The sequence below is a fragment of the Gemmatimonas groenlandica genome (assembly GCF_013004105.1).
Classification (GTDB): Bacteria; Gemmatimonadota; Gemmatimonadetes; order Gemmatimonadales; family Gemmatimonadaceae; genus Gemmatimonas; species Gemmatimonas groenlandica.
Genome location: NZ_CP053085.1, coordinates 1,960,480 through 2,191,165, shown reverse-complemented (window position 1 = coordinate 2,191,165; position 230,686 = coordinate 1,960,480). Strand labels below are relative to the sequence as shown.

198 protein-coding genes, 1 tRNA gene, 1 other RNA gene and 2 pseudogenes (2 of these 202 running past the window's edge) are annotated in these 230,686 nt (G+C 65.6%); 93 read left to right on the top strand and 109 right to left on the bottom strand.

Translation table 11 applies throughout. From position 1 onward, the window contains the following. The 6 genes from HKW67_RS09290 to HKW67_RS09265 form a co-directional block, all read right to left on the bottom strand. On the bottom strand, window positions 1-246 hold the 5' end (the start) of the coding sequence (locus HKW67_RS09290; protein WP_171225122.1) for a DUF4249 domain-containing protein. 639 nt of this gene lie to the left of the window's left edge; 246 of the gene's 885 nt are visible here — the first part of the coding sequence; it begins with the start codon at window positions 244-246; its stop codon lies off the left edge, out of view. Window positions 247-248: 2 nt separating this feature from the next. Continuing rightward, the gene (locus HKW67_RS09285) at window positions 249-2,999 is read right to left on the bottom strand and encodes a TonB-dependent receptor plug domain-containing protein (RefSeq protein ID WP_171225121.1); all 2,751 of its coding nucleotides are present in this window, start codon (window positions 2,997-2,999) and stop codon (window positions 249-251) included. 3 nt (window positions 3,000-3,002) lie between these two features. After that, window positions 3,003-3,941 carry a FecR family protein gene (locus tag HKW67_RS09280; protein ID WP_171225120.1) on the bottom strand — a complete coding sequence of 313 codons (939 nt, stop codon included), beginning with the start codon at window positions 3,939-3,941 and terminating at the stop codon, window positions 3,003-3,005. Between the two features lie 89 nt (window positions 3,942-4,030). Next, entirely contained in the window at window positions 4,031-4,588 is a 558-nt protein-coding gene (locus tag HKW67_RS09275) for an RNA polymerase sigma-70 factor (RefSeq protein WP_171225119.1), read from the bottom strand. 61 nt (window positions 4,589-4,649) lie between these two features. Beyond that, on the bottom strand, window positions 4,650-5,402 hold the full coding sequence (locus HKW67_RS09270) for a LytR/AlgR family response regulator transcription factor (protein WP_171225118.1): 753 nt from the start codon (window positions 5,400-5,402) through the stop codon (window positions 4,650-4,652). After that, window positions 5,395-6,501 (bottom strand): sensor histidine kinase, encoded by a 1,107-nt coding sequence (locus tag HKW67_RS09265; RefSeq protein WP_171225117.1) that lies wholly within the window; start codon window positions 6,499-6,501, stop codon window positions 5,395-5,397. The genes HKW67_RS09270 and HKW67_RS09265 overlap by 8 nt, the downstream gene beginning before the upstream one ends. A 265-nt stretch (window positions 6,502-6,766) precedes the next feature. On the opposite strand from HKW67_RS09265, the gene HKW67_RS09260 reads away from it, so the two are divergent. From HKW67_RS09260 to HKW67_RS09250, 3 genes are all read left to right on the top strand, one after another. Further along, the gene (locus tag HKW67_RS09260) at window positions 6,767-7,786 is read left to right on the top strand and encodes a tetratricopeptide repeat protein (protein ID WP_171225116.1); all 1,020 of its coding nucleotides are present in this window, start codon (window positions 6,767-6,769) and stop codon (window positions 7,784-7,786) included. Continuing rightward, complete coding sequence (locus HKW67_RS09255; protein WP_171225115.1) at window positions 7,783-8,898, top strand: acyltransferase family protein; 1,116 nt, start codon at window positions 7,783-7,785, stop codon at window positions 8,896-8,898. Before HKW67_RS09260 ends, HKW67_RS09255 begins: the two co-directional genes overlap by 4 nt. Before the next feature lie 106 nt (window positions 8,899-9,004). Continuing rightward, a complete protein-coding gene (locus tag HKW67_RS09250) occupies window positions 9,005-10,165 on the top strand; it encodes a serine hydrolase domain-containing protein (protein WP_269141358.1) in 1,161 nt (386 codons plus the stop codon). Window positions 10,166-10,206: 41 nt separating this feature from the next. Here HKW67_RS09250 and HKW67_RS09245 read toward each other — a convergent pair whose 3' ends face one another. After that, window positions 10,207-12,135, bottom strand: coding sequence for a CocE/NonD family hydrolase (locus tag HKW67_RS09245; RefSeq protein WP_171225113.1), 1,929 nt, complete (start codon window positions 12,133-12,135; stop codon window positions 10,207-10,209). A 120-nt stretch (window positions 12,136-12,255) separates the two neighbouring features. Here HKW67_RS09245 and HKW67_RS09240 point away from each other — a divergent pair, with 120 nt between their 5' ends. From HKW67_RS09240 to HKW67_RS09210, 7 genes are read left to right on the top strand one after another with little or no spacing between them, the layout of a single operon-like run. Beyond that, complete coding sequence (locus tag HKW67_RS09240) at window positions 12,256-13,146, top strand: hypothetical protein (RefSeq protein ID WP_171225112.1); 891 nt, start codon at window positions 12,256-12,258, stop codon at window positions 13,144-13,146. Further along, on the top strand, window positions 13,143-13,580 hold the full coding sequence (locus HKW67_RS09235) for a DUF1499 domain-containing protein (protein ID WP_171225111.1): 438 nt from the start codon (window positions 13,143-13,145) through the stop codon (window positions 13,578-13,580). Before HKW67_RS09240 ends, HKW67_RS09235 begins: the two co-directional genes overlap by 4 nt. A 14-nt stretch (window positions 13,581-13,594) precedes the next feature. Further along, window positions 13,595-14,080, top strand: a complete 486-nt coding sequence (locus HKW67_RS09230; RefSeq protein WP_171225110.1) for a GNAT family N-acetyltransferase — start codon at window positions 13,595-13,597, stop codon at window positions 14,078-14,080. A gap of 2 nt (window positions 14,081-14,082) precedes the next feature. After that, the gene (locus HKW67_RS09225; RefSeq protein ID WP_171225109.1) at window positions 14,083-14,961 is read left to right on the top strand and encodes a sugar phosphate isomerase/epimerase family protein; all 879 of its coding nucleotides are present in this window, start codon (window positions 14,083-14,085) and stop codon (window positions 14,959-14,961) included. 3 nt (window positions 14,962-14,964) lie between these two features. Further along, on the top strand, window positions 14,965-16,413 hold the full coding sequence (locus HKW67_RS09220; RefSeq protein WP_206044658.1) for an amidohydrolase family protein: 1,449 nt from the start codon (window positions 14,965-14,967) through the stop codon (window positions 16,411-16,413). 60 nt (window positions 16,414-16,473) lie between these two features. Continuing rightward, a complete protein-coding gene (locus HKW67_RS09215) occupies window positions 16,474-18,066 on the top strand; it encodes a 4-coumarate--CoA ligase family protein (RefSeq protein ID WP_171225108.1) in 1,593 nt (530 codons plus the stop codon). A gap of 24 nt (window positions 18,067-18,090) precedes the next feature. After that, window positions 18,091-19,329, top strand: coding sequence for a Gfo/Idh/MocA family protein (locus tag HKW67_RS09210; RefSeq protein WP_171225107.1), 1,239 nt, complete (start codon window positions 18,091-18,093; stop codon window positions 19,327-19,329). 1 nt (window position 19,330) lies between these two features. Here HKW67_RS09210 and HKW67_RS09205 read toward each other — a convergent pair whose 3' ends face one another. From HKW67_RS09205 to HKW67_RS09195, 3 genes are read right to left on the bottom strand one after another with little or no spacing between them, the layout of a single operon-like run. Next, window positions 19,331-20,965, bottom strand: coding sequence for a beta-N-acetylhexosaminidase (locus HKW67_RS09205; RefSeq protein WP_171225106.1), 1,635 nt, complete (start codon window positions 20,963-20,965; stop codon window positions 19,331-19,333). 14 nt (window positions 20,966-20,979) lie between these two features. Continuing rightward, on the bottom strand, window positions 20,980-21,639 hold the full coding sequence (locus HKW67_RS09200; RefSeq protein ID WP_171225105.1) for a copper homeostasis protein CutC: 660 nt from the start codon (window positions 21,637-21,639) through the stop codon (window positions 20,980-20,982). A 9-nt stretch (window positions 21,640-21,648) separates the two neighbouring features. Further along, a complete protein-coding gene (locus tag HKW67_RS09195) occupies window positions 21,649-22,872 on the bottom strand; it encodes a nucleoside permease (protein WP_171225104.1) in 1,224 nt (407 codons plus the stop codon). 138 nt (window positions 22,873-23,010) lie between these two features. Between HKW67_RS09195 and HKW67_RS09190 the strand changes: the two genes are divergently transcribed. The 3 genes from HKW67_RS09190 (at window position 23,011) to HKW67_RS09180 (ending at window position 24,473) form a co-directional block, all read left to right on the top strand. Beyond that, on the top strand, window positions 23,011-23,397 hold the full coding sequence (locus HKW67_RS09190; protein WP_171225103.1) for a rhodanese-like domain-containing protein: 387 nt from the start codon (window positions 23,011-23,013) through the stop codon (window positions 23,395-23,397). A gap of 148 nt (window positions 23,398-23,545) precedes the next feature. Continuing rightward, the gene (locus tag HKW67_RS09185) at window positions 23,546-23,803 is read left to right on the top strand and encodes a GlsB/YeaQ/YmgE family stress response membrane protein (protein WP_171225102.1); all 258 of its coding nucleotides are present in this window, start codon (window positions 23,546-23,548) and stop codon (window positions 23,801-23,803) included. A gap of 127 nt (window positions 23,804-23,930) precedes the next feature. Next, complete coding sequence (locus HKW67_RS09180) at window positions 23,931-24,473, top strand: YfiT family bacillithiol transferase (RefSeq protein ID WP_171225101.1); 543 nt, start codon at window positions 23,931-23,933, stop codon at window positions 24,471-24,473. Between the two features lie 16 nt (window positions 24,474-24,489). Here the strand turns inward: HKW67_RS09180 and HKW67_RS09175 are convergent, their stop codons facing one another. Then, the gene (locus HKW67_RS09175) at window positions 24,490-26,511 is read right to left on the bottom strand and encodes an Ig-like domain-containing protein (protein WP_171225100.1); all 2,022 of its coding nucleotides are present in this window, start codon (window positions 26,509-26,511) and stop codon (window positions 24,490-24,492) included. Window positions 26,512-26,690: 179 nt separating this feature from the next. Here HKW67_RS09175 and HKW67_RS09170 point away from each other — a divergent pair, with 179 nt between their 5' ends. Both HKW67_RS09170 and HKW67_RS09165 read left to right on the top strand, forming a co-directional pair. Then, the gene (locus HKW67_RS09170) at window positions 26,691-28,670 is read left to right on the top strand and encodes a M28 family peptidase (RefSeq protein ID WP_171225099.1); all 1,980 of its coding nucleotides are present in this window, start codon (window positions 26,691-26,693) and stop codon (window positions 28,668-28,670) included. Further along, entirely contained in the window at window positions 28,667-29,563 is an 897-nt protein-coding gene (locus HKW67_RS09165; RefSeq protein ID WP_171225098.1) for an Ig-like domain-containing protein, read from the top strand. Before HKW67_RS09170 ends, HKW67_RS09165 begins: the two co-directional genes overlap by 4 nt. 81 nt (window positions 29,564-29,644) lie before the next feature. Here the strand turns inward: HKW67_RS09165 and HKW67_RS09160 are convergent, their stop codons facing one another. The 14 genes from HKW67_RS09160 to HKW67_RS09095 all read right to left on the bottom strand — a co-directional run bounded on the left by HKW67_RS09160 (window position 29,645) and on the right by HKW67_RS09095 (window position 44,249). Beyond that, window positions 29,645-30,955 carry a DUF1501 domain-containing protein gene (locus HKW67_RS09160; protein ID WP_171225097.1) on the bottom strand — a complete coding sequence of 437 codons (1,311 nt, stop codon included), beginning with the start codon at window positions 30,953-30,955 and terminating at the stop codon, window positions 29,645-29,647. A gap of 31 nt (window positions 30,956-30,986) precedes the next feature. After that, window positions 30,987-32,543: a DUF1800 domain-containing protein gene (locus tag HKW67_RS09155; protein WP_171225096.1), complete on the bottom strand. Its 1,557-nt coding sequence runs from the start codon at window positions 32,541-32,543 to the stop codon at window positions 30,987-30,989. A 171-nt stretch (window positions 32,544-32,714) separates the two neighbouring features. Continuing rightward, window positions 32,715-33,992: a type II secretion system F family protein gene (locus HKW67_RS09150; protein WP_171225095.1), complete on the bottom strand. Its 1,278-nt coding sequence runs from the start codon at window positions 33,990-33,992 to the stop codon at window positions 32,715-32,717. Next, the gene (locus HKW67_RS09145) at window positions 33,989-35,536 is read right to left on the bottom strand and encodes a GspE/PulE family protein (protein ID WP_171225094.1); all 1,548 of its coding nucleotides are present in this window, start codon (window positions 35,534-35,536) and stop codon (window positions 33,989-33,991) included. The genes HKW67_RS09150 and HKW67_RS09145 overlap by 4 nt, the downstream gene beginning before the upstream one ends. Further along, the gene (locus HKW67_RS09140; RefSeq protein WP_171225093.1) at window positions 35,533-37,338 is read right to left on the bottom strand and encodes a secretin N-terminal domain-containing protein; all 1,806 of its coding nucleotides are present in this window, start codon (window positions 37,336-37,338) and stop codon (window positions 35,533-35,535) included. Before HKW67_RS09140 ends, HKW67_RS09145 begins: the two co-directional genes overlap by 4 nt. Next, window positions 37,335-37,910 (bottom strand): hypothetical protein, encoded by a 576-nt coding sequence (locus tag HKW67_RS09135; protein ID WP_171225092.1) that lies wholly within the window; start codon window positions 37,908-37,910, stop codon window positions 37,335-37,337. Before HKW67_RS09135 ends, HKW67_RS09140 begins: the two co-directional genes overlap by 4 nt. Then, complete coding sequence (locus HKW67_RS09130; RefSeq protein WP_171225091.1) at window positions 37,907-38,479, bottom strand: GspMb/PilO family protein; 573 nt, start codon at window positions 38,477-38,479, stop codon at window positions 37,907-37,909. Before HKW67_RS09130 ends, HKW67_RS09135 begins: the two co-directional genes overlap by 4 nt. After that, window positions 38,476-39,612, bottom strand: coding sequence for a PilN domain-containing protein (locus HKW67_RS09125; protein WP_171225090.1), 1,137 nt, complete (start codon window positions 39,610-39,612; stop codon window positions 38,476-38,478). Before HKW67_RS09125 ends, HKW67_RS09130 begins: the two co-directional genes overlap by 4 nt. After that, window positions 39,609-40,466: a type II secretion system protein GspK gene (locus HKW67_RS09120; RefSeq protein ID WP_171225089.1), complete on the bottom strand. Its 858-nt coding sequence runs from the start codon at window positions 40,464-40,466 to the stop codon at window positions 39,609-39,611. The genes HKW67_RS09125 and HKW67_RS09120 overlap by 4 nt, the downstream gene beginning before the upstream one ends. Continuing rightward, the gene (locus HKW67_RS09115; protein ID WP_171225088.1) at window positions 40,463-41,083 is read right to left on the bottom strand and encodes a PulJ/GspJ family protein; all 621 of its coding nucleotides are present in this window, start codon (window positions 41,081-41,083) and stop codon (window positions 40,463-40,465) included. Before HKW67_RS09115 ends, HKW67_RS09120 begins: the two co-directional genes overlap by 4 nt. Then, window positions 41,080-41,373 (bottom strand): hypothetical protein, encoded by a 294-nt coding sequence (locus HKW67_RS09110; protein ID WP_171225087.1) that lies wholly within the window; start codon window positions 41,371-41,373, stop codon window positions 41,080-41,082. The genes HKW67_RS09115 and HKW67_RS09110 overlap by 4 nt, the downstream gene beginning before the upstream one ends. Continuing rightward, window positions 41,370-41,801, bottom strand: a complete 432-nt coding sequence (locus HKW67_RS09105) for a prepilin-type N-terminal cleavage/methylation domain-containing protein (protein WP_269141356.1) — start codon at window positions 41,799-41,801, stop codon at window positions 41,370-41,372. The genes HKW67_RS09110 and HKW67_RS09105 overlap by 4 nt, the downstream gene beginning before the upstream one ends. A gap of 65 nt (window positions 41,802-41,866) precedes the next feature. Further along, on the bottom strand, window positions 41,867-42,622 hold the full coding sequence (locus tag HKW67_RS09100; RefSeq protein ID WP_171225085.1) for a hypothetical protein: 756 nt from the start codon (window positions 42,620-42,622) through the stop codon (window positions 41,867-41,869). A 148-nt stretch (window positions 42,623-42,770) separates the two neighbouring features. Then, on the bottom strand, window positions 42,771-44,249 hold the full coding sequence (locus HKW67_RS09095) for a S41 family peptidase (RefSeq protein ID WP_171225084.1): 1,479 nt from the start codon (window positions 44,247-44,249) through the stop codon (window positions 42,771-42,773). A 230-nt stretch (window positions 44,250-44,479) separates the two neighbouring features. Between HKW67_RS09095 and tal the strand changes: the two genes are divergently transcribed. From tal to HKW67_RS09055, 8 genes are all read left to right on the top strand, one after another. Further along, window positions 44,480-45,640, top strand: a complete 1,161-nt coding sequence (gene tal / locus HKW67_RS09090; RefSeq protein ID WP_171225083.1) for a transaldolase — start codon at window positions 44,480-44,482, stop codon at window positions 45,638-45,640. After that, window positions 45,627-47,132 carry a pyruvate kinase gene (gene pyk, locus HKW67_RS09085; RefSeq protein WP_230981158.1) on the top strand — a complete coding sequence of 502 codons (1,506 nt, stop codon included), beginning with the start codon at window positions 45,627-45,629 and terminating at the stop codon, window positions 47,130-47,132. The genes tal and pyk overlap by 14 nt, the downstream gene beginning before the upstream one ends. Before the next feature lie 46 nt (window positions 47,133-47,178). Then, a complete protein-coding gene (locus tag HKW67_RS09080; protein ID WP_171225082.1) occupies window positions 47,179-47,970 on the top strand; it encodes an MBL fold metallo-hydrolase in 792 nt (263 codons plus the stop codon). A gap of 60 nt (window positions 47,971-48,030) precedes the next feature. After that, window positions 48,031-49,419, top strand: a complete 1,389-nt coding sequence (locus HKW67_RS09075) for a glucose-6-phosphate isomerase (protein ID WP_171225081.1) — start codon at window positions 48,031-48,033, stop codon at window positions 49,417-49,419. 184 nt (window positions 49,420-49,603) lie between these two features. Further along, window positions 49,604-51,022, top strand: coding sequence for a class II fructose-bisphosphate aldolase (locus HKW67_RS09070; RefSeq protein ID WP_171225080.1), 1,419 nt, complete (start codon window positions 49,604-49,606; stop codon window positions 51,020-51,022). A gap of 90 nt (window positions 51,023-51,112) precedes the next feature. After that, window positions 51,113-51,634: a YtxH domain-containing protein gene (locus HKW67_RS09065; RefSeq protein WP_171225079.1), complete on the top strand. Its 522-nt coding sequence runs from the start codon at window positions 51,113-51,115 to the stop codon at window positions 51,632-51,634. Beyond that, the gene (locus tag HKW67_RS09060; protein ID WP_330998934.1) at window positions 51,540-52,577 is read left to right on the top strand and encodes a YihY/virulence factor BrkB family protein; all 1,038 of its coding nucleotides are present in this window, start codon (window positions 51,540-51,542) and stop codon (window positions 52,575-52,577) included. Before HKW67_RS09065 ends, HKW67_RS09060 begins: the two co-directional genes overlap by 95 nt. Further along, window positions 52,574-53,620: a threonine aldolase family protein gene (locus tag HKW67_RS09055; RefSeq protein WP_206044657.1), complete on the top strand. Its 1,047-nt coding sequence runs from the start codon at window positions 52,574-52,576 to the stop codon at window positions 53,618-53,620. The genes HKW67_RS09060 and HKW67_RS09055 overlap by 4 nt, the downstream gene beginning before the upstream one ends. Window positions 53,621-53,689: 69 nt before the next feature. On the opposite strand, the gene ffs is transcribed toward HKW67_RS09055, so the two are convergent. Then, an RNA gene (ffs, locus tag HKW67_RS09050) (signal recognition particle sRNA small type) lies at window positions 53,690-53,786 on the bottom strand. 89 nt (window positions 53,787-53,875) lie between these two features. On the opposite strand from ffs, the gene dnaX reads away from it, so the two are divergent. The 6 genes from dnaX (at window position 53,876) to HKW67_RS09020 (ending at window position 58,946) form a co-directional block, all read left to right on the top strand. Next, window positions 53,876-55,744 carry a DNA polymerase III subunit gamma/tau gene (dnaX, locus tag HKW67_RS09045; protein WP_171225077.1) on the top strand — a complete coding sequence of 623 codons (1,869 nt, stop codon included), beginning with the start codon at window positions 53,876-53,878 and terminating at the stop codon, window positions 55,742-55,744. A 33-nt stretch (window positions 55,745-55,777) separates the two neighbouring features. Further along, entirely contained in the window at window positions 55,778-56,092 is a 315-nt protein-coding gene (locus HKW67_RS09040) for a YbaB/EbfC family nucleoid-associated protein (RefSeq protein ID WP_171225076.1), read from the top strand. A 10-nt stretch (window positions 56,093-56,102) separates the two neighbouring features. Further along, window positions 56,103-56,693, top strand: a complete 591-nt coding sequence (gene recR, locus HKW67_RS09035; RefSeq protein ID WP_171225075.1) for a recombination mediator RecR — start codon at window positions 56,103-56,105, stop codon at window positions 56,691-56,693. Window positions 56,694-57,046: 353 nt separating this feature from the next. Further along, on the top strand, window positions 57,047-57,535 hold the full coding sequence (locus HKW67_RS09030; RefSeq protein WP_171225074.1) for a roadblock/LC7 domain-containing protein: 489 nt from the start codon (window positions 57,047-57,049) through the stop codon (window positions 57,533-57,535). Between the two features lie 13 nt (window positions 57,536-57,548). Continuing rightward, the gene (locus tag HKW67_RS09025) at window positions 57,549-58,226 is read left to right on the top strand and encodes a GTP-binding protein (RefSeq protein WP_171225073.1); all 678 of its coding nucleotides are present in this window, start codon (window positions 57,549-57,551) and stop codon (window positions 58,224-58,226) included. Between the two features lie 45 nt (window positions 58,227-58,271). Further along, window positions 58,272-58,946 (top strand): CDP-alcohol phosphatidyltransferase family protein, encoded by a 675-nt coding sequence (locus HKW67_RS09020; protein WP_171225072.1) that lies wholly within the window; start codon window positions 58,272-58,274, stop codon window positions 58,944-58,946. Window positions 58,947-59,136: 190 nt separating this feature from the next. Here the strand turns inward: HKW67_RS09020 and HKW67_RS09015 are convergent, their stop codons facing one another. Beyond that, complete coding sequence (locus HKW67_RS09015; protein WP_171225071.1) at window positions 59,137-59,379, bottom strand: hypothetical protein; 243 nt, start codon at window positions 59,377-59,379, stop codon at window positions 59,137-59,139. Between the two features lie 43 nt (window positions 59,380-59,422). Here HKW67_RS09015 and HKW67_RS09010 point away from each other — a divergent pair, with 43 nt between their 5' ends. From HKW67_RS09010 to HKW67_RS08985, 6 genes are all read left to right on the top strand, one after another. Then, a complete protein-coding gene (locus HKW67_RS09010) occupies window positions 59,423-60,058 on the top strand; it encodes a PEP-CTERM sorting domain-containing protein (RefSeq protein WP_171225070.1) in 636 nt (211 codons plus the stop codon). Between the two features lie 87 nt (window positions 60,059-60,145). Next, window positions 60,146-61,426 carry a competence/damage-inducible protein A gene (locus HKW67_RS09005; protein WP_171225069.1) on the top strand — a complete coding sequence of 427 codons (1,281 nt, stop codon included), beginning with the start codon at window positions 60,146-60,148 and terminating at the stop codon, window positions 61,424-61,426. A gap of 109 nt (window positions 61,427-61,535) precedes the next feature. After that, window positions 61,536-62,078: a nucleotide exchange factor GrpE gene (locus HKW67_RS09000; RefSeq protein WP_171225068.1), complete on the top strand. Its 543-nt coding sequence runs from the start codon at window positions 61,536-61,538 to the stop codon at window positions 62,076-62,078. A 13-nt stretch (window positions 62,079-62,091) separates the two neighbouring features. Beyond that, a complete protein-coding gene (locus HKW67_RS08995; RefSeq protein WP_171225067.1) occupies window positions 62,092-63,234 on the top strand; it encodes a DnaJ C-terminal domain-containing protein in 1,143 nt (380 codons plus the stop codon). Beyond that, window positions 63,234-63,776 (top strand): hypothetical protein, encoded by a 543-nt coding sequence (locus HKW67_RS08990; RefSeq protein WP_171225066.1) that lies wholly within the window; start codon window positions 63,234-63,236, stop codon window positions 63,774-63,776. The genes HKW67_RS08995 and HKW67_RS08990 overlap by 1 nt, the downstream gene beginning before the upstream one ends. Window positions 63,777-63,823: 47 nt before the next feature. Next, window positions 63,824-65,116 carry a dicarboxylate/amino acid:cation symporter gene (locus HKW67_RS08985; RefSeq protein WP_171225065.1) on the top strand — a complete coding sequence of 431 codons (1,293 nt, stop codon included), beginning with the start codon at window positions 63,824-63,826 and terminating at the stop codon, window positions 65,114-65,116. Window positions 65,117-65,253: 137 nt separating this feature from the next. On the opposite strand, the gene mnmA is transcribed toward HKW67_RS08985, so the two are convergent. Together mnmA and HKW67_RS08975 are read right to left on the bottom strand one after the other, a co-directional pair. Then, entirely contained in the window at window positions 65,254-66,414 is a 1,161-nt protein-coding gene (gene mnmA, locus HKW67_RS08980) for a tRNA 2-thiouridine(34) synthase MnmA (RefSeq protein ID WP_171225064.1), read from the bottom strand. Between the two features lie 8 nt (window positions 66,415-66,422). Then, window positions 66,423-67,613 (bottom strand): cysteine desulfurase family protein, encoded by a 1,191-nt coding sequence (locus tag HKW67_RS08975; RefSeq protein WP_171225063.1) that lies wholly within the window; start codon window positions 67,611-67,613, stop codon window positions 66,423-66,425. A gap of 85 nt (window positions 67,614-67,698) precedes the next feature. On the opposite strand from HKW67_RS08975, the gene HKW67_RS08970 reads away from it, so the two are divergent. Together HKW67_RS08970 and HKW67_RS08965 are read left to right on the top strand one after the other, a co-directional pair. Then, window positions 67,699-68,703, top strand: coding sequence for a hypothetical protein (locus tag HKW67_RS08970; RefSeq protein ID WP_171225062.1), 1,005 nt, complete (start codon window positions 67,699-67,701; stop codon window positions 68,701-68,703). 14 nt (window positions 68,704-68,717) lie between these two features. Continuing rightward, the gene (locus HKW67_RS08965) at window positions 68,718-69,785 is read left to right on the top strand and encodes a hypothetical protein (protein WP_171225061.1); all 1,068 of its coding nucleotides are present in this window, start codon (window positions 68,718-68,720) and stop codon (window positions 69,783-69,785) included. Between the two features lie 10 nt (window positions 69,786-69,795). Here the strand turns inward: HKW67_RS08965 and HKW67_RS08960 are convergent, their stop codons facing one another. From HKW67_RS08960 to HKW67_RS08905, 12 genes are all read right to left on the bottom strand, one after another. Further along, window positions 69,796-70,437 carry a cyclase family protein gene (locus HKW67_RS08960; RefSeq protein WP_171225060.1) on the bottom strand — a complete coding sequence of 214 codons (642 nt, stop codon included), beginning with the start codon at window positions 70,435-70,437 and terminating at the stop codon, window positions 69,796-69,798. A gap of 30 nt (window positions 70,438-70,467) precedes the next feature. Then, window positions 70,468-71,232: a tryptophan 2,3-dioxygenase family protein gene (locus HKW67_RS08955; RefSeq protein WP_171225059.1), complete on the bottom strand. Its 765-nt coding sequence runs from the start codon at window positions 71,230-71,232 to the stop codon at window positions 70,468-70,470. Window positions 71,233-71,263: 31 nt separating this feature from the next. Beyond that, entirely contained in the window at window positions 71,264-71,986 is a 723-nt protein-coding gene (gene bshB1, locus HKW67_RS08950; RefSeq protein WP_171225058.1) for a bacillithiol biosynthesis deacetylase BshB1, read from the bottom strand. A 71-nt stretch (window positions 71,987-72,057) separates the two neighbouring features. Beyond that, window positions 72,058-73,542, bottom strand: a complete 1,485-nt coding sequence (gene hemG / locus HKW67_RS08945) for a protoporphyrinogen oxidase (RefSeq protein ID WP_171225057.1) — start codon at window positions 73,540-73,542, stop codon at window positions 72,058-72,060. 3 nt (window positions 73,543-73,545) lie between these two features. Then, window positions 73,546-74,547 (bottom strand): oxygen-dependent coproporphyrinogen oxidase, encoded by a 1,002-nt coding sequence (gene hemF / locus HKW67_RS08940; RefSeq protein ID WP_171225056.1) that lies wholly within the window; start codon window positions 74,545-74,547, stop codon window positions 73,546-73,548. Beyond that, entirely contained in the window at window positions 74,544-75,671 is a 1,128-nt protein-coding gene (hemE, locus tag HKW67_RS08935) for a uroporphyrinogen decarboxylase (protein ID WP_171225055.1), read from the bottom strand. The genes hemF and hemE overlap by 4 nt, the downstream gene beginning before the upstream one ends. Continuing rightward, entirely contained in the window at window positions 75,668-77,065 is a 1,398-nt protein-coding gene (hemA, locus tag HKW67_RS08930; RefSeq protein WP_171225054.1) for a glutamyl-tRNA reductase, read from the bottom strand. The genes hemE and hemA overlap by 4 nt, the downstream gene beginning before the upstream one ends. 25 nt (window positions 77,066-77,090) lie before the next feature. Continuing rightward, window positions 77,091-78,299, bottom strand: coding sequence for a geranylgeranyl diphosphate reductase (locus HKW67_RS08925; protein ID WP_171225053.1), 1,209 nt, complete (start codon window positions 78,297-78,299; stop codon window positions 77,091-77,093). 58 nt (window positions 78,300-78,357) lie between these two features. Further along, the gene (locus HKW67_RS08920; RefSeq protein WP_171225052.1) at window positions 78,358-79,674 is read right to left on the bottom strand and encodes a BCD family MFS transporter; all 1,317 of its coding nucleotides are present in this window, start codon (window positions 79,672-79,674) and stop codon (window positions 78,358-78,360) included. After that, window positions 79,671-80,597, bottom strand: a complete 927-nt coding sequence (gene chlG, locus HKW67_RS08915) for a chlorophyll synthase ChlG (protein WP_171225051.1) — start codon at window positions 80,595-80,597, stop codon at window positions 79,671-79,673. Before chlG ends, HKW67_RS08920 begins: the two co-directional genes overlap by 4 nt. A 127-nt stretch (window positions 80,598-80,724) precedes the next feature. Beyond that, window positions 80,725-82,143, bottom strand: a complete 1,419-nt coding sequence (gene ppsR / locus HKW67_RS08910; protein ID WP_206044656.1) for a transcriptional regulator PpsR — start codon at window positions 82,141-82,143, stop codon at window positions 80,725-80,727. Next, window positions 82,130-82,876, bottom strand: a complete 747-nt coding sequence (locus tag HKW67_RS08905) for a cobalamin B12-binding domain-containing protein (protein WP_171225049.1) — start codon at window positions 82,874-82,876, stop codon at window positions 82,130-82,132. Before HKW67_RS08905 ends, ppsR begins: the two co-directional genes overlap by 14 nt. A 392-nt stretch (window positions 82,877-83,268) precedes the next feature. Here HKW67_RS08905 and bchF point away from each other — a divergent pair, with 392 nt between their 5' ends. The 12 genes and pseudogenes from bchF (at window position 83,269) to puhC (ending at window position 97,204) form a co-directional block, all read left to right on the top strand. After that, window positions 83,269-83,817: a 2-vinyl bacteriochlorophyllide hydratase gene (gene bchF / locus HKW67_RS08900; protein WP_206044655.1), complete on the top strand. Its 549-nt coding sequence runs from the start codon at window positions 83,269-83,271 to the stop codon at window positions 83,815-83,817. Then, window positions 83,814-85,067, top strand: coding sequence for a ferredoxin:protochlorophyllide reductase (ATP-dependent) subunit N (locus HKW67_RS08895; RefSeq protein WP_171225048.1), 1,254 nt, complete (start codon window positions 83,814-83,816; stop codon window positions 85,065-85,067). Before bchF ends, HKW67_RS08895 begins: the two co-directional genes overlap by 4 nt. 10 nt (window positions 85,068-85,077) lie before the next feature. Beyond that, on the top strand, window positions 85,078-86,814 hold the full coding sequence (bchB, locus tag HKW67_RS08890; RefSeq protein WP_171225047.1) for a ferredoxin:protochlorophyllide reductase (ATP-dependent) subunit B: 1,737 nt from the start codon (window positions 85,078-85,080) through the stop codon (window positions 86,812-86,814). Then, window positions 86,804-90,640, top strand: a complete 3,837-nt coding sequence (locus tag HKW67_RS08885; protein ID WP_171225046.1) for a magnesium chelatase subunit H — start codon at window positions 86,804-86,806, stop codon at window positions 90,638-90,640. Before bchB ends, HKW67_RS08885 begins: the two co-directional genes overlap by 11 nt. 25 nt (window positions 90,641-90,665) lie before the next feature. After that, entirely contained in the window at window positions 90,666-91,562 is an 897-nt protein-coding gene (bchL, locus tag HKW67_RS08880; protein ID WP_171225045.1) for a ferredoxin:protochlorophyllide reductase (ATP-dependent) iron-sulfur ATP-binding protein, read from the top strand. Beyond that, window positions 91,562-92,365, top strand: a complete 804-nt coding sequence (bchM, locus tag HKW67_RS08875) for a magnesium protoporphyrin IX methyltransferase (protein WP_171225044.1) — start codon at window positions 91,562-91,564, stop codon at window positions 92,363-92,365. The genes bchL and bchM overlap by 1 nt, the downstream gene beginning before the upstream one ends. 25 nt (window positions 92,366-92,390) lie before the next feature. Further along, a complete protein-coding gene (locus HKW67_RS08870) occupies window positions 92,391-92,726 on the top strand; it encodes a hypothetical protein (RefSeq protein ID WP_206044654.1) in 336 nt (111 codons plus the stop codon). A 16-nt stretch (window positions 92,727-92,742) separates the two neighbouring features. Then, window positions 92,743-93,828 (top strand): magnesium-protoporphyrin IX monomethyl ester (oxidative) cyclase, encoded by a 1,086-nt coding sequence (gene acsF, locus HKW67_RS08865; RefSeq protein WP_171225043.1) that lies wholly within the window; start codon window positions 92,743-92,745, stop codon window positions 93,826-93,828. Window positions 93,829-93,843: 15 nt separating this feature from the next. Further along, window positions 93,844-95,295 (top strand): BCD family MFS transporter, encoded by a 1,452-nt coding sequence (locus HKW67_RS08860; protein WP_171225042.1) that lies wholly within the window; start codon window positions 93,844-93,846, stop codon window positions 95,293-95,295. After that, a pseudogene (gene puhA, locus HKW67_RS08855) lies at window positions 95,252-96,066 on the top strand (photosynthetic reaction center subunit H). The gene HKW67_RS08860 and the pseudogene puhA overlap by 44 nt, the downstream one beginning before the upstream one ends. Then, complete coding sequence (gene puhB / locus HKW67_RS08850; RefSeq protein WP_171225041.1) at window positions 96,063-96,722, top strand: photosynthetic complex putative assembly protein PuhB; 660 nt, start codon at window positions 96,063-96,065, stop codon at window positions 96,720-96,722. The pseudogene puhA and the gene puhB overlap by 4 nt, the downstream one beginning before the upstream one ends. After that, window positions 96,719-97,204 carry a photosynthetic complex assembly protein PuhC gene (gene puhC, locus HKW67_RS08845; RefSeq protein ID WP_171225040.1) on the top strand — a complete coding sequence of 162 codons (486 nt, stop codon included), beginning with the start codon at window positions 96,719-96,721 and terminating at the stop codon, window positions 97,202-97,204. Before puhB ends, puhC begins: the two co-directional genes overlap by 4 nt. Window positions 97,205-97,234: 30 nt before the next feature. On the opposite strand, the gene HKW67_RS08840 is transcribed toward puhC, so the two are convergent. The 12 genes and pseudogenes from HKW67_RS08840 to pufB form a co-directional block, all read right to left on the bottom strand. Beyond that, complete coding sequence (locus tag HKW67_RS08840) at window positions 97,235-98,863, bottom strand: hypothetical protein (RefSeq protein ID WP_171225039.1); 1,629 nt, start codon at window positions 98,861-98,863, stop codon at window positions 97,235-97,237. A 9-nt stretch (window positions 98,864-98,872) separates the two neighbouring features. After that, window positions 98,873-99,406 (bottom strand): hypothetical protein, encoded by a 534-nt coding sequence (locus tag HKW67_RS08835; protein WP_171225038.1) that lies wholly within the window; start codon window positions 99,404-99,406, stop codon window positions 98,873-98,875. A 212-nt stretch (window positions 99,407-99,618) separates the two neighbouring features. Then, complete coding sequence (locus HKW67_RS08830; RefSeq protein WP_171225037.1) at window positions 99,619-100,248, bottom strand: hypothetical protein; 630 nt, start codon at window positions 100,246-100,248, stop codon at window positions 99,619-99,621. Between the two features lie 35 nt (window positions 100,249-100,283). Then, window positions 100,284-101,708, bottom strand: a complete 1,425-nt coding sequence (locus tag HKW67_RS08825) for a protein kinase domain-containing protein (RefSeq protein ID WP_171225036.1) — start codon at window positions 101,706-101,708, stop codon at window positions 100,284-100,286. After that, window positions 101,696-102,742: a PP2C family serine/threonine-protein phosphatase gene (locus HKW67_RS08820; protein ID WP_171225035.1), complete on the bottom strand. Its 1,047-nt coding sequence runs from the start codon at window positions 102,740-102,742 to the stop codon at window positions 101,696-101,698. The genes HKW67_RS08825 and HKW67_RS08820 overlap by 13 nt, the downstream gene beginning before the upstream one ends. Window positions 102,743-102,746: 4 nt before the next feature. After that, window positions 102,747-103,388, bottom strand: a complete 642-nt coding sequence (locus HKW67_RS08815) for a vWA domain-containing protein (RefSeq protein ID WP_171225034.1) — start codon at window positions 103,386-103,388, stop codon at window positions 102,747-102,749. Window positions 103,389-103,642: 254 nt separating this feature from the next. After that, on the bottom strand, window positions 103,643-104,764 hold the full coding sequence (pufC, locus tag HKW67_RS08810; protein ID WP_171225033.1) for a photosynthetic reaction center cytochrome PufC: 1,122 nt from the start codon (window positions 104,762-104,764) through the stop codon (window positions 103,643-103,645). A gap of 254 nt (window positions 104,765-105,018) precedes the next feature. Next, a pseudogene (gene pufM, locus HKW67_RS08805) lies at window positions 105,019-105,939 on the bottom strand (photosynthetic reaction center subunit M); the annotation flags it as partial. A gap of 11 nt (window positions 105,940-105,950) precedes the next feature. Beyond that, a complete protein-coding gene (gene pufL / locus HKW67_RS08800; RefSeq protein WP_171225031.1) occupies window positions 105,951-106,775 on the bottom strand; it encodes a photosynthetic reaction center subunit L in 825 nt (274 codons plus the stop codon). Between the two features lie 125 nt (window positions 106,776-106,900). Continuing rightward, on the bottom strand, window positions 106,901-107,116 hold the full coding sequence (gene pufA, locus HKW67_RS08795; RefSeq protein ID WP_171225030.1) for a light-harvesting antenna LH1, alpha subunit: 216 nt from the start codon (window positions 107,114-107,116) through the stop codon (window positions 106,901-106,903). Between the two features lie 85 nt (window positions 107,117-107,201). Beyond that, a complete protein-coding gene (pufA, locus tag HKW67_RS08790) occupies window positions 107,202-107,372 on the bottom strand; it encodes a light-harvesting protein (RefSeq protein WP_171225029.1) in 171 nt (56 codons plus the stop codon). Window positions 107,373-107,395: 23 nt separating this feature from the next. Further along, window positions 107,396-107,512, bottom strand: coding sequence for a light-harvesting antenna LH1, beta subunit (gene pufB / locus HKW67_RS08785; protein WP_206044651.1), 117 nt, complete (start codon window positions 107,510-107,512; stop codon window positions 107,396-107,398). A gap of 213 nt (window positions 107,513-107,725) precedes the next feature. On the opposite strand from pufB, the gene bchO reads away from it, so the two are divergent. After that, a complete protein-coding gene (gene bchO / locus HKW67_RS08780; RefSeq protein ID WP_171225027.1) occupies window positions 107,726-108,595 on the top strand; it encodes an alpha/beta fold hydrolase BchO in 870 nt (289 codons plus the stop codon). A 152-nt stretch (window positions 108,596-108,747) separates the two neighbouring features. On the opposite strand, the gene bchZ is transcribed toward bchO, so the two are convergent. From bchZ to HKW67_RS08755, 5 genes are all read right to left on the bottom strand, one after another. Beyond that, entirely contained in the window at window positions 108,748-110,199 is a 1,452-nt protein-coding gene (bchZ, locus tag HKW67_RS08775) for a chlorophyllide a reductase subunit Z (protein ID WP_171225026.1), read from the bottom strand. Continuing rightward, on the bottom strand, window positions 110,199-111,812 hold the full coding sequence (gene bchY, locus HKW67_RS08770) for a chlorophyllide a reductase subunit Y (RefSeq protein WP_171225025.1): 1,614 nt from the start codon (window positions 111,810-111,812) through the stop codon (window positions 110,199-110,201). Before bchY ends, bchZ begins: the two co-directional genes overlap by 1 nt. 13 nt (window positions 111,813-111,825) lie before the next feature. After that, window positions 111,826-112,842 carry a chlorophyllide a reductase iron protein subunit X gene (locus tag HKW67_RS08765; RefSeq protein ID WP_171225024.1) on the bottom strand — a complete coding sequence of 339 codons (1,017 nt, stop codon included), beginning with the start codon at window positions 112,840-112,842 and terminating at the stop codon, window positions 111,826-111,828. Beyond that, entirely contained in the window at window positions 112,839-113,807 is a 969-nt protein-coding gene (gene bchC / locus HKW67_RS08760) for a chlorophyll synthesis pathway protein BchC (RefSeq protein ID WP_171225023.1), read from the bottom strand. The genes HKW67_RS08765 and bchC overlap by 4 nt, the downstream gene beginning before the upstream one ends. A gap of 104 nt (window positions 113,808-113,911) precedes the next feature. After that, window positions 113,912-114,922, bottom strand: coding sequence for a methyltransferase (locus tag HKW67_RS08755; RefSeq protein ID WP_171225022.1), 1,011 nt, complete (start codon window positions 114,920-114,922; stop codon window positions 113,912-113,914). Window positions 114,923-115,294: 372 nt separating this feature from the next. On the opposite strand from HKW67_RS08755, the gene bchI reads away from it, so the two are divergent. Genes bchI through HKW67_RS08740 form a run of 3 tightly spaced genes read left to right on the top strand, consistent with a single transcriptional unit; the run spans window position 115,295 to window position 119,100 of the window. Further along, window positions 115,295-116,338: a magnesium chelatase ATPase subunit I gene (gene bchI / locus HKW67_RS08750; protein WP_171225021.1), complete on the top strand. Its 1,044-nt coding sequence runs from the start codon at window positions 115,295-115,297 to the stop codon at window positions 116,336-116,338. Further along, on the top strand, window positions 116,319-118,235 hold the full coding sequence (locus HKW67_RS08745) for a magnesium chelatase subunit D (RefSeq protein ID WP_171225020.1): 1,917 nt from the start codon (window positions 116,319-116,321) through the stop codon (window positions 118,233-118,235). The genes bchI and HKW67_RS08745 overlap by 20 nt, the downstream gene beginning before the upstream one ends. Next, on the top strand, window positions 118,228-119,100 hold the full coding sequence (locus HKW67_RS08740) for a DUF3623 family protein (protein WP_171225019.1): 873 nt from the start codon (window positions 118,228-118,230) through the stop codon (window positions 119,098-119,100). The genes HKW67_RS08745 and HKW67_RS08740 overlap by 8 nt, the downstream gene beginning before the upstream one ends. Before the next feature lie 10 nt (window positions 119,101-119,110). Here the strand turns inward: HKW67_RS08740 and HKW67_RS08735 are convergent, their stop codons facing one another. The 12 genes from HKW67_RS08735 to HKW67_RS08680 all read right to left on the bottom strand — a co-directional run bounded on the left by HKW67_RS08735 (window position 119,111) and on the right by HKW67_RS08680 (window position 133,787). Then, the gene (locus HKW67_RS08735; RefSeq protein WP_171225018.1) at window positions 119,111-120,358 is read right to left on the bottom strand and encodes an ABC transporter permease; all 1,248 of its coding nucleotides are present in this window, start codon (window positions 120,356-120,358) and stop codon (window positions 119,111-119,113) included. A 3-nt stretch (window positions 120,359-120,361) separates the two neighbouring features. After that, window positions 120,362-121,606, bottom strand: coding sequence for an ABC transporter permease (locus tag HKW67_RS08730; RefSeq protein WP_171225017.1), 1,245 nt, complete (start codon window positions 121,604-121,606; stop codon window positions 120,362-120,364). Between the two features lie 9 nt (window positions 121,607-121,615). Continuing rightward, entirely contained in the window at window positions 121,616-122,872 is a 1,257-nt protein-coding gene (locus HKW67_RS08725) for an ABC transporter permease (protein ID WP_171225016.1), read from the bottom strand. A 4-nt stretch (window positions 122,873-122,876) separates the two neighbouring features. Next, a complete protein-coding gene (locus HKW67_RS08720; RefSeq protein ID WP_171225015.1) occupies window positions 122,877-124,118 on the bottom strand; it encodes an ABC transporter permease in 1,242 nt (413 codons plus the stop codon). A gap of 23 nt (window positions 124,119-124,141) precedes the next feature. After that, window positions 124,142-125,407: an ABC transporter permease gene (locus HKW67_RS08715; protein WP_230981156.1), complete on the bottom strand. Its 1,266-nt coding sequence runs from the start codon at window positions 125,405-125,407 to the stop codon at window positions 124,142-124,144. Between the two features lie 2 nt (window positions 125,408-125,409). Then, window positions 125,410-126,645 carry an ABC transporter permease gene (locus HKW67_RS08710; protein WP_171225014.1) on the bottom strand — a complete coding sequence of 412 codons (1,236 nt, stop codon included), beginning with the start codon at window positions 126,643-126,645 and terminating at the stop codon, window positions 125,410-125,412. Between the two features lie 11 nt (window positions 126,646-126,656). Continuing rightward, window positions 126,657-127,910, bottom strand: a complete 1,254-nt coding sequence (locus HKW67_RS08705; protein WP_171225013.1) for an ABC transporter permease — start codon at window positions 127,908-127,910, stop codon at window positions 126,657-126,659. Between the two features lie 3 nt (window positions 127,911-127,913). Then, window positions 127,914-129,161 carry an ABC transporter permease gene (locus HKW67_RS08700; protein ID WP_171225012.1) on the bottom strand — a complete coding sequence of 416 codons (1,248 nt, stop codon included), beginning with the start codon at window positions 129,159-129,161 and terminating at the stop codon, window positions 127,914-127,916. 149 nt (window positions 129,162-129,310) lie between these two features. Beyond that, entirely contained in the window at window positions 129,311-130,117 is an 807-nt protein-coding gene (locus tag HKW67_RS08695; protein ID WP_330998932.1) for an ABC transporter ATP-binding protein, read from the bottom strand. Beyond that, window positions 130,114-131,400: an efflux RND transporter periplasmic adaptor subunit gene (locus tag HKW67_RS08690; RefSeq protein ID WP_171225011.1), complete on the bottom strand. Its 1,287-nt coding sequence runs from the start codon at window positions 131,398-131,400 to the stop codon at window positions 130,114-130,116. Before HKW67_RS08690 ends, HKW67_RS08695 begins: the two co-directional genes overlap by 4 nt. 12 nt (window positions 131,401-131,412) lie before the next feature. After that, complete coding sequence (locus HKW67_RS08685; protein ID WP_171225010.1) at window positions 131,413-132,900, bottom strand: TolC family protein; 1,488 nt, start codon at window positions 132,898-132,900, stop codon at window positions 131,413-131,415. Between the two features lie 116 nt (window positions 132,901-133,016). After that, complete coding sequence (locus HKW67_RS08680) at window positions 133,017-133,787, bottom strand: hypothetical protein (protein ID WP_171225009.1); 771 nt, start codon at window positions 133,785-133,787, stop codon at window positions 133,017-133,019. 67 nt (window positions 133,788-133,854) lie between these two features. Between HKW67_RS08680 and HKW67_RS08675 the strand changes: the two genes are divergently transcribed. From HKW67_RS08675 to HKW67_RS08665, 3 genes are read left to right on the top strand one after another with little or no spacing between them, the layout of a single operon-like run. After that, entirely contained in the window at window positions 133,855-134,853 is a 999-nt protein-coding gene (locus HKW67_RS08675) for a hypothetical protein (RefSeq protein ID WP_171225008.1), read from the top strand. Continuing rightward, window positions 134,837-137,926, top strand: a complete 3,090-nt coding sequence (locus HKW67_RS08670) for an ATP-binding protein (RefSeq protein ID WP_171225007.1) — start codon at window positions 134,837-134,839, stop codon at window positions 137,924-137,926. The genes HKW67_RS08675 and HKW67_RS08670 overlap by 17 nt, the downstream gene beginning before the upstream one ends. Window positions 137,927-137,965: 39 nt before the next feature. Next, window positions 137,966-139,747 (top strand): protein kinase domain-containing protein, encoded by a 1,782-nt coding sequence (locus HKW67_RS08665; protein WP_171225006.1) that lies wholly within the window; start codon window positions 137,966-137,968, stop codon window positions 139,745-139,747. On the opposite strand, the gene HKW67_RS08660 is transcribed toward HKW67_RS08665, so the two are convergent. The 4 genes from HKW67_RS08660 to HKW67_RS08645 all read right to left on the bottom strand — a co-directional run bounded on the left by HKW67_RS08660 (window position 139,695) and on the right by HKW67_RS08645 (window position 144,723). Further along, window positions 139,695-141,110 (bottom strand): aldehyde dehydrogenase family protein, encoded by a 1,416-nt coding sequence (locus HKW67_RS08660; RefSeq protein ID WP_171225005.1) that lies wholly within the window; start codon window positions 141,108-141,110, stop codon window positions 139,695-139,697. The two genes, HKW67_RS08665 and HKW67_RS08660, sit on opposite strands and share 53 nt — an antisense overlap. 114 nt (window positions 141,111-141,224) lie before the next feature. Then, a complete protein-coding gene (locus HKW67_RS08655; RefSeq protein WP_171225004.1) occupies window positions 141,225-142,529 on the bottom strand; it encodes a GGDEF domain-containing protein in 1,305 nt (434 codons plus the stop codon). A 317-nt stretch (window positions 142,530-142,846) separates the two neighbouring features. Beyond that, on the bottom strand, window positions 142,847-144,373 hold the full coding sequence (locus HKW67_RS08650) for a sodium:solute symporter family transporter (RefSeq protein ID WP_171225003.1): 1,527 nt from the start codon (window positions 144,371-144,373) through the stop codon (window positions 142,847-142,849). Next, window positions 144,370-144,723, bottom strand: a complete 354-nt coding sequence (locus HKW67_RS08645) for a DUF485 domain-containing protein (RefSeq protein WP_171225002.1) — start codon at window positions 144,721-144,723, stop codon at window positions 144,370-144,372. Before HKW67_RS08645 ends, HKW67_RS08650 begins: the two co-directional genes overlap by 4 nt. A gap of 89 nt (window positions 144,724-144,812) precedes the next feature. Between HKW67_RS08645 and HKW67_RS08640 the strand changes: the two genes are divergently transcribed. Beyond that, the gene (locus tag HKW67_RS08640) at window positions 144,813-145,244 is read left to right on the top strand and encodes a vitamin K epoxide reductase family protein (protein ID WP_171225001.1); all 432 of its coding nucleotides are present in this window, start codon (window positions 144,813-144,815) and stop codon (window positions 145,242-145,244) included. A gap of 10 nt (window positions 145,245-145,254) precedes the next feature. Here the strand turns inward: HKW67_RS08640 and HKW67_RS08635 are convergent, their stop codons facing one another. Next, window positions 145,255-145,866, bottom strand: coding sequence for a TlpA family protein disulfide reductase (locus tag HKW67_RS08635; RefSeq protein WP_171225000.1), 612 nt, complete (start codon window positions 145,864-145,866; stop codon window positions 145,255-145,257). 28 nt (window positions 145,867-145,894) lie between these two features. On the opposite strand from HKW67_RS08635, the gene HKW67_RS08630 reads away from it, so the two are divergent. Further along, entirely contained in the window at window positions 145,895-146,680 is a 786-nt protein-coding gene (locus HKW67_RS08630) for a ubiquinone/menaquinone biosynthesis methyltransferase (RefSeq protein ID WP_171224999.1), read from the top strand. A 170-nt stretch (window positions 146,681-146,850) separates the two neighbouring features. Here HKW67_RS08630 and HKW67_RS08625 read toward each other — a convergent pair whose 3' ends face one another. Further along, window positions 146,851-147,651, bottom strand: a complete 801-nt coding sequence (locus HKW67_RS08625) for a 4'-phosphopantetheinyl transferase family protein (RefSeq protein ID WP_171224998.1) — start codon at window positions 147,649-147,651, stop codon at window positions 146,851-146,853. Window positions 147,652-147,720: 69 nt separating this feature from the next. Here HKW67_RS08625 and HKW67_RS08620 point away from each other — a divergent pair, with 69 nt between their 5' ends. Next, on the top strand, window positions 147,721-149,112 hold the full coding sequence (locus HKW67_RS08620) for a spinster family MFS transporter (RefSeq protein WP_171224997.1): 1,392 nt from the start codon (window positions 147,721-147,723) through the stop codon (window positions 149,110-149,112). Here HKW67_RS08620 and HKW67_RS08615 read toward each other — a convergent pair. Next, window positions 149,109-150,419: a threonine/serine exporter family protein gene (locus tag HKW67_RS08615; RefSeq protein WP_171224996.1), complete on the bottom strand. Its 1,311-nt coding sequence runs from the start codon at window positions 150,417-150,419 to the stop codon at window positions 149,109-149,111. The two genes, HKW67_RS08620 and HKW67_RS08615, sit on opposite strands and share 4 nt — an antisense overlap. A 103-nt stretch (window positions 150,420-150,522) precedes the next feature. On the opposite strand from HKW67_RS08615, the gene HKW67_RS08610 reads away from it, so the two are divergent. The 4 genes from HKW67_RS08610 (at window position 150,523) to HKW67_RS08595 (ending at window position 155,314) form a co-directional block, all read left to right on the top strand. After that, window positions 150,523-151,020, top strand: a complete 498-nt coding sequence (locus tag HKW67_RS08610) for an FKBP-type peptidyl-prolyl cis-trans isomerase (protein ID WP_230981155.1) — start codon at window positions 150,523-150,525, stop codon at window positions 151,018-151,020. 78 nt (window positions 151,021-151,098) lie between these two features. Then, on the top strand, window positions 151,099-152,688 hold the full coding sequence (locus tag HKW67_RS08605; RefSeq protein ID WP_171224995.1) for an N-acyl-D-amino-acid deacylase family protein: 1,590 nt from the start codon (window positions 151,099-151,101) through the stop codon (window positions 152,686-152,688). A 110-nt stretch (window positions 152,689-152,798) separates the two neighbouring features. Then, the gene (locus tag HKW67_RS08600) at window positions 152,799-153,563 is read left to right on the top strand and encodes a glutaminyl-peptide cyclotransferase (RefSeq protein ID WP_171224994.1); all 765 of its coding nucleotides are present in this window, start codon (window positions 152,799-152,801) and stop codon (window positions 153,561-153,563) included. A gap of 197 nt (window positions 153,564-153,760) precedes the next feature. Beyond that, on the top strand, window positions 153,761-155,314 hold the full coding sequence (locus HKW67_RS08595) for a serine hydrolase domain-containing protein (protein ID WP_171224993.1): 1,554 nt from the start codon (window positions 153,761-153,763) through the stop codon (window positions 155,312-155,314). A 130-nt stretch (window positions 155,315-155,444) separates the two neighbouring features. Here the strand turns inward: HKW67_RS08595 and HKW67_RS08590 are convergent, their stop codons facing one another. From HKW67_RS08590 to HKW67_RS08580, 3 genes are all read right to left on the bottom strand, one after another. Then, the gene (locus tag HKW67_RS08590) at window positions 155,445-157,013 is read right to left on the bottom strand and encodes a YifB family Mg chelatase-like AAA ATPase (RefSeq protein ID WP_171224992.1); all 1,569 of its coding nucleotides are present in this window, start codon (window positions 157,011-157,013) and stop codon (window positions 155,445-155,447) included. Between the two features lie 76 nt (window positions 157,014-157,089). Next, window positions 157,090-157,809, bottom strand: a complete 720-nt coding sequence (locus HKW67_RS08585; RefSeq protein ID WP_171224991.1) for a hypothetical protein — start codon at window positions 157,807-157,809, stop codon at window positions 157,090-157,092. After that, window positions 157,809-158,288 (bottom strand): hypothetical protein, encoded by a 480-nt coding sequence (locus HKW67_RS08580; RefSeq protein WP_171224990.1) that lies wholly within the window; start codon window positions 158,286-158,288, stop codon window positions 157,809-157,811. Before HKW67_RS08580 ends, HKW67_RS08585 begins: the two co-directional genes overlap by 1 nt. A 156-nt stretch (window positions 158,289-158,444) precedes the next feature. Here HKW67_RS08580 and HKW67_RS08575 point away from each other — a divergent pair, with 156 nt between their 5' ends. Further along, window positions 158,445-159,452 (top strand): AraC family transcriptional regulator, encoded by a 1,008-nt coding sequence (locus tag HKW67_RS08575; protein WP_171224989.1) that lies wholly within the window; start codon window positions 158,445-158,447, stop codon window positions 159,450-159,452. Window positions 159,453-159,549: 97 nt separating this feature from the next. Here the strand turns inward: HKW67_RS08575 and HKW67_RS08570 are convergent, their stop codons facing one another. After that, entirely contained in the window at window positions 159,550-161,445 is a 1,896-nt protein-coding gene (locus tag HKW67_RS08570) for an Ig-like domain-containing protein (protein ID WP_171224988.1), read from the bottom strand. 369 nt (window positions 161,446-161,814) lie between these two features. Here HKW67_RS08570 and HKW67_RS08565 point away from each other — a divergent pair, with 369 nt between their 5' ends. Beyond that, entirely contained in the window at window positions 161,815-162,684 is an 870-nt protein-coding gene (locus HKW67_RS08565) for an N-acyl homoserine lactonase family protein (RefSeq protein ID WP_171224987.1), read from the top strand. A 31-nt stretch (window positions 162,685-162,715) separates the two neighbouring features. Here HKW67_RS08565 and HKW67_RS08560 read toward each other — a convergent pair whose 3' ends face one another. Together HKW67_RS08560 and HKW67_RS08555 are read right to left on the bottom strand one after the other, a co-directional pair. Continuing rightward, window positions 162,716-163,402 (bottom strand): hypothetical protein, encoded by a 687-nt coding sequence (locus HKW67_RS08560; RefSeq protein ID WP_171224986.1) that lies wholly within the window; start codon window positions 163,400-163,402, stop codon window positions 162,716-162,718. A 105-nt stretch (window positions 163,403-163,507) separates the two neighbouring features. Next, window positions 163,508-164,416, bottom strand: a complete 909-nt coding sequence (locus HKW67_RS08555; protein ID WP_171224985.1) for a hypothetical protein — start codon at window positions 164,414-164,416, stop codon at window positions 163,508-163,510. 168 nt (window positions 164,417-164,584) lie between these two features. Between HKW67_RS08555 and HKW67_RS08550 the strand changes: the two genes are divergently transcribed. From HKW67_RS08550 to HKW67_RS08465, 18 genes are all read left to right on the top strand, one after another. Beyond that, window positions 164,585-165,352 (top strand): hypothetical protein, encoded by a 768-nt coding sequence (locus tag HKW67_RS08550; RefSeq protein ID WP_171224984.1) that lies wholly within the window; start codon window positions 164,585-164,587, stop codon window positions 165,350-165,352. Then, window positions 165,349-166,725, top strand: coding sequence for a sigma-54-dependent transcriptional regulator (locus HKW67_RS08545; protein ID WP_171224983.1), 1,377 nt, complete (start codon window positions 165,349-165,351; stop codon window positions 166,723-166,725). The genes HKW67_RS08550 and HKW67_RS08545 overlap by 4 nt, the downstream gene beginning before the upstream one ends. Window positions 166,726-166,754: 29 nt before the next feature. Then, window positions 166,755-167,294 (top strand): hypothetical protein, encoded by a 540-nt coding sequence (locus tag HKW67_RS08540; protein WP_171224982.1) that lies wholly within the window; start codon window positions 166,755-166,757, stop codon window positions 167,292-167,294. A gap of 9 nt (window positions 167,295-167,303) precedes the next feature. After that, complete coding sequence (locus HKW67_RS08535) at window positions 167,304-168,788, top strand: aldehyde dehydrogenase family protein (protein ID WP_171224981.1); 1,485 nt, start codon at window positions 167,304-167,306, stop codon at window positions 168,786-168,788. A 7-nt stretch (window positions 168,789-168,795) separates the two neighbouring features. Continuing rightward, window positions 168,796-169,566, top strand: a complete 771-nt coding sequence (gene lepB, locus HKW67_RS08530) for a signal peptidase I (protein ID WP_171224980.1) — start codon at window positions 168,796-168,798, stop codon at window positions 169,564-169,566. A gap of 158 nt (window positions 169,567-169,724) precedes the next feature. Next, on the top strand, window positions 169,725-170,585 hold the full coding sequence (locus tag HKW67_RS08525) for a sigma-70 family RNA polymerase sigma factor (protein ID WP_171224979.1): 861 nt from the start codon (window positions 169,725-169,727) through the stop codon (window positions 170,583-170,585). A 15-nt stretch (window positions 170,586-170,600) separates the two neighbouring features. After that, entirely contained in the window at window positions 170,601-171,101 is a 501-nt protein-coding gene (locus HKW67_RS08520; RefSeq protein ID WP_171224978.1) for a YajQ family cyclic di-GMP-binding protein, read from the top strand. A gap of 25 nt (window positions 171,102-171,126) precedes the next feature. Beyond that, window positions 171,127-172,548: a 30S ribosomal protein S12 methylthiotransferase RimO gene (gene rimO, locus HKW67_RS08515; RefSeq protein WP_171224977.1), complete on the top strand. Its 1,422-nt coding sequence runs from the start codon at window positions 171,127-171,129 to the stop codon at window positions 172,546-172,548. After that, on the top strand, window positions 172,545-173,873 hold the full coding sequence (hemL, locus tag HKW67_RS08510) for a glutamate-1-semialdehyde 2,1-aminomutase (protein WP_171224976.1): 1,329 nt from the start codon (window positions 172,545-172,547) through the stop codon (window positions 173,871-173,873). The genes rimO and hemL overlap by 4 nt, the downstream gene beginning before the upstream one ends. 11 nt (window positions 173,874-173,884) lie before the next feature. Further along, entirely contained in the window at window positions 173,885-175,213 is a 1,329-nt protein-coding gene (locus HKW67_RS08505; RefSeq protein WP_171224975.1) for a SpoIID/LytB domain-containing protein, read from the top strand. 22 nt (window positions 175,214-175,235) lie between these two features. Further along, the gene (locus HKW67_RS08500; protein ID WP_171224974.1) at window positions 175,236-176,240 is read left to right on the top strand and encodes a Gfo/Idh/MocA family protein; all 1,005 of its coding nucleotides are present in this window, start codon (window positions 175,236-175,238) and stop codon (window positions 176,238-176,240) included. Beyond that, on the top strand, window positions 176,240-177,547 hold the full coding sequence (locus tag HKW67_RS08495) for a lipoprotein N-acyltransferase Lnb domain-containing protein (protein WP_171224973.1): 1,308 nt from the start codon (window positions 176,240-176,242) through the stop codon (window positions 177,545-177,547). The genes HKW67_RS08500 and HKW67_RS08495 overlap by 1 nt, the downstream gene beginning before the upstream one ends. Further along, complete coding sequence (locus tag HKW67_RS08490; RefSeq protein WP_171224972.1) at window positions 177,544-179,502, top strand: hydantoinase/oxoprolinase family protein; 1,959 nt, start codon at window positions 177,544-177,546, stop codon at window positions 179,500-179,502. The genes HKW67_RS08495 and HKW67_RS08490 overlap by 4 nt, the downstream gene beginning before the upstream one ends. After that, window positions 179,499-180,164, top strand: coding sequence for a uracil-DNA glycosylase family protein (locus HKW67_RS08485; RefSeq protein ID WP_171224971.1), 666 nt, complete (start codon window positions 179,499-179,501; stop codon window positions 180,162-180,164). The genes HKW67_RS08490 and HKW67_RS08485 overlap by 4 nt, the downstream gene beginning before the upstream one ends. After that, window positions 180,161-181,738 carry a hydantoinase B/oxoprolinase family protein gene (locus HKW67_RS08480; RefSeq protein ID WP_230981154.1) on the top strand — a complete coding sequence of 526 codons (1,578 nt, stop codon included), beginning with the start codon at window positions 180,161-180,163 and terminating at the stop codon, window positions 181,736-181,738. Before HKW67_RS08485 ends, HKW67_RS08480 begins: the two co-directional genes overlap by 4 nt. Before the next feature lie 485 nt (window positions 181,739-182,223). Further along, entirely contained in the window at window positions 182,224-183,693 is a 1,470-nt protein-coding gene (locus tag HKW67_RS08475) for a hypothetical protein (protein ID WP_171224970.1), read from the top strand. Between the two features lie 2 nt (window positions 183,694-183,695). Continuing rightward, window positions 183,696-185,915, top strand: coding sequence for a TonB-dependent receptor (locus HKW67_RS08470; protein WP_171224969.1), 2,220 nt, complete (start codon window positions 183,696-183,698; stop codon window positions 185,913-185,915). A 47-nt stretch (window positions 185,916-185,962) separates the two neighbouring features. Then, complete coding sequence (locus tag HKW67_RS08465) at window positions 185,963-186,772, top strand: hypothetical protein (RefSeq protein ID WP_171224968.1); 810 nt, start codon at window positions 185,963-185,965, stop codon at window positions 186,770-186,772. Between the two features lie 159 nt (window positions 186,773-186,931). Here HKW67_RS08465 and HKW67_RS08460 read toward each other — a convergent pair whose 3' ends face one another. Then, window positions 186,932-187,810: an MBL fold metallo-hydrolase gene (locus tag HKW67_RS08460; RefSeq protein WP_171224967.1), complete on the bottom strand. Its 879-nt coding sequence runs from the start codon at window positions 187,808-187,810 to the stop codon at window positions 186,932-186,934. Between the two features lie 22 nt (window positions 187,811-187,832). Then, entirely contained in the window at window positions 187,833-188,522 is a 690-nt protein-coding gene (locus HKW67_RS08455) for a Crp/Fnr family transcriptional regulator (RefSeq protein ID WP_171224966.1), read from the bottom strand. Window positions 188,523-188,827: 305 nt separating this feature from the next. On the opposite strand from HKW67_RS08455, the gene prfA reads away from it, so the two are divergent. From prfA to HKW67_RS08430, 5 genes are read left to right on the top strand one after another with little or no spacing between them, the layout of a single operon-like run. Beyond that, window positions 188,828-189,898: a peptide chain release factor 1 gene (prfA, locus tag HKW67_RS08450; protein WP_171224965.1), complete on the top strand. Its 1,071-nt coding sequence runs from the start codon at window positions 188,828-188,830 to the stop codon at window positions 189,896-189,898. Then, complete coding sequence (gene prmC / locus HKW67_RS08445) at window positions 189,891-190,808, top strand: peptide chain release factor N(5)-glutamine methyltransferase (RefSeq protein WP_171224964.1); 918 nt, start codon at window positions 189,891-189,893, stop codon at window positions 190,806-190,808. The genes prfA and prmC overlap by 8 nt, the downstream gene beginning before the upstream one ends. A 43-nt stretch (window positions 190,809-190,851) precedes the next feature. Continuing rightward, window positions 190,852-191,202 carry a YlbF/YmcA family competence regulator gene (locus HKW67_RS08440; RefSeq protein ID WP_171224963.1) on the top strand — a complete coding sequence of 117 codons (351 nt, stop codon included), beginning with the start codon at window positions 190,852-190,854 and terminating at the stop codon, window positions 191,200-191,202. Between the two features lie 10 nt (window positions 191,203-191,212). Further along, complete coding sequence (tmk, locus tag HKW67_RS08435) at window positions 191,213-191,923, top strand: dTMP kinase (RefSeq protein ID WP_171224962.1); 711 nt, start codon at window positions 191,213-191,215, stop codon at window positions 191,921-191,923. After that, a complete protein-coding gene (locus HKW67_RS08430) occupies window positions 191,916-193,565 on the top strand; it encodes a S41 family peptidase (protein ID WP_171224961.1) in 1,650 nt (549 codons plus the stop codon). Before tmk ends, HKW67_RS08430 begins: the two co-directional genes overlap by 8 nt. A gap of 10 nt (window positions 193,566-193,575) precedes the next feature. On the opposite strand, the gene HKW67_RS08425 is transcribed toward HKW67_RS08430, so the two are convergent. The 13 genes from HKW67_RS08425 to rpsF all read right to left on the bottom strand — a co-directional run bounded on the left by HKW67_RS08425 (window position 193,576) and on the right by rpsF (window position 209,846). Then, entirely contained in the window at window positions 193,576-194,265 is a 690-nt protein-coding gene (locus tag HKW67_RS08425) for a LolA family protein (protein ID WP_171224960.1), read from the bottom strand. 82 nt (window positions 194,266-194,347) lie between these two features. After that, window positions 194,348-195,382 carry a 3-deoxy-7-phosphoheptulonate synthase gene (gene aroF, locus HKW67_RS08420; protein ID WP_171224959.1) on the bottom strand — a complete coding sequence of 345 codons (1,035 nt, stop codon included), beginning with the start codon at window positions 195,380-195,382 and terminating at the stop codon, window positions 194,348-194,350. A 9-nt stretch (window positions 195,383-195,391) separates the two neighbouring features. Beyond that, entirely contained in the window at window positions 195,392-196,150 is a 759-nt protein-coding gene (locus HKW67_RS08415; protein ID WP_171224958.1) for an MBL fold metallo-hydrolase, read from the bottom strand. Window positions 196,151-196,175: 25 nt separating this feature from the next. Then, window positions 196,176-197,234, bottom strand: coding sequence for a hypothetical protein (locus HKW67_RS08410; RefSeq protein WP_171224957.1), 1,059 nt, complete (start codon window positions 197,232-197,234; stop codon window positions 196,176-196,178). Next, complete coding sequence (gene smc / locus HKW67_RS08405; RefSeq protein WP_171224956.1) at window positions 197,231-200,794, bottom strand: chromosome segregation protein SMC; 3,564 nt, start codon at window positions 200,792-200,794, stop codon at window positions 197,231-197,233. The genes HKW67_RS08410 and smc overlap by 4 nt, the downstream gene beginning before the upstream one ends. Further along, the gene (locus tag HKW67_RS08400) at window positions 200,794-202,179 is read right to left on the bottom strand and encodes an SPOR domain-containing protein (protein WP_171224955.1); all 1,386 of its coding nucleotides are present in this window, start codon (window positions 202,177-202,179) and stop codon (window positions 200,794-200,796) included. The genes smc and HKW67_RS08400 overlap by 1 nt, the downstream gene beginning before the upstream one ends. Continuing rightward, complete coding sequence (locus tag HKW67_RS08395) at window positions 202,176-203,681, bottom strand: SPOR domain-containing protein (protein WP_171224954.1); 1,506 nt, start codon at window positions 203,679-203,681, stop codon at window positions 202,176-202,178. The genes HKW67_RS08400 and HKW67_RS08395 overlap by 4 nt, the downstream gene beginning before the upstream one ends. Window positions 203,682-203,787: 106 nt before the next feature. Further along, complete coding sequence (locus HKW67_RS08390) at window positions 203,788-207,054, bottom strand: PD40 domain-containing protein (RefSeq protein WP_171224953.1); 3,267 nt, start codon at window positions 207,052-207,054, stop codon at window positions 203,788-203,790. After that, on the bottom strand, window positions 207,055-207,438 hold the full coding sequence (rsfS, locus tag HKW67_RS08385; RefSeq protein WP_171224952.1) for a ribosome silencing factor: 384 nt from the start codon (window positions 207,436-207,438) through the stop codon (window positions 207,055-207,057). 157 nt (window positions 207,439-207,595) lie between these two features. Then, entirely contained in the window at window positions 207,596-208,039 is a 444-nt protein-coding gene (gene rplI, locus HKW67_RS08380; RefSeq protein ID WP_171224951.1) for a 50S ribosomal protein L9, read from the bottom strand. A gap of 35 nt (window positions 208,040-208,074) precedes the next feature. After that, window positions 208,075-209,226 carry a DUF2232 domain-containing protein gene (locus HKW67_RS08375; RefSeq protein WP_171224950.1) on the bottom strand — a complete coding sequence of 384 codons (1,152 nt, stop codon included), beginning with the start codon at window positions 209,224-209,226 and terminating at the stop codon, window positions 208,075-208,077. A 2-nt stretch (window positions 209,227-209,228) separates the two neighbouring features. After that, window positions 209,229-209,450: a 30S ribosomal protein S18 gene (rpsR, locus tag HKW67_RS08370; protein WP_171224949.1), complete on the bottom strand. Its 222-nt coding sequence runs from the start codon at window positions 209,448-209,450 to the stop codon at window positions 209,229-209,231. 3 nt (window positions 209,451-209,453) lie between these two features. Next, the gene (gene rpsF, locus HKW67_RS08365) at window positions 209,454-209,846 is read right to left on the bottom strand and encodes a 30S ribosomal protein S6 (protein ID WP_171224948.1); all 393 of its coding nucleotides are present in this window, start codon (window positions 209,844-209,846) and stop codon (window positions 209,454-209,456) included. A gap of 151 nt (window positions 209,847-209,997) precedes the next feature. Between rpsF and HKW67_RS08360 the strand changes: the two genes are divergently transcribed. Continuing rightward, a complete protein-coding gene (locus tag HKW67_RS08360; protein ID WP_171224947.1) occupies window positions 209,998-210,708 on the top strand; it encodes an SOS response-associated peptidase in 711 nt (236 codons plus the stop codon). A gap of 24 nt (window positions 210,709-210,732) precedes the next feature. On the opposite strand, the gene HKW67_RS08355 is transcribed toward HKW67_RS08360, so the two are convergent. Both HKW67_RS08355 and ychF read right to left on the bottom strand, forming a co-directional pair. Next, the gene (locus HKW67_RS08355) at window positions 210,733-211,521 is read right to left on the bottom strand and encodes a DUF3108 domain-containing protein (protein WP_171224946.1); all 789 of its coding nucleotides are present in this window, start codon (window positions 211,519-211,521) and stop codon (window positions 210,733-210,735) included. 36 nt (window positions 211,522-211,557) lie between these two features. Continuing rightward, entirely contained in the window at window positions 211,558-212,661 is a 1,104-nt protein-coding gene (gene ychF, locus HKW67_RS08350; protein WP_171227596.1) for a redox-regulated ATPase YchF, read from the bottom strand. 139 nt (window positions 212,662-212,800) lie between these two features. On the opposite strand from ychF, the gene HKW67_RS08345 reads away from it, so the two are divergent. Beyond that, the gene (locus HKW67_RS08345) at window positions 212,801-213,133 is read left to right on the top strand and encodes a four helix bundle protein (RefSeq protein WP_171224945.1); all 333 of its coding nucleotides are present in this window, start codon (window positions 212,801-212,803) and stop codon (window positions 213,131-213,133) included. 128 nt (window positions 213,134-213,261) lie between these two features. Here HKW67_RS08345 and HKW67_RS08340 read toward each other — a convergent pair whose 3' ends face one another. From HKW67_RS08340 to HKW67_RS08330, 3 genes are read right to left on the bottom strand one after another with little or no spacing between them, the layout of a single operon-like run. Next, window positions 213,262-215,310, bottom strand: a complete 2,049-nt coding sequence (locus tag HKW67_RS08340) for a sodium-translocating pyrophosphatase (RefSeq protein ID WP_171224944.1) — start codon at window positions 215,308-215,310, stop codon at window positions 213,262-213,264. Window positions 215,311-215,346: 36 nt separating this feature from the next. Next, entirely contained in the window at window positions 215,347-217,113 is a 1,767-nt protein-coding gene (locus HKW67_RS08335) for a M28 family metallopeptidase (RefSeq protein ID WP_171224943.1), read from the bottom strand. Beyond that, window positions 217,110-218,363, bottom strand: a complete 1,254-nt coding sequence (locus HKW67_RS08330; RefSeq protein WP_171224942.1) for a sialidase family protein — start codon at window positions 218,361-218,363, stop codon at window positions 217,110-217,112. The genes HKW67_RS08335 and HKW67_RS08330 overlap by 4 nt, the downstream gene beginning before the upstream one ends. Window positions 218,364-218,479: 116 nt before the next feature. Here HKW67_RS08330 and HKW67_RS08325 point away from each other — a divergent pair, with 116 nt between their 5' ends. Beyond that, the gene (locus tag HKW67_RS08325) at window positions 218,480-219,859 is read left to right on the top strand and encodes a carboxypeptidase-like regulatory domain-containing protein (protein WP_230981171.1); all 1,380 of its coding nucleotides are present in this window, start codon (window positions 218,480-218,482) and stop codon (window positions 219,857-219,859) included. 6 nt (window positions 219,860-219,865) lie between these two features. Here the strand turns inward: HKW67_RS08325 and pth are convergent, their stop codons facing one another. From pth to HKW67_RS08310, 3 genes are all read right to left on the bottom strand, one after another. Next, window positions 219,866-220,438, bottom strand: coding sequence for an aminoacyl-tRNA hydrolase (gene pth, locus HKW67_RS08320; RefSeq protein WP_171224940.1), 573 nt, complete (start codon window positions 220,436-220,438; stop codon window positions 219,866-219,868). Window positions 220,439-220,519: 81 nt separating this feature from the next. Continuing rightward, window positions 220,520-221,152: a 50S ribosomal protein L25/general stress protein Ctc gene (locus HKW67_RS08315; RefSeq protein ID WP_171224939.1), complete on the bottom strand. Its 633-nt coding sequence runs from the start codon at window positions 221,150-221,152 to the stop codon at window positions 220,520-220,522. Between the two features lie 132 nt (window positions 221,153-221,284). Then, the gene (locus HKW67_RS08310; RefSeq protein WP_171224938.1) at window positions 221,285-222,250 is read right to left on the bottom strand and encodes a ribose-phosphate diphosphokinase; all 966 of its coding nucleotides are present in this window, start codon (window positions 222,248-222,250) and stop codon (window positions 221,285-221,287) included. Window positions 222,251-222,535: 285 nt separating this feature from the next. Here HKW67_RS08310 and HKW67_RS08305 point away from each other — a divergent pair, with 285 nt between their 5' ends. Further along, window positions 222,536-225,730: a TonB-dependent receptor gene (locus HKW67_RS08305; protein WP_171224937.1), complete on the top strand. Its 3,195-nt coding sequence runs from the start codon at window positions 222,536-222,538 to the stop codon at window positions 225,728-225,730. Between the two features lie 101 nt (window positions 225,731-225,831). Here the strand turns inward: HKW67_RS08305 and HKW67_RS08300 are convergent. The 3 genes from HKW67_RS08300 to HKW67_RS08290 form a co-directional block, all read right to left on the bottom strand. Continuing rightward, window positions 225,832-225,907, bottom strand: a tRNA-Gln gene (locus tag HKW67_RS08300). A gap of 42 nt (window positions 225,908-225,949) precedes the next feature. Then, window positions 225,950-227,431, bottom strand: coding sequence for a 1-acyl-sn-glycerol-3-phosphate acyltransferase (locus HKW67_RS08295; protein ID WP_171224936.1), 1,482 nt, complete (start codon window positions 227,429-227,431; stop codon window positions 225,950-225,952). Further along, window positions 227,416-228,312, bottom strand: a complete 897-nt coding sequence (locus tag HKW67_RS08290; protein WP_171224935.1) for an ROK family protein — start codon at window positions 228,310-228,312, stop codon at window positions 227,416-227,418. The genes HKW67_RS08295 and HKW67_RS08290 overlap by 16 nt, the downstream gene beginning before the upstream one ends. Before the next feature lie 105 nt (window positions 228,313-228,417). Here HKW67_RS08290 and HKW67_RS08285 point away from each other — a divergent pair, with 105 nt between their 5' ends. Then, on the top strand, window positions 228,418-230,686 hold the 5' portion of the coding sequence (locus HKW67_RS08285; protein WP_171224934.1) for a hybrid sensor histidine kinase/response regulator. It continues 185 nt past the right edge of the window; 2,269 of the gene's 2,454 nt are visible here — the first part of the coding sequence; it begins with the start codon at window positions 228,418-228,420; its stop codon lies beyond the right edge, outside the window.

Here is a 230,686-nt window from a genome sequence, read left to right as displayed (position 1 = left end):
TCCACGCGCGGGCGGCTGCGGGCTGTTACTGAAGTACGGCGAGGTCGTAGTCAGGCGCAGCGATTGACGGCCGAGCAGGGTGACGCTCGCGGGTTCGAGAGGAGACTCGAGTCGCCCCTCCACCACGAGGCGAACCGGACCATCGGCCACATCGAGCTCTACGACCTTCTCACAGGCGCCTAGGGTGGCGAGCACGAGTACGCTGGAGAGCCCACGCATCGCACGCAGCGTTGAGTTGACAGGCATAATCAGAATTTGAAGACGTAATTGATGCTCGGCACGATGCCGAAGATCGATGTCTGCACCGCTTCGGCCACCATGGCATTCTTCTCCTGCTGGCGCACGCGCAACGACTGCGCATTGAATCGGTTGTACACGTTGAGTAGGCCAAACTGCAGCTCGCCGCGGCGCAGCGATCGTGTGAGGCTCACGTCCAGGCGATGGTAATTCGGTAGGCGCTCGCCGTTGCGAGACCCATACTCGGCAATCAGGAAGCCGTCGATCACATACCGCGATTGCGGTAGGGTCGTGGGAAGTCCAGTCGCGAAGATGAAGGTCGACCCCACGGTCCACTTCGGCCTCCATGCATACACACCGACCAGCGAAAGATTGTGGGTCTTGTCGAATGGTGAGACGTACCACTCGCCACCGTTCACACCGCCGCCGCTCGTGGCGCCGGCGCGCGGTGGCACGGGAAAGCGCTGCTCGGCGCGCGCGAGCGTGTAACTGGCCCAGCCGCTCACGCGACCGCTGCTTCGCCGAAGAAAGAGCTCGAGTCCGTACGCGCGCCCTTCACCCTGCACCAACAGCGTCTCGAGTCGCGGGTTCAAGACGACATCCGCACCGTCGATGTAGTCGACGACGTGCGCTGCCGTTTTGTAGTACGTCTCAGCCGTGAACTCGTACGCGCCGCGTCGGCTGCTGTAGCCGAGCGCGTACTGATTCCCCTGTTGCGGTTGAATGAACTCGCCGGCCGGCTCCCACACATCGAGCGGTGTCGGAGAGTTCGTGTTCGACACCAGCTGGAGGAACTGCTGCGTACGCGCGTAGCTCGCCTTCAGACTGCTGCCCTCGGTGAGCGTGAATCGTATCGAGGCACGCGGCTCAAAGCCGTCGTATCGAAATTGGGAGCGGCTACCGGTAATGCGTACGCTGTCCAGCAACGTCCCCGGTTCGTAGCGCCCGAGTGCGCCGTTGTAGGTCACAGGCGCATTATTCGTATAGCGATAGCGCGTCATGGGTCCGTTACGACTGAACGCGGCATAGCGCACACCGTACCGAATACCGATGCGCGTGCCGTGTTCGATCTCATGGCCGAGGTACAGCGCGCTGGCAAGCGCGTAGCGCGGCTCGATCGTGCGCCGCCGAATCAACGTGGTGTCGCCACGCGGTGTCACATCCCCCGGTCGGAACACGTGGTCGATGATCTCACCGCCGAACTCGAGGGTCTGGTGATCCGTGAGGCGGAGCGTCTCGTCAATCTTGAGATTGCTGCTATGAATACCGGCGATCCATCGGGCCGAGTCACTGGGGGCAAGCCGGAATTCGAGACGGTAATCGTAGTCGCTTCTGGTGCTGGCGATCTTCGAAAAAAGTCGACCGAAGGCCTGATTCCAGCGCAGCGTCGTAGACCGGTTCCCCCACCCCACCGCAAAGCTCTCGCTTGGCTGAGTGAACTTGTCCCGTCCCGTGTATGTCGACAGCATGACGGAGCCGGTCATACCAATTCGTATATTGACCTTGGCATTCACGTCGTAGAAGTAGGCGGCGTTATCTTTGATAGTCGAGTCGTTGGCGAGGCGGAGAAACGCATCTGCATAGGACCTTCGGCCCGCCACCATGTAACTGCCACGGTGGAAAGGGAGCGGTCCTTCAACGATGGCGCGGCTCGCGAGCAGTCCAATCGAAGCGTTGCCCGCGAACTCCCGTGCGTTGCCTTCGCGCTGTCTCACGTCCACCACACTCGACAGGCGGCCACCATACTTCGCAGGAATAGCGCCCTTGTACAGCGTCACATCGTCGACGGCATCGGCATTGAAGGTGGACAGAAAGCCAAGGATGTGCGACGGATTGTAGATCGTGGATTCGTCCAGCAGGATGAGATTCTGGTCGACGCTGCCGCCGCGCACACTGAACGCGGTGGACGCGTCGCTGGTGGTGGCGACTCCAGGCAGTAGCGTGAGGGTGCGCAGGGGATCGACTTCTCCCAGCAATGGAGGTATGCGCTTCGCGATCGCCAGATCGAGCCGCGTCACGCTCATATCCGGGAGCCTGGAATCGAGATCGCCACGCTCGGCTTTGGTGGCTTGCACGCGCATGGCGGAAAGCACCACCGTACGCGGTCGTAGCACGAGATCGGTCGTGGTGGCGCTGATCAAATTGATCGTCGTGTCCATCGGGGCAAACCCGATGGCGCGTACCCGCACACGATGCAGTCCACCTTCGAGGAGCAGGACATAGAACCCCTCTTCATTACTCTCTCGCCGTGTCGCTTCATCATCGACCAGCAGGACCGCGTGGCGTATGACTTCGTTGGAGCTCACGCTGCGGATGAATCCCGATAGCCGCAGTGTTTCACGACGTGCCGGAGTGTCTGGCGCCGTCGAGGGCTTTGTGCGGCGCGCCAGCACAAGCTGACCGGTCGGTCCAACCAGGATCTGCAGCGGTGAACCCGCCACCACGTGTAAGAGTGCCTCGCGAGCGGACAATTGTGTCACCGCGAGCGTCACGCGGCGATCAAGGCCCGGCAGCGCACGGTCAGCGACATACGACACCCGGGCTTGCCGTGTGATGTCATCGAGTACCTGTGCGAGCGGACGATCCTGCACGTTTACGGTGACCGGCGTGATTAGAGCACCACGGGCCGTGCTGCCACTGTCGAGTGCAACGAATGCGCTTGGCGTGCTCGGTATGACTGCTCGCGATGGCAATGGCGATTGCGCAGCCAGCGGGCTCCCTGTGGCGAGTAGCCAGAGGGTGAGGGCCATTCGAAATGTCATGGGTCAGGGAGTCAGCGTGATCTGCGTTCCGCGACGTTCGACGGAAGCGCCCAACGCGAGTGCGAGCGCATCCAGCAATTGCGGTAAAGGTTGACTAACAAAGCGGGCCGTGAGCCGACGCTGCGCGAGCGCAGGATGCACTGTAATGGCGACGCCGTACCATCGGCCAATGACGGCCAGTGCCTCATGTGCGGGCATATCGGCGAACGCCAACGTGCCGGTCAGCCAACTGAATGCGGCGCTGTCAGCGGTCATGACGGTGACAAGGCCATCCCGGTCCAGTTGCCCGCGCTGCCCCGCATGAAGTTGCACGCGCCGTTCGACAGCGGTCGTGCGGGCAGAGGTACTGTCGGTGAACGCGACGACGCCTTCCTGCACCAACACTTCCACCTGCGGCAGCTCAGGCCAGGCACGAACGATGAAACGCGTGCCGACATCCTGTGCGATGCCATCCCGCGAGCGCACGAGAAATGGCTTCATGCCGTCGTGCACTACCTCGAAATACGCCTCGCCGTCGAGTGTCACCTCGCGTTGCGCGCCGCGAAAGCCGCGTATCCACGATGCCGAACTCCCCGCGGCCAGCGTGATCGAACTCCCGTCTGGCAACGTGACGGCGACCCGTTGTCCCAGCGGGGCGCTCACCGCATCGCGCGTGGGGGCGAGACGCCGCCATGCACCGGCCGCGCCGAAGGCGAGCAGCGCCGCGGCCGCAAAGCGCCACCACTCTGTGCGACGACGCGAAGTACTGGTCGCCGATGAGATGCTGCCAACTACGACTGGCATTTCACGGTCGATGCGCTCGCGCAGCCGATGCCACGCCTGCTCCGTCTCGAGCGCACTCACCGTGGGCGATCCGCTGGCGGCGGCGCGCACCGCCTCTCCGAACGCCCCTGAGGGGAGATCGGCATCGGGGGAGGTAGACGAGGTGGAGTCGATAGTCATGGGGGATCGCGACGTGCGGGTGCAGATGGGGTCAGGAGCATGACACGGGAGATCGCGAAATCCCCTCATCCCGAGGTGTCTTGAGCCAATCAGGGGCCGGCGAGACGCGCTCGGAGTGCCTTGAGGCCGCGTGCCAGCTGATTTTCGACGCCTTTCACCCCGATGCCCAATACCTGAGCGATTTCGGCGTAGGACAATCCCTCGCGCCACCGGAGGTGCATCGCCAAGCGACATCGTTCGGGCAAGGTCGCGAAGGCCGACGCCACCTGCGCCGTCAGCTCTGCAGCTTCGAGCGTGGCATCCGGTGTCTCGGGAGCCGGATGGAAGGCCCGCACGTCAGCATGCGCTTCGTCTGCTTCCCAGTCGCGCTCCACCAGATCGCGGCGACGCACATTCAGCGCGCGATTCCGCGCTCCGGAAAACAGATAGGCGCGCAAGCTGCCCGTAATCTCCAGCTTTGCCCGATCCCGCCATAGTGCAAAGAAGAGCTCCTGTACCACGTCTTCGGCGCGTGCCACGTCGCCGACGTACCGCGCGACGAATGCGACCAGCGGCGCGTGCATCGTACGGAAACAGCGTTCGAACGCAGCGCTGTCTCCGCTTCGCAGGCGCACCACGAGGTCCGGCTCGAGCCCAGAATCGGTCATGACTCCCAAATACGCGGCGGGTAGATTCCGGTTTCGAGCGGGAGCAATGAGTACGACATGCCTACTGTTCGCTCGCGCGACGGAACCGCCGCGACCAGCTGAGGCGACGCCCGTTCTGCAGCACCAGGTGCGCGTCGCCATGGGACCAGGGCTGCACCTCTTTCACTGAGCGCAAATTGACGATCTGCGAGCGATTGACCTGTACGAAGTCCTCCGGATCCAACTGCCCTTTCACATGGGACAATGTGAGTCGGAGTTCGTACCGTTCAGCGCCGATGTACAGGGCAACACCGTGACGAATGGCCTCGATCCAGTCGATCGTATCGGTCCGCACGAATAGCTGTCGTCGACCGTCATCCACCAACCAGCGCCGCCGAAAGCGTGTTGGTGCGACACCAAGCACCGCCGAGAGCTGCGAGAGTGTCTCGGCCGAGGGTGTATTCGGTGCTGACGCGCGTAGACGATCACGTGCCCGCTCCAGGGCGACGTGGAGTCGCTCAGGCTCGACGGGCTTGAGCAGGTAGTCCAGCGCCGACAACGCGAAGGCCTGTACGGCGTGGACATCATAGGCGGTCACAAACACAGTGAGCGGCATTTGCAGCGGGCCGACCGATTCGACCACGTCGATGCCCGTTCCATCCGGCAGTGCGATGTCGAGAAATACCAGATCCGGCGGGCTCGCGCGGATGCGCTGCACAGCCGTCGCCGCCGAATCGGCTTCGCCGATGACCTGAATGTCTGACCACGCGGCCAGCAAACGACGAAGCTGGCGACGGGCGGGTGGTTCGTCATCGATAATTAACGCACTAATCATTGTTGGTCCCCGTGAGAGGAATGGCGATGTCAACGCGAAATCCGCCGTTGGCGTCGTGCCCTGCTTCCACCGACGCAGCCGATCCATACAGCAGCTGCAGGCGCTCGCGTGTGCTGGCCAGCCCAACGCCGAAGCCGGGCGCTCGCGGGGAGGACTCCGCAGCGCTCCCCTGATCTTCGACCATCAAGTGGAGCGCGCCGTGCCAATGCACGGCGCGCACGATGACCGGATGCGCCGACTGACTGCCCGCCCCACCGTGACGGACCGCGTTCTCCACCAACGGTAGCAGGAGAAATGGTGGTACGCGGTACGACATCACGTCCTCCGTGGCCTCGACGGTCACCGAAAAGCGATCGCCGAATCGCTCGCGCTGCAGCTCGACGTAGTCGTGCAAAATATCGAGCTCGCGGGAGAGCGGTACGTCGCGGGTCTCTCGGTCCGCCAACGATGCTCTGAGCAGCCCCGCCAGACGCCGTAACAGGATGTTGGCCTTGTCGGCGCTCTCGTACGCGGCGTCGCCGATCGCGTTGAGCGCATTGTACAGAAAGTGCGGCTCGAGGCGTCCGCGAAGGGCTTGCATCTGCGCGGTCGATGCTGCCCGCTGGAGATCTGCGGCGCGTCGAGCCGTCATTGTCAGCCGTTGTTGCGTCTGCATCCAATCGATAAGCAGCACCACGGCCGCGTACACCATGAACGCATCGGGCAGCGCCATGGCCACGTGCTGGAGGGCAGTCAGTCGTGATACGGTGCCAACGCCGAAGCGAAGAGCCATCTCATTCATCACGAAGTAGACGGCCAGCGGATGGACCGTCGAGATGAGCAATCCCCAACCGATGCGCTCGGCGAACCAGCGCCACGACCGATGATGGACCTGCGGGTCGCGCAGGGCGAGCCATCCGGTAAGGACGATGAAGGGCAGTGCGGCGATGATCTCCGCCCCACGACGCGCCACCTCGGTCGCGATCAGTCCGTTGCGGGCCCCGCCAGCGAACAGTGGGATAGCCCCCGCCACCAATAGGGTGGCGCGTACCGCCATCACTACCACACCAACCGTCACGATGCGGCGTAGGGCGAGCGGAGCGGCGGGGGCGAGGTCCATGAGCAGAGACGAAGAAGGCGAGAAGGGTGGAGCCGGTCAGTTCGACGCACAAAGTATCACCGCGCACGAGCAGCCCGCCGCCGTTGACGGTGAGCGGGCCTTATCCGGGGCTGAGTGGGATTCCAGTCCGTCCGGGCCTCCGTGAATCCCGCTCGGACCACAACGCTCGATCGGCCAGCGGAACGAGCGCACTGTGCATCCGTCGATGGACCGCGCGGACCGCGACTGCGTCTCCCGTTCGGCCCATTCCTTTCACCGCACCCTCATGCTCTGGCCATTCTGGCAGCACACTCGGTCGCTCCACGCGCTGACCTACGTCGTAGTGATAGCCACTGCGCTGAACGCGGGCGCCTCGCGACAGCCGACGCCGCAGGATTCCCTCGCGAGCATTGAAGCGCGACGTGATTTCCTGCGGCTGGAGGCTGTCGCACGGGAGCGCGTTGGGCGCGATCCACGAGACGACGTCGCGTGGTGGTACCTCGCGAGGACGACGGCCGATGATCCGCAGAAGCGGGACGCGTTGATCCCGCGCGTACAACAGTGCACACGTGACCTCCCGCGATCACCACGATGCCACCACGCACTCGGTCTGCTGTACGCGGCAATCGTGACATCGGACGGTCTCACGAGCGGCCTCCGATACGCCTCACGAATCAAGGAGTCTTTCACCAAGGCGCTCGTGCTGGAGCCCTCGAATTTCGAGATGCGCCGAGATCTCGTCCAGTTCTATCTGCAAGCGCCAAGATTGGTCGGTGGCAGCACCGACCAGGCCGTCGCCCTCGCTGAGGAACTGCGGGCCGTTTCGTCCGCACGAGGAGCAATCCTTCGCGCCGACATCCATGCGTATGCCAAGGAGTGGGAACAGGCGCTCGACGAGCTGAATCGCGTGGTAACCGACGGCGATGCAGACCTTGCCCGTCTCCTCGCGCAGGCGCACTACGCGCTTGGCACCGCCATGATTCGCGCGCATGAGTTGCGCCGCGCGCAAGTCCTCTTCGAGCGCGTCTCGGCACGATCCCCCAACGACGCGTCTTTTCAGCTTGGCTTGGGTCGTGTGATGCTGGAACGAGGAGCGCTTCCACAGGCCATCATCGCCTTGGAGAAAGCGGTGGCGCTCGACGCGATGGGTGGCGCGCACTACCGCCTGGGCCTCGCCTACGCCGCGCTCGGGCGTTCGGACAAGGCGATTGTCGCCCTCGAACAGTTCCTCGTCTATCGACCGTCTGGCGATCATGCCACACACGCTCGTGCGATGCTGGTCGAGCTTCGTCGAGGTGCGCGATGAACGCACGCACCTTCTTCATTGACCGTCTCCGGGTCGTACTCTCCGCGCTCGTCATCGTCTTCCACACGGCGATTGTGTATGGGGCGGCGGGCGGATGGTACTGGCGAGAGGTCGATGACCTCGCGCGCCCGCTGAGTCTGGTGCTCACGGTGTTCTGCGCCGTCTGCCAGTCGTTCTTCATGGGATTCTTCTTCCTGTTGGCCGGCTACTTCAGCCCGCCGTCGCTGGCGCGCAAAGGTGTGCGGGCCTTCGTCATCGATCGGCTCCTTCGACTTGGGATCCCGTTGCTGTTCTATGGTTTTGTTGTCGGTACGGCAACTAGCGCGATGGTGCGATCCTCGCTTGGACCAGAGTTCTTCTCGCTTTGGCTGGGAATGATTCGGCGTGGTGTGTTCAATGTCGGTCCACTCTGGTTTGCCGAAGCGTTGCTGGTGTTCACTGCCGGCTTCACGGTGTGGTCTCTCGTATTCAGTGGACGCGAGCGCGACGAACGACCGGCCCAAGTGCCCTCGCCGCGGCGGTGGGTAGTGTGGGCGGTGCTGGTCGGAGTGGGGGCCCTCGTCATTCGTGCGTGGTTTCCGTTGGGACGCGACGTGGCCGGCATGAATCTCGGCTACTTCTCATCCTATGTTTTTCTGTTCGTGTTCGGTTGCATCGCCTGGGACCACCGCTGGCTCGAACGCATTGAACGCAAGCACGCGCGACCGTGGGGGTGGCTGTCGCTGGCCGTTGTTCCCGTGCTACCGATCGTCGCCATCTCCACGGGCGTGTTCTCCGGCGCTGGAAGTGCTCTGGCCGGCGGTCAGTCTGCGGCCGACATCGTATACGCGTTCTGGGACCCGCTCGTGGCATGGGGCATCATCGCCGTGCTGCTCTGGCAGTTCCGCGTGCGCTGCAATGCCCCGAGTGCACGGTGGGACCGTTGGGCATCGCGCGCCTATGCGGCCTACATCATCCATCCGGCGGTGGTCGTCGGTGTGTCGATGAGCGCACACGCCCTCGCTCTTCCCACATTCCTCAAGTTCCTGCTTGTCTCGACGATCGCTGTCGTGTCGTCGTTCGCGATCGCCGGCGTTATGCGACGAATGCCTGGGGCGCAACACGTGCTGTAGCGCGTCGGCGCGTGAATTCCGGTGCGATGCGTTGGGGGGTTATTGCGTTCCACCGTGTCCAAACGGTGAACGACAACGCTTTCCTCTTACAACACTCGAGCTCTCGATGCTACTGCACATTGAAAGATCCTACTCCTCCTTACGGCGCTTCCTTCGCGCGAGCCGATTCGTTGCCATTCTGGCGACGGCGAGCGCGTGTTCTGACTCGGCGACCGCACCGCAGTCGGCTGACATCCCTCGCGGCCTGCAGACCACAGTGGACAGCATCGTACGCGCAAAGATGCTTCCCGGAGTCGTGGTGAACGTGCGATTGGCCGACGGAAGATCGTATACGCTCACCAGCGGCGTGGCCGACCTCGAGACTAAGCGCACGATCACGCCGACGGATCACTTCCGTGTCGGGAGTATTACCAAAACAATGGTCGCCACGATCATTTTGCAGTTGCACGACGAGGGGCGCCTCTCGATCGACTCGACGGTCGCTAAGTATTTGCCGAACGTCGTGCCAAACGGAGACCGGATGACCGTGCGGCAGGTGCTCAATCACAGCGCTGGCCTGGCGAGCTACACCGATGACGAAGCGTTTACGGCCTCGCTGATTGCGGACCCTGCGCGAACGTGGACACCGAGCGAGTTGCTTGGCGTGGTTGCACGGCAGACGCCGTACTTCACGCCAGGCGAGCCCGGCAAGTGGGCGTACTCAAATACGTCGTATCTCGTCCTCGGGATGATCGCGGAAAGGGTGACGGGCAGCACGCTCGGCCGTGAGCTGCAGATACGGGTCTTCGACCGTGTCGGCATGAAGGAGACGAGCTATCCGCTCGTGGTCGGGCTGCCGAGTCCCTTCGCTCAGGGCTACGCGGATATCACCAGGCCAAATGAAAATCTGGCGGTCGGCACGCTGCTCAATCCGAGCTGGGCTGGCGCCGCCGGCGCGGTCGTGAGTACCGCCGGCGATATCGCGCATTTCGCCGAAGCGGTGGCATCGGGAAGCCTCGTGAGCGCCTCGGCGTTCGTCATGCAACAACAGGCGGCTGCGGGCAGCGCCTTTCGCATTCCCGGTGAAAGCTATGACACTGGGTACGGACTTGGCGTAATACTCGGTGGGGGGTGGATCGGCCACAACGGCGCAATACCGGGCTACGAGGCGCAAGCGTTTGCCAAGCGTGGACTCGGGTCGATCGGAGTCGTGATCAACCGCACGACCGACGATGACACGCCGCGCGAAATTTATGCCGCCGTGCGAAAGGCTCAATTCGGGCAGTAACGTTGTCCTTCTGCCGACTGCTCGGTTCGTCTGGCATCCCGCTACCGCAGCGTCGGCACCTCGAGTCGACTACCGGCGCTGCCCCCAACCCAGACGCGGTGCCGAGCCGCCACGAAGTCGGCCGCCGTGGCGTCGTAGATGTTGGGCACGAACCGCTGCGGATTGCGATCGAAGAGTGGGAACCAGCTTCCTTGGATCTGCAGCATCACGCGATGACCCGAGCGAAAGGTGTGGAATACATCGGGCAGCTCGATCGTGACCGCCGTCGGCGTGCCAGGCACCATCGGCGCCGGCGACGCCGTGGACCGTCGCCAGCGCGCACGCAGCACACCGGCGCGCACCAGTTGCTGGTAACCCGCCAGATGCACGGTGCTATCGCGTCGGTGGGGATGATCGGCTTCGTCCGGTGGGTACACATCCACCAGCTTCACCACGATGTCGGCGTCGGTGCCCGTGGTACTCACCGTCAGATGCGCCACCACCGGTCCCGCCACCGTGACGTCCGCCGCGAGGGGCACTGAGCCGAAGACGGCCACATCGTTGCGCCCCTCGAGGCAACGCTGGTCGCCGCTCATGTACAGGAAGGGCGACCCGTCCTCGGCGGTAGGACCACCGCAGCGCGACGGCACCGGCGTACGGGGATCGCTTGCGAACTCCACGAAGCTGCGCGACGCGGCTGCCCGCCCGCGCGCGTCGGCAAACGAGAGTGTCCGCGTAGCGCCGAGCCAGACGTCGCGGCGCACTACCGAACGCGCGGGCCAGCGGTCGAAGGTCATCCACCGCTTGCGTCCGGTGTCGAACATGCGCGCGCCGGCCGCCAGCGGTGCACCGCCTTTCAGATGCGCGCGGAAGAACACCGCTTGCACGTCGCGCTGGAGTGAGGTCTCGAGGGAGTCGCCGAAGTACAGGTCGCCGTGCACGGTGTGCGCCACGTCCCGCGCCAGCCAGCCGCGGTGGCCGAAAGGCCCCATCGCGAGGGTCGCGTTCCCTCCTCGGCGCAGCGCACGGTACGCCGCTAGCGTGCCATACAGGTTCTCGGAGTCGTACCATCCGCCGACTACGAGTACGGGATGCGCGATCCCGGCTAGCTGCGGTACGAGCGTGCGGACGCGCCAGAAGACATCGTAGTTCGGATGCGCCACCGTCGCGCGCCACCACGCGTCGTCCGGCAACAGTCGCGCGCCCACGTCGCGTAGCGGGCCGAGCGCGAGTTGCGACGCGTAGTCGTCACGGGTCAGCGTATGCTCGGCCACGCGAGCGAAGGCCGGCACCCACCAATTCTTGTCGGTCGGCGTCGGGCGCGGCGTCCCGAACACCGGGAATCCGTGCAGCACGGCCTGCGTCAGTACGCCTTGGTGATGAAAGTCCTCTTTCCACGCGTCGAGCAGTGGTGCTTCCAGCGCCGTGGCCACAATGGCGGGATGGCGCGACAGCGCTGCCGCCGCCGCGTAGAATCCGCCGTAGCTCACACCGTACAGCCCCACGCGCCCGTCGTTGCCGTCGAGATGCGTGAGCAGCCACGCGATAGTGTCGTACGCGTCGGTGGCCTCGTCGACGGCCGAGCGATCCTGCTGCGGTCGCAGCGGTCGCATGTTTTCGAACGTCCCGTCCGAGCGGTAGCGACCGCGCACTTCCTGCGCCACAAAGATGTAGCCGTCGCGCAGCATGAAGGCGTCGGGGGCAAGCGTTGAGGCAATAGTGGTGGAATCGTACGGGCCAGCGCTAAAGGGTGTGCGCTGCAGCACGATGGGGTAGCGACGCGTCGGCGACGCATCCCGCGGCACATAGGCGATCGTCATCAAGCGCGCGCCGTCGCGCATCGGCGCCAGCATCACCCGCTTCACGTAATGCGACCGCGCGTACGTAGAGTCAGCGACCGGTGCGGCAACGCCTTGGGCCGTCAGCTGGGCAGCCGGTACGAGCCACGTCCATGCGGCACACGTCAGGACGCGGCGAAATACACGGCGCATCAGCGTCTCGGAGCGGGAGGGGAGGGAGGCATGGAACCTTCTTCAGTCGTCAGGAAGTGTACGACGATTGGCAAAGGTGGCTAGATTCCACTGGTTATTCTGACTCCCCAGCCTGCCGTCATGACTTCCGCTGCTCGTCGACTTTTTGAAGCGCTTGCCCTGAGCGTCGCCTGTGCCGCTGTCTCCGTGCTGCCCGCGCAAGCGACGGGCGGCTCGACTGGTGGTGCGAAACCGAAGGCCGCCACGGCGCCCAAAATGCCCGCGCAAAAGCTGCCGGATTTCACCAAGGTGCCGACCACCTTCGAGGGGCTGTTCGCCGAACGCGAGTCGCGCGCCGTCGACGTGATCGGCTATCTGCGCTGCCTCGAGGCCACTGTGAACGCACTGCGCGCCGGCGCCCTCGGCGGCGTGGAGCGCGGCTGGTCGCTCACCTGCATCAAGCAGAAGAACGAGTGGCGCGGCATCTTCGGGGAGCTCACCGATACGCCCCCCGGCATGCAGGTGAAGGTCCAGTTCGCCCTGCGCAATCCCGGTCCCACACCCGACTCGCGCAGTGGCATAGTGGTGCGCGATCCGGTGGATACGGTGCTGGCCAGTGGCACCGCCCGCGCCTTGCTGCGAGGCCTCGCCGCCACCGCACCGGGGAATGGGCTTGGCCAGTTCGTGCCGGTCACGCTCGCGCAGAAGAATTTCACCGAAGTGTGGTTCGTGCCGTCGGCAAACAGTCCGGAGCGCGCGGTGGTCGGCGGCGACTCGTTGATCCAGATGTCGAGCGACGGCATGCGGGAATTGGGACACGCGTCGAGCACGCCGAAGATGCGGGTCGTTTCCATTCCGGTGGGCGGCTCGACGTATACGCTCGAGAGCAGCGAGGTCCGTATTCCGCTGCTGACAGAGTTGATGTTGGCGCGACTGGCGATCGATGTGTTGCCGGAGGTGCGGGTGCGGACGCGCGAGTACGACGCGATCCTCACGCGCTCCACCAGGAAGTGGACCTTCGTGAAACGATGACCCGCACGGTGATCATGGCCTCGCTCGCAACGTTGTATTGGCATCCGCCCCTGCAGGTTGGCAGCGACAACGTGCTGCCGCCCTGTCCCGACACGCCGAATTGCGTCTCCACCGAGGCCACGCGAAGCTCGCAGCGCGTGCCGACGGTGTCCTTCACCGACACGCCGGTGGCGGCCCTGGCCCGGGCCAAGGCCGCGCTGCTGGCGGAGCCGCGCACCACGATCACGGCCGAACGTGAGGGCTATCTGCACGCCGAGTGCAAGAGCCTCGTGTTCCGCTTTGTCGATGATGTCGATATCGTGGTGGATCCAGTCGCGCACGTGTATCGCTTTCGCTCGGCTTCGCGGCTCGGTCGCAGCGACCTGGGTGTGAATCGCAAGCGCATCGCGCGGCTCTCGGCGCGTCTGGCGCTTCCGGCGACCACATCGAACTGACGGAGTCGCTCCGCATGTCGCTCGTTCTGCGCCCCGCCACGCGGGCAGACGTTCCCGTGATCCGGGAGCTCATCGAAGGCTTGGCCGACTACGAGAAATTGCGCCACGAGTGCATTGCCACCGACGCGCTACTCGATGCCGCGTTGTTCGGTGTGCGACCCTACGCGGAAGTGGTGATCGCCGAGTGGGACGGTGCGTCGGCAGGCTTCGCACTGTTCTTTCACAACTTCTCGACCTTTCTCGCGCGCCCCGGGATTTATCTCGAGGATCTGTTCGTGCGTCCCGCGTATCGCGGTCATGGCATCGGCAAGGCGCTGCTGCAGTATCTCGCACAGCAAGCCGTGTCGCGCGATTGCGGGCGTCTCGAGTGGTCGGTGCTCGACTGGAACGTGGACGCCATCGGTTTCTACGAGAAGCTCGGCGCGCGCCCGCAGGATGAATGGACCGTGTACCGCGTTACGGGAGACACCCTGACGCATCTCGCCAACGGAGCACTCTGATCATGGACCTGTCTTCCTTCAGCCAGTCGGCGCTCTCGCGTCGTGAGGCGCTGCAGTTGCTCGCCGCCGGAGTTGCCGGCAGTGCGGTGTTGCCGGCGCTGGCGCATGCGGCGTCGGGCGACGACGCGGAACGTCGCCGCATCGGCCGTATCGGGTTGCAGCTGTATACGGTGCGCAGTGCGCTGTCGAAGGACGTCGAGGGCACGATTGCGGCGGTGGCCGCTGCTGGGATCACCGAGCTCGAGTTCGCCGGCTACTACGACAAGTCGCCGGCGTGGTGGTCTGCGCTGCTCAAGCAGCACAAGCTCACCGCCCCCGCGACGCACGAAGCGCTGCCCGCCACCGATGATGGCTGGCCGGCGATCTTCGATCGCGCGAAGGGGATGGGCCATGAGATCGTGATCGTGCCGTTCGTGGGCAACGCGTATCGCGGGTCGCGCGACAACTGGCTCAAGTTGTCGGAGCGGCTCAACACCGGCGCGCAGAAGGCCAAGACGGCCGGGTTGCAGTTCGCCTATCACAATCACGACTTCGAGTTTGCGCCGGTGGGTGATACGACCGGCTACGAAATTCTCACGTCGAACACCGACGCGTCGCTGGTGAAGCTCGAGCTCGACATGTACTGGGCGGTGAAGGCCGGTCGCGATCCTCTGGAAATCATGACGGCGCACAAGGGCCGTGTGATCTGCTGTCATGTGAAGGATGCCAGTGCCGCCCCCGAGCGGAAGATGCTCGATGTAGGCGCCGGCACGATCGACTTCAAGATGCTGCTCGACAAGGGCCGCAAGCTCGGCCTCAAGCACTGGTTCATCGAGCACGATCAGCCGGTCGATGCGCTGGCGTCGATCAAGGCGAGCGCTGCGGCCATGCTCAAGTACTGAGTCATGTCTCGATCGATGATGCGACGTCGCGTCGCTGCGCTCGTTGCCGCCGCGTTGTCGGCGCCCGTGATGACGCCCGTGAAGGCGCAGCGGGCTCCCGTCGGTCCGGCCACGCGTTCGTACGTGAAGGTCGACACGAATGTGCTCGCGCTGACCAACGTGCGCGTGATCGACGGCACCGGCGCGGCTGCACGCGACGGGCAGTCGATCATCGTGCGCGATGGCCGCATCGCCGCGGTCGGAGCAGCGAGCACGACGGCGATACCGGCCGGCGCACAGGTCATGGATCTTGCTGGCAAGAGCGTGATACCGGGGCTCGTGATGGTGCACGAGCACCTGTACTACCCGGTGGGTGCGGGCACCTACGGCAATCTCACCGAGAGCTTCTCGCGGCTGTATCTCGCCGGCGGTGTGACCAGCATGCGAACCGGTGGCAACATGAACGGCTTCGCCGAGCTGCTGATTGCGCAGGCGATCGCGCGCGGAGAGAAGCCGGGACCATGGATCGACGCTACGGCGCCGTATCTCGAAGGGCCGGGCATGGGCTTCAATCAAGTCACGATCCTGCGTGACTCGAGTGAGGCGCGCAAGCTGGTGGAGTACTGGGCTGATCAGGGCGCGACATCGTTCAAGGCGTACATGAACATCACGCGCGATGAGCTCAAGGCGGCGGCCGACGCGGCGCACAAGCGCGGACTCAACATCACCGGCCATCTGTGCTCAGTGACCTATCGTGAAGCGGCCGATGCCGGCATCGATGATCTCGAGCATGGCTTCTTTGCCATGAACGACTTCGTGCCGGGGAAGAAGCTCGACACCTGCAGCGGACGTGGTGGCGCAGCCCAGAGCATGTTGGCGCAGGCCGATCCCGAAGGCGCCGAGGTGCAGGCGCTGTTCAAATATCTGATCGACAAGAAGATCGCCGTGACCAGCACGCTCACGATCTTCGAGACGTTCACACCGGGCCGGCCGATGCCGCCGGGTACCGACGTACTCATCGAGCCGTTGCGTGAGCAATTCGCGCAGCGCTACGCCTCGACCCAGCGCAACACGCAGTCGGTCTACGCGAAGGCGTTTCCCAAGGGCATGGCGATGGAGCGCGCCTTCGCCAAGGCCGGCGGCACCCTCATCGTTGGCACCGATCCGACGGGTGGTGGCGGGGTGATCGCCGGGTACTCGAATCAGCGCGCGCTCGAGCTGCTGGTGGAAGCCGGATTCTCGCCGCTCGAGGCGATCCGCATCGGCACATTGAACGGCGCGACGTACCTGGGGCGCGGTGCCCTCACGGGATCGATCGCGGCCGGCAAGCTGGCCGATCTCGTGGTCATCGATGGCAATCCCGCGGCCAGGATTAGCGACATCCGGAAAGTGCAGCTCGTGTTCCGTCAGGGCGTGGGCTACGACCCGGCGGTGCTGATCGAATCGGTGAAGGGCAAGGTCGGCTTGTGGTAGCAGCCTGAAGCTGTAGCTTCGCCACACGCACCTCCGTCCCCCCGCCTGCCGGAGCCGTTCATGGGTGAAGCCAAGATTCTCCGGAGTCCGCATCCGGACGTTGACATTCCCGATACGCCGCTCGTGCCCTTTGTACTCGGGCGCGTGTCGGAGTTCCCCGATCATCCCGCGATCATCTGTGGCGTCACGGGAAAGTCGTACACGTACGCGCAGCTGGCTGATGCCGTGCGGCATGTCGCCGCCGGCTTGCACGCGCACGGCATCAAGAAAGGCGATGTCGTAGGAGTCGTCAGCCCAAACCTCCCTGACTTTCCCGTGGTGTTCTACGCGGTGGTGTCGATCGGGGCGATCTGCTCCACCGTCAATCCGATCGCGACCGCCGAAGAGATCGGCGCGCAGTTCGCGGACAGCGAAGCGATGCTGATTTTTACCATCCCTGAGCTGTTCGAGAAGTGCTCGGCCGCCGCGCGCCTCGCCAGTACGGTGCGGGAGATCGTCGTGTTCGGCGAGGCCGACGGCGCGACGCCCTACCGCGAGCTGTTCGCCCATGGTGATACGCCACCAGACGTGGACATCGACCCCGCCACCGATGTGGCGGCGTTGCCGTACTCCAGCGGCACCTCGGGTATCCCCAAGGGCGTGATGCTCACGCATCGCAACATCGTGGCGAATCTGCAACAGATGCAGGCCATCACCGAGGTGCTCGACAGTACCAGCCGCGTGCTTGGCGTGCTGCCGTTCTTTCACATCTACGGGATGGTGGTGGTGATGGGCGGCGCGCTGCGGCAGGGCGCGTGTATCGTGTCGCTGCCGCGCTTCGATCTCGAGCAGGTGCTGCGCGTGCTGCAGGATCACAAGGTCCGCATGGCCAACATCGTGCCGCCGATCCTGCTGGCGATGGCGAAGCATCCGATCGTGGCGAACTACGATTTGTCGCAGCTCAAGTATCTGTTCAGCGGTGCGGCGCCACTCGGTGCGGAGCTCGCGTCGGCTTGCCAGGATCGACTGGGGCTCACCGTGCGGCAGGGGTACGGTCTCACCGAGACAAGCCCCGTCACGCACTTCCATCCCATGGACGACCGCCGCGTTGTGCTCGACTCGGTGGGACCGTCGGCGCCGAACACGGAGTGCCGCCTGGTGGATCCCGCCACCGGCCTGGATTGCGAACCTGGGGAACGTGGCGAGCTGTGGATGCGCGGTCCGCAGGTGATGAAGGGGTACTTCAACAAGCCGGAGGCGACGGCCGCCTGCATGACCGACGACGGCTGGTTCAAGACGGGTGATGTCGCCGTCGTCGATGAACTGGGCTGGTACAAAATCGTTGACCGCGTGAAGGAGCTTATCAAGTACAAGGGGCTGCAGGTGGCGCCGGCTGAGCTCGAGGCGCTGCTGCTGGGGCATCCGGCCATCGCCGACGCGGCCGTGATTCCGGTGCCCGATCCGCACGCCGGGGAGATCCCGAAGGCGTTCGTGGTGCTGCGGGCGCCGCTTACGGCCGATCAGGTCATGGCGTTCATTGCCGAGCGCGTGTCGTCGTACAAGAAAGTGCGCCAGGTCGAGTTCGTGGACGCGATTCCCAAGTCGCCATCGGGTAAGATTCTACGCCGGGTGCTCGTCGAGCAGGAACGACGGCGCGTCTCGTCCTCCTCCTAACTCTCAACATCCTCGCTCAACGTCATGTCTTCTCCTCGTCTCGGTATCGGTTTCATCGGATCCGGCTTCAACGCGCGTTTTCACATGCAGGGCTTTCGGCAGGTGCGCGACGCCGACGTGCTCGGCGTGTGGAGTCCCAACGCGAAGAACGCCGCCTCCGCCGCGAAGTACGCCCGCGAACTCGATATCGGCGAATGCAAGGCGTACAAGTCGATCACGGAGATGGTGTGCGACCCCAAGATCGACGCGATCTGGTTGAACGGACCGAATCACGCGCGCATCGAAAACGTCGAAGAGATTTGTGCCGCCGTGACGTCGGGCAAGGCGACGCTCAAAGGCATCGCCTGTGAGAAGCCCTTGGGGCGCACCGTGGCGGAAGCGAAGCACATTCTCAAGCTGGTGGAGAAGGCCGGCATCATGCACGGCTACCTCGAGAACCAGTACTTCTCGCCGCAGGTGAGCGTTGGCCACAACCTGATCTGGAAGCGTGGCGCCGCGAACACCGGTCGTCCGTATCTCGCACGCGCGGCCGAAGAGCACAGCGGTCCGCACGGCCCCTGGTTCTGGAGCGGCGAGCAGCAGGGCGGTGGCGTGTTGAACGACATGATGTGCCACTCGGTGCTGGTCGTACGCCAGCTGCTCACGCCGCCTGGTGAATCGCTCACCACGCTGGTGCCGAAGCGCGTGACCGGTCACATCGCGTCACTGAAGTGGTCGCGCAAGGAGTACGCCGCGCAGCTCAAGAAGACGATGGGTGTGGACTATCTCAAGAAGCCGTCGGAAGACTTTGCCAGCGTCACGATCGAGTTCGAAACGCCCGACGGCGGTATGGCCATCGGCGAAGCGACCACGAGTTGGAGCTTTGTCGGTCCCGGCCTGCGTCTCAGCGCAGAATTGCTCGGCCCCGAGTACTCGATGAAGTGGAACTCGCTCGAGTCAGGGCTCGATCTGTTCTTCTCGCGCGCCGTGAAGGGCAAGACGGGCGAAGACATCGTCGAGAAGCAGATGGCGGAGACTGGACAGATGCCCGTGGTCGTGAACGAAGCCATCGCCTACGGCTACGAGGCGGAAGACCGCCACTTCGTGCGCGCTTTCCTCGGCAAGGAGAAGCCGGCGCTCACGTGGCACGACGGGCTCGATGTCGTGAAGCTGCTCATGACCGCGTACATGAGTGCGGAGCAGGGCAAGACCATCGAGTTCCCGCCCCGCAACATCGACAAGTTCGTGCCGCAGGTGGCGCAGGGGACGTGGAAGCCGCGGTAGTCTACTTTCGGTAGTTCACATCAAGGGCGTCCAGCCGCGCGAGGTGCGTGGGCAGGCGCCCTTTGAAGTCTGTGAAATCACGACGGCCCTTCGCGCTCCAGAGCACTTCGGACAGCGCCACCATGCGCGGGTAGGCCATGTACTCCACGTGCTTGGCGTTGGGCATGTACTCCGCCCAGAGCTGTGCCTGCGCACCCAGAATGTGCTTCGCCTCGTCGGCCGTGAGTTGCGGCGGCACGGGTTCGAAAGCGTACACGCTGTCGATCGGTGTGAAGCCGCCGATCGCCAGCGGCTCCTTGGTTTTATCGCGCGACTGATAGTGATCGAAGTACGTATGACTGCCCGGCGCCATCACGACATCATGGTTCGCCTTGGCGGCCGCGATACCGCCGGCCATGCCGCGCCATGACATCACCGTCGCGTTCTCGGCCAGGCCGCCCTCGAGAATCTCATCCCAGCCAATCATGCGTCGGCCGCGCGCGGTGAGGAACGTGTCCATCTGCCGGATGAACCAGCTCTGCATCTCGTGCTCGTCTTTGAGCCCGAGTGCCTTGATGCGGGCCTGAATTTCGGGATTCGCCTTCCACTGCGCCTTGCCCGCTTCGTCGCCGCCGATGTGGATGAACGGACCCGGAAACAGCGCCAGCACTTCGGTGAGCACATCCTGCATGAAGGCCACCGTGCTGTCGGTGGGATTGAGGATGAAATCGCTCACGCCCCACACCTGCAGCACGCCGGGGCTCGAGTCGGGCCGGCTCGAGAGTCGCGGGTACGCATGGATCGCTGCCTGCGAGTGCCCGGGCATTTCGATTTCCGGCACCACCGTGATCATGCGCTCGGCGGCGTAGGCCACGACTTCGCGTATGTCGTCCTGCGTGTAGAAGCCGCAGTGTCGCTTGCCGTCGAAGTTGCTTGGCTTGGGATTCGTGATGTACGGGCCGACGAGCGTTTGCTCGCGGCAGGATCCGAGCTCGGTGAGCAGCGGATACTTCTTGATCTCGATGCGCCAGCCCTGATCTTCCGTGAGATGCCAGTGGAAGCGGTTCATCTTGTGACGCGCCAGCAGGTCGATGTACTTCTTGACGAACTCCTTCGACTCGAAATGCCGCGCGACATCGAGGTGCGACCCGCGCCACGTGAAACGCGGAGCGTCTTCCACGTGCACGGCCGCGGCGCGCCACACCGTGTTGCCGAGCGGTGCCTCCCGGTAGATCGCGACGGGCAGCAGCTGCTTGAGCGTTTCGAGACCGTAGAACGCGCCAGCCGGTGCGCTGGCTTTGATCACGACACCCGTGGGCGTCACATCGAGCGTGTAGGCTTCGGGGCCGAGCGCCGGTGTGCGGATCAGCGCAATGCCACCGGCCGCAGCGCTGCCTGCCGTGGCGCGACGGACGACGGTGAGATCAAAGCCCGTGGGGTTGGCGACGTCCCGCGCAAAGCGGCGCGCGACGCCGGTGAACGCGGGGTCGGCATGCACCACCGTCCGCGCCGTGAGCGTGAACGCGCCCGACTTCGGTGTCAGTACGACCGGTCGCGGAATAATGGCGTACGTACTGCTGTCGGCCGGCAGCGCGCGGGTGGTGGCCGCTTCTGCGGTGGGAAGCGCGAGCAGCGCGGCCAGGATCAGATGATGCATGTTGTTCCTTCGGCTTAACGGGTGGCCAGTGCGCGCACGACGTCACGGACAATGGTGGGGTCGGTGGCGCGGGCGTGAACCTCACGCACGTGGCTCAGTTCAAGAATGCGATGCACGTTCTCGGCGCGCACGTGGCCGCCCGCCAGCACGATCAGCTGATCACCCGCTCGTGCCTGAAGTGCCTGCAGTGTTGCGGCGCCCTCGAGGGCGGTGCGGCCATGCCCCGACGTCAGGATATAGTCCACGTCGAGCATGAGCATCTGTTCCAACGCCTCGAGCGCGTCGGGGGTGCGATCGAAGGCCCGATGAAACGTGACTTTCATCGGGCGGGCCAGTATGACGAGTTCAGCGAGCTGGCTCTCATCGACTGTCTGGTCGCCGCGTAGCGGCCCGAGCACGATGCCGTTCACGCCGAGCGTCTTCGCGGCCACGATGTCATGACGCATGACCGCCACGTCGTCGTCGTCATACACGAAGCTGTTCGTGTGTGGCCGGATCATCACGTGCAGCGGGATCGTAAGTTCATCCCGGCAGCGCGCGATCAGTCCGAGCGACGGCGTCGTACCGCCATCGCCCGGGCCGCACAGTTCCACGCGACCGGCTCCGAACTGCTGCGCCGCACGCGCCGTCTGCACGGAATCACAACAGGCTTCCACCAAGGTTGGCGGAGTCATACGCTGAACTCAGTGAGCGGCCGCCGGCGCGCGATCGACGCTCGGGGACGGACGGAAGAGGAACAGAAACACGACGAACACGGCAACTGCGCCAATGGCGGCTACCTGCCACACCTGCAGCCAGTCGTGCGACGCGACCCCGGCGGTGCCGTTGGCGTAGCGGTTCACGACGCTGCCCGAGACCGACGCGCCAACGAAGTAGCCCACGCCGTTGGTGACGAGATTCAGGAAGCCCTGCGCGGCGGCGCGCACTTTGGGGCCGGCCACTTCGTCGGTGTAGATCTGTCCGGCCACGAAGAAGAAGTCGTAGCAGACGCCGTGCAGCAGGATGCCGGCGTAGATGAGCCACATGCCGGCGCCGGCGTCGCCGCGGCTGAAGGCGAAATAGCGCAGTCCCCATGCCAGCATGCCGACCAGCATGATCCACTTGATGCCGAGCTTCCGCAGCGCGAAGGGCAGCAGCAGCATGAAGCCGACTTCCGATGCCTGACCGAAGGACATGATGCCGGCCGCGTTCGGCACACCAATCTCGTTCATGAACGGGTTGGCGAAGGCGTAGTAGAACTGCAACGGGATGCACAGGAGGAAGGAGCCCAGCACGAAGATCACGAAGTCGGGACGCTTCAGCAGCTGCAGTGCGTCGAGGCCGATCGCATCGCGCATGCTGAATGGCGCGCCGGCGGCGCGGGGCGGTGTGTGCGGCAGCATAAAGGCGAAGAGCCCGAGCGCAATCGAACCCGCGGCCGAGATCTGCATCGGGACAGCGAGTTTGTCGGCGTGCAAGACGAAACCCACGAGAATGCCCGAGGCGACGATCCAGCCCACGGTGCCGAACACCCGGATAATCGGAAAGTCGCGCGTGGAATCCTTCACATTGTGCAGCGAGATCGAGTTGGTGAGCGACAACGTGGGCATGTAGCAGAACGCATACGCCAGCAGCAGCGGGTAGAAGCTGTCCCAATCGGTCTGCTGCGACATGAGGTACATCAGGACGGCGCCGACGAGATGCAGCACCGCCAGCAACTTCTCGCTCGCGAAGAAACGGTCGGCCACGATGCCCATGAAGAACGGCGACACGATGGCGGCGATCGCTGTCGCACCGTAGGCCGCGCCGATCTGGGTGTCGGTGAAGTGCAGCGCCTGGCCGAGATACGTGCCCATGGTCACGAACCAGGCGCCCCAGACGAAGTACTGGAGGAACATCATGATCGACAGGCGTCCCTTCGTTCCCATTACGGCAGCTCCCTGAGGCGGGTGTTTCGGAATTCGCCGCGGACGCCGCGATCCTGCCCGGCGCTAATGTCCCGCCTGGCGCGACCAAATTGTAGGTCTGATGCTGGATATGCGGAAGGTTGGAGGACAGCTTCAGGCATGGATCACTACCCAGGATTTCTCGCCCACGTCGAGGGCCGTCGCCCGAACGTGCATGAAGTGACGATAGCCGACACACTGGCCACGCTGGCGGCCGACGCCGCGGCCGTGCTGATCGACGTGCGCGAAGACCGCGAATGGAATGCCGGTCACGCTGCGCAGGCGATTCACGTAGCGCGAGGCGTGATCGAGCGCGACATCGAGAAGCTCGTGCCTGACCCGGCCACGCCGCTGTACCTATACTGCGGTGGTGGCTTTCGCTCCATCCTGTCGTCCGACTCGCTGCAGCAGATGGGCTACACGAACGTGCACTCGGTGATTGGCGGCTGGCGAGGATGGCAAGAGCAGGGCGCCCCGGTGACCATGCCAGGCTCCGACACACCGTAGAACGTCTCCCCGATCGCGGCGCGACACCGTCGGAGCGCTCCGAGCGTCCGTTGCCGATCGGAGCCGGTGGCACCGGACGTGCAAAGGTACGGAGTCGGCGACGCGTGGTCGCGCGATGCACAACATATCCTGTTTCGGAGCCATCTCGATGTCACTTTTATGGACTGCTATCATCGGCCTTATTGCGGGCGCACTCGCCAAAGCGATCATGCCCGGCCGTGATCCCGGCGGCCTCATCATTACGATGCTGCTCGGCGTCGCTGGTGCCTTGCTCGGCACGTTTCTCGGTCGCACCGTGGGCTGGTATCAGCCTGGCGAAGCGGCTGGTCTGATCGCGGCCGTTGTGGGCGCCGTCGTGCTGCTGTTGGTCTATCGCAGCATCGCAGGGCGTCGTTCCGCGAACTAAGGAGCAGGCGTTGTCGGCAAGGTAGGCGTGGGGAACGGGCGCATCGACGAAGCACCGCGGATAGCTTTCATGTGGTCCACGGTGTGGACGCGATGTGTCCGTTTTCGCCATCCATCGGAGTTCGATTATGTCCGGCACGCCTGACGTCGCTACCGACGCGCAACGCTACCCCATCGGTCGTTTCCAGCGACAGGCTGAAATCTCCACTGAACAGCGCGCTGAGCACATCGCACGGATCGCCGCGCAGCCCGCCAATCTCGCGGCGGCCATCAGTGGCTTGTCCGCGTCCGACTTCGCGGCGCCGTATCGGCCGGGTGGTTGGAGCGTGAGACAGCTCGTGCACCATATGGCAGACAGTCATGCCAACGCGTACATCCGCGTGAAGCTGGCGCTGACCGAGCACGAGCCGACCATCAAGCCCTACGATCAGGATGCCTGGGTCGCCCTCGCCGACAGCGAGCTGGTGTCGCCGCTCGTCTCGCTCACGATGTTCACCGCGATTCATGAACGGCTCGTCGCGGTGCTCCACTCGCTCGAACCTGCACCGTTCGCGCGCAAGCTGGTGCATCCGGAAAACGGCCCCATGACGATCGACCAAGTGGTCGCGCTGTACGCGTGGCACGGCGATCACCACGTGCGGCACATTCAGCTGTTCCGCGAATCGCGATAAGCGCGCTAGGCGCGCCCTACGGCTGGCCTTCCACGATGCGGGCCCCTTCACCCACGAGCGCGAGCCCGGGCGTGTTGGGAACGCCGAACATCGCGTAGATGAATCCGCGCGCCGGGGTGGTCAGTGTTTGCCACCCCGCGCCGGTGAAACGCAATACCGTGCCGCTGTCGCCCGCTGCGTACACTTCCGTTGGGCCGCGACCCCACAGCGTGCGCAAGTCGCGCGTGGTCGGCGGCGTGAATCGCTCCCAGGCCACGCCATCGTAGCGCAGTGCCGTGCCGGAATCGCCGACCACGAAGATGTCGTTCGCGCTGCTGCCCCACACGGCACGCAGGCGACTCGTGGACGGCACGATCAACGACTGCCATCGACCTCCGTCGAAGCGGAGCACGGTGCCGGCATCGCCGACGGCGTACACATTGGCTGGATCGGTGCCCCAGACGCCACGCAGGAACTGCTGCGTTCCGCTCTGTTGCGGTGACCAGCCTGTGCCGTTCGAGCGCAGAATCGTTCCGCGCTCGCCCACGATCACGTGCTGCCCGCCGCCACTCCACACCGCACGCAAGAGTCCCGTGGTCGGCGCGCTCTCGCGCGTCCACGCGCTGCCATTGTAACGCAGCACCGAACCGGTGTCGCCCACGGCCACGATGTCCGTTGGTCCGTTACCGCTGATGCCGTATAGGTCGTTCACCGACGGGACCGGCTCCTGCAGCCAGGACGTTCCGGCTCGGCGATACACGGCGCCGCCGAGGCCTACGGCGAACATGTCGCCGCTGCTCGCGCCATAGACTGAGAGCAGGGCAGGGTCGGACAGTTCGGTCGTGGCCGTTGCCGCGACGCCCGTTCCGCGCAGGGTGATCACCGTTCCCCACCAGCCCGCGACTCGCAACGTGCCGTCACCGCGCGGGGCAATCGCCCGCAGATTCTGTCCCGAGCCGATCGACAGCCCACGCCAGGTGGTGCCGTCGAAGTGATAGGTCGCCCCACCATTGCCGACGGCGTAGACGTCGTTGAACGCACGACCGCGCATCGCAAAGAGATTCGCGCGCCCCGGTGCCGTCATCGTGCTCCACTGCACGCCGTCGAAGCGAAGAATCGTGCCGAAGATCCCCACGGCAAACACGTTGCCCACGCTCGTGCCCCACACGTCGAACAACGGGTTCCCACTCGGTGTCGTCATGCGTTGCCACGTCGTGCCGTTGGAGCGCAGGATCACGCCGTTGTTGCCGACCACGAACACGTTGGTGCTGTTCGCCCCCCAGATTCCCCAGAGGTCCTCGGTCACCGGCGTGGCCTGCTGCGTCCATGTCGTGCCATCGTAGTGCAGAATGACCCCGCGATCACCGGCGATGTACACGTCGTTGACGGCGAGCCCCCACACTTCGAGCAGGGTGGTCGTCGTGCCGCTCGACACCGGAGCAAAGCTCACGCCGTCACCGTGGAACAGGACACCGCCGGCACCCACAATCCAGATATCGGTGGGCGACGAGCCCCACACGCCGGTCAGCGTCTCGGTCGTGTTCAGCGAGATCGCTACCCACGGACCGTTCGCGCGCGACCGCAGCATGACGCCACCCTGACCGACGGCATAGCTGCTCCCGGCACCGTCGTCCCAGAGGCCGAGGATGGTGACGTCGGAGAATCCCGGGCGCGCGATGCGCCACTGCGCGATACCGGGTGCCGACCCACTCACGCCAACCTGCACCAGTGCGCTGAGCGAGCCCGATGAGGCGGTAATCCGTGCCGTGCCGGGCGAAATCGCGCGGATCGCACCGGACGCGTCCACCGTGGCGGTGGCGGGCGCATCGCTCCGCCAGGTGATCTGCGGATTGACCACGAGCTGCCCCGTGCTATCACGCGCGATGAGCTCGATACTGCGCTGCTGACCCGCCTGCAGATTCAGTGAGGCCGGTGAGGCGATCAGGCTGCTGATCCGTGGTCCACCCCCCGGTGGCGGCACGGCCGTCGGACCGCTGTCGCGGCAGGCGTTCAGGATCGGCAGTGAAGCGCCGAGCGCGGCCAGCAGCACGCGGCTCATCAGCACGCGGCACTGCGCCCGGCGAACCAGCGAACGAAAGAGAACGGACCTATGCGGATAAGACCCCATGATGTAGTGGACGCTAGCCGCTCGCGCCCTGCGGACGCAACGGCCAGTCCATAGCTTTCGTACACCACTCTGCTGTCCGCGCTGCGCGCACTCCTTTCCCGTGGCCTCGTATGCGTTCTGTCTCTTCGTTTCGTCGCTCGTCCCTTCTGCCGACGCTGCTGCTCGGGCTCGGTCTGGTCGCGCCGTTCGCGCCGCATGCGCAGAGCACGCCGTCGCGTTCGGCCGCACGATCGGCGCCGGCCGATCCCGATGTATTTCTGCTGCCACTCGTGGGCCGGGGTGATGCGCTCAAGATCGGCGTTCCCGCCAACGTGTCGCGCCGCGCCGGATACGACAATCAGCCGTCGTTCCAGCGGGACTCACGCGCGCTGTACTTCACGTCGAACCGTGGCGACGGACAGAGCGACATCTACCGCAACGACTTCAGCACCGGACTCACCGCCCCGCTGCGTGCCACGAAGCCGGAAAGCGAGTACTCGGCCATGCCGACGCTCGACGGCAAGTCGATCACCGTGATTCGCGTCGAGGCCGACTCCACGCAACGCCTCGCGCAGTTTCCCAATGATGGCGCGGCACCAACCGTGCTTTTTCCCGCCATCAAGCCGGTGGGGTATTTCGCGCAAGCCGACGACAGTACATGGGCGATGTTCGTGCTCGGCTCGCCTGCGACGCTGCAACTCGCGCGCACCGGTGCCGGCCGTGAGCAGACCACGGGTGAGGTGATCGCCAGCAATGTCGGGCGTTCATTGCATCGCATTCCCGGCACCGCACACGTGAGTTACGTGCAGAAGGGTGGTGCCACGTGGTACGTGATGCGACTCGATCCGGTCTCGCGTCGGCTCGATACGCTTATCGCGTTGCCGAAAGGCAGCGAAGATGTGGCGTGGGTCGACAGCACCACGCTGGTGGTAGGGAGCGGCGCCCAGCTCATGCAGTGGCGTCGCGGTACCACCGAGTGGAAGTCCCTCGGCGATCTCGCCTTCGCGCATCTGGCGAACATCACGCGACTCGCCGTGAGTCCGAACGGACAGTGGCTGGCGCTTGTCGCTGAGCCACAGTCGCGCGCCGCCGCACCGTCGCCGTTGGCGACAAAGATGCCGGTCGACCGGATCGACGCGGCGTCGGTGAAGCGCAACATCGGGATACTCGCCGCCGATTCGATGGAAGGGCGCATGACCGGATCGCGCGGACAGGAGCGCGCCGCGATCTGGCTCGAGAAGCAGTATCGCGCGGCGGGTCTCACACCGGCGGGCGACTCCGGCACGTTCCGGCAGCATATCCCGCTACGCATCGCGCAGGGGCCGGCCAATGCCCCCGGCCGCACGCGTCCGGCACCCGTGGCGTCGTGGGCGGCGTGGGACTCGCTCCCGGCCGAGCAGCGGCTGCGCACCTCGAACGTGGCGGCGATGATCCGCGGCAGCGATCCCGTACTGCGCGATGAAGTGGTGTTAGTCACGGCGCACTACGATCACATCGGTATTCGGGAGCCTGTTGATGGAGACTCCATCAACAATGGCGCCGACGATGACGCCTCGGGGAATGTGGCGCTGGTCGAGATGGCGAAGGCGCTCATGAAGGGACCGCGCCCCAAGCGCACCATTCTGTTCATGTCGATCACGGGTGAAGAAGTGGGTGGCTTCGGCACCAGTTGGTACATCCGTCATCCGTTGTTGCCACTCGAGCAGACGGTAGTCGATCTCAACGTGGAGATGATCGCGCACGCCGATTCGCTCGCCGGCGGTTTCGGCAAAGCGTGGCTGACCGGCTACGAACGCTCCACGTTGGGCGACTTGCTGGCGGACAATGGTATTCCGCTCGTCCCCGACCCGCGGCCGGGGCAGAACTTCTTCTCACGCAGTGACAATGTGGCGTTCGCGCGCATCGGTATCCCCGCGCACTCGCTGTCATCGTACAATCTCGTAACGCCATACCATTCCCCGAAGGACGAGGCGTCGATCGTGAATGTCGAACACATGGCGCAGGTGATTTCCGCCACCACGAAGGCCGTGCGACTCTTGTCGGATGGTCCCAAGCCCACCTGGCATCCGGGCGGTCGCCCCGATGCACCCGCACCGCGGCCTCCGCGATGAAGACCCTCATGCGTTTCGCCGCGGTCATGGGCGTCGTGCTGTTGGCCGCGTGCGGCGACGGGTCGTCGGGCGTGACGACGCCGCCGGCGCCGGTCGTGTCGCGCGTCGAGGTGTCGGCCGCCACGACGGCGCTTACGCCGTCGCAAACGGTGCAGTTCTCCGCCGTGGCGCGGACGTCGAGCGGCACGATCGTCAGCAGCGCGCCGGTATGGACGTCCACCGCGCCAGCGATCGCGTCGGTCAGCGCGTCGGGCATCGTGACGGGCGTCGCGGCTGGCTCCGCGACGATCCGCGCGACGGTGGGCTCCGTGAGTGGTACGCTCGATGTCACGGTCACCTCGGGCGCCGGTGTGCTGGCCACGATCGTGGTCGACGCGCAGGACCGCACGATTCCGCTGGGGCAGCTCACGCAAGCCACGGTGAGTGGACGGGACGCGCTTGGCGGGACGGCGGCCCTTGGTACACGCGCGGTCACCTGGAGCACGAGCAACGCGTCGATCGCCACGATTACGTCAGCCGGTGTGGTGACCGGTGTGGGAGTGGGTACTGTGAACCTGCAGGTGTCGGTGGCCGACGGCGCCACACCGAAAACCGGTACCGTGCAGTTGATCGTCACGAGCATTCCCAATGCACCCACCTCGGCCGATGTCGTTATGCCGGGACTGACGTTCAGCCCCGCTGAAACGATCGTGAAGCAGGGCGGCACCGTACGCTTTGTCTTCCCCGCATTGGCGCACAACGTGATCTGGGATCCGCGGCTTGCCGGCTCGCCGACCGATATCAACACCACGAGCAACGTCACCGTATCGCGCACGTTTCCGTCGGTCGGTGTGTTTCAGTTCAAGTGCACGCTGCACCCGGGCATGGATGGCACCGTGATCGTGAGTCCGTAACGGAGCGTGTCGTTGCTGATGCACGAAGGGCGCGCCGGTCTTGCCGGCGCGCCCTTCGTGTTTCTGCTCCAGTGTCGCCCGCTACGCCTTGGTCACGTTGCGGAAACGCGGCGTATAGTCCGGAAACACGACCGACAGGTTGCTGTTGCCCAGTCGGTTCTGGACGATCTCGGCGAAGATGTCGCGATGGTCGAGGGTAACGCGAAGGTCCTGCCCGTTCTCGAGATTCTCGCGCGCCAATCCGGGCCAGCCGTTCGTGAGGACACGCCCACCGTTGATCTTCTTGCCCATCGCAAAGGCCACGTTTCCGCGACCATGGTCAGTGCCGCGATTGCCGTTCTCACGCGCATTGCGGCCAAATTCGGAGATCACGACCACGGTCACACCGTACGAGGTCGTTCCCTGAATCAGGTCTGCGTGGAAGGCGGCGAGCGAGTTGGCGAGATCGAGCATCTTGCCGTGCATGAAGCCACCGTCCAGCGTGGCGATCGGTCCCTGCGTGGCATGGGTATCCCAGCCGCCGTTGAAGGCGTGTACCGCCTCTACGCCAACATCGGCCTTGATCAGCGCCGCGGTGGAACGCAGCGCCTGACCGAATCCGCTGGTCGGATAGACCGCGCCATTTGCCGCGGCGTATCCGGTGAAGTTGATGCGCTGCAGCAACGCGATGGTGTTCGTGGCATCAAGCGCATTCGCCGATACGGGATTCACCGCGCTCGCGTGATTGGCGGCCAGCCAATCAGCGCGGGCCGTCGCGGTCGTCCCGCTTCCACCGATCGTGAAGTTCGCCGGATTCGGAATCGGCAGGGTCTTCGGTCCGCCGGAAAGCGTGAGCGGCAAGCCCGACGTGAACCCGAGCCCGCGCAGCGGCGCATCCGCACGCATCGGGGTGCTGGTGGCCAGATGTCGGCCGAGCCAGCCACCACTGATGCGCGGGTCCGCCGGCTTGCCGACTTCCAGATAGCGCTGCGCATCGAAGTGCGAACGCGAATTGTTGATCGAGCCGGTGGCATGCGCGACCAGCAAATCGCCATTCGTGTACGCCGGCATCAGCGGCGCCATGCCTGGCGAGAAGCCAAAAAAGTTGTCGAGTGCCACGGCCTTCGGACCCGCGCCGGCGGCATCGGGACGGGGAACCGCGATGTTCGGACGCCCCGTGTAGTAGTCAGGGTCGCCGAACGGCACCACCAGCGAGAGTCCGTCGGTGCCGCCGCTCAGGAAGACCGAGACGATGATGTCGCGGCTGCCGTTCGACGTCTGCGCCAGCACGACCTTGGGAATCCAGGTGGGCAGCAAGGCACTGACCCCCACGCCGCCGGCCAACGTCAGGAAATCGCGTCGCGCCAGCTGCTGGTATTCCTGGCACCCGTCTTCTGTCGATTCATCACTCATGTGGCGACTCGGCTCACGTGGAAAGAGGGCATCAGAACCACTGGTACTCCTGCGCGCTGCTCGCGAGCGCGATGGTTTCGCGCACGCGCGCGTCACTGTAGGTACCGCCACGCAGGTACGTGAGCAGCTGCGTGCGTAGCGCCGGTGGGAGCTCGCCGCCGTACATCCGTGCCGCAATCTGCGCGACGACGCCGTCGGCCGTGTCAGGTACCCGGAACGGTGCCGAATCCACGCGGGTGGTGGTCGCGCTCGTCTGCGTCGACAGATACTGCATGTACGACCACCGCGACATCACGAGGCCGCTCCACCAGTCCACCCGGTCGGGATAGCCATTGGGCTGCTCCCACATGAAGACGGGCATGCCCATTTGGTCGGCGCGCTGACGGGCCGCGCGGATGTTGACGACCGACGCGCTCATGCCGCGCATCGCGGAGATCGCGAGGTGGAACGGGCGCTTGTACTTGGCCGGCGCCGCCAGCAGGTTCTTGCCCGACAAGATCGTACGGATCATGGCCGTGATATCGCCGCCCGTCGCGAGATAGGTCGCGGCCATTGCGTCGACCACCGCCTGCGGAGGCTCGTACGCCAGCAGCCAGCGCGCCATCTTCAGCGAGATGTACGCGGCCGTGCTCGGATGCGCGACGAGCATCTGAATCGCCGCATCGCCTTCGCTTTTCAGCTGCACGTCCGTCGCCGTCGCCAGCATCGCCGGGAACGAGCGCCCCAGAAAGGTCTTAGCGTTGCGGTCGTGGAAGTTGCGGTTGAACGCGAACATGCCCGGACCCGTGGTCGTCCACCCCGTAAGAATGCGCGAGAGTTCCGCGACATCGGTCTGCGAATAGCCGCCGTCCACGCCCAGCGTGTGGAGCTCCATGATCTCGCGCGCGTAATTCTGGTTCGGCGTGGGCGTGCGACTACGATTCTGGTCGAGATACACCAGCATCGCGCCGCTCTCCGACGTCGCGCGCAACAGCTCGGGAAACGTCCGCATGGCGAACGGACGGATCACGTCGCGGTCATCGACCAGCTTGAGATAGCCGACCTTGTTCAGACTGATCGTGAAGTGATCGGTCCAGAACTCCACCATCCGCTCGCGTAGTTGTGCCTTCGAAAACGCGGCACGGTACCATGTGGCGTCGGCGAGCTGGTTCGCGACTTCGTTGCCGTCCTGCGTGGCCAGTGTCGCCGCCGCCATCTGTGTCATGGGCAGGCGCGACGCGATGATCGTCTCGATCGCGCTGTCGTCGATGGCGGCCGCACGGAGCTGATAGTCGAGATAGCCGGCGTATCCCAACCGACGGGCGAGCGCGACTTCCTCCGGATTCATCCCCATCGTGATGCGCCGCACGAGACGAAGAACCGGGTCGCCCCACGCCGCCGATGCATCCGCGGCGGCGTTCGACGTCTGTCCGTTGGGAAACGGACTGCTGCCGCGGCTCTTCGGGCGCTGCGCTTCGAGCGTCTGTGCGGCAGCCAGTCCGACCGCCGCCGAGGCGCCGAGCGTAAAGAAGCGACGACGACTCGGCCGGCTGTCGTCGGCGAGCGCGGCCTCGGTCACTGCTTCCGGTAGATCAGCGTTCGTCGACATGTCGGTCTGCGTGGGGGGCGACTGGGAGGAAAGTGCTGAGGAGCCGCGAACATGAACGTGATTCAATGCTCGGGCTCGACGGCAGAGCTGTCAACCGAGAATCCCGTTAAGTCTGCATCCAGTCGGTACCGAATGCGAACGGTGTGTGACTTCCGACCAAGACTGTGACGATCAGAAGCTGCTGGCGTTAATCCCGTAGATCGCTTGGAGCAGCGCCAGCGCGACGAAGCCTACGATGCCGCCAAAGCCGAGGATCATCACCGGCTCGATCAACGCCACGGCACTGGTGATTACCCGCTGGACCTGCTCGCCGGCGGCCGTCGCGGCTCGGCGGGCCAATGGGGCCAGCGCGCCGCCCTGCTCGCCGGCTTCGAGAAGCCGCGTCGCGAGCGACGTGAGCGAGCCGGCCAGCGCCTGGGAGACCGAGCCTCCGTCTCTCACGGCGGATTCCGCGATGGCCAACCGTTCCGCGAGGGCGTCGTTGCCCACGGTGCCACGGGCCAGCGCCATCGCGCGCAGGAGAGGCACCCCGGATTCGAGCGCCACTGCCAGCGTACTGAGGTAGCCGGCCGCGGCCTGCTCACGTTCGAATCGGCCGACCAGCGGCCACCGCAAACGGGCGGCATGCCAGGCTCTCCGCCGCGAGACATCCTGAAGCGACTGGCGCACAGCGGTGCCTGCCAGCACCAGGGCCACCGCCAGCAGCCAGCCGAAGCGCGAGAGCAGGGCACTCAGCCCGATCAGCAGTCTGGTACTGGCCGGTACCGTGCCGCCGGCGCCGGCGATCAGATCGGCGAAGCGGGGCACCACGACCACCAGAATAACGACGGTGCCCACCGTCGACGCCAACGCCAAGAGCGCGGGATACACCAGGGCGGCACGCACGCGGGCGCGCAGCTGACTCCGCGCCTCGAGATCATCCGCCAGCCGAGCGAACGTGGCGGCCAAGCTGCCCGATGCCTCGGCCGCGGCCAGCAGAGGGGCGTAGGCGCGCGGAAGCGCGTCAACGCGGGCCGCCGCCTCGGAAAGCGATTCGCCGCGTGTGACGGCCGCTTGGAGCCCGGCAAAGATCTGTTGCCATCGTACGTCCGTCTCGCCGCTCGCCGCGAACGCGAGGGCACGCTCCAGCGGCACGCCCGATTCCAGCAACGTCGCGACCGACCGCGTCAGGATCGCCAGCGCTTCCTCGCGGTCGCTGGTCCGGCGTGACAGCCGATCCAGGAATCCGGCTGTCGACGTGCCGGCCCCGCTCGCTACAGTTGCCGCAGCGGCCGCCGCCTCCGACGTCGGCTCGAGATCGATCACCCACAACGCGCGACGGCGCAGTTGGTCCACGGCCGCCTCCGCCGAGACCGCCTCGAGCTCACCGCGCGACATCGCGCCCTGCGCATCGGCCGCCTGATAGCGCCACCGTGTCGTTCCCGCCGATGATGCCGGGCGCTCACTCACGCGTCGTCGTCCTCGCTCACCATGCGCACGACTTCGTCGATCGTCGTCTCGCCGGCGGCGACGCAACGCCAGCCATCCTCGCGCAACGAACGCACACCACGCGCACGGACCATCGCCCGCAACTCCACCAACGATGCGCCCTGCGTGAACGCGCTGCGCAGCGCATCGTCGAGCACGAGCAACTCGGCGATCGCCACGCGACCGCGATAGCCGGTGCCCGCGCACTGCGCGCACCCCGCGCCGGCGCGAAGCTCCGTGATCGGCACGCGCGCCTCGGCGACGCGAACCTCTTCCGGCGCCGTCAGCGCGCGCCATACCCCGCACTGCGTACACACCCGACGGACCAACCGCTGCGCCAGCACGCCCTGCAGTGTGGCGCTCAGCAAGTAGGGCGGCACACCCATCTCCTGCAATCGCGCCAACGCGGCGGTGGCATCGGTCGTGTGCACGGTGCTCAAGACCAAATGGCCCGTGAGCGCAGCCTGCACGGCGATGTCGGCCGTTTCGGCGTCGCGCATTTCTCCGACCAGAATCACGTCAGGATCGTGCCGGAGAATCGCCCGCAACGCGTTGGGAAACCCGAAACCGGCGCGCGCGTTCACGGGCAGCTGCACGATGCCGTCGAGTCGGTACTCGACCGGGTCTTCCACCGTGACCACCTTTACGCCGGGTGTGCTGCGCTCACGGAGCGCGGCGTACAGCGTCGTGGTCTTGCCCGAGCCCGTCGGACCGCTCACGAGCAGCAGTCCCGACGCCCGCTGCAACAGGGCACGCCACCGTGTCAGCACGTCGGTGCTGAGGCCGAGCGACTCGAGCGACGAGGGCTGCTCGGCCTGACCGCCATCCAGCAACCGCAGCACGACACTCTCACCATGCAGCGCGGGCAGCGTGGAGACGCGGACGTCGAGTTCACGGTCGCCCACCCGGACGCGCGCGCGACCATCCTGCGGCAGACGGCGTTCGGCGATATCCAAACCGGCGAGCACCTTGAGCCGCGAGATGACCGCCGAGCGGAACTCGGTGCCCAACAGTTGCGCGTCACGCAACACGCCGTCGAGTCGCATGCGCACGCGCAAGCCGTCGGGGCGCGACTCCACGTGGACGTCGCTGGCCCCCGCACGCGACGCCTCGGCGAGCATCGCGTTCACCACCTGAATTACCGGCTCGCGCGAGGCGAGCGCGCGCAGATCGTCCAGCGATTCCGTGAGTTCACCGCGCAGCAGATCGCCGCCGCTCGGCGGGGAGTTGGTGTCGGAGCCCGTTGAGCGCACGGACTCGCGCGGTGCCGACAGGATCGCGGCCCGAATGTCGCCGGCGCCGTGCAGCACGACGCGCACCTCGGCGCTGAAGGCGCGCTCCAGCGCGTCTTGCACGATCGGGGCGATCACGCCGTCGGCCGCGACTAGGAGCGTGCCGCTGTCGAGCTCGAGCGGCAACACCGCATGCTCCTCCAGCCACCGCGCCGGCACGCGCGCGGCCAGGTCACCGGCCGCCGCCGCCCGCAGGTCACGGGCATCCCCGCTCTTGCGGGCATCCCCGCTCATGCGGGCGGCTTCCGGGTGAGCGGCGTGCCATCGAGTGCGCCCGGTGAGCGGTCTTCCAAGCGCTTCTTCACGCGCTCACGGATCGCATCGGCATCGGCGTCGGAGCGCACGAGATACGGCGTCACGAAGATCGCGAGCTCGGTGCGCTGCCGCGTGGTGGACTGCCGCTTGAACAGCGCGCCGAAAAACGGGATGTCCTTGAGCAGCGGGATGCCTTGCTCGAGCGTCTGCCGCGTCTCGCCGATCAACCCCGCGATCACGACCGTCTGGCCGTCACGAAGAATCGCCCGCGTTGAGGCCTCACGCGTGGAGATCACCGGCGCACTCTGCGCCGCGGCCACGGTCTGCGACGTGAGCGAACTGACCTCTTGCAGCAGCTGCACCGAGATGTAGCCGTCGTCGTTGATCGTCGGAATGATCGACAGCTTCGTGCCCACGTCTTGATATTGAATCGCGCGATCGATCGAGACGTCATTGCCGAGTCGCGTCGATGCCACGAACGGCACCTTGCTGCCCACCAGGATCGAGGCCTCGCGGTTGTTGGCGGCGATGATCTCCGGCGTGGACAGCACGCGCACATCACTGGTGGACGCGATCGTCCGCAGTAGCGCGCGCACACCCGTGCCATCGAGGCGCACCAATCGCAGCAGCGCCGACGTGGATCCGGTGTCGGGGATCTCCGGGTTACCGAACTGCGCCTGTACATCGCCGCCCCGGTTCACCGCCGACCAGTCCACGCCGAACTCCGATCCGCGGCCCAGCGCGATCTCGGCCACCGTAACTTCGAACAGCACCTGCGACGGACGCGTATCGAGCGCGTCGATCGTTTCGCGCAGCAACGGATAGTTCGGCGGTGCGGTACGGATCACCAGCGCGTTCGTGGGTGCGTTGGCCACGATGGTGGTACGCCCCACCAGCAGTCCCGAGGCCGAGTCGCGCGGCGTGCCCGCAGAGGCGGCGTTGTTCTGCTGCGTCATCGCATTCGCGCCACTCATGCCGCCCGAGTTGCGTGACCGGAACGTCTCCGCCTCGCGGGCGCGAAACGAGTCGAGCGCCCGCGACAGCGACCGATCGGCCAGCGAGCCACCGCCGGTGTTCGCCACCTGCGCGCCGTACAACTGCCCCAAGGCACCGGCCAGATTGTCGGCCGCCGCATACTTGAGATTCACCACATAGGTGCGCAGCCCTGACTCTCCTGCCGGTGCGGCGTCGAGCGTGCGGAGCAGCTCGAGATAGCGGGCCACGTTGGCGCCGCGATCGGTGATCAGCAGGGCGTTCGATCGCGTGACCGTCTCGATGCGCGCCCCCTTGCCCATCAGCGCCCGCAGCGCATCCGCTCCCTCATCGGCCCGGATCGATTGCAGCGGTACGAGCTGCGTCACCAGGCCGAGCGGCGGCGGATCGGGAAACGCGAAGCCGGTGCGTAGCGATCCGGTGGCCGGCGCCTTGGCGGTAGGTAGCACTTGGGCCACCGTACCACTTGGCACCAGCATCAGTTCATGCGATTCCAGTAGCGATTCGAGAATGCGCTCGAGCTCCGCCGTATTCAGCGGCGCCGGCGTTGCGAACGTGACGCGCACATCGGGAATGTCGCTCATCAACACGGTGCGCCCCAGCATGGTGGCCAGGGTGCGGATCACGTCGGCGAGTTTCGCGTTGGCGAAATCGAGCGTGTTGGTGCGCGACGCGGTCACTGGCGCCTGCGCCTGCAGCGCTTCGCCGCCGAGCGAAAGCGTCACGGGACCAAGCAATACGCCAAGCGCGGCGAAGCGCCAACGTCGTGGAAGCGGTAGGACGATCACGGCACGTTCTCGCTGGAATCCGACACGACGCGGGATAGACGCAGAGTGCGCGTCCCGCTGGAGCTTGAAATCACGACGCGATCACCGGCAATACGCACGACGCGCACACCGCCGAACGATTCTCCCACACCGAGCAGACGTGGCGGCTCGGCCGAGGTCCGCAGCTGCAGCAACGCGCGCGGGGTCCCACCGACTGACACGATGCCGAACAACTTCGGCCCGGCATCGATGTCCGATACGGCGAATGCGTTGCCTGCCGGCTCGTATATCGGCGCCGCCGGTGCAGGTTCAGACCCAGGCGCCACAAAGCGCGCCCGGGGTTCCTGACGACTGGCACTGAACGCGTTGGTGCGCACGATGGCGTGTGCGAGTGAATCGACCACGGTTCCCGTAGAGGGCGCCGCGTCCATCGTGGGGCCAACTGACGCGCTGCTGGCCGTGGCGACCCGCAGGCTGTCGGGTGCCACGGTCGTCGATGCCGGCAGTAGCAGCATGACCAGCGCGATCACACCGCACACGGCGGAGAGCACATCCAGCGCCTGATACCCACGCCATCTGTTCGTCGCGCTCATTCCATCACCATCGGCGCGCGCACGCCAAGCGTCACGCGTAGCACATCGGGTGCGCCGCGCAGCGCCGGATTGATCTGCACGGTGAGCCGCTCCACCGCGGTGACGCGCGGTGCGCTGGCCAGCTGCGCCAGCAGTGCGGCCAGTCCGTGAATGTCGCCATAGGCCGACAGCGTAGCGGTCAGATCGCCCTCGCTCGTGAGATCGGGGCCGACGTCGACTCGATCGACCACGAGTCCACTCGCATCGGCGGCGCCTTGCAGCAACGTCTGCAGCGCGCTCGCCCCCAGCGCGCTGGACCGGGCGTGAATGACCCGCCGCACGCCGCCGGCGAGTCGTCCTTCCGAGAGCGCAGCCGCCGTTTCGAGCTCGCTCGCATGCAACTGCAGGCCCTTCAGGTGCGACACCTGCGCCCGCACGCGATCGAGCTGCATCTCGCGCGCGCTCCACCGCGTGACGGCCGGAACGACGCCGTAGGTCGCGAACAGCGACAGGGCAAGCACGACAATGCCGCCGATCACGACGCGACGCTCGCGCGACGGCGACCGTGGCGCTGCGGACACGGCCGTCATTGGCCACCTCGCGTCGGGGCCGGCGCGCCGAGCGTCTGGAAGACGATCGAGAACGAGCTGCGTGAGCGGCCGTTCTCGAGGAAGCGCATGCTCGGGGCAGCCGCGCGTACGCCGACGAGCTGCGCATCGGCATCGAGCAGCGGTACCAAGGCCGCGGCGTCGTTCGCGCTCCCGTCGATGCGCCACTCGGTGCCGTTCCACTCGAGGCGCTGGATGAACGCATCGCGCGGGAGGAGCTCGCCCAGCCTCGCCAGCACCGCTGGTGGTGCGTCGGCGAGCACGGCACGACGATCCGCGGCGGCAATCGCCGTCTGTTCACCCTGCGCGCGCAGCAGTCGCTGCTGCGCCGCCCGCGCACCGGCCGTGGACTGTTCCAGCGTCTGTGCCTCCTGCTGGAGCGCGACCAGCTGCCGTTCGCGCCAGCGGTCGACGCTCCACGCCAACAGCACCAGCGCTGCCGCGGCAAATACGGCTGACTGCCACCAACGTCGCGCGCGCTGCCGCTGCGCACGTTCGCGCATGGCCGAATCAAGCAGCTGCAGGTCCAGCGTCCCCGCTGCGGCCCGCCACGCACCCCCAGTCAACTCGGCGATCGTCAGTGGACGCTCAGCCGCGTCACCACCGCCACGCAGGCGTCGGGCGCTCTGCACTCGCCCCTCGCGAATCGTGAGCTGACCCGTCGACCCATCGCCCGCATCTGCCGTCCATCGGCCGTCATGACCGCCAAGTGCGGCGGCCGCCGCCACCGTCACGACCGCGCGCACCGGGCTCCAGGCCGATAGTGCGTCCAGCCACGAGGTCAGCAGCGCGCTCGACATGGCAAAGGCGACGCTTCCGTCAGTGGCCACCGCCGCCGGCTCGCGCAGTGCGAAATAGCGGTCGCTGTCTCGCTGCAGCATTCGCACGCGCGCGTCGTTCGGCACCGGCGGTAGCTGTGGTTCGGCGATCTCCAGAAATGCGAGTCCGACGATGACGACAAGTCCCGTGGGTGCGCCAAACGCCGAACGCAGCGACTCGACCATCGGCAACGGTGCCTCGGGGCGCCACGCCACGCGAGTCGCCGTGGCTGCCCCGTCACGAGGCAGCGCGGACACGAATTCGCCGTCCAGCAGCAGGCACAGGGGGCGGCTCATCGATCCTGCTCCCGCCACCGCACCAATCGGAGTTCCGCGCCGCTCACGTCGAAGACCGCCTGAATCTCGCGGGTCAGTACATGATCGCGACGCCAGCCGCGCGAGACCACCAACAGTCGGGACGGCCGATCGACCAGCGTCCCGGTGGCGGCCGCGAGCACCCGGCGTGAGGCGGAGCGGCGATTCACTCGGCCGTCACCATCGACCGTGAGATCGGCGGCCAGCGCGTCGAGCCACGCGCCCTGCATACCGGGCACTGTGAGCAGTTCGTCGAGCGACGTGAACGGCTGCATGACGCGTGACGTCGGCGCTCGGCCGAGCATCACAGCGGCCACCGAATCACGTTGGCGGCGCTGCTGGATCGCATCCCGGTTCTCGCCCGTCGACTCGACGTCATCGCCGCGTACGTGCGCCTCGATGGCGTCCGCCACCCGGCGGGCCTCGCTAGGTGGAGCCACCGTCGCCAACAGTTGCTGCAGACCGTCCGCGCCCGCTGTGTTCACGTCGAGCCGCGCACTGACGTCGACCACGATCGTCGCGAACACGCCGTCGCCGACGGTGTCCTGCCTCGCGGATGCGCCATCGGTGGTCAGTGCGTCGAACACCCGATCGACCTGCGCCGAATCTGCGCCCGCGTTACGGAGGCTCGCTTCGATCTGCGCGCGTGCGGCGAGCACGCCGCTCTCCGCCATGGCTCGCGCCGTCATCTGTGAACGTCGATTGTCGACGACCGACGCGGCCCGCCGTGCCTGGCTGCTCGCGATGGCCGTAACGCTGGCCAACACCGCAATCGTGACCAGTGCCACCACCAGCGCCGCCCCGCGGCGCCCCCGATGATTCCGGGCGGTGCTCATAACCGCGGCCGATCCAAGGGAGCGAGCACGACGCGCAGTGGCATGGCGCTACGGTCGGACGCGCGGCTCCACGCGAGTTCGATGGCGCGGGGGCGGTCCTGTGCGATCGGCCAGTCGGGGCGCCACGACGGTGATGACATCGCCGTGCCATGTTCGAGCAGCCGCACATCCCACTGCGTCACGGGCGATAGCGTCGCGACGAGCGGTGACGCGCCAACATCACGTCCCGTCGGTGTCGCGCGCACCACGAGCGTCGAGTCGCGCAGGGCGACCTCGACCTGCCACACGGCACCGGTGCCGTACGGCTCACGAACGCCCGTGGAGAGAAAGCGAAGCACCGGCGAACCGCTCGCGCGATCGACCACGAGCAAGGGGTCGTCGACCTGTTCGGACAGCGGCGCGTGGCGCAGCATATCGGTGAGCAGGGCTCGCACGCGACTGTCCGCTTCGGTACGCGCCTCGTGCGCCTGGATACGGGCGGCCGTATTGCGGGCGGCAGATAACGCCATACCGGCCGTGGTCAACGAGAGGCCCGTCACCGTGATTGCCACGATCACTTCGAGCAGCGTGAAGCCGCGGCGCGAGCGCATCTGCGAGCGCACCTGCGAGCGCATCATGGCGCGCGTTCCACAAGGCGCGTGAGCCGGAAGCTCGCTCCGTCCGCCATCGGCATATCGATCTCGAGCAGCTCCAGGCCATCGCGCCATGGACGGCGCGTCACGCGCGTCGTGCTGGACGGGAGGCCGCCACTGCTCACCGTCGCCAGTTCAGCCTCCGCTCGCGCCACCGCCTGTGTCCAGTCGGCGCTCTTCCGCTGCAGGGCCGCGGCACCACGGGTCGCATCGAGACAGACCACGGCGGTGACCGCGAGCAGCAGGCTGGCGATGATCGACTCGAGCAACGTCACGGCGTCGATGCCGCGGAAGCGGCCAGCGGGAGGAAGCGGCAGCTGAGCATGTCGAACGATACGCCGGATGGCGCGTCGCCGATGGCGGCCATGTCGCTACCGGGGCGACAGGTGCCCAGAGCATCGACCCGAAGCGCTATCGCTGCCGAGGGCGCGGCGATCCGCCCCGTCTCGAGAACGTCGGTGCCCTCACGTGCCGCCAGTACCCACGCGCCATCGAGGTCCACGCGCAGACGCAATTCTTCGCCGCGACGGATGGCTTCACGCCGCGCCGACTGGGTCAGCCGGTCGAGCGCGCTCTCATCGGTGGCGCGCGGCGACCGCCACGCCAACGGCACAATGGCCGTGGTGATCGCGAGAATCACGAGCACGACCAAGAGTTCGAGCAATGTCAGTCCCGCTCGGGGATGGGGCAGCTGGGCACACACAGTGCCTCAATCTCGGAGGCGATCGGGGGAAGTCAACAAAAAGGACCTCCCCCGGGCGCGCACCGTCACTTCTTGATCAACGGCTTGACGGCATCAGGGATCTCGAACGCCGCCGCCGGCGCCCCGTTGATCACCACGTTGGTGATCGTCATGATCAACTTGTTGGCACCCATGTTCACTTCGGTCTTCGTCGGGAACTTCACGCCGCCGAATTCCTTGTAGTCGGAAAGCGTGGACGATACCTGCATCGTCCCCATCTGCGACTCCTGCACCGTTTCCGCGCCTACGATGAGCCCCGTCGCGACCGAGAAATACTGCGTGGTCTCGCGCCCCGAATCCTTGCGGACGAGCTTGATCTTGTAGCTCTTCTCGCCATTGAAGTCGGCGACGCCGAGATTCTCCAGCTTCGAGAAGCGGTCCACCGGGTACAGCATGTTGCCGTAGAAGTCGGCGCCTTCGAGCGTCTGGGCCAGTTCCTTGTCCGCCAGCAAGCGCGGCCCCTGCATGGGATTCGCATCCCAAGCCACCACGCCATTCGTGCCCTGCAGCATTTCGCCAACGCCCGGGATCGTGCTCTTCGTGGCCATCTTGTTCGGCGCCGCCTGATACGCCTCGACCTCGGCGGTCAAACCCACCGCCGGCACCTGCATCGTCGATGTCTGCTTGAGCGACGTGATCTTCATGATCGCGTCCTTGCCACCGATGGCGGCCACGTACTTCGCGAGCACCTCGGTGGCCGACGGCACAGCCTGCGCCGACAGCGAGGCTGACGATAACACCAGGGCCGCCGCAGCGACCGCAAACGAACGTACAGTCTTCATGTCACGCATCTCCAAACGCGGGAGGTGGAAAGCGAACTGGATGAGTCCAACAAAAGCAACAACGCTGCACGCCCTACTCTAACACGCCCTTCTCCGTACTCTGTACTCCCTACTCCCTACTCCCTACTCCCTACGGCCTACTTCGCCGTTACTGTCTCACCTTCTGCGAAACCGCCCACGCGATCGCCGCATCCAGCGCCGGATCGCGCCCTGCCAGCAACGACTGGCGGGTGAGCGGAACCACCCGGTCGGGAGTCACGCCCGCCCCTTCCAGCGGCTTGCCGAACGGGTTTACAAAGTCGGCAATCGCGTGATACAAGATGTCGCCGTTCGGCAGCCGCTCGGGCACCGAGGGCAGCGCTTGACCCGACGTTTGTACCCCGAACACCTGCGCGCGGCCGAGCGCCTGCATGCCGCCGGCAAAGATCTCGGTCGTGCTGATGGACAGTTCGTCCACCACGATCGCCAGTGGGCCCGCGTACGGCGACACACCCTGCGCACGCGTGTTCACCCGGCGCGGATTCGCCACGAACTTGAGCGTAGCCCCCCGCTGGATCATCGTGCCGATCGTCCGCGTGCTGTCGAGGAAATGGCCGGCAATGCCCATCGACATGCCACCCACACCGCCGAAGTTGCCCCGGACGTCCAGCACGATGGCGTCGGCGTCGCGCAGCGCATCGACCGCCGCGTCGAACTGGGGCGACAGAATCGGCATCCAGATGTTGAACCGGATGATGCCGACGGTCTTGCCGGCCGACGTCACCCGGTCGAACGAGAGCTGGGCGTTCATGGCGGGCAGATTGCCGAACTTCGCGACCGCCCCAGGCTCCGGAGCGCGCGCCACGCGGACCGTCCGCTCACGTCCGCGCTCGTCGGCGAAAACCACCGTCGCGCTGTCGCCCACGGCGCCAGCCAAAGCCTGAGTGGCAATGGCGTAGGCGGTGAGTGCCTCACGGCGCGCGTCGGGCTCTTTCGGCATGCGGGACAGTCGCGCGGACATCGGGCACCCATTCACCGACTGCACCCGCCAGCCAGTACGCACGCCCGCCCGGGCCGCCGGACCGTCGCGATCGATCTGCGCAATCACGATCGTACCGTCGAGATACCGCACCTCGGCGCCGATGGAACCGCTATGGTCTGGAGCGGAGTTCGCGCCGCTCCCTGAGCCACTCCCAGATGCGTCGGCGATCTCGCGCGGGATGATCGAAAAGTGCGACTGTTTGAGGCGGGCGACCATGTCGGAAAGCACTGCCCGCAACTCGCCGGTCGTCGTGGCGGCCGCCGCTTTCGGTCGCAGCTCCGCCCGAAGGGCCGCCCAGTTTACCCCGTTGTAGGTCGTGTCCCAATGGGTGCGCCCGATAATGCTCCAGGCGCTGTCGAAGGTCACGAGCGGGTTGGTCACCGGAGTCGAGGCCAGTGACGCGGACACGGCTCCCGCCACCGGCCCACAGGCCGCGGGCATGGCCCCGAGCGTCGTCGAGGTCGCTACGGACCGACTTGGCACCGGAGGTTGCGCAGAAGGCGCGACCGCACCACGGCATGCCCCGAGCAGGGCGGCGGCCAGCAGGAATAGCGGCGCCTCGCGCCGGAGGGGCGGAAGCAGGTGATGGAAGGCGAAGCAGCGCACAGTGTCGGGAAGAGGGTGGTCGAGCACTCCGGACGAATACGACCAGAGGTGAGCAGTGTTTCATGAAAATGCGCATTCTAAAAGCGGGAATGCGACCGCGGGCACACGATCAGGCACACGAAATCGTGACGATCCATAATCCGGCACCGCGCGGCCTCGCCGGGGAGCGGTGTAGCACATTACCATGAAAGGTTGTGCGGTCACACTTTGTTCGCGCCTCATCCAATACCATGTCTACTCGTCTCCACGCTCTGCACGCGGCCGGGCAGTCGCTCTGGCTCGACTATATCGATCGGGCCATGCTCTCGAACGGCGATTTGTCGCGCCGAATCCGCGAGGACGCACTCACCGGGCAGACCTCGAACCCAACGATCTTCGAGAAGGCCCTCGCCGAGGGAGCCGCGTACGATGCGCAGCTCGCGACGCTCGACGGGTCCCGCTCGGATCGCGAGGCCTTCGAAGTGGTTGCTACGACCGACGTGCGTGATGCCTGTGACGCCTTCCGCATCGTGTACGAGCAGACCGATGCCATCGACGGCTATGTGTCGCTCGAAGTCTCTCCGGATCTGGCGCGCGACACCCACGGCACCGTGGCCGAAGCCCGACGCCTCTGGCAGATCGTCGATCGTCCCAATCTGATGATCAAGGTGCCTGGCACCCACGAAGGCGCCGAAGCCATCCGCCAGCTCATCGCCGACGGCATCAACGTCAACGTCACGCTACTCTTCTCGATCGACGCGCACGCCCGTGTCATCGAAGCCTTCATCGCTGGTCTCGAAGACCGCGCCGCCGCCGGTCAGCCGGTCGCGCGCATCGCGTCGGTCGCCAGCTTCTTCATCAGCCGCGTCGACTCCGCCATCGACAAGCAGCTCGCCGGCATGGCGGCCGCCAATCCCGCCGCCGCCGACACGTTCAACGCGCTGCAGGGGCGCGCCGCCATCGCCAATGCGAAGCTCGCCTACCGGCTGTTCACGGCCAGCTTCTCCAGCCCACGGTGGGCCGCGCTTGCCGCGCACGGCGCGCAGGTGCAGCGTCCGCTGTGGGCCAGCACGAGCACCAAGAACCCGGCCTACCGTGACGTGATCTACGTCGAGGAGTTGATCGGCACCAACACCGTGAACACGCTCCCGCCGGCCACGCTCGAAGCCTTCCGCGATCACGGCGACGTGCGCGCCTCAGTCGCCGAAAACGTCGCCGACGCCGAGCGTGTCTTGTCGGCCCTCGAGTCGCAGGGCGTGTCGGTGCAGGCGGTGACCGACACGCTGCTGGCCGAAGGGCTGGCCTCGTTCGAGCATTCGTTCGTCACGCTGTTGTCTGGCTTGAATCGCAAGCGCGCCGCGCTCGCGAACACTGCGTCTTCCACCGGAGCACCCGCTGTTGCCAGCCTCTGATGATGTCCTGACCATCCCGCGCACGGGACCTGAGCGCGCCGCGGCAACGACGTCCGAAGGATCTGCGCCATCGGCCTTCCGTCGGGTGCATGTGCCGCGCACGAAGATCGTCGGCACGCTCGGCCCGGCCAGTAATTCGGCCGAAGGCGTTCGCGCGCTGATCGAGGCTGGTCTTGATGTCGCTCGCATCAATTTCTCGCACGGCACGCACGAGCAGCACGCCCGGACGATCGCCACGGTACGTGAAGTGGCCGAACAGCTCGGTCGTCCGGTCGCGATTCTTGGCGACCTGCAGGGCCCGCGCATCCGCATCGGTGTCCTGCCCGAGAAGCGCGAGCTCGAGCCCGGTACATCGGTCGTCTTGGTGCCCGAGGAAATCGCCGCCGGTGACGAAATCCCGATCACCTACGCCGATCTCTGCCACGACGTCTCGCCGGGCAATCGCGTGCTGATCAACGACGGACTCTTCGAGCTCGTCGTCACCAAGGTCGAAGCGCCCCGCGTCACGGCCACGGTGGTCCACGGCGGATTGCTCTCGAGCAACAAGGGGATGAATCTCCCCGGCATCGCCGTCTCGGCGCCGTCGCTCACCGAAAAGGATCGGGCCGATCTCACCTTCGCCGTGGAGCACGAACTCGATGCCGTCGCGCTCAGCTTTGTGCGCAAGGCGCAGGACATCGAAGAGCTCCGTGAACTGATCCCGAAGTCGATGCTCATCTGCGCGAAGATCGAGAAGGACATCGCGCTGCAGAACATCGAAGAGATCATGAAGGCCACCGATGCCGTCATGGTGGCACGCGGCGATCTCGGCGTGGAACTGCCGTACGAGCAGGTGCCGAACGCGCAGAAGGACATCATCGCACTCGCCAATCGCATGGGCCGCCCTGTCATCACGGCCACGCAGATGCTCGAGTCGATGATCGACAATCCGCGCCCCACGCGCGCCGAAGCCAGCGACGTCGCCAACGCGATTCTCGATGGCACCGACGCCGTGATGCTGTCCGCCGAAACAGCGGCGGGGCATTACCCGCGTCTTGCGGTTGAAGCGATGCGACGCATCATCACCGAAATCGAGACGCATCCGCGTCCCGGGATCGCCAATCGCGCCGAGCGTCGCACCACCAGCGGCGTGAACACGGAAGAAGCCATCGCGGCCGCCACCGTCGCCGCGGTGCGCATGCTCGAGTCTCCGCTCGTCGTTGTCTTCACGAAGAGTGGATTCACGGCGCGCATCGTGTCGTCGCACCGTCCCAGTGTGCCCATTCTGGCGCTCACCGACGAACCGCGCGTCTGCCGCCAGCTGTCGCTGGTCTGGGGTGTTGTGCCGCGCCTGGTGCCCACCGCACGCGGGTACGATCACATGGTGGCCATGGCGCTGCGTGAGGCGCTCGACATGGGCCTCGTGACCAAGGGCGACCGCGTCTTGGTCACCGCTGGCGTGCCGTTCGACGTCCCGGGCACGACCAATCTGCTCAAGGTCGAAACGGTGTGATGCGACTGGTCGAAGTCTCGCCAGGGTACGGTCGCTGAACACATCGGTGACCGCATCCGCGCGCCTCACCTTTCTGGGAACCGGCACCAGCTTCGGGGTGCCGCAGATCGGTTGCGGCTGTGTCGTCTGCCGCTCCACCGATCCGCGCGACAAGCGCACACGCTGCGGTGCCGTGATCGAGACCGCGAGTGGCACTCGACTGCTCATCGATACCCCGCCTGAACTGCGCCTGCAGCTCGTGGCGGCCGATATCGACGACATCGATGCCGTGTTGTACACGCACGAGCATGCCGACCACATTCACGGGATCGACGATCTGCGCGCGTTCACGATCCGCCGCGCCACCTCGCTGCCGCTGTATGGGGAAGCGGCCACGCTGCACACGTTGCGCGCTCGCTTTCCCTATATCATGGACGAGCAGTTTCGTCCGTTACCCGGCACGACACGCCCGGAAGGTACGCTCATGCCGATTGAGGCTGGCGTGCCGTTCACGGTGAAGGACACCGAAGTCCTGCCGATCGCGGTGCCCCACGGTCGCGCGTCGGTGGTCGGGTACCGCGTCGGCGACATCGCCTACATCACCGACGCCAAGCTGTTGCCCGACACGGCGCGCACCGCGCTCGCGGGCGTACGCGTGCTGGTGCTGAATGCCCTGTTGCGCCATCCGCATCCCACGCATCTCTCGATCGCCGAGGCCGTGGCGGTGGCGCAGGAGATCGGCGCGGAGCGCACCCTGCTCACGCACCTCACGCACGACAACGCGCACGCCGCGCTTGCCGCCGAGTTGCCCGCCGGTGTCGAGCCCGCGTACGACGGTCTGGTCGTGACCTGTTCGTAAGCCAGTCACACGCTTCGTTCGTTTCGTCATAGCTCTCACGCGTTGTCGGAGTGTCTTGCCATGTCGTTGTCGCTTGATTTCACGAACATGATGGGTGCGGCGCTGCCGCATGGCGCAGGTATCACGGCCGCGCAGCTCACCGATGCGTCCGACGCTTTCGCCAAAGCGCACGCGCACGTGCACGCCATGCAGGCCGAACTCGGCTTCCTCACCCTCCCGGTGAACGAGGCGTTGCGCGACGCCACGCTGGCCGTTGCCGAGCAGACGCGGGGCCGGTTCGATGACGTGTTGCTGCTGGGCATCGGCGGTTCGGCGCTCGGCCCCATCGCGCTGCGTACCGCGCTTCGGCCGCCGGCGTGGAATACCCTCAGCGCGGACGCCCGCGGCGGCCACCCTCGCCTGCACGTGCTCGACAACGTCGACCCGGCCACCATCGCCGCCACGCTCGCCCGGCTCGATCTGTCCCGCACGCTCGTGCTGGTGATTTCGAAGTCCGGCGGCACGGTGGAAACGATGGCGCAGTATCTCATCGTGCGAGAGGCACTGGCGCGCGCGGTGGGAGAAGACGCGGCACGTCAGCATCTCGTCTTCATCACCGATCCCGAGGTTGGCGCGCTCCGCAAGATCGCTCGCGCCGAGGGCATCACGACGCTCGAGGTGCCGCCGAATGTGGGTGGCCGATTCTCGGTGCTGTCGCCCGTCGGTATGCTCCCGGCGGCTCTGATAGGCATCGATGTCAAGGCGCTCCTCGCTGGTGCGGCCGACGTCATGACGAGGGCCGCGAGCGCTGATCTTGCCACGAACTTACCCGGCACCTTCGCGGTGCTGCAGCACATCGCGGACACGGCCCACGGACGATCGGTGCAGGTGCTGATGCCCTACGCCGATCCGCTGCGCGACCTCGCGCTCTGGTTCGTGCAGTTGTGGGCCGAGTCACTGGGCAAGCTGCGCAGCGACGGCACACCCGTGGGGCCGACGCCGCTGCCGGCCGTCGGCGCCACCGATCAGCATTCGCAAGTGCAGCTGTTCATGGAGGGCCCTCTCGACAAGACCGTCACCTTCATCACGGTGAAGGGGCGCGAGCGCGACGGCATGATTCCCACACGTCACGCCGACATTCCCGAGTTGAGCTATCTCGCTGGACACACCCTCGGTGAACTCATCGACATCGAGCAGCGCGCCACGGCTGGGGCGCTGGCGGCCCGCGGACGATTCAACGCCACGCTCGCCATCGACACGGTCGACGCGTTTCACCTGGGCGCGCTCATGCAGACCTTCGCGCTGGCCACCGCCTACGCCGGTGTGCTGTACGAGGTGAACGCCTTCAATCAGCCGGGTGTGGAGTTGGGTAAGAACTTCGCCTATGCCATGCTCGGCCGAGCTGGGAGTGAGCAGGCGCGCGCCGAATGGGATGCACTCCCCAAGCCGGACCCGCGCTACCGCGTGTGATCGATCGTCCCACCACGCGGCGACGTGCAACGCCAACCGGCCTGAAGGGGAATCCCGGACTTGCCGCACCCATCCCTGTAGTGGGAACTTTCCCTGGCAGACGCGACGGGCTCCGGTAGGCCGGAGTCGTCGCTCATTCACCCTGACCCGCTCCGGCTCGCGCTGGGCAGGATCCACGACACGAATGTCCGATACCACGAAACCCACGACGTCCTTGTTTGGCGGTGCCGTTACGGTGGAAGGTGGGCGCGTCCAGCTGCATGACGCCGCCGTCCTGACCTCCGCGCACATGGACGCGCTGGTTCATCAGGCTGTCTTCGGGAACGAAGGCGAGCGTACCTTCGCCCGCTGGCTCGTGTGGGAGCTGGGTCAGACCGTCGGTGTTCGTGCCGCGTCGATCCATGAGCTGTACGTCGCACGTGGAGCAGGCAAGTGCAGCGGTTTCACTGTACCCGCGATGAACATCCGCGCGCTCACCTACGACACGACGCGCGCGATCTTCCGCACGGCCAACACGCTGCAGGCCGGCGCGTTCATTCTCGAAATTGCCCGCTCCGAAATCGCCTACACCGAACAGCGCCCCGACGAGTATGTGTCGGTGATTCTCGCCGCCGCGCTGCGCGAAGGCTATCGCGGACCGGTGTTCATTCAGGGCGACCACTTCCAGGTCAACCACAAGAAGTTCGCGGTCGATCCCATCACCGAAGTGAACGCGGTCAAGGCACTCGTCACCGAGGCCGTCGCTGCTGGCTTCTACAACATCGATGTCGACACATCGACGCTGGTCGATCTCTCCAAGGAGACGCTCGCCGAACAACAGCGTCTCAACTACGACGTGTGCGTGGACATCACCCGCTTCGTGCGTGCGGCTGAGCCAGCCGGCGTGACGATCTCCATCGGCGGCGAGATCGGGGAAGTCGGGACTGAGAACAGCACGCCGGAAGAGCTCGAAGCGTTCATGGACGGCTTCAAGGCCACGCTCGAGACGCAGGCGCCGGGTACGGCTGGGCTCTCCAAGATCTCGGTACAGTCGGGTACGTCGCACGGCGGTATCGTGCTCGCCGATGGGTCCATTGCCGAGGTCGCCCTCGATTTCGACACCCTCGAGAAGCTCTCGAAGATCGGTCGTGATCGTTATGGCATGGCCGGTGCAGTACAGCACGGCGCGTCGACGCTGCCCGACGCCGCGTTCAGCAACTTCCCACGGCTCGAGACGGCGGAAATCCATCTCGCGACGAATTTCCAGACCATGATGTTCGATCACATCCCGGCCGCGCTGCGGGCCGACATGTATGCATGGCTGGATACCAACGCCAAGGACGAACGCAAGGCGACGGATACCGACGAACAGTTCTACTACAAGGCGCGTAAGAAATCGATCGGACCGTTCAAGAAGCAGTTGTGGGCGTTACCCGCTGACGTGCGGGGCGCGCTCGGCGCGGCGTACGACAAGAAGTTCACATTCCTGTTCGAACAGCTGGGCATCGCCGGAACCCGCGCGATTGTCGAGCAGTTCGTCACGATACCTGAGCAGCATCGCCCGTTTCCGACGGGAGCCAGCACCATCGTGGCCGCCCCGGACGACGCGGATCTTTCGGACTGAGTTGTCAGTATGGTGTCGGGAGTGGATCGCGCCGGAACGGCGTGATCCCCGCTCCCGATACGCAACTCATCACTGCTTGCGAGGTGTGATATGGCCCGGTACGACGAGTACGACGATGATCGCGTGGTCGTGATCGAACGTGAGAATGGCGCGAACGGCATTGGCACCTTTCTGCTTGGTCTCGCGATCGGGGCAGGGGCCGCGCTGCTGTTTGCGCCGGCCAGTGGTGCCGAAACCCGGCAGCGCCTGCAGGACGAAGCGCGACGCGCCGGACGCAAGGTGAAGGACATGACCGATGAGTTCGGCGAGAAGGTGGCCGATACCGTCGAGAAGAGCCGCTTCCAGTTCGACGAGCAGGTTGGCCGTGCGCGCGATGCGGTGAATTCACGTGTGCAGGCGGTTGGCGACGCCGTGTCGGCCGGACGCGATGCGGCAGCGCAGGCGCGATCTGAACTCGAACGTGCCGTGGCCGACAGCAAGCGCGCCTATGCGGACAGCCGCCGGGCGTACCGCGATCATGGTCGCCGCCAGGGGCCGGATGACACCGCCGCGCCCGACGATATGGTCTCGAGCTCCGGGGAGGAATCCGCTGGCGCTCCGGGCGAAGGCTGAAAGCTGGTGGGACATTGTCCGACGCGTCTGGAATCAAGGCGCTGAGGACAATGTGCTGTTTCTGGCGGGCGGGCTGGCATTCAATGTCCTGCTCGCCCTTCTGCCGTTCGTGCTACTGCTGATCTCCGGCTTGTCGCTGCTGCTTGGCAGCGAGACCACGGCCGCCGCCAATACGGTGACCGCTCTTGTGGATCGTTTGCTTCCGAGCGGCGCCAACTCAGCGGGTGAGCTACTGCGCGGCGTGGTGGCCGAGGTGCTCGAGACGCGAGGCGCCGTCACGGCGTATTCGGCGATCGGCTTCGCCTGGTTCTCTACGCGTCTCTTCGGATCACTACGAAGTGTGCTGGCGCTGATTTTCGACGGCACCGATCGCGGCATCGTTGCCGGCAAGGTCTTCGATTTTCTCGCCACCATCATCGCGACGGTAGCTATCGTCGTCTACGTCGTGATTTCGACGTACGTCGATCTCGCCACCACGCGCGGGCTGGCCTTGCTGCAAGAAACGGGACTGCGCACCGAAGCGATGGGATTCGTCGGCTACCTCCTCGGACGACTGGCCGCACTCTCAGTCGTATTCGTGCTCTTCTATGCCATGTATCGGGGTCTTCCGCGCCGTCGCCCCAGCATACGTACGGCGGCCGTCGGCGCAGTCACCGCATCGGTACTTTTCGAAATCGCCCGACACCTGTTCGTGCTGTTCGTGGCCCGATTCGATCCGAGTTCGCTCTACACGGGCACGATTGCCGCCATCGTCGCGATCGTTTTCTGGACATATTACGGTTCGCTGCTCTTCCTGATCGGCGGCGAGGTCGCGCAGGCGTTCGATCTGCGGCGGAATGAGCTGGCGGCCCTGCAACAGGCAGAGGCTGCGGCTCGTGCCGCCGCCTCGACCACGCCCGCGCGCGTCAAGCCGAATAAACGCCCACCCACCAAACGTCCGTGACCCAGTTCGCCGCTCCGTTGCTCGATGTGCGCAGTGATACCGTGACCCGGCCTTCTGCCGCGATGCGTCGCGCGATGGCCGACGCAGAAGTCGGTGACGATGTCCTCGACGGTGATCCGACCACGCGCCGGCTTGAAGCCGCGGTGGCCGAACGACTCGGCAAAGAGCGCGCGCTGTTCTTCCCAAGTGGCACCATGGCCAATCAGGCGGCCATCTGGGTGCAGAGCACGCCGGGCACCGAGATTCTCCTCGACGCTGAGGCGCACATCATCCATTCGGAAGTCGCCGCCACCTCCGCGCTGTGCGGCGTGCAGGTGCGTCCGTTGCGCGGCGCCGCGCTGGTCTTTCGGGCCGCCGACCTGATGGCAGGAATGCGGGCACCGTCCAGTGATGGCATCGAGCCCTCGATGGTGTGTCTCGAGAACACGCACAACGGAGCTGGTGGCGTCGTGACAACGCGCGACGACTTGCACGCCCTCACCACGGTCGCGCGTCGGTTCAACCTCGCGGTGCACCTCGACGGCGCACGCCTGTGGAACGCCGCCGCCGCCACGGGGACTTCACTCGCCGCCTTCGCCGCCTGCGCCGACACCGTCATGGTGTCCTTCTCCAAAGGACTGGGCGCCCCGGTCGGCGCGTGCCTCGCCGGTCCCGCTGACGTCATCACGCGTGCGCATCGCGCCCGGAAACGCTTTGGTGGCGGCATGCGGCAAAGCGGTATCCTCGCGGCCGGCGCGCTGTACGGCCTCGAACATCATCTCGATCGGCTGGCCGAAGACCATGAAGCCGCGAAGTATCTCGCGCATCTCGTCGATGGAGTCGGCGGGGCCAAAGTCATCATGCCCGACACCAACATTGTCATGATCGACTTGCCCAGTCCGCGCGCCGACGACGTCATCGCGCGGGCGGCCGCGCTCGGCGTGCGGATTTACAAATGGCACGACCGCCGGGTGCGCGCGGTGACCCACCTCGATGCACCGATCGGGCTCATCGCCGAGCACGGGCCGAAAATCGCGCAGGCGCTGTCCGAGGTGTTGGCCTAGCCGCACGGCATGGGCACAAAAAAAGCGCACGGGAGGTCCGCTCTTTCGAGCGAATCCTCCCGTGCGCAGTGCTCCGGGCCTGACGAAGCGACGCCAGACTCCACGTGCCGCTGCTACCTTCGGGGTCCTGACGGATTTGGCGGGCTGTCGCCCTCCGGGACCCGGAGCAAGAAAAAGGTAACCACCCGCCGCGCGAAGTGGTACCGGTAGGAGATCCCGTCCTCCGCCCTCGAGTCGGCTGTGTAGATTGGAGGCATGTCGCTCGCTCTCGCCCGCAAATACCGCCCACGGAACTTCGCTACCGTGGCGGTGCAGTCACATGTCGCCAATACCCTGAAGGGCGCGATCGCCAGTGGGCGTGTCGCGCACGGGTATCTGCTCTGCGGTCCACGGGGGACCGGCAAGACCACGCTGGCCCGTGTGCTGGCGATGGCGCTCAACTGTGAGGAGCTCGCCGACGCCCGACGGATGAGCGGGACGGCTGCCGCCACCGAGTTCAGCGAGGCGATGGCCGCCGCCGGTGAACCGTGCGGCCGATGCACCAGCTGTCAGCGCATCTGGAGTGGAAGTGCGTCGCTCGACGTCGTCGAGATTGACGCCGCGTCGAATGGTGGCGTGGCCGATGCCCGCGAGCTGCGCGAGCGCGCCATGTATGCGCCGTCCGGTGATGACCGCTACAAGGTCTACATCATCGACGAAGCGCATATGCTGTCGCGCGATGCATGGAACGCGCTGCTCAAGGTGCTCGAGGAACCGCCCCCACGCGTGGTGTTTGTCTTCGCCACGACCGAGGCGCAGAAGGTGCTCCCGACGGTGATTTCGCGACTGCAGCGATTCGATTTGAAGCGCATCGGCCCCGCGGAGATCCGTGAACGGCTGGCGGCGGTGCTCACCGAAGAGGGCGTGCGCTTCGAGCCCGATGCGTTGGGCATGATCGCCGGCGCGGCCGACGGTGGGCTGCGTGACGCGTTGTCGCTTACCGATCAGGTGTTGTCGCTCGGCGAGACGGCCGAGGTCACGGCGGAGCGCGTGCGCACCGCGTTGGGGCTCGTCCCCGAAGAAGAGTATCTGCTGCTGCTCGATATCATCGCCCAGCGTCGCGCCGTCGACGTGTTCGGCGCCGTGCAGCGTCAGGCTGACGGCGGGGTTGATCTCATGCTGTTGCTGGCCGGCATCGGCCGCATGTTGCGAGCGCAGCTCACGATCGCCCTCGGTGGCGTACCACCCGAGCTCTCGGAGCGCATGCGCAGTGCGCTCACTGAGCGAAAGGGACAAGTCTCCGCCGGCGACTTGCTGCGCATGCTGCACGCGCTGCTCGAGATCGAGCCGATGTATCGTCGCAGCGGCCAGCCGCAGCTCTTGCTGGAAACGTTGCTCGTGCGCTTCGCCCTGCTCGATCGTACGGTGGAACTCGAAGAGGTCATCAAGGGCTTCGGCACCGGTGGTCACGACGATCCGCCGCCGCGTCGCGTCGCGCACGAGGCGCGCGTCGCATCGGCGCATGCGATCCCACCCTCCCCGCCGCCGGCGGTCGCCCCCGCTCTCGCCCAGACCGCGCCAGCGATGGTCGCATCACCGCTCGTCGCCGCGCCGCTCGTGGCACCGCCGCGGTCGGCGACGCAGCAGGTCGCGGAAGCGGCCGCCGCCCCACAGCGGGCCGAGCAGCGCCCCACGCCGCGGGCCGCTGCCGCCGCGCCACGGGTGGGACCGCCGCCCACGGTCGAGCAGCTGAAGGCGCGCTGGGAACGTGTGAGTGACGCCATCAAAACCGCCGGACGTGGCATGCTGGCACAAGCCGTGGCGCGGTTGGTCCCGGCATCCGTTTCGGCGCACGGCAGCGTCGCCCTCACCTATGATCCTGCCGACGACACCTTCGCCCGTGCCGCCGATGGCGCGCGCCCGGATATTCTGGCTGCGCTGCAGGCGTGCTTTGACGGCGTCACTGGGGTAACAGTGGTGTCGTCCGTGAATGCCAGCGCGCAGGCGCAGTCCCGCGCGCCGCGCGATACCACGAAACGCCTCACCGCCCACGACGTGCAGCAGCAACGCACCGAGCAACTCTCGTCGAAAGACCCGTTGCTCGAAGCCGCCGTGCGAGCGCTCGACCTCGAATTGCTCGACTAACGATTACTCGACTACCGATTCCAAGGAACAGTCATGGATTTGTTCAAGATGATGGGTCAGTTCAAGGACATGCAGTCGCGCATGCAGACCATGCAGGACGAGATGTCGCAGCGCACGTTCTCGGCACTCGCTGGCGGTGGCATGGTGGCGGCCGACGTCGACGGCAAGATGCAGCTCAAACGCATCAAACTCGACCCGACGGTCGTGAACGCCAACGACATCGAGATGCTCGAAGATCTCATCGTCGTCGCAGTCGCCGAAGCGCAGAAGAAGGCGGCCGAAGCCATGCAGATGGAGCTCAGCAAAGTCACTGGCGGCATCGATCTGCCGTTCAAGCTTCCGTTTTGATCGCCCCCCGTTGAGCGTCATCGACGATCTCACGAGTGAGCTGGCGCGGCTCCCCGGCATCGGCCGCAAGACCGCGCTCCGACTCACCTATCACTTGCTGCGGCAGCCACACTCGCAGAGTCGTCGGCTGGCCGAAGCGCTCGTGCTGCTCACCGAGCGTGTGCGCGCCTGCGACCGGTGCCACAACCTCACCGAGTCGCCGCTGTGCGCGCTCTGTGCCGATCCGCGGCGCGACCCCGCCATCGTGTGCGTGGTCGAGGAAGCGTCCGACATCGCCTCGATCGAGCGGGCGGGCGAATTTCGCGGACTCTACCACGTGCTGGGTGGGCGCCTGTCGCCCCTGGATGGCGTCGGGCCTGACGATCTGGCCATCGGCGACCTCCTCGCCCGGATCGAACCCGAAGGGGTCAAGGAGGTCATTCTGGCTACGAATCCATCGCTCGAAGGCGAAGCGACCGCGTTGTACGTCCAACGGCAGCTGCTGGCGCGCGGCGTACGGATTACCCGCATCGCCCGCGGCCTGCCCGTCGGCGGCGATCTCGAATATGCCGATGGCGTGACGATCGCCCAAGCGTTGTCCGCCCGTCGGGAGATGCTCTGATGCGGCGTCAGGATGCCAGGTGGAGCCTGGTCGGTATGCTCGCCACCGGGCTCGTGGCCGGCGTCGCCGTCGGCCTGATGGGTTGGAGCGCGCACCAGCACCGGCATCGTCGGTCCCTCTTTCATCCAGACGCGACGAGCCGGCTTGCGGCGCTCGGTTACCTTCGGGCGCATCCAAGCGTTGATAGTGCGCGGCTCCTTCGTGACTATCTCCAGTGGGAACCGCATCCGTTGCTGCGTCGCAAGGCCCGAGGGGTTCTGCGCCGGACAGAACGGCTGTTACGTTCCTAACGGACCCGCATGCCGGCCATGTGACGCTGGCCTGCGGAACCTGATCCCTTCGACCCACCGTTCATGTCTGTCGGCGCCGCCACCTGGTCGTTCACCGAGGACGACTTCGGGGCCATCACCATTACGCTCCAGCGTTTCCTCTACGACGCCAAGGCGCGTTGCGCCCTGCTCGTGGACCGGAGTGGACAGCTGGTCGCCACGGTCGGCGAGCCACCCAACTTCGACGCGACCGCCTTCGCCACGCTCACGGCAGCGGATTTCAGTGCCAACGATCAGCTGGCTCGGCTCATCGGCGAAAGCGACTTCAACGTCCTGTTCCATCAGGGCGAGAAGGAGTCGATGTATCTCGCCGATATCGCCCGACGCGTCATCCTCGTCGTGCTCTTCGACAACCGCACTACGCTCGGTCTCGTCCGATTGCGTATGAAGTCGGCCGTCGACGAGCTCACGAAGACATTTGAAGGCGTCTTCTCCCGCGGCGGGTCCGCATCCACGCCGCCGCCGGGATTCCTGGCCGGCGCCGAGGATGAGATCGATCGGCTTTTTCAGTAAGGGGCCGTAATCGATGTCGATGATCAACTATGCGTCCCGAGAGATCAACTGCAAGATCGTGTTCTACGGTCCGGGGCTCGGTGGCAAGACGACCAATCTCGAGTACGTGTACGGCAAGGTGTCACCCAACACCCGCGGAAAACTGATCTCGCTGGCCACGGAAACAGAACGCACCCTGTTTTTCGATTTCCTGCCGGTCGATCTGGGCACGATCCGCGGCTTCCGGACGCGATTCCATTTGTACACCGTGCCCGGTCAGGTCTACTACAATGCCAGTCGCAAGCTCATCTTGAAGGGCGTCGATGGTGTGGTGTTCGTGGCCGACTCACAGGTGGAGCGCGCCGAGGCCAACCTCGAGTCCATGCAGAACCTGTATGACAACATGGCGGCGTATGGCTACGACCTCACGCGTATGCCGTTTGTCATTCAGTACAACAAGCGTGATCTGCCCAATGCGGCCCCGCTCGCGGAGCTGCAGTCCATGCTCAATCCCGGCTGGGAAGTGACCGACCCGACTCGCATGCGGGCGGTAGCGGATCCCTTCAAGCCGGGCGAGCTTCTGGTCAGTCAGTTGCCGACCGGGGAATGGGTGGAGCGCGTCCCGACGTTCGAAGCCGTAGCCGTGACGGGCGACGGCGTGTTCGACACCCTGAAAGCCGTTTCCAAGCTGGTGCTCAAAACGCTCGCATAGCCGCGGGCGTGGCGGGCACCGGTCCTCCCGCCTCTCGATACTCCTGTGAACCTTCCGAACGCAATCACGCTGGGCCGCATCGCCCTGACGCCGCTGATTGCGTGGTTGCCGTTCACCACGTCGTGGACCGCGCGTCTGATCGCGTTTCTGCTGTTCACGATCGCCGCCGTCACCGACTACTGGGACGGCCATCTCGCCCGGTCGCGCAATCTCGTGACCGACCTCGGGCGCCTCCTCGATCCGCTCGCCGACAAGCTGCTGCTCGTGGCCACGCTGATCCCGATGTACTGGCTGCAGAGGCACTACACGCTGCTGGTGCCTGACGGCACGATGCCGCAGCCCACGCCACTGCTGTTCCAGACGCCGTTCGGCGCCGTGTCCCTGCCGCTCTGGATCGTGCTGGTGGTACTTGGCCGCGAAGCCTTCATGACCGTGTTCCGGCAAGTCGCCGCGCGTCGTGGCCTGGTGATCTCGGCGATCGGCCCCGCCAAGTGGAAGACGACCTTCCAGAGCCTGTGGCTCGGCGCCGCTTATTTCTGGTTCTTCGCCGCCACGCTGGCCGCCCGCGAGGGGTGGGAAGGGGACAGCGCCTGGAAGGCGTTCGCCTACTTCAACGGCTTTGTGGGCGTCACCAGCATGATCGGCGCGCTGGTGCTCACGGTGTGGAGTCTGTGGCTGTATCTGCGCCGCTACGGGAAGCAGGTCGCGCGGCTGGCCTGAGCGCCGCCGAGCTCGTCTGTGCCGGATGCATGTCAGCGCATAGATCGGTAGCGACCGGAACCGTACGTCTGAGGTGATAGCGCCACACAAAGTGTCGGTCGTGAACAACACAAATGTGCTCTCGCAAAGTTTCCATCGTTCGTCGTAGGAGGACGAGGGACAGGGCGTATTCCATCACAGATATGGTATTTTAATTGCTTAACTTTTCTTCACCTTGACCTTTGCGTGCATTGTCCATCGCGCGCACGGCCTGGTCCTGCCCCCCCTCCACAGGACATTGCATGAAGAGTTTTCTCGCCGTTTCCGCTCTCGCACTCACGTTGTCGAGCGTGGCGAATGCCCAGACGATCACGTCGATCAATGACGTGTCGAACTGCGTGTACAACGCGTCGTTCGCAAGTGGCGCGGGCAATAGCGCCAACATTGCGATCACCGGGGCACAGCCTCGCAGTGGCAATGGGTCCCTCGAACTACAAATGACCAATTTCGCGCAGCCGGCGGTGTATATGTGCGGCTCGACGGTCACGGGAACCCTGGCGCAGTTATCCTCGCTGAGCTTCGATTACCTTGGCACCAATCCGGTCAACACCAGCCCGACGATCCGGTTGATTTTTGACGCGCAGTATCTTGGTCTGACGCGGACCTTCAATCTCGGCTGGTATGCCAACAGCGGCGCACCTAACTGGACCAACAGCGGAGATCTGACGGCGGTCGGTTCGTCGCCGGCCGGTAACACCGGCTTCTTTCTCCGTCTGACCGGTTCCGGCGGCGGTCAGCTGCTCCGCGACTGCAGCACCTCTGGCCTTAGCGCCGGCTTTGACGATCGTCGGCAGTCGCTGGCTGATTGGTTGGGCGCCTGCAACGGTGCAGGCGGTGCTCTCAACTTCTCGCAGGCCACAGTCAAGGCCGTCCAGGTCGACCAGGGTCGCTGGCCCGACTTTACCGGAACTAACGTGAACTACGTGGACAACGTCACCGTCGGCTATGGACGGACGTCGAACACGATCAATTTCGAATCCACGGTCGTCCCCGAGCCGTCCACCTACGCGCTCATGGCCGCCGGCCTTGCCGGTCTCTTCGCCGTGCAGCGTCGTCGCCGCCGCTCGGTCTGACCCGCACCACGCGGTAGTAGAGCAGTCCTACGGCGCCGGTCGAGCTCAGCTCGCCGGCGCCGTTGTCCTTGGTGGTATTTTTCCTCCATGAACATCGAAATCGTCACGATCGGCGACGAGCTCCTGCTCGGCTTCACGATCGACACGAACGCCGCGCATCTCGCGCGCGAATTGGCGGCCCTCGGCGTGCGCATCGTACGCCGCGCCACCTGCGGCGATGATGCCGATTCCATCGCCACCGCCGTGCGGGAGGCCCTCGAGCGCACCGGCGCGGTCATCACCACTGGCGGCCTCGGCCCCACCGCCGACGATATGACCAAACCGGCCATCGCCTCGATCTTCGGGCGCGGCATGGTCCTGGACGCCGCGATTCTCCAAAGCCTCGAAGAGCGGTGGCTCAAGCGCTTCGGCCATGAACTCCCGGCCAGCAACCGCCAACAGGCCATGGTGCCGGAGGCCTGCACGATTTTGCCCAATCGCCATGGCTCCGCCCCCGGCATCTGGCTGGAGGACGCGCAGCAGCGCTGGGTCGCCATGCTCCCGGGCGTGCCTCGCGAAATGCGCGGGATGTTGGCCGATACGGTGATTCCGCATCTGCGCGACCGGCTGCCCGCCGGTGGCCCGGTGATTCGCGCGCGCACGCTGCGCACCGCGAACATCGCCGAGTCGGCGCTCGCCGATAAGCTCGGTAAGCTGGCCCGCGGGGTGAACGGACTCTCCTTGGCCTACCTCCCCGGCAACGACGGGGTCGATCTGCGACTCACGTCGTACACGCAGCCGGCCCGTGAAACCGAGGCGACGCTCACCGGGGCCGCGCAGCTCGTGCGCGAGAAAGTCGGCCGCTTCATCTACGGCGAAGGCGACGATGATCTGGCCGCGCTCATGCTCACTGAATGCGCGACACGCGGCCTCACGCTCGCCGTGGCCGAAAGCTGCACCGGCGGTATGCTGGGCATGCGCCTGACCGCCGTGCCGGGCTCCAGCCGGGTCGTGCAGGGCGGAACGATCGCGTATGCGAATGCGGTCAAGGTCCGTGAGCTCGGGGTCGCACAGGGCGATCTGGACGAGCACGGCGCCGTCAGCGAGCCAGTCGCGCGCGCCATGGCCACGGGGGCCCGCCTGCGCTTCGGCACGAATATCGGGATCGGCATCACCGGAATCGCCGGCCCCGACGGCGGCACTCCGGAGAAGCCCGTGGGTACCGTTTGGGTGGCGATCGACCTCGATGGCGAGGTCCGTGCAGTACGTGCCATCCTGCCGGGCGACCGCTCGGAAATCCGGTATCGGGCAGCGCAATTAGCGCTCGATCGTCTGCGTCGCGCGTTCGAACGCGACCAGGATCCCGTGGGATGGACGGCCCGGGGCTGAGGCGGGACTGACGCCCGCGCCCCGCAGTCCTTTTCTTTCGGCTAGGCGCCACGCCACGCCACGCAAACTTTACGTTGACGACTCTCGTACGCACATCATGACCGACCCGATGTCTGACGCTCCGGTGGACAACATGGATCCGATGGAAACGCGGGAAACCGCTACCGTGCAGCCACCGCTCGAAGACGGTGACGACCTGCAGCAGGCGCAGCGCGAACTCGAATCGCAGAAGGACAAGTATCTGCGACTCGCCGCCGAGTACGACAATTTCCGCCGTCGTGCCGTGAAGGAACGGCAGGAAGCGGGCTGGCGCGCCCAGGGAGAACTCGTGCGCGGCCTGCTCGATGGCCTCGACGACATCACCCGCTTCGCCGCCGTCGATCCCGCCACGGTCGACGCGAAGTCGGTGATTGACGGCATGCAGCTGGTCGAGAAAAAACTCTTCAAGTCGCTCTCCGGACACGGCTTCGAGGTCATCAACCCGACCGGCCATCCCTTCGATCCGGCGATGCATGAAGCGGTCAGTACCGCCCCCGCGTCGCAGCCCGAGGAAGACGGCATCGTCGCCGTCTGCTTTCAGGTCGGCTACGTCATCAATGGCCACGTGCTCCGTCCGGCGCGCGTGGTGGTGAAGCAGTGGACCGGCGCCTGAGGGCGCAGTGAGCATGGCCAACGCGAAGGACTTCTACCAAGTACTCGGGGTCTCGTCGACGGCAACCGCCGACGAGATCAAAAAGCAGTACCGGCGACTGGCGAAGCAGCATCATCCCGACGCCAATCAGAACGATCCCAAGGCGGCTGAACGCTTCAAGGAAATCTCCGAGGCGCACAACGTGCTCGGTGATGCGGACAAGCGGAAGGAATACGACGACATGCGGCGCCTCGGAGCCTTCGGCGGGATGAGCGGCTTCGGTGGCGCGCGTTCGTCGTCGCGTCCCGGCGCGTCGGGCACCGCGCGTCCCGGGCAACCCGGCGCGGGCACCTTCAATGACTTCGATGTCGGTGGCATCGGCGGACTCGGCGATCTGTTCTCGTCGATGTTCGGCGGTGCGGCCGGTGCAGGGCGTCAGCGCGCGCGCGGTCCCGAACGCGGTCAGTCGGTCGAGCAGACGGTCGAAGTGCCGTTCCGCGTGGCCGCCGTCGGCGGCAAAGTGCCCGTCGACATCGAAGTCAACGAGGAGTGCGCCACCTGCCATGGCAACGGCGCAGCGCCGGGCGCACAGCTGCGTCCGTGCGGCGAATGCAGCGGCCGCGGCGTGATCTCTTTCGGACAGGGCAGCTTTGCGGTGAATCGTCCGTGTCCGGTGTGCTCGGGTCGTGGCAGTGTGCCGACGGAACGTTGTCCGACCTGTCGTGGTACCGGAGACACGCGCGTCTCGCGCAAAGTGCTCATCTCCGTGCCGTCTGGTGCGGAAACGGGCGCCAAGGTCCGCCTGCGCGGGCAGGGTGGCAAAGGCGCCGCTGGCGGTCAGGCGGGCGATCTCGTGATCACCTTCACGGTGACACCCGATCGCTTCTACAAGCGCGATGGACTCGATCTGATCGCGACCGTGCCGATCAACATCGCGCAGGCCACGCTCGGCTCGCGCATCAGCGTGAAGACGCTCGACGACAAGAAGGTCGCCATTCGCATTCCGGCCGGCACCTCGGCAGGCAAGCGCTTCAAGATCACCGGACAAGGCATCGAGAAGGACGGCAAGAAGGGTGACCTGCTGGTCGAAGTCACCATCACCGTTCCAGAGTCCTTGACCGAAGCACAGGAGAAGGCGATGCGCGAGTTCGCGGAAGCTGGTGGGATGAAGTTCTGATGCGCACGTCGCGTCGGGTCGCCACGGCAATGGCGTTCACGTGTGCATGCACGAGTGCGATTGCGTCGCTGGCTCAGGCGCAGGTCACGCCTACTGCGGCCGGCGCGACGGCACCGGCAACGCCGAGCACACCGGAAATGCGCTGGCGCTTCGATCAGTGCATGGGTGGTGTGACGTACGGGGCCCCGTTCAAGTGGGCGCTTTCGTACGGCGGCGGCATGGTGTACGAAGGGGATCGCATTGATTTGTGCGCGCTCGCCGTGGCGAAGGTTGGACTCGGCGGAGCAGGCGCCTCGATCGGACTGGCGAAGTCGTATGGATCGATGGGCACCGGCAGCGCCATCACCGGCGGCATCATCCGCACGTTCGGCGATCCGCTCAATGCGACGGCGCGTCGGACTTATGTGGGAGGGGCCGTCCATTTCTGGCCGCTGCTCGCTCTTGGAGGCGAAATCGGCTACTACGTGCGTCTCGGTGACGAGGCCGGTGCGTCTTCGCACGGCAAGAAAGTGATCACCTGGTCGGCAGGCTTCGGCTTCTAGCCCCGTGCTGCTCGCGCAGTCGTGCGCGTCGAAGTAGGTTCGCGCGCATGTCCGCTGCTCACGGTTCTTCCGACACTCCCCGCCGCAATCCGCTGAGATCGCAGGCCGTTCAGGTCACGCTTGGCCTGTTGGTGGGCCTCGCGCTCGGCATGTGGCTCTCGCACGAAGCGTCGCCGTCCGCCTTCACGCGCGGACTGATCGCCGTACTGGACGTCGTCGGCACCGCGTGGATCAACGCGGTGCGCATGACGGTGATTCCGCTGGTGGTGCCGCTCCTGATCGTGGGCGTCGCGGGTGGCGGCGATACCAGCATGACGGGCCGCGTGGGCGCCAAAGCCTTCGGCTGGATGCTTGGACTCGCGATCGCGTGCGCGATTTTCTCCGCGCTGGTTGCACCGCCCTGGTTCGGTACGCTGGTACTCGATCCCGAGGCCACCGCGCGACTGCGCGCGACGGCGACGATCGACATTCCGCCCGCCGACGCACTGTCGCTGCGCACGTGGATTCTTGGATTGATTCCGCTCAATCCCATCAAGGCCGCCGCCGACGGCACGTTGCTCCCTGTCGTGTTGTTCACGCTGCTCTACGCGTTCGCGCTGGGCAAAGTGAGCGACGGACCACGCGCGGCCCAGCTGGCGTTCTTTCGCGGTATGGCCGACACCATGCTGGTCGTCGTGCGATGGATGCTGGCCATCGCGCCGATCGGCATTCTTGCCTTGGCCACCGTCCTCGGACAGAAGCTCGGCACGTCGGTGCTCGGTGCTATCGGCTTCTACTTCATGGTGGTGATCGTGCTGCATCTGATCGCCACGGCGGCGCTCTATGGCGTCATGGGCGTTACGCGACGCGTGCCACTGCGCGATTTTGCCCGCGCGCTGATCCCGTCGCAGGTGGTCGGCATGGGTACGCGCAGTTCACTCGCGTCCTTGCCGGCAATGGTGAAAGGCGCGACCGATGTGCTGCACTTACCGGCTACCGCCACCGGCTTCGTACTGCCGTTGTGTGCCTCGGTGTTCAAACTCACGAGTGCGATCTACTGGGTCGTCGGCGCGCTCTTCGTGGCCAAGCTGTACGGCGTCGATCTGCCCGTGTCGAGCATCGCGCTGGTAGCCGCCAGTAGCGTGGTGCTCAACTTCAGTACGCCCGGCATCCCGAGCGGGGGCATGCTGCTGCAGGTGCCGCTCTACACCAGCATCGGCCTACCGGTGGAAGGCATTGGCATCATGATCGCGCTCGACACGCTGCCCGACATGTTCAAGACGCTGCTGAACGTCACCGCCGACATGCTGGTCGCCGTGATGACGGTGCCGGCGGGCGAGCTTACGGCGAGGGCGGAGTGAGCCTGTTAGCCTGTTGAAAAGTTCACGCAGAGATGCAGAGTGCGCAGAGGTCGCAGAGAACAAAATTGCATTGCTCTGCGACCTCTGCGCACTCTGCATCTCTGCGTGATCAGTTCAGCAACCGTAGAGCTGAACCACTACGCCGCCAGAATCGGCAGTCGTCGACTCGGCGCCGTACGCATTCCGCGTTCAATCACGCCGCCGCCGACTACGATGTCGCCGTCGTAAATCACCAGTGACTGGCCCGGCGAGATCGCGTGCACCGGTTCGTCGAGCGCGAGTTCAATGGCGTCGCCCGACAATCGCACGATCGTAGCCGGCGCGGCGGCCGCGCGGTTACGCACTTGCACCTGGACCTGCCCACCGACCACCGGCGGCTCGACCAACCAGTTGAGCTCACGCGCCTCGAGTCCGCGGCCAAGCAATGCCTCGCGTGGACCGATCACCACCGCGCGTTCACCGGGTACGATCTCCACTACGAACATCGGTTCCGCGAATCCACCCGGCAGCCCCTTTCGCTGGCCGATCGTGTAGCGCGCAAACCCCTGGTGCTCGCCGATCACTTCGCCGCTCACCAAACGCAACGGGCCAGCCGAGAGGGCAGGGGCGTCGGCGCCAAGCTGTTCCTCGAGCACGCGCACATGATTGCCGTCAGGCACGAAGCAGATATCCTGACTCTCCGGCTTCTCGGCCGTGCGCAATCCGAAGCGTCGCGCGATCTCGCGCGTTTCCGCCTTGGTTTGATTGCCCACCGGCAACACGAGGCGCGACAGCACCGCGCGCTCGATGCCCCACAAGAAGTAGCTCTGATCCTTGGCCGGATCGAGCCCTCGCAACATCACGCGCGCATCGGCGCCATGCGCACGTGAGCCCATGCGCGCGTAGTGACCGGTCGCGAGCCACGGGGCGTCGATGTCGTCGGCCTTGTGCAGCAGGTCGCGAAACTTCGTGAACGTGTTGCAGCGCACGCAGGGGATCGGCGTACGGCCCCGTGCATACTCCTGCACGAAGTCATCGAGGACATCGTGTCCGAAGCGATCCACCAGGTTGGTCACGTAGTGCGGGATGCCGAGCTTCTCGCACACGCGTCGCGCATCGCTGGTGCTGTCCAGTGAGCAGCAGGGACGGTCGGGAATATCCTTGCCGTCCTCGTGCAGCTTCATCGTCACGCCGACCACGTCGCATCCCGCTTCCACGAGTACGGCCGCCGCCACCGACGAATCCACGCCGCCACTCATCGCGACGAGGACGCGCTCACCCTTCTGCGGCAATACGCCGTGCACCGATGCGCTCGACATGATCGGGCCTAGAATTCGACGGGCGTGAACGCGCACGCCGCGCTGGCGGCCTTGCCGACGCGCGACTTCTCGGCGAGCGTGGCCAACACGTCGAGCGTGCGCTGCACGCACGCCTCGGTACTCAGGCAGCCGAACGAGAGCCGCAACGCGGCGTTCGCCACGTCGGGCGCCACGCCCATCGCGCTCAACACGTGCGACGCCGAGACGCTGCCGCTCTGACACGCCGAGCCCGCGCTGCAGGCGATACCACGCAGGTCGAGCGCCATCAGCATCGACTCGCTGCTCGTGCCGGGGATCGACATGTTGGTGATGTGTGGCGCACGCGGTGCGTTCGCCGCGTGAATGATCACGTCGGGAATGCGCTCGTGCAGTCCGCGCTCGAACATCGCCTGCAGCATCTGCATACGGGCGTGCTCGGCCTCGTGCTCGGCAATCAGCAACTCCGCTGCCGTGGCGAGTCCGACCGCGAAGGCGACATTCTCCGTGCCGGGGCGCCGGCCTCGGTCCTGAGAGCCGCCATGAAACATCGGCTCGAGCGGCGTGTCGCGGCGAATGAACAGGGCGCCGATGCCCTTCGGCGCGCCGATCTTGTGGCCCGAGATCGTGAGCAGATCGAACGGCGTGGAGTTCGCGTTGATCGACACCTTCCCGAATGCTTGCACTGCATCGGTGTGAAACACCGCGCCGGCCGCCTTCGCTTTCGCCGCCAATGCGGGCACATCCTGAATGACGCCGACTTCGTTGTTGACCCACATGACACTCGCCACAGCCACTCGCTCGTCGAGCCGCTCGGCGAAGTGCGTCATGTCCACGAGCCCGTCAGGCGTGACGCGCACGATGCGCTCTTCGCCACCTTCGTGCACGATCTGATGCACCGCGGCGAGCACGGCCTTGTGTTCGATGGGCGTCGTAATCGCCGCATTGCGGCCCTGCGCCCGGAGCGTCCTGAACACACCGAGGATGGCGAAGTTGTCGCCCTCCGTGCCGCCCGACGTGAAGCACACTTCGTCGGCATGCGCGCCAAGACAGGCGGCCAAGCGCTCCCGGGCCTCATCGAGCGCGACGCGCGCCTCCCGACCCCAGCGGTGGACACTGGACGGGTTTCCGAAGCGCGGGCCGAAGTAGGGCGCCATGGCGGCCATGACCTCGTCGCGCACCGGGGTGGTGGCGGCGTGATCCAGGTACACGGGCTGAGTCATCCTCTTAAATTAAGAGAAAATGTTCGCCACCTGTATCCACTGCACGGCCGATTTGGGCCGGAACGAGGCCTTTGAGACCTTTCCCGTGGGCTCCCGGCTGGCCTTCGACGCCGCCAAGGGGCGCCTGTGGGTGGTGTGCCGCGCCTGCGACCGTTGGAACCTCTCCCCCCTCGAAGAGCGCTGGGAGGCCATCGAGGCCATGGAGCGGCGTTTTCGCGAGAGCCGCTTGCGCGTGAGTACCGACAACGTGGGTTTGGCCCGCCTCAAGGAAGGGGTCGACCTGATTCGCATTGGCGAGCCGCAGCGCCCGGAAATGGCGGCGTGGCGCTACGGCGACCAGTTCGGACGGCGCCGTAAGCGGCAGATGCTGATCACCGGCACGATCGTGGGCAGCGCCGTGGCCGTGGTGGGCGGCATGATCGCGGTCGGTGCCAGCGTGGGCAGCTTAACCGGCGTCTACGCGAACGGCGGGATCTGGGACGCCTTGATCAATGGGCGGCAGAGCGTGTCCATCGGCAAGATCGCCCTTCCCGATGGCGAGCTGGTCGACGTGCAGCGGAAACACGCACGCATGAGCGCCCTCGAGCGCGGCGTGGACGGGGGACCACTGCAGCTCCGGTTGGAGTCTGTCTCGGGTACGCACCTGCTGCTCGGCGATCACGCCATGAAAGCCGCAGCGCGACTGCTGCCTACCGTGAATCGCTTCGGCGGCTCGCTCGTGCAGGTGCAGGACGCCGTCTCCCTGCTGGAAGAGATCGGTGATCCGTTGCGCGTACTCACGTCCGTGCAGCAGCGTGTGGGGGCGACAACGGGTGACGCACGTTGGGGCGTCGGCAAGAGCGATTGGTTCGGCAGCCACAAGCGCAACGTGGTGAAGAAGCTCCCCGGCACGCTGCACACACTCACCCCGCGCGATCGCCTCGCGCTCGAGATGGCGTTGCACGAGGAAAGCGAACGTCGCGCGATGGACGGCGAACTCGCCGCGCTCGAACTCGCGTGGGCCGAGGCCGAGCAGATCGCCAAGATCGCCGATGACATGTTCCTGCCGCCGTCGATGGACGAACAGCTCGACAACCTGCGTGATCGCTGATGTACTCCACCTGCATGCATTGCCGGAAATCGCTCGGTGCCAATGAGGCCATCGAAGCACTGCCTATCGGCCGGCGCATTGCGTTCGACGCGCGCCAAGGTCGGCTCTGGGTAGTGTGCCGCGGTTGCGAGCGGTGGAACCTCACGCCGTTCGACGAGCGCTGGGAAGCGATCGAACAGAGTGAGCGAGCCTTTCGCGACACGCGCGTGCGCGTCAGCACTGATAACATCGGACTCGCCCGGCTCGCTGATGGCACAGAGCTTGTCCGCATCGGCGCGCCCCAGCGTCCCGAGTTCGCGGCGTGGCGCTACGGCGATCAGTTCGGACGCCGCCGTGTGAAGGCCATTGCCACGGGCGTTGGCGTCACCGCGGCGGCGGGGCTCCTGATCAGTGGCGCCGTCGCCACCGGCGTTGGAATCGCGGCACTGATGCCAGCCGTACACGCGCTCAATATGTACACGCTTCTGTCCTCGAACCTGATGGCACAGAAGCCGCTCGATCATCCAGACGGTGGTCGCTTCATGCCGATCGGCAACCCGCGCATCATCGCCAGCGACCGTGCCGCCGGATGGGCCATCGATATCGGCTATGCCGCGCACTATCACAGCCCGGATCCCACCGTGCGCAATGGTGGCTACTGGTCGATGGCGCGTAAGCAAGAAGGCAAGAACGAACTGGGACGCGTGCAATTGCATGGCGCCGACGCCGTGCCGTTGTTGCGTCGTCTCATGCCGCTCATCAATCGCGGCGGCGCGCGCCGCAACGTGATCGGCGACGGCGTCAAGCTCATCGAACAAGCCGGTGGCCCGGAGCGGTACGGCAAATGGGCCGCCGGTATGCGCCGCGAGTGGGCCGCCAAGAGCACCTTCGGCGATACCGGTGATCTCTCGGCCATTCCGGCTGCCGCGCGACTCGCCTTTGAAATGGCCATCAACGAAGACGCCGAACGTCAGGCGCTCGAAGGTGAGCTGGCGCAGCTGGAACGCGCGTGGGCCGAAGCCGAGGGCATCGCGGTCATCGCCGACTCGCTGTTGGTACCCGACGCCATCACCACGCAGATCGGACGTCTCAAAGAGCCGTAGGCCGCGCGCGCTACTTCTCGCGTATCGCGCGCAACAGCGCTCGTACCGGCGCCGCGTCCGCGCCGTGCACCGCCAGCGGTTGCGCCAGCAGCTCGTAGCGTCCAATCGGAACGACTTCGAGTGCGAGATTCTCCAGCACGAACGCCCCGCCGCCGAAAATCGCGTTGTGCACCGGCAATGCCGTGCTCGTACGTCGGTCCACACTGGGGGCATCCACACCCCACAACGTGAGCCCGTGCTGCACCAGCCACGTCGCCGCGTCGGCAGTCAGCGCCGGCCAGTTCGCGGGAAAGGTCCCCGACGCCACCGAGCACCCCGTGCGCACGATCACCCGCGTGGGCACATGCGCGCCCAACAGCCGCTGCAGCACCTCAACCGTGATGTCGCTCGCCGCATCGTGGTCGGCCGGCAGCGCGATGAGCTGCACCTCGCCCACGAACACCGACGCCGGCAATGACTCCGACGCCGGCCACGACGAGTGCACATGCAACGGCGCATCCGCGTGCGTGCCCACATGCGCACTCGAATGCAACACACCCAAATTCACGCTGCTGCCTTCTTCGCGCCGACACGTCCACCCGCACGAAAAGCCGACGTCGTCCGGCCAAGGCGGCGTAGCAGCGGCGAACGGTACACTGATATCAAAGAACACGATGACTCCTTACCCCGAACTCCCTACCCCTTACTTCGCAGTTCCATAGAACTTCGACCGCACCGCCCACAGCTCCGGGAAGAACCGGTGGCTCACCGTGCGCGAGAGATACTTCGCCCCGAGCGTACCGCCGGTTCCAAACGTCCCCGGGCCGATGATGCGCTCTACCAACTGCACATGCAGGAAGCGCCAGCGCGCGAACCGCTGCTCGAACTCCAGCAGCCCCTCGACCAACAGGAACATCGGCGTTGGACCGGGGCCCATGTACAGCTCGGCCAGCTCCATCTTCTCGTGTTCGATCAGCCCCAACACCAGCGACTGCAGCACCGGACGGGCCAAGGCTTCCTTCACCACGGCGGGTGGCTCGCCGTGCTCGGTGATGGCCGCCAAGAAGTGCGGGTCGCGCAAACCGGCGGTCGCTTCGATCGCACGGAACTGCGCGCTCTGTGAACCGCTGCTCGATCCGAGATAGCCGCGAAACTGCGCGAAGCGCTGCGGAGGCAGCGTGTCGAGCGCCGTGAGCTGCTGGGCGACGATCTCGGTGAGCACGTTCACACGCTGAACGGCGAGCAACGCCCGCATCGTGTCGAACCCTTCGAGCGCCGTGATCATCGTGTCCATTTCGTGGCGCAATACCTTGAACCACAGCTCGCTGGCCTGATGCACCACGATGAACAGCAGTTCGTCGGGATGCTCCGGCGACGACTGCAGTGTCTGGAGCTCCAGAAGCTCCGGCAGCCGTAAATAGCTGCCGTAGTCGATGCTCGACGTGTGTGCGTGCGCGGCTTCACTCATGCGAAATGATCGGCGGAAAAGGAGAGTGCACTCAGAACGTGGAGACGCCCAGGGTGGTGACGTCGTCGATCTGCAGGGTTTCGTCGGTGTAGAAGGGTTCGCCGTATTGCACGCGAATGAGCGAGCCGTAATGTGCCGCATGATGCGTGACAATGTCATACAGCGGCTCACCATTCGGATACACTTCCCCCGCCTGCGTCGTCCCGTCGAATTGCGACCCGTAGCACTTGATCGCCTCGAGCTTGCGTGCGAACTGCGCGCTGATGTCGACGACGAACGATGGCTTCACCGCGTCTTCACGGTAGGTGACGACGTGCAACAGCTTGAATGGACGAAAGGCCGGGTGATCACCCGGCTGATACTTCGCGAGTCCGCTCAGGAAGCACGCGTCGCGCGCCAGCTCGGTGGTGCGGCGATGATCGGGATGACGGCCACGCGGTGCCGGAATGATCACGACGCGGGGACGCAGTCGGCGCAGTACCTGCACCAGGCGGCCGCGCGTGTCGTCGGTATTGCTGATTCCGGCGTCAGGGAGTCCGAGGTTCTCACGTACGTGCACCCCCATCACGCGGGCCCCGTGCGCGGCCTCGGCCGCTCGCAGCTCAGCCGAGCCCTTGGTGCCCATCTCGCCCTGCGTCAGGTCGAGTACACCAACGCGATGGCCGGCGTCGACCGCTTTGATGAGCGTCCCGCCACAGGTGAGTTCGGCGTCGTCGCGGTGTGGCGCAATACAGAGGAGATCGAGTGCGGTCATGCACGGACGCTATGCGCTCGCCCGTCGGTCGGCAACCGCACTCAGTGCGGTGATGCCGACCCGCCGCCCGATCAGCCTGCTCGGGCGAGGTAGTTCGCGACCCGGTGGGCGATCTGGTGTCCGCTGGCCACGCAGTCTCCCACTGAAACACCGTTGCGGTAGTTGCCAGCGAGATAGAGTCCCGGGTTGGACAACTCGGTTTCGTCCGCGGCGTCCTTCACCGCCTGATAGCCGACCGTGTACTGCGGAATGCCCCGCGACCAGTAAACGTGCTTGGCGAAGATTGGTTCGCCGCGTACACCCAATAGCTGACGCAGGTCGATCAGCACGCGCTCCACCAACAAGTCAGTGTCTTCGCGCGCGCGCTCCGGCATACGAGCGCCACCGACGAAGCAGGTGATGGCGACGTGACCATCCGGCGCGCGATCGGGGAACAGCGACGAGCTGAACTGCGCGCCGAGCATGCTGCGCTTTTCCTTCGACGGGATCAGCATGCCGAAGCCATCGAGCGCATGCGCGACATCGGCTCGCTCGAAGCCCAGCGTGAGCGTGCTGACCGGCGGATACTCCACGCGCTCCACCAACGCCGCATTCTTACGAAGCGCCGCCGGCAACTCCATTGCGGCCAGCACGTGCGCTGGGGTCGCCATGACCACCGCGTCGACGGTGCGGGCGCGCGAGGCGCCATCCTGACCAGCTTCGACGACCCAGCGACCTTCGTTCCGATGAAGCAGGCGCACGGGGCAGTCCAGGCGCATCGTGCCCACCAGCGACGCGGCCAGCGCGTCGGTGAGGGTCTGCATCCCGTCAACGAACGAAATCAGTCTGGCGCGCGTCGGCGGTCCAGCGGGGGCGCGCTCCAGGTCGGCAAGGTCGGCGTCCGAGGCCTCGCCCGGCGCCGGCGGCATTTTCCCGCGAGTAGCCATGAGACCGGCCGACAGCGATCCATACCGTCGCTCGAGATCGAAGACACGCGGGAAGGCGTGCATCATGCTCAGCGTTTCAGTATCGCCCGCGAAAATACCGGAGATGAACGGATCCACCGCATAGTCCAGTACTTCGTGCCCCATCCGACGGCGCACGAACGACGCCACGGATTCGTCGGCGTCGGTGGCGCGGGTGCGCACCAACGGCTCCAACAACACGCGCAACTTGGCCTTGAGCGAAAACAGTCGCGTGGCGAGCATCGCCGGCGGCGTCATCGGAAACGACTGGAGCGTCCCGTTGCGCACGATGTAGCGACGGTTCGCCTTCGGGTTCGCCTCCACCACGTCGTCCTGCAGATCCAGCTGTGCGATCAGCGCGTCGACCGCTGCCGACGTGACGAACGAATTGGGGCCGTGCTCGGCGAGAAAGCCATCGGTGTGCGACGTACGAATCGCGCCGCCGGCCTGACCGCTCGCTTCATACAACGTGACGTTTACCCCGCGCCGACGTAGTTCATACGCGGCGACGAGTCCGGTGATGCCGGCGCCGACGACCGCGACCGAACGTTGGTCGCCAGCGTCCTGTTCGGAAGGTGGCACGGTGTCGCGATAGTCAGCGAGGGCACGCATCTGTCATTCTCCTGTCGCGTCCGTAATCCAGTCGCGGGGCTCGAGCATACGCACCAGTCGAGCCTCGAAGGAATCGGGGGCGTAACGCGGGGAGTACTGCCACATCGCCAGCGGCGGCAAGCTCATGAGCACGCTTTCCACCCGCGCATTGGTCTGCAGGCCGAAGATCGTCCCACGGTCATGCACGAGGTTGAACTCAACGTACCGCCCGCGCCGCACGAGCTGGAACTCTCGCTCGGCCTCGTTGAACGCTTCGTGTCGACGACGTTCGACGATCGGCTCATACGCATGTCGCAACACCCGGGCCACGTCGCTCACGAACGCCTGCACACCCGCGTGATCGAGGTCGTGGGAGGCCTCGTCGGGACGCAGGTGATCAAAGAAGATGCCGCCGATGCCGCGCGCTTCGTTGTCGCGATGGACGTTCACGAAGTACTCGTCGCACCACTGCTTGAAGTCCGGATAGAACCGTGCGTGATGCTTGTCGGCCATGTCGCGCAGGGCGCGATGGAACGTCACGCCGTCTGCGACATGCGGGTAGAACGGCGTGAGATCCGTGCCGCCGCCGAACCAGCTGTCCGTGAGATTGCCGTGCTCGTCGGTGAGCTCGAAATAGCGCACATTGAGATGCACCGTAGGCACCTTCGGACTGCGCGGGTGCACCACCAGACTCACCCCGGTCGCGAAGAAGTGCGTGGCACCGGCGGCGGCACCACGGCCGCCCAGGCGTCGCGCCGCAAGCTCCGGCAACTCGCCCATCACCGCTGAGCGATTGATCCCGGCCTTCTCGAAGGTCACGCCATCGGTCATCACACGCGCCACACCACCACCGCCGCCGGGGCGCTCCCACCGATCTTCGGTGAAGGTGCCACCGCCGTCGAGACGGCCGAAGAACGACGTCAGTTCATCATGCAGGCCGGCGATCCAGCGGGTGGCTTCGGCACGACGCGTCGCCACCGACGGCGCCGGGCTCAGCACTTCCGTCGGAAACACCGCGGCGCTCATCGCGCTCCCGCCAGCTCGTTCGTCCACGCTGCCGTCTGACGCTGCGCCGCGGCGATCTCCTCCTCGGTCCATTTCCACTCCTTCACGGCATCGATGAAGGCGCGTGCGTGGTCGGGGGACACATCCGGCAGAATGCCATGCCCGAGATTGGCGATGTGTCCGATCGGACCGAAGGCCCGGATCATCGCATGCGTGCGACGGCGGATCTCGGCCGGCGGGCCATACAGCGCGCACGGATCGAGGTTGCCCTGCATCGCCACGCGAAACGGATCCAGCTGACGACGCGCATCCATCGGCGACGTGTGCCAGTCCACACCGATCGCGTCGGCGTTTGTGGCGGCGGCGATCTCTGCCAGTGCCCATCCGGCGCCCGGCGCGAACACGATCACCGGCACACCGGCCTCGCGGGCTTTCTGCGCGCAGCGGGCGAGATAGGGCAGCGCAAACGTGCGGAACTCTTCGGGGCCAAGCGCGCCGGCCCATGATTCGAACAGCTGCACCACCTGCGCGCCGGCGCCAACCTGCGCCACGAGGTACTCACCGACCGCGTCGGCAATTTTGCCGAGCAGCGCGTGCGCCATCTCGGGGTTTTCGTACAGCATACGCTTGGCGACCGCGAACTGCTTCGTGCCTTTGCCTTCGACCATGTAGGCGGCGAGCGTCCACGGCGAGCCGGCGAATCCGATGAGCGGCACTTTGCCGTCGATTTCGCGTCGGGCCAGCTTGAGCGCGTCGAGCACGTACTTGAGATGCTCCTGCGGATCGACCGCGTGCAGCTGGTCCAGATCCTTGAGCGAGCGCAGTGGGGAGGGGAACTGCGGCCCGATGCCCTCGTCGAGCGTGAGGTGCATCCCCATCGCTTCCGGAATCACCAGGATGTCGCTGAAAATGATCGCGGCATCCACGCCGACCAGATCGAGCGGCTGCAGCGTCACTTCGACCGCCAGCTCCGGCGTCCGGCACATCGTGAGGAAATCCGACTTCGCGCGAACGGCGCGATACTGCGGCAAATACCGTCCGGCCTGACGCATCATCCACACCGGCGGGCGCTCGACGGCCTCACGCCGGAGCGCGCGCAGGAGCAGATCATTCGCGGGCGAGGACGGGGCGGGCGTAGAACTCACGTGAACTGCTCCGGTGAAAGAACCATCGAAGGACGACGCTCGCGCGGCGCGACCTGCGGCAAAAGCTGCGCCGCGGTCTGCTCCACGACGGGCTTAGGGGCGGCGGCGCGAGGCGCCCGAATCGCGCGCGGCTCAGGGGCGCTGTTCGGCGAGAACATTTCGAGCAACATCATCGCTTGCGCATCGAGCGGTTCACCGCGCTGCACCGCACGACGCAGCGCCGCCATCGGGCCGGCCAGCAGTTTCGCGACGATACGGGACGCGGTACGCTCGGCAACACCGGCGTCCTTCGATGCAAATGCGACTTCGCGGCGCGCTACATCTTCAAGCGCTTCACGCAGCGGCTTGATGGCGTCGCGGGCCGGCATATTCGCGACCCATTGCATGAACGAACCGATCTCGTCCTCGCAGATGCCATTCGCCACGGGCACTGCGTCGCGACGCATGGTCTCAGCGGTCAGAATCGGCTGGTGCAGAGTGTCGAGATCCACCAGCGTGATGCCGGCCTGCTCGGTCACGCGTGGATCGATGTTCCGTGGGAGGCTCAGGTCCATGAGCAGCAGCGCGTAACCCGACGCGGCACACGCCTCGCGCGCTTGGCTCAACCCGCCGGCCGTGATGACCGGCACTTCACTGCCCGTCGCCACGATCACGACGTCAGCCATCGCCGCTTCCACGTGTCGCGTTTCGAATGGTGCCGCCCGTCCACCGACAAACTTCGAAAGATCCTTGGCCGTCTCGAACGTGCGGTTCACGATGACGATGTCTCGCGCACCGAGCTTATGTAGCTGCTTCGCCGCGCGAGCGCCCGTCTTCCCAGCGCCGACTAACAGACACCGCGCGTTTTCGAGATTCCCGAAACGCTGATTCGCCGTGATGGCCGCCTCGGCACCAACCGAATTGCGACCTGCGGTCAGCGACGTCTCGGTCTGTACCCGCTTTCCGGCGCGCAACGCCGTCTCGAACAGGCGATGGAGCACCGGTCCCGCCGAATGCCCGCGCGAGGCGCGCTTGTAGGCGGCCTTCAACTGGCCGAGAATCTGTCCGTCTCCCAACACCTGCGACTCGAGCCCGGCAGCGATGCGGACGACATGTCGCGCCGCCTCCTCACCGATCCGTCGAGTGGCAGTGAGCAGCAGTTTGTCGCCTTCGCCGCGCGTGCGCATCCAGCGGCGCGCCAGCGTCTGAACCGCGCGGTCCACGACCTTGGGATCGTCGCTGTCCACCCACGCGTACAACTCGGTACGGTTGCACGTGGAGATCAGCGCAGCTTCAGTGACGATCTCACTGCGGGCCGTGCGGTACAACTGCGTGAGACGCTCCTCCGACAAATGGAAGAGCTCACGAGTGGCAACGTCGGCCTGACGGAAATCGATCGCGATCGATATCAGCATCGGAGTGCGGACTCGGGGCTGGTGCTCACGCGGTCGCGAGACCGGTTAGATGCGCGAGATTCTTGAAGAAGATTCTCACGTGGGCGAGTGGCTTGGCCTTCACCAGTTGCTTGTTCATGTAACCGTCGAAGGTGAGCTGCTGCACATCCCGATCGCGACAGATCGCGACAAAGCGTTCACGGCGGTTGTCGTTACGGTACCAAAACGTCTGCATGATGTCGAGCACGGCGAACACCGGTCCATGCATGCGCATGAAGCGACGACGCGCATGGCGCAGCGCCTTGGCATTGCCGGTGACCAAGGCGGCCAAGACGGCCTCTGCCGCAAAGCGTCCGCCGGTCATTGCATAGAATATCCCTTCGCCACTGGCTGGCGCTACCACGCCGGCGGCATCGCCCGCCAAGACCACGTCGCGGCCGTTGTCCCACTGCGGAAGAGGCTTGATCGGGATCGGCGCGCCTTCCTTGCGGATCGTCTCCACCTGATCCAAGCCCGTCTCCTGACGCAGCTTCGCGACCGCATCCTTCAGGCCGAAGCCCTTCTGCAGCGTGCCGGTGCCGATGCTGGTCGTCGCGCCATGGGGGAAGACCCAGGCGTAGAAGTCAGGGGACAGCGGGGCCTGGTAGTACACGTCGCATCGGGCCGCTCCGAAATTCGCCTCGTCGCCAGCCACCGGCGACTTCACGACTTCGTGATAGGCGAACACGTGCTTGGCTTTGTGCGAATTGGGGATGCACTGACGCGCCACGGGTGAGAGCGCGCCGTCCGCCCCAATGACCATCCGCGCGCGTACCTGACGCACCTCGCCAGCACGTGACTTGCCGTCCGTGTAGCTGATGACCGGGATGCCGTCGGCACCACGTGCGAAGTTCGTGAACGTACCGACATGTCGCTCGGCGCCCGCCTGTGCGGCGCGCGTACGGAGCCATTCATCGAACACGTCACGATCGACCATGCCGACGTATCCGTTCCCCACGGGGATGTCTACCGTGCGCCAGGTCGGGGAAATGATCCGAGCCGTGTCGATCTGCGCGACCATGAGCGAATCGGGAACGTCGAAGTCACGCAGCAGCTGCGGCGGCACCGCGCCGCCACAGGGCTTCGTGCGTCCGGCGCGATCCAACAGCATCACGGAACGACCCGCTTTGGCGAGCTCGTGCGCTGCCGTTGCGCCAGCGGGACCGCCGCCGACAACCAAGACGTCATACAGATCGAGCTTTGGCACTTCGTTCATGCGACTTCCTCCAGAGCGAGCTTGGACTCGGTGCGCACCTGCGCAGGGATAACACGATTCATTGCAGCACGGCCGGCAACATCTCGGCGCGCTCGCGGAACACATCGTTCGCGCGTTCGCTCGACGCGCTGCGTAGCGCCAGGAACGCCGACGCGGCAAAGAGCACGGCTTCGACACTGAACACGGCGAGATAGCCGCGTAGCGGCGACTCGAGCACCGCTTTCGCGGTGTCCACACCAATCGCGCCCGACATCGTTCCGGTCGCGTAGGCGAGCGCCTGCGCGGCGCCGAACACGCCGAGGCGCAGACCCGCGCGGCCATCGGTCTTGTCGCCGGTCAGCGCCATCATCGAACCGATCGCGCCGATCGCAAAGACACCATTCGCCAAGCCGAGCATCATGACGATCGCCGTGAACAGGCGCACATCGCCGAGGGCCGGAGACGCCGCGAGCCCAACATACGTAATCGCCGAGGCCAGGCAGCCAGCCGCTGCCCACTGCCGCAGTTGCCCCCGGCGCGTCGCGAGTATGGCCGTCGCGATCATGCCGATCAGGACGCCACCGTGATGCAGGCCGGAGAGCTTCGTGCTCTCTCCCGGCGTCATGCCGAAGGCGATTCCAGCGAATGGCTCGAGAATGAGATCCTGCGCGCTGTAGGCGAACATCGCGACGAACACGAAGCTGGCGAACAGTCGTGCCGCAGGCTCGTCCCACACAGTGCGCAATCCTGCACCGAATGACCCACTCGACGCATCGCGAGGCGCCGGGATCGTTGGCGCGGTACGCGGCCCACGCTCCACACCGTACGTGGCGATCGCGGCCACGAGAAAGCCCACACCGCCGATGCCGCCGGCAATCGCGATCAAACGTGTGTACGAGAACGGGTCGAGCAGGGCGCCGGAGATCGCGGCCGTGATGATGATCCCCACGATCATCAGGATCCACGTGATGGCGGCCGCGCCGGCGCGTTGCGTCGGGTGCGCCCGCTCACTCATGAGCGCGAGGAGCGGCGTGCCGGCCGCGCTCACGCCCGCGCCCAGTATCACGCTGGCGATCGACGCGAGTGCGATTCCGAGCGCCACGTTGGTCGCCATAACCGGAATGCTTGCCGCGACGCCAACGCCACCCAGCGCGCACACGGCCAATCCACCGAGAATCCACGGCGTACGGCGACCACTCCGGTCGCTATCATGGCCGAGCCGCGGACGCAGAATGAGCTGTACACCAAAATGCAGCGCCACCAGCAGCCCCGGCACGGTCGCCGGCAGCGACAACTCAACCACGATCACGCGATTGATCGTCGTGGTCAACAGCACCACGACGGCCCCGATCGCGGCCTGGACCAGACCGAGTCGCGAGAGCTGCCACCAGCTCACTTGCTGGCCTCGGCGATGATCGGCAGGGTCCGCACGGCGAAGGCGGCGATCATCATGCCGCTTACATAGAAGGGGACACCGAGGGCGCTGAGCCAGAGTGCGCGCTCACGCGGCGACTGCACAAAGCGCCACATCATGATCGCCTGCACCAGCGAGAGCACGCCGATCGCGAACGCGTGCCACGGCCGGTTCCACGACACCAGCAACGCGATCACGGCGGCCTGCGCCAGCAGCATGATCAGCGAGGCCACACGGGCAGCACCGTCGGCGCCGAGCAGCACGGGCAGCGAATTCACGCCCATACGCTGATCACCTTCCATGGCCTTGAAGTCGTTCAGCGTCATGATGCCATGCGCGCCGATGCTGTACAGCGTGGCGAGCAGCAGCAATGGCATGGGTGGCACCTGATTGCCAAGCATGATGCCGGCACCGGTGACCCAGGCGAGTCCCTCGTAGGTGAAGCCCACGGCGGTGTTGCCGATCCAGCCGTTCCGCTTGAAACGGAACGGGGGGGCACTGTAGCCCCACGAGAAGAGCAGGGCGATCCCGACGGCGGACACACCGAACACGCCGAGCGGGAGCGCGGCCAACAGGCACAACGCCGTCCAGAAGATGGCGATCGCGAGTCCCCACTGACCGGGGATACGCCCCGACGGAATCGGGCGATTGGGTTCGTTGATCGCATCGACGTGTCGATCGAACCAGTCATTCACGGCCTGACTCGACGCGCACACGAGCGGCCCCGTGATCGCGATACCGAGCGCGAGGAGGGGGATACGCTCGGCGAGAGGCACACCGGCGGAAATCGCCCCGCAGGTGAACGCCCACATCGGAGGGAACCACGTCACTGGCTTGAGCAGCGTCAGGATCGCTTTAGGATCCGGGCGCGCCGGCGCAGACTGTACGGAAAAGCTGACGCTCATAGGCGTCTAGTTTAGTTGACAGTCTGCATTTGCAACAGAGTAAAGTTGTTCGGAAGTCGAAGACTCTCGAGTCCGAACCCTGGGAATGACAAACGGCCGGTGTAAACCGGCCGTTGTCACCCGCTTTTCAGCTCACCGGGGGCTCTTCTCCGCTCCCGGGTGCCACGAGACGATGTCGTCGGAGCTTCACATAGAGGCTCTGGCGGCTCACGCCCAGCACCTCGGCGGCCGACGTCCGGTTGTCGTTGGTGAGTTCGAGGGCCGCTTCGATAAAGTGCCGCTCGACCAGATCGACGGTATCCCGAACCAGGTCGCGCAGCGAGACGCGCCCCACCAATGTCGTCAGCTCCTCGACCGCGCGCGTCAGGTCTCGCGCCCCCTGCGGCGTTGCCGCCAGGCGCCGACCGATATCGCGAACGGTAAAGCCGATGCAGGGTTCCTCGCTCTCGGGCGCCCACACGGCGGAGACTTCCACCTCGCTCTGGTGGCCGTGACTGCCTCGCGCCGACGTGGCCATCAGTCGGACCGCGCCGTTCTTCTTCAGCATGGTCGTGAAGACCGGGAAGTCAGCGCCCGGTCGACCGATGTAAGTCGAAAACAGCGTGCCGCGGAGCTGCTCTTCGCTGGCGAGTTCCGTGATATCGAGAAACGCGCGATTCGCGGTCAACACGCGGCCCTCGAGATCGGTCACGACAAACCCGTCGGGCGAGCGTTCGATCAAATCGATCACGCGGAGCGGGGAATCGGCGGCCGCGCTCACCGAGGGCCCCACGTCCGCCGCCGCGAGGCGCACCAGCAACAGGGTCGCGGATTCCTGACGGAAGCACGACGCCGAGGCGTGATACGATCGTCCCCCGGGCGCGATCGTGACCAACACGTCGCCGGCTCGGCCCGCGCTGCGCGCCGTGGCGGTGAGTTCCTCGAGCAGGTGCGTGCCGGCCGCATCCGCGCCAAACGGGAAGGTGCGCCCGATCAGGCGATCCGGCGTATCCCCCCACACCTGACCCGCAGCCGAGTTGGCGTCGAGCACTTTGAGCGTCGTGGCGTCGATGACGAGAATCGCATCGCTGGCAATTTGGAAGAGCAGCCGATACCGCGTCTCGACGTGTCGCAGGCGCCAATAATCCCGCTCCATGGCCTGCTGCGCCTCGACCAGGCGCTGCTGAAGGGCGGAGACGTGGCGCATATCGCGGCCGACCGCGATGAGTCCACCGTCGCGCCCCATCCGCAGTGCGGTGTACGACATCGGGACATCGATGCCGTCGATGAGGAGATTGTTCACCTGACGGCGTTTCGACACGCCGGAGGAGAGCGCCTCTTTCAGGAGCGTATCGATCTTGGCTCGGCTGTCAGGCGTGACCGTCTCGATCCACGGGCGACCGATCCACTGCGTCGCGCCGTCGAACTGGGACTCCGCGCCGGACAGCGCGACGTCACGAATGACGCCCGCGCTATCCATGACGAGGGCAATATCCCCCGCTACGGCGAGCAGCGAAGCCGCGGTCTTGGCGTCGAGGTCGCCAAACCCGGCGTCAGTCGCGCTCAAGGGCGTCACTGAACTTGCCATGATCGCCTATCGCCTCCCGAGGCGCATCGAACGCAGCGCGTCTTGAGGCCTCGAGCAGTCGACGCGCGATCGGCGCCGCCTCACGGGCGTCTCCGGCAATCGCGTTCGCGCCAATTTCGTCGGCGAGGCTCGGATCATCACTGAACACCTGGCCACCGACCAGGAACTGCACGTGCGGATTCCGCGACGCCGACTTGATTCGCCGAATATCGCGCTTCAACAGCGGCAGGCGACTTTCGCTCCCCACGGAGAATCCGATGACGTCGTACCACTCGGTTCCCACCATGGTGAGCAGATCACTTTCCGACCACGGGGCGCCGACCATCACACGCCACCCGTCACGGAGCAGAAATTCACCGACCATGATGATCCCCAGGGTGTGCTGCTCGCCGGGAATGCAGGTGAGCACCACACTGCCGACCGGTTCCGTGCGGGACGCGTCGGCCAAAAACACTTGAGACAAGTCACGGAGCAGGCGCTGCATGCGTCCCAGCGACACCGTCACCTCGACGAAATCGCACTCGTCGCTCTCCCACATCTCGCCGAGTCGACGGGCCGACGGGGCCAAGAGATCGAGGTACACCGCCTCGACCGACGCACCTTCGGCCAGCACGGCCCGGATAAACTGTTCGGCCCGCTCGCTATCCGGGCTGCGAATCGCCGCGACGAACGTGTCCACGTCGTGCTCCGAGAGCTCCCGGGCGATGGCCATAGAGAGGGCCGGTGACACAGGCCCAGCCCGGTGGCTAGCCAACAGGCGAGGCACCAGCTCATTCTCTATCGTGCGCTCGAGGCGGTCGGATCGACGGGGGGCCGTAGGCGATTCCATCACGTCGTGGCTTGTGCCCGGGCCGCGGATCACCGGAGGGCGACCGGAAGCGGCAGGCTGGAGGGAAGCGCCGAACATTGCCGCGTAGTCTCCTGGGCGCAAGAACGAATTCCCGATCGGAACGCCTTTTTCAGCGTGATCGACTGACTTGCCTACATTGTGACTATCTCAAAGGATTGTCAAGAAAGGTTGACGTAAACTTTTCTTGACAACTTCTGCGCAATTCCGTAATCTCGTCTCATCTGGGAACGCGAACCCCCGGTAGAGACGGTCAGATGAATATGCCCACCAACGCCACGGACGCGCCCATCGCGACCGTCGGCTCCCGTTCCCCGTCGCCGCAGGCGCCGCGGACCGGATTGTATACGCCCGAAGAACGTCTGCGTCGCGATGCGACACGATGGACGCTCGTTCAGGGTATCCTCGCGCCTGTCCAGTTTCTGGTCATGGCCGTGTCGGTTGCGCTTGTCCTCCGGTATCTGAATACCGGAAATGGACTCGCCGCCGCCAACATCTCCGTCGTCGTCAAGACGTTCGTGCTCTACACCATCATGGTGACGGGCGCGATCTGGGAGAAAGTCGTCTTCGGCAAGTATCTCTTTGCCGAGGCGTTCTTCTGGGAAGATGTGGTCAGCATGGGCGTCATTGCGCTGCATACCGCCTATCTCGCTGGCCTCGTGCTGCACTGGGCGCCGCGCACGCTCATGGTGCTGGCGCTCGTGGCCTACGGCACGTACGCGATCAACGCCATTCAGTTCGTGCTCAAGCTGCGAGCGGCGCGCCTGCAGGAAGCGGAAACGCTTCGCCGGGCCGCCGTCGCATGAGCGCCGTGATGGAACTCCCGGTCATTCGCGAGCGCGGTCAGCGCGAAGTGTTCTGCGGCCTCACCGGCATCGTCTGGCTGCACCGCAAAATGCAGGACGCGTTCTTCCTCGTGGTCGGCTCACGTACCTGCGCACACCTGGTGCAGTCGGCGGCGGGCGTCATGATCTTTGCCGAACCGCGCTTCGCCACGGCGATTCTCAGTGAGCGCGATCTGGCCGGATTGGCCGACGCCAATGAAGAACTCGATCGGTGCGTCAAGCAGCTGCTCGATCGTCGTCCCGATATTTCGACGCTTTTTCTCGTGGGCTCTTGCCCCTCGGAAGTCATCAAGCTCGATCTGCAGCGCGCGGCGGAGCGACTCAACGAGCAGTTGATGCCGCGCGTGCGGATCCTGAACTACTCGGGCAGCGGCATCGAGACCACGTTCACGCAGGGCGAAGACGCCTGCCTGCGTTCCATGGTGCCGCACCTGCCCGAATCGACCAGTGCCACCGCAGAATTGATGGTCGTCGGCACGATCGCCGATGTGGTCGAAGATCAATTCTCGCGGATCTTTTCGCAGCTCGGTGTCGGTCCGGTGCACTTCTTCCCGCCTCGGATGGCCCGCGAGCTGCCGCCCGTCGGGCCGAACACCAAGCTCTTGCTCGCCCAGCCGTTCCTCGGCGAGACGGCACGAGCGCTGATCGCCCGTGGTGCGACCCTGCTCTCGTCGCCGTATCCGTTCGGCGTGAACGGCACGACGGCGTGGTTGAAGGCAGCCGCCGATGTGTGGGGGGTAGACGAGGCGCGCTTCACGCAGGTCACCGCCGCCCCCGCCGAACGGGCGCGCGTCGCACTGGCACGCCTGCGCCCGTGGTTGAATGGCAAGCGCGTGTTCTTCTTTCCCGACTCGCAGCTCGAGATTCCGCTCGCCCGCTTCCTTTATGAAGAGTGCGGCGCGGAGTTGGTGGAAGTCGGGACGCCGTACCTCGACAAGCTCATGATCGCCGCCGAGCTCGATCGATTGCCCGCCACCGCCCAGATCAGTGAAGGACAGGACGTCGAAAAGCAGCTCGACCGCTGCCGTGCGGCCCGTCCCGATCTGACCGTGTGCGGACTCGGGCTGGCCAACCCCCTCGAGGCTGAGGGGCTGCGCACCAAGTGGTCCATCGAACTCGTGTTCTCGCCGGTGCACGGATACGAGCAGGCCGGCGATCTGGCCGAACTTTTTGCGCGACCGCTCGATCGCGCACAGCGACTCGCGGTCTGAGGATCACGGCATGGAATTGACGCTCTGGACGTACGAAGGCCCGCCGCACGTGGGCGCGATGCGTATCGCGACCTCGATGAAGGGCGTGCATTACGTCTTGCATGCGCCGCAGGGCGATACCTACGCCGACTTGCTGTTCACGATGATCGAGCGGCGCGACTCGCGACCGCCCGTCACGTACACCACGTTTCAGGCGCGCGACCTCGGCGGCGACACGGCGGAGCTGGTCAAGTCGGCCGTGCGCGATGCGTACGAGCGCTTCAAGCCAGACGCCATGCTGGTCGGCGAGTCATGCACCGCCGAGCTGATTCAGGATCAGCCGGGATCGCTCGCGATGGGGATGTCGCTGCCGATTCCGATCGTGCCGCTCGAACTGCCCGCCTATTCCAAGAAGGAAAACTGGGGCGCCAGCGAGACGTTCTATCATCTCGTCCGCACGCTGCTGCTGCCGCTCGCACCGCCGGCCGGTTCACCACCGCGCGAAAGCGTGGTGACGGTGACCGCTCGTGAGAACCGCCGGCCGCGCTGCAACCTGCTGGGCGGCACCGCGCTCGGATTCCGCAATCGCGACGACGTGCGGGAGATCACGCGGCTGCTGCAGGACATCGGTGTGGACGTGCATGTCTGCGCACCGTTGAACGCCACGGTGAAGGACCTTCAGTCGATGCCGCAGGCCGACTTCAACGTGGTGCTCTATCCGGAAGTGGCGGAGACGACCGCGCGCTGGCTGCAGAAAACGTTCGGGCAGCCCACCGTGCGCACTGTACCGATCGGCGTGCTCGCGACCCGCGAGTTCGTGGAAGAAGTGGGGAAGGTGGCCGGCGTCGACGTGTCGGCCTTGCTCGATCGCGAACGCGCCGGCTCCGCGCAGGTGGACGCCAGCCGTTCGCTGTTGCCGTGGTACTCGCGCTCGGTCGACTCCACGTATCTCACGGGCAAGCGCGTATTCGTGTTCGGCGACGCCACGCACGTCATGGCCGCCGCCCGCATGGCGAAGGACGAACTGGGCTTCACCGTCGTCGGCATCGGCACGTACTCGCGTGAGTACGCGCGGCCGATTCGTGATCTTGCCGCCGCCCTCGGCGTCGAAGCGCTCATCAGCGACGACTATCTCGCCGTCGAGCAGCGCGTGACCGAACTCGCGCCCGAGCTGGTGTTGGGCACGCAGATGGAGCGCCACATCGCCAAGCGGCTCGGCGTGCCCTGCGCCGTGATCTCGGCGCCGATTCACGTGCAGGACGTGCCGGCCCGGCACTCGCCGCAGATGGGTTTCGAAGGCGCCAACGTGATCTTCGATACCTGGGTGCATCCGCTCATGATGGGCCTCGAAGAGCACCTGCTGCACATGTTCAAAGACGATTTCGAGTTCGCCGACGGTGCGACGCCCTCGCATCTGCACGCGTCGCCAGCTGCGACCGCGGGAGACCGTCCGGCGCGCGGAGAGACGCTGGGCGGCCAACGTCAAACGCCCTTTACGGCGCGCGCCGCGATCGAACTGGAAGCCCCGGAAGCGGCGAGTGCCGTCGGTTTCGCGGAAGAGGAAGATGAGATGGATGCCGTGGCCGCTGTCGCGGTCGCGCCGACCGTCACCAGCTGGCTTGCACCGGCCGAAGCGGAGTTGAAAAAGATTCCGTTCTTCGTGCGTGGCAAGGTCCGTCGGAATACCGAGAAGTACGCCCACGAGAACGGTATCGCCGAGATCAGCGTGGACACCCTGTACGACGCCAAGGCACACTATGGCCGCTAGCCCCGTGGTAAAGCCCATCCCGATCCGCGTTGCGATCACGACGCTCGACGCGCACCTCGCTGACGCCTTCGAGCGGGCCGGTGCTGCACTCGTACGCGACATCCCGGGTCTCACGATCACGATGCACGTGGCCGCCGACTTCGGCAGTGATCCACTGGCCGCCGAGCGGGCGCGCCAGGACATCGCGCAGGCGAACATCGTGGTCTGCACGCAGCTCTTCCAGGAAGAGTACGCGAATGCGGTGTACGAAGCGGTGCTGGCGCGTCGCGACGCAGCCGACGCCGTGCTCTGCGCGCTGTGTACGCCGGAGCTCGTAAAATGCACGAAGCTTGGCAAGTTCGATATGAGCGGCGGGGAGTCGCGCTCACCGCTCTCGCCGATCAACCTGCTCAAGAAACTCCGCGGCTCGCGCGGCGACGGCAAGTCGAGTGGCGAGCGGCAGATGTCGGCGCTGCGCACGTTGCCGTCGATTCTCAAGTTCATTCCGGGCACCGCGCAGGATGTGCGTGCCTACTTGTTGCTGATCCAGTACTGGCTTGCCGGCACGGCGGAGAACATCGAGCAGATGGTGAAGTATGCCATCGATCGCTACGCCGACGGTCCGCGCAAGGCGCTGCGCGGCAAGCTGAATCCGCAGCAGCCGCAAGCTTACCCCGAAGTCGGTCTGTGGCATCCCGCGCTGGCGAATCGCGGAATGACGGAACGCATGGAAGATCTGCCGCGTCATCGTGGCGCGGACGTAGGCACGGTGGGCGTCCTCGTCGGTCGGTCGTATCTGCTGGCCGACAACGTGGCGCACTACGCGGCAGTCGTTCGGGCCCTCGAGTCCAAGGGATTGCGCGTGGTGCCGGCGTTCGCGTCGGCGCTCGATGCGCGCCCGGCAGTCGCGAAGTACTTCACGAACGGCCAGGGACAGGCAACGATCGATGCCATGATCAACCTCACGGGCTTCTCGCTCGTGGGCGGTCCGGCGTACAACAACTCCGAAGCGGCGCAGGAAGTACTCAAGGGCCTCGACGTGCCCTATATCACGCTGCAGACGCTTGAATTTCAGACCATTCAGGAGTGGCGGAACGACGCGCGCGGCTTGAATCCGCTGCAGGCGACCCTGCAGATCGCGATTCCGGAGCTCGACGGCGCCATCGTGCCGACCGTGTTCGGTGGCAAGGGCGAACCGCAGCCGGGCAAGGCGGCGGCGTCGGAGCCGATCCCCGAGCGTATCGACCGGGTGGCCGAACGCGTGGCCAAATTGGTCGCCCTGCGTCGAAAGGATCGCGCGCAGCGCAAGATCGCGCTCATTCTCTTCAACTTCCCGCCGAACGCTGGCAACACCGGGAGCGCGGCCTATCTCGCGGTGTTCCCGTCCATGCAACGCGTCCTCGCGTCGCTCAAGGAACAGGGATACACGGTGGAACTGCCGTCGAGCGCCGACGATCTGCGCGAGCGGATCACCGGTGGCAACCGCGAGCGGTACGGCGCGCCGGCGAATGTGCACACCACGATTCGCACCGACGACCACGTGCGTCGTGAGCCGTATCTGGCGGAGATCGAGAAGACGTGGGGCCCGGCCCCCGGTCGGCAGCTGTCGGACGGCCAGTCCATCCAGGTCATGGGGCTGCAGCTCGGCAACGTGTTCATCGGCGTGCAACCGTCCTTCGGATGGGAAGGCGATCCGATGCGCCTGCTCTTCGAAGGTGGTTTCTCGCCGACGCACGCCTTCAGCGCCTTCTACCGCTGGCTGCGCGAAGACTTCGCGGCCGACGCCATTCTGCACTTCGGGACCCACGGCGCGCTCGAGTTCATGCCGGGCAAGCAGTCGGGACTCGATGATCGGTGCTGGCCCGATCGTCTGATCGGTGACGCGCCGAACGTGTATCTCTACGCGTCCAACAACTCGTCCGAAGGCACGCTGGCCAAGCGCCGCGGCAACGCCACGCTGGTGTCGTATCTCACGCCGCCGGTCGCGAATGCCGGCCTGTATCGCGGTCTGCTCGATCTCAAGAGCACGCTCGATCGCTGGCGCGCGCTCGATCAGACGAAAGCCGGTGAAGCCTCGTCCTTGCGCGAGCTGATCCAACAGCAAGCCGCCGCCGTGGAGTTGGCCGACGCCGAGCCGGCGTGGACGGCGAGCGAAGCGGATGCGCGCGTCACGACGCTGCGTGACCGGTTGCTGGAGCTCGAGTACGAACTCATCCCGATGGGCCTGCACGTGGTCGGCGAGCCGATGACGCCCGAGGCGCGGGCCGGTGTGCTGGTGGAGATGGCGCGATCGGGTCGTCCGGAGCTGGAACTGCCGCCGATCGGTGATACGGTCGTGGCGGGGCAGAGCACACGTGCGGCCTCCGACGACACGGTGCAAGTAGTCGATCAGTTGGTCCGCGCCACGGTGCGATCGCTCGTGGAGACGAAAGACGTGCGGACGGCACTGCGCGCGGCGATCAGCGGAGCCAAGGCGCAAGGTCTGCGCATCGCCGACGAACGCGCCCTCCAGCAGCATCTCGAAGCGCTCGGCGGCTTCGATGCCATGCTCAGCGAGGATCGTGAGGTCGCCGGTATTCTCCGCGCGCTCGACGCGCGGTACGTGTCACCGGCGCCGGGTGGCGACCTGCTGCGGAATCCGCAGGTGCTCCCCACGGGACGCAACATCTACGGCTTCGATCCGTACCGCGTCCCGAGCGCGGTAGCGATGCTCGAAGGGCGCGTGCGCGCGGAGCAGCTGTTGGCGCGCTACGTGGCCGACAACGGCTCGCTGCCGGAGTCGGTCGCTGTCGTGCTCTGGGGCACCGACAACATGAAGAGCGAGGGCACGCCGCTGGCGCAGGTGATGTCGCTGATGGGCGTGGTGCCGCGTTTCGACGCCGTCGGCCGACTCACGGGCGCGCGACTGCTGCCGCTCACGTCACTTGGCCGTCCTCGCGTCGATGTCGTGGTCACGTTGTCGGGCATCTTCCGCGACCTGCTGCCGTTGCAGGTGAAGCTCCTGGCCGAGGCGGCGCTCATCTGCGCGCAGGCCGATGAAGACCCGTCGCAGAATTTCATTCGGAAGCACGCGCTCGAGACCATGCAGGAGACGGGATGTGATCTCGCCACCGCCGCGCTTCGGGTGTTCTCCAACGCCGACGGCGCGTATGGCTCGAACGTCAACCTGCTGATCGACACCGGCAAGTGGGAGAAGGAAGACGAGTTGGCCGATCTGTTCGTGCAGCGGAAGGGCTTCGCGTACGGCACCGACGGCCGTCCGTCGTGCCAGCCGGCGCTGATGAAGCGGGCGCTTGGGCAGGCCACGCTGTCGTTCCAAGGGCTCGACTCCGTCGACCTCGGCGCCACCGACATCGACCAGTACGTCGAGTCGCTGGGTGGCATGACGCGCGTGATCGCGCAGCAGCGTGGCGGTGAAGCGCCGGCCGTGTACGTGGGCGACTACAACAACGCGCAGGGCAAGGTGCGCACGCTGACCGAACAGGTCGAACTCGAGTCGCGCACCAAGCTGCTCAACCCGCGGTGGTACGAGAGCCAGCTGGAGTACGGCTACGAAGGCGCGCGTAACATCGCGGGCCACGTGATCACCACGTTCGGCTGGTCGGCGACGGGCGGCAAGGGCGCCGTGCCCGAGTGGGTGTACGCTGAAGCGACGAAGACCTTTGTGCTCGATGATGCCATGCGCGAGCGTCTCGCTCAGGCGAATCCGGATGCCGCGTCGGGGTTGGCGCAGCGTCTGCTGGAAGCGAACGACCGCGGGTTCTGGTCCCCCGATGAAGCGACGCTCGAGGCGCTGCGCAATGCGGCAGCGGACCTCGAAGACCGTCTGGAGGGGGTGTACGCATGATTAGCCATACGACCGGAGTAACACGATGACCGCGACCCGACTGCCGATTCTCGACGCCGTGGGTGACGGCGAAGGTAGCCTGCAAGTGCACCTCGACGAGAACACCAAGATCGACGGTGCGTTGGTCATTGCCGTGTATGGCAAGGGCGGCATCGGCAAGAGCACCACGTCCTCGAATCTGTCGGCCGCGTTCTCGCGTCTGGGCAAGCGCGTCCTCCAGATCGGATGCGATCCGAAGCACGACTCCACGTTCACGCTCACCAAGAAGATGGTGCCGACCGTGATCGACGTGCTCGAATCGGTCGACTTCCATTCTGAAGAGTTGCGCCCCGAAGACTTCATGTTCGAGGGCTACAACGGCGTGCAGTGTATCGAGGCGGGCGGTCCGCCGGCCGGCACCGGCTGCGGTGGCTACGTGACCGGCCAGACGGTGAAGCTGCTGAAGGAGCATCATCTGCTCGAAGACACCGATGTCGTGATCTTCGACGTGCTCGGCGACGTCGTGTGCGGCGGGTTCGCCGCGCCGCTCCAGCATGCGCACTATTGCCTGATCGTCACGGCCAACGATTTCGATTCCATCTTCGCGATGAACCGCATCATTGCCGCGATTCAAGCGAAGTCCAAGAACTACAAGGTGCGACTGGGGGGCGTGGTCGCCAATCGGTCCAAGGATACGAACGAGATCGATCGCTTCAACAACGCGGTGGGTCTGAAAACGATGGCGCACTTCCAGGACATCGATGCGATCCGCCGTAGTCGCCTGAAGAAGTGCACGATTTTCGAGATGGAAGATTCACCGGAAGTGATCGCGGCACAGGAGCAGTACATGCTGCTGGCCTCGCGCATGCTCGATGACGTGGTACCGTTGCCCGCGAATCCACTCAAGGATCGCGAGATCTTCGACCTTTTGGGGTTGGACTAATGGCCACTCGCATCTCTCCTGAGGTTTCCACGAATCCAGGTCCGTCGTTCGACGGAACGTCACCTGGGGGTTCGCACGCCACATCGGTGTCGTACCTCGAGCGGCGGGCCTGGATCGGGGAATATTTTGATCGCACGGCGGCAACGGCGTGGAAGACGCTCACCTCCGATGCGCCGGTCTCCAAGATCCGGGCGTCGGTGCGCGCCGGTCGAGATCAGATGCGGCACACCCTTCTGGCCTGGTTGAGTCCCGACCTGCACGGCGTGCGCATCCTCGATGCGGGCTGCGGCACGGGTACGCTCGCCATTGATCTGGCCAAGCGGGGGGCCGAGGTGGTCGCGATCGACTTGTCGCCCACGCTGGTCGACCATGCGCGGGAGCGGGCGGAAGCCGAGGGCGTCGACATCGACTTCCGAAGCGGGGATATGCTGGATCCGTCCCTTGGTACGTTCGACCATCTGGTGGCGATGGACTCCCTGATCCACTACGATCTCCCCGAGATGATCGCCGCCCTGGGTACTCTGGCCCCGCGGGTTCGCGAGCGTATGCTGATTACCGTGGTGCCAGGCACGCCGTTGCTGGTGGCCCTTCGGGCGGTCGGGCGGCTGTTTCCGCGGGCCGACCGGGCGCCGGCGATCGTGCCGGTGTCGGAAAGGGCGTTCCGGACGGGGCTTCTGGGCTCGCCGGTCCTTGATACGTGGGGTATGGTTGGGACACGGCTCGTGGAGCGTGGATTTTATCGTTCCATGGCCATTGCGTTGCACCACAGTTCGTTGGGGGGCTCACACGCCCCGCGGCGCTGACGACTTCTGGTTTCGAGGGAACGACGTGATCGATGGTTTGGGTTGGATACTGGCAGGGATCGGCGCGGCCTCGGCCGGCGCGTGGTTCGTGATGCAGCGCAAGGTGGAGGTGGCGTGTACGATCGATCTCGAGTCGACGCACGATCACTTTCACGCGCATGTTGATCTGGACGGCGTGGAAGTCGATCCCGGTGATGAGGTGCTGGTCCACAATACGCCGACGCGCATTCCGTTCGGAACGCAGCGCACGTATTCCTCCCGGGCCACCGTGCAGCGCGCCAGCTGGTTGCGTCGGCAGTTCGTGAAATTGACCGGCGGCACCGAGCTCTACGAACTGTACGACGTCGGCTTCGAAGGCTGAGGAAACAGACCCACTTATGTACCCTACCGCTACCGAGTTGCCCGTTCGCGCGTATGACAACGTGAACGACAGCACCAAGAACGCCCAGCAGGACGCGATTCTGAGCCCGAGGTTTTATACCACGGATTTCGCGAAGATCGACGCCCTCAAGATCAAGACCGAGCACCAGCAGATGTGGGATGACATCCTGGCGGAGTTCCGTCGGGATCCCAACAAGAACCACTTCAAGCGCAACGAAGAATTCGACGCGGATCTTTCGGCGATGGACCCCGAACTGCGCGAGCAGTTCATCGAATTCCTCGTGTCGTCGGTGACGGCGGAATTCAGTGGGTGCATTCTGTACGCCGAGATCAAGAAGCGGATCAAGAATCCGGAAGTCCGCGAGCTCTTCGGCTTCATGAGCCGGGACGAAGGACGGCACGCCGGCTTCATCAATCACACGTTGAACGATTTCGACGTCGCCGTCGATCTCAGTTTCCTCACGAAGGCGAAGAAGTACACGTTCTTCCAGCCGAAGTTCATCTACTACGCGACGTACCTCTCCGAGAAGATCGGGTACGCGCGATATGTGACGATCTTCCGCAACTTCGAGAAGCAGCCAGACAAGCGTTTCCACCCGATCTTCAAGTGGTTCGAGAACTGGTGCCTCGACGAGTTCCGTCACGGTGAGGCGTTTGCCGTGCTGATGCGCTCCAACCCAGAACTGTTGGAAGGGCGCAATAAGCTCTGGATCCGCTTCTTCCTGCTGGCCGTGTTCTGCACCATGTACGTGCGCGACCACGCGCGCGCGCCGTTCTTCAAGCATATGGGCATCGATGTCGACGACTACGATCGTCGCGTCATCACGCTCACGAACCAGATCAGCCGTCAGGTGTTTCCCGATACGGTGGATACCGAGAGCGAGGCCTTCTGGGCGTTGATGGACCGGATGTGGCGCAACACGGATGCCATGCGGAAGGCCGAGGCGGCAGGCGGGTTCTTCTCGAAGGTCAAGGTGGTGCTGCTCAAGGGAGCGAATGCGCTCACCTTCGTGCAGCTGTATCTCCGTCCCCCACATCGTCAGGCGTTGCCGGCCGATGTGCGTATGCAGCCCGTCTGGTAGGCGCGAACACACGATATGCCAAATCCAGCAGATGTCTTCGTCAAAGGGTTGTCGAGCCTCTCGGGTCGATTCATGCCCTTTGCCGATGTCGCCACCGCCGAGGTGCCATTGTCGCGCCTCATGCGACTGGCGCTCTTTCAGCTGTCGGTCGGCATGGTGCAGACGTTGTTCGTCGGCACGCTCAATCGTGTCATGATCCTCGAGCTCAACGTCCCCGCGTCGTTGGTGGCGATCATGCTCGCGATCCCGTTGCTCGTGGCGCCGCTGCGGGCGCTGGTCGGCTTCCGCTCCGATACGCATCGCAGCATCCTCGGCTGGAAGCGGGTGCCGTACCTCTGGCTCGGCACCCAGTTGCAGTTCGGTGGCCTGGCCATCATGCCGTTCGCGCTGCTCGTGCTGTCCGAGCATGGTGGACGGGGGCCGGCCTGGATCGGATACGCCGGCACGGCGCTGGCCTTCCTGCTCGTCGGTGCTGGTGCCCACACCACACAGACGGCCGGCCTCGCGCTGGCGACCGATGTGGTGCGTGAGGACAAGCGCCCGCGCGTGATTGCGCTCATGTATCTCATGATGCTGCTCGGCACGTTGATCTCGGCGCTCGTCCTCGAGCAGTTCCTGCGCGACTTCACACCGCTCAAGCTGATTCAGGTCATCCAGGGGACGGCGGTCTTCACCGTGATCTGTAACGCGGTCTCCCTGTGGAAACAGGAAGCGCGCGTGAAGGGCGTCGTGGAATACACGAAGGACGAGATCCGGCCACGCTTCCGGGATGCGTGGCGTACCTTCGCCGGCGGCGGGCAGGCGGTGCGTTTGCTGGTCGCGTCAGGCATCGGCTTCTTCGCGTTCAATCTGCAGGACGTCCTGCTGGAGCCGTACGGTGGTGAGATCCTGCATCTCACGGTGTCGCAGACCACCATGCTCACCGCCATCATGGCAGCGGGGGCCGTCGCGGCCTTCGCCCTGTCGGCCGAGCTGCTGCGTCGGCAGCGCGATCCCATCCGGCTGGCCGCCCTTGGCGCGCTGGGCGGCATCATTGGCTTTGCCATGATCGTGTTCGCCGCGCCGCTCGATTCTGCGCTGCTCTTTCGCATTGGCGTCGGGCTGATCGGCTTTGGTGAAGGGTTGTTCGGTGTCGGTACGTTGTCGTTCGCGATGCAGTTGAAGGACGCGTCGCAGCACGGCATCGCGCTCGGCGCGTGGGGCGCGGTGTTCGCGACCGCGGAAGGGTTGTCGTTCGCCCTCAGTGGGCTCCTCAAAGATTGGCTGTCGCATCTGGTGGAGCGGGGCGCGTTGGGCCCGGGGATGAGTGTTCCCTCGGTGCCGTATTCGGTGGTGTATCACCTCGAGATTTTCTCGCTGTTCGCGACACTCGTCGCACTCGGGCCGTTAGTTGCTCGTCGGAGGGCCAGTCGTGCCCCGGCCGATGCGACGCCGCGGTCCTTCGGCCTTGCCGATCTACCGGCCTGACCGTCACCCTTCGTACCGGAGTCGACCTATGCAATACATCGATGGCGCGCAGATCGCACTGTATGCGTTCTGGCTGTTCTTCTTCGGGTTGATCATCTACATCCGTCGGGAAGACAAGCGCGAAGGGTATCCGCTCGAATCGCCTCAGGGTCCGCGTGAAGGCTGGCCGGCGATGCCCGAAAAGAAGACCTACATTCATCGCCCGACCAGCGGCGAGGGGACGCACTGATGTCCGATATCAAGGCTGTTCCGGCGGATAGCTACAACGGGTCGGCGCTCATTCCGACCGGCGATCCGATGATCGACGGGGTCGGTCCTTCGTCGTGGGCCAATCGGTCCGACACGCCCGACATGACGTTCCACAACACGGCCAAGATCGTGCCTATGCGTCTCGATCCGACGTACTCGATCGCCAAGGGCGATCCGGATCCGCGCGGACTTCCGGTGGTAGCGGCTGACAAGCAGGTGGCCGGTACGGTGATCGAGCTGTGGGTGAATCGCGCCGAGCCGCAGGTGACCTACTACGAAGTGCAGCTGACCGGCAGCGAGCGGCGCGTGATGCTCCCCGCCGGATTCGTGCAGTGGCCGAACTTCGGGCTCTGGGGCAACGACAAGCTGCTCGTGAAGGCGATCACGGCCGCCCAGTTCGCCAACGTGCCGGCCCTGAAGCGCGATGATCAGATCACGCTCCTCGAAGAAGATATGGTTTGCGCCTACTACGCCGGCGGTCATCTCTACGCCATGGCCGAACGGAGCGAGCCGATCATATGAGTTCCGGCGCAGACGGCACGCCGCAGTACATCCGTGGCGTGCCGCACGCGCTGCCGGAGGGGGAGCATATCCTCTGGCAGGGCGCACCAGAGGCCCTTCCGATCGCCAAGCATGTGTTTCATTGGCGTCTGCTCGCGGCCTACTTCGCCGTGATGACCATCGTGTGGGCTACGTCGACCACGTTGGCCTTCAGCTCGCAGGACTTTCTGGTGAGCCTGCTGGTTCGCGTCGGGCTGTCCGCGCTGGTCCTGGCCATCGTCTTCGTGATCTCGGGTGTCGTTGCCCGGACATCGTGGTACGCCATCACCTCGCAGCGACTGGTCCTGCGGCTGGGCATGGTCTTCGAAATGTCGATCAACGTCCCGTTCACGATCCTCGATTCGGCTGGCGTCGGTGTCTTCAAGGACGGCACAGGGCAGGTGGTGCTCACGCTGACCAAGCCGAATCGCCTGGCCTACATCGCGCTGTGGCCGCACTGCCGCGTGTTTTCGATCAATCAGCCGCAGCCTGTACTGCGCGGACTGCGCGACGCGCAGCGTATCGGCACGTTGCTGGCACAGGCCGTGGCTGATGCGTCCGAAGGCGCGATGCGAGCGCCCGCCGATTCCTCTCGCGCTTCGGCGAGTGACCCACATTTGGCACCGCAGCCCGCATGAACGCGCCCATTCACTTCGAGCAGGAACCGGGCGCACGCCCCGACGCCCGGCCGCTGATCGTTCCCCGGCCGGCGCTTATCATGGCGGCGGCGTTGGTCGTCTTCGTGTTCGGGCTCGCTATCTCGGCGCGGATTTTTGGCTTCGGTGCGTTCCGGGAAGTTCCGACGGCCGTGCTGGCTGAGCGATCCTTGCGCTTCGTCGACGTTCCCGGCGGCGCGATCACGGTGATGGACGCGACCACCAACACAGTGGCCGCCGAGCTTGGCCCCGGCACCAACAATTTTCTCCGCGGTGCGATGCGCGCACTCACGCGCGAACGCCGTGCCGCGAGCATCGGCCCCGAAGTGCCGTTCCGGCTGGTGCGTTATGTCGACGGACGGCTCGTCCTCCACGACCCCGCCACCAAGCAGAGTGTGACGGTGACCAGCTTCGGGCCCACCCAGGTCGAATCGTTCGATCGATTGCTGGTGCAGTCGAAGTAGTCGTCGGGACCGTGTGACGACAGGCCAGCGCTAGGACTCGCGCTGGCCTTCTGCTTTTACGGTCACCGTGCAGGCCAGATCGGCGCCGCTGCGCACGCGACGGAAGAAGACGATGTTCACCGTGAGCGCCAGCGAGCCGTTGGCGCGGAACTGACCGGTGAGTCGCGTGGTGAGCGCGGTGCTGGTGCGGGCCTGGTCGGGCACGATGCGAAACGTCGACGCGAAGAATCCGTCGGCATCGACATTGCTCGGAAAATTGTCGCCGGCATCGAAAGCCAGCGTGAGCGTGTCGGCGCCCGGCAAATGGCGCACGATGGCGCGGTCCACCGCATCAGGCGCGCGGCTCCATACCGACGCACATTCGCTGGAGCCCACCGCTACCGGCGCTGCGTAGCGGATGCGATAGGATCCGCCCACGCCGCGCGCGCGCAGCCCCGCATTGGTCGCGGCCGTGACCATGGCGCGCGTACGTGGCGGGCCACCGGCACTACGCACCGCGTTCGCGCGGAAGCGCACCGGCGTCCCGAATTCCGTGATGATTTCGTTGATCTCTTCCTTGCGCAGCTCGTGACGCAGCCCGGTGCGCAAGTCGCGGAAGATCACCGCACCGGCCCGCACGATCTCCACGCGGCCGCGCATCGTGGTACCGTCCTCGAGGTGCACCTCGTCGTACGTGGCTTGCGACGCCACCATCGGAATGTTCGCCTGCCGCGAATCGCCGACAGCGCGACGGGCGGGATCGACGAACAGCATCCGTCCGCTATCGGCGCCGGTAGGGAGCATCGCGCGGGTGATCGACGGCACGCCGGGATTCGCCGGTGCATTGATCGTCACGCCGCCGGTCAGACTCGGCGGCACCACGCGATTGGAAATCGTGGGCACCAGCGCGTTGGCCGCACCCGCGCGAGCATCGGCGGTTGGCGGGGCGACCGATACTGTCGCGACACGCTCCGTCGGCACCGCCGGTGCATTCCGGGTCGCGATCGCGGCCTGCACGATCACACCCAGTCCCATGAGCCCGAGCACGCCGACCATGCCGCGTGCGATCCACGGATTCATCGCCGGCGCAGCGACCCGCGCCCGGGGGCTGTACGGCGTGTACGGCTTGTACGGCGTGGCGCTGCGCGCTGGTCCCGACGCCACGACACGCGCCGGCGCGGCTCGTGTAGGCCCGCGCGGGTTCGCGCGTGGCGCGCCCGCAAGCTGGAGCCCAGCGCTGCGGGCGGCTTGCACACCACTCGAGGCGGCCGTCGCATTCAATCGCGCGGCCAGCGCGGCAATCGGCTCTCGCTTGGGCGGTGGCGCGATGCGGAGCTGCTCGGGTTGTATCGTACGCAGCGCGTAGCCCCAGCACTCCACCGCCCAGCGCGCCATGTCCGGCTGCACGAACCGTTCGGCCGACCATTGCATCACGAACGGCGCCACCAGCGCGTCCCAGCGCGCCGATTCCAACGCGCCCTCCGGCAGTCGCTCACGGAAGCCGCGGCGCAGCGCTTCGATGAGCAGTTCGGCCAGGGGACGCGCGTCACTGCCGGTGAAATCCAGCAGCCGGTTGCGCAGGATTAGCAATGAGGGCCCATCCCACGCGGTGGGGTCCTGTTCCACGAGCTGGCGCAGCGCGTCGCGCATGCGCACACGCGGATCGGCGAATGCCGTCATGTCAGGCGCTCACTCGGGAAGACGGATCGCGCTCAAGTCGGCGGTCACCACGCACGACTGCGTACGCCCCCAGCGAAGAATCGCCTGCGTGTACGTCTCCGTCTCGCCGATGAAGCCGTTGGACACAAAGCGACCGCGCATCCGGAATTGCCAGGGAATGTTGTTCGTGGTCCCCGACAGGGGCCCGGCGACAAAGCGCCCCTCGGAGTCGAGCGTTCCCGCGACGCCGCGCGAATCGAGCCGGAACGCGGCGCGCCCCGGCACGTGCGTGATACGCTCTTCGCTTTCGCGCCCCACGCCAAGCGCGCTCGCCACCGATTCGCAGCTGGAGCTGCCGTCCACGGAGCGGATGCGCTGGGTCACGCGGTAGCGACCCGCCACACCGGCCAGCATCGGCGAGACGAACGGGACATTGGGTGCGGTGGCCCTCTCCGTCGCGCTGGTGAAAGGCTCGTGCGGGGCCGCCGCGGCCGTTTCCGGGCCCGATCGTGCCGGCGATGAATCGGTGGAGGGTCCCGGTGCGATCGTGGCTGTACGGGGCATTGGGGCCTCAGCTCGAGTTGTGATGACGTTCCCCGAACGCCGCGTCTGCGGACCAAATTTCTGCCCAATCGTCACAATGAGCATGATCGACAGCATGCCCGTCAGGACCAGGGCTGCCAGTCGCTCCACCGGCTGATACTTCGGACCCTGTACGCGGTATGCGCCGGGCACGAGTCGTCCACTGCTGGCCAGCGCCGACCTCGCTGCGGGCTTCACTTTGGCGCCGACGCCGAACGACGCTGGCCCGCCGGCCCATGACGGCGCATTCGGGCGCGGCGGTTTCGGCGTGCTGGGCAGCGGCGGCAGGTCCCGAAGCGCGTGGTGGCGCGCGCCAACGTCGCTTTCGCGGTGGCCGCCGCCGCGCCGGCGGCACCCGTCGCCGCGGCATACGGCACCGGCTCCGAGGTCCGAAGCTGCGGTGACGCAATGAGCGAACGCGCCGTCGGTGCCGGTGCGGGGGACACACCGAGCGCTCGCCCCCACACATCGACCGCCCAACGGGCCACGTCGGGCTGCAGATACCGGGTGGATACGATCTGATGCACCATCGGCGCGCGGGCCGTGTCCCACGCCGATGCCGAGAGTGGCGTGAGCGTGATGCGTTGCAGCGTGGGGCGGATGGTGTGGCCGAGGTCGAGCAGCAAGTCGACCAGCGGACGATGATCACTGCCCGTCTCGTCGAGTAGCCGATTGCGTTGCCTCCCTACGCGCACGGCGCGATCGCCGACGTCCGGTTCCGCCGACCACAGCGGCCAGCACGTGATCAGCGCGCGCCCCACGCGCTGAAATGCGTCGGAATCGTGAACGGCCGGCGAGCCAAGCGGCGGGACAGGCGGTGTCATGAGACGCGAAGAGGGGATCGAGTCCGAGGTCGGAATCAGCCCACGTGGCTGAAGCGCAGCACGCGCGCCGGGACCGCATCGCTGATACGCAACGCGAGCCCGCTCACGCACTCTACCGACGCATTGCGGCCAATGGCCGCGCCGCCCTCTACATACCACGGCGTGTCGCTGGTGTTCACCAGCCACCACTTGCCACCGTGTTGTGCCACGTACCCGCGCGGTGTGCGATCCGCCCGCTCATCCGGTAGTGTGCCGAGACACAGATGCCAGTCGTGCAGCATGAGGTGATGCCAGAGCACGAGCTGATCCTTCTCGTCCACCATGCCGCGATCGGTGTCACGCCAGAGCTGCGCGACCAGCGGGGTGCCCGCCAGTCGCTCGTCGCCACGCAACGACGTATTCGGCAAGCCGGCACCGACAATCGTCCACTTGCCCGACGGCAACGGGTGCATGCGCTGCATCGTGCGATACAACGCCAGCTCCCACTCGGCAGCATCCGCGCGCTTGGAAGGTGCATGCAATCCATCCACGAACGTGCGCGTGAAACATTGGGCCAAGGCCGGGCCCAGGCGCGTATATGGCACATCGATGGCTTTCACCGACGGATTACGCCGATCGGTGGGATGCTCCACGAACAGCGCCTGCGCGCCCATGGAAAGCGTTTCGTCTTCCTCGGCGGACCGCGAGCTGTTCACCTTCTTGCCCTGCAGCGGGTGGCGTTCGAGTAACAGCTCGTAGAGCAGCACCGCCAACGCGTGCTTGTCGGTCGCGATCGACGGCTGCGCCTTGTTGGCCAGCACCTCAGGTGCGATGTACCCGGGTGTGCCGAGCACCGATGGCGGCGCCACACCAGGCACCACGAGTGAGTCGATGTCGATGATGCACGCGTCGCCGGCCTTGGGATCGACCAACACGTTCTTGTTCGACAGGTCGGCGTGTGCGAGTCCTGCCATATGCAGTCGACGCACCGCGCGCGCCAAACGCACGGCAATCTGCATACGCGTGAGCAGTGATCCCGCTTCGGCCTGCGGCACGAACTTCGATGCCTTACCGCCGGTGAACCAACGCACCTCTTTCTCCTGCTTCGTGCCGAAACGATCGGCGAAGTAGAAGTTGGGGCGATAGGTGGGCGTGACGACACCGAGTGGTGGCCACACCAGTTGCTGCTTGCGCACGAAGTCCGTGGGGACGGCGTGCTCGCCGTCCACCATGCCGACCGGCCACGAGTAGTACGGTGTCCAGTAGGCGCCGTTGGCGGCGAGGGTGGGATTGTAGTTCGTGAGAATGCGCGTGAGCCGATCGACGCGCTCACGGCGATCGCTCAGCGACCCGTAGTAGAAGCCCACGGCATACTGCCGATCACGGGTGAGGAACACTCGCTTCTCGGCGCCGGTGCCCACCGGTTCGTCTTCCAGCTGCAGCACACGCCCATCGGTCAGGCGACAGCTTACGGTGCCCATGCGACGCCGTCCTGGCGGATCACGCACAACGTGCGATCGTCATTCTCGCCGCGCTTCTCGAAGGCCAGCCACTCGATGAGCGCATGCACCGGATCGGAGGCGCTCAACACCGGGGCCGGATGCGACGACGTCACACCGCCGGCGCTCACGGCGTCGTTCACGCCATGCAGCAGTTGCGCGTAGAGCGGGCCCGCATGCCGCGTGAACGGATACCACGGATCTTCCACGCCGTCGGTGGCGAGTATGAGTGCCGCGCAGTGCGCCGCATCGCGGATCACCAACGACTGCACCAAGTGTTCGATGGCGCCATCGTCGGGAAGAAAGTGCGCCACTTCGCCCGAGAACTCGGTGATCGCCCCGCTGAGTGGTTGGGAGACGGTGCCATCGGCGTTGAGCCACGCCGACGCGCCATCGCCCACCTGTAGTAAGCCGATTCGGCCGCCGTGATGCGCGGCGACGAGCAACGTGGTGCGCAGATCGCGCAGCGCGAGCCCACACTTCGCGGCGAAGTCGCGTAGCGCATGATTGGCCGCCGTGGCACCGGCCTCGAGGGCGCGACCCAGCAGCGACGGTTGCGTGGTGTCGGCGTGTCCGTGGTGCAAGGTCTCCCGTACCGTGTGCGTCGCCACGTGCGTGGCAATCGCGGCGCCGAGGCGACTGTACGTGGCTGAACCCGCGCCATCGGCCACTGCGGCGCACCAGCCGTGATCGAAGAGGAGCAGCTGACCGGCATCTTCCCGATGATCGCCACGATGCGCGTGCAGGCGGCCGCGTCGCGAGGCCACCAGCAACGACCAGCCGTCGCGGGCCGCGCGCATGCCGGTGGCCTCGGCCAGTGGGCCGTGCGCGTCGGGGCGCACCAGCCCCGGAGCGACCGCGTCGAGATGCGCGCTCCATTCCGCAGGGCACCACGGCGAGATCGGCGGGGTGACCGTCCAGATGGCGCGCGCGGGCTCCGCGGCCACCGGTGCTGCCACCGGGACCTCGGGTAGCAGCGTATCGCGTGTCTCGGATTCCGAAGTTTCGTCGGGCACGCGTTTACGGTACGATCGTGATGCCGGGCGGCGGAGGCGGCAGCGTTATGCCACCGCCGTCGGCCATCGCGCCCACCTTCGCGCTCGTCTGTTTCACCGACGCCGACACGAAGCGGAAGAAGGCCTTGAAGGCGTCGGGCGACATGTCCTGCATCTGAATCACGATCTCGGTGACCTGTTTGAGCGCCTCGACATCGGCTTGGTCGCCGCACGCGACGGCGATGATGTTGGCCGGGCGCCGTTCGCGGAGCTGCTGCGCATAGACGGGCCAGTCGACATCGGTGGGCGCGCCGTCGGAGAGAATAAAGACCAGCGGACGCCAGTCACCCTTCTGATCGGCTGTGGTGCGCACCAACTCGCGCTCGAACACCTCGAGCAATAGGCGCAGGCCGTCTCCGAAGTTCGTCTGTCCGCTGGCCTGCAACTCCGGCGGATTGAACATCGCGACTTCCGTCAGCGGTACGAGCTGCTGGGCGGAATTCGAGAACGTGAGCACCGAGAGATAGGCACTCTCGATCGCCTGCGGATCACCGAGCAGATCGCGATGGAGCTGCCGGATCCCGGACTTCACGGACTCGATGGGGGTACCCTGCATCGAGCCGGAAACGTCGGCGAGGATGTAAACGGGAAGGCGACGGGTGGACACGGGAAGGCTCGCTCGGAGGGCGGAAAAGGGGGCGGCCGATGCACCGGCTCTCGCGAGATGAATGCGGACGGGGCGACGGAGGTTTCGTGGACGACGACGTCACGCGCGGATACAGGAACTCTACGTTGGTGCGTCACGATCCGGATGTCTGCCGCACACTGCCGATACGCGAAACCCCGTAGTACCGAGTCGGCACTACGGGGTCGATCGCGCGGTGGGCCAGGGGCCCTGTGCGCGGAAGCGCGGTACTGCTCTTACTTCGGCGTGTTCGGGCTGCCCACGGCACCGCCAATCACGGTCGGCGCAGGCACGGTCCGCGCACTGCTGCGCTTCACGGCCGGTACCGGTGCGGCGGCGGCAGGAGCGGCCGGAGCCGCACCGGCAGACGTGGTGTCCGCCTTCGGCGAGAGCCCCTGGAAGGGCACGCCGTTCCAATCCGCCCGACCCCAGAGGGCAGGGTAGTCCTTCACCATCTGCGCCCCGTACAGCGGCTTATAGTTGCCGTTGTGGCACGTCACGCACTGCGCCTTCGGAGCATCGCCCTGCGTGCCGAGGCGCACCGACGGATAGACCGGCTGCAGCGGCGACAGGTAGTTCTGGTTTACGTCACGCAGCATGAGAATGCCATGGTACGCGGTAACGCGGGCCGGCGGTGCTTCCTTCCAGCTGGCGAACTGACGGGTGTTGTGGCAGTACGTGCAGTTCACGCCGAGAGAGCGGGACTGCGAAATCATGAGCGCGTACGTCCATTCCGTCTGCTTCACCGAGCTGCGATTCGCGTTGGACGGCGCCACATCCCGTGTCACGACACGCGCGCCATCCCGATCGAGATAGTGCCGCAGATAGTCCGTCTGGCTCGAGTAGAACCAGAGGCCGTTCGGCAGCGGCTTGCCCATGTGACAGGTGTAGCAGGTGACGCCGGTGTTCTTCACGTGCTGCGAGTACTGGCCGTTGATCTGGCGGGTCATCTGCAGCATGCGACGGGCCACGAGCTTCGTGTACAGGGGCTTGCCGTTGGGCAGCGTGTCGGCCGCGAGGTTCGCGATGTTGTGGCAGTAGGCACAGTTGCCGGTGCCGGCCACCCAGGTGCTCATGGCCACCATCGTGCGGTTGAACTCACCGACGGAGATGTCGTTCAGCACCTGCACGTTCTGCCACGGAAGCGGACCCGGTGGTGACTCACCAGCCGGAGGAAGCGGCGTGGGGATCTTCACCTGCGCGAACTGCTTCTTCAGGTCGCCGTGATCGTAGTTCTGCTCCATGCCAGTGCCGCGATAGCCGACCTGCACGGAATCAGTCGCCGTATCACCGCACGCGCCCAGGGAGAGCAGCGCGAGCGGGGCCACGAGGCCGATTGAACGTCGAAGGATGCTCATGGCGTCTTCCCTCCGACGGACGGGGCGGGCGGCTTGGCCGGTGGCGGAGCGGCAGCGGCCGGCGCGGACGGCGCCGCGGCGGAATCAACCTTAGTGGAATCCGCCTTCATCGAGTCCGCCGGAGCCATCATGGCGGTCGAATCGAGCATCATCGCGGGCTGCGGAGCGACATACGACGGGAAGGAATCCGGAGCGGTGCCCTGATACCGACCACGCAGCAGCTGCTGCTGTTCTTCGGTCAGGGTGTTCTGCGCCGGGTACGGTGCCACCAGGCCATGCTTCACGCCCCAGAGGTACCAGTTGTCGACCACGGTGCCAGTGAGCAGGATGCCGATACCGCCGCTGAATGTCGTCAGCACGGCGAACCACCACGACCAGCGGTGAATCGATTCCATCGTGGCGTTGAAGCCCATCGTCCATCGCCAGAAGAGCATGGAACGTTCGGCCGCAGTACCACGATCGGTGATCTGTTCGATCTCGCGTTCACCGCCCAACCGGGCGACCGCCAGAATGGTGGCGCCGTGCATCGCGAACAGCACGGCGGAACCGTACAGGAAGGCGATGGAGAGGGCGTGGAACGGATTGTAGTACAGGTTGCCGTAGCGAATCGAGAACGCCGACGTCCAATCCAAGTGCGGGAAGATGCCGAAGGGCACCATCTCGCTCCAACTACCGACGAGCAGCGGCTGGAAGAAGAACGTGGAGTACAGGAAGATCGCGCTGGCAAAGGCCCACGGGAGGTGCGTGCCCATGTTGAGGGCGCGGGCCCGACGATACACGCGAACCCACCAGAGCAGGATGCTGATCGTCAGGAAGAATCCGGCCATCAGGTACCAGCCACCCTGCGCGAGAGGCGGGACACGCAGGCCATACTGCGGTGGGGGTGGTTCGAGCGCGAGCCAGGGAAGTTGGCGGATGAACTCCACCGGGTCCCAGCCCACCGAGGCCCACATGTTGAGACCGATGATCTCGAAGGCCATGAAGCCGAAGATGAGCGACAGGACGCCTGCCCATCCGAGATAGATCGGTCCGATCTGCGCGTCGCCGAACTTGCCGGCGAGATACGAGAAGGTCCCGGTGCCGTAGCGCGTCCCGGTCGATTCGTCGATCTCGATGCCGGCTTCGGGAACCGTCCGGACCTGGACGCGCGTGAAGAGGTTCTGGTATTCGAGCATGTGCCCTCGCCTCAGCGCCAGATCGGAAGATTGAGCCACCAATTCCACCACTCAGGCCAGCCCTTCGTCCAGAAGGGGCCGGAAATCACGATGCAGATCGCACTCCAAACCGCTGCGCCGACCGCGAGGAACAGGCCGAGACGGTGGATGCCGATCGCGCCGATCGAGTAGCCGAGCAGGTCGCGGAAGAAAACGTTTTCAGTTTCACTGGTCCCGACGGGCGTGCCTTTCTTGGGATTCGTCACCGACAGGATCAAGGATCCGTGCATCGCCAGGGCGAGGCAGTTGGTGAAGAAGAAGGTCACGGCGATCATGTGCGCCGGGTTGTAGTGGAAGTGGAGGTACTGGTACCCCACGTTCGACACCCAATCCAAGTGCGAGAAGATCCCGTACGGAAAGCCGTGCCCCCAAGCTCCAAGGAGCATCGGTCGGATCACGACGAGTGTGGCGTAGGCGAGCACGGCACCGCCGTACGCCCACGGGATGTGCATGCCCATGCCGAGCTTTCGACTGATCTCGGCTTGACGCAGCGCCCAACTGCCGAAGGCGCCAAGTGCACACAAGGTGATGATCTGCCACAGCCCGCCTTCACGGAGCGGGGCAAGCCCCAAACCGTACTTGAGATCGGGTGGGGCAATACTGATCTGCCAGAGGTTCCACGTCGGTCCCATCGCCGCGCCCCACACGCATAACAGCGTGCCGAGTGTGACGAAGAAAATCGTCGTGACCCCGAAGAAGCCCACGTAGAACGGACCGAACCAGAAATCGAACAGATCTCCGCCGATCAGCGTACCACCGCGGACACGGTACTTCTTTTCAAAACTCAGCATCGCCATGGGCGATCTCTCCGGACGCGCAGAGATGGACGAACGGGGGGGAGGGAACGACGCGCTGGCGTCGGCCGGGGATGGCGTCGCACTGACACGTGCGAGGCGCCATCCCGGCTACGACGCGCGACGAATTATCGGCCTGGCGGAAGCGGCGACATTTCTGCCGCAGCGGCTGGCGCCGATGCCCCGACGGGCGCCTGGGCAGCTGACAGCGTGCCATTCTCGATCCACGAATAGCGCTGTGAGCTGAGCAGGATGAAGTGAATGACCAGCGCGAGCACGGCCAGGAAGCCGACCATGGCGACCATCACGCGGCGTGGGTCAAACATCAACCAAATGCGGTGCATAACAAAACCTCGAGAGAAGGTGTAGGAGCCCTTCCACCATGACGGAGGCTACCGTCACGCAGCAGGGGTCAGGCTGACAAAAAGGTCAGCGGACCGCTGTCGGAGGCGTCTGCGCGTTGTACTGCGCCTTCTTGTACTTCGGCCAACCCGTGATGCTGTAGGCCCACATATGGATGATCAGCGCAAGGCCAGCCAGGAAAAATCCGAGGCCGCTCATGATGATCTGTGGATCCATGCCCTGCCAGATTCTGTGCATTCGTTGTGCTCCGAATCAGAGGGTTAGAACCACGGACGCCACTGCCACGCAAGGAAATGCGCGACTGCAGCAACGATGATGTAGCCGAGGGTACCGGTCACGAAGTAGCCGTGAAAACGCCGGGCCTCGTCCTCAGTCATTCCGCCTTTTTCCATCATGCCTCCGAAAAATGCGAGTTGCCGCGCTCAACCCGCGCGGCGGGGGTGCCGAGCTCACACAGCCTCGGCCAACTACCTTCAGTTGACGGGTGTAAACTGGACCTTACACTTCAAAGCGTCAAGAAGAATTTACGCTTTTTCGCCGATTTTTCGGTCACTTCCTGACTTCGCCCCGATTCATCCCCTGAAAGTACCGTGTCGACCCTGATCGAACCGCCGGCGGACTGGCCTGGCCGCGAGCATTCCCGATTTCTCGAGCTCGACGGCATCCGCTGGCACTTTCAGCAGCAGGGAAGTGGCCCCGCTGTGCTTCTCGTGCATGGGACAGGCGGCAGTACGCACTCCTGGGCCGGCTGTGCTTCCGCATTGGCGCGGTCGTTTACGGTCATTTCGACGGATTTACCCGGTCATGGCTTCACCGTCGTGCCGCCAGCCGTCGAGCGGGCGCGAGATGTGTACACCATCGACGGTATGGCCCGCGCCCTCCAGCAGCTACTCGACGCCCTGCGTCTCCACCCGCAGGTGGCCGCCGGGCACTCGGCGGGGGTGCCGGTACTCCTGCGCATGGCCCTGCAGCGCGGCATCGCGCCCGCGCGGATTGTGGGGCTGTGCGCCGCCTTGGTGGCCCCACCGGCGTGGTATGTCAGCTTGATCGCGCCAATCATCGGAACCGTGGTCGAAAGCGCTACGGTGGCGCACAGTGCCGCCAAGCTGGCCGCGGGCACGCGGATCATTCGCGCGATGCTGGCGAGCACGGGGAGTACGCTCACGCCGGCGCAGCTGTCGCGCTATGAGATGCTCTGCGGCATGCCCACGCACGTGCACGCGGCGCTGGCCATGATGGCGCGATGGGACCTGCCCACGCTCATGCGCGATCTGGCGACGTTGGACACGCCGCTGGATATCATCGCGGGGCGACGGGATCGCTGGGTGCCGGAACCGGCGCTGCGGCGTGCGGTGGCGAGTGTGCGAGGCGCGACCTACCGGGTGGAGGAAGGCGGACACCTGCTGATGGAAGAACGGGCGGAGGAAGTGGCGGAGTGGATTGGCGGGGGGACGGCTTGAACGGCGCTAAGAGTGAAAGGCGCTAAGAGTAAAGAGCGCTAAGAGTAAAGAGCGCTAAGAGTAAAAAGCGCTAAGAGTCCACAGCGCGGAAACGAACGCGGGACGCAAACATCGTTTGCGTCCCGCGTTCGTTTTCAAGGAGGGAGTGCAGCTCAGCTCACGCCGGCTAGGCCTCTTCGTGATGCCAGGACGTGATCGCGAGTGACCACACCGTCGCCTAGGTCTCGTGCATCCTTTTCCGACAGATCACGCAGGCGCTTGGCGGCGCTGATGCGGATCAGGATCGGATACGTCTCCACGATTTCATCAAACGTGCTCTTGGCCTCGTCGTCCCAAGGCAGCTCCTTGTGCATGCGCGCGGGCGTGGCGTCGATCTTGTCCATGTCCGTGCCCAAGGGCAGGATGTGAAACAAGGCGTCGAACAGCTGGTTGCACACTTCCTGAATCAGGTACGTCGCGCCGGAGTAGCCCATGAACGGCGTGCCTAGGTGACGACGAATGATCGCCCCCGGGAACGACGCCGGGATGTACATCGAGCGCGCGCCGGTTTCCGCCAGATACATCCGCTCGTTGTAGCTGCCGAACATCATGAGCGGCGGTGTGGTGCGGATGGCCTCGCGCACGGCCTGATTGTCGGGCTTCACCCCGGGACGGCGTGAGAACGCGAACGTACAGGGCAGTCCCATCTCCGTCTCCAGGAAGTGGCGCACGCCGCGGGCGTACGTTTCGTTCGCCACGATCGCGAAGCTCGCCGTGCCGAAGAAGTCCTGCGTGACGCTGCGCCAGAGATCCCACAACGGCTTGATCGTCGTGTGCTTCTCCTTCTCGATGAACGGCTCGGGGTCGAGGCCCAGCATCTCGCCCAGCGTGCGCAAGAACTTCGTCGTGCTGTGCAAGCCGATCGGCGCCTGGAGATACGGACGCTCCAAGGCCTCGCACAACATGCGGCCGAACTCGCGATACATGCACACGTTCACATCGGCATCGACCAAGCGCGGCACTTCTTCCAGATGACTGCCCATCGGGAAGACCATGTTCACTTCGGCGCCGATCCCTTCCACCAAGCGGCGAATCTCCGCGAGGTCACTGGCCGAGTTGAAGTAGCCGTAGATGGTGCCCACGATGTTCACGCGCGGCTTGTCGCCCTCCTTCTTCTCGCGACGCTTCGGCGCGATTCCCTTCTTCAATCCGTACTCGGTCCACAGCCAGTACAGCGCACGCTCGGCGGCCTGCCACTGATCTTCGTCGATGGTGCGCGGCAGGAAGCGCTGAATGTTCGTGCCTTCCGGCGTGACACCACCGCCGATCATCTCGGCGATCGAACCGGTCACCACGACGGCGGGGAGTTCGGGGTCCAGCGTCTTGTGCGCACGGCGCATGGCGCCCTCGGTGCCGTTGCGTCCGAGTTCGTCTTCGCCCAGGCCGGTCACGACGATCGGCAGCTCGTGCGGCGGCAGCGCGTCGGTGTAGTGCAGCACCGAGGTGACCGGGAGATTCTCGCACCCCACCGGTCCGTCGATGACGACCTGTAATCCCTTGATCGCGGTGAACACGTACACCGCACCCCAGTACCCACCAGCGCGATCATGATCGAGCACCAGCATCAGACCATCTCCTGCGCCTTGCGCGCCTTCGCCAGCTTGGCGAGATGGCGCTTGTAGTGATCGCGGAACTCGGGATGATCCTGCGGCACGTCTTCCCACACGCCGCTCGCGAAGCCCGTACCGACGCCCTCGAAGAACGCGGTCATCGTGTCGAAGCGCGCCTTGTTGCCGAGGGCAGCGTTTACCACGGTGGCGAGCGATCCGGCACCAGCGGGCCCCATCAGCGGACGCGCCGAAATCAGGTTCGTGAAGTACAGCGACGGCACCGACATCTCCTTCGCCTTCTGTACCACTGGCGTAGTGCCGATGGCGAGGTCGGGCTTGAACTCATGCAACGCCGCGAGGTCCTGTTCGAGCGACGCGCGGTACTGCACGTGCACCCCGCGGGCCGCGAGCCATTCACGATCGACTTCGCTGTACGGCGTGCGTGGGCAGGCGGTGCCGACATAACGCACATCGGCGCCGCTCTCCACCAGCAGTCGCGCCACCAGCAGTTCCGAGCCTTCGTAACCCGACATCGTGATGCGACCCTTGATGGGCATCTTGGCGAGGGCACCCTTGATCATCGGCAGGAACTTGTTTTTGGCCGCATCGATGTGATCGCGCGACACGCCGGCCATCTGTCCGATCGCTTCGAGCCATCCTTCGGTGCCGTCATAGCCGACCGGCGCGGAGCCTACGATCGGACGTCCGGCGGCGGTGAATTCACGATACGACGCCGTGTAGAACGGATGAATCGCGGCCACGCCGACGCAGTCGAGCGCGGCATAGAGTTCGCGCCATTCACGCGTCGGCACCACCGGGCCGGCCGCGAGTCCCATCGGCTCGAGCATCATGCCGATGCCGATCGGATCCACGGGAAACATCTCTCCGACCAACGTGACCGTCGGCTTCTCGCTCACGCCGGCGCGCGGCGCGGCCACCGGTCCGAGCTCGGCCTCGGTGCGCGCATAGCGCAGCATGGCACCAGCCAGCACGTCCTTCGCTTCGGCATGCGTCGGCACGCCAAAGCCCGGCACGTCGATGCCGATGATGCGCACGCCGTTGATTTCTTTCGGCAGCAACTGCAGCGGAACGCCCGACGCCGTGGGCACGCAGAGATTTGTAATCACGATCGCATCGTAGAGCGCCGGATCCGCCATCTTGAACACCGCATCGCGGATGTCCTCGAACAGCTGGCCGGTCACGAGGCTCTCGGAGTTGAACGGGACGTAGCCCACCGTGCGTCGCGCGCCATAGAAGTGCGACGTGAACGTGAGGCCGTACACGCAGCAGGCCGAGCCCGACAGAATCGTCGCCGTGCGGCGCATACGCAGTCCGACGCGCAAGGACCCGAACGCCGGGCACATGCTCTGCGGCTGATCGTGCGGTCCCTTCGGGTAGTCGGCGGCGTAGCGGTCGAGCGTTTCGCTCTTCCCGGCCGCTTTCGCGGCGGCCAACATTTCGTCGGCACCGGCGTGACATCCGAGTCCGTCGGCGGCGGTCGCGGCGGTGTTGATCGCGCTGCCGTCGATGACAGGCAGCACGCGTGACGTGGGCTGGTCGGCATCGTTCGCCGTGGGCGTATTGCCCGCGTCGTCGTATACGATTTCGCCGCTGGAGTGATTGCTCATGACAGCCTCGTGATCAAACGGTGTCGTACACGACTTCGAGCGACGGCTTGGTCACCTCTTCACGACCGACGAGGTCGAACATCGTGGCCGGTTCGAGCACGACGTTGCCACCGACCTGACTGGCCGCGAACAGTCCGAGCAGTTCGTCCTGCGTGAGCGGCTTCGGACGCACCGGCGGCGCGTCGGCGACGGCCTGCGCGAGTTCACCGAACAACGGGCCCCACTCACCGCCTGGGAAGCCGATGATCTCGTAGTTCGCGCTCTTCTTGCGGATGTCGTCGTTGGCCGGAACCTTCGCGAGGATCGGGATGCCCGCCTTCTCCGCGAACGCTTCGGCTTCACCGGTGCCGTCGTCCTTGTTGATCAGAATGCCGGCCACGCCCACGTTGCCACCGAGCTTGCGGAAGTACTCCACCGCCGAGCACACGTTGTTGGCGACGTACAGCGACTGCAGGTCGTTGGAGCCGACGACGATCACCTTCTGGCACATGTCGCGCGCGATCGGCAAGCCGAAGCCACCGCACACCACGTCACCCAGGAAGTCGAGCAGCACGAAGTCGAAGCCCCATTCGTGGAAGCCGAGCTTCTCGAGAATCTCGAAGCCGTGAATGATGCCGCGTCCACCACAGCCGCGGCCCACTTCGGGACCGCCGAGCTCCATGGCGAACACACCATCGCGCTTGAAGCAGACGTCGCTGATGGACACCTGCTGGCCCGCGAGCTTCAGGCGCGATGACACTTCGATGATGGTGGGGCAGGCGCGACCGCCGAACAGCAGCGACGTCGTATCGCTCTTCGGGTCACAGCCGATGAGCAGGACCTTCTTCCCCTGCTGCGCCATCATGTACGACAGATTGGCCAGCGAGAAACTCTTGCCGATGCCGCCCTTGCCGTAGATCGCGATGATCTGCGTCTCCTTGGTGACCGGACCGGTGTGCACCGCGTCGGGAGCGGTAGCGGCTTCATCGCGCACACTGGAGTGCAGCTGATGCAGGGCGCCGTTGGTGGAGCTGGTACCGTTGTCACTCATGCAGCCGTTCTCCAGTCGAGGATCATCTTGACGCAGTGGGGATCGCCGAACGCGGTCGTATAGGCGTCGGCAGCACGGGAAACTGCTTCGCGGTGCGTGATCAACCCGTCGAGCGCGAGCGCTCCTGAGTTGGCCAGCGCCGCAATCGTCTGCAGGTCGGACTCTTTCCACTGCGCCGCGATGCGAAAGCGTGCCTGTCGCATGAACGCGGGCGGAAAGGTGAAGCTCACGGGCTCGCTATAGAAGCCCGCCAGGCAGATCTCGCCGCCGGGGGCCATGCGGGCGACCAGCGCGTCGATCAAGCCATTCGCCCCGCTCACTTCGCAGATCGTGCGATAGTCGCGGCGCGTGTCGGTATCGGGGTGAATCACATCGTATCCGCGCGCGCCGTCCATCCGCACCGGGTTGATCTCCCACACGGTAGGCCGCTTGCCACCGTACAGTACCACCAGTCGTGCGATGAGTCGACCGAGTGCCCCGTGGCCGACGATGAGTTCCGGCAACAGTTCCGGGACGTCGCGCGGTGACACGCCGGGAGCCACCGCACAGAGCGCGTTGTGCGCCGTAGCGGCGAGCGCAAACAAGGCGCCCTGTTCACCGAGCCCGGCGTCGAGCACCACGGTCTTGGCGCCGGGGACGACGACCAGCGAGGCCTGCCCACCGAACAGCCCGCGCGCGTCGGTAAAACCACGCGAGCCTGCGATGTACACCAGTTCACCGATGGCCCGACCAGACTCCGGGCCGGCGTCGATGATCTCGCCAACGCCTTCGTAGCCCGGCACGAGCGGATAGCCGAGGCCGGGGAAGGGCGGCATCGTGCCCGTCCAGAGCATCCGCTCCGTACCCGTGCTGATGCCGGACCAGCGCATCTGTACCAGCACATCGGTCTCGGTGGCGGGCACCAGGGTTAGCTCGCGCACGGATAGCTGTTGAGGCTGTTCGAAAACGACGGCAGTGGTCTTCACAAGTGTAACGTGTTGTTGACACCAGAGGCTGTCAACGTTGATGAAGTGGATTTGTCGGGATTCACCCGGCGTTGCACCGCCGGCCACGCAGAAACGGCTATTCGTCAGGCGTCGGCGACGATGAGTCCCGTTTGGATCGGGAAGCGTGTGGAGACCTCGCGGCTGCGCCGGAATCCGGCCGCCTGTAACATCTGGTGGAGCTCAGACGCCCGGCGCGCCCGGCCTTTCCCCATCGCCATGAGATAGAAGGAGAAGTAGGCGTCGCCCACCGTCTCGGCCCCGCGAACGCCGGCCATCGCTTCGGCGATGAGCAGTACGCCACCACTGGGCAGGGCCGCCTTCACCCGCTTGAGCAGACGCAACACCGACTCGTCGTCATGGTCGAGCAGCACGCGGACCAAGGAAATGACGTCGGCGCCAACGGGGAGGGCATCCGCGTGGAAGTTGCCGCCGTGGCAGTCCACCCGATTCGCAAAGCCGGCCTGGCCGAGCCGCGTCTTCGCGCGCGCCGCTACCGCGGGGAGATCGAACAGGCGCAGCTGCAGCGCCGGGTGCCTCTGGCCGACCAGCGACAGGAACACCCCCTCGCCACCACCTACATCGAGCAGGCACTGATGCTTCGAGAGGTCATAGGCATCGAGGACGTCATGGGCGACGGGCGGGAGCGTATCGGCCATGATCTCGGAGTACGCCGCGACGCGGGCGTCGTCGATCTGTTGCGGGCGCGGGGCGTCGGCGTACGACCAGTAGCGCGAGAGTTCCGTGCGGAAATCCGCACCTTGGCGCAGCAGGGCGACCGGATCGCTGAGATCCTGATACGCCATCCGGTGGTGCCGGATGAGCGCCAGTACGCCAGTGTTTCCCACCAGCGGCGCCCCCAGGGCACCGAGCGCGTAGCGGCCGTGGCGGCGCTTCATCAGCAGTCGAAGCGACACGGCCGCATTGAGCAGCCGCTCGGTACTCGCCCGCGAGAGGTTCGTATGGTCGGCGATCTCATCCACCGTTCGCGCGCTGCCCGCTAGATAGGCGAACAGGTCGAGCTCCACGCAGGCGAGCAACGTCTGGGTGTAGACAAACCCCGACACGATATCGAACAACGCCCGGGATCGCCGCATCGTCACTGGACGGGTGAGCGGGAATCGGGCGCTCCATCGCTGGAACCGGTCGGTCGCGACGAGCGCGTTGAAGCGGTCGCGAATCCGCTCGTGCCAAGCGGGCGGAGGCGCGACTGCAACAGCGCCCAGTCCATGGGCGGACTGCGCGGTGCTTGGCGTTCTAGGGCGCTCGGTTGCCAAGGCCGGTGCCTGCGGGGCCGTCAGGGCCTGCTCGGGAGGGTTCACGGGCCGAGGATAAGCAGCGGAATCGGGAGTGTCAAGAAAAGTGTACACATGACTGTAAAGCTCTTGCGACGCCGAGTCCCTGATCCTATCGTCGGGGATGGGGGATTGGTCACGTCATGACCGCCTCACGAACCTTTTTGAGTCCGCATGCGACCGGTCTTTCCGTTCAGCGCGATCGTTGGCCAGGACGAGATGAAGCTGGCATTGTTGCTGGTGGCTGTCGACCCCTCGATCGGTGGGGTGATGGTCTTCGGCGATCGTGGTACGGGCAAGTCGACCGCCGTGCGCGCCCTCGCCGGGCTGCTGCCGCCCATGAAAGTGGTGGCCGGCTGCCGCTACGGCTGTGACCCGCAGGCCAACGGGGCCCGCTGCGATGAGTGTCAGGCGCGCGCGGTATCGGGAGGTCACACCAAGACCGCGCTTGCTCCCGTCCCGGTCGTCGACCTTCCCCTCGGCGCCACGGAAGATCGCGTGGTGGGGGCGCTCGATCTCGAAAAGGCACTCACGACCGGCGAAAAGGCCTTCGAGCCCGGACTGCTGGCTCGCGCGCATCGCGGCTTCCTGTACGTCGACGAAGTGAACCTGCTGGAGGATCACCTGGTCGACCTGTTGCTCGACGCGGCGGCGACCGGTGAGAACGTGGTGGAGCGCGAAGGCGTGAGCATTCGCCACCCCTCCCGCTTCGTGCTCGTCGGCAGCGGCAATCCGGAAGAAGGCGAGTTGCGCCCGCAGTTGCTCGATCGGTTCGGTCTGGCCGTCGACGTGCGCACGCCGACGGTCATCGCAACCCGCATCGACGTCATCAAGCGCCGCGACGCGTTCGATCGCGATCCGGTGGCGTTCATGACGCATTGGCACAAAGCCGACGCGAAGGTCCGTCGCCATCTCGAGAAAGCGCGGGCGCGACTCGACGCGTTGGTCGTGTCGGATGAAGTGCTCGAGCGCGCCGCGACGCTCTGTTCGCAGCTCGGCACCGACGGCCTGCGCGGCGAGCTCACGCTGCTGCGTACCTCGCGGGCGATGGCCGCGTACGACGGTGACGAAGCAGTGACACTCACGCATCTGCGCCGGATCGCGCCGATGGCGCTCCGTCATCGGCTGCGCCGGAATGTGCTCGACGATGCCGGGTCGACCACCCGCGTCGAGCGCGCCATCGCGGAGTTGTGGGGCGATGTCGTCGGCGGTCGCTGACCTGCCGCGCGGTGGCCCCGCGCTGACGGCGTTGCTGCTGGCGGTCGATGCGCGCGGGCTGGGCGGCGCGATGCTCGATCATCCGCTGCACGAACAGGCGCGGTCGTTTTCGTTGCTGGTCCAGCGCGCGCTCCCCGACGGCGCGCCGCTCCGCCGCGTGCCGTCGAGTGTGACGCCCGATCGCTTGTACGGTGGCGTCGATCTCGCCGCGACGCTATCCACCGGGACACTGGTGGCCGAGCGTGGTGTGCTGGCGGCGGCCGACGGCGGCGTCATCGTCGTGCCGATGGCCGAACGACTCTCGGTCGCGGCGCGTACGGCGCTGTGTGAAGTGCTCGATTATGCGGAAGTGCAGGTGGCGCGCGACGGGATCGGTGAGCACCACGCCGCCCGCATCTGTGCCATCGTTATGGACGAGTCGATCGACGACGAGTCCGTGCATGATGCGCTGCGCGATCGACTGGCTTTCGTCGTGCGCATGCGCGGATCAGCGTCCGAAGCATTGCTCGATGACACCGATGAACTCGCCGTCGCCTCCTGGGAACGTCAGGCCCGTGACGCGCGGCATCGCGTGATGTCGGTGAGTGTCGACGACTCGTGGATTGCCGCGCTTTGTGAAACGGCCGACGCGTTCGGCATCGACTCGGTGCGTGCACCGTTGATGGCGCTGCGCTGTGCCCGTGCGCATGCGGCCCTGCACGGACGGCTCATGATCACCGAGGCCGACGCCGAGGTCGCCGCAGCACTGGTGCTGGCACCTCGTGCCACGCGACTGCCGCCGCCGCCCGAGGAGCCGGCCAACGACAACGAGCAGCCGGGTGAGCCGCCACCGTCGTCGCCGCCAGAGCCACCCTCCGCGAAGGACGGCGAGTCCGCCGACGCGCCGGAGCCGCCCACGCCGCCCGACCAGCAACCGCCCGACGCGGATTCCGACGAGTCGGAGCAGAACGATGATGCGCCGTCGCCGCCGTCGAGCAGCACCGACGTACTGCGGGAAGCGGTGACGTCAGCGCTCCCGCCGGGCATGCTCGCGCAGCTGTTGGAGAAGGTGAGCGGTGGCTCGATGCAAGGACGCGTCGGCGCGGAAAAGCAGAATATGCTGCGCGGTCGTCCACGCGGGTCGCGCAGTGGACTGCCACGTGGTGGCGCCCGGTTGCATTTGCTGGAGACACTGCGGGCCGCCGCACCGTGGCAGCGTGCACGACTCAAGCAGGCCGCAGCAGCGGCGCTGTTGTCGGCGACGCCGACGACAAAGGCGCGACCGCGCGTGAACATTCGTCGTGAAGACTTCCGCATTCGTCGGTATATCGAGAAGACCGGCACGACCGTCTTGTTCGTGGTCGACGCCTCGGGCTCTTCGGCACTGAATCGACTTGCGGAGGCAAAGGGCGCCGTCGAGATGCTGCTGGCTGAGAGCTACGCGCGGCGCGATCGCGTGAGCTTGATCGCATTCAGAGGAAAGGACACCGAGTTGCTGTTGCCGCCCACGCGTGCCCTCGCCCGGGCCAAGAAGGTCTTGGCGGCACTGCCCGGCGGTGGCGGGACGCCGCTGGCGCACGCCATTGAGGCGGCGCTCGAGCAAGCCTTGGGCGCCAAGCGTGCGGGGAGTGCGCCGTTGGTGGTGATGCTCACGGATGGTCGCGCGAACATTGCGCGAGATGGCACGCCGGGGCGTCCTGGTGCCGAGCGTGATGCGTTGGCGGCCAGCGCGCGCTTTGCCCAACAGCACATTCCGGCGCTGTTCGTGGATACGTCCGCGCGTGGCGAACCGGTCGCGCGTCGCGTGGCCGACGCGATGCGCGCGCGGTACGTCCTGCTGCCGGCGGCGAATGCCAAGGCGCTGGGTGGATTGGTACGTACCGCCATGCAAATGGCTGAGGGATCTGATCGTGCATGAGACGCCGGTGGCGCCGCGCACTATGTGGTCCTGGCAGTCGCTGGTACGCGTGCGACATCCGTCGATGTTGTACGACACCGATATCGCGACCCGTGAAACGTCCGTCCGCGTGGCGCTGCGCTCGCTCGTGGTCGTCGTGTTTTTCTGGTGGGCGGCAACCGGACTTATTTTCGCGCTCGAACGGTCCACGGGCACGCGCGTGCTCGGTCTGGTGCTGGCGAGTGCGATGGCGGTCTGGGGAGCGTGGCTGCTGTATCTCGAACGCGACCGTGGGACCGCGTCCGGCGCGCGGCGCAGTTTCCTGGGCGCGGCGTTCCTGTGGACGTGGGTCCAAGTGGCCTTCTACGGCGGATGGTTGGTGGGGCCGGCGTCGTTGATGGTGCCGATTCCCGCCGAATCGCCGAGTTGGTCGTTGGCGGTGCGATCCGTGTTGTCGATGTTCTGGTATCAGCTCGCGATGCTGGGGGTGCTCGCCATTACGGGCTATCTCACGGCGCGTCGTGTGAATCGCGCGGGCTGGTGGGCGCTCGTGCTCTTCTGGGCAACGCATCAAGCGGCCAGCATCAACATTTTCTTCGGCGTCGAGAATCCCGGCCGCGGATTCTTCCCGGAGCCGCTCGCCTATCTCGAGTCATACTTCGGCCCGCAACGCAACAGCTGGTTGCTCCCGATCACGGTGGCGCTGCTGATCGCCTTCACGCTGCGTACCATCATCCATGCGCTGCGCGACCCCTCGCCACTACGACGGCAAGGCATGATGCTGCTGTCGGTCCTGGGCGTACTTGGCGTGCTCGAACTCGCGGTGCTCGGTACGCCCGTCTCGCTGCCGTTCTGGCAAGCCTTTCTCGACGTGCGCGGATACTGAGTCGGGCGGTCTACTCGTGGCGCAATGATTCGATCGGGTCGAGCCTTGCCGCACGGCGGGCTGGCACCAGCCCGAAGATGATGCCGATGCCGACCGACACCACGACGGCAATCACCGTGAGCGACACGGGCACTGGCGCCGAGATCTCGAGCGCAAAGGACGCCACGCGGCCAAGCGCGAGGCCGACGAGAATTCCGATCAGCCCGCCGATGCCCGTCAGCGTGCAGGCCTCGATGAGAAACTGCAGCAGGATGTCGTTGCGTGTCGCGCCCAGGGCTTTGCGCACACCGATCTCGCGGGTGCGGCTCGTCACCGACACCGTCATGATGGCCATCACCCCGATGCCGCCCACCAGCAGGGCCACGCCGGACAGCACGATCATGACGAGAAAGAACACACTCGTGATGCCATTGAACGTGTCGAGGATCTGGTCCTGTGTCACCAGGTCGAAGCTGTTCGTACTGCCTGGTCGCAGGCCGCGCATTTCGCGTATCGCCATCACTGCCGCGCCCTGCGCATCTGCCACGCTCACACCGGCCCGTGGCTTGACCGGAATCCAGAGCGCGTTGGTCTTGTCGATCGTGTAGCTGCGGGCCATGAACTTGTATGGCACCACCGCGCCGACGGCCTGCCCGGGCGGTGCGAAGATGTTGCCAGGTTCCTGCCATAGTCCGATCACGACCAGCGGACGCCCACCAATCTGTACCTGCCGTCCCAGCATGCGCTCGCGTCCGAACAAACGACGCGCCGTTTCATCCTGAAGCACGACCACCGGTGCTCCAGAACTGAGCTCGTTGCGCGTAAACCAGCGGCCCTCCACCAGTTCGCCGCCCTGAATGCGGGTGAAGCCGTCGTCGGCTCCGAAGATGGCCATCGACTGTGAACGCACACCTTCCGATTCGATGCGCGCCAGCGTTTGTGCCCACAGAGAGGCGTACGCGATCTCCGGCAGCCGGCGCAGTCGTTCGGCCTCGGTTTCCGAGAGATCCGGACGGATGCGCACCTCCTTCGGGAGGTTGTCCGGATTGAGCGGCGTTTGCGAGAACTTCTTCATCACGTAGAACGTGGTGGGCCCCGCGACCTCGATCGTCGTCACGATCTGTGAGCGGATGCCTTCCACGATGGCGGCCATCGCCATGACGGTTGCCACGCCGATGACCACGCCGAGAATCGTGAGCGACGAGCGCAGCTTGTTCACCCGAATCGCATCGAACGCGATGAGCAGGTTCTCGCCAAATGCACCGACTCGGAGGCTCACGACTCAGGTCTCCGCGCGCATGGCGGTGATCGGATCGAGCTTGGCGGCTCGCGAGGCCGGGTACACGCCAAACAGCACGCCAACGCCGGCACCAAGTGACAGCGCCAGACCGACACTCCACAGCGAGACGCGGGCGGGCAGCGGAGAGAACGCCGCGATGACGGCGGCCAGACCCCAGCCTGCGGCGACACCGAGTAGACCACCACAGATCGCCAGCGCCACCGCCTCGGCGAGGAACTGCCGTCGCACATCGGCCGATGTCGCCCCCACGGCTTTCCGCAGTCCGATCTCGTGCGTGCGTTCCGTGACGCCCATCAGCATGATGTTCATGATGACGATGCCGCCCACGAGAATACCGATCGCCACGACGGCGGGGACCACGGCGAAGAGCACCTTGGTGAGTTGCTTCCAGAAATCGACCAGCGCATCGGCGGTGCCGACATCGAAGTTGTCGCGATCGGATGGACGCAAGCGACGCGCGAGTCGCATGGCTTCCTGCGCGCGCGCCATTGCCGGGCCGACCTCGGTCGCCTCGCGCATCTTGACCGAGATCGTCGTGTTCTGCCGTCGCCCGTAGATCGCTTCAAAAGCGGAAATCGGCATCAGGGCAAAGCCGTCGAATGATTGCCCCAGCACGCGGCCCTTCCGCCCCACCACGCCCACGATCGTGTAGCGTTGCCCCATCAGGCGCACATCCTTGTCGATGGCGGACGCGCCTTGAAAGAGCTTCTGCGCGATATCGGCACCGACCACGATCACATTGCGCCGCTCACGCACGTCGATGTCGCTGAGGGGCCGTCCTTCGGTGAAGCGATAGTCCTGCACGACCTGATAGCCGGCGGTGACGCCGAAGATCTGCACGCTGCCAATTGTGCGGTCGCGCCACACGACGTCCGCTTGCGGTGTCGGCCAACCGGACTGCAGCGAGATCGCCAGCGCGTCGGGGAGTGCCTCGCGAACCGCCGCAGCGTCGCGCTCATCCACGCGCGGGCGCCGCTGCAGCAGCCGGAACTGGTCGTCGGTGAAGAGCCCGAGGCTGATCGGCAACCGTCGGACCTGAAAGGTGTTCATGCCGATCATCGCGTCGGCGATGTTCTCCTTCACATACGCGTTCATCCCCTGGATGATCGCCACGACCGCCACCAGAAAACCGACCGACACCACGATGCCCAGCAGGGTGAACGCCGTTCTCATGGGGTTCACGCGCAGCTGCAGGAGCGACAGGCGGATGATGTCGGAGAAGCGCATGGTGAGCGGCTACTCGTGCCGGAGTGCCTCCACCGGGTCCAGCCGCGACGCGCGCATCGCCGGGAGCATGCCGAAGGCAACGCCCGTGACCGCGCTGGCGATGAGTGCGGTGGCTACAATACTGCCGGGGAGCGTGGCCGGAATCGATGTGTTCGTACGGATGACCCACGCGAGCAACGCGCCAAGCCCGAGGCCGACGAACGCCCCAATGCTGGTCATGGTGGCCGCCTCCACCAGGAACTGCCAGCGAATCGTGCCTGACGTCGCACCAAGCGCCTTGCGTACACCGATCTCACGCGTGCGCTCAGTAACCGAGATCATCATGATGGCGACGACGCCGACACCGCCGACCAGCAGCGCCACGGCCGACAACGCCAACCCCACGGCGAAGATCGCGCCGAAGAGCTGGTTGAACGTATCCATCAGGCGATCCTGCTCGACCAGGTAGAACGTCGCGCGGTCGCCCGGGCGCAAGCCGCGGCGCGCGCGCATGGATGCCAGTACCTCGTCCATCACCTCGCCCTGCGTCACCGACTTCGACGGACGCACCAACAGACTGAGATTGTTGCGCCATACATCGAGACTGCGCACGGCCGCTTGAATGGGAATGATCGCCCGCGGGGTGTCGGGACCCTTTCCCTCCAGTGACTTCAGAAAGCCGGCTTTCGGCGCGTAGATGCCGATCACCGTGAACTGTCGGCCGCTGATCATGATCTGCTTACCGATCGCTTCCGACTCGCCAAACAACTGCGCCTTGAGGGTGTCGTTCACGAGCACCACCGGCTGTCCGGCGTCGTACTCGGCGCGCGTGAAATTGCGTCCCGGGGAAATATCCGAGGCGTCGACCGATGGCCATTCCACGCTGTACGCGTCATAGCCCACGTTGTCCACGCGGCTGTTCCGATAGGCGAAGTTGCCTTGGCCGCCAAGCACCCCGATGACATTCTCGACGCCCGGAATGCGCTTGATCATGTCCCATTCGGCAAACGAGATCGGCGGGTTGCTCCGATCCGGGCACTTCTCGTCGGTACCATCGCACCCGCTGATGCCCGAACTCCGTCGCTGCACGATAAACGTGGTCGCGCCGATCTGTTCGAGGTCCTGCTGAAACGACGCGCGAATGCCGTTCACGACGGCGCCCATCGCAACAACCACGAACACACCGATGGCCACGCCGGCGATAGTCAGGGCCGCGCGCACCTTGTTCGACCGGATGGACTCGAGCGCCATCCCAACGCCTTCGAAGACCAGTAAGAATCGATTCATACGATTACTCCTGGCGTAGCGCCGTGATGGGATCCAGACGCGAGGCGCGACTGGCGGGGTACAGCCCGGCGGCAATGCCGACCCCGGCACCGGTTACCAATGCCGCAGCAATCGACCAGGGCGCGACGGCCGCCGGGAGCGGGGTCAGCACCGAGATGATCTCTGCGAGGCCAATTCCCAATCCGATACCGATCGCGGCACCGAGCGTACTCAGCGTGGCCGCCTCGACGAGAAACTGCGACATGATATCAGCCCGCTTGGCACCGAGTGCTTTCCGCACGCCGATCTCGCGCGTGCGCTCGGCAACGGCAACCAGCATGATGTTCATGATCACCATGGCACCAACGACCAAACTGATCGCCGGCAGCGCCGTGCCGAAGAGCACAAGGCGTCCTTTCAGCTGCTTGATGAAACCGAAGGCGGCGTCCTGTGTGATGAGGCCGAAGTCGTCCGGCTCTCCCGCTCGAAGTCCGCGCAAGGAGCGGAGCGCACCGCGCGCCGCCTCCATCCCGTCGGGAAGATCGGCTTGCGTTGGGGCTTGCACGATGAGCGAGGAGACGTCCCGCGCCGGACGGATGATGCGGCCCATCGGCGACGTGTATGGCGCGATTGCATTGCGATCGAGTGAGAATCCGAACACCGATCCTTGCTTCTCGATAACGCCGATCACGGTAAACGGAACGCCCGCGACGCGGAGTTGGCGGCCTTCCGGATTGAGGCCCGGGAAAAAGTGCTCAGCGACTTCCGTGCCGATCACGATCACGCGCGCGCCGGCGCGAACTTCCTGATCGGTAAAGGCCCGGCCAACGGTCACCGGAAAGTTCTTGATGTCGAAATAGTTCGCGTCGGTCGCCACGGCTTGCACTTGACGCGGACGAGCGCCTGGCGCGGATGCGTACTTGAACGTCTCGCTCGCGATGCTGGACGTCATCGTGGCCGGGATCGCGGCCCGAACTGCATCGACATCCGGCATGCGGATCAGCGGTCGTCGCTGGGCGGAACGCGCATCAAAGCCGCGATTCCCGCCGGGCCCCACGTTGCTGAACCGTCGTAACGTGAAGGTGTTACTGCCGATCAGGCGCGCGGCAAAATCCTCTTCGACGTATCGGCCCATCCCTTCAACGATGGAGACCACGGCGATGAGGAACATGACGCCAATGGTCACCCCAAGCAGGGTAAAGGCGCTCTTGAGTTTCTGAACTCGAATCTGGGTCAGTGCCAGCCCAATGGCGTCTCGTGTCTTCACCCCTGAATAATAGCCGCCCTCTGCTATTCGTGCCGCAGCGCTTCCACCGGATCGAGGCGAGAGGCACGCAGTGCGGGCAGCATGCCGAAGATGACGCCGGTGGCGATACTGGCCGCGATCGCCGTGATGATCGCAGAAGCTGGAATGGACGTGGGAACGGGTGTGTTGGTCCGCACGACCCACGCGAGGATGCTGCCGATGATGAGCCCCACCGAGGCGCCGATCGACGTGAGGGTGGCCGCCTCGACGAGGAACTGCCACAGGATCGTCGCACGAGTGGCTCCCAAGGCCTTCCGCACGCCGATTTCACGGGTTCGCTCGGTCACGGAGATCATCATGATCGCGATCACCCCCACGCCGCCCACTAGCAGTCCGACCGCCGACAACGCCAGCCCGACCATGAAGATCGCGCCGAACAGCTGGTCGAACGTCTCCATCATCCGGTCTTGAGCGACCAGGGCAAAGTTGTTGATCTGTCCCGGCTTCAAACCGCGGCGCGAACGGAGCAGCTCGGTCACGTCGTCCATCACCTGCGCCTGCGCCACGTTACCGCGGGGCTTCACCATCATCATGAGTCCCCGACGCCACACGTCGAGGTGCCGGTACGCGGTCATCATGGGCAGGATGGCGCGCGGTTTATCGGGGCCGCGCCCATCCATCGTTTTCAGGAAGCCGGCTTTGGTGTGAAACACGCCGATCACCGTAAACTGCTTCCCTTCGATGGCGATCTGCTTGCCGATCGGGTCGGAGTCGCCGAACAGACGATTCTTCAGCGTGTCGTTCACAAGGACCACCTGAGCGCCCGCATCATGCTCCGAGCCGGAGAAGCTTCGGCCTGGCGAGATGTCGGCGACGTCGGTCTTGATCCAGTCAGTGCTCTGCGCGTCGTAGCCCACGTTGGTCACGTGGCGATCGCGGTAATCGAAGTTGCTTTGACCCGACAACCAGGCCGTGGCCGTCTCCACCTCGGGGAGATCGGCAATCGCGCGCCACTCGACGAGCGAGATGGCCGGATTGCGCCGTTCCGGGCAGCTGTCGTCGGAGCCGTCGCAAGTGTTGATGCCCACGCCGCGCCGTCTCACCTGGAACGACGTGGCGCCGAACTCATCGAGGTCGGACTGGAAGCTCTGCTTGATGCCATGCACCGTGGCGCCCATCGCCACCACCACGAACACACCGATCGCCACCCCGGCAATCGTGAGACCGGCGCGCACCTTATTGGCCCGGATAGCATCGAGCGCCATGCCGATGCCTTCCAACGCGAGGAGAATACGGTCCACGAATCGCATCGCTATTCCTGCCGCAAAGCTGTGATGGGATCGAGCCGGGCTGCCCGGCTCGCCGGGTAGATACCGGCCGCAATGCCTACGCCAGCACCGACCACCAGTGCCGCCACGATCGACCACGGTGCCACCGCCGCCGGCAGTGGTGTCAGCGCGGCAATGGTCGCCGCCAAGCCGATCCCCAGCCCGATGCCGATTGCTGCGCCTACCACGCTCAGCGTAGCCGATTCAACGAGGAACTGCGACATGATGTCACGGCGTCGCGCACCAAGCGCCTTACGCACGCCGATCTCACGTGTCCGCTCGGCAACTGCCACCAGCATGATGTTCATGATCACCATCGCGCCGACGACCAGACCGATGGCGGGCAGCGCCGTGCCGAAGATGACCATCTTCGACTTGATGCCGTCAAAGAAGGCCATCGCTTCGTCCTGTGTTTCGAGCGCAAAGTTGTCAGCTTTGCCAGGAGGCATCTTTCGCGAGGCCCGCAACGCCTCGCGCGCGGCATCCATACCGTCGGATACTAGATCCTTGGTGGGGGCCTGCACGATCATCGCTTCGATGTCCCCCCGCGGCCGGATCGCGCGGTGCAGGGGACTCGTGTACGGCGCAATCGCCAGTCTATCGAGCGAGAAGCCGAACACCGATCCCTGCTTTTCGATCACGCCGATCACCTCATAGGGCACGCCGTTCATGCGCAGCTCGCGGCCGATCGGGTCGAGGCCTTTGAAGAAGTGCTCGGCCACGTCGACACCGATCACGAGCACACGCGCGCCGATGTTCACTTCCTGCGGACCAAAGGCACGCCCGAGCGTGACGTTGAACTTCTTGATCGTGAAGTAGGCGGCTTCCGTCGCGACGGCCTGTACCTGTCGAGGACGGGCGAAGGGCGAGTTCGCGTTCATGAACGTCTCGTTCGTGATCGCCGACGAAGATCCTGGAGGCAGCACCGAGCGCACCAGATCCGCGTCGTACGCGAACAACCGCGGCCGACGCTGAATCTCGCGCCAGTCGAGATTGTCGTCGGTATTGAAGTCATTCCACCGACGCAGGGTGAACGTGTTCACGCCGAACAGCTTACCGGCGAAATCGTTCTCCACGTATCGACTCATGCCCTCGACGATCGACACCACGGCGATCAGGAACATCACGCCGATGGTGACGCCGATGAGCGTGAAAAAGCTTTTGAGCTTCTGCACGCGGATCGTGGCGAGGGCTAGCCGGACAGCTTCCATGAAAGGCATGTGGTCTCCGATTACTCGTAGCGAAGCGCTTCGACGGGATCGAGACGCGCCGCGCGACTGGCGGGCAGCATGCCGAAGAGAATACCGGTCACTGCACTGGCGCCGAGCGCCACGACAACGGCCATCGGTGGGATACTCGCCTCAATGGGCGTGAAGCTCCGGATGCCGAGCGCGCCCAGCCATCCCACGAACAGACCAATGGCACCGCCAATGCCGGTGAGCGTGGCCGCCTCCACCAGGAACTGCCAGAGAATCGTGGCCTTGGTCGCGCCGAGCGCTTTGCGCACACCGATTTCCCGGGTCCGTTCGGTGACTGAGATCATCATGATCGCGACGACACCAACGCCACCGACAATCAGGCCAACCGCCGACAGCGCGATCATGACCAAGAAGAACATGCCGAAGATGCTATTGTACGTGTCGAGCAACTTGTCCTGCGTGATGATGGCGAACGACGACTCGCCGCCCGGCCGCGTTCCGCGCATACCGCGCAGAGTGGCCGTCACGTCATCGAGGGCGATGTCACGCGCGACGCCTTCGCGTGGCTTGACCGCGAGCGAGATCCCGCTGGCTCGAGCCCCCACGTAGCGAATGAGCGACTGCACGGGAATCACGGCCTTCGGGCGTTCACCGCCCGACAGGAAGCTGCTGTTGTCCTTGTACACGCCGATCACTTCGAACGGCACGCCGTTCAGTGTGACCGACTTGCCGATCGGATCGGATCCATCGAACAGCCGCGTGGCCATCAGCGTGGTGATCACCGCGACGCGCGCGCCCGTACGCGCTTCGGCGCTCGTGAAGGCCCGACCCGGATATACTTCCGGGGCGCTGATCGTGGTCCACTCGGCACTGTAGCCTTCGATGCTCGCCGACGGCAATTCGCGCTCGCGATACTTGACCTTCGTCCCCCAATCCAGTCGCTCGCCCACGGACTCTATGCTTGGCAGGCGCCGAAGGCTTTCGATCTCGTTCGGGCGGATAGGCGGGTTACGGAGCCACGCGCAGGTACCGTCGGAGCCGTCACAATTTTCAAAACTGATCGGATAGCGAGATACGAAGAACGTCGTCGGCCCGGTACTCGCGAAGTCTCTGGCCACCGACTGATTGATACCGTGGATCGCGGCTGATATGGCGACCACGACGAACACACCCACGGCAATACCGAGAATCGTGAGACCGGCGCGAACTTTGTTCGCGCGTACGGCATCGAGCGCGATACGTACGCCCTCGGCGACGGCGGACAGGCGCGTAGTGAATGCAGACATGTGCTATTCCTGCCGCAGGGCCGTGATCGGATCCAGCCGCGACGCGCGACTGGCGGGATACACGCCGGACACCACACCGACGCCGGCACCTAGCGCGATTCCGACCACGATGGACCACGGTGCCACGCTGGCCGGCAGCGGAGAGAACGCCGAGATCCCTTCGGCGAGACCGATGCCGAGGGCGACGCCGATCGCCGAGCCCACGATGCCAAGGGTCGAAGCTTCGATCAGGAACTGCATCAGGATATCGCGACGCTTGGCACCGAGTGCTTTACGTATGCCGATTTCTCGTGTGCGTTCGGAGACGGCGACGAGCATGATGTTCATGATGACGATGGCACCGACCACGAGACCGATCGCGGGGAGCGCGATGCCGGCAAGCACGAGATAGCTCTTGATCTTGTTCCAGAACTCCAGCGCCGAGTCGGCGGTTTGCAGCGCAAAGTTGTCCTTCTGCGACGGACGGAGATGACGCTGCGCGCGCATCACCGACCGCACGATCTCCATGGTTTCGGTCATCGCCTCGGGGCTTGGCGACTGAATCGCCACCGCATCGACAATGTTCGGCCGCGAGTTGAGCAATCGGCGCGCCGGTGAACGCCACGACGTCACGATGAAGTTGTCGAACGACATACCGAATGCTTTGCCTTGCGACTCGGCCACACCAACCACGCGATAGGGGACGCCACCCATCTTGAGTTCGCGACCGAGCGGATCGAGACCGGGGAAAAGTCGTTCGGCGGCATCGATGCCGATCACCACCGACTTCTCACCACGGGAGAGCTCCTGCTCCGAGAGAATGCGGCCGGCGGTCACGCCGAGATTCTTCACGTCGAAATACTGACCATCCACCGCAAACACCCGCGTGGTACGCGGCTTCCCGCTGGTCGCGGAGGTGATGGCGACCTGATCTTCGCTGGTGATGTACCACTTGGCGTCGGTCGGTAGTGCGCTGGTGACCGGTGCAACATCGACTAGTTCGAGTCGTGGCCGTCGCCGGTACTCTTCCCAGGTGGCCTCATCCATGTCGCCGATGTTGATGTTGGGGCGACTGCGCAACTCGAACGTGTTGACGCCGATCAGCTTGCCGATCAGGTCCTCTTCCATGTACCGCCCCATCCCCTCGACGATCGAGACGACGGAGATCAGGAACATCACACCGATGCAGACACCGAGCAGCGTAAACGCGCTCTTGAGCTTCTGCACACGGATCGTGTTGAGGGCCAATCGAATGGCTTCGAAAAACTGCATGGGGAGAGCGCCTCGCGCCGCGTGGGGTCTGCGAGGATTTACGGCGTGCGCCGGTCAGAGTTTCGCCTTCCTGAGACCACAACGAGGCGCCCGGATACCGAGCGCCTCGTGGCGATACTACCGTGTGTCGGAACGACTCGCCGAACGTACTAGTGTACGCGCTCGCCGGAGATCTTGGCCGCGTACTGCGCGCGCGTTTCGTCGCTCGAGATGACGCCGTCGCGCAGCACGATGATGCGCTTGGCGTGCACGGCGATGTCCGGTTCGTGCGTGACCATGACGACGGTCTGTCCCTGCGTTGCGAGTTCCTCGAACACACGCATGATCTCTTCCGAGGTCTGCGAGTCGAGGTTACCCGTCGGCTCGTCGGCGAGCAGGATGGACGGGCGGTTCACGAGTGCACGGGCAATCGCGACGCGCTGACGCTGACCACCGGAGAGTTCGTTGGGCCGGTGATGCATACGCTGACCGAGTTGCACGCGCTCGAGTGCCTCGGTGGCGCGCTTCTTCCGCTCGTCGGCCGAAATGCCGGCGTAGACCAGCGGGAGTTCGACGTTCTGCAGCGCCGAGGCGCGGGGCAGGAGGTTGAAGGTCTGGAATACGAATCCGATTTCCTTGTTGCGCACGCGGGCGAGCGCATCGTCGGTCATCGTGCTCACCAGCATGCCGTTGAGCCAGTACTCACCTTCGTTCGGCGTGTCGAGGCAGCCGATGAGATTCATGAGCGTCGACTTGCCCGAGCCCGAGGGTCCCATGATGGCTACGTATTCGTTGCGCCGGATGGCGAGATCGACGCCGCGCAGTGCGCGGACGATTTCGCCACCCATGTCGTACTGTCGCTTCAGCTGACGGGTCACGATGACCCAGTCCTGTCCCGGGGCGGCACCAGCGGCGGTCGTAACCGCCTGGCGCTCCCCCGTGGTGCTGAGTCCGATATCGTCGAGAGTGTTGCTCACGGCTTCTTTCCGGTTGCTGGCGCCTTCTTCTCTTCCACCTTCGCCGTCTTGATCATGGCGCCGTCCTTGAGTTCACGGATCGCCTGATAGGTGCCGGCCACGATGGTCTCGCCGCTCTTCAGTCCGTCGAGCACTTCGAAATGACGTTCTCCGGCGATTCCGACCTTTACGGGGCGGAAGCTGACTTTGTTGTCGGTACCGACCACGAACACGCCTTCCACGTCACGCTTGCCGACTTCCTTCGCCGGCTGGCGGCCTACCGTCACGGCCGAGTCGCCGTTCGGGAGATTCTCGTTCTCACGCACCGTCAGGGCGATGATCGGGATGCTGAGCACCTTGGTCCGCGACGCCGTCACGATCTTCGCGGTCGCCGAGAAGTCGGGGCGGGTGTCCTGCGGCGGGTTCACGAGCTCGACGCGGACTTCGTAGTCGATCGCCTGGTCGCCGGTGTTGGCGGCAGCCGACTTCGTGACCGAGCTATTCGAGATTTCGACCACACGGCCCACAAAGGTGGTGTCCGGGAAGGCGTCGATCTGAATGAGGGCCGAGTCACCCACGCTGATGCGTGCGACGTCGGTCTCGTCGACCTTCACCTTCGTTTCGAGCACACTCATATCGCTGATCGTCATGAGGGTCGCCGCGTCCTTGTTCAGCGTACCCATGATCGCCGTTTCGCCTTCTTCGACGTTCAGGCGAGTGATTTTGCCGCTCATCGGCGCGGTGATCGTGGTGCGGTTGAGCGCCTGGCGGGCATCGCGCACCGAGGCCACGGCCTGGTCAACGCTGAAGCTGGCGGCCGCCGCCAATTCCTTGTTCACGTCGGCCTGCGTCTTGAGCTGCTCGAGCTGTTCGTCGCTGACGAGTTCCGGCGACTGCTGCTTGATCTTGAGCGAGCGCTCGTAGTTGCGCTGGGCCTGCAGCAGGCTCGCGCGGGACTGCGCCGACTGGGCACGCGACGACGCGAGAAACGCCTCGGAGCGCTGAAGGGCGGCCGTGACCTGCTCGGGGTCGATCTGCAACAGGAACTGGCCCTTCTTCACGATGTCACCTTCCTTCACGGAAAGACGCACGATCTTGCCGGTTACGTCGGCCGACACATCAACCTTGGTGCGCGGCTGGATCTGTCCGCTGGCCGTGACGGAGGCCACGAGGTCGCGGGCTTCAACGGCTTCGGTGCGCACTTCCACCGGCTTCGTGCTGTTCTTCTTCGCGCTGATCACTGCAAGGGCTGCAACGGCGATCACTACGACGCCGCCGATCCCGAACTTTACGCCTTTCGTCATGACTGGTCTCTGTTAGCGGATGGGACGGCCGACGGCATTTTCAAGCGCCGCGAATGCCCGTTGTACATCGTATACAGCAGTGATACGGTCGGTCTCGGCGCGCTCGTAGTCACCGCGGGCCTGTACGAGGTCCACGATGCTGATGGCGCCGACGCGATAGCGTTCCTGCGCCAGCGAGAGTGCGGTGCGCGCGGTGCGGACGTTCTGTTCCTGCAGCACGACGGTTTGCCGGGCCGTGCTCAGCGAGAGGTACGCCGACGTCACGTCGGCCGTGACGCGCAGCTCCTGTCCGCGCACATCATTCTGCGCATTGCGGCGCTGCACACTGGCCTGCTCGACCTGCTGCTCGCGACGCCAGCCGTTGAAGATCGGCAGCGAGAACGACGCCGACAGCGAGTACGGATTGCGCGTGAAGTCGAGCGGGTACTTGCTCTGCGCCGTGCGAATCGCGTCTTCCTGCGACGGCGTGAAGGTGATCGCATTACACTGGGCCAGATTGTTCGTGAGGCCGAGGCGATCGCGCACTTCCTCACTGCGAATGCACGAGGCTTTGGCGCCGAGCGTGCTGGCCTGGCTCTGGCTGATCAGCAGTCCCGTATTGGTGAAGCGGTTCGTGAAGGCCGAGACGTTGGCCGACAGCGAGAGCGACGGAAAGTACGCGCTGCGCGCCGACGCCTGCGAGCGGCGGGCCGACTCTTCACGGGCGCGGAACGAGCCGAGCGCCGGATTGGTGCGACGCGCCATTTCGAGAATGGCGGCGAGATCGATCGCCGGCGGGGCCGCGAGGTTGGCGTCGAGCTTTGCGTCGGGCGCGGCATCGATGCCGATCGCCTGGAAGAGCCGCACGATCTCGATGGCCGCCTGATTGCGCGCGTTCAGCGAGGCCACGCGCTGCTGTCCATCGGCCACTTCGGCGCGCTGCACGTCGAGCTGCGTGCCGGAACCGACCTGGAGACGCGCGCGGGCCAACTGCAACTGCGTCTGTGTGGTGGCCTGCAACGTATCCTGGAGGGCGGCGCGGGCCTGCGCCTGCAGCGCCGTGAGATACTGATTGGTGACTTCGTTGCGGACCCGCTGCTCGGCGGCGGCGATGTCGGCTTCGGTCGCGTTCTGATTGGCCTGTGCTGCGCGCTTGTCGTTCAGCGTGGCGAGCGAGAGCTGCAGGTTGGCGCTGACCGCCGCGTCGGTGGACAGCTGATCGTTCGTGGAACCGAATGCCTGACCCTGGAAAAAGGTCTGACGTCCTTCGCGATAGCCGCCGCCCAAGCTCGAATTCACACTGGGCAGGAACGCGCCTTTCGCGCTGCGGACGGCGGCTGCCGCCGTGCGTCGGGCATTGGTGGAGGTCTGCAGCGCAGGATTATTCCGGCGCGCGAGTGCGAGGGCGTCTGTCAACGTGATGACAGCCCCCGGAGCAGGGGCGGTCTGCGCCGCGGCGAGCGCCGGAACGGTCCCGACTGCAGCCAGGCCGAGCGCGAGCGCGAATGCGTGAATTCTCATGGGGACGAAGCGGGTGGAGGACATAGACAGGGGGGCGTACGCACCCCGAGCCGGGATGGTTTCAGCGAATAAGACCACGGAGTCCAGACGAAGGCTGGCCACGCGAGTCGACCGCGTCAGCGCGGCACGTCGTCTCGGAGGGCCTCGAGGTTACGCGCGGGAATCGAGAGTCGCAGCAATCGCCCCTCGGAGTCAGCCCAAACGAGCCGCACGTCGCCGCTGCTCGCCGCGACCCTCCACCGACGGGCTTCGCGTCGTGCGCCGGCCACGACGATCGTATCCGTGCTCGTCTCGAGTACGACACGGACGGCACCCTGGGTGTTGGCGATCGGGGTCAAACTGGGAAGCGTGACACCGGCGCCGTCGGTCAGCGTGCGGTCGCGCACCAGCAGCGCGTACTGCACGATCCCATCTTCCTCTATGACGACCGCGCCGGGACGCAAGAGATACTCGCGTGCCGCTTCGCCGGTCGAACTGCGGGCCAGCGTCGCGAAGCGGCCGCGTACCCGCTGACCGCCGAGGCGCAGCGTCACGTCGGCACCGCGTCGTTCCTCGACAGAGTAGCGGACAGGCGACCCGACCGAATCGGTCTCGAGGCGCATGGCGACCCGGCGATCGCCGATGGCGGATTCGGATCGCACTTCGAGCGTGCCGCCGTCCTGCGACGTGATCCGTTGCACCGAGAACTGCTCGCGTCCTGCGCGCTGTCCATTCAACAGCAGCGTGAAGCTGCCGACGTCGAGCCGCGCCTGCGCCGGCGGTTGCGCGCCTGATGCCGATGGCGTCGGCGCTGGCCACGGCGCCGCCAGCAGGGGAGCGGCGACCAGCATGGTGACGAACGGCAGTGCCAAGGGGGGAAGACGCCGGAGTCGGCGAAACAGGGGCATAGAGGAAAGATAACCGGACAGGGGCCGCCCCTTCGCCATGGTGGGGTTCGCGGGGTATTGTGGGGCCATGTTCTCCTCACCCCGCGCGCCGCGCGCCGATTCGTGGCCCTTGGGATGGGTCGCGTCGACCAGCACCGCGATCATCGCCTGCGCGCTCTGGCAGCAGGCGCCGGGTTGGGCGTCGCTGGTCGTGGCGCTCGTGGCGAGCGCGTGTGCGGTCTGGATGCTACCCACACTGCGACGCCCGCGTGGTCTTGCCGCGGCAACCGTCGCGCTACTCGCGATCACGGTCACCGTGGCGGTGGGCGAAACGGCAACACTCTTCTCCGTTCGTCGGGATTGGTCGGCGTGGTCGGCAGGAGAACGGGAGGATCGGGCGCAACGCGTGGCCGCCAGCCTGACCGACGTCGCGTCGACGTTACGTCGCGTCGCTGAAGAGCGGGTGCTGGACACGCTGAGCGTGGCGACGCCTCCGTTGGAGGGTGCCGTGGAGTCGGCGCTGCTGGTGTTCCGGAACGGCGCGCTGGTGGCGCGCGCGGGGCAGACCCGCACATCGATCATGCCAGGAGCACCAGTCGGTGTGCGTCTCGTGGACGGCGCCTTCCACACTTCATTAGTGGCCCGCGCCCGCTCTGCCGATGGGCGAGTTGAGGCCGTAGCGGTGGCGTTGGTGTCGTCAGCCCCGCCGGCGGATCGCTTTGCCCGGCCGCTGCTGCGCACGCTGTCCGGCCGTGTCGATGTGGCGCATACGATCATCGAATCACCTGACTCGACCAACGTGGCCGCCGGTTCGACGGTGGTGGTAGTGCCGGATGGACCGAATCGATTGGCGCGAGTACGGGCGCTCAGTTTCTCGGAGGGGGAGACCCAGCTCTCGCTGCTGCAGCGCGCACGAGCCCGTACCAATCTGTCGCTCGGCCTTGCGCTGCTCGGCATGCTCATCGGCGCGTGGCGCCGGCCAGCGCGCACCGGACAGCGGGTCGCGGCCGCCGCGGCGGCGGCGGTGCGCGCTCGCGATCGCGGTCGCGCCACTCACCGCGTTGTCGAACGTGTCCTCCCTGTTTGACCCCGCGAGCTATTTCGCGGCGATGGGTGGCCCACTCACGTCGAACGTGGCCGCGCTACTCATGACGACCGCGCTCGCCCTCGCCGTGCTGCTGCTCGTGCTGCGCACGTCGTTCCAGAGGCCGTCCCGATGGATCGCGGCGGCGGTCGTCATCATCGTCGCATCGGGCGGGCCGTTCCTGCTGCGCGATCTGGCCCGCGGCATCGCGCTGCCCGCAGCCGGCGCGGGTTTTGGGTTATGGATCGCGTGGCAGCTCGCGCTGGCGCTGGCCGGCGTATCTATTCTGCTCGCCGGCGCGGCGGCGGGGCAGGCCGCGCTCGGCCCGCGTCGCGGTCTGCCATCGAGCGTCGCTCCATTACTCGCCCTCATTACCGGCGTCATTGCACCGATCCTCTGGGATGCGCCGGGGGGATGGCCGTCGTGGTATCCGGCGCTTTGGGTGGCGGCGATCGGCTCGCTGGCGCTTACTCGGCGTGGCCTGGCGCAGGTCGCGGCGGCCGCGGTGGTGGCCGGCGCGGGAGCGGCAACGCTGACGTGGGGCGCAACCGTGCGCGCGCGGATGTCGCTCGCGCAGCACGACCTCGAGCGCATCGAAGCCGTCGACGAAAACGCGTATCGGCTGCTCGAACGGTTCGCGACGGCGATGCGTGAGGAAACGCGTCCGGTGCGCAGTACCGACGCGCTGCTGCGACGCTATGCCGCGAGTGAACTCGCGCTCGCCGGCTATCCGGCGCGATTGGCACGCTGGGTGCCGGGCAACACCACCACACCGGTGTCTGAGCTCTCCCTCGCGCCGGTGAACGATACGATCGGCGCGCAGGCGGTGATCGCGACAATGGCGCGCGAGAGCGGGGTTGTGGAAATCCGCGCCGTCGGTGACGGACCGACCACGTTGCTGGTGGCCGCCGTTCCCGCGCCGGATAGTGTCGTGACGACCATCGCCGTGCCGCCTCGCACGCGTCTGTTGCCGCTCGATCCGTTCGCGGCGTTCACCGGCGTCACCGGGGCGCGCGGCACCGAGGCGCCCTACCGGCTGGCGCTGGCCGTGCCCTTGGCCGGCGATACAATCGCGCATCCGCTCGAATGGCGTCGACGTGGCGACGCGATGCACGCCGATGGCGTGGCCGGTGCGGGCATCGACGTGCGGCGTGTGCACGTGGAAGTGGATCTCCGCACCCTCGACGTACTGCTGCCGCGAGGCGCCCTGCTGGTGTTGCTCGATGTCATCGCCGTCATGCTGCTCTGGTCGGCTACCGCGCTCGCCGATGGTGCCCTAGGTCGCCTGCTGCGATTGCGTCGCGTGCGGTGGTCGCGTTCGTACCGCGTGCGATTGAGCGGCGCGCTGCTCGCGTTCTTTATCGTACCGGCGACGATCTTCGCCGCCTGGGCATGGTACCGACTCCAGGACGATGATCGCGCCGCGCGCGAGTTGCTCGTTCGTGAAACGCTGCGCGTCGCTGCCGCCGAACAAGAGCAACGATCGGTGGGGACGGCTCCCTCGAGTACCGGCGCGCCGTTGTTCCTGTATCGCGACGGACAGCTCGTCACGGCCAGCGATTCGTTGCTCGATGCCCTCGCGCCTCTTGGTCGATTGCTGCCGGTTTCGCTTGGCACGGGCGACTACCGGACGGACGACTTCGGCTCCGACGACGTGTTCACGACTCGACGCATCGTCGTCGGCGACGCGCGCACGCTGGTGGGCTTCCGGTATCTCGCGCCGTCCAGTCCATCGGTCCTGGCCACACCGGCGCGCGGCGATGAGTTTGCGCTCGATGCCCGTCGCGAAGATCTCGGTATCCTGCTGCTCTTCGCGACGATGCTCGGCGCGTTGGCCGCGCTCTGGTCAAGTGGGCTCGCTGCGCGGTCGTTGGCGCGGCCGGTGGGAGCGCTGCGCGAGGCGGCGCTGGCCATTGCCGCCGGTGGACGTGCACCCGCCCTCGGCACCGCGCCCGCCACGGAATTTGCGCCGGTGTATCGAGCATTCGGCCGGATGGCGGATGATCTCGCCACCAGTCGCGCGGCACTCGAAGCGGCGCAACGCCGCACCGAGGCCGTGCTTCAGCACGTGGCCAGCGGTGTGCTGGCGTTACGGTCCGCATCGAGTGGGGCCGCGCCCGGTGGCGATATCCTGATCGCGAATCCGCGGGCGGAGGCCATGCTCGGCGTGTCGCTACGCACGACTGGGGTCGCGCTGCAATCCTTGCCGGTCACGCTCGCCCCACTCGTGGAGCGCTCCAAGGCGTTTCTGACGAGCACGAATGACGAAGAAGCATTCGAGCTGTTGGTGCTTGGCCGGCAGATGCGCGCGCGACTCACGCGGCTGCCGAGCGGTGCGGTGCTGACCCTCGACGACGTAACCGAACTCGCATCGGCGCAACGCGTGCTCGCGTGGGGGGAAATGGCGCGGCAGGTCGCGCACGAAATCAAGAATCCGCTCACGCCGATTCGTCTCGGCGTGCAGCATTTGTTGCGCGCGTATCGCGACAAGCGCGGCGATTTCGGCGTGATCCTCGATACCAACGTGTCACGGGTGCTGGCCGAGATCGATCATCTCGATGAGATCGCGCGGGCGTTCAGCCGGTACGGCACCGCGCCCGAGGATCGCACACCGGCGGTGCCGGTGGATGTCGCGGCGGTGGTGCTGGACGTGATGGCGTTGGAGCGATTGGGCGAAGACGGAGAGCGCGAGGCCGGGATACGCTGGCACATCGACGCCCCCGAGCCGGGGGCCGAGCAGGTCGTGGCCCTGGCCCAGCGGGACGAACTGAAGGAAGTGCTGCTGAACGTGCTCGAGAACGCCAGGCTGGCCGATGCCGGAACGGTGTCGGTGAACGTGGAAGGAACGGCCACGCACGTGGTAATCGACGTGAAAGACGATGGCACGGGCATCCCCGCCGACGTCTTGCCGCAGGTGTTCGAGCCGCACTTCTCGACGCGGACGAGCGGGAGCGGCCTGGGGTTGGCCATCAGCCGCCGGCTGATCGAAGGGTGGGGCGGGACGATCGGGCTGACGAGCACTCCGGGGGCAGGAACGACGGTTCGACTTACGCTCCGACGCGCAACTAGCTCCTGACCAGCACATGACTTCGCTCGGGGCATTAAACTGTCTGCCATGAGTCAGTCCACGCCTCTTCCCGACCATCGGCAAACCACGTCGCCGGCGCCGCATCTCGAGGCGTGGTCGTTGCCCCCCGGCTGGTCGTGGGGGCACGAGGCGATCCAGCGCGAGCATCGGCACTATCAGGAAGTGATCGACGCGCTCGGGCGTTCGCTGTCGCTGGTGAGTGCGCCGGATTCGAGTCAAGACGAGTGGCTGAAGAACGAGGCGCGCGCACTCGCTCACCGCAATCACCCGTCGATCCCCACGACGTACCACTACTGGGCCTCGTATCAGGAGAGCCGTCGTGGTCCGGGCTATCTTCGCCGCTGGATCGGTGGGGAAACCGTGTATTCGCGCGTGACCCGGTTGGGGCCTGAAGCGATCCCGTTCGCGCTGCAGGTGCTGCGCGAGGCCGGGAGCACGCTCGCCTATCTACACGACACCGGCGCCGCGCACGGGGCGATCTCGGCGAGCACCATCTGGCTCACGCCGGGTGGACGACTCTGGGTGCTGGGTTGGGAATGGGTGCTGCCGCGCGATCAGCGTCCGGCCGGGTTCCAGCCCGACGCCGCTTACACGCCCTGGCCGCCGGAGTGGTCGGACGCCGAGTGGCGCCCGACGCCGGCGTCGGATCAGTGGCAGCTGGCGGCGATGCTGTTCACGATGCTGACCGGCGAGACGCCGCCAGAGCACGACGTGCCGCCCATTTCCCTGCTGCGCCCGGACTGTCCGCAGGCCTTGGCGGCGGTGCTGGAGCGTTCACTGGCGCCGAAGCCGGAAGACCGGTTCCCGAGCATCGCAGCGATGTTGCGTGACATGGACCGCCACGTGTCGGTCCGGCAGGTGATGATCGCGCCCGAGGGAGACGAGTTGCCGCCGGCGCTCGACTCGGCGGAAGCGCGACTGCGCTGGGCCACGGCCGACGACTACGAAATTCTGTCGCCGCTCGGTAGCGGCATGTTCGGTAGCGTGTGGCGCGCGCGCGACCTGTCGCTGTCGCGCGAAGTGGCCATCAAGGTGCTGCATCCGCACATCGCCAAGGACGACACGGCGGTGGCGCGCTTCCGTCGTGAAGCACGACTCGCGGCGCAGCTTGCGCACGCGGCCATCGTGCCGATCTACGATACCGATAGTCGCGGCGACATTGTGTGGTACACGATGGAGCTGGCCGAAGGCGGATCGGTGGCCAGTCTCGTGTCGCGCAGTGGACCGCGTCAGTTCGAAGAAATCGCGCCGCAGGTGGATGAAGTGCTCGAAGCGCTGCATGCCGCGCACACGAGCGGCATCATTCACCGCGATCTGAAGCCGGAGAATATTCTCATCGATCGGTATCGCCGGTGGCGGATCGGTGACTTCGGTATCGCGTACGCCCTCGGTGAAGAAGGTGCCGGCACTTCGGGCACGCCGTCGTTCGCCGCGCCGGAGCAATTGCTCGGTGAGGCGCAGGGGCCGGCCACCGACTGCTATGCGCTGGCGAGCATCGTCTATTTCGTCATCACCGGACGCGCGCCGTTCGGCGACGGACCAGCGGAGACGATTCTGGCGCAGCAGCTGTCCGGCACGTTGCCGGCACGACTCGAGGAAGATGGTTTCCCCGAAGCGCTCGGTGGGTGGCTGTTGAACGGACTGGCGGCGCGGGTGGAGGATCGCTTTGCGGATGCCCTCGAAATGCGTATCGCTTGGCGACAGGTGGTGCGCGCGACGCGCCGTGCGGAAGATCAGCGTCCGTGGTGGCGGAGACTCATCGAGGGGCTTCAGGAAGACGAGCCCGTCGAACCGCCTTCGGGTTGGTGAATTCGCGGAATCCGAGTGGGCCGAGTTCGCGGCCCATTCCGGATTGCTTGACGCCGCCGAACGGATAACGCGGGTCCGACACCACCATCTCGTTCACGAACACCATGCCGGCGTCGATCGCTTCGATGCATTGCGTGGCGAGCGCCGGATCGCGCGTCCACACACTGGCCCCCAGTCCGAAGGGTGTGTCGTTGGCTTTGATGATCGCCGTGTCGATATCGGCCACGCGAAACACCGACGCCACCGGGCCGAACAGCTCTTCGCGCGACGCCGGCGCGTCGTCGGGAATGTCCACCAGCACCGTGGGCGGATAGAAGAATCCGGCGAGTCCTTCGGCCGAGCCACCCACGAGGGCACGCGCGCCCGCCGCGATCGAGTCGGCCACCTGCTTCGCGAGGCCATCGCGCACGCTCTCGGTGGCGATCGGCCCGATCTGCGTGGCTTCATCGCGCGGATCGCCAACGCGCAGGTCGCGCATGCCCTTCACGAAGTGCTCGAGAAACTCGTCGTACACGGCGTCGCACACGATGAAGCGCTTCGCCGCAATACACGACTGTCCCGAGTTCACGGTGCGGGCGGCCACGGCTTGTGCGGCGGCGAGTGCGACGTCGGCGTCAGGGAGCACGATGAAGGGATCACTGCCGCCCAGCTCGAGCACGACTTTCTTGAGATGCTGTCCTGCCACCGACGCCACGTGTCGGCCGGCGCGATCGCTGCCGGTCAGCGTCACGCCCGCGATGCGATCATCGGCGATGACCCCATCGAGTGCCTCGACCTCGATGAATGCCATATGGCACGGCGCGTCAGGCATCGATGCATCGTCAGTCCGTGCGGCTGCGCGTGCTTCAGCGAAACACGTATCGAGCAATCGCGCGCCACCGGGCACGGAGCCGGCGGGCTTGATCAGCACCCCGTTGCCGGCCAACAACGTGGGCACGGCAAATCGCAGCGCCTGCCAGTACGGAAAATTCCACGGCATGATGGCGAGCAGTGACCCAAGCGGCGCGTACTGAACGCGTACATCGCTCACACTATCGTGAAGGATCACGTCATCGGACAGCGCGGCCTGCGCCAGCGCCGGTGCCTGGTCGCACAGCGAGACGCACTTGTCGACTTCCGCGCGGGCGGCCACGATCGGCTTGCCCATCTCGAGCGAGAGCCACTCAGCCAGCGCTTCACGATGCCCGTGCAAGGCCTTGCCGAGCGCCGTCACGAATTGCGCCCGCTGTGCGTGGCTGGTGTGACGCCACTGCTGCTGTTGGCGATGCACGCGTTCGATCAACGCCTCGCGTTCGAACGGCGTGAGCGGCGGGAACTCATACAAGGCGATGCCGGTCGCCGGATTCACTGCGCGGAATGTCATACAAACAACCTCGGCGCCTGCCCCTGTCAGGGTCAAGCGCCGAGGTGAGCTGTGCTGCGCGTGCCCATGGGCGCGTGCCGATGGGCGCATGCCGATGGGCGTCGCCCGTTGTGCCTACGCCGCGTGGGTGGGCAAAAACGTTCCGGCGACGGCCGGCGGAGTCATAGTCGCCATCGAAGACGACATCGGCGACGCCGCATTCGGCAGCGCCATCGCGGCGGCGCGTGCGATCGCGGCCACCTCGGCAGGGATCGGCATCGGCGTGAGTTGCGGCGCGCGTCGCGGTGCGCGCTGAGGTGCGTGCTCGCGATGGCGCGCTTCCGCCGCCTTCGTCAATTGTCGACGACGCTTGCGCGCGTAGAGCAGCTGGTCGGCGCGGGCGAGCAGCTCGCTCACCGATGACGTGTCGCTCGGCCGGACGCGCGTATGTCCCACGGTCAGCGAGAGCGGCATCGGCAATTCACCCGACGCGTTGAACAGTGCGAGCCGTTCATCGAGACGCTTCTGGATCGCCCGCGCACCCATCACGTCGGCATCGAGCGCCAGAATCGTAAATTCATCGCCACCCATGCGCGCGACCACGTCGCAGTCGCGAACCGTGCTTCGCAGCAGGCGCGAGACGGCCATAAGGGCACGGTCACCCGTGGCGTGGCCGTGGCTGTCGTTGAGCTGCTTGAATTCGTCCATGTCGACGTACATGACGACCGCGTCTTTGCCCTGACGGCGCGCAATCCGCAGATGCTGCTCGGCCAAGGCCATGAAGCCACGACGGTTGTACAGGCGCGTGAGGTCGTCGGTGAGGCACGCCTTCCGCATACGAAGTTCATCACGCTTGCGCGAGGAGACGTCGCGCACCGTCACGGCCAATCCATCGGCAGTCGGTGTGGCCTGATGAAAGAGCCAGCTGGCGGCAACCGCGCGGCGGTCCACGCGAAGCTCTTCCACCACCGCGGTGCGCAGCGTGAGCGCATGCACGTAGCGCTCAAAAAGCATGTCGGCCAGCGGCGTGGGAAGCTCCTCGCGGATGCGGCGACCGACCAGCTGTTCGCGCGTCCGATAGAGCGTTGCGGCGCCGCTGCTGTTCACATCGGCAATTTCGAAGTCGGTGACTTCGCCAGCCGCCGTGCGCACGGCGCGCAGCAGAAACATGCCGTCCACGTTCGACTGCATGGCGTCCTGCAGGCGGCGAACCCGATCGCGCAGCGACTCGTCTTCCTGCATGCGATGGAGCAATTCGCGGTGGAGCAGACGCCATCCGGCGATTGCCACGATGAGCGCAGCGGCCGACAGCAGCGGCGCCGCCTCCACGAAGTTGGGTACGGCATCGAACGACGCGCTGGCCGACAGGCCGACGGCCGCGAACGCGAGGATAGTGATGACGCCCCAGAACGGGGTGCGAAGAGCGAGTCGATCGAACATGAACAGAGGGGTTGATGCTTGTCGGGATTCCGAAACCTCCATCGGTCCGAAGGAATTCCCACCTACGTCGCATCGTACGTGTGGCTCCCGTCACCAATGCAACGGGCGTGCCGCTCATCCATATGAAGCGCAGCGATCGGGCTGCACCGTCCAGTTTCTGTACGGTAAGTGTCTGTCATTCTTTCCCTTACGTAGCCTTTCGACACACCGGCCGACACTCGGTACACCAAGCAAGGCGGCAGACTTTGCCGGATATTTCGTCCGGTCCCACGCGGCTTATCCCGCCGGGACCGATGCGGAAATTCCTGCCGAGTTGTCTAGTCGGCACCCAGCAGCAGGCGGGTTTCGATCGCCTCATGCCGGGCTTCACTGGCCGGATCGGGGCGCACTAGCGATACCAGAATGCCGGTGGCGAACGACAATGGAATCGTGACCAGCGCCGGATTCTTGAGCGGAAAGATCGCGGTCGCGTGGTGCAGCAGATCGATCTGCACCGCGGGCGATAGCGCGATGAGCACAAGCGTCGAGGTGGCGCCCACGATCATGCTGCTCGCCGCGCCGGCCGTGGTGGTACGGCGCCAGAACACGCTGAGCACGAGCGCAGGGAAGTTGGCGCTGGCCGCGATGGCAAACGCGAGTCCGACCATGAACGCGACGTTCTGTCCCTTGAACGCGATGCCCAATACCATGGCGACGATGGCCAGCCCGATGGTGGCGATGCGAGCCACTTTGATCTCTTCGCCTGGCTTCGGGTGGCCTTTGCGAATCACGCTCGCCCAGATGTCATGCGAGATCGCGGCGGCTCCTGAGAGCGCCAGGCCGGCCACGACCGCCAGAATCGTGGCGAAGGCCACGGCCGCGATGAAGCCCAAGAAGGCGCGTCCACCGAGCAACTCGGCCAGCATGGGCGCCGCCATGTTGCCGCCGGCGTCGATCGCCTTGATCGACTCGGGCGTGACGAGCACCATGGCCCCGAAGCCCAGCACGAACGTCATCAAATAGAACATGCCGATCAATCCCGTGGCGATGAACACCGAGCGTCGCGCCGTGCGGGCATCGGGCACGGTGTAGAAGCGCATGAGGATGTGCGGCAGTCCTGCCGTACCGAACATGAGCGCCATGCCCAGCGAGATCGCGTCGAGCGGATTGCTGACCAACTTTCCGGGCGCCAGCACACCGGCGCCGTACTTGGCGGCCGCTGCGGCGAACAACGCGCGCGGATCAAAGCCGAACTTGGCGAGCACCATGATGGCCAGAGTGGCCGCGCCGCCCAGCAACAGTACGGCCTTCACGATCTGCACCCACGTCGTCGCGAGCATACCGCCGAACAGCACGTACCCCATCATCGCGCAGCCCACAATCACGACAGCCGTTTCGTACGGAATGCCGAAGAGCAGGCGAATGAGACTGCCGGCACCGACCATCTGCGCGATGAGATAGAACGCAATCGTAGCCAGCGTACCGATGGTGGCGCTGATACGCACCGGCATCGGATCGAGCCGGGAGGCGACCACGTCGGCGAAAGTGTAGCGACCGAGATTGCGCAGCGGCTCGGCGATGAGAAACAGCACGACGGGCCAGCCCACCAGCCAACCGGTGGAGTAGATCAAGCCGTCGAAACCGCTGGTTGACACGAGGCCGGCGATGCCTAAGAACGACGCCGCGCTCATGTAGTCGCCGGCGAGCGCGAAGCCGTTCTGGCCGGCGGTGACCGAGCGTCCGGCGGCATAGAAGTGATCGGCCGTTTGGGTGCGGCGGGCCGCCCAATAGGTGATGCCGAGCGTGATGGCGATGAAGACGCCGAAGAAGCCGATCGCCACCGGATCCGGAGTTCCGAGTGTCATTGGGCGCCTCCCTGGGCGTTGCGGGCGGCGGACTCCGCGCCGGGCATGGCGCGGAGGGCGGCCAGCGCCGGGTCATACACGCGGTTGGCCCACTGCACGTATGCCAACGTGAGGACCCACGCGGACACGATGACCAGCGCCCCGAGCACAATGCCGAGGGAGAGGCCGTCGCTCACGAGCCCGCCGAGCAGGGCCGGGCGGTACGCCACTAGCAGAATGAAGCCGAAGTAGACCCCGACCATGAGCAGCGTCAGGATCGCGGCCACCCGCCAGCGCGTTCGGGCGAGGGTGCGCGTGGCGGCAATCTGCGCCGCGTGATCAGTCGAAGAAGGCGTCAGAGAAGGCGTCATGGCGCGCGAAGGTACGGGCAGGGCATCTTACGCGGTAGAGTCTCGCCGTCGTTCGGACCTCCCTCACCTCGTCTCATACCTCGTCTCACGTGACACAGCGCATGGGCATCGCGTTGGGCAGCCTTATTTCCGGGTTGGTCGCGCTCTATCTGCATCTCTGGAAGCTCGGCCTCACCGGCGCACTCGGCTGCAGCAGCGCCGGGGGATGCGAGTATGTGCAGGGCAGCCGCTACGGGTGGTTTCTGGGCGTCGACGTGGCCCTGATCGGCGCCGTGGGCTACGCGATGCTGTTCGTGGCCGCCACGATCGGCACGATGGCCAAGTATGAAGACGAGACGTGGCCGAATACGCTCATGCAGTTGATGATCTGGCCGGCGGTGCTGTTCACGCTGCGGCTCAAGTACGGCGAGTTCATCGTGCTGAAGGGCTTCTGCTCGTGGTGCGTGGTCTCGGCGGTCACGATCACGCTGTGCGCGATTCTGGTCACCCTCGACCGGAAGCGGCTGGCCAAGCTGGCCTAGCGAAGCTCGCTCAAGGGACGTCCTGGTCGCCGACCATGACGGCGTACCAGTGCTTCATCTCCTCGGGAATCGGATACCCGGGGAGGGTGCGCACCACGCGACCGTTGCGGTCGATGGCCACGAAGGTGGGCGTGCCGGGATAGCGGAAGGTGAGCAGGACCTGATCGGAACTCCCGGCCGGTCCGATGAGCTGCGCACCGGTGAGCTTTTCCTTGGCGAGCATGGCCACGCCTTCGCCGGCCCCCTCAAGGGTGAGCAGCTTGAGACGCGGCAGAGGCCGCCCCGCCGACATCTGCCCCAAGTCTTTCAGCGCGCGCTTGCACCAACTGCAGGTGCGCGAGCTGATCATAAGAATGGCCGGTTCTCCCTTGGTGTGCAGGGGAATCACTTTGCCATTCAAGGCGGTCACCTTGAAGGTGCCGATGGCTTGCTCAGCCGTGGGCGCGGTGGCTGGTGCGGTGTCGGTACCGGCCACGACGCCATGGTCGGCCAGTAGATTCACCACATCCTTCTCGGCGGTCGCGCGCTTGGCGATCAGCACGGTACAGGCCAGCCCCACCAGCACGAGGGCCAATGTGCTGAAGCTGATACTGCCGCGAGGGGAACGCGCCGGTGCTGACATCCGTGAAATATACCCCGTCCTGGACTGAATGACGCCGCCCGCCGGTTCGCCCGAACGCAAGCTTGGCTCCCTCGATGTGGACGCGTATCTCGCCGATCCGTCGCGCAAGCAGGCGTTCGTAACGCCGATGTTCGACATCATCGCGCCGCGCTACGACGCGTTCACGAAGTTGTTCTCGCTGGGGATGGACGCGGGATGGAAGCGCCGCGCGATCGCCGCCGCCATCGCGGTGGCACCGGGCGCACGCCGCGTGCTCGACTTGGCCAGTGGCACCGGTGACGTGGCCGCGCAGCTGGCGCGCGCGTTACCGCAGGCGACGGTGGAAGCGCTCGACGCGTCGCCGCGCATGATCGATGCGGCGCGCAAACGGCTGGAATCGGTCGACGCGGACGTGTCGGCGCGCGTTACGCCGATGGTGGGCGACATGATGGCACTGCCGCAGGAACGCGCAAACATCGACATGGTGAGCGCCAGCTACGGCGTGCGCAACGTGCCCGACCCCGCGCAGTGCGTCCGCGAAATGGCGCGTGTGCTCCGGCCGGGCGGTGCGTTGGTCACGCTCGACTTCTACCGCCCCGGCTTCGCGCCGTGGCGCGCGCTCTTCCTCTGGTACCTCGGCGTGGCCGGCAACGTGGTGGGCTGGCTCTGGCACCGCGATCCGATCGTATACGGCTATATCGCGCGCAGCATTCGCGATTTCATGACGGCCGACGAGTTCTCCGCGCTGCTGCGTCGCGAGGGCTTCGAGGTTGTGAGTGTGCGGCGGTATCTGTTCGGTGGCATCGCGCAACACGTGGCGCGGCGGGTTACGTAGCTCCTTGGTTGGTGTGCTTGCTGACGGTTAAGTCGGTCGCTGACGGTTGGGTTGGTTCACGCGAAGCTCGCGACGATGCGCGAAGATACGCGAAGAAAAGCAAAACAAGTTTTTCTGTTGCTGTTCTTCGCGAGCCTTCGCGTATCTTCGCGAGCTTCGCGTGAACCAGCTTACGTGCCGGAGCCGCTGAGCCCAGCCGTCGCAAGCGCCGTCGCCACGATCCAACGGTCATCAATCGAGTACTGCGCGCGTACGGTCATATCGCCGTGCAAAAGCTCCGGCAGCAACAGCGACACTGCAACCGCGCCATCAGCAGTGAACTCCAACGCGACCTCCGTGAAGCGCACATAGCGCCGTACGGTGGGGTCGATCGCCTTGTACACCGCTTCCTTGAGCGCGAACGACAGGATCACGCGTTCGCGCTGCGCGAGCGGGTCGGCGTCGAACGCCGAGAGCGCGTCGAGCTCCGGTGCGGTGAGGATGCGGCGCGCGATCGACGGTCGGGTGACATCGCGGGCGATAGGGCGATGCTCGAGGTCGACGCCGACATGCACTGACGCCCCGGCGGTGAGCGCGCGTCGCGGCAACACGAGCGCGAGGGCGGCGTCGTGCTTGTGACTGACCGAGCCAGCGACGGAGTTCGGCAGGACCGGCGCGCCGCGCTCAGTACGGAGGATCGGACCAGTGGCGTCCTGCGGGGCATGCACCGCCACGGCGGCCCGCATCGCGAGGCGGCCGGCCACGAACGTGGCACGGCGCGTCGGCGGCATCGCTTCGACCAGAGCGGCTTCGTCGGGATGCAGTCGGGCGTCCGCCACCAAGGCGGGGAGCCAGATGCCGGTGTCCGGATCCAGCGTTGCCGGCACGTCGACCCGGGTCATCGTGAACGCCGATGGCGCGTCGCTCGGGGCCGGCACGAACTGCGGTGCCGGCCACGCTAGTGCTGAGGGACGAGTGGTCGCGTCGGACATTCCGCAATCTACTGCGGGCCGGCGCATGATCAGCGTGCAAAATCCTGCGCGCGCGTTCAGCTTTCAGTCGTGACTACGCCTCTTCGCTCCGACTCCTCCGCTGACGCGTCGACCGGCTCGCGACTGGTGACACCAGCGCAGGCCTGGTACGCCGTCGCGATCCTCACGATCGCCAATGTGTCGGGCTTCGTGGATCGACAGATCTTGAATCTGCTGGTCAGACCGATCAAGCGCGATCTGCATGTCACCGACACCGAGGTGAGTCTTCTGATGGGACTCAGCTTCGTGGTGTTCTACTCGCTGCTGGGCCTCCCCATCGGCCGGTGGATCGACCGCGGGCATCGCCCTCGCATCGTCGCTTTGGGCGCCGCCGTGTGGAGCGTGATGACCATGCTCACCGGCACCGCCCGGAGCTACGCGCACCTCTTCATCGCGCGTGTCGGTGTGGGTGCCGGCGAGGCCACGTTGGGTCCGGCGGCCGTGTCGATTATTGCCGAGCAGTTTCCGCGCAAGAAGCTTGGCGTGGCGATGAGCACGTATATGATGGGCACGTTCCTCGGCTCGGGCGTCGCGTACGCGCTGAGTGCGTTCGTGGTCGGGCGCGTGGACAGGCCGGGGCTCGTGCATGTGCCGATCGTCGGCGATGTGTTCCCGTGGCAGCTGGTGTTCTTCTACGTCGGATTGCCTGGATTGATCGTCGCGCTACTGGCGCTCACCATTCGAGAGCCGCGCACGCTAGGAACGCGCATGCTGCGCGACGAGGTGTCTGCGAAGGTGCCGTTTGCCGACGTTTGGCGCTACATGCGGGCGAACGCTCGCACGATCGGGGCGTTGTCGTTTGGGTTTGCATGCTCGGCCTCGGTGAATTACGGCGTTGGAGCGTGGCTGGCCAGCTTCCTGATTCGGACCCATGAGTTCACGGAGGTCCGGGCGGGTCTGCTTATTGGTGTGCTGACCGCCACGCTCGGTCCGCTCGGTGTCGTGCTGGGCGGACGGCTTACCGACGCGTTGTCGAAGCGCGGTTACATCGACGCACCACTGCGCGTGGGCATGATCGGCGGGCTCGGCATGCTGATCTTCGCCGGGCTCTATCCGTTGGTGCCATCGGCGATCTTTGCGGCGGCGCTGCTGGTCCCGGTCAACATCTTCGCCGCCATGCCGTGGGGCGCCGCCAACGCGGCGATCGCCGAGGCGATGCCGCCGCGGATGCGAGGGCAGGGAAGTGCCGTCTATCAGCTGGTCGTGAACCTCATGTCAGGTATCCTCGGACCGACCGCCGTCGCGCTGCTCACCGACAAAGTATTTCGTGATCCGCTCGCGTTGCGGTACTCGCTTTCGCTCTCGGCCGTCGTCGGGATGACGCTCGCCCTCGCACTGCTGGCCTGGGGGCGTCCGGCGTTCCGAGTCACGGTGCAACGGCTTCGAGACGCAGGCACCAACGAAACCGCCGCCGCGCGTTAACGACGAATCCGGTTCACCGCGCTGGTGACCACGTTGCCCGCCAGCAAACCGGCAGCCAGCGAGATGCCGATGATCGCCACGCGGAATCCGGTGGCGATGCCGGTTTCGACGTCCTGACCGATCAGCGACTGCATGCTGCGCAGGCCGATACTTCCCGGCACCAGAATGAGCAGACCGGGCACCTGTGTCACCATCGCGGTGCGTCGCTTGAGTCGTGCGAACAGATTGCTGCCGGCGCTGACCACGAACGCGCCAAGGAACGCACCAAGCTGCTCACCGAGCGACGCGCCGGCGAATTTCGACACGAGATAGGCGGCCGCGCAGGCCACCATGATGTTGCCGATGTCGCGGCGCTGGGCGCTGAGCAACACCGCAAACGAGATCGGCGCAACCAGCAGCGCGACCCACTCGGTCCACGCTGGTAGCGACGCGCGCGACAACGTCCCTTGCAGCTGCGGCATGGCCTCGTGCAACATCGGCCCAAGGGCGCCGCCGGTCTGTGCACCGAGCGCGAGACCGAAGCCGAGGCCGAGGAACACCACGATAGCGCCGCTCAGTCGTGCTGTGCCCGAGGAGAGATGACGGGTGGAGAGTTCCGTCAGTGCCACGGTGAAGGTGAGTCCGGGCAGGAGGATCACGAGACCGGCCAGCGATGTCGCGAATCCGCTGCGCGTGCCCATGATACCGTCCATCGTGAATGCGACCGTCGTGACCACGAACGCGACCAAGGGCTCGGTCACGTGTCGCGTGCTTTCGCGGCGGCCCGCCAACAGGGCGAGCGTGCCGGTGAGCAAGCCAAGGAGCGACGCGATGAGCACGTCGCCCACGCGCACCTTGAGGAAGCACGAGACGGCGGCCGACGAGCAGATGAAGGCAAACAGGACCAGCCACTGCGGATAGGGCCGTGGCTGCGAGTCGAGCGCCTCGACCTGCTGTAGGCCGTCGGCCGGGGATAGCGTGCCCTCGATCACGCCGCGGGTGATGTCGCCCAGCGTGGCGAGATGCCCCAGGTTGGGTTCCCCGGGCTCCACCCGCAGCAGCGACACGCGCTGGTCGTCGAGATTGCCGATGCCCACCATGATGCTGGTCGGCGTCGAGAAGAACTCGGCCTCGAGCCCGAGCCGGCGAGCCGTGATGGCCAGCGCCGTCTCCAGCCGGTGCGCCGGCGTTCCGTGCTTATGGAGCGCCCTGGCTAGCTGCAGCAGGAACCGCCGGGATACGGCTGCGTGACCGCCGGTCGAGCCCATCGGCACGTCCAGCGGGTTCTCGGCCGTGTTCAAGGCATCGGGCAGATCGAGGCGAGCCATGTTGCTGAGCGTAGGGGAAGCCAACGTCGGGCGCAACGGCTTATCTTTTGGGGGAACCCTTTTCGCCCCTACTTCGAGACTCATGCTTCGTTCTCTGCCATCTATGACCCGCCGCGCGACGTCGCGGGTCCGTCATGCTCTGCTGCTGCCGGTGTTCGGCGCGGCGGCGCTCCTGAGTGCCTGCGGAACCGACAGCACGGCACCGAATATCCCGTCCAACCCCGCCGTGGAAACCTACGCAGCCTCCTTGGGCGTGAACATCGCCGGCATGACAAAGAAGAACGACAATTTGTACGTGCAGGACTTGGTCGTCGGCACGGGTGCGGAGGCGATCGCCGGGCGCGTGATTCGTGTGACGTACACGGGCTGGCTCGTGAACGGCAGTCGCTTCGATACGAACGTGGGCGGTGCGGCCTTCATCTTCACGCTGGGCGCGCAACAGGTGATCCCGGGCTGGGATCAGGGTGTCGTCGGCATGAAGGTGGGCGGCAAGCGCAAGCTGGTGATCGGGTCCGCGCTGGGATACGGCAACCAGGGTCAGAGCCCGATTCCCGCCAACGCCACGCTCGTCTTCGACGTGGAACTCCTCGGCGTGCAGTAAGCGGGACCCGGAGATTGTCGTGAAGGGAGCGGAGAGGATCCTGCTCCCTTTTGCGTTGGCACCCGAACCGGACGACTCATGAGTGCACGACTTCTGCTCGCGCTGGCGTTGTCCGTGGTCAGTGCGCCGCTACCGGCGCAGGCCACGCCTGAACGATTTGATGTGCTGATTGCCGGCGGCTCGGTGCTCGACGGCACTGGCCGCGCCGCGCAACGGCTCGATGTCGGCATTCGTGGAGATCGCATCGTCGCCATGGCTGCCACGCTCTCGCGGGCGAACGCGAGGCGGGTGATCAATGCCGCCGGTCGCACCGTGTCGCCGGGGTTCATCGACCTGCATGCGCACCTCGAGCCGTTGCTGCAGTACCCGCTCATGGAAAGCGCGTTGCGACAGGGCGTCACGTTGGCGCTGGGTGGACCCGATGGCGGCTCACCGTTGCCGTTGGCGCCGTACCTCGATTCGGTACGTACGGCCACCATTGGTATCAACGTGGCGTATCTCGTGGGGCACAACGATGTGCGTCGCGCGGTGCTGGGCATGCAGGCGCGGGCGCCCGATGCGGCCGAGTTGTCGCGCATGAAGCAGTTGGTCGCGACGGCGATGGGGCAGGGCGCGTTCGGGCTGAGCACCGGCCTGTTGTACTTGCCCGGCACCTACTCGAAGATCGAGGAAGTGATCGCACTGGCGCAGGTGGCCAGCGACAGCGGCGGCATCTACACGTCGCACCTGCGCAAGGAAGGCATTGGACTGCTGGACGGCGTGGGCGAAGCGCTCGAGATCGGGCGACGCGCGCACATCCCGGTGGTGCTCACCCACCACAAGGCGGTGGGGCAGCAGATGTGGGGCAAGAGCACGATCACGTTGGCCATGGTCGACAGCGCACGAAAGGCCGGCACCGATGTGATGGTGGATCAGTATCCGTACACTGCCACGCATACGGGCATCGGTGTGTTGGTGCCGAGTTGGGCGATGGCCGGCGGCGATGCGGAATTTCGCAAGCGCCTCGCGGTGCCGGCATTGAAAGACAGCATCACGCGCGGCATCATCGACAACATTTTAAATGATCGTGGCGGCGGCGACTTGGCGCGTGTGCAGTTCTCGCGCGTGGCGTGGGACAAGAGTCTCGAGGGCAAGACGCTGAAGGATTGGGCCGCGCGCCGCAATCTGGCGCCCACGCCGGAGAACGGCGCCGCGCTGGTGTTGGAAGCGATGCTGAATGGTGGCGGCAACGCGATCTATCACGTACTCGATGAACAGGATGTGCGCCGTATCATGGTGGCGTCGTTCACAATGATCGCCAGCGACGGTCGTATCTCGAGTCCCGGTGACGGGCATCCGCATCCACGCGCCTACGGCACGTTCCCGCGCGTGCTGGGCGAATACGTGCGCGTCCAGAAGCTGCTGCCGCTCACCACGGCGATCCACAAGATGACGCAGATGCCGGCGGTGCGCCTTGGCCTGACCGATCGCGGTGTGCTGAAGGTGGGCAACGTGGCCGATCTGGTCGTGTTCGACGCGGCGACGGTGAAGGACATGAGCACGTTCGCGGCGCCGCATCAGTATCCGGTGGGGATCGAGACGGTGATCGTGAATGGCACGGTGGCGGTGAGTGATGGGAAGGCGACGGGAGTACGGGCGGGGCGGGTGGTGACGCGGACCGGGAAGTGACAAGGGCGCACCGATCTCGCGCATGCCTACTCGTTGGAGTCGTGCTGTTGCTCGCCTGCGGAGATGACGAGCAGCTCCGAGCCGGTTCGTCCGTCAGGCTCCCTTCGGGCATGATCACCGCCACGGGATCGAACGCCGAGTTAGCGGCGCCGGCGGTACCCTTTTCCGCGCGCACACCGATGGTGCGTCCCGTGGCGCTGCATCGTTGGGCCCATGACGCCGATGCGTATACGCAAGGATTGCTCGTGCACAATGGACGGCTGTACGAGGGCACGGGCCTCGAAGGTCGTTCCGAGATGCGTTATGTCATGTTGCGCACTGGAGAGATCGTACTCCGCACGCCGACGCCGGATGCAGCGTTCGGCGAAGGTATCGCCGTGGTGCGCGGTCGCTTGTATCAACTCACTTGGCGGCGCGGCCGAGGCGCGGTGTACTCACTCGACTCGCTGCGCATCATCGACAGCGTTCGATACGACGGTGAGGGATGGGGGCTCACCGCTGACGGCACGAATCTCTACCTCAGTGATGGCACCTCGCGCATTCGGGTCATCGATCCTGCCGGCTTCGCGGTGACGCGGGTCATCGACGTGACCGAGGCCGGGATGCCGGTGCGATTCTTGAATGAGTTGGAGTGGGTACGCGGCGAACTGTGGGCGAATGTGTACAAGACCAACCTCATCGCGCGCATCAATCCGGCCAGCGGTGTGATCACCGGGTGGCTGGACGTCAGCGAGCTGCTGTCGCTGCAGGAGCGCACCGTGGCGAGTACGCGTGGCGGCACCGCGAACGGGATCGCGTATGATGCGGCGACAAATCGCGTGCTGCTGACGGGGAAGTTGTGGCCGTGGTTGTTCGAGGTGGCGGTGCCGAAGTAGGTGAGTGGCGGATGTGCAGTCGACCGCCTCTTCCTACTCGCCAACCCGCGAACGTCACAGGGGTGTCACAGCATCACTCGGCGTTCCGTACGCGCTCGACGGCGCGAACGCGCAACGCTAACTTCGACGCTATCTGACACGAGTGCGCGAATCACCGAATGGTGAGCTCGACGGGCATAATCGAAGCGCAGGCGTCAATGTGGCTTCGAGGGCCCGCCATCAACGGCCCGGCGGAAATGATGCAGTGTGCTCCGCACGCTTGTACGGTTGGCATTGTCGGTACGGTAGCAGCGAGTCTGCTGCTGGCCGCGACGCCCTCATCCAACGCCAATGCACAGACGGTGATGGCGCGAAGCCGATCGCCCGTGCACCGCATGCTGGCGCTGGCGCGTCGTGGTGATTTCGCTGCCGCCGCCGCGCTAGGACAGTCGAGTCTCGAGACGCTGCCGAGCTCGTGGCCGCTGGATGCCGACGCCTGTCATCTTGTGCTGACCACCGGCTACGCGGCGATCCGGGCGGGGAATCGCGACCAGGCGAGTCGGGCGGTGAGCGCGTACTTGTCGCGCTGCGAGCGAAAAGGTGCACCGCCGCCAGCCAATGCGCCCGAAGTGCTGCGCATCCGTCGCGTGCTGGCCGGTGCGCCAGTCAGTGCGGTGTACAAGCCTGTTGTGTCATCCACCGCGCGCCGGGACGCCGGGAGTCGCACGGCGCCGCCACCACCCGTTGCGCTATCGGCCGGCGGGCCCGGTTCGGCTCCGGCCGCCGCCGTGTGGGGCAACGCTTCGGCCGGCCCGAACCGCCGCGCGGCACCCGCCTACATCGAAGGCGATCCCGTTGCACTCGGGCTTGATACGGCCGCCCTCGCTCGTCATCGCGAACTGTGCATCGACAGTTCCGCCGATGCCTGCCTCGTGCTCTATCGTGGCCAGATCGTGCAGGAATGGTACGGCGGTCGCTATCGGGAACCGATGCCCGCCATGTCGTCCACGAAGTCGATTGCCGGACTCCTCGTTGGCATGCTCGTCGACGACGGCAAGCTCCCGGGCGTGGACGTGCGCGTGTGCACCTATCTCGCCGACTGGTGCACGGGCATGCGGGGGCGCGTGACGATCCGACACCTCCTCACCATGACCGCGGGCTTCCCGACGATGCAGGATGCGCGCAGCGTGTCCGGTGCGACGGATCAGAACGCGCACGTGCGCGCACTTGTACCAACGTCGGAACCTGGAGACGTCTGGGCGTACAGCAACGAAGGCGTCCAACTGCTGTCGCCGATTCTGGATGTTGTCGCCGGCGAGCCGATCCAGTCGTATGCGAAGCGCCAATTGTTCGAGCCGCTCGGGATGGTCACCACGCAGCTGAGTGTGGATGCAGCCGGCCATGCCGTGCTGTACAGCAACCTGCAGACGACGCCACGCGAGTTTGCCAGGATCGGGCTCCTGATGTTGCAGCAGGGCGCATGGCAGGGGAAGCAAATTGTCAGCAAGCGTTGGGTGGCGTCGAGCGTGGTGGCCTCACAGGCACTAAATCGGGAGTACGGACTGCTCTGGTGGACGGCGATGCCCAACGAATCGCGCTTCGCGACGAGGGGATATCTCGACACCGATATGCAGGTCATGCCGGACGACCAGTTGGTCATCGTGCGCATGCAGCGCGCCACCGGCCCGGCTGGGCCCCGGGCTGCGTACGCGCCGGCCGCGTACGACATATATCCGGAGTTTGTGCGGCGATCTGGTGGGCGCGCGCGGTGAACGGGTAGCTGCTAACTGCCAACTCCCTAGTGTGCAGGGTGGAGGTTGTCAGGAAAGAGGATGCAGGAGTACAACGGTAAAGCGCGCGCGCTTACTGCTTCCTCCACCCTGATACCCTCCTCCCGGCTTCCTAAGCGGTTGGCAGTTCGGAGGACGCGTGTTCATCAACAACGGGCCTGTACCGCAGCGCCTCACCCACGTGCATGCGGTTCACCACCTCGAGGTCATCGAGATCGGCGATCGTACGCGCGACGCGCAGCACGCGATGATATGCGCGCGCACTGAGAGTGAGTTTGTCGGCGGCGCGCACGAGCAATGCGCGGGCGTCGGGCTCGAGTCGGGCGGCGGGTGCGATGAGTCGCACGGGCGCGGTGGCGTTCGTGAGGGCGGCCAGCGGCTGCGTGCCGGCGGTGTGGGCGTAGCGCGCACGCTGTCGTTCGCGCGCCGCGATCACGCGGGCCCGCACCTCGGCCGATCGTTCCTGCGGCGTGTGCGTGGCGAGGTCGCTGGGCGGCACGCGTTGAACGTGCACATGCAGATCGATGCGATCGGCCAGTGGTCCCGACAGTCGTGCACGATGGCGCTCCAGATCAGCTACCGAACATCGGCAGTGGCGGTCATCGCATCCGGCGTAGCCGCACGGACACGGATTGCTCGCGGCAATGAGCGCGAAGCGCGACGGGAATCGCACGGCGCGCGCGGCGCGTGCGACGACCACAACGCCATCCTCGAGCGGTTGCCGCAGTGACTCCAACGTATGTCGAGGGAAGAGCGAGAGCTCGTCGAGGAACAACACGCCGCGATGGGCGAGGCTCACTTCACCGGGGCGTGGCCATCCGCCACCGCCAACGAGTCCGGCGGTGGAGATGGAGTGATGCGGCGCCCGGAACGGACGCGCTGGGGTTGAGGTTGTCGGCACCTGCTCGGGGCCGAGTAATCCGGCCACGGAGTGAATGGCGAGCACTTCGAGTGCTTCCTGTTCATCGAGTGGCGGCAGAATGCCAGGGAGACGGCGAGCGAGCATCGTTTTGCCGGCGCCGGGTGGGCCCACCAGCAAAAGGTTGTGCGAACCGGCCGCCGCGATTTCGAGGGCGCGGACGGCGAGTGATTGACCGACCACGTCACCAAGGTCGGGTGTGTCATCGGGCGGTGTATCGGTGCGTCGTGGTCGTGTGTCGCTGCGGGCCGTGCCGTCTCGCAGCGCGTGCACCAACTCTTCGAGCGTGCGTGGTGCCATTGCTCGCGCGCTGGGCACGCGCAGCGCTTCAGCCAGATTGTCCGGCGGAACGATCAGCAGGGCGTCGCTGGTCGCAGCGATATGCCGCGCCACAGCGAGCACCCCGCGTACGCTCCGAAGTTGTCCGTCGAGACCCAGTTCTCCCACCGCGCAGGTGTGCTGCAGCGCTTCGGCGGGGAGTTGCCCGCTGGCGGCGAGCAAGGCGAGCGCGATGGGGAGATCGAACGCAGTACCGGTTTTGGGTAAGTCTCCAGGCTGGAGATTCACCGTGATCCGTCGCGGTGGAATCGTGAATCCTGAATTCGCCAGCGCCGCGTGCACGCGGTCGCGGCTTTCCTTCACTGCCGTCGCGGCGAGTCCGACGAGCGTCCACTGAGGTAGCCCATTGGCTACATGCACCTCGACGAGCACGTCGAGGGCATCGATGCCGAGTACGGCGGCGGAGGGGGCGGCGGCAAGCATGGGGAGACAGTACGGTGCGGGGCGCCGATCACTGTCATCGGAACTGCGCAGGCATACTCATGCCGCCGCAGAGACCTCACGCCGCTACTCCGTTCCGGCGCGAATCACGCAGCAACACAATCCCGAACGTGATCAGAAACAACGGCAGCAGCACGTTGCCGATGTCGGCGGCCCACTGCGTGCTTGCCGTGATGTTGCGAAACATGCCGATCCATCCACAAAGCGCGGTCAGCGCGGCCAGCATGGCGATTGGCCGCTGACCGCGAGCGACGAGCGCCACCGCGAAGGCGAGGAACGAGCCGTACAGCGTGAGTTCACCGACGAACTCGCCGATGCCGTTGCCGAACATCGTATTCAGCGCGTCGAACGTGGCCGCGAGTCCGATGCGCGTCGTCGCGTCGGCGTCGGCCCATGCGGTCGCCAGCGCCCACTGCGCCGTACTCCAGCGCGCGAGGCCGAGCATCATGCACACCGCCGCCACCGCTTGCAACCGCTCGGCCATCTTCAGAGCCAACGCGTTCTGCCCGTCGGGCAGGCGAAGCGCGTGCACCGCCGCGCTCGACGCAGGAATCAGCGCGAGGGGCAGCAGCGCGTAGACGGCCCACACCGCACGACCATCCGCGCCGAGCGACAAGAGCTGCGGCAGTACCTCGCCGGCCGTGCGCTCAAGCACGTCGGGGTACCCGAAGTTCTGCGCGAGCCACGCGAACACGAGCATGAAGCCCGCGCTGGCCGAGAGGTAGAGGGCGCCCGCAACGCGCGCGGCGATGGGAGATGCGTTGGATGGCGTGCGCATTAGAATCGCACTCCGAGTCCGACGGTGGGATTGACGCGCGTCTGTTTCGTATGCGGCGCGTAGAGCAGCGCGACGCCGAGCTGACCGCTATACCGGCTCCCGAACCGCTGGCGGGCACCAACGTCCGCCAGCGCACTGTTCGACCAGCCCTTGGTGAGACTTGGCGCGAACGACACCGAGGCATACGGCGACGTGCGCGCGTCGGGCCGTGCGTACGCGGCCAGGCCGAGTCGGACGAACTGGGTACCGCGTTGCGCGCCGTCCCGCTTGATGACTGTCGGGTAGTGGGCGACGAAGGCGGCGAGATGTCCCTTCGAGACCTGCAGCCCGGTTCCCGGCGATCGGAAGATGGTGAGCGTGACACGCCAGTCGTTCCGCGCTACTGTTGTGGCGCGTCGCGGCGCTGAAGCCTGCGCCGCAGACTGCGCGTGGGCGGTGAACGGGGCGAGAGCGATGAGGCAAAGCCAAAGCGTGCGCATGGTGCGGAATGTCCGGAGCGAGAGGATACGGATCGTGTGTGCCGACTCAGGGACAATGCCGGCGCGCGTCGCGACGCACGGTGACCGGATGCGCCAGGCATATGGCCGATCGCGACTAGTTTTTGGCCATGCGCGCCGGTCGACCGGGCGCGGCGCATGAGCGTGGCCTCGTCGCTGGCGGCCGATCTTCTGGCGTACCTGCAGACGCAGGGCATCGACGCCGGCGCGGTGAGCGCACGGGCCGGGATTGCGCTGCGCACCGGGGAGGACGCACCTGACCGGGTACCCGCCGCGGTCATGGCAGCGCTCTGGCGAGAGGCCGTCGCCGCATCCGGCGATCCCGACCTCGGCTTGCACACGGGTGAATCGTTTCAACCCGGGGCGCTCGATATCGTGGGATACGTCATGCTCAGTTCGCACACGGCGAGCGAGGCGATCCGACGTGGCGCGCGGCTCATGCGGCTGCTCAACGACTCGCTCGCCGTCGACCTCGAGCATACCGCCATCGCCACGCGTTGTCGCGTGCGCCTCCTTCAAACGGCAGGCGAGGATTTGCGCGTCGATTCCCGACAGGTGATCGAAACGTTGCTGGCCGGGCTGGTGCATCAACTGCGGTTGCTGACCGGTCGTGCGGTGATTCCGCTCGCAGTACAGATGCGACATGCGCGGCCAAACACCGGCACGCGAGAGCACGCGCGTATCTTCGGCATCGAGCCGACGTTCGACGCGGACGTTGATGCCATCGACATCGACCATCGCGATCTCGATGTCCCGCTGCGATCGGCGAATCCGCAGCTGCTCGCGGCATTCGAATCGCATGCAGAAGCGGCGTTGGACGCGCTGCGGACGCGCGAATCGCTCTCGGCGCGCGTGCTGCACGAGATCGTGACGCAACTCAAGGGAGAGGCGCCGAGCATTCCGCTGGTGGCGAAGTCGTTGGCGATGAGTGCGCGCCATCTGCAGCGCGGGCTGGCCAACGAGGGGACGACATTTCAGTCGTTGCTCGATGATGCGCGCCGCGAGCTGGCGGTTCGGCATTTGTCAGCCCCCGGCGCCACGGTCGCGAAGGTGGCGTGGCTCGTTGGGTTCTCCGAGCCCAGTGCCTTTCATCGCGCATTCCGGCGCTGGACCGGCCATTCGCCGCGTGAGCTCGCACGGCGGTAGGCACAGCAAAACGGGCGCCCTTTTGGACGCCCGTTTGATCATCAATGCGTTGCGCGGTTAGACGGGTGCATACGCGTGCACCGCACGCAGCACCGGCCTACCGGTAGAAATACACGTTGTCGATGTAGAGCACCGACGGACCGCCGGCGACGAACAGCATCTGCTGCAGCTTATTCTTCGCGGTGAGACCGACGAAGCTCGCCAGCGGGATGTTGAGTGACACCCAGCTGCCGGTCGCGATCTGGCCCGCCTGATACTTGCCGATCGCCGCTGTGCCCGTGGCGTCGTTTACCAGCTGAATTTCCAGCGTGGCTGCCGGATTCGGCGACCAGACATCCACGTGGATGCCCGTCATCGTGGAGGCATCGACGTTGTTGGCCGGTACGCCCGGGCCGAACTCGATACCCACGAAGTTGAAGAGCGAGTACTTCTTGATGCTGCGACCCGCTACCGTGAACGGATCAACGAGTTCGCTGTTGCCGGCGCTCCAGCTGGTGCGCCAGGTATCCACGCCACGGTTGGTGTAGGCCGTCGTGAACAGCGAGATCACATCCACCGCCGCCTTGGTCGGCGCGGCGGCGATCGTGGTCGGGGCGGGGAGTGGCGCGGTCACCGTCACTGGCGCACTTGCGGCCACGGCGAGTCCATTCATGGTGGCGGTGATCGTCGCCGTACCGGCGGAGACACCCGTCACCAGACCGTCAACACTCACGGTAGCCACGGCGGGGTTGCTCGACGTAAGCGTGAACCAGCGCCACGCCACATCGGAGAGCTTGCCGCCATTCGGCAGCGCCGGCGTCGTGAAGTTTACCGTGTTCGGACCGGCGCCCATCTGCTGCGGTGCGCCGACGGCCACGTTGAGCGTGGGCCACGCCACACCGGCGGCGGTCGGGGCAGCGACCTGCGCAACGGGAAGATTCTCATACTGCACGTCGGCGAACCACACCGTGTAGTTGAGCGGGCCGTCGGCGAAGTGGAACAGACCGTCCATGGCCGTGGCCTTGGCCGGATTCGGCATTGGAATGATGTACTTCGTGAACGTCGTCGTAAGCGGAATCCCGATCGACTCGGCGTTCAGTACCGTGGTATTCGCGTTGTTGCCGATACCGACCTTGAGGGTGGCGTTGGCGACGCTGCTCTTGGCCCAGAACGTGAGGGCGTTGAACGTCGACAGATTTCGCGGCGTGGCCGACACGAATGCACCGCCGGAGTAGCCGCCGCTGCCCGTGATGATGGCCTTGATCGCTTTCTTGCCGTTGTAGAGCGTGGTGGCATCGATCGTCACCGCGTTCGTCGCGCCGCCGAAATTGGCGAAGCTCACACCCGTGTCGTACGCATCCGAGAACACCAACGAGCCCGTCGCGGCCGGGGCTGTCACGGTGATGAGCCGGGTCGCGGTACGCGTGGACGCGGTGTGAGTGGCGGTGATCGTCGTGGTACCCGCCGCGAGAGCGGTCACGAGGCCCGTGCTGCTCACCGTCGCGACGTTCGCGGCCGACGAGGCGAAGGTGACGCCCGTGGCCAGCGCGCCGGTGGTGGCGTCGCTGTACGTGCCGGTGACAGTGAGCTGCTGCGTGGCGGCCACGAGCAGGCTCACGGTGGCGGGCGTGAGCGCGATCGACGCCAGCGTCGGCGCGGCCGGGGCGACGGTAATGGTCGACGTGGCCGACTTGCCCGAGGCCGAGGCCGTGATCGTCGCGGTGCCGGCCGAGAGCGCGGTCACGACGCCGGCCGTGCTGGCCGTGGCGACCGTACTGGCCGACGACGTGTACGTCACGCCCGACGTGATCGCCGCCGTCGTGTTGTCGCTGTAGCTGCCGGTCACCGTGAGCGCTTGCGTGCCGCCAATGGCGAGGTTGGCGGTGGTGGGCGAGACGGCGATCGACGACAGCGTCTTCGCCTCGGTGGTGCTCGACGAGTCACAACCGGCGAGCAGAACGCTCGCGCCGGCCACGAGGGCGACGGCAAGTCGGCTGAATTGCGGTATACGCATACGGTGCCTCCAGAAGGCGATGTCGAAATCACGACATGAGGGAGTCCGGGCGCGCGGCGGGGATCCGAGCCAGAGGCCAGCAGGGTAGCGGCGCGTGAACTTTGTAGGGTAGGAGAACAAAGCATTCAGCCAAAAGCCCGGAAAGTCAAGAAAGTGGCGTCTCGTTCGGCCGCGAAATGCTACCGTTCTCGGCCTTGTGAGAGGGGAATGGTTATGAGTCTCCCACATATGCCACATTGTTCGGTGTTCATACGAACTCGTGGGTGAGCACCCCGTTTCAACGACTCCGACCCCTTGAAACTCGCGTTGAAACGCTGCCGTCGACGGCGGCCGCTGGCCCAGACGGCGCCGGTACCCTAGCGTAGCGGCATGACATCCAGACTCTTTGCACTGCGTCGCACCCTGGTCCTGGCCTCGCTCGCGCTGGTCGCGGCCGCCCCCCTCGTTCCAGTCGCCCGGCCGCTCGGCGCGCAGTCCGCTCCCGAGATCTTCGCCGTGCGCTACGGAGCGCTCGCCAATTTTCCGGTGTCGTCGCTCATCGCCGGGGCCGACACGTCGCGCCGTCTGGATGTCGCGCTGACCGTGTGGGTGATCAAGCCGGGCGACGGGCGCATCGTGCTCGTCGACGCCGGCTTCTACCGCGAGAAGTTCATGACGCGCTGGAAACCGGTGGACTATCAGAAGCCGTCGGATGCGATTCGCGTGCTTGGCATCGCGCCGGAGCAGGTCACCGATATCATCGTGTCGCACGTGCACTGGGATCATGCCGATGGCATCGATCTGTTTCCCAACGCGACCGTGTGGATTCAGCGCGACGAATACGAACACCACGTGGGCGAGGGCGGCGTGTCGCTCGATCGTGCCGCCGATGCGCTCGATGCGGCGATGCTGCACACGCTGCGTCAGGCCGGTCGCGTGAAACTCGTGAATGGCGATGCCCAGGAGATCATGCCCGGCATCCGTGTGTACACCGGCGGCAAGCACACCTTCGCGTCGCAGTACGCCGGCGTGATCACGGCGCGCGGAACGGTGGTGTTGGCCTCTGACAATGCCTACCTGTACGAAAACCTCGACTCCCGCACACCGATTGCGCAGACGCTCGATCGGGTGTCGAACCTCGCGGCGCAACAGCGTATGCTGGAGTTGGCGGGCACCACGGGTGTCGTGGTGCCCGGACATGACCCAGCGGTGTTCACGCGGTTCCCGGCGGCAGGGAAGGGCGCCGTGCGCATCCGCTAGCGCGCCGACGCAAAAAGCGCGCGTTACGACCTCACGTGGCGCGCACGTATACGCAGCCGTTGTCCTGTGCCACCGACGTCGCGAACACGCCCGACGGCTGCATGATGATGCCCGGCAGCATCAGGCCGCGCGCCTTCGCCGCCGCGGCGTCCGGCGCGAGCGCGTCGGCCGCAGCGATTGTGTCGATGACATCCTGAAACGCCAACGCACACGCCAGCACGATCACGCCGCGCGCGAGCTGCTTGTCGAGTGCGTGGTTCTCGAGCCCCGCGGGCAAGCCGTCGCCCGCTCGCAGCAGCGCTGGACTCCGTGTGAGCGGGGCGCCTGTCCATGGATGCGTGACCTTGTATTTCTCGCCGATCTTGTAGCGATCCCAGAACTCCTGCTGCATCGCGAGCACGATGCCGTCATGGCGCAGCACGATCACCGGCGACAGCGCACTCGCTGTCACGTTGAAGGCCGCCATGTACTGCGCGCTCACGATGCCGGCGCGCAACACGCCCAGTCCGCCGCCGATATCGGGACTGTCGTACACGGACTTGTACTTGCCGGTAAGCCGACGCGTCCACGACAGATCGACATTCTGCGCGCCACTCGGTTCACTGGTCGCGGCGCCCGCACGCTCGGCCCACGCCGCCTGCGACGTGAAAGGAATGAGCGTGGCAGATAGACTGCCGAGGGCGAATTGCTGCAGGAAGTCACGTCGCGGGGTGGTCATGGCGATGCCTCCACTCAAAGCTCACATCGGCGCGTCGCCTGACGCGCGGGGAACTCTCGAAACTACGGCCGCCGACTCCCTGCGCCAGCGTACTGCCACGTGAACTCAGCGGCTGGTCACCCGCAGCCAGAGCACCTCATGCCACGAGCCTTCGAGGTTAAGCGTTTCGTATAACCGCTCGACGCGCGCGTCGGCGATGCCGGGCGTCGCGTTCAACGTGCGCAACACCTCCACCAACTTGGCGTTGTCGGGGAGGTCGATACTGACGTGCCAGCCGTCTGCTCGCGGGCCCACGCCGCGCAGTGTCACGTACGGCGGCAGCGCCTCGCGAATCCGACGGGTCGCCCGTGTTTCGCGCGGGTCGAGGCGCAGCCGCGGGTCGTCGGGATCAATGGTGGCAACGTCAGTGGTGAGTCGCGCCTGGCGTTCCCAGCGCACCGTCGACTTCGCACTGAATGGCACGCGCATGCTTCGGCAACCGTCACCGCACCACAGAGCCACTTCGTCGTGCGTCGTGGTACGCAGGCGAGCCACCAGCGCGCCGTCGTTCGCCCCCGCGATGACCACGTCTCGGTCGGCGCCGCGCAACTCGCTCGACGACTCGTGGGTCCCGTCGCTTATCAGCCCGGCGGCGGGAAACGTGGGAGTGAGCCATCCGTCGGCGCAAACGTAGGCTACCCCGTGCTGCAGCCGCAGCGTATCCGCGCCCTCTCTGGCGTTCATCACGATGACCGTCAGCGCGGTGTCGGCCTCGCCCTGCAGAGAAAACGCACTCCACGAAATATCCCGCGCCGCGACCGGCAGGTGTTGGCTGACGAGCGTGGCGAAGAGCAGCTCTGACTCGACGCCATAGGTCCCGGCTACCGGTGGACAGCCCGGCGCCTCACCCGACGCCGCGCCGAGGCGCAACGGGCGCCAAGCCCGCGGAATCGACGTCTCCGCGCTGCCGCAGCCGAGAAGGATCGCGCCCGCAGTGAGCAGGAAGAGGAGTCGAGAGCGAGTGGGGAGGGGCACGAGTCAGGGACGATCGGCGCGCGGTCCGGTCATCCCGATTCGGGGTACCACCGAGCGAGCGCCGTCCGGCAGCTGCCCGACACGACTGCGGCCGCACCGCAGCCGCACCGCTGCCCTTTGGGAGTGGGCGGCCGTACCTTCCCGTTCCACCTCCGACCCTCGCATCTCTTGGGCTGTCTCTCTCGAATCGGCTGCATCGTTGTCCTCGCCGTCGGTGGCGTCGGCGCGTACTGGCTCTACGGCGATCGCCTACCGTCGGTGCTGTCACGCGCGGCCTCCGGTGCGGCAAGCCGCGTGACCGACGCGGCCACCCAGGCCAGCGAGCGCCTCGACAGCAACCAAGGCGCGCGCATTGCGTCCGAGAACGGCGCGGCCCGTCGGGCAGAGCGCACCAAACGCGAGCAAGCGATCGTGTGGGCGCGTCTTGCGCCTGCAGGATCGGCGGGACGCGAGTCCATCGCGCGCCTTTCGCGGCGCAACGGTCCGGCCTTCGTGTCGCTGCGCGCACCCGACCTCGCCGGCGTGCTGGCAACGGGCATGTCGAAGCTGCTGCCCGCATCGGCCACACGCCCTGAAGTGGCGATCGTCGACGAGCAGGTCTTGGTGCGCACGGTCGTGGAACTGCGCGATGTGGCGGGGGACGGCGCGTTGCGAGGACTGCTCGGCGTGGCGCTTGACGGGCGCGACACGTTGCGGATGGCCGGCACCCTCGATCTCGTTCGCCCGGGACTGGCCGAGTACCGCGTGCGCGAATTGCGCATCAAGGGCATCGACGTGCCGCCGCGGCTGATCCCGGCGCTCGTCGGCGCCATGCATCGTGCTGTCACGGCGGATTCGCTGCCGTCGGATGCGTTACCGATTCCGTTGCCCAAGGCTGTGGCCGACGTGCGCGTCGCCAACGGCAAGGTCACTCTTTATAAGGCTGTGGTTCCATGAGCGCGCGCCGCATTCTCGTCGTCGATGACGAACCGGGTATCCGTCAGGCCCTTGGCCAGCTGCTCGAGTACGAGGGCTACGAGGTCAAGACTGCGACGGGTGGTGCCGAGGGCATCACGATCTACGACAGCTTCCGTCCGCAGCTTGTGTTCCTCGACGTGAAGATGGCGGGCCTCGATGGACTCGAGGTGCTCAAGCGTCTGCGGCAGGCCGATCCCAACGCCACCGTGGTGATGATCAGCGGGCACGCCACGATTCAAACCGCGGTTGAAGCCACGCAACTCGGCGCCTACGACATTCTCGAGAAGCCGCTCGATACGGATCGCGTGCTGGTGCTGCTGCGCAATGCGTTCGAAACGCGTTTGCTCACGGAAGAGAACGAGCGGCTGCGCGAAACGATCGAATCGCGCTACGAAATCGTGGGGCGCACGTACGGTATACGCGCATTGCTCGAGCGCATCGACAAGGTGGCCGGCACGCCGGCGCGCGTGCTCATCACGGGCGAGAACGGCACGGGCAAGGAACTCGTGGCGCGGGCCATTCATCGCGGGTCACTGCGCGCGAAGAAGCCGTTCGTGGAAGTGAACTGCGCAGCGATTCCGTCGGAGCTTATCGAGAGTGAGCTGTTCGGTCATATGAAGGGCTCGTTCACCGGTGCCATCGCCGATCGCGCCGGCAAGTTCGAGCAGGCCGATGGCGGTACGCTGTTTCTCGACGAGATCGGCGACATGTCGCTGAGCGCGCAGGCCAAGGTGTTGCGCGTGTTGCAGGACGGCTTCGTGACGCGCATCGGCGGCAGCAAGCCGATTCAGGTGGACGTGCGCGTACTGGCCGCCACCAACAAGTTGCTCGAAGACGAGATCGCCAACGGCCGCTTCCGCGAAGACTTGTTCTATCGGCTCAACGTGGTGCCCATCACGGTGCCGCCGCTGCGCGAGCGTCGCGAGGATATCGAGCAGCTGGTAGTGTATTTCCTGCAGCAGTTCGCCGCTCGCGACGGCTTGCCGGCGCGCGGCATCACCGATGAGGCGCTGGTGCGCTTGTCGGAGCTCGATTGGCCCGGCAACGTGCGCGAGTTGCGCAACACGGTGGAGCGTTTGGTGATTCTGGCCAGCGCCGCAACGATCACGGCCACCGACGTGGAGCGACTCGTCGGAAAACGGTCGGCCGAGCCGGCGGGGCTGGGCAACCTGGTAGACTGCACCACCTTCGAGGAGTTCAAGGTGGCCGCCGAGCGGGCGTTTCTGCTGGCCAAGCTGCGCGCCTTCGACTGGAACGTGTCGGAGACGGCGCGGGCGCTGGACATGCCCCGGTCGAATCTCTACAAGAAGATCGAGCGTTATGCTTTGACGCGAGAAAGCACGCCGGCGTGAGATGGGCCTGACCTTCAGCCACACCGAGTATGAGCGACCGTAATTGGGAAGCCGAGATGGCGAAGATCGACAAACAGCTGGCGTCGGTCTCCGACGAGGCGCTACTGGCCGAGAGCAAGGCCGTCGCCCCGACGAAGACGGGGGCACGCACGGTGGCCGCGCCCACGGTGGCGGCACCGATGCGGTCTGCCCCTGTTGGGTCGTCGGCGCCTGCGGCGGGTGCCTGGAAGGGCTGGGTGAAGGTGGCGATCGCCGTCGGCGCCGCGGCGGGGCTGATGTTCTGGCCCTGGCCGGCGCAGTGCGGTGGCCCGCTGATCGGGTTTACGGCGGCCACCGGTGCCGTGTCGCTGCTGGGCATGTGGAGTGCGATCGGGACGTGGCGCCATCGCCTTGGCCTCGCGCACGTGGCCTCGCTGCTGGTGGTGGTTTGGGGGCTGGTGCTGGGTGCTCGCGAGGTCCTACCGCGCGCCGGGTACGCCGTCCCAACCGCGGAGCGGAGTGAAGGCTGGAGTTGCCCGGCCCCCTCGGGAGGCCTGCCCTCGGTAGGTCCAGGGGTGATTCCGGGCTAAATTTCAGGGATGACGACTTTTCACAACTTCATTGGCGGCGCGTGGGTCGCGCCGCTGACCGGCGAGTATTTCGAGAATCGAAATCCGGCCGACCAGCAGGACGTGATCGGCCGCTTCCCGGCCTCCGGCGTGGCTGACGTGGACGCCGCCGTGGCGAGTGCGCAGCGCGGATTCGAGCGCTGGAAGCGCACCCCGGCACCGGCGCGCGGTGATGTGCTGCGTCGGGTCGGCGATCTGATGGCGGCGCGCAAGGAAGAGATCGCGAATCTGATGACGCGCGAGATGGGCAAGCCACTCGCGGAGACGCGTGGTGATGTGCAGGAAGGCATCGATACGGCGTATTACGCGGCCACCGAAGGACGGCGCTTGTTCGGCCACACGGTGCCAAGCGAACTGGCCAACAAGTGGGCCATGACGATGCGTCGCCCGATCGGCGTGTGCGGGCTGATCACGCCGTTCAATTTCCCGATGGCCATTCCCACGTGGAAGGCTTTCCCGGCACTGCTCTGTGGCAACTCGGTGATCCTCAAGCCCGCCGAAGATGTGCCGCACACGGCCACCGTGCTGGTGGAGATCCTGCTCGAAGCCGGCTTGCCGCCCGAAGTGATTCAGCTGGTGCACGGCATGGGCGAAGTGGTTGGTAAGGCGCTGGTGGAGCATCCGCAGGTGCCGGTGATTTCGTTCACGGGCTCGACCGAAACGGGACGGTTCGTGGGCGAGACGTGCGGCCGTATGCACAAGCGGTTGTCTCTCGAGATGGGCGGCAAGAACGCGCAGATCGTGCTCGACGATGCCGACCTCGATCTCGCCGTCGACGGAGTGCTGTGGGGGGCGTTCGGAACCACGGGTCAGCGCTGCACTGCCACCAGCCGCCTGATCCTGCAGGCCGGAATTCACGACACCTTCGTGGAGAAGCTCGTGGCGCGCGCGCAGGCACTCGTGCTCGGCGACGGTCGCGTCGCGGGCCACGACGTCGGTCCGCTGGTGAGCGAAGCGTCGCGTGAAAAAGTCGAGCGCTACGTGCAGATCGGGAAAGAGCAGGGTGCCACGCTGCGTTGCGGAGGCGCGCGGGCCACGGGTGGTGCGCTCGACGCCGGGTTCTTTTTCCAGCCCACGATCTTCACGAATGTGACCGCCGGATCACGATTGGAGCAGGAAGAAATCTTCGGGCCGGTGCTGTCGGTGATCCAGGTCGCTACCGTCGAGCAGGCGTTTGCGGTAAACAACGGTGTCCGCTACGGGCTGTCGTCGTCGGTGTACACGAGCAACGTGAACGTCGCCTTCCGCGCGCTGCAGGATCTCGACAACGGCATCACGTACGTGAACGCGCCCACGATCGGCGCTGAAGCGCATTTGCCCTTTGGTGGTGTGAAGGAAACGGGCAACGGACATCGCGAAGGCGGCTGGGAGGTGTACGAGTTCTACTCGGAGACCAAGGTGGGCTACGTGGACTACTCCGGAGCACTCCAGCGCGCGCAGATCGACAACTATTGAAAACCTGATGGCGCCGAACAAAGATCATCGCGCGAATGCCCTGCGGGCGGCCAATGGCCGCTCGCGTCGGCGCGCGCTCTCGTTCGGCTGGCTCTGGGAATGGGCCAAAGTGCTGCCGCCGGCGGTGCTGCTGTTTCTGGTGCTCCGCACCTTCGTGGTGGAGGCGTACAAGATCCCGTCCGGCAGCATGGAGCGCACGCTGCTGGTCGGGGATTTTCTGTTGGTGAACAAGTGGCTGTACGGCGCCGAGGTCCCGTATACGCATCGGCGCTTGCCTGCGGTGCGAGCGCCACAAATCGGCGACATTCTGGTGTTCGAGTGGCCCACCGATCCCACCAAGAACTTTGTCAAGCGATTGGTGGGACGGCCCGGTGATACGCTGTCCATGCAGGGCGGCGCGCTACTCCGCAACGGTGTACCGGTACGCGAACGATATGTGTCGCATACTGAACCGGACGTCGATCCGATGACCGACGAATTCCGCTGGCAGCGCGGGTATCTCACCAATACCGCCGCGGCCGCCGAAGCCGGCATGCCGCCGATCTATCGTCCGTCGCGAGACAACTGGGGCCCGATCGTGGTACCGCCCAAGCATTTGTTCGTGCTTGGCGACAATCGCGATAATTCTCTCGATAGCCGCTACTGGGGCTTTGTCCCCGACAGTTTGCTGCGAGGGACGCCGTGGATCGTCTACTACAGTTTTACCCCGGACTCCGCGGCGCGTGTACCGTGGCTCACCGGTATCCGGTGGGGCCGCCTGGGAGCGCTCGTTCGCTGACCGCGCGCGTGGCGATTTAATGGCGGCATGCGTTGACGAATGGTGCCTCAGTAGTTCACCGTTAAGGGGTTAGCAGTTAGTTGTTGTACGTAGGACGCCGCGCTCCCCCCGCCGCGCGGTCGAATGTCCAGTCTCTCTGCCACACGAGCCGCGCTGCCATGGCTGTGACGCCCCCGAAAAAGAAGGTGTCGTACGAGGAAGGCTCACTCGATCAGTATCTGCGCGACATCAGCGCATACCCGCTGATCTCCCGAGAAGAAGAAGCGGAGCTTGCGCGACGGATCCGGGTCGGTGATCAGGAGGCGCTGGACAAGTTGGTGCGATCGAATCTGCGCTTTGTCGTGTCGGTCGCGAAGAAGTATCAGAATCAGGGCGTGTCGTTGTCCGACCTGATCAACGAGGGCAACCTTGGCCTCATTCGCGCGGCGCACAAGTTCGACGAGACGAAGGGCATCAAGTTCATCTCCTACGCCGTCTGGTGGATTCGTCAGGCCATTCTGCAGGCGCTGGCCGAGCAGTCGCGCATTGTGCGGGTGCCCCTGAACCGGGCCGGCACGCTGCACCGCATCGGGAAACGGGCGAACACGCTGCTGCAGGAACTCGGACGCGAAGCCACGCACGCCGAGATTGCGGAAGGCATGGACATCACCGAGGAAGAAGTCGCCAAGACGATGTCGATTTCGCAGGTGCACCTCTCGCTCGACGCGCCACTCACTCCGGGCGAAGACAATCGCCTGCTGGACTACCTGCCCGACACGAACCACGCGACGCCCGACGAGCAGACCTTCGAGAAGGCGCTCACCGAAGCGATCGAGGACTCGTTGGGCAGCCTCAAGGAGCGCGAGTCGAAGATCCTGCGCCTGTACTTCGGCATCGACGGTACTGAGCCGATGACCCTCGAGGAAATCGGATCGCAGCTCGGCATCACGCGCGAGCGCGTTCGTCAGATCAAGGAGAAGGCACTGTCGCGTCTCCGGCACGTTTCACGATCCAAGTCGCTCGAAAGCTTCCTGGGCTGAGCCCATACTGATTCTATGGCTTCTACGTATTCCTTCGACGTCACGACCAGCGTCGACCTGCAGGAAGTGGACAACGCGGTCAATCAGACCCAGAAGGAGATCGCCCAGCGATTCGACTTCAAGGGCGCCTTGGTCGAGATCGAGTTCAAGCGCACCGATAGCATCGTGAACCTGGCCACCGACAGCGATATGCGCATGGAAGCGCTGTTCGACGCGCTGCGCGGCAAGCTGATCAAGCGTGGCGTGCCGGTGAAGAATCTGGACATCGGTGATGTGAAGCCGGGCGGCGGCGACGTGCTCCGCCGCGAGATCAAGCTCAAGATGGCGCTCGAGTCCGAGCAGGCCAAGAAGGTGTCGGCCACGATCAAGGACGCGAAGCTCAAGAAGGTCACGGCCAGCATTCAGGGTGATCAGGTGCGCGTATCGAGCCCCGATAAGGACGCGCTGCAGGATGCGATCGCGGTGCTTCGGAAGGCGGACTTCGAGGTGGAGCTGCAGTTCGGCAATTTCCGCTAGAGGGTGAGTACGCTAGCTTTCCAGGATGCTCAAGTTCGGTTTGGTCACCCTCGGGTGCGATAAGAATACGGTAGACTCCGAGCGGTACCTGGCTGATCTCGTCGCTCATGGCGGCGAGCAGGTGACCGATATGCGTGACGCCGATGTGGTGGTGGTCAACACCTGCGGCTTCATCGACGCCGCCAAGGCCGAGTCGATCGAAGCGATCGTGGCCGCCGCGCGCCTGAAGGACGACGGCAAGTGTCAGGCGGTGTTCGCCATCGGGTGCATGGTGGAGCGGCACAAGTCGGAGCTCGAAGAGGCACTGCCCGAGGTGGACGTGTTCCTCGGCAACTCCGAGACCGACCGCCTCATCCCCGAACTCGTGGAGCGCGGCCTGCTGGGTGGGTCACTGGTCGAGCATCCAGGCGTGCGTCTGTTCGGCGGTGACCTGCCGCATGTACGCTATCTGAAGATCTCGGAAGGATGCGATCACGGCTGCGCGTTCTGCGCGATCCCGCTCATGCGCGGCAAGCACCGTTCGTTCGCGCTCGATGATCTGGTGAAGGAAGCGCAGTTGCTGGAAGTGCAGGGTGCGCGCGAGATGAACCTGGTGGCGCAGGATCTCGCGCATTACGGCCGCGACCGTCGCGATGGTGTGGCGTTGCCGGAGCTACTCGAAGCGCTCGTGCGCGAAACGTCGATCCCCTGGATCCGCAACATGTACCTCTACAGCACCGGCATCACGCCGCGCTTGCTGGAGGTCATCGCGGCCAATTCGCGCATCGTACGATATCTCGACACGCCGATGCAGCACGGCTCCGATGCGGTGCTGGCGCGCATGCGTCGCCCGGAGCGTCAGAAAACCATCCGTGAGCGCCTCGCGCAGTATCGCGCGATCGTGCCCGATTTGGCCGTGCGTACCTCGGTGATCGTCGGATTTCCGGGCGAGACCGAAACTGACTTCGAAATTCTCTGCGATTTCCTCGAGGAGATGCAGTTCGATCGCGTCGGGGTGTTCACCTATTCGCCGCAGGAAGGCACGCGCGCGAACAGCATGGAAGACGACGTCGCCGATTCGATCAAGCAGGAGCGCAAGGAGCGCATCGAAGAGCTGCAGCGTGCGATCACGTCGGAACGGTACGAGCGCTTCCTGGGTGTCGAGTCTCGCGTGTTGGTCGAGCGTGCCTCCGACGTGGCCGGTGAGATGCTGTGTCGTGCGCCGTGGCAGGCCGATGACATCGACGGATTGGTCCACGTACCGATCAACGCCGCATCGGGCATCATGACACCCGGTGCGTTCGCCGACGTGCGTATCGAGCACGTCGTGGACGACTACGATTTCCGTGCCACGCTGTTGCGCGTGGCCGAGCAAGCGACCGCACCGATCCGACGTGCGTCGCGCACCCTGCCGCTGGTTGGCAGCGGTATTCCTGACAGTTCTTCCGTGGGGAGTTTCGGCCGATGAGCAGTCCGACAGAACTCGCAGCCATGTTGACGTCGCGCCCGAGCGCGCGTTCCGCCGAAATCATGGCGCGAGCGCGCGCTCGTTTTCCGGGCGGCGTGAACTCGCCCGTGCGCGCTTTCGGCGGCGTGGGTGGAGAACCGTTCGTCGCCAAGCGCGGCAAAGGCGCCTTGGTGTGGGACGCCGATGGCAACGAGTATCTCGATTACATCTTGTCATGGGGCCCGTTGGTGCTTGGGCATGCCCCTGATGTCGTTCTCGAGGCGGTGTCGCGTGCCATGCAGGACGGCACCAGCTTCGGCATGCCCACCGAGCGTGAGGTGGAGCTGGCCGACAAGATCGCCGAGCGGATGCCGCACATGGAGATGGTGCGCTTCACGTCCAGTGGCACCGAAGCGGCGATGACCATTGCGCGGCTGGCCCGTGCCATCACGGGACGCGAGTACATCCTCAAGTTCGAAGGCTGTTACCACGGCCATGCCGATGCGTTCCTGGTGCGCGCGGGGTCGGGGGTGGCCACGCTCGGGCTTCCCGATTCGCCGGGCGTCCCGGCGGCGCTGGCCAAGCTGACGCTGACCTGCCGCTACAACGACCTCGAGGAGGCGGCCCGCATCGCCCGCGAGTACCCGTTGGCCGCCATCATGCTCGAGCCGATCGTGGGCAACAGCGGCTTCATCGAGCCGCTCCCCGAGTTCATCCCCGGATTGCGGAAGATCGCTGACGAAACCGGGGCGTTGCTCGTCTTTGATGAAGTCATGACCGGTTTCCGTATCGCCTTCGGCGGCGCTCGCGAGCGCTTTGGTGTCACCCCCGATCTCACTGCCTTGGGCAAGGTGATCGGCGGAGGCCTGCCGGTGGCTGCCTATGGTGGCCGTCGTGAGCTCATGCAGAACGTGGCGCCCACGGGCAAGGTGTATCAGGCCGGCACGCTCTCGGGCAATCCGTTGGCGATGGCGGCGGGACTCGCCACGCTCGGTGCGCTCACGCAAGAGGTGCACGACGGCATCACGGCGCAGACGGGTGTGCTGGTCCAGGGGATGCGGGACATCGCTGCGCGACATGGCGTGCCGTTTTCGGCCAGCCATTCCGGCTCGATGTGGGGCTTCTTCTTCCGCGACGAGCCTGTGCACACGTACGACGACGCCAAGTTGTCGGATACGGTGCTGTTCAAGCGGTTCTTTCACGCGGCGCGCCGTCGTGGTGTATCGCTGGCGCCGTCGGCGTTCGAAGCAGGGTTCATGTCGTCGGCGCACGGCGATGCGGAAATCGCCGAGACACTCACCCGGCTCGACGACGCGCTTGGCGCGGCCGTCGCGCAACGGGACTAGCTCAGGAGTTCATGCGTTCGCTCATCGCTGGTGCCTTTGGTACCCTGGTAGCCGCCGCCGCCTTCACGGTGGCATGCGCGCCGCGTGGGGGCAGCATGGGCCCCAGCGCACCCACGCCGGTGATGCAAGGTCCGATCACCGGCGAAGCGCACGGGCGATTGGATGGACGAGACCGGATGGCGCGTATCGCGCTGGCCGGCAAGGCGCAGCAGGCGCCGGTGTCGGCCACGGGACGGTGGCGCATCGATGAGCAAGGTGGACGCACGAAGCTGGTGACGGGGCAGGGCGCCGAGAACTGGCGTGTGGAGCAGCAGGGCGGGTTGTTGCGGGTGGCCGGGGATAACGGCGATGCCACTCCGTGGCGCGAGGGGCCGTTCGTGGCCCGCGCGGTCGACGGCGGCTCGGCGCTGCGCTACGACAATCGGCGCTATCGCGGCGAGCTCTGGTTCACACCGACCGACAGCGGCATTCTGGTGGTGAACCGGCTGCCGGTGGAGGAGTACCTGCGCGGCGTGGTGCCGATCGAATTGGGCACCCGGCAGCCGGCGGATCGCGCTGCGCTGGAAGCACAGGCGATTGCCGCACGAAGCTACGCGTACATTCGTGTGCCGTCGGACGAATCGGTTGAGCCGCGCTCGGGGTGGCACATGGTGGCCACGGTGCAGAATCAGGTGTATGCCGGTCTGGACGTGGAGGCACCGATCGTGAATGAAGCGATCGACAACACGGCCGGATTGGTGATCCGCTACAACGGGTTGCTGGTGGACGCGCCGTACTACTCATCGTGCGGCGGGCGGACGGCGGCGCCGAAGGAATCGTGGCGGGATGTTCGTGAGGAACCCTATCTGCAGTCGGTGGACGACACCGATCCGCGCACCGGGCGCCCGTACTGCGACATTTCGCCCCGGAATCACTGGACGGCGGAGTTTGACGAAGCGCAGCTGAGCGAGACCGTGCGGCGGGCCCTGGTGGCGGCCGGCGCGCGCGATCCACGCCCCGGCGTGGTCACGGAGATGCGGGTGGAGGGTCGGACGGCGTCGGGGCGCGCCACGGCGCTGGTGCTGCGCACCGATCGCGGTGACGTGACCGTGCGCAACAATGAGATCCGCAATGTGCTGCGTGATGCGCGTGGCGCGATCCTGTCCAGCACGTATTTTTCAGTGGACCGCGAATCCCGTGCTCGTGGACACCTGACCGGTGTCAGCCTGCACGGCCACGGCAACGGCCACGGAGTGGGGATGTGTCAGTGGGGAGCGATCGGCCGGTCACGGGCCGGCATCGACGCTCGCACGATCCTGCGTCATTACTATCCGGGGACCGTCGTCGGGTTCGCCGACTGATCTGTCATCTCCGGAGGCGTACATGAAAGACGGCGTGCGTATAGCCGTCGTCGGCACGGGTGCCATTGCCCAGCTGACGCACATCCCCGTTCTGTCCAAGCTGCGCGGCGCCAAGCTGGTCGCGCTCTGTGATAACGATGCGGCCAAAGCGCGTGCGCTGGCGGATCGTTTTGACGTGCCCGACGTGTTCACCGATTTCGAGGAGCTGCTCGACAGCGACGAACTCGACGCGGTCATCATTGCGACGCCAAATCACCTGCACGAGCCGCATGTGTTGTCGGCACTGCGCAAGAAGCTCCATGTGTTGTGTGAGCGTCCGCTGTCGCTCTCCACGCGCGGCATCGAGCGGTGTATTGCCGCCGCGCACAAGGCGGATCGGCGGTTGGTCGTGGGGCACAATCACCGCTTCCGTTCCGACGTGCAGGCGCTCGATCAGTTCATCCGCAATGCGGAGCTGGGGCAGGTCACGTCCATTCGCGCTGGGTCGCTGCAGATGAAGCACACGGCCGACGGGTGGCGCAATCGTCGCGCCGAGTCGGGTGGCGGCGTCTTTCTCGAGCACGGCTTCCCGCTGCTCGATCTGGCGATGTGGCTGGCCGACGGTCCGAATCCGATCCGGGTCGTGTCGTCGATGCGTCGCGGTCGCGCGGCGGGCTCGGTGGAAGACGCGATGCAGGTATTTCTCGAGTGCGACAACGGCTTGGTGTTGAACATCGACGTGTCGTGGTCGTACGTGGGCAGCGAAGATCGCTGGTGGTTTGAAGTGCATGCCACGCGCGGCTCAGCGAGACTGGCGCCGTTGCGTGTGACCAAGGAGCTGAACGGACGCGCGGTGGATGTGTCGCCGTCGGGTGCGGCGGCACGCGAAAGCCCGTTCCTGCAGAGTTACCGGGCGGAGATCGCGCACTTCCTCGCCGTGATCAACGGCGAAGCCCCGTACGAACCGCCCACCGATCAGGTGCTGGTGCAAAAGGTGGTCGAGGCGATCTACAAGGCCGCCGACGACGGGAAAGAGTTCCGCTTCTAATGGCAGGGACCGTTGTTCGGCGCCTGCTGGCGGCGGCGATGCTGATGGCATCGTCGGCGCTGGCGGCACAGCCGACCGAGACGCCGCAGACACCGAAGCCGCCGGCACCGGGCGTGTCGGCATCGCTCGATAGTGCGCGCGCCGAACGCGGTGCGCGCATGTCGGTGGCGATCATTACCTACGGCCCGGGCGAGTTCGTGTTCGAGAAGTTCGGGCACATTGCGCTGGCGCTCACCGACAGCAGTACGGGTCAGGACATCGCCTTCAATTGGGGCATGTTCGACTTCAGTCAACCGAATTTTCTCGGACGCTTTCTGACCGGCGACACGAAGTATTGGATGGAAGGCTACCGTACCGCCGATTTCAATGCGGCGTACACGCGCGAGAATCGCACGATTCGCAAACTCGAGCTGCAGCTCAGCGCGGTACAGCGTGGTGCGATCGCCGACTTCGTGCGCTGGAATGCGCAGGACGCGAACAAGTACTATCGCTACGATTACTACGCCGACAACTGCGCCACGCGCGTGCGTGACCTGCTTAACTGGGCGTTGCAGGGACAGCTCGATGCACCGTTCGCCGTGCCCGGCAGCGGCCGCACCTGGCGTAATGAAACGGCGCGTATCACGGCCAGCGATCCGCTGGTATATCCGGGTATTCAAGTCGCCCTCGGTCGCAACGCCGATCACGTGCTCACGAAGTGGGAAGAGTCGTTCCTGCCCGATCTGCTGGCGAATCATCTGGTGGCGCTTTCGGTCAAGGATGCGAACGGCGCGTCGATGAAGCTGGTGACCAGTGACTCCGTGCTCTACACCGCCGACCGCGCGCCGATGCCCGAGGGGGCACCGTCTCGCGTACCGATGGCGCTCGTGCTTGGTATCGTGCTGGCCGCGCTCGTGGTGCTGCTGTCTGGCGCCGGCTCCGCGATCGCTCGGTTCGCGCTGGTCACGTTCTCCGTACTGTGGTTCGGTATCGGAGGTGTGCTGGGCACGGCGTTGTTGCTGGCGGGCACCGTGACGAAGCACATGCCCTACATGGGCGCCAATCTCACCGTGCTACAGTTGCATCCGCTCATGCTGGTGGCGGCGGTGGTGATCACGGCGTCGCTCTGGCGTGGTGCGCGTACGCGCGCGGCCACCGGTGTGGCGGCACTCGTCGCGCTGCTGTCGCTGGTTGGCCTGGCGCTGCAGCTGGTGCCGTCGTGGCATCAGCAGAGCGGTGTGGTGCTCGCCGTGATCGTGCCGGTGCAGGTGGCGTTCGCCGTGGCGACACTGCGCCTGCGCGCTCGCTCCTTGCGCACGGCGTCATGACGAGCCCGCGCATCGCCGTCGGCATCGACGTGGGCGGGACGTTCACCGACCTCGCTGCGTTGCACGCCGATGGAACGGTGCACACGTCGAAGGTGCTGAGTGTCGCGACGGATCGGGCGGCTGGTGTGCTGGAAGCGCTCCGCGTCGCGGCGCTCAACGGGTCGCAGATTGCGCACATCGCGCACGGCACGACGGTCGTCACCAATCTGCTGCTCGAACGGGCGGGAGCCCGCGTCGTCGCCTGCGCGACGGCCGGATTTACCGACCTGCTCGAGCTGCGTCGGCAGGAGCGTGCGGCGCTGTACGACCTGGCCAAGCATCACCCGCGCCCGCTGGTGGAGCAGGCGCAGGTGATTCCGGTGCGCGAGCGCATCACGCCCGATGGCATCACGCTGGCGCTCACCGACGAAGCGATCGCCGACGTGATCGCCGCGGTGAAGGCGCAGCAGCCGGACACGGTGGCGATCACGCTGTTGCACGCCTACGGCGATCCGTCGCATGAGCGTGCCCTCCGCGACGCGCTTGTGGTGGCCCTCGAACAGGCTGGACTGGTGGCCGATGTGGTGTGTTCCCACGAAGCGCTGCCGGAGATCCGCGAGTACGAGCGGATGGCGACCACGGTGGCCGAAGCGTACGCGCGACCGGCCGTGCGTCGGTATCTGTCAGGGCTCTCGGCGCGACTGGCGCAGCACGACTATCCAGCGCCGCGCGTGATGACCTCGGCCGGCGGCACGCTGTCGGCGCACGATGCGGCGTCGCATGCGGCCGCGCTGGCCCTCTCCGGCCCCGCTGGCGGCGTGACGGGGGCAGCGGCGATCGCACGTGCCCTCGGGGTTTCGCGGGCACTGACGATCGATATTGGCGGCACCAGCGCCGACGTGGGATTGGTGGACGACGGCGAGCCGCTGGTGGAGCGTGGTGGTGCGGTGGCCGGTGTACCGATCGCCTTGCCACGCGTGCTGGTGGAGGCGGTCGCGGCCGGTGGTGGTAGCATCGCCTGGCTCGACGACGGCGGCGCGCTGCGCACGGGACCGATGAGCGCCGGTGCGTCACCCGGCCCAGCGGCCTATGGTCGCGGGGGCGTGCGACCCACGGTCACCGATGCGCACGTGGTGCTGGGCACGATCGCACCGGGCGAGTGGAGCGGCGGCGTCACGATCAGTCTGGAGCACGCGCGGGCTGCCGTCGACACCATCGCGGCGCCGCTCGGCGTGTCGCTGGCACGGGCGGCCGAAGCCATCATCGCCACGGCCGATGCCACGATGGCGCGTGCGTTGCGCCGCGTGTCGGTGGAGCGCGGCGTCGATCCGCGCGACGTGCCACTGATCGCGTTCGGTGGCGGCGGTCCGCTACATGCCTGTGGATTGGCTGAGCGCTTGGGCATGCGGCAGGTGATCGTGCCGCCACATGCGGGCGTGTTGAGCGCGGTGGGTCTCGCGTTGGCGCCGGAACGTCGCGAGTCGTTGGTGAGCGTGATGCAGCGCGCCGATGCCATGAGCGCGGCATCACTAGCCACGCTGCTCGAGCAGGAGGCGTGTGCCATGCGCACCGACGGCGACGACGCGGTGTCGCTCACCGTGCGCTGGTGGCTGCGTGCCCGGTACGAGGGCCAAGGCTACGAGCTCGACGTCGCGGTGCAACCCGGCGACACACCGGGTGCCGTCGCGGAACGGTTCGTGGCGCGGCATGATCAGCGCGCGGGTTTTGTGCTCGATCGGGCGGTTGAGTTCATCAGTGCCCGCACGACGCTCAGCAGTGCGCCGTGGCCGGTGCACTTCGCGCGTCCCACGCGCCATGGTGTGTTGTCGGCCGGTGTAGATGACGGACGCGCGATGGCGCGGGTGATAGAGGGTCCGGCGGTCGTACGATTGCCGGATGCGACCATGCGGATCGCGCCGGGTTGGACGGCGCGGGCGCTGGAAATCGGAGGGTGGATGCTGGAGCAGCAACGATGACGATGTCAAAGACCACGCATATCGGACGCATTCTCGGCACGCCGGTGCCGATGTTGATGCCGTTGGACGGCCCAGTGCACGTGCTGCTCATCGGTGAGGCGCCGGGACCGCGCGGTGCCGACAAAAGCGGCGTGCCGTTTCTGGGCGATGCCGCGGGCAAGGGCCTGTACGATGTGTTGGTGCGGTTGGGCGCGATGACACTGCCGCCGGAGATCGAGCGCATGGAATGGGACGGTGCGTTGTTCGTTGCCAGCGGCGTCGTTCCCGTCGCGAACGGCGTGGCGTTGGGTAATGCCTTTGATCGTTGCCCCACGGATAATGGCGCCACGTTTCGCGCACCCACGCGATCCGAGCTGGAGGGGACGGAGAACCTGACCAGACTGACGCGCGATATCACCATGCTGCGCGCACGCGGTCTGAAGGGTATCGTGACGCTCGGCCGCGTGGCCACGCGCACGATCGACACGCTGTTCAAGCGCACCCCGATGCCGGAGATGGCACGTCGCGCGCTGCCACATCCGTCGGCGCAGGGGCTGTTGTCGATGGCGCCCGATCGCGGCAAGGGCGCCAAGATGGCCGACCTGCAGGAGGCCTGGATGGTGCGCTGCCAGTATGCGGTGTTGCAGGCCGGGTATCCGGCACCCGAGGCGGATCCGTCGTGACGTCGACTCGCGCGCGTTTCGACGCGCTCGAACTCACGGTGTTTTCGCAGGGCGTCGCGATGCTCGCCGAGGAGATGGGCGGCTTGCTGGAACGGAGCAGCATTTCGCCGAACATCCGTGAGCGTCGCGATGCGAGCTGTGCGCTGTTCGACGCCGATGGGCGTATGGTGGCGCAGGCGGCGCACATCCCAGTGCACCTGGGCGCCATGCCCGAGTCGGTGGCGGCGGTGCGCGCCTGTGGTGCGGCTCCGGGCGACGTGTTTCTACTGAACGATCCGTCGCATGGCGGTTCGCATTTGCCCGACCTCACAATGGTCGAGGTGATCGCCGACGCCAACGATGCGCAGCGCATCATCGGGTACGCGGCGGTGCGCGCGCACCATGCCGACGTGGGTGGTATGAGTCCGGGCAGCATGCCGTTCGGCGCGACGGAGCTGTTTCAGGAAGGGATCATCGTGCCGCCGGTGCGCATCGAGCGCGGTGGCGTGGCGCAGGACGATGTGATGCGGCTGGTGCTCGCGAACGTGCGCACGCCGGAAGAGCGCGAAGGCGACCTGCGAGCGCAGCGCGCTGCGTGCGCGGCGGGTCGTACCGGATGGCAGGCGCTATACGCGAAACTTGGCGCCGACGCATTGGGCGACGCGGTGAACGCGCTACTCGATTACACCGAGCGTCGCGTGCGGGCACGCCTCGAGCTCTTGGAAGGCGCCCAAGGCCGAGCCGCCGACGCGCTGGAAGGCGACGGCGTGAGCGACGCGTCGATCCCGGTGGTCGTGCATGTGCGCGTGCAGGACGCCACGTTGCATCTGGATCTCACCGGGACGTCACCCGCGGTACGCGGCAACGTGAATGCCCCGCCGGCGGTGGCGCGAGCCGCTGCGGTATTTGTGCTGCGCGTGTTGTGCGACGACGATGTGCCGGTGAACGACGGCGTGGCGCGCGCGCTGGCGCTCACCATTCCCGACGATTGTGTGGCGAACGCCAAGCGACCGAGCGCGGTCGCGGCCGGAAACGTGGAACTGTCGCAGCGCATGACCGATGTCTGCTTTGCCGCGCTGTCGGCAGCGGCGGCGAGCATCGGCGTGCACGACTTGCCCATTCCCGCCTGCGGGCAAGGCACGATGAACAACGTCACGTTGGGCGCACCCGGGTGGAGCTTTTACGAAACGCTCGGCGGCGGGCAGGGTGGCAGTGCGCGTGGCGACGGACCCGACGCGGTACACGTGGGCATGAGCAACACGCGCAACACGCCGGTGGAGTCTCTCGAGCGCGCGTATCCGCTGCGCGTGGTCGAGTATTCCGTGCGTCGCGGCAGCGGTGGTGCCGGCGCCAGTCGCGGCGGCGACGGCATCGTGCGCCGCTATCAGGCGATGGTGCCGTGCACAGCGACGTTGCTCACCGAACGTCGTCGTGTTGCGCCGCCGGGAGCGAACGGTGGTGGTGACGCGCAGCCTGGTCGGAACTTGCTGAACGGTGACGTGCTTCCGGCCAAGTGTCGCGTGAACATGAAGGCGGGCGACGTGCTGACGCTAGAGACGCCAGGAGGCGGCGGCTGGGGGTTCAGGAACAGCTAGGGGCGCTAAAAGTGAACTGCGCTAAAAGTGAACTGCGCTAAAAGTGAACTGCGCTAAAAGTGAACTGCGCTAAAAGTGAACTGCGCTAAAAGTGAACTGCGCTAAGAGTGAACTGCGCTAAGAGTGAACGGCGCTAAGAGTACACTACTCGAGGTGACAGCGGGCGATGAGTAAACGCCGCCGCCGCTGCGCTTTCTCGCGACAGTCGCTCGGCAAGTCTAGACTGGCTGAGGATCGGCTATCCCGCATCTTTTCCGCTCGTCCCACCCAGTATGCTATTCCGCATTGACACCCGCCTGATCCGGGCAAATACTGGCGATAGTCGCCGAATGGAGACGAATTGAGAAATAGTTCAAAAGCGAGGCAGATTTATGAAAGTGGCAAGAGTTCTATGTGGGCTTTTGGGAGCCCTATCGCTGTGGGCGTGTGTAGAGAAGCCTGAGCTTTTCACTCATCCATACGTGGGTGCTTCAGTCGCTTCGTCTATGTCAATCGATGACCGCATCGGGGAAGCCTTCGCACAAACGATGCAGGAACCAGCCTTCGCAATGGCCGTCAGGGATCGGCTACGCGCATCGCGATTTACCCAGCACAAAGTTCAACTGGGAGGCCTGCTTTCCTCAAAAGAGATGGCTCCGTTTGCTGAACGATTCTTTCAGAATCTATCCACACACGGCGTGCGAAGTGATGTGGTTCTCGAGCGCGCGCGCGTCCTAGCGCTCTGGATGCCCAACCGCACACAACGACTCTCGTGGAATGGCCGTGGCCGCGTCGTGGTCGTGGCGAAGACTTCGAAGGGCGCTAAGCCTACTGTGGCCTTTGGTAGTGATGGTAGGTCCTCGTTAGTTGAAGAGTTATTGCTTCCTGCGGCGAGGGAGAACTCAGGCGCCCCCCTCTTCGTCATCGCGCCATTTGATGCGCTGATCCCTCGAAACGGCGAAGTTCGGATTTCAACTCGGGAGACCGTTCAGGATCCGCAAGAGGTTGAGGCAGGAGGGTTGCTTGTCACTCGGCTGCAGAACGGTGACTCCGTGATGACACCAATCGACGTGACGAGTCGAAACGGCGCGCCAGCCTCAACCTCATTTGCGCGCGCGAGGCTAAGCACGCCGCCTTCGGGTACCTCACTAAAATCGTTGTACGTCATCAATGGCGAGGACTTTGGAAGCTTCTCAAATCCGCTTGAGCTCAGGTGGGTAAGCTCACTGAAGCGGCGCAGCGATCAAAGCACTATTCGCACATCGACGCTCTACGTGGATGGCTACAATCAGTTTATCGGAGAAGTAAGTCTCCCAATGCTCGATGCTGTTCAAAGCCCGACCAGCTACATTGACGTCTCGCTCAAGGAGAACGATGGCTGGTGGGCGGACGATGACTACGGGTTCTACCAGCTAATCGACGAAACCAAAAACGCATTGAACGCACCTGCCCTTGAACCGCGATTGGGTGGAGGAAGCGACCGATGTGGAGCGATTACCTCGCTCGGAGCCTTTGAATGTCCGTATTCCTCAAGTGGAAGGCTGTTTTTCTGGCGCGAGGTCAGCTTCAGTTTGCAGTGGCCATCGTTTACCGCTCCGCCGGCGCGACCTCAGATCGTTGGTGATTCATACATCTATCCGTATCAGTTGGTCACGTGGACGGCGGGGTACGTGCCGGGTGGGGCTGCACCGTATTCGTATCGGTGGTACCTCGATGGCCAGCTCGTAGGCACAGGTTCCTCGTATCAGCAGAGCTTCAACACGCCTGCCACGTCGCATGAACTCGTGTTGGACGTGATGGACGGTGGAACCTATTGGGATCAGCAGTCGATTCCCGTAAATGTAAATTCCGGTAGTTGCCCACCTGGAAGTACCGGGTGCAACGAATCACTTCGAAAGCCGTTTGACTCCGCGTCGACAGCGGGCTCCGAGCGGAACCGTGGTTCGACCCCGAAAAAAGCCGGCAGGGCGCGATAGTAATGACGTACGCGCGATTTGGAAGGCTGCTCGTCGTTATAGCAGCAACGCCGTTCAGCCTTTCTTCGCAGCCAAGCGTCGTAAAGGGAATTGTCTTAGATTCGCTTCGACGTGGTCTTGCTGACGTGAGCGTAGATCGCATCGACGGTTCTGCCTATGCGCTTACTCGCACGGACGGACGCTTCTCCCTTTTGCTCGATGGCACAACATCGCGCGTGCGGTTCCAGAAAGTTGGCTACTTGCCGGCGGAACGGACGCTTAACCTCGCGGCGTTTCCGCATGAAATCCTCGAGGTAGTCCTCTCTGTCGCCCCCACCGCGCTCGCCGGAGTTCTGGTCTCCGGCGGACGCGAGGGAGCGGCGATGACCCGGGAATCAGTTCGTCGAATTCCTCCCGTAGGCGAATCTGATGTGTATCGCGCGCTTCCGTTGCTCGCAGGCGTGACACAGCCCGACGACGTGAAGGCTCGCGTGAACCTTTTGGGTGCCGCTGGCGACGAAGCCAGCTATTCGCTTGACGGTCATCCGCTGCAAGCGATGGCGCATCTTCAGAACGTGATCGGGGCTTTCAACACCGCGTCGATTGACGGCGTAGAGCTACGCCTGAATCAAATCCCAAGTGTTGTCGATAGCCGTGTCGGCGGTCTGGTTGCCGTTACAACCCGGCAGCCGGGCCGAGAGCGAAACGGCGAGCTCGTTGCAAGCCTGCTCTCTCTCGGAGCGACCGTTGTTTCCGCAAGCTCGACACGGGCAGACCTTTTAGTAAGCGCACGCGCGTCGTACATCGGCGCGCTACTGAATCGAGTCACGGACGGCAGCGGCTCTAGCTCGGCGCGGGTGCCCGACTTCTCAGATGCTCTCGTTCGGTTCGGGTTCACGCCCACCCCATCCAGCCGCGTCGAACTGCTCGGGTCGCGAGCCTTCGATGCAGAGCGCCCAGGGCCGGGTTCGACTGGTGTGCCGCTCCGCTCATCAGAAACGCTGGGTGGTCTTCGTTTGACCTTCGCCGGCAAGCGGATGGATGCGCATCTACGGACGTCGCACGATCGTGCAGAGACTCTCGACCGCAACCAGGTAGCTGGTGTTGCCGCTGTCAACAACGTGCAATCCTGGTTCAGCGCAGAAGCGGGCGCGAAGCTGCAGCTTTGGCGCGTGTTAGAGGCGAGCGGAGTGGTGAGCCTTGACGAACGTCGGCATATGCATCGTTGGCTGAACATCCGCACGGGAGCCGGCGGTAGCGAGCGGCTCGACCTTTCGGCGAGGCAGCGCCTGCTTGCCGTCGGCTCGCAGTTCTTGCTGAAGTTCTCCGAAGGACGGTCGCTGTCGGCGGGAGCGCGGATCACCGTTGCAGACTCGTCGAGTGCATTCGCGCCGCAGCTAGTTGCGAAAGTGCTGTCAAGCTCCGCGCAACAAGTATCCATAGGCATTGAGCGACGCGCGCAGTTCGACGCTCAGCTCAGTGATCCAGAGAACACCAGACCACAGCCGACTTTCCTCCTCTCTCGTCCTCGTCTCATGGACGCCGTGTCGCTAGAGTACCGATTGCACGAGCGTACAGACGGTGGAGTCGCCTATTCACTGCACACGACCGCTGCGGTGAGATGGTACGCGGACCGCACGACAAGTGCGCAACGTTCTGGTCCAGCCGCCTCGCGTACGTCTGACATGCTCTTCGAACGGGCGCCGGCCCGCAGTCTCGGGATCGCTACCACCGTGCTCGCGCGGCATGCCAGCGGCCCATCCGCGCAGCTGACGTACTCGTTCGTGCGGAGCTTGACGCGTCGGCATGACGAGTGGGTCCCCACCAGTTGGGACACGCCGTCTAACATCAGTGGAGTATTTACGCTACCACTTCCGAGACGGCTGTCACTCTCCGTGGTAGGAGCAATGCGAAGCGGTTTGCCCATTACGCCGATAGTGGGGCGAGTGATCGTTCCTTCGTTCGACGGTTCCGGGGGAGAGTCGAGGCTTATCTACGGGGAGATGAACAGTGCTCGACTTCCTGGCTTCCAGCGATTCGATGTCGCCTTGCGGAAGCGATGGACCCCGAGGGCGTTTGAGGTGGATGCTTCGCTGCAAGTGGTAAACCTGCTGTACAAGCGCAATGTGGTGGCCTACGATGCCGCGACTTACCTGGCACAGGTCGCAAGCGGACAGACTCCGACTGCTCGCCGCGCCGGCCTTCCTTTGGTGCCATCGATAGGCGTCGAGGTGAGGTGGTGAGGAACAATCCATCGCGGCTTCGTCGTGCGTGGCTTGCTCTGGCGATCATGGTCGCTGCAGACTGCGCGAATCCGACCGAAATCTTGCAGAGTCGTCCGTCGCTGTCGTTGTATCTGATTCTCTCGCCCGGTGCGGTCGGCGTCGCGCCAAAGTCTCCAATTCGCGGTTTGTTCGCGCTGATGTCCTCGCCGCAATCGTTCGAATACGTAGCCCCTTCCCAGCTATCGCTGTCCAGCACCGGCGGTGTCTTCGCGCTCACGCACTCGGGCGCTGTCGGTCAACTTCCGTTCTTCGACAGCTCTCCGGCTGACGTCGGAAACCTTCAGCTCGACTGGGTGGCCGGCACTTCAGGTCTAGGCGCGAAAGACTTGATCGGGGGCGCACGGTATACGCTTCGCGTTGCATCTGGTGCCGAGAGCGTTATCGGCACCATGGTGCTCCCAGAGATTTCGAGGCCGCACGTCGTCGAAACAGCCGGGGTAGAATCGATTGTGTGGAATCGATCGGCCGGCGCGGCTCAATACGTGGTATCGAGTAGCGTCACGCGACAGACCTACCTCACCGCAGATACGTCTTTAGTGCTCCTGCGCGACGTGGCCGATTCTCAGCTTCCCTTGGCGACGTTCATTCGCGTGGTCGCGCTCGATACAAATCTCTACAATTTCACCATCGACACATTGCGGTATCGCGCGGGAGTTTCCGGCGCGCTCGGGGTGTTTGGTGGGTTTGCCGTTGATTCCGCCCCTGTCGCGCGCAAGAGAGAAGCTGTGCCCGGGAGCACTCGTACTTTCTCAATCGAGCCGCTATCAGAAAAGGCACACTTAAAGCTCTGTGCAATGATCGGCTGTGTACCGTAGGCACTACGGCAACCAGTCGGATTCGGCTGATTGCATTGTTCGAGTGTACCGCGAGGGCGCTGCACAGCGTTTCCCGCTTCCTATTCTTCGCGCATTTTACCTTAGCGCCGTTGACTCTTAGCGCCGTTCACTCTTAGCGCCCCTGGCAGTTCCAGAATCTCACACCGTCAGCGCCAGTCCTTCCCACGCCGCCAGCACTCGCAGGGCGCTCCCGGCCGCGGCCGCCATCGCGCGGCTCTCTTCGACCATGCGCTCTATCGTGTCGTCATCGCGATCGGGATGATGGTGAAACAGCACCAGCATGCCCGCGCCGCATGCGATCGCCAGGCGCGTAGCCTCTAGAGATGACGAATGCCCCCAGCCTACATGTTTGGGGAGTTCGCTCTCGAGATAGGTCGCGTCGTGTATCAACACCGGTACGTCGCGCAGGAACGCCGTGAGCCGTACCCGCCACGCCTCGGCCGCCTCCGACTCGTCGGCGTAAGCCAACTCATTGTCCGGCGCATACGCCACCGCCGGTCCGTGTGCGTCGTCGATACGTAGCACGGCCGCTTCGCCCGGATGCTGCGCGGCGAAGCGATGCACGCGTGACGTGCCGACCTCGCGGGCGCTGGAGAGGTCCCAGTCGCACACGTCGAGTCGGCTGCGAATGCCGTCGACGTAGGGGAACATCGGCGGCGAGAGCAGGGCATCCACGAACGGCTGCAGCGAGGCCGACTCACCGTCGCCGCAGCAGATCTCGATCGCGCGCGTCTGCGTGATCAGCGGCGCGAAGTGCGACAATCCCAACACATGGTCGCTATGTCGGTGCGACAGAAATATGTGTGCCGTTCGATCGTCGCCATCGCTCATGAGATGCGCGCCCAGCGCCCGGATGCCGGTGCCGGCATCGAGGATCAATAGACCGCCGTCGGCCGCCCGAAGCTCCACACATGGCGTGTTGCCACCGTACCGCACCGTGCGCGGCCCCGGACTGGGGCAGGTGCCTCTGGTTCCCCAGAAGCGTATCCGGAACCGCGGCGGGACCCCCGACGGCATCAGCGGCGAATCGGTGGCGAAATCAGCCGCGCGGACGGGCGCGCGCTTCCAGCGCAGCCCGATCCACGATCGTGACCACGCGGCGCTGCACCGAGATCAGTCCCTTCTCCTGGAACTCCGCCATCGCCCGCGACACCGTCTCGCGGCTGGCGCCGATCATCTGGGCGATCGTCTGGTGCGTGAGCTGCTTGACCAGCGTGGCCGGTTCACCGGGCGTCGCGTGCTCCAGCAGGACCTTGGCCACACGACCCGGCACGTCGAGCAGCACGAGGCTGCCGATCGTTCCGTCGGCCTGACGAAGGCGACGCGACAGCTCGACCATCAGGCCCCACGCCACCTGCGGGCTCGTTTCCACCTGACGCCGGAAATCGGCACGGCGCAGCACCAACAGGCTGGACGGCTGCGTGGCGACCACATGGGCCGAACGTGGACGGCCATCGATGAGCGACAGTTCGCCGAAGTGGTCGCCGACATTGAGAACGTTGAGAATGACTTCGCGGCCGTCGTCGCCAATGAGGACGACTTTGACTTCACCCGAACGCACCACAAACAGCGCGTCGCCGGGGTCGCCTTCAGTGACGATCATCGCCCCCTTGGCAAAGCGTTGCTCACGGGTGAGCTCGGCAAAGCCACGCACGGCCGACCGCTCGAGTTCGCGGAAGAGCGGGACGGTGGCCAGAAAGTCGGTGATTCGATCGAGCGAAACGCTCATCGTGGGCGGCGTGAATCGCAGAGGAGTAGTTCCGAACGTTACCATCGTGTGTCACCTCGGGGGCCGGTGCCCTCGCGGATGTCCCGTGAAGGTACCAAGGTGGAGAAAGGAGGCAAGCGGACAGCCGAGGCCTCTGAACCTGCTCCGGATAGCATTGCGCGGTTATCTTTCGGTGATACCCGCGACATCCGTGTAGGTCCGCGCTTCGGTCGATATTTCCGACCCGCCTGAAGAGTACGATGCACGTCACGTGCCTCGCCGTGACCGGTATCACGAAGCCTTACGAACTCGAGCACACCCACTCAATGCTGACCCATCTTCGCGACCGCATGGCCGACGCGTTGCGTCGCGCCACCGAAGTGGAGCAGCTGCTGGCCGACCCGGAAACGGTGAAAGACGCGCCGCGGCTTGCTGCACTTGGTCGCGAGCACCATCGCCTGGCCGAAGTCGTTCAAAAAGTGAACCGCTACACCAAAGCCGAGGCCGAACTCGCCGACGCGCGCGAGATGGCCAATGGTGACGATGCCGACTTTGCGGCTGAAGCCAGAGCCGAGGTCGAGCGGCTCGAGCAGGAGTGCACCGCACTGGAGAAGGCGCTGCTGCCACTGCTGATTCCGCGCGACCCGCTCGACGATCGCCCTGCCATCTTCGAATTACGGGCCGGCACCGGTGGTGACGAAGCCGCGCTGTTCGCCGCCGACTTGCTGCGCATGTACACGCGCTTTATCGAACGGAAAGGCTGGCGCATCGAAGGCATCTCGTACTCCGACGGCACGCTCGGCGGTGTGAAGGAAGCGGTGTTCAAGGTGATCGGCGACGGTGCATTCGGCATGCTGCGCTGGGAGTCGGGGGTGCATCGCGTACAACGCGTGCCGGCCACCGAATCGCAGGGCCGCATTCACACCTCGGCGGCCACGGTGGCGGTGCTGCCGGAGGCCGAAGAAGTCGACGTGAAGATCGAAGACAAGGATCTGCGCATCGACGTGTTCCGCTCGTCGGGACCCGGTGGCCAGAGCGTGAATACCACCGACTCTGCCGTGCGCATTACGCACATTCCGACCGGCCTGGTGGTGTCGCAACAGGACCAGAAGTCGCAGCTGCAGAACAAGGCCAAGGGCATGGAAGTGCTGCGCGCGCGGTTGCTCGATCTCCGGCTGTCCGAGCAGGAAGCCGAGCGGTCGCGCATGCGCAAATCGCAGGTATCAACCGGCGACCGTTCGGCGAAGATCCGCACCTATAACTTTCCGCAGGGACGGGTCACCGATCATCGTGTAGGCGTCACGCTGTACGACATCGATCGGGTGCTCGACGGCGATCTGGGACCGTTCCTCGAAGCGATCGCGCTGGCGAACGCGGAAGAGAGCCTGAGTGGATGACACCGCGCGGCTGCTGCGTGATGTGCTGCACGACGCCGCGCGGCTGCTCTCGGAGTCGACGGCGTTGACCGCCGAAGCACGCGCGGAGGGCCTGCCGCTCGATGGTAATCGTGAGGCGCGCTGGCTGGTGTCGGCGGTGCTGGATATCGCGCCGGGTGAAGTGGGACGACTGCTGTCGGTCGGCTATCGCGTATCCAAAGCTCGGTCGGCGCACATCGAAGCGGCCGCGCGTCGCCGGGCGACCGGAGAACCGGCCGCCTACTGCGTGGGAAGCGCCCCCTTTCGGGAGCTGGTCCTGCAGGTCGATCGGCGGGTGCTCATTCCACGTCCGGAAACGGAAATTGTGGTGGGCGAGGCGTTGCGGATCACGGCGAGCCAGCCGGGCGGAGTCGCGGTTGACATCGGCACTGGGTCCGGCGCGATCGCCCTGAGTCTCGCCACGGAAGGACGGTTCGAGCGAGTGATCGCGACCGATCTCTCCGACGACGCACTGGCCGTGGCGGCGGCGAACGCGGCGCAGGTGGCCGTCGCGCAGCCCACAGCGGCGCCCGTGGAGTTCCGCCAGGGAGCTGATCTGGCCCCGCTTGGCGGCGTCCGGGCCCGTGTGATTGTGTCGAACCCGCCCTACATTGCGTATAGCGAAGCGGCCGCCCTGCCGCGCAGTGTGCGGGACTGGGAGCCCACCGTGGCGCTCTTGGCGGCTGATGACGGGATGGCCCGCTACGACGCCATTCTGACGGGGGCGCACGGCCTGCTGGAGCCGTTCGGCTGGGTGGTGTTCGAGGTGGATGCCCGGCGCGCGCAACGGACCGCTGCGCTGGCAACCGCACGTGGGTATCAACAGATACAGGTCGTGCGCGATCTCACCGGTCGCGAACGCGTGGTGCTCGCGCAGCACGTTCCGGCGTAGTTCTCACTTCATTGCTTCTACTCGGCCGAGGAGGCCGATCTCCATGCTCGAAAGCAAAGCGAAGGATCTTGGCCGCACCATCGGTCAAAGCGAAGAGTACAAGGCCGTGAAGCGCAGCAGCGAGGCGCTGAACGCCGATCGCGAAGCGACCACGGTGCTGCGGCAGATGGAGAAGATCCGCCAGGATGCGCAGGCGATGATCGATCGCGGCGAAGAGCCGACGAACGAGATGGAGCAGCAGCTCGACACGCTGCTGCAGCAAGTGCAGGTGAACAGCGCGTATCAGGCCGCGATCTCGGCGCAGGACAATTTCGACAAGCTCATGCTGCGCGTGAATCAGTGGATCGCCGATGGCATCCGCGCGGGTGCCACGAGCTCGATCATTCTTGGCTGATCTGTCGGTCATGTCGGCAGTCGCAGGCGGGTGCTTCATCGTGCTGGAAGGCGGCGAGGGGGTGGGCAAGACGACGCAGTGGCGTCGGCTGGCCGACGCGCTCATCGCGGCCGGTCACGAGGTGGTGGCACTGCGCGAGCCCGGCGGAACGCCGGCGGGCGATGCGTTGCGCGCCGTGCTGCTCGATCCGTCGTCGGCGCTGACGCCCGAAACCGAGACGCTGTTGTTCGCAGCCTCACGCGCGCAGTTGGTGCGGGATGTGATCACGCCGGCCTTGGACCGCGGTGCGGTCGTGCTGGTCGATCGCTTTCTGTTGTCGACGTACGCGTATCAGGGTCGGGGTCGTGCGCTGTCTCTCGCGGCGCTTCGACAGGTGAATGCGTTCGCCACCGGTGGATTGGCACCGGATCTCACGTTGCTCTTGTCCTTACCACTCGACGAGTCGATGGCGCGCATGCATGCGCGTGGCAGCGCCGATCGTATGGAACGTGAGGATGATGCGTTTCATCGTCGCGTACGCGCGGCGTTCGACGACGCGCTCGATCCGGGTTGGCAGGCCCAGCATCCCGAGATCGGCCCCGTCGTCGCCATCGATGCGGACGGCGACGCCGACGTGGTAACAACGCGTTGTCTGGCGGCATTGGCCACGAAGTGGCCTCATCGTTTTTCCGAGGTGCAGGTGGAGCGTCCGTTGTCTGCCGTACAGGTGACTCATGGCTGAGCCGCTGCCCGATGCGCCGCGCAGCTCCCGGCGTCGTTCGCGGACCATCGCCGCGGCGGCGATCTTCGCGGTGCTGTTGTCGCTCGGCGGATGGTGGGCCGGTCGTGACCTGACCGCCGGTACCCGTCAGGCCCGCGCGCCGCTCGGTGGCGCGCGCCTTTTCGATCAGGTGGTTGCTGCCGTCGCGCAGAAGTACGTGGACTCGCTCGATGGCAGCGCGCTCTACGAGAAGGCGGTGTCTGGATTACTGCGCGAGCTCAAGGATCCGTACACGTCGTATCTCACCGAAGACCGCCTGCGCCGATTGAACGAGCAGATCAGCGGTACCTATGCCGGTGTCGGATTGCAGATCGACATCCGCGATAGCTGGCCGGTGGTGATCGAGCCGATCGTGGGTGGTCCGTCGGAACGCGCGGGCGTGCTGGTGGGCGATCGCATCGTGCTGGTCGGCAAGGAGTCGACGCGGGGATGGTCGCGCGAAGAAACGTCGAAGGCCATGCGCGGGGCGCCGGGATCGAGCGTGACGTTCACCGTGGAGCGCGGTGACTCACGCGTGAACTTCACATTGCTGCGCGACAGGGTGCATCTGCGCGCGGTGCAGCGCGTACAGTTGCTGCAGAACGGTGTGGGCTACGTCGACGTCAACGTGTTCAGCGCGCAGACCGCCGCTGAGCTCAGCGTCGCCGTGGATAGCGTGGTGAAACTAGGTGCGCGTTCGCTGGTCATGGACCTGCGCGGCAATCCGGGTGGACTGTTGGAGCAGGGCGTGGCGGTCGCCGAGCTGTTCCTCGATCGCGGGCAGAGCATCGTGCAGCTGCGCGCGCGTCCCGGTTCGCAGCCGCAGGTGTTCACGGATAGTCAGCCGCAGCGCTGGCCCACCTTGCCGCTGGCAGTGCTGGTGGATCGCGCCAGTGCGAGTGCCTCGGAGATCGTGGCCGGCGCGTTGCAGGATCACGATCGCGCCATTGTGCTGGGCGTGACGTCGTTCGGAAAGGGCAGTGCGCAGAACGTGTATCCGCTCTCGAGCGGCGGCGCACTGCGACTCACCACCGCGCGCTGGTATACGCCGGTCGGCCGCAGCATCAATCGTCCGGCGCCGCGCGACCGCGACGAGGAGCCCGAAGACAGCGCCGAAGTGACGCTGCCCGACACGATCCGTCCGCGTTTTCGTACCGATGCCGGACGCACCGTGTTCGGCGGTGGTGGAATCACGCCCGACGTGATCATGAGCGACACCACCACGCCGATGCAGGTGCAGTCGTTGGCGCGCGCGATGGGCAAGAACGCCGGTGCCTATCGCGACGCCGTCGCAAAACAGGCCCAAGCGCAGAAGCGGCAGATGAACGGACCGGGCGACCCGGTCACGCCGGCGATGCTCGATGCGCTGTATGCCGATCTGGTGGGCCGCGGCGTCGCACCGCCGCGCTCCGTGTTCGACAGCGCATCCCCGTGGATCTCGCGCTCACTCGGTTACGAGATGACGCGAGTGGCCTTCGGTGCCGATGCCGATTTCCTGCGGCGCACGCAGGACGACAGCGCGCTGTTGCGTGCGATGGAATTGCTGCAGGGCGCACGCAGCCCACGTGATGTGTTCTCGAAGCTCGAGAAACGCGCGGTCGAAGTACCGGCCGCGATTCGCTAGGCGCTCGTAACTAAGCGCTGCCGGGGATCTTCGTCGAGACCTTCACGCCCTTGGGCGTGACGAACTTGAATGCATCCTTGGGCAGCGTCGCGTCCGGCAGCCAACTCGTGAGGGTGATGGTGCGATCGACCCCCTGCTGGTCCAGCACCTGCACCCGCACCGGTCGCGCCTCCTTGTCGTCGAGCCAGAGCACCGCCTTGCTGAACGGCACCGAGCTCGCGCTCTTGGGCACCAGCTGCACACGGCGTGTGGCGCGACCGTCGATCGGCACGTTCTCGCCGCCCGTGATCGTGAACGCGCGGCGCGGCGTGTCGAGCAACTGACCGAGAAGATCGGCCACGATGGCACCGTCGGCATCAGCCGGCAACTTCAACACCTGGCCAGGCGTGCTGCTGGGCAGATACACCCACAGACTCTTGCCGTCGCCCACAATGCGATCACCGGCCGGTTCCGTGAAGGTGATCGATACGCGATTAGGCCGTTCCTGCACGAACACGCCGCGCGAGACGACGGTACGGCCAAGGATCGGATTGGTGATTTTCTGATCGAAGTTCGCCTGCAGCGTACGCGTACCCGACCAGGATTTCGCCACACGCGCGTAGGCCGCTTCGGCGTCGGCGACCGTCTGTGCCGAGAGGGGTGCGTACGCGGGCAAGGCCATGGCGACCATGGCGATCGCGCGCGCCGAAATTCGAGTCATGTGAGTCATAGGACTGACTACCCGCGGGGGCGAGGCAGGTGCCCGTCTCGGACACCTGCTGAACGTCATCGTGTACCGCGCGTCACCGAACTGGCGTGGGCGCCAGCTGACGGTCAATGGCGCCGGCGATCAGTCGGAGCTGCCGAACGAGCTCTGTAAACTGTTCGGGATACAGCGACTGCGCGCCATCGGACAGCGCCTTGTCGGGCGTGGGATGCACTTCCACGAGAATGCCGTCGGCGCCGGCGGCGACCGCAGCGCGCGCCATCGGTGTCACTTTGTCGCGCAGTCCGGTGCCATGGCTCGGATCGGCCATGATGGGCAGGTGCGACAGCTTCTGCACCACGGGAATCGCCGTGAGATCGAACAAGTTGCGCGTCGCGCTGTCGAACGTGCGCACGCCGCGCTCGCACAGAATCACGTTCGGGTTGCCTTCCGAGAGTACGTACTCGGCGCTGAGCAGCAGATCGTTGATCGTGGCGGCCATACCGCGCTTCAGCAGCACCGGCTTGCCGAGCTTGCCCACATGACGGAGCAGCGAGTAGTTCTGCATGTTACGTGCGCCGATCTGAATGCAATCGGCATACTCGGCCACGAGATCCGCACCGCGCTCGTCCATCGCTTCGGTCACGATCGCGAGTCCGGTTTCGTTGCGTGCGAGCGCAAGCAGCTTGAGCCCCTCGAGGCCAAGGCCCTGGAAGGCATAGGGCGACGAACGCGGCTTGAACGCCCCGCCACGAAGGGCATGAGCACCGGCGTTCCGTACGGCGTGCGCCGATGCCAGAATCTGTGCTTCACTCTCCACCGAGCACGGACCCGCGAAGACGACGACGTCGCTGCCACCCACACGCACGCCCGGCGCGATCTCGACGATCGTGTTCTCGTTCTTCCATTCGCGCGATGCCTGACGATACGGCTTCTGCACAATGAGGACGTTCGCTACGCCGGGGAGCCCTTCGATGTACGACCAATCCACCTGCGCGTCATCGCCCAGGAGACCGATCGCCGTGCGCACAGCGCCCGGCATGGGAAGGGGCTTGAAGCCCTGTCGCACGATCTCGTCGCAGACCTTGTCGATGTCGGCGGCGCTCGCGTTGGGCTGCATTACGACCAGCATGTCACGTCCTCAGAATTCGATGGACCAGCCGTCGGTCGCGAGGACCGTTGGGCCGGCGTAGTACTCCGCCGCTTCACCGAGAATGTTCACGGTTTCCACGGGCGGATAGAAATGCGTTAGTACGAGCCGATGTGCGGCCGCGTGGGCGGCGAGCTGTCCGGCCTGTCGCGGCGTCAGGTGTTCGCGAATGGCCATGGCATCGGGCAACGAACACTCGGCCAACAGCAGGTCGCACCCCGCCGACCATGCTCCGAGTTCCTCGCTCACGCCGGTGTCACCGGTGTACACGAGACGTCGCTCCCCGTCACTCACGGAATATGCTACGCTCTCAGCCGTATGTGGTACCGGTTGCGCGCTCAGTGTGACGTGGTCGCCGACTTTCACGATCTCGTCGGGGACGAGTTCCCGCACGGTGCAGGGAAAACCGGGGGCCAGCATCCAGGCGCCGTACACGCCTGCCATGCGCTCGATCAGGGCGCCGGTTCCCGACGGCCCGTACAGCGTGACCGGGGCGCTCCGCGGGGGTAGCTGGCCCCAGCGCCAGCCCATCAGCAGCAGAGGCAGGTCGGCGATGTGATCGGCGTGAAAGTGCGTGATGGCCACATGCGTGATGGCAGACCAGTCGACGCCGAGCGACGCCATGCGGTGCACCGCGCCACTTCCGCAATCCAGCAGTAGTCGTACGTCGCCCGCTTCCACGAGATGAGCGGCACTCACGCGGGTCGCGTGCGGCGCGGCTGTGCCGGTCCCAACGGTGGTGAGCTTCATGCGCCGCGAGGCGAGTGCGCCATGATCAGCGGCCTTTGAACAGCATGCGCCGGAACGTCGGCGCGCCGGTACCGCTGCGGAAGCGCGCCACGTACACGCCCGGCGCCACGGTACGCCCGTCGCTGGCGGTGCCGTCCCACACGAAGCGGCTATCGCAGTTGCTGCCGGCGCCCGGCGCACCACGGCCGTACCGGCCGGCGGGAAACTGGGTCACGCCATCGAGCCCGGGCACGATCGTGCGCACCACGTTGCCGCGAAGGTCGAGCACGTCGAGCGACACCGTGCCGCCAGGTTGACCGATGTCGAACCAGAAGCAGGTGTTGAAAGACGTGGCCGACGGAAACGGATTGGGGAAGTTCTGATACAGGATCGTGGTGGTCGGCAGCAGCGGATCGACAATCGAGAAGGAGGCGCTGCTCGCCACTCGCACAAAGTCGCCGTTGGGGAGCGAGGCGCGTACGCTCCACCGGTACGACGCATTGGCTCGCAGATCGGTCGGCACCCGGAACGTGGTGTCGAGCAGACCCGCGACACCCACTTCGGGAAGCCCGGTGTTGAGGATCTCGAGCGCATACGTCCACGGGCCAGCGGCTGGCGTGATCCGCGCACTCTGCCACACGAACAGCGGCCGGCGAATATCGAAGATGCCGCCCGAATTCGGCTTCGGCGAAATCAACGTGAGCCACGCCGGCACCGTTCGCGGACCCGTGATCGGCGACTCCGCGATGGCGCCGAACGCACCCTGCACACTGGCCCGCCAGTATACGGTGGCTTCACTCGGCAGGGCGCGCGTGATCTGCACCGAGATCGTGGTGTCGGAGGTCGAGAACGACGAGTCGACGGCGAGCGAACCGGCCCCGAAATCCACCGACGTGGCGATCTGCACCCGCACACGCAGCGGGCGCTGATTCGCGAAGCCGAGGGCGCGCACGACCAGTGACGGCGTGAGCGTTGGCAACGCGACGGCGGTCGGCCCGTCCACGACGACCGTTTGCCCCGACACGAGCCGGGGCAACGTCACCGATGTCACGCCGCAGCACAGCGCCGCGGCGCTCCACCACCGCCGCCGCGCGAGCGAAATCACGCCGGCGACGGTTCCGCGGCGGAGTCCTCGTCGGCCTCTTCACCGCCGATCTCGCCCGCGATGGCGTCGTCGGGCACGATGGTCTCGTCCACCTGCTGACCACCGCGCAGGCGCACGCTCACGATCGACGACACACCGGGCTCCTGCATCGTCACACCGTACACCGCATCAGCGGCTTCCGACGTCGTACGCGGATTGTGCGTGATGACGATGAACTGTGTCCGCGACTTGAAGTCGTTCAGCATCTTCACGAAGCGGCCGATGTTCTGGTCGTCGAGCGGCGCGTCCACTTCGTCCATGAGGCAGAAGGGACTCGGCTTGGTGAGGAAGATGCCGAACAGCAGCGACAACGCCACGAGCGCGCGCTCGCCGCTGGAGAGCAGGTGAATGCGCTGCGTCTTCTTGCCGCGCGGCGACGCGTGCACTTCGATGTCACAGTCGAGCGGCGAATCGGGGTTCTCGAGCCGCAGATCGCACTCGCCACCACCGAACATGCGCAGGAAGATCTGACGGAAGTTCTCGCGGACCTGCGAGAACGTGGCCAGGAACAGCTCACGAGCCGTGCTGTCGATTTCACGGATGGCCTGATGCAGCGACTGCTTGGCCGCCACGAGGTCGTTGCGCTGTCCAGTCAGGAACTCGAGCCGACGCTGCTCCTCCTCGTGTTCTTCGATCGCCAGCGGATTCACCGGTCCCAACTCATCGAGCGATTCGCGCAGCTGCTTCGCTTCGGTGCGCAACACATCGGTCTCGAGGTCGAGCTCTTCGAATCCGGCCAGCAGATCCTCGAGCGTGCGACGCCATTCGGTCTCGAGTCGCTGGCGGATGGCTTCGCGACGGCCCGACAATTCGGTATGACGCAGCTGCGCCCCGTGCAGCTGCTCACCCAGCGCCGACGAACGGCGTCTGGCTTCGTCGAGCATGCGCTCGGCTTCGTCGAGTGCGCCGGTGGCCGCGGCGACGGCCCGCTCGGCATCGGCCAAGCGCGCGTCGGCGTCGGCCAGCGTCTTCTGTTCGGTGTCCAGTTCGGAGCGCCAGCCGTCGAGCTGCTGCGCCAGATTCTGGTCGGCTTCCGAGAGATTCGTGAGCTCGCGCGCCAACGATTCGAGGCGGGCGGCTGCCGTGGAATCTTCTTCGTTCAACCGCTTCTCGCGGTCGATCGCAACCGACAGGCGCGCCTGCGCCTGGGCCTGCGCGACCTGCCACGTGGCCCGTGCTTCGCGCGCCTGTTCCTGATCACGCTCGGCGATCGACATCGCCTCGCGCGCTTCAGCGATATCGGCATCCGCTTCGCCGGCGCGCGCATGCAGCGCTTCGGCCTGCTGCGCCAGCTGCTTCGTGCGCGAGTCGAGCTCCTCGAGACGCGAGATGAGACGCTCGGCCAGCGCGCTCGACTGCTGCAGTTCGCGTTCGGCGCGCTCACGGCGACGTTCGACTTCCTGTTGCACGTCGGCCGCGCGACGCGATTCCTGCTGCGCGCGGTTGGACGTTTCCATCGCCGCCTGTTGCGCACGCTCCGCCTCACCAAGCGCCAGGCGCGCCGCTTCGGCCGCCATCATGCACTCGTCGCGGCGCGCATCGGCGGCCGCGAGATCCGATTCGAGTCGCGTGATCTCGGCGCGACGCTGCAGCGGGCCGGGACCCGTGGCCGTTCCCGGCAGGAACACGGCGCCACGTTCATCAATGAACGCTTCACCGCTGTCGATCGCACGCACCTTGCCCAGCAACGCGCGCACCCAGCGCGACGCCGCACCCGACGATTGCACGCTGCCGGCCAAGGCATCGGCATCGGCACCAAGGTCGGTGACGACATCGAGCGGCAACAGCAGCAGCGGGCCGGGCTGCGTGTCGGCGTGCCAACGGCGCACGGCGGCCGCAGCCTCGGCATCACGCACGACGATCGCGTGCATCGTGGCGCCGAGGTAGCGCTCCACGAGCTTCGCCGCTTCACCGTCGGCGGTCAGGAAGTCGGTGAGCGGGCCGAGCACGGCGCCTTCGCCGAAGCGCTCGCGTTCCTTGAGGAGCTTGGCCGCCGACGGGGCCAGTCCGACGCGTTCACGTTCGAGTGCAGCCAGCGCATTCAAGCGGCCTTCCAGTGCCGTGCGTGACTGCACGGCGCTGGCCAGCGCACTGCGCGACTCGGCATCGGCCGTCCGCGCGGTGGCGGCGGCCAAGCGCGCGCCCTCGAGCGCATGCAGCGCATCCTGCGCGTTCGCCTGCGTGATCGATACCTGCTCGCGCGCTGCGATCAGCTCACGCTCGGTGACATCGAGCGCGTCGGCCAGCTGCTGACGCTCGATCTCGAGCGCTTCACGACGGTTTTGCGTTTCGAGATGCTCACGCGACGCACCATCGCGATCGAGCTCGATACGACGGGCCTGGTCGCGGTGTTCGCGCACCTGTCGCTCGAGCTGCTCGAGCACGGCGCGCGACTGCTGTACCGCTTCACGCGTGGTCTGTTCGGCGGCGAGGCGCTCCTGTAGCGCTTCACCGGCGTCCGCCAGTTCCTTCTCGAGCGTGGTCCGATCGCCGACGGCGCGCTCACGATCTTCACGCAGACGACGGCCGAACGCTTCGTTCTCTTTCCGTTCCTCTTCGGCGCGCTGCTTACGCATCGTCGTGCTGCGCTGACGCTCTTCGCTCACGGCGAGTTCGCGCTCGAGCTTTTGCGTCTTGTCGCGCTGCTCGGTGGAGAGGCGCGCGAGTTCGAGACGGCTGGCTTCCGCGGCGGAACGCGCCCCGTGCGCCTGCTCACGCAGCAACTCTGCCTGCGCGATCGCTTCCTCACCACCAGGCACGTCCTGCTGCAGCTCTTCGAGACGACCGTCGAGCGCCGCGAGTTCTTCCCGCCAGGCTGCCATCTCGCGGGTGGCCAGCGAAATCTCGACCTGGAACCGACGCGCCATCAGCTCGGCGTGCCGTTCAGCGCGACGACGTTGACGCGCCAGCGAGCGCACCTGGCTCTGGACTTCGTTGATCAGGTCGTCGAGGCGTGCAAGGTCGACCGTCGTTTCTTCGAGACGGCGTTCGGCACTGCGGCGACGATCGCGATACAGGCCCACACCGGCCGCTTCTTCGAACAGCTCGCGACGTTCGTCCGGGCGGTCGGAGAGCAGGGCATCGATCATCTTGCTTTCGATGACCACGCCGGAGTCGGCGCCGAGGCCGGTGCCACGCACCAAGTCCTGAATGTCGCGCAAACGGCACGGCGCGCGATTCAGCAGATACTCGCTCTCTCCCGAGCGCAGCAGGCGCCGGGTGATCACGACTTCCTTGAACGGCACCGGGAGTTCGCCTTCGGTGTTGTCGAAGTGCAGTGACACTTCGGCCATGTTCACGGCCTTGCGTGCCGACGATCCGTGGAAGATCACGTCTTCCATCTTCGCGCCACGCATGGCGCGCGCGCGCTGCTCGCCCAGCACCCAACGCACGGCGTCGGAGACGTTCGACTTGCCGCTACCGTTGGGGCCGACGATGGCCGTCACACCCTTTTCGAACACGAACTCCAAGTGATCGGCAAAGGCCTTGAAGCCATGGACCTCGAGCTTCGTCAGACGCACTAGAACGCTCTCCCAGTTCGATAAACCAACACAGGCGCGACGCGCAGGGCGCGCAAAGAATCCGCAAGCGGGGTCGCCTGCGTCGGCGATTCGAAAGCGCCGGTATACACATTCGCGCTGCCATCAGGCTGCAGCAGCGCGTACGCGATAATGCCGCGATTCGCCAGTTCGGCGAGGCGCGTGGGGATCAAGGTCGGTGTGACGTTGCGCGCGAGTCGCAGCGCATACGGCACCGACACGATGCTCCCCGATCCCACGATCTTCTGCGTGCGCAGCTTGGTCAGCAGCGATTCGGCCTGCGCGCGGGTGGATGACGCGCCGACCGTCACGCGGAACCACTGCTCGTTACCCTCGGCCACTGGCGACAACGCCACGGCGTCGAGGGCGCGCACGCGCGCATCCGGCATGGCGGCGGCGCGCGTGTTGGCCGTCGCGAAGTACACGGCGTATCGGGACGCGGTCGCCGAGTCGGCGGCATTCTCCACCGTCAGCGGCGGACTTGCGGCGCGAATGCTATCCGGTGTCGGAATGATGGTGCCCGTCGAGTCGCGCAGCAGCGAGTCGCGTTTGGCGCTGTCGCTGCGCACCGAGGTGTCCATCGGTGTCGGCGGGACCACGACCGTGGTGCTGTCGGGTTCACGCTGCTTACCCGTGATCAGTTCAGCGACCGGTTCAGGCAGGCGCGCCATGATCTGCGGCCAGAAGGCGCCCACCGCCACGGCGATCGAGCCAAGCACCGCGACGATCGCGAGAAAACGACGGCGGCGGCTGGATTCGTCTTCGGCTGCGGCCGCGCGTGCGCGCGCCGCGTTCGGCCGCGGCGTGGCGGGTGGCGGCTCAGGCTGGGGCGGTGCGGGCGGCGCGATTAGCGGCACGCCCTGCGGCGTGGGGAACACGGTCTCGCCGACGGGCATCAGGGCGCCGACGTAGGCACACAGGTCGGCAAATCCAGGGGTGGCCGGATTGGCGACGACCACCAGGAGCGCGCCGACCTGATGAAAGCCGGCGGCCAGACGGCGCCACCGTTCGTTCGCGTACACCGCATCGTGCGCCACCGCTTCCGTGCCACTGGGCATCAGAAACACATTCTCGGCGCCGGCCATCGGGCGCGCGATCTTGTTGAGCGACACGCCGTACAGGAAGCTGTCCGAAATGCCGTGCGGGTCGTCGCCGGTCAGCAACGCTTCGATCGCGGGGGCTTCGCCAATCAAGTCAGCCACGGCCACGCGGCGGCGCAATCCCTGCGCGCGCGCCACGCCGAGTGCCATCGAGGTGGCCAACGCGGCATCGGTCGCGGCGATGACCACGGAGCAGATGCCGTCGAGTAGAGGCGCCAAACGGCGTCCTTCCATCTCCCACGATTCGGTCAGACTGAGCGGCGTCACGGTGCCCCCTCGAAGATCCAATAGCTCTGTCCCGACGATTTGCCGACGCGCTCGGCGTCGGCGCGAGTCGGGTACGGGCCGAGCACCACGCGATACAAGGTTTTTCCGGCACGGTCAGACGTCGTAATGCGCGGTGTCTCGCCGTCGACGCGGATGCGCGACGCCAGCTGACGTGCCTGCTTCTCCTCGAGCACCGCGGCGAACGATACGGTGAACGCCGACGCCGTCGTTGCCGTATCACGGCGCAACGTGTCCCGCCCGACATCACGCACGACATCACGCGCCGCGGCGCTGTCGGCATAGTCCACCGAATCGCGCGGTGCGCTGGTGCGGAACTGCACGGGTTGATCGAGACCGGCGGCACGCGGGCGGAAGCCGTTCCAGCGCAGTGTGTACCAGAACTGACGCGCACCACCTTCGACGGTCCGCATGTCGGCCAACGTCGACGGATGCGCGAATACCACGTCTTCTCCACGAGTGGTGGCAATCGCGCCATCGGGCAAAACCAGAGGCAGATCGCCGCGCCATTCGCTGCGCACGACGCCGATCACGGCATCGCTGCCAAGGCTGATCACATACACCGAGTCGTCCGCACCACGCGCCAGCAGCACGCGACCCAATGGGTCCATGCGCAGCGCACGCGGTACGCCGGGCAGCGTGATCTTTCCCTTCACTCCTTCTTCGAAACGATCGACGACGCGCAACAATGCTTCGTTCTCGATTGCCACGAACAAACGGTCACCACTTGGCGTGGCGGCGATGGCCGTGATCGGATCGCCGATGTCCACTTCGAGTGCCTTGGCGAGATCGCGCGTGCGGACGGCGATGACTTCTTCGTTGCCGCCGAAGAACACCCGATCACCAACGGCGCCGGCGGTCGCGCCGAGTGACTTGCGCAGCGTGGCTTCGTTGCCGCCGATATCGAACGACAAACTGTCGGTGACGTCCTGACCAGGAGGACGCACGCGCCACACGACGGCGCGATCGCCCTTGGCGCCGGCCACGATCAACGAGCCGTCGGCCTGTGCATAGAGCGCGTGCGCGGGCAGCTTGGGCGTGAAGCGCCAGTCGCCGCCGCTCGGTGTGTAGCGCGTGATCTCGCCGTCGGTCGTGAGCGCGTAGATCGCACCCCCATCAGCCGATGACGCGACGGCCACATCATCGGTTCGCGACGTGGTCACCGTACCGAGGCGGATATCGATGCGCACCGGCGCACCGCTCGTGTCGACGGCGGCGAGATAGCCGTCTTCAGCACCGAACGCGATGATGCGATCGAGTGCGGGGAGCCGCGCACTCGATCGCCACAGCGTGGAATCGAGATCCGGATATCGGGTAGCCGTCATAACGCCGCCGTCGCGCGAAACGCGCAACACGATCGGGTCCGGACCACCGGGGATACTGGGAGTGGCGTCGGCTCCGGAGGGGCGGGACGAGCGATCGGCACAGCCGCCGGCAACACCGCACGCGAGGAGCACGAACGCCGTCACTAGGAGCGTGCGCACGGGCGAAAAGTACCTGCCAGAGGCAGGAGCAGGGAGGGGGGACGGCAGGGGAAATCCCCTCTCGTCCCCCCTTGTTCTCAACCCCGGTTCGAACGGGGGGCGCGACTCAATAGCTGGCGCCGAAGAACCAGGTCCCGAAGCCCTTCGTGCCGGGGCGACTGATCGGTACCGCCCAGTCCCAGCGAACGATGGCAATGTTGAACAGGTTCAGGCGCATACCGAAGCCATAGCTCTGCAACAGCGCCCGCTGCTTCGAGAAGTCATACCCCTCGGGACGACTGGCCACGACCTGCTGCCCCTTCGACCAGGCCACACCGGCGTCGTAGAAGAACAGACCGTCGATGGGTGGGAGGCCGATCGGCAGACGGCCGCCGCCAAAGCTCCGGATGATCGGGAAGCGCAGCTCGGCGTTCGCGAATGCCACCCGGCTGCCAATCAACTCGACCGAGTTGCAGGACGTGCCATCGTCGGTGGGCAGGCCGGTGCAGGTGATCGCGCCCAAGTCCTCACGGTTGTAGCCGCGGATGAAATCGGGACGACCGATCCACTTCGGGAAACGGAGCTCGTCGCGACCCACCGACATGCTCGTCGAAAAGCGGGTGGCGAAGGTGACGTAGTTGAACAGAATCGGGTAGTAGCCGCGAATGTCGGCCACATACTCGGTCCACTTCCATGTGCCGACGCTCGGCTCCACCTCGAGTCGCATGCGACGGCCGGAGATCGGCCCCGTGTACCCGTACAGCGTATTATCGGTGACGAAGGCGAGATACGGCGAGATCGTGTTGGCCGACGCGACGTTGCGTGTGGGGCCGCGCTCGAATCCGGTGGCGTAGCCCTGCTGGTAGTCCACCAGACGCGTGAACGGGAACACCTGCTGATCGATGTTCTGGAAGCGCGCGCCGAGCTCGAATCGCGTGAAGCGATTGAGTGGATAGAGGCCGGCGGCGAACACCTGTCGCACGACCAGCCGGGTGATCTCCTGCGATTCCGAGAACTGATCGTTGCCGAGCGGTTCCTGGAAGTAGTTCGACAGCAGATAAATCGGCTGTTGAATCACGCCGGTGGTGTACTGCAGTCGCCGTCCGAGGCTGGTGTAGCCGACGAACACCTGCGCATCGCTGAGCTGCCCGTTGATCGAGCCCGACAAGGCGAGGCGCCGGTCGCCGAGCAGATCGCTGAGTACGACGGTGGTACCACCGAAAGTGCCTTGGCCGTAGCCACCCTGCTGATAGCCGATCGACGGCTGTGCCACGTACTCGGGCGTGAGGCGCGCCTTGTAGCGGTAGTCGCGGAACTTGGTGGAGTCGGGAAGATTGAAGTCGAAGCTGTCCATCAGCGCGCGCACGCTCACCGTTTCAGCGAGACGGGCCGCAACCGACACGGGCAGATCGTCCGACGCGCGCGCTGTGGCCCCGACAGTGGGGCGGTAGAATGACTGTCGGGCAGCGGACGTGTCCGTGAGCGTCGCGCGATTGAGATGGGCCGTCGGATCGACCTTGACCGGCGTGACGGGCCCGGCGGCGGTCGGCTTGGTGGGCATACCACCCTGCATACCGCCCTGCGCCACGACCACAGGATCGCGGTACGGCTCCTTCTTGAGCGACCGCGGATTCTTGATCTTCCAGATCGCGTGGTCGGTCTTTTCGTAGTACACGAACGCCAGCACGTCGGCGCCGCGCGCCCACGTGATCGCCGGCGACTGTTCGGCCACGGCTGTCACAGCCCCCAGCACGTTCGTCAGCTGGTAGTGCTGCTTCGCCTCGAGATCGTACAGAAAGATGTTGGCGATACCCGTGCGATCGGTGATGTAGGCCAGCGACTTGCCGTCGGGCGCCCACTGCGGATTGAGACTGCGTCCGCCCTGGCCATCGATGATCGTGACCTTCTGCGTCTCCAGATCGAGCAGCGACAGCTTCCACTTGCCGATCTTCATGATGTCGAGATCCGTGTCGTCACCGCGATCGCTGGTGAAGGCGATCGTGCGTCCATCCGGCGACCACTGCGGCTGCAGGTCTCCGTACGGATCCTTGGTGACTTGCGTGTAGCCCCCGGCGTCGAGCGACGCGATGTAGAGATCGCTCATGCCGTGCCGCATGCCGCTGAACACAATGCGACGACCGTCGGGCGAGAAGCTCGGGCTCAGCACCTGATCGAGTTCGAAATCGAACTTGTTCAGAATCTTGCGCGACTTCACGTCCATCACGTACAGCACGTCGCGTCCGCCGCTCTGACCCGTGAACGCGAGCATCTTCGCGTCGGGAGAGAACGAGGGCTGAGAATAGATGAAGCGCAGCTGCTCGAAGTCGGGATTGGTGGTCGTCTTGACGAGGCGCGCGATGCGCTTACCCGTCTCCGCGTTGGCGAGATACATGTCGGGGAACACTTCCCCGCGGAGGAAACTGCCGTAGGCGATGTACGTGATGTACTTGCCGTCGTCGGAGAGCGCCGGGGCCACGAACAGGCTGGCGATGCTGCCGGAACGCTTCTGTGAGAGCAGCGGTTCGGCAAAGCTGCGCGGACGCTGGAGTTCAGCGACCGTGGGCAGGTATTTGTTCTGCATCGCCTGCTTCCACTCGGCGCTGAGCTCGTCGAGCGACAGTCCGATCTCGCGGCGGAAGGCGCGATCGATGCCGATGCTGGGCACGGCGTTCATGATCTCGCCGATCACTTCATCGCCCCACCGCGCGCCCACGTACTGCCACACCGACAACCCGTAGCGATACGGGAAGTACTTGTCGGGGCGCTCCGTCATCTGCGAGATGGTGGGAAGCGCGTTGTTGGTGACGGCGTCACGCACCCAGGCATCGGTCCACGGGTGGTTGGGCCCGATCGAGAAGTACTCGGCGAGGCCTTCCATGAACCAGAGCGGTGGATTGACCATCGCCAGGTTCTGCAAGCCGGCGCCGGCGCGACCGCGCGAAAAAATGTCGAACTGGAACACGTGCACCATTTCGTGCTGCAGCACGTGTTCGAAGCTGGCCCAATCGCCGCTGAAGAACTGCGCCATGCGCTGACGCAGCGGGTCGGTGACACCGCCGGTGCCTTCGCCGAGGTCGCCGAAGACGTTGCTTTGCGCAAAGTCGCCCGACGAGCCGAAAATGAGGACCGGCTTCTTCTCGCGGAACTGGTGGGCCATCAGGCGCGAAAGCCGCGCGTACGACCGTTCGGCCATGCGGGCGGCATCGGGCGCCACATCCGCGATCTGCGGATAGTAGTGAATCTGGAAGTGCTCGGTTTCAATGACGCGCCAGCGCAGCCGATCGTACTGGACCTGATTCTGCCCAAAGTACTGGGCATGGAGCGGCGAGGCGATCGACATCATCGCGAGTACCAGAGCCGCTCCCCATCGTGTCCAGCGCTGCGCCTGCGGCATTTACCGGGCTCCCTGCGTGGCTTCGGTGTTCAGAGGTACCGGCGTTGCGTCGCCCCACAGCCTTTCCAGCTGATAGTACTGACGCAGCGTCGGATGAAATACATGAATGACAGTGTGCGCATAGTCGAGCAGCGCCCAGCGTCCCTGCGTGAGGCCTTCGGTCATAGTGGTAGACACGCCACCGTCCTTCAACCCTGCCTGGATGTGTTCCGCTACGGCGCGGACGTGTGTGTCGGATGTACCACTGGCAATAACAAAGAAGTCGGTCATATCCGTCACTCCACGCAAATCGAGGACGAGGATATCGTTGGCCTTCATGTCACTGGCGAGGGCGGCGGCGCGGCGCGCGATGGATTCGCCGGGGCTTGGCGGACGTTCTGCCATGTATGGAGTCGGGAGAATTCGAGTGATGAAAAGCCACCGTCTGAAAGCGGTACCCCATCGCGTGGATGAAGGTTGCGCGACGGACAGCGACTCGGACAGGGGCAAAAAAAGGGGAGTCCGAGTCCGGACTCCCCCCAATGCGGCAGTGTGATGCCGATTACTGCTTGATGATCCAGACCTTGATTTCGGGCTTCACGTCGGCGTGCAGGCGGATGCCGACACGGTAGACGCCGAGGGTCTTGATCGGCTCGTTGAGTTCGATCTGGCGCTTCTCGATGTGGAAGCCCTGCGCTTCCAGCTGATGAGCGATGTCGGCCGTGGTGACGGAACCGAACAGCTTGCCCTCTTCTCCGACGCGCGCCGCGAAGGTCACCGAGACCTCGGCCAGCTTGTCGGCGACGGTCTGGGCGGCGGCGACGCGCTCCGATTCGAGCGCCTCGAGACGACCCTTTTCCAGCGCGATGCGCTTGCGATTGCCCGTCGTGGCTTCAAACGCGAAGCCGCGGGGAATCAGGAAGTTGCGGGCGAAGCCGGCGGACACGGAGACGATGTCACCAGGATGTCCGAGCTTGTCGACGGCGTTACGAAGGATGACTTCCATGGGAGCTCCGGGTCCTGCGATAAAGGTGTGTGAAATCAGCGCGGCGACGGTCGGCGCGGTTGCGCACCGGCTCGGAAGTCACGCCAGGTGTCACCTAGCCCCAAACTGAACGTGACTGCCAACACGGCAATCACGACCCAGACTGGACCCAGGATCGGGACCAACACCACCAACGCGAGCAACGCCGGAACGGCGAGCCGGTCGGGGATCCACCAAGTGAGTACGCCAGCGCCCCGAAAGGCGTACAGCGACCCGAAAAAACAGACCAGATTGGCACCTACCGTCCGCCACTCGGCGAGCGTCGGCAACAGCAGCACGGTCACACCGACGACCAACCCCCAAACCAGCTGATCGTTGAATCGCACATCGCGCAGCGCACCAAGCGGCGGACCGATACGTACCCTCGACAAGCGATGATACGCCGCCCACCCCAACGCCAACGCCAACAGCGACTCGAGCGCCAACAGGGCCGGCGCGATCGATACCAGCGGACCCGGGATCAGTCCTCGTGCCGAGCCGGCTCCGGAGAGTGGTTCAGCCAAGATGACCAGCAGGTTTTCCATCCGGTTGGCGCGATCGGCGGCCTCGGGGAAGCGCTGCGCGAACGCGCGCCACGACTCCGTGTCCGACCGACTGCGCCAGCTTTGCAACGACTCACCGAGTCGACGCTGATACTCCCGGGAGAGCATCTGCGCCGGTCCGTCGAACAACGTGTTGCCACCATTGGTGCGGGTGGTAAACCCGGCCGCCGTGATCATGGCGGCCACGCCAATCGCACCGAGGGCTCTCATCAGGAGCGCCCGTCGTGGCGACACCAGACAGACGAGTCCGAACGAGGCGCCCAACGTGAGCGCCCATCCGCGTCCGAATGCACCGTAGCCCGAGAAGGGAAGCGGTACTTTCCAGATCACGTATCCGGCTCCCGCGGCCCAGAGAAGCGCCACCACGAGCCGGCCACCCGACCACCAGCCGATGATCGCGCAGGACGCGATCGCGACGAGCACCAGCAGGGCGAACTGTTCAACGGGGAGCAACAGCCGGATCGCTCCAGCGAGGAGCGACAGTGAAGCGGGCCAGGCCGGGGCTGCGGTGACCAGCACCATCAGCACCAGCGCCAACACGAACCACCGCCACCCGCGCTCCTGTGGAGCGGTCGCGGCGAGCTCCGACGCGACCGCTCCGGTCATACTCAGCCCGTCTGTCCCTTCACGTACGGAAGGAGCGCGAGGAAGCGCGCCTTCTTGACGGCCTTCGAGAGCTGACGCTGGTGACGCGCGTCGACACCGCTCAGGCGGCTCGGCAGAATCTTGCCGTAATCCGTGATGAAGCGGGCGAGGAGACGGTCATCCTTGTAATCGACGTAGCGGATGCCCGCTTCCGTGATAGGGCAGGGCTTCTTCTGGCGGCGCATGATTTAATCCTCGTCGTCGTCGTCGTCATCGCCCGCGCGACGGCGCGAAGCGAGCTCTTCATCGCTGAGCTTCGGGGCACCCAACTCATGCTCGGCCAGCGAGATGAGATAGCGGATGATCCCTTCGTCGAGCTTGAGCGCACGCTCGAACTCGGGAAGCACGGCGGGGGTCGTTTCAAAGCGGGCGATCGCGTAGTAGCCGGTGTCGTGGCGGCCAATCTTGTACGCGAGCTGGCGACGGCCCCAATGCTCGATCTCAGCCGGCGCGGCGAGATTCAGAAGGCTCTGCAACTTGTCCAACTTTTCCAGAATGGCCGCATCTTCGATAGCACTATCGACGATGTACACGGCTTCGTAACGCCGCGTAGGGTTGCGGCGGATTTTGAGCTTTGCCACTCGGCAATCCTCCCTGTGGTCTAAGGTGCCCCCCGAAGTGCCGATCCGCGGGAGGAGGGTCAGAGGAACGGTGATCAGTTCCAGATGAGCCTTTAAGCCTAGCCCGACCGGGGATGGAAGGGAAGGGAGGCTTGCCGTACATTGCGGCTATATGTGTGGCAGATACGGTTTCGGTAACCCCGCTCGGCTCGGGACGCTCCCTCTGGGCGTCACCTTTCCCGCGCTCGCTCCCCGCTACAACGTGGCGCCGTCGCAGGCGGTGCCGCTGGTGCTGCAGGAGGCGCAGACGCGCGAACTCCGTATGGCGAAGTGGGGGCTGATCCCGTTCTGGGCCGACGATCCCGGCATCGGCCACAAGCTCGCCAACGCCCGCGCAGACGGCATCGCCTCGAAGCCGGCCTTCCGCGCCGCCTTCAAAAAGCAGCGTGGCCTCATGCCGGCCGATCTGTTCTACGAGTGGCAAGTGGTGCCCGGCCATCAGGGCAAGCAGCCGTGGTGCATCCGGCTGCCCGACGACGAGCCCTTCCTGATGGCCGCCCTCTGGGACCTGTGGCAGCCCAAGCATGATCCCATCGCGGACCCGGTGCTCACGTGCTGCGTCATCACCACCGACGCGAACGCGACGATGGAGCCGATTCACCATCGCATGCCGGTGATTCTGCCGCTCAGTGATGTCGATGCCTGGCTCGATCCGGCCACGGCACCGGCCGACGCGGCGCGGCTCCTCCGGCCGTACGAGGGGCCACTGCACGCCTATCAGGTGAAGACGTGGGTGAACGCCACGCGGAACGACGACCCGCAGTGCGCGACTCCGCTCGTACGCGCGGACGCGCATCGCAGCGAACAGTTCTTCGACGACTGACGACGCGCCCGATGGCGCAATCGACTACTTGGTGCCGCTGGAGCCGCGCAGGTACAGGTTGAGTGAGCCGAAGCTGAGCTTCGACTTCATCTGCACCATCATCCGGCGATCGTCGTCGGTGATCCACACTTCCGCTTTGCCGTTCTTGCTGAAGATACCCTTCGTCTGAAACGTGGGCTGCAGCACGACGGTCTTGAACGTGCCACCGGGCACCGTGATCGTCTCCCGGCGCACAACGCGGATGCGCACGGGATTGCCCGCCGCCTTGAAGTAGCGTGCGTATTCGTACGACTTGCCCACTTCGAGCGGCAAGGTGCGCACGAAATACAGGAACGAGCCGTCGTCGAGCGGACTCGCCACCGTGGGCTCCTCGGGACGATCGTTTTCCTTGAACATGCCGCGCTCAGGGAAGATCTCGTAGCGACGCGTTCGCTCGTAGCTGCCCTCGTCGACATCCTGATGGTAGCGCAAGGAGTTGAGCGTGGCCACGTCGAACCACGACTCATACAAGTCGTTCACCCGATACAGCGCGAAACCGCCATTGATTTTGAACACCGTGTGCCACACGGCGCGTCCGCGCACTTCGGTGATGTCGCGCACCTCCATGCTGCCATTGCCCACCTTGAGCGAGCCAAAACGCACCTCGTAGTCGAGGCGCTCGCCAACCTTGAACGGCACCGACAGGGCGTCGGCCGGGAGTCGCTGCACGCCGCGATTCTCCGCCGAATCCGGCGTCTGTCCCGCAAGCGGGAGTGCGCGGATTGCGAACAGCATCGCGGCGCCGAGCGCCATGCGTTTCGATACGATCCTCATGGCGACGTGCTACCCATGTCAGGCAAAAAAGGTCGTTTAAACGTTGAAGCGGAAAAGCAGCACGTCGCCGTCGTGCACCACGTATTCCTTGCCTTCCGAGCGCACCGCGCCCTTTTCACGCGAGGTCTTCCAGCCGCCGTGCGTGATGAAGTCCTGGTACGAGACGGTTTCGGCCCGGATGAAGCCTTTCTCAAAATCGGTATGGATGACGGCCGCCGCCTTCGGGGCGGTGTCCCCCCGATGAATCGTCCAGGCGCGCACTTCTTGCTCCCCGGCCGTGAAATACGTCTGCAGACCGAGCAGGTGGTAGCCTCCCTGGATCAACCGGTCGAGTCCAGCCGTTTCGATGCCCAGCGAGGCGAGGAACTCGCTCCGCTCTTCGACGGGGAGCTCTGAGAGTTCGGCCTCGATCTTGGCCGAGAATGCCACGATTTCGGCATGTTCGCCGGTGGCCGCCACGGCCGCGCGGAGCGCCTTCAGATACGGCCCTTCATCACCCGCCAGCTCGGCGTCGGTCACATTCGCCGCATACAGCACCGGCTTCGCCGTGATGAGCTGCAGCCCGGCCAACGAGAGCATGTGCTCCGACGAGAGTCCGCCACGAAGCAACGGCATGCCTTCAGACAGCGTCGCGAAGGCGGCTTCCAGCGCCGGTAACTCCGCCAACGCGTCCTTGTCGTTCGCCTTGGCCGCGCGCTTCACTTTGTCGAGGCGCTTCTCCACAACGGCCAAGTCGGCGAGCGCGAGTTCGAGCTCGATCGTTTCCTTGTCCCGCGCCGGATCAGGCGAGCCCATGACGTGCGTCACGTCGTCATCCGCGAAGCAGCGGATAACGTGCACGATCGCGTCGGTCTCGCGGATGTTCTGCAGGAACTTGTTGCCCAGGCCTTCGCCCTGCGACGCGCCCTTCACGAGCCCGGCGATGTCGACGAACTGCACCGCCGCCGGCAGCGTGCGCTTGGGCTGCACAATCTCGGCGAGTTTCGCCAGCCGCGCGTCGGGCACTTCCACCATGCCGACATTCGGATCGACGGTGCAGAAGGGATAGTTCGCCGCTTCTGCCTTGGCCGAGGTCAGGGCGTTGAAGAGCGTGGATTTGCCGACGTTGGGGAGTCCGACGATGCCGAGTTGAAGCACGATTAAAAACGAAGTAGGGAGTACGGAGTACGGGGTAGGGAGTCGCGACGCGCTCCGCCCGCAGTGAAATGTAGCGGGGGGCGGGGAATTGGTGACGGCGACGGTTGGGGGCGGGGGCAGATTGGCCTTCAGGAAGCTCCTGGTGTGGCAGCGCGCGCAGAGCTTTGCCGCTGCGGTCTACGGCGCCACCACGACTATGCGAGGTCGCGACGTTGTCTCGTTGCGCAGTCAGCTACGAAGGGCGTCTCAATCGATCGCGGCAAACATCGCCGAGGGCGCCAATGCCGCCGGCGCCCGCGATTTCGCCCGGTACCTCCAGATCTCGATCGGGTCGGCATCGGAGACCGAGAGTCATCTGGACCTCGCCCGGCGAACCAGCGTCGTCGACGACGCGGTGGCGATGCCGCTGATCGACGAGGTGGTCGAGATTCGCAGAATGCTGATTGTGCTGAGGCGACGCGTGCTTGCCGGGTAGAACGAAACGGCCGCCGGTGCGCTGTGCACGGGCGGCCGTTGGAAGTGACTCGTAACTCCAAACTTGGACTCAAAACTCGAGACTCACGTGAGTCTTGAGTTTTGAGTCCAAGTTTGGAGTCGAAAGTTTTACCGCAAGAACCAGGGAGCAAGTACCAAACTCACCACGCTCATCAACTTGATGAGAATATTCATCGCCGGGCCGCTGGTGTCCTTGAACGGATCGCCCACCGTGTCACCGACCACGGCGGCTTTGTGCGGGTCGGAGCCTTTGCCGCCCAGAATGCCGCCTTCGATCATCTTCTTGGCGTTGTCCCACGCGCCGCCGGCGTTGGCCATGAACAGGGCCATCATCACACCCGTCACCGTGGCACCGGCCAGCAGGCCGCCGAGCGCCGTGACGCCGAGGAACTTGCCGACGAGCACGGGGAGCAGGATTGCCACCAGACCCGGGGCGATCATCTCGCGGATCGCGGCCTTGGTGGAGATCTCGACGCAGCGGGCCGAGTCGGGCTTCACGCCCGGCTTGCCTTCGAGCAGCCCGGGGATTTCGCGGAACTGGCGGCGGACTTCTTCCACCATGCCCTGCGCCGCACGACCCACGGCGGTCATCGTGGAGGCACCGACGTAGAACGGCACCACGCCGCCCACGAACATGCCGATGACCACCATCGGGTCGATCAGGTTGAGCGTCGTGAGATTCACGGCCGAGGCGTAGGCCGAGAAGAGCGCCAGCGCCGTGAGCGCCGCCGATCCGATTGCGAAGCCTTTGCCGATGGCGGCGGTGGTATTGCCGAGGGCGTCGAGACCGTCGGTGATCTTGCGGACTTCCGGTCCGAGGTGGCTCATCTCGGCGATGCCACCGGCGTTGTCCGAGATCGGACCGTAGGCGTCGACCGACATCGTGACACCGACCGTGGCGAGCATACCCACCGAGGCAATCGCGATGCCATACAAGCCGGCGGACGTGAACGACACCCAGATCGCCGCGCAGATGAGCAGCACCGGCACGATGCAGCTTTCCATGCCGACGGCGAGACCGGCGATGATATTCGTGGCCGGGCCCGTTTGTGACGCTTCGGCGATGCGGCGCACCGGGCCGGCGGCGGTGTAGTACTCGGTCACGAGACCGATGGAGATGCCCGACACCGTACCGGCGATGACCGCGTAGAACGGCCCGAGCGCGGGAAGGGCCGCGCCCGCTTCGGTCATCATGTTCAGCGGCACCATGTTCGTGATGAAATACGCGAACACGAGGAACAGTCCCGCGGCGATGAACGTGACCAAGCGCAAGGCGTTGGCCGGATCACCCTTGGCCAGAATCCGCATCATGAAGATGCCGATCAATGAGGCCACGAGTCCGGCCGCCGTGTACGCCACCGGCAGCAACATCGCATTCACGCGCGTCGCTTCGGGGATCAGTACACTGGTCGCCGCGAGCGCGATGGTGGCCACGATACCACCCACGTAGCTCTCGAAGATGTCGGCGCCGAGTCCGGCCACGTCACCCACGTTGTCACCGACGTTGTCGGCAATCGTCGCGGGATTGCGCGGGTCATCCTCCGGAATGCCGGCTTCGACCTTGCCCACCAGATCGGCGCCGACGTCGGCCGCCTTCGTGTAGATACCGCCGCCCACGCGCGCAAAGAGCGCGATCGAAGACGCGCCCATCGCGAAGCCGGAGATGATCTCTGCGAACGTCTTCGCATCGGCCGTGACTTCGTTCTTGGCGAGGAAGGCGAACACGATCGCGATCCCGGCGAGACCGAGCGACGCCACCGCGAGGCCCATGATCGATCCACCGCCGAACGCCACGCGGAGCGCTGCCGCCTGTCCGCTCGAGCGCGCCGCTTCGGCCGTGCGCACGTTGGCCGCCGTCGCGCCCTGCATGCCGATCCAGCCGCTGGCCACCGACAGCAGGCCACCGATGACGTAGGCAATGGCCGTCTTCACGCCGATCGCCCAGCCGAGGAGACCGGCCACGATGAGCAGGAACGGCAGAAGGACCACGTACTCGGCGCGAAGAAACGCCATCGCACCGACGTGGATTTCGTCGGCCAGGTCCTGCATGGCCTGCGTACCCGGAGAGAGGCGGCGAATACCGCCAAAGGTCAGGAACGTCGCGATGAGGCCGACGACGCCCGCGCCCAGAGATAGCAGCGGGAGTTGATCAAACATAGGGAGGAGTTGGAGGGGCGGAATGCTCGCGGAAAGCTACTGCTTGCACGTCCCGCGCGGGTCGAGCTTGGGCTGATTCACGACGGGCCGTCCCAACCGATTTCCAAGCTCGAGCGCCACGTCAGCGATCAGCTTCGCTACCCGCTCCATGTGCGGATAGTCGATGTACTGCGGCTCGTCGGTCAGCTGGTGATAGGCCGAATGGCCGCCGGTGGTGAAGAAGGTGACCGGGACGCCCCACTTGGCGTACTCGTAGTGATCGCTGCGGCAGTAGATGTTCATCGGATGCGCGCTCGCGTCCATGCCATAGTCGAACACCAAGTTGTGCTTCTTCGTCGTGTTCACGCTCTCCACCAGATCGCCGAGCTCCGTGGACAGGCGTCGCGAACCGACCAGCTGCAAGTAGTCGGGGCCTCCGCGCAAATCCTGGCCGTCTTTGGAGGTGCCGGTGAGGTCGGTGGCCGACCCACGACCCACCATGTCGATGTTGAGCTGCGCGACGATGGAGTCACGTGAAACGGTGGGGTGCGCGGTGAAAAACTTCGAGCCCCACAAGCCCTTCTCCTCACCGACGTGCCACACGAACAGCGTCGAGCGCTTCGGCTTGACCTTCATCGTGGACAGCATCTCGGCGATCTCCTGCACGGCCACCGACCCCGAGCCATCGTCGTCGGCGCCGTTGAAGATCGAGTCGCGGCGCGTGGGGCTCGACTTCCGCATCTCAGCCAACTCGGCGTTGATCTGCACGAACTGTGCGGTGTTGCCCATCTTGTCGTCGTTCTCGGCGCCACCGGGACGCACGATACGATTGAAGATCAGCACCGAGTCGTGGTCGACGGCGCGACGTGACATGCCCACGTGATCGCTGTGCGCGCCGACCGCGACGTACTGGTTCCTGAGCTTGGGGTCGCTACCGGGCAGAATAGCGACGACGTTGCGCGCCGCGAACGGCGAGGGCGTCACATCGAGCATCGCTTTTACGTTCACGCTCGTGCCGACCGTGCCGACCTTGAGTGCGCTCGCCGGCAACGCGAACAGCTTCGACATGACATTGGCGCCGACGAACAGGCGTGGACCACCGAACGCGGGATCATCGACGAACGCGCCGGCGCTCAGCACATAGCCGAATACGCCCGCCGCCTGCGCTGGCTCGACGAGGATGATACCGGCGGCGCCCGCCGGCACGTCAACCTCACCGTCGAGTGACTGCAACACGGCGTCCTGCGACGTCGGCACCGTCAGCACCACGAGCTTGCCCGCCACCTGCTCGGCCGGCAACAACGACTGCTCACCCATGACCCCGCCGAACACCACCGGCGTATCGTTGAACGTCATCGTGCTGCCGCTCTTAAAGCCCCACTCCTTACTGAGTTCGAGCGACGCGCCGCCAGCGATGAACGACGACATCGGATCGACCTTCTTGCGCTTGAGTGGCAGCGTCTGAAAGAACGTGCCGCTATCGCCGGCCGGCTGAAGCCCGAGTCGCTGCGCTTCACGCGCGAGCAACGCCGTGGCTTTGAAGCTGCCTTCGGTACCGGCATCGCGTCCCATGAGCGAATCGTCGGCGAAGATGTACAGCCGCGTCATCAGATCGTCGGCGGTAATGGCACTCTTGGTCGGACGCGGCGCGAGCTTGAGGGGCAAGGGCGTGCGCGGGGCCGGCGCGGAGGCGACCGGCTGCGACTTGGGCGCATCCTGAGCACTCACGAATGAGGACAGGGCGCTGAAGGTGAGCGTGCCTACCGCGACCAGCGTGCCGATCGACGCGGCGCGCTGCACCGCACGAAATACCACAGAACTCATCGAGCACTCGCAGAAAGAGGAAGGCGCGCCACGTGCACTTGCGGTGCGGGCTTCGTGGTCGTCCACGTGGCCAACAGGGTGTCACGCAGCACGGCGAGACGCGGGAAGCCGCTTTGCCGTGCTCCCGACGTGCGGGACAGACTGCGGGTTTCGCTGACCGTGGTGCCGGTCACGCGACGTACCAGCACCTCGGCTTCGTCGGTGCTGCGCCGTTCGAGCCAGGCCACGATCGGTTCGGCCCGACTGTCGAGTACGACCGACACGCGGCCGATCGGATCCCCTTCGTCGATCCGCACCGGTGCCCCGAAGGTCGCGCCGCCGTCGGTCGACGTGGCCGCCAGCACGCGCGCGGTGTCGTGGGCGGCCGTGTACCAGGCCACCACGATCGTTTTGCCGCTGGCGGCCACCTGTGGGCCATTCACGGGGCAGCCAGGGTAGTACCAGTCGTCCGCGTGCACCAGCACCGGCGGACTCCAGCCACCTACGAGTTCGCGCACGATGGCGATATCGCGGATGTCCTTCTCGGAGCGGTCGCGGTACACGATCACGCGGCCCAGGGTGCCCTTGGCGGTTGCCGTCTGGCAGCAATCGCACGTACGGGCGTCGAGCACCGCTTCCTTGGCAAGCGTGCCGTCTTCGCGCACGACAGCGGTGCGAACGGTCATCTCGCGCGTCGAATCCTTCATGGCGCTCTTTCGACCATCGAGCCACACCAAACCGACGTTACGGCCGCCGTCGGCCCAGAGCGACACGAAGCCATGCTCGGCGGCCAGGCCGTCGGTGTGCGGTGTCACGGGTGCGCTCCAGGTACGCCCATCGTCCCGCGATCGCACCGTGCGAATGCCGTAGGCATAGGTGCTGGTGCCTTCGCGTTCGAGCCAGTGCGCGGCGAGATCGCCGTTTCCGAGCTTCGTGATCGCGGGGAAGTCGGCCCAATTCACGAAGAACGGTCGATCGGCGGCAATCGTGCGCGACGAGTCCCAGCTGGCGCCATTCCACTTCGCCAGGCGGATCGCGAACGACGAGTCGGCCCGCTGCTCGGTCCACGACACGTAGGCCGCACCGCTGCTGTCGGTGATGACGAACGGCGTCTTGCTGCCGGGCGGGGCCGGGCTGGTGATCTCATCGACGGCGCCGAGGATGGCCGTGGAGGAGGAGGTCGTCAACTGGCCGTCGTCGGTACCGCACGCCGTAGCGGCGATCACGATGCTGGCGAGGAGCAGGCTGCGAGCGGGAGATTGGGGTAGCATGCGTATACGTTGCGCCGCGGGCGCTTCCCGATCAACCATTCGGCATCGATTAGGACCGAATCCGGGACTCGGCCGGCAGGCGATGGACCAGGAACTTTCTTCGGGGATAGCGCGTGATGCGTCGTGGATTCAGGCTGGCGATGTGGGGAGCGTCGTTGATGGTGACGGGATTGCTGGTCGTGCCCGGCGTACAGGCGCAGGTCGCGCCGGTGTCGCAGCGTCCGGACACCATTCGCGGTCTGGCCTACGACAGCTTGGCGTTTCGACCGATGGCGGGCGCGCTGATCACGGCGGAGCCGGGCGGTGAGTCGGCCGCCAGTGATTCACTGGGGCGCTTCACGATTTACAGCCGCATGCGGGTGATGCGCCTGGTCGCATTCCACGAGCGGGCCGACCGTCTCGGACTTGGTGAGCTCACGGCCACGCGTCCGGCCGCCGACGGTCCGTGGGATCGCCCGATCATCGCGACCCCCGGCATGAACACCGCCTGGGCGCGGTTGTGTGTAGGCCAGCGTCGGCCGGCCAACGGCATGGGCGGCATTCTCTTCGGTTCTACGACGGCGGCCGATGGCACCACCCGCGTGGCCGGGGTCGGCCTCGTGCTGCAGTGGCAAGCGGTGAAGAGCTTGCTCGACAGCACGCCGAAGTTCGAGTCGATGACGGTGCGCAGCGACTCGCTCGGCAACTACCTCTTCTGCGGTGTGCAGGAGTTCGGGCCGGCCGCGCTGGTGGCGTCGTCGTCGCAGTATCGTACCGACAACGTGCTGGTCGATGCCGACGCGGCGTCGCTGCGCCGAGTGGATCTGATCCTCGGCGCCACGGGCGGACCGACGGCCACGGCGACGGTGCAGGGCCGGGTGGTCGATGAGAAGGGGGCGTCGGTACCGGCTGCCACGGTGACGTTCGGCGGTTTCGCCACCGAGATTCTGTCCGGTCCCAACGGACGTTTCACGATCAACAACGTGCCGACCGGCAGCCGCATGGTGTCGGCGCGGAAGATCGGCTACGTGACCGTGGCCAAGCAGCTCGATGTGCTCGACAAGGGCGTGACGAGTCTCGAGGTATTGCTGGAGAAGGGCACGCTGGTGGAGCAGGTCAACGTGCGCTCCACGCGCATCAAGTCACGCGACGCGACGGAACTCGACGAACGTAAATCGTCGGGGCTGGGCCGATTCGTGGATTCCACCCACTTCGCCAAGTACGACCGCACGCGTCAGGCGCTCGACTTGCTACCGGGCATTCGCACGCAGGTGGGACGTTCGCCTGGTGATTTCATCATTCGTGGACGCGGCGACTGCCTGGCGTCGCTGTGGGTGAACGCCGTGCGTGAGCCGAACACCCCCGACAACATGATCGCGCGATTGCCGAAGGATGAGATTGCGGCGCTCGAAATTTTCAACAACGAGATGCAGGCGCCGGCGCGCTTTCAGACGGCGGGCAATCAGTGCGCGGTGGTGGTACTCTGGACCAAGCAGCACATCAACGCGAAACGATAACCTCGCTCAGCGTCCCAGGGTGCTCACGGCCTTCTCGGTGCCGTCGGCGATCCAGAGCTCGAGCGCGGTGATCATTCGCGGGTAGAGCGCTTCGACCAATTCCCGCTCGTCGCGCGGCATCGTGTGCAGCACGAAGTCGGCAAGATCTCCGATCTGGCGGCGTTCATCGACCGGCTTGATGCCGATGCGTAGGCGAGGGTAGGCGGGCGACTTGAGATGAGCCTCGACGCTCTTGAGCCCATTGTGTCCGCCCGGACTGCCGGCCGCGCGCAGTCGGTACTCGCCGGCGGGTACTGCCACTTCGTCGACGATGACCATGAGATCGTCGGCGGCCTTCCAGCCTTCGCGCTTGAGATACGGGCGGAGTGCGGCGCCGCTGAGGTTCATGAACGTCTGCGGCTTCACGAGCTTCACCTTCTTGCCGCCGACCGAGCCTTGCGTGGTGACGGCATCGCCGTCTTTGCGCCACGGATCGAAATGCCAATGACGGGCGAGGTGGTCAACGAGCCACCAGCCCACGTTGTGTCGTGTCTGTTCGTATTCCCGGCCGGGATTGCCGAGTCCGACGATGACTTTCATACGCAGGGGTAAACGGGCGGGGCGCGGAATGCGCCAGCGTGGGGTGACCATGCTGAACGAATTCCGCGCCCCGTACGCGACTTACTTCTCGTCGGCCTTGGGCTTCGCGCGGATCACTTCCGGCTCGGCGGCACCTTCGACGATGGGCTCCACTGCAACCTTCGGCACCTGCACGATGCAGACGGTGTTGCCCGGCTCGTCGAGCACCTTGATGCCGGCGGGTAGCGTCAGGTCGGACACGTGCAGCGTGTTGCCGATCTTGAGCGCCGACACGTCGACGTCGATGTGGTTCGGGATCGACGACGGATCGACTTCGATGTGCAGCTGGTGCATGATCTGGTCGAGCAGGCCGCCTTCGAGACGCACGCCTTCCGGCACGCCGACATAGACGATCGGGATCTGCACCGACACCGTCTCACCAGCCACGAGCTCCTGGAAGTCGATGTGCGTGATCGTGCGCTTGAACGGGTGACGCTGCACCTCGCGGATGAGCGTGCGGGCGCTCTTGCCGTCGATGCTGAGATCGATCACGGTGCTGCTGATCGCGATGCTCTTGAGGAGCTTATCGGTATCGCGCGCGTTGATCGTGAGCGACTGCGGCTCGCGGCCGTGGCCATAGATCACGGCGGGGATGCTGCCGGCCTGACGGATCTTGCGAGCGGCGCCCTTGCCGGTTTCGGCACGAACGGACGCGGAGAGAGAAGCGCTGGACATTGGAACTAACCTCTGAGAAAAAAGTGGTTCGGGAGTAACCGGAAATGGTCGGCCCGGCCAGATAACTGCGAAGTAAGGGGTAAGGCGTAAGGGGTACGGGGTACTCCCTACTCCTCACTCCGTACTCTGCAGTTATTCAAACAGCACGCTCACCGACTGGTCGGCGTGCGTAAATCGGATGGCCTTGGCCAGCAACTCGCCCACCGAGAGCACGTGCAGCGACGGAAACCGTCGCTCGGGCGGGAGATTGATGGAGTCGGTCACCACGACTTCCTTGATCGGTGCGTTCGTGAGTCGTTCCACGGCGGGGCCGCTGAACAGCGCGTGCGTGGCGCACACGTAGATGTCGTTCGCACCGAGATTCTTCAGGGCACGGGCGGCTTCGGATACGGTGCCGGCCGTGTCGATCATGTCGTCGGGAATCAGGCAATCGCGGCCTTCGACTTCACCGACGACGTTCATCACTTCGGCCACATTGGCCTTGGGGCGACGCTTATCGATGATGGCGAAGGTGGCGTCGAGCCGCTTGGCGAAGCCACGCGCCATCTTCGCCGAACCGACGTCGGGGGCGACGACGCAGAGGTCCTTGAGCCCCTTCTTGCGGAAATAGTTCGTGAACACCGGTGCGGCGTACAGGTGATCGACGGGCACGTCGAAGAAGCCCTGCAGCTGGTGCGCATGAAAATCGAGACCGAGGACGCGATCAGCGCCCGCGGTCTCGATGAGGTTGGCCATGAGTTTGGCGCCGATGGCGACGCGCGGCTGATCTTTGCGGTCCTGCCGGGCGTATCCCGTGTAGGGGAGCACCGCCGTGACGCGGGCGGCCGAGGCACGGCGCGCCGCATCGATGAGCAGCAGGAGTTCGAGCACATTTTCGCCGGGCGGATTCGTGGGTTGCACCACGAAGACGTCCGCACCACGGATGTTTTCGTCGATGCGCACGAACACCTCACCGTCGGCGAAACGCGTACAGGTCACCTTGCACAGCTCGGTGCCCAGCATCTTCGCGACCTCTTCGGCAAGCGGCTGATTGGCCGTTCCCGAAAGGATTTTGAAGCCGCGCGGCGACGGGGACGGTGCGTCCAAAGACGGAGTCATCCGGAGGTCTCGACCAGCGTGAAGGGTGTTGGTGCGGAAGCAGAACAAATGGGGCGGAGTGTCGCCGGTACCTCGTGAAAGGCGCGGCGGCTCCGTCCCTGACCAGCCTCACAACGTAGCCATACCAGCGCCCTTTGGGGAGTGCTTAAGGATCAGCTCGTCTGGAAACCGTCATCTCCCCGTGACGAAACTGTGCTCGCACGGTGGTCAAACGATCACACAGGAGTCGAACTGTACGCCGTGCCGCCAGTCGGCGGCGCAGTGTCTCTCACCTCTTGACGTGCTATGCGCCTCTTTTCTGTCCGCCGCATCGTGATGATGCTGCTCGCGGTCGTCATGACCGGTGTTTCTGCGAATCGGGCCCATAGTCAGGGCACGGAAGGCTTTGTATCCGGCCAGGTGCGTTCGGCCGCCGGCTCGCCGATCGTCGGTGCCACCGTCACGGTGCGCAATATGTCGACCGGCACCCAACAGTCGCGCCAGACCGACGTCCGCGGGCGCTACGTTTTCGCGCAGCTTCCGATCGGTGGCCCGTACACGCTGACCATTCGTCAACTCGGCTTCCGCCCCGCCTTGCGCAGTGGGTTGATGCTGAATCTCGGCGATCGCGTCATCCTCGATCTGGCTTTGGACCCGTCCGCGACAGAGCTGACGGCGGTCGATGTTCGGGCCGACCGCGAGAGCAAGCGTGTGGAGCGCGTCGGGGGCAGCACCGTGGTAACCGAGAGGGAAATCCGGCAGCTTCCGATTCAGGACCGCTCGTTCGCCGATCTCGCGATCCTGGCGCCGACGACGTCGCGCGCCGGCACCGGCGGCATCATTACGTCGTCCTCGTCGATTGCCGGTGGCCGAGTGACCGGCACCGACATCCGCGTGGATGGCGTCCAGGCAAAGAATACGATTTGGGGGGCCGGCTTCGGGCGCGGTCCGTATTCCATTTCGGTGGAAGCCGTCCGTGAGTTTGAAGTGGTGACCAACGTGTACGACGTCACCCAGGGTCGGCAGGGAGCCGGCGCGGTGAACGTCGCGACGCGCGCCGGCACCAATACGACTAACGGCTCGCTCTTCGTATACAATCGGAATCAGGCGCTCACCACGAACACGAACTTCCTCGGGCAGAACGTCACCAGCTTCGACAATCTGCAGTTTGGTGGGTCGGTTGGCGGTGCGATCGTGAAGGACAAGCTTCACTACTTCGTGGCGTATGATCGGCAGCAGGTGGCCGAGCCATTCTCCACGCTGCAGGTGGAGAACAACGCGGACTGGACGCGTTTGCAGGTGGCACCGGATAGCGTGACGCGCTTCCTCGATATTCTTCGCCGCTCGTACGGGCTCGGTAGCGATCGCCAAACGGGCACGTTCGATCGCGCCAACACACTGAACACCGTGTTCGGACGTCTCGACTACCAGATCAGCGACTCGCATCGTGCGACGTTGCGCACCACGTATTCCGATTTCCTGTACAGCAACTCGATTCCCGACCGCGAGCTTTCCGTGCTCGAGAGTCGCGGCAATCAGAAGTCGCGCGAAGTGCAGACCATGGGCTCGGTGAAGTCGAATCTCGGCAGTCGCCTCACTAACGATGTCCGGCTGGCGTACACCAACCGCATCCTCGAGAACGAGCCGAACACGCGACTGCCGCGCGGATTGGTCAACGTGTCCTCGACGCTCCCGAGCGGAGCCACGGGTGGGAATCAGATCCTGCAGTTCGGCGGACAGCGGACAAGCCCGGAGCTCCAGACGGAGGAGTCGTATCAGCTGGTCGACGTGCTGCGCTTCGACGGTGATCGCAGCGCGTTCACGGTCGGCACCGACCACTCGCTGAACAACCTCTCGATGTTCGTGTCGATCGAGACCGATGGTCTCTTCCAGTTCCCCAACCTGGCAGCGCTCGAGGCACGGCGGCCTTCGTCGTATGCGCGCTTGGTACCGTTACAGAATCTCGAGCCACGAATGCGGCAGTGGGTGTACGACGGCGGTGTCTTCGCACAAGGCGAGTTCCGCGTACGTGACGATCTCAACGTGACGGCCGGGTTGCGTGCCGATGTGTCGGCGTTCCTCACTGGCGCGAACCCGAATGCCGCAGTGGAAGGCGCCTTCGGCAAGCGGACCGACCTGTCGCCGGCCGACTTCGCCATTCAGCCGAGGGCGCAGATGACCTGGACGCCGGGCAGCGCCGGCAAGAATCTGGTGCGCGTGGGAAGCGGGTACTTCACATCGCAACCGCACTATATGGCGCACATAAACAACCTGCTGAATGATGGCTCGCAGCTGGCCGATGTGCTCCTCACCGGCGCCGCGGTGCCGACGCCGGATTTTGTCAGCTACCGCCAGTCGTTTTCGAACGTACCGGGAGTGCCGGCCGGTAGCGGTCCGCGGCCGTCGTACATCAACTTTTTCGGCCCCGACTTCAAAGTGCCGCGCACCTGGAAGAGTGACGTCGCCTATCAGCGTCGCCTCTTCAACGGCAACCTCACGCTCGGCGCCGCCGCGCAGTACGCGCACACCAGCGAACTGTATCGCTACGTCGATTTGAACCTGCGCCCGACCGCCGATTTCACACTGGCCAACGAAGGCGGGCGACCGGTGTTCGTGCCCGCCACGAGCATCACCGCCGCCGGCGGTCGCAATCCCGTGTTGGCGCGTCCGTTCTCGCAGTTCCAGCGCGTGCTCGAGCTTCGCAGCGACGCCGGACAGCACCAGAAAGCGTTCTTCGTCGACGCGGCGCTGCGTCTGCCGCGCAACGGATCGATCAGCGGGTCGTTCACGATCAATGAGACCCGCGACAACAGCTCCTTCAATTGCTGCATTGCGATCACGTCGGTGTTCACGCCGGTGCCGGGTGATCCACGGTCGCCCACGTGGGGCGCCAGCGCCACCGACTTCCGCCACAAGCTGGTGCTGTACGGCGCGACCCCCGAGATCAAAGGCTTCCAGTTCAGCGCTCGCGTTATCGGACAGTCGGGCTCACCGTGGTCGGCCACGGTGGCGCAGGACATCAACGGCGACGACGTCGGAGCCGGCAGCTCGTTCGCCAACCAGAACGATCTCGCCTTCGTGTTCGACCCCGCCGCGCCGGGCCTACGCGCCGGCTTTGCTGACTCGCTGCGCTTGGTATACGCGAGCCCGCAGAACATCGCGTCGAGCTACCTGGGGTCGACGCTTGGCCAGATCGCCGAGCGTAACGCGATTCGGAATCCCTTTGTGACGCAAGTCGACGTTCGCTTCACACAGAAGCTGCCGACGATTCGTGGGCAGCGGGCGGAGCTCACGCTCGATGTATTCAATGCCGCCGCGCTGCTGAATCACGATTGGGGCGCGGTTCGCGCCGTGCCGGGCGCCAACCAGACGCTGCTCAATGTGATCGCCTTCGATCAGGCGTCCCGCGAGTACCGGTATCGCGTGAATCCGAATTTCGGGCGCACGATCAAGTCCGGGAATCGGTACCAGATGCAGCTGGGAGTACGCTACTCGTTCTAAGGGTCGCGCCGAGCCCGGCGACTTCCCGTCGCGGTGAAATGAGCGCGGGAAAGGCAAAACGACGGGGGAGCGGTGCATCCGCTCCCCCGTCGTTTTGCGTTTGGATAGGCCCACTCGGGATCGAACCGAGATCACCGGCTTCAAAGGCCGGGGTAATAACCGTTATACGATAGGCCATCTGCGAACAGGGGTGCAGGCATTGCTACCAACGCTCGTATGCTATCCCGCCACCGGACCGCGGACAAGCGCGTCCCGCTCCCAGTCGTGCAGCGGGAGCGCTTCCCGGGCCCGCATTCCCTCGCCAAAGGGGCCCAACAGATGGACGATGCTGTTGGCGTAGTAGCTGATCAACGGCCGCCCCTTGGGCAGAATCAGAAATCCGGCGCCCGTCCGGGCGATCACGCGCCGCATCCGGAGCATCCGATACGCTCGGTCGAAGGTCTCCTCGATGTCCCGGTCGGCCTGCAGCACCCGGGAGTTGAACTCCCTGAGCACGTCGCGCATGGCTGACATGCGCTCCAGCAGCGCCGCCCGCGTCACGTAATCGGCGTCGAAGCTGGCCAGGGCGGCACAGGCCAGCGGAACCGGCGTCACGGGGATGATGGCGCCGATCCGCTGCAGCACGTCATCACAAAACTGCTGCACCTTGGGCAAGCGATCGGCCCGCGGTGCGTCGAAGAGCGACACGCCCTCTGTCTCGAGGCTGGTCAGCCAGGCATCGACCGACACCGGGGTGCCGATGGTCACGGCCGCCCGCCCATAACGTCGCCAGCGGCGGGTGAGCAGGCGGCCCAGATTCCAGAGGACGAAGCGCCCCACGTCGGCGGCTTGCGCGACCCGGTCGCGGGCGGGCACCTGCCGCTTGGTCTCGAGCTCTCGCAGCAATGTGCGGTCCTCGATCACGCGGTCGTAATTGATGCCCACCGGCACCACGTACATGCGCGGTCGCACGTCGGGATCACGCGCCACGCCCAGCGCATAGTCGAGCAGGCCGATCTTCGCGGGGCGCAGCGCCCCATCGCGCGTGAGTCCGCCTTCGGGAAAGATGCCCTGCGTCACGCTGTTGCGCGTGATCAACTGCACGTACGACTGCAACACGGCGTGATACAACGGCTCGCGATAGCGGCGACGGATGAAGTACGACCCGAAGCTCTTGAACAGCACTTCCAGTGGAAACGCGCGCGCCCATTCGCCGACCGCGTAGGAGATCGACACCGCGCCCATCATGACGTATGCCACCAGCACGTAGTCGGCGTTCGAACGATGGTTCATGAGATAAATCACGACCGAGTTCCGCGGCACACCGCGGAATGGGTCGGGACGCTCGTACTCGACCGACACCTTGTAGAACAACCCGAGCGCGGCGCGACTCACCCAGTAGCCGAGTCGGTAGTAGGCGAGAATGTTGAAGAACGGGACGATCTCGTCGAGATAGCGCCGCACGCGACGCCAGGTGTCTGCTTCGCTGTCGTTGGTGTCCGCCACATGCGCCCGCACCGCGGCGGCGATGGCGTCGTCGGCGAGCAGCGCGTCGATCACATACGCCTTCCGCGTGAGTTTGTAGCGATCGATTCGCACCCGTGCGCGCATCACCGTGCGACGACCGGCGCGCCGTGCGTAGCCCCGCACGTACTCGCGTGTCGCCCAGATGGCGACCGCCAGAAGCAGCAGCGCGAGCAGTGCCGCTATGACGCGGGCCATAGCCACGCCGCGCCGCGCACGCCGCTCGAGTCGCCGTGCCGATTGCGCACGACCGCAGTGCGCACGTGGTCGGAAAAGACGAACGCCGGGAGTTGTGCCGTGATGTCATCGGCCAGGCGAGGTACGTTCGACATCCCTCCGCCGAGCACGATCACATCGGGATCGAGCAGGTTGATCACGGTCGCGAGTCCGCGCGCCGCGCGGTTGATGAAGCGCGCGCGGGTGGCCAGCGCGGCTGCCTGTCCGGCTTCGGCCGCCGCGACGATGTCGGGCGTGGTCAGCGATTCACCAGTGACGCGCCGATGATCCGCGGCGACGCTCGGTCCAGCGATCCAACTCTCGATGCAGCCCTGTTTGCCGCAGTAGCAGGGCGGGCCCGGCAGCTCGTCGGGTTGCGGCCACGGCAGCGGATTATGGCCCCACTCGCCGGCAATGAGGTTGGGTCCCGTAAGGCCGTGTCCGCGCACGATAATGCCGCCGCCGACGCCTGTGCCCATGATGACCCCGAAGACCACCTCGGCACCCGCCGCGGCACCATCGCTCGCCTCCGAAAGGGCGAAGCAGTTCGCATCGTTGTCGATCCGCACCTCGCGCTGCAGCGCGAGCGCGAGGTCGGCGCCCAGCGGCTGACCGATCAACCAGACGGAATTCGCATTCTTGACCAGGCCGGTATCCGGGACAACGGCGCCAGGAATGCCGACGCCGACCGTCCCACGTCGTCCCGTGGCGGATTCAAGGGCCGTGACCAGCGAGCGGATCGCTTCGACCGTGTCGCCATAGTCGGGCGGCGTGGCGACGCGCCGTCGCCCGAGTTCCTGGCCCGTCGCGTCGAGCGCGATGCCTTCGATCTTGGTTCCACCCAGGTCAATCCCGATCTGCATGGCGGAAATTGTCGTCTGCAAACGGCGCGCGCACTAGCGGGCACCCGCAAATATCTCGATCCCGGCACACTGGCTGTCGCGAGTCGTGGCGCGTAAGCTCCACGGATGCCGTCACCCTCTCCAAAGGCGATCGATCCCGACAGCGCTCCGATCGGTGAAACCTTGGGGTCGACGGGGGAGCATCTGGCCGCTGCGGCCGCGCTCCGCGAGTCGATGACCAGCACCAGGGCCCGGGCGCGTTGGTACACGCTGGCGGTGTTCGCTGCGGTAGGTGGCGCCGCGTTGGTGCTGATCGCCTATCACAAGTTCGGCGTGCTGTTCCCTTTCCTCGCCGGCTTCACCATGGTGCTGATGGTGCCCGGCGGCGTGGGCCCGCTGCTGCTGGCTGGATGGGGTGCGGCCACGCTCACGTTGCTGGATACCGACTACGCGCAGGCGATCGTGCTGGGCCCGGACGGCTACCGCCTGGCGGTGTACTACGTGCTGACATTGACCAGCGCGTTCTTCGGGGGACGGCTGCGCAGCAGCAAGCTGCATACCCTCGAGCGGGAAGCCCGCCTCGCCAACGCGCTGTCCCGGGTGCAGGAGTTGTACGCGACCACGCAGGAATTTCATGCCCAGCAGCGCGCTGAGCGAGATCTGCTGGAGGGCATTTTGGCCACCAGCATCGCGGGCGTGATCGTGGTGGACATCGCCGGCGCGATCATCTTCGCGAACGCACGCGCCGAAGAAGTGCTCGGTTTGCAGGCAAGCGACCTGCAGGGCCGCCGATTCGATGCGCCCGAGTGGCGCCACACCGATCTCGACGGCTTGCCCTTTCCGGACGACCGCCAGCCGTTCGCGCAGGTATTGCGCACCGGGGAGCCGGTGTTCGACGTGCGTCACGGTATCGAGTGGCCCGACGGGCGACGCAAGGTGCTGTCGATCAACGGGGCACCGCTGTTCGAGCAGAACGGCGGCATCGAGGCGGTCGTCTTCGGCGTCACCGACATCACCGACGTCATCGTGGCGGAACGTGAGCTTCGGGCGCGCGATCAGCGTCTCGACCAGATTACCTCCGTGATGCCGGGTATCGTGTACCAGTACCTGCGCACGGCCGAGGGACACGAATCGTTTCCCTACATCAGCCAACTCGCGGAGCGCGCGATCGGCGCGGATGTGGAGTCGATCATGCGCTCGCCCACGATAGCCTGGAATCGTGTGCACCCCGACGACCTGCCGGGCGTGATGGATTCGACCTTCCGCTCGCAGCGCGACCTGACCCCGTGGGCCTACGATTTCCGCGTGATCGACCGCAAGAACGACGGGCAGTGGCGATGGCTCAGCGGGCAGGCGCTGCCGCAGCGCGGTACAGACGGTTCGACCATCTGGAACGGTGTCTTCATCGACGTGACCGATCGTCGCCGGTTGGAAGACGAATTGCGTCAGGTGCAGCGCATCGAGAGCGTCGGACAACTTGCCGGCGGCATCGCGCACGACTTCAACAACGTGCTCACCACGATCATCGGTGAAGCGAGTCTGCTGGAGTTCGACGCGGAACCGGGAGGCGACGTGGCGATCAGTGCAGGACAGATCCGCGCGGCGGCCGAATCTGGTGCGGCGCTCAGTCGTCAGCTGCTGGGCTTCGCGCGTCGGCATGTGATGGCGCCGCGAACGGTGGAGGTGACGGCGATCATCGACCGCGCGATTCCGCTGATTCGTCGACTGCTGCGCGAGCGGATCAGTCTCCAGCTCGACATCGCCGGCGACGCCGGTCGCGTGCGCGTCGATCCGGCGCTATTCGATCAGGTGCTGATGAATCTTGCGGTGAATGCGAGCGACGCGATGCCCGACGGCGGCGAGCTGTCGATCCGGTGCACGTTGGGGGTCGGTGACGCCGAGTCGCTGGCGCTGCCGAATGCCCCGCTCGGGCCAGTGGTCGTGTTCGAAGTCAGCGACACCGGCGCCGGTATGACGGAAGAGACGCGTCTTCGCGCGCTCGAGCCGTTCTTCACCACGAAGGAGGCTGGCAAGGGGTCGGGGCTCGGGCTCGCGACGAGCTACGGCATCGTCACGCAGGCTGGCGGCACCATGTCGATCAGTTCGGTGCCGGGGCAAGGCACCGTCGTGAAAATCGTGCTCCCCGCCGCCGACGGCGTCGCCGACGTCGCGGTGGTGCCGGAAAAGCCCGCTGCCGACGGGACTGAAACGCTGATGGTGGTCGACGATGACGAGCCGGTGCGACGCGTCACGGCGGCGACGTTGCGGCGTCGCGGCTACCACGTGCTCGAGGCACCGGGCGGTCTCGAGGCGTTGCGCCTCGGTCGGTCGCTCGGCCGGCCCGTGGACCTGCTGGTGACCGATGTCGTGATGCCCGGCATGACCGGTGTCACGC

Coding starts and splice junctions, on each gene's coding strand:
- HKW67_RS09285 (WP_171225121.1), bottom strand. CDS start 2,999: ATGACATTTCGAATGGCCCTCACCCTCTGGCTACTCGCCACAGGGAGC.
- HKW67_RS09280 (WP_171225120.1), bottom strand. CDS start 3,941: ATGACTATCGACTCCACCTCGTCTACCTCCCCCGATGCCGATCTCCCC.
- HKW67_RS09275 (WP_171225119.1), bottom strand. CDS start 4,588: ATGACCGATTCTGGGCTCGAGCCGGACCTCGTGGTGCGCCTGCGAAGC.
- HKW67_RS09270 (WP_171225118.1), bottom strand. CDS start 5,402: ATGATTAGTGCGTTAATTATCGATGACGAACCACCCGCCCGTCGCCAG.
- HKW67_RS09265 (WP_171225117.1), bottom strand. CDS start 6,501: ATGGACCTCGCCCCCGCCGCTCCGCTCGCCCTACGCCGCATCGTGACG.
- HKW67_RS09260 (WP_171225116.1), top strand. CDS start 6,767: ATGCTCTGGCCATTCTGGCAGCACACTCGGTCGCTCCACGCGCTGACC.
- HKW67_RS09255 (WP_171225115.1), top strand. CDS start 7,783: ATGAACGCACGCACCTTCTTCATTGACCGTCTCCGGGTCGTACTCTCC.
- HKW67_RS09250 (WP_269141358.1), top strand. CDS start 9,005: ATGCTACTGCACATTGAAAGATCCTACTCCTCCTTACGGCGCTTCCTT.
- HKW67_RS09245 (WP_171225113.1), bottom strand. CDS start 12,135: ATGCGCCGTGTATTTCGCCGCGTCCTGACGTGTGCCGCATGGACGTGG.
- HKW67_RS09240 (WP_171225112.1), top strand. CDS start 12,256: ATGACTTCCGCTGCTCGTCGACTTTTTGAAGCGCTTGCCCTGAGCGTC.
- HKW67_RS09235 (WP_171225111.1), top strand. CDS start 13,143: ATGACCCGCACGGTGATCATGGCCTCGCTCGCAACGTTGTATTGGCAT.
- HKW67_RS09230 (WP_171225110.1), top strand. CDS start 13,595: ATGTCGCTCGTTCTGCGCCCCGCCACGCGGGCAGACGTTCCCGTGATC.
- HKW67_RS09225 (WP_171225109.1), top strand. CDS start 14,083: ATGGACCTGTCTTCCTTCAGCCAGTCGGCGCTCTCGCGTCGTGAGGCG.
- HKW67_RS09220 (WP_206044658.1), top strand. CDS start 14,965: ATGTCTCGATCGATGATGCGACGTCGCGTCGCTGCGCTCGTTGCCGCC.
- HKW67_RS09215 (WP_171225108.1), top strand. CDS start 16,474: ATGGGTGAAGCCAAGATTCTCCGGAGTCCGCATCCGGACGTTGACATT.
- HKW67_RS09210 (WP_171225107.1), top strand. CDS start 18,091: ATGTCTTCTCCTCGTCTCGGTATCGGTTTCATCGGATCCGGCTTCAAC.
- HKW67_RS09205 (WP_171225106.1), bottom strand. CDS start 20,965: ATGCATCATCTGATCCTGGCCGCGCTGCTCGCGCTTCCCACCGCAGAA.
- HKW67_RS09200 (WP_171225105.1), bottom strand. CDS start 21,639: ATGACTCCGCCAACCTTGGTGGAAGCCTGTTGTGATTCCGTGCAGACG.
- HKW67_RS09195 (WP_171225104.1), bottom strand. CDS start 22,872: ATGGGAACGAAGGGACGCCTGTCGATCATGATGTTCCTCCAGTACTTC.
- HKW67_RS09190 (WP_171225103.1), top strand. CDS start 23,011: ATGGATCACTACCCAGGATTTCTCGCCCACGTCGAGGGCCGTCGCCCG.
- HKW67_RS09185 (WP_171225102.1), top strand. CDS start 23,546: ATGTCACTTTTATGGACTGCTATCATCGGCCTTATTGCGGGCGCACTC.
- HKW67_RS09180 (WP_171225101.1), top strand. CDS start 23,931: ATGTCCGGCACGCCTGACGTCGCTACCGACGCGCAACGCTACCCCATC.
- HKW67_RS09175 (WP_171225100.1), bottom strand. CDS start 26,511: ATGAGCCGCGTGCTGCTGGCCGCGCTCGGCGCTTCACTGCCGATCCTG.
- HKW67_RS09170 (WP_171225099.1), top strand. CDS start 26,691: ATGCGTTCTGTCTCTTCGTTTCGTCGCTCGTCCCTTCTGCCGACGCTG.
- HKW67_RS09165 (WP_171225098.1), top strand. CDS start 28,667: ATGAAGACCCTCATGCGTTTCGCCGCGGTCATGGGCGTCGTGCTGTTG.
- HKW67_RS09160 (WP_171225097.1), bottom strand. CDS start 30,955: ATGAGTGATGAATCGACAGAAGACGGGTGCCAGGAATACCAGCAGCTG.
- HKW67_RS09155 (WP_171225096.1), bottom strand. CDS start 32,543: ATGTCGACGAACGCTGATCTACCGGAAGCAGTGACCGAGGCCGCGCTC.
- HKW67_RS09145 (WP_171225094.1), bottom strand. CDS start 35,536: ATGAGCGGGGATGCCCGCAAGAGCGGGGATGCCCGTGACCTGCGGGCG.
- HKW67_RS09135 (WP_171225092.1), bottom strand. CDS start 37,910: ATGAGCGCGACGAACAGATGGCGTGGGTATCAGGCGCTGGATGTGCTC.
- HKW67_RS09130 (WP_171225091.1), bottom strand. CDS start 38,479: ATGACGGCCGTGTCCGCAGCGCCACGGTCGCCGTCGCGCGAGCGTCGC.
- HKW67_RS09125 (WP_171225090.1), bottom strand. CDS start 39,612: ATGAGCCGCCCCCTGTGCCTGCTGCTGGACGGCGAATTCGTGTCCGCG.
- HKW67_RS09120 (WP_171225089.1), bottom strand. CDS start 40,466: ATGAGCACCGCCCGGAATCATCGGGGGCGCCGCGGGGCGGCGCTGGTG.
- HKW67_RS09115 (WP_171225088.1), bottom strand. CDS start 41,083: ATGATGCGCTCGCAGGTGCGCTCGCAGATGCGCTCGCGCCGCGGCTTC.
- HKW67_RS09100 (WP_171225085.1), bottom strand. CDS start 42,622: ATGAAGACTGTACGTTCGTTTGCGGTCGCTGCGGCGGCCCTGGTGTTA.
- tal (WP_171225083.1), top strand. CDS start 44,480: ATGTCTACTCGTCTCCACGCTCTGCACGCGGCCGGGCAGTCGCTCTGG.
- HKW67_RS09075 (WP_171225081.1), top strand. CDS start 48,031: ATGTCGTTGTCGCTTGATTTCACGAACATGATGGGTGCGGCGCTGCCG.
- HKW67_RS09070 (WP_171225080.1), top strand. CDS start 49,604: ATGTCCGATACCACGAAACCCACGACGTCCTTGTTTGGCGGTGCCGTT.
- HKW67_RS09065 (WP_171225079.1), top strand. CDS start 51,113: ATGGCCCGGTACGACGAGTACGACGATGATCGCGTGGTCGTGATCGAA.
- HKW67_RS09060 (WP_330998934.1), top strand. CDS start 51,540: ATGGTCGCCGCCAGGGGCCGGATGACACCGCCGCGCCCGACGATATGG.
- dnaX (WP_171225077.1), top strand. CDS start 53,876: ATGTCGCTCGCTCTCGCCCGCAAATACCGCCCACGGAACTTCGCTACC.
- HKW67_RS09040 (WP_171225076.1), top strand. CDS start 55,778: ATGGATTTGTTCAAGATGATGGGTCAGTTCAAGGACATGCAGTCGCGC.
- HKW67_RS09030 (WP_171225074.1), top strand. CDS start 57,047: ATGTCTGTCGGCGCCGCCACCTGGTCGTTCACCGAGGACGACTTCGGG.
- HKW67_RS09025 (WP_171225073.1), top strand. CDS start 57,549: ATGTCGATGATCAACTATGCGTCCCGAGAGATCAACTGCAAGATCGTG.
- HKW67_RS09010 (WP_171225070.1), top strand. CDS start 59,423: ATGACCAATTTCGCGCAGCCGGCGGTGTATATGTGCGGCTCGACGGTC.
- HKW67_RS09005 (WP_171225069.1), top strand. CDS start 60,146: ATGAACATCGAAATCGTCACGATCGGCGACGAGCTCCTGCTCGGCTTC.
- HKW67_RS09000 (WP_171225068.1), top strand. CDS start 61,536: ATGTCTGACGCTCCGGTGGACAACATGGATCCGATGGAAACGCGGGAA.
- HKW67_RS08995 (WP_171225067.1), top strand. CDS start 62,092: ATGGCCAACGCGAAGGACTTCTACCAAGTACTCGGGGTCTCGTCGACG.
- HKW67_RS08990 (WP_171225066.1), top strand. CDS start 63,234: ATGCGCACGTCGCGTCGGGTCGCCACGGCAATGGCGTTCACGTGTGCA.
- HKW67_RS08985 (WP_171225065.1), top strand. CDS start 63,824: ATGTCCGCTGCTCACGGTTCTTCCGACACTCCCCGCCGCAATCCGCTG.
- mnmA (WP_171225064.1), bottom strand. CDS start 66,414: ATGTCGAGCGCATCGGTGCACGGCGTATTGCCGCAGAAGGGTGAGCGC.
- HKW67_RS08975 (WP_171225063.1), bottom strand. CDS start 67,613: ATGACTCAGCCCGTGTACCTGGATCACGCCGCCACCACCCCGGTGCGC.
- HKW67_RS08965 (WP_171225061.1), top strand. CDS start 68,718: ATGCATTGCCGGAAATCGCTCGGTGCCAATGAGGCCATCGAAGCACTG.
- HKW67_RS08955 (WP_171225059.1), bottom strand. CDS start 71,232: ATGAGTGAAGCCGCGCACGCACACACGTCGAGCATCGACTACGGCAGC.
- bshB1 (WP_171225058.1), bottom strand. CDS start 71,986: ATGACCGCACTCGATCTCCTCTGTATTGCGCCACACCGCGACGACGCC.
- hemG (WP_171225057.1), bottom strand. CDS start 73,542: ATGCGTGCCCTCGCTGACTATCGCGACACCGTGCCACCTTCCGAACAG.
- hemF (WP_171225056.1), bottom strand. CDS start 74,547: ATGAGCGCCGCGGTGTTTCCGACGGAAGTGCTGAGCCCGGCGCCGTCG.
- hemA (WP_171225054.1), bottom strand. CDS start 77,065: ATGCTGATATCGATCGCGATCGATTTCCGTCAGGCCGACGTTGCCACT.
- HKW67_RS08925 (WP_171225053.1), bottom strand. CDS start 78,299: ATGAACGAAGTGCCAAAGCTCGATCTGTATGACGTCTTGGTTGTCGGC.
- chlG (WP_171225051.1), bottom strand. CDS start 80,597: ATGAGCGTCAGCTTTTCCGTACAGTCTGCGCCGGCGCGCCCGGATCCT.
- HKW67_RS08905 (WP_171225049.1), bottom strand. CDS start 82,876: ATGGCCATCGCCCGGGAGCTCTCGGAGCACGACGTGGACACGTTCGTC.
- bchF (WP_206044655.1), top strand. CDS start 83,269: ATGAATATGCCCACCAACGCCACGGACGCGCCCATCGCGACCGTCGGC.
- HKW67_RS08895 (WP_171225048.1), top strand. CDS start 83,814: ATGAGCGCCGTGATGGAACTCCCGGTCATTCGCGAGCGCGGTCAGCGC.
- bchB (WP_171225047.1), top strand. CDS start 85,078: ATGGAATTGACGCTCTGGACGTACGAAGGCCCGCCGCACGTGGGCGCG.
- HKW67_RS08885 (WP_171225046.1), top strand. CDS start 86,804: ATGGCCGCTAGCCCCGTGGTAAAGCCCATCCCGATCCGCGTTGCGATC.
- bchL (WP_171225045.1), top strand. CDS start 90,666: ATGACCGCGACCCGACTGCCGATTCTCGACGCCGTGGGTGACGGCGAA.
- bchM (WP_171225044.1), top strand. CDS start 91,562: ATGGCCACTCGCATCTCTCCTGAGGTTTCCACGAATCCAGGTCCGTCG.
- acsF (WP_171225043.1), top strand. CDS start 92,743: ATGTACCCTACCGCTACCGAGTTGCCCGTTCGCGCGTATGACAACGTG.
- HKW67_RS08860 (WP_171225042.1), top strand. CDS start 93,844: ATGCCAAATCCAGCAGATGTCTTCGTCAAAGGGTTGTCGAGCCTCTCG.
- puhB (WP_171225041.1), top strand. CDS start 96,063: ATGAGTTCCGGCGCAGACGGCACGCCGCAGTACATCCGTGGCGTGCCG.
- puhC (WP_171225040.1), top strand. CDS start 96,719: ATGAACGCGCCCATTCACTTCGAGCAGGAACCGGGCGCACGCCCCGAC.
- HKW67_RS08840 (WP_171225039.1), bottom strand. CDS start 98,863: ATGACGGCATTCGCCGATCCGCGTGTGCGCATGCGCGACGCGCTGCGC.
- HKW67_RS08835 (WP_171225038.1), bottom strand. CDS start 99,406: ATGCCCCGTACAGCCACGATCGCACCGGGACCCTCCACCGATTCATCG.
- HKW67_RS08830 (WP_171225037.1), bottom strand. CDS start 100,248: ATGACACCGCCTGTCCCGCCGCTTGGCTCGCCGGCCGTTCACGATTCC.
- HKW67_RS08825 (WP_171225036.1), bottom strand. CDS start 101,708: ATGGGCACCGTAAGCTGTCGCCTGACCGATGGGCGTGTGCTGCAGCTG.
- pufC (WP_171225033.1), bottom strand. CDS start 104,764: ATGAGCATCCTTCGACGTTCAATCGGCCTCGTGGCCCCGCTCGCGCTG.
- pufL (WP_171225031.1), bottom strand. CDS start 106,775: ATGGCGATGCTGAGTTTTGAAAAGAAGTACCGTGTCCGCGGTGGTACG.
- pufA (WP_171225030.1), bottom strand. CDS start 107,116: ATGCACCGCATTTGGTTGATGTTTGACCCACGCCGCGTGATGGTCGCC.
- pufA (WP_171225029.1), bottom strand. CDS start 107,372: ATGCACAGAATCTGGCAGGGCATGGATCCACAGATCATCATGAGCGGC.
- pufB (WP_206044651.1), bottom strand. CDS start 107,512: ATGACTGAGGACGAGGCCCGGCGTTTTCACGGCTACTTCGTGACCGGT.
- bchZ (WP_171225026.1), bottom strand. CDS start 110,199: ATGCTGGTGCTCGATCATGATCGCGCTGGTGGGTACTGGGGTGCGGTG.
- bchY (WP_171225025.1), bottom strand. CDS start 111,812: ATGAGCAATCACTCCAGCGGCGAAATCGTATACGACGACGCGGGCAAT.
- HKW67_RS08765 (WP_171225024.1), bottom strand. CDS start 112,842: ATGAGTGACAACGGTACCAGCTCCACCAACGGCGCCCTGCATCAGCTG.
- HKW67_RS08755 (WP_171225022.1), bottom strand. CDS start 114,922: ATGCGGCGATCCCGGGCGTTGTTCGATATCGTGTCGGGGTTTGTCTAC.
- bchI (WP_171225021.1), top strand. CDS start 115,295: ATGCGACCGGTCTTTCCGTTCAGCGCGATCGTTGGCCAGGACGAGATG.
- HKW67_RS08745 (WP_171225020.1), top strand. CDS start 116,319: ATGTCGTCGGCGGTCGCTGACCTGCCGCGCGGTGGCCCCGCGCTGACG.
- HKW67_RS08730 (WP_171225017.1), bottom strand. CDS start 121,606: ATGCGCTTCTCCGACATCATCCGCCTGTCGCTCCTGCAGCTGCGCGTG.
- HKW67_RS08725 (WP_171225016.1), bottom strand. CDS start 122,872: ATGAATCGATTCTTACTGGTCTTCGAAGGCGTTGGGATGGCGCTCGAG.
- HKW67_RS08715 (WP_230981156.1), bottom strand. CDS start 125,407: ATGCGATTCGTGGACCGTATTCTCCTCGCGTTGGAAGGCATCGGCATG.
- HKW67_RS08710 (WP_171225014.1), bottom strand. CDS start 126,645: ATGCCTTTCATGGAAGCTGTCCGGCTAGCCCTCGCCACGATCCGCGTG.
- HKW67_RS08705 (WP_171225013.1), bottom strand. CDS start 127,910: ATGTCTGCATTCACTACGCGCCTGTCCGCCGTCGCCGAGGGCGTACGT.
- HKW67_RS08700 (WP_171225012.1), bottom strand. CDS start 129,161: ATGCAGTTTTTCGAAGCCATTCGATTGGCCCTCAACACGATCCGTGTG.
- HKW67_RS08690 (WP_171225011.1), bottom strand. CDS start 131,400: ATGACGAAAGGCGTAAAGTTCGGGATCGGCGGCGTCGTAGTGATCGCC.
- HKW67_RS08685 (WP_171225010.1), bottom strand. CDS start 132,900: ATGAGAATTCACGCATTCGCGCTCGCGCTCGGCCTGGCTGCAGTCGGG.
- HKW67_RS08680 (WP_171225009.1), bottom strand. CDS start 133,787: ATGCCCCTGTTTCGCCGACTCCGGCGTCTTCCCCCCTTGGCACTGCCG.
- HKW67_RS08675 (WP_171225008.1), top strand. CDS start 133,855: ATGTTCTCCTCACCCCGCGCGCCGCGCGCCGATTCGTGGCCCTTGGGA.
- HKW67_RS08665 (WP_171225006.1), top strand. CDS start 137,966: ATGAGTCAGTCCACGCCTCTTCCCGACCATCGGCAAACCACGTCGCCG.
- HKW67_RS08660 (WP_171225005.1), bottom strand. CDS start 141,110: ATGACATTCCGCGCAGTGAATCCGGCGACCGGCATCGCCTTGTATGAG.
- HKW67_RS08655 (WP_171225004.1), bottom strand. CDS start 142,529: ATGTTCGATCGACTCGCTCTTCGCACCCCGTTCTGGGGCGTCATCACT.
- HKW67_RS08650 (WP_171225003.1), bottom strand. CDS start 144,373: ATGACACTCGGAACTCCGGATCCGGTGGCGATCGGCTTCTTCGGCGTC.
- HKW67_RS08645 (WP_171225002.1), bottom strand. CDS start 144,723: ATGACGCCTTCTCTGACGCCTTCTTCGACTGATCACGCGGCGCAGATT.
- HKW67_RS08635 (WP_171225000.1), bottom strand. CDS start 145,866: ATGTCAGCACCGGCGCGTTCCCCTCGCGGCAGTATCAGCTTCAGCACA.
- HKW67_RS08630 (WP_171224999.1), top strand. CDS start 145,895: ATGACGCCGCCCGCCGGTTCGCCCGAACGCAAGCTTGGCTCCCTCGAT.
- HKW67_RS08625 (WP_171224998.1), bottom strand. CDS start 147,651: ATGTCCGACGCGACCACTCGTCCCTCAGCACTAGCGTGGCCGGCACCG.
- HKW67_RS08615 (WP_171224996.1), bottom strand. CDS start 150,419: ATGGCTCGCCTCGATCTGCCCGATGCCTTGAACACGGCCGAGAACCCG.
- HKW67_RS08610 (WP_230981155.1), top strand. CDS start 150,523: ATGACCCGCCGCGCGACGTCGCGGGTCCGTCATGCTCTGCTGCTGCCG.
- HKW67_RS08605 (WP_171224995.1), top strand. CDS start 151,099: ATGAGTGCACGACTTCTGCTCGCGCTGGCGTTGTCCGTGGTCAGTGCG.
- HKW67_RS08600 (WP_171224994.1), top strand. CDS start 152,799: ATGATCACCGCCACGGGATCGAACGCCGAGTTAGCGGCGCCGGCGGTA.
- HKW67_RS08595 (WP_171224993.1), top strand. CDS start 153,761: ATGTGGCTTCGAGGGCCCGCCATCAACGGCCCGGCGGAAATGATGCAG.
- HKW67_RS08590 (WP_171224992.1), bottom strand. CDS start 157,013: ATGCTTGCCGCCGCCCCCTCCGCCGCCGTACTCGGCATCGATGCCCTC.
- HKW67_RS08585 (WP_171224991.1), bottom strand. CDS start 157,809: ATGCGCACGCCATCCAACGCATCTCCCATCGCCGCGCGCGTTGCGGGC.
- HKW67_RS08580 (WP_171224990.1), bottom strand. CDS start 158,288: ATGCGCACGCTTTGGCTTTGCCTCATCGCTCTCGCCCCGTTCACCGCC.
- HKW67_RS08575 (WP_171224989.1), top strand. CDS start 158,445: ATGAGCGTGGCCTCGTCGCTGGCGGCCGATCTTCTGGCGTACCTGCAG.
- HKW67_RS08570 (WP_171224988.1), bottom strand. CDS start 161,445: ATGCGTATACCGCAATTCAGCCGACTTGCCGTCGCCCTCGTGGCCGGC.
- HKW67_RS08565 (WP_171224987.1), top strand. CDS start 161,815: ATGACATCCAGACTCTTTGCACTGCGTCGCACCCTGGTCCTGGCCTCG.
- HKW67_RS08560 (WP_171224986.1), bottom strand. CDS start 163,402: ATGACCACCCCGCGACGTGACTTCCTGCAGCAATTCGCCCTCGGCAGT.
- HKW67_RS08545 (WP_171224983.1), top strand. CDS start 165,349: ATGAGCGCGCGCCGCATTCTCGTCGTCGATGACGAACCGGGTATCCGT.
- HKW67_RS08540 (WP_171224982.1), top strand. CDS start 166,755: ATGAGCGACCGTAATTGGGAAGCCGAGATGGCGAAGATCGACAAACAG.
- HKW67_RS08535 (WP_171224981.1), top strand. CDS start 167,304: ATGACGACTTTTCACAACTTCATTGGCGGCGCGTGGGTCGCGCCGCTG.
- lepB (WP_171224980.1), top strand. CDS start 168,796: ATGGCGCCGAACAAAGATCATCGCGCGAATGCCCTGCGGGCGGCCAAT.
- HKW67_RS08525 (WP_171224979.1), top strand. CDS start 169,725: ATGGCTGTGACGCCCCCGAAAAAGAAGGTGTCGTACGAGGAAGGCTCA.
- HKW67_RS08520 (WP_171224978.1), top strand. CDS start 170,601: ATGGCTTCTACGTATTCCTTCGACGTCACGACCAGCGTCGACCTGCAG.
- rimO (WP_171224977.1), top strand. CDS start 171,127: ATGCTCAAGTTCGGTTTGGTCACCCTCGGGTGCGATAAGAATACGGTA.
- hemL (WP_171224976.1), top strand. CDS start 172,545: ATGAGCAGTCCGACAGAACTCGCAGCCATGTTGACGTCGCGCCCGAGC.
- HKW67_RS08505 (WP_171224975.1), top strand. CDS start 173,885: ATGCGTTCGCTCATCGCTGGTGCCTTTGGTACCCTGGTAGCCGCCGCC.
- HKW67_RS08500 (WP_171224974.1), top strand. CDS start 175,236: ATGAAAGACGGCGTGCGTATAGCCGTCGTCGGCACGGGTGCCATTGCC.
- HKW67_RS08495 (WP_171224973.1), top strand. CDS start 176,240: ATGGCAGGGACCGTTGTTCGGCGCCTGCTGGCGGCGGCGATGCTGATG.
- HKW67_RS08490 (WP_171224972.1), top strand. CDS start 177,544: ATGACGAGCCCGCGCATCGCCGTCGGCATCGACGTGGGCGGGACGTTC.
- HKW67_RS08485 (WP_171224971.1), top strand. CDS start 179,499: ATGACGATGTCAAAGACCACGCATATCGGACGCATTCTCGGCACGCCG.
- HKW67_RS08475 (WP_171224970.1), top strand. CDS start 182,224: ATGTCAATCGATGACCGCATCGGGGAAGCCTTCGCACAAACGATGCAG.
- HKW67_RS08470 (WP_171224969.1), top strand. CDS start 183,696: ATGACGTACGCGCGATTTGGAAGGCTGCTCGTCGTTATAGCAGCAACG.
- HKW67_RS08465 (WP_171224968.1), top strand. CDS start 185,963: ATGGTCGCTGCAGACTGCGCGAATCCGACCGAAATCTTGCAGAGTCGT.
- HKW67_RS08460 (WP_171224967.1), bottom strand. CDS start 187,810: ATGCCGTCGGGGGTCCCGCCGCGGTTCCGGATACGCTTCTGGGGAACC.
- HKW67_RS08455 (WP_171224966.1), bottom strand. CDS start 188,522: ATGAGCGTTTCGCTCGATCGAATCACCGACTTTCTGGCCACCGTCCCG.
- prfA (WP_171224965.1), top strand. CDS start 188,828: ATGCTGACCCATCTTCGCGACCGCATGGCCGACGCGTTGCGTCGCGCC.
- HKW67_RS08440 (WP_171224963.1), top strand. CDS start 190,852: ATGCTCGAAAGCAAAGCGAAGGATCTTGGCCGCACCATCGGTCAAAGC.
- tmk (WP_171224962.1), top strand. CDS start 191,213: ATGTCGGCAGTCGCAGGCGGGTGCTTCATCGTGCTGGAAGGCGGCGAG.
- HKW67_RS08430 (WP_171224961.1), top strand. CDS start 191,916: ATGGCTGAGCCGCTGCCCGATGCGCCGCGCAGCTCCCGGCGTCGTTCG.
- HKW67_RS08425 (WP_171224960.1), bottom strand. CDS start 194,265: ATGACTCGAATTTCGGCGCGCGCGATCGCCATGGTCGCCATGGCCTTG.
- aroF (WP_171224959.1), bottom strand. CDS start 195,382: ATGCTGGTCGTAATGCAGCCCAACGCGAGCGCCGCCGACATCGACAAG.
- HKW67_RS08415 (WP_171224958.1), bottom strand. CDS start 196,150: ATGAAGCTCACCACCGTTGGGACCGGCACAGCCGCGCCGCACGCGACC.
- HKW67_RS08390 (WP_171224953.1), bottom strand. CDS start 207,054: ATGCCGCAGGCGCAGCGCTGGACACGATGGGGAGCGGCTCTGGTACTC.
- rsfS (WP_171224952.1), bottom strand. CDS start 207,438: ATGGCAGAACGTCCGCCAAGCCCCGGCGAATCCATCGCGCGCCGCGCC.
- rplI (WP_171224951.1), bottom strand. CDS start 208,039: ATGGAAGTCATCCTTCGTAACGCCGTCGACAAGCTCGGACATCCTGGT.
- HKW67_RS08375 (WP_171224950.1), bottom strand. CDS start 209,226: ATGACCGGAGCGGTCGCGTCGGAGCTCGCCGCGACCGCTCCACAGGAG.
- rpsR (WP_171224949.1), bottom strand. CDS start 209,450: ATGCGCCGCCAGAAGAAGCCCTGCCCTATCACGGAAGCGGGCATCCGC.
- HKW67_RS08360 (WP_171224947.1), top strand. CDS start 209,998: ATGTGTGGCAGATACGGTTTCGGTAACCCCGCTCGGCTCGGGACGCTC.
- HKW67_RS08355 (WP_171224946.1), bottom strand. CDS start 211,521: ATGAGGATCGTATCGAAACGCATGGCGCTCGGCGCCGCGATGCTGTTC.
- HKW67_RS08340 (WP_171224944.1), bottom strand. CDS start 215,310: ATGTTTGATCAACTCCCGCTGCTATCTCTGGGCGCGGGCGTCGTCGGC.
- HKW67_RS08335 (WP_171224943.1), bottom strand. CDS start 217,113: ATGAGTTCTGTGGTATTTCGTGCGGTGCAGCGCGCCGCGTCGATCGGC.
- HKW67_RS08330 (WP_171224942.1), bottom strand. CDS start 218,363: ATGCTACCCCAATCTCCCGCTCGCAGCCTGCTCCTCGCCAGCATCGTG.
- HKW67_RS08325 (WP_230981171.1), top strand. CDS start 218,480: ATGCGTCGTGGATTCAGGCTGGCGATGTGGGGAGCGTCGTTGATGGTG.
- pth (WP_171224940.1), bottom strand. CDS start 220,438: ATGAAAGTCATCGTCGGACTCGGCAATCCCGGCCGGGAATACGAACAG.
- HKW67_RS08315 (WP_171224939.1), bottom strand. CDS start 221,152: ATGTCCAGCGCTTCTCTCTCCGCGTCCGTTCGTGCCGAAACCGGCAAG.
- HKW67_RS08310 (WP_171224938.1), bottom strand. CDS start 222,250: ATGACTCCGTCTTTGGACGCACCGTCCCCGTCGCCGCGCGGCTTCAAA.
- HKW67_RS08305 (WP_171224937.1), top strand. CDS start 222,536: ATGCGCCTCTTTTCTGTCCGCCGCATCGTGATGATGCTGCTCGCGGTC.
- HKW67_RS08295 (WP_171224936.1), bottom strand. CDS start 227,431: ATGGCCCGCGTCATAGCGGCACTGCTCGCGCTGCTGCTTCTGGCGGTC.
- HKW67_RS08290 (WP_171224935.1), bottom strand. CDS start 228,312: ATGCAGATCGGGATTGACCTGGGTGGAACCAAGATCGAAGGCATCGCG.